142 protein-coding genes and 13 pseudogenes are annotated in these 171,499 nt (G+C 60.1%); 43 read left to right on the top strand and 112 right to left on the bottom strand.

Annotated features, from left to right (window positions below):
- The first annotated feature begins 633 nt into the window (after positions 1-633).
- Both EEB13_RS31070 and EEB13_RS31065 read left to right on the top strand, forming a co-directional pair.
- Entirely contained in the window at positions 634-1,644 is a 1,011-nt protein-coding gene (locus EEB13_RS31070; protein WP_187328659.1) for a GTP pyrophosphokinase family protein, read from the top strand.
- A gap of 740 nt (positions 1,645-2,384) precedes the next feature.
- Positions 2,385-5,723, top strand: coding sequence for an HNH endonuclease (locus EEB13_RS31065; protein ID WP_116104500.1), 3,339 nt, complete (start codon positions 2,385-2,387; stop codon positions 5,721-5,723).
- A 57-nt stretch (positions 5,724-5,780) separates the two neighbouring features.
- Here the strand turns inward: EEB13_RS31065 and EEB13_RS31060 are convergent, their stop codons facing one another.
- Positions 5,781-6,194: a hypothetical protein gene (locus EEB13_RS31060; RefSeq protein WP_261984698.1), complete on the bottom strand. Its 414-nt coding sequence runs from the start codon at positions 6,192-6,194 to the stop codon at positions 5,781-5,783.
- Between the two features lie 305 nt (positions 6,195-6,499).
- Between EEB13_RS31060 and EEB13_RS32575 the strand changes: the two genes are divergently transcribed.
- The 6 genes from EEB13_RS32575 to EEB13_RS31030 all read left to right on the top strand — a co-directional run bounded on the left by EEB13_RS32575 (position 6,500) and on the right by EEB13_RS31030 (position 12,712).
- Complete coding sequence (locus tag EEB13_RS32575) at positions 6,500-6,664, top strand: SDR family oxidoreductase (protein WP_116104499.1); 165 nt, start codon at positions 6,500-6,502, stop codon at positions 6,662-6,664.
- A gap of 1,588 nt (positions 6,665-8,252) precedes the next feature.
- Positions 8,253-8,504 (top strand): transposase, encoded by a 252-nt coding sequence (locus EEB13_RS31050; protein ID WP_141487009.1) that lies wholly within the window; start codon positions 8,253-8,255, stop codon positions 8,502-8,504.
- Between the two features lie 362 nt (positions 8,505-8,866).
- Positions 8,867-10,029 (top strand): IS3 family transposase gene (locus EEB13_RS31045; protein ID WP_141487008.1). Its coding sequence is split into 2 segments (ribosomal slippage): positions 8,867-9,151 and positions 9,154-10,029, totalling 1,161 coding nucleotides; the frame shifts between segments, so codons are not numbered across the junction.
- A 34-nt stretch (positions 10,030-10,063) separates the two neighbouring features.
- Complete coding sequence (locus EEB13_RS31040) at positions 10,064-10,672, top strand: IS3 family transposase (RefSeq protein ID WP_222839833.1); 609 nt, start codon at positions 10,064-10,066, stop codon at positions 10,670-10,672.
- Positions 10,673-10,737: 65 nt separating this feature from the next.
- Positions 10,738-11,064, top strand: a complete 327-nt coding sequence (locus EEB13_RS31760) for a transposase (RefSeq protein ID WP_187328658.1) — start codon at positions 10,738-10,740, stop codon at positions 11,062-11,064.
- Between the two features lie 391 nt (positions 11,065-11,455).
- On the top strand, positions 11,456-12,712 hold the full coding sequence (locus EEB13_RS31030; protein WP_141487005.1) for an IS110 family transposase: 1,257 nt from the start codon (positions 11,456-11,458) through the stop codon (positions 12,710-12,712).
- A gap of 940 nt (positions 12,713-13,652) precedes the next feature.
- Here the strand turns inward: EEB13_RS31030 and EEB13_RS31025 are convergent.
- The 13 genes from EEB13_RS31025 to EEB13_RS30965 form a co-directional block, all read right to left on the bottom strand.
- A complete protein-coding gene (locus EEB13_RS31025) occupies positions 13,653-14,564 on the bottom strand; it encodes an SDR family NAD(P)-dependent oxidoreductase (protein ID WP_116104496.1) in 912 nt (303 codons plus the stop codon).
- A gap of 84 nt (positions 14,565-14,648) precedes the next feature.
- On the bottom strand, positions 14,649-15,122 hold the full coding sequence (locus EEB13_RS31020; protein WP_141487004.1) for a MaoC/PaaZ C-terminal domain-containing protein: 474 nt from the start codon (positions 15,120-15,122) through the stop codon (positions 14,649-14,651).
- A gap of 84 nt (positions 15,123-15,206) precedes the next feature.
- Complete coding sequence (locus EEB13_RS31015) at positions 15,207-16,550, bottom strand: MFS transporter (protein WP_116104494.1); 1,344 nt, start codon at positions 16,548-16,550, stop codon at positions 15,207-15,209.
- Between the two features lie 137 nt (positions 16,551-16,687).
- Positions 16,688-17,038 (bottom strand): putative quinol monooxygenase, encoded by a 351-nt coding sequence (locus EEB13_RS31010; protein WP_116104493.1) that lies wholly within the window; start codon positions 17,036-17,038, stop codon positions 16,688-16,690.
- Between the two features lie 69 nt (positions 17,039-17,107).
- A complete protein-coding gene (locus EEB13_RS31005; RefSeq protein ID WP_116104492.1) occupies positions 17,108-17,938 on the bottom strand; it encodes a mycofactocin-coupled SDR family oxidoreductase in 831 nt (276 codons plus the stop codon).
- A 105-nt stretch (positions 17,939-18,043) separates the two neighbouring features.
- Positions 18,044-18,898, bottom strand: a complete 855-nt coding sequence (locus EEB13_RS31000; protein ID WP_141487003.1) for a mycofactocin-coupled SDR family oxidoreductase — start codon at positions 18,896-18,898, stop codon at positions 18,044-18,046.
- A gap of 393 nt (positions 18,899-19,291) precedes the next feature.
- A complete protein-coding gene (locus tag EEB13_RS30995) occupies positions 19,292-20,086 on the bottom strand; it encodes an SDR family NAD(P)-dependent oxidoreductase (RefSeq protein WP_261984697.1) in 795 nt (264 codons plus the stop codon).
- 63 nt (positions 20,087-20,149) lie between these two features.
- The gene (locus EEB13_RS30990) at positions 20,150-21,583 is read right to left on the bottom strand and encodes a phenylacetate--CoA ligase family protein (protein WP_116104490.1); all 1,434 of its coding nucleotides are present in this window, start codon (positions 21,581-21,583) and stop codon (positions 20,150-20,152) included.
- Positions 21,584-21,640: 57 nt separating this feature from the next.
- Entirely contained in the window at positions 21,641-22,567 is a 927-nt protein-coding gene (locus EEB13_RS30985) for an MBL fold metallo-hydrolase (protein WP_141487002.1), read from the bottom strand.
- Positions 22,568-22,601: 34 nt separating this feature from the next.
- The gene (locus tag EEB13_RS30980) at positions 22,602-24,596 is read right to left on the bottom strand and encodes an FAD-dependent oxidoreductase (RefSeq protein ID WP_187328657.1); all 1,995 of its coding nucleotides are present in this window, start codon (positions 24,594-24,596) and stop codon (positions 22,602-22,604) included.
- Positions 24,597-24,835: 239 nt separating this feature from the next.
- Positions 24,836-25,345, bottom strand: coding sequence for a MaoC family dehydratase (locus EEB13_RS30975; RefSeq protein WP_181933108.1), 510 nt, complete (start codon positions 25,343-25,345; stop codon positions 24,836-24,838).
- Positions 25,342-27,354 (bottom strand): FAD-dependent oxidoreductase, encoded by a 2,013-nt coding sequence (locus EEB13_RS30970; RefSeq protein ID WP_141487000.1) that lies wholly within the window; start codon positions 27,352-27,354, stop codon positions 25,342-25,344. The genes EEB13_RS30975 and EEB13_RS30970 overlap by 4 nt, the downstream gene beginning before the upstream one ends.
- Positions 27,351-28,190, bottom strand: coding sequence for an NAD(P)-binding domain-containing protein (locus EEB13_RS30965; RefSeq protein WP_116104486.1), 840 nt, complete (start codon positions 28,188-28,190; stop codon positions 27,351-27,353). The genes EEB13_RS30970 and EEB13_RS30965 overlap by 4 nt, the downstream gene beginning before the upstream one ends.
- A gap of 405 nt (positions 28,191-28,595) precedes the next feature.
- Between EEB13_RS30965 and EEB13_RS30960 the strand changes: the two genes are divergently transcribed.
- The 6 genes from EEB13_RS30960 to EEB13_RS30935 all read left to right on the top strand — a co-directional run bounded on the left by EEB13_RS30960 (position 28,596) and on the right by EEB13_RS30935 (position 34,655).
- On the top strand, positions 28,596-29,000 hold the full coding sequence (locus EEB13_RS30960) for a VOC family protein (RefSeq protein ID WP_181933107.1): 405 nt from the start codon (positions 28,596-28,598) through the stop codon (positions 28,998-29,000).
- A 69-nt stretch (positions 29,001-29,069) separates the two neighbouring features.
- Positions 29,070-29,825 (top strand): TetR/AcrR family transcriptional regulator, encoded by a 756-nt coding sequence (locus EEB13_RS30955; protein ID WP_116104484.1) that lies wholly within the window; start codon positions 29,070-29,072, stop codon positions 29,823-29,825.
- A 273-nt stretch (positions 29,826-30,098) separates the two neighbouring features.
- A complete protein-coding gene (locus EEB13_RS30950; RefSeq protein ID WP_116104507.1) occupies positions 30,099-31,319 on the top strand; it encodes an acetyl-CoA C-acetyltransferase in 1,221 nt (406 codons plus the stop codon).
- A 35-nt stretch (positions 31,320-31,354) separates the two neighbouring features.
- The gene (locus EEB13_RS30945; protein ID WP_116104483.1) at positions 31,355-32,086 is read left to right on the top strand and encodes an SDR family oxidoreductase; all 732 of its coding nucleotides are present in this window, start codon (positions 31,355-31,357) and stop codon (positions 32,084-32,086) included.
- Complete coding sequence (locus EEB13_RS30940; RefSeq protein WP_116104482.1) at positions 32,083-33,879, top strand: acyl-CoA dehydrogenase; 1,797 nt, start codon at positions 32,083-32,085, stop codon at positions 33,877-33,879. The genes EEB13_RS30945 and EEB13_RS30940 overlap by 4 nt, the downstream gene beginning before the upstream one ends.
- A 20-nt stretch (positions 33,880-33,899) precedes the next feature.
- The gene (locus tag EEB13_RS30935; protein ID WP_141486998.1) at positions 33,900-34,655 is read left to right on the top strand and encodes an SDR family NAD(P)-dependent oxidoreductase; all 756 of its coding nucleotides are present in this window, start codon (positions 33,900-33,902) and stop codon (positions 34,653-34,655) included.
- A 25-nt stretch (positions 34,656-34,680) separates the two neighbouring features.
- Here the strand turns inward: EEB13_RS30935 and EEB13_RS32285 are convergent, their stop codons facing one another.
- The 3 genes from EEB13_RS32285 to EEB13_RS30920 form a co-directional block, all read right to left on the bottom strand.
- Positions 34,681-35,073 (bottom strand): hypothetical protein, encoded by a 393-nt coding sequence (locus EEB13_RS32285; protein ID WP_261984696.1) that lies wholly within the window; start codon positions 35,071-35,073, stop codon positions 34,681-34,683.
- 1,133 nt (positions 35,074-36,206) lie between these two features.
- On the bottom strand, positions 36,207-37,214 hold the full coding sequence (locus EEB13_RS30925) for an LLM class flavin-dependent oxidoreductase (protein ID WP_116104480.1): 1,008 nt from the start codon (positions 37,212-37,214) through the stop codon (positions 36,207-36,209).
- A complete protein-coding gene (locus EEB13_RS30920) occupies positions 37,211-38,578 on the bottom strand; it encodes an MFS transporter (RefSeq protein ID WP_141486997.1) in 1,368 nt (455 codons plus the stop codon). The genes EEB13_RS30925 and EEB13_RS30920 overlap by 4 nt, the downstream gene beginning before the upstream one ends.
- A gap of 87 nt (positions 38,579-38,665) precedes the next feature.
- Here EEB13_RS30920 and EEB13_RS30915 point away from each other — a divergent pair, with 87 nt between their 5' ends.
- Positions 38,666-39,010: an ArsR/SmtB family transcription factor gene (locus tag EEB13_RS30915; protein WP_141486996.1), complete on the top strand. Its 345-nt coding sequence runs from the start codon at positions 38,666-38,668 to the stop codon at positions 39,008-39,010.
- Between the two features lie 471 nt (positions 39,011-39,481).
- On the opposite strand, the gene EEB13_RS30910 is transcribed toward EEB13_RS30915, so the two are convergent.
- Entirely contained in the window at positions 39,482-40,432 is a 951-nt protein-coding gene (locus EEB13_RS30910; RefSeq protein WP_141486995.1) for a zinc-binding dehydrogenase, read from the bottom strand.
- A gap of 49 nt (positions 40,433-40,481) precedes the next feature.
- Between EEB13_RS30910 and EEB13_RS31845 the strand changes: the two genes are divergently transcribed.
- Positions 40,482-40,664, top strand: coding sequence for a TetR/AcrR family transcriptional regulator (locus EEB13_RS31845; RefSeq protein ID WP_261984695.1), 183 nt, complete (start codon positions 40,482-40,484; stop codon positions 40,662-40,664).
- A gap of 706 nt (positions 40,665-41,370) precedes the next feature.
- Here EEB13_RS31845 and EEB13_RS30900 read toward each other — a convergent pair.
- Both EEB13_RS30900 and EEB13_RS32365 read right to left on the bottom strand, forming a co-directional pair.
- A complete protein-coding gene (locus EEB13_RS30900) occupies positions 41,371-41,652 on the bottom strand; it encodes a hypothetical protein (RefSeq protein WP_261984694.1) in 282 nt (93 codons plus the stop codon).
- A gap of 1,773 nt (positions 41,653-43,425) precedes the next feature.
- Entirely contained in the window at positions 43,426-43,689 is a 264-nt protein-coding gene (locus EEB13_RS32365) for a cyclic-phosphate processing receiver domain-containing protein (protein WP_141486994.1), read from the bottom strand.
- Positions 43,690-44,502: 813 nt separating this feature from the next.
- Here EEB13_RS32365 and EEB13_RS32275 point away from each other — a divergent pair.
- Positions 44,503-44,882 (top strand): annotated as a pseudogene (locus EEB13_RS32275) (transposase); the annotation flags it as partial.
- Positions 44,883-44,990: 108 nt separating this feature from the next.
- Here EEB13_RS32275 and EEB13_RS30885 read toward each other — a convergent pair.
- The 5 genes and pseudogenes from EEB13_RS30885 to EEB13_RS30875 all read right to left on the bottom strand — a co-directional run.
- A pseudogene (locus EEB13_RS30885) lies at positions 44,991-45,534 on the bottom strand (DDE-type integrase/transposase/recombinase); the annotation flags it as partial.
- A gap of 51 nt (positions 45,535-45,585) precedes the next feature.
- Entirely contained in the window at positions 45,586-45,957 is a 372-nt protein-coding gene (locus EEB13_RS32270; RefSeq protein ID WP_261984693.1) for an IS110 family transposase, read from the bottom strand.
- Positions 45,942-46,319, bottom strand: a complete 378-nt coding sequence (locus tag EEB13_RS32265; RefSeq protein ID WP_261984692.1) for a hypothetical protein — start codon at positions 46,317-46,319, stop codon at positions 45,942-45,944. The genes EEB13_RS32270 and EEB13_RS32265 overlap by 16 nt, the downstream gene beginning before the upstream one ends.
- A complete protein-coding gene (locus EEB13_RS32570) occupies positions 46,259-46,588 on the bottom strand; it encodes an IS110 family transposase (protein WP_353805969.1) in 330 nt (109 codons plus the stop codon). Before EEB13_RS32570 ends, EEB13_RS32265 begins: the two co-directional genes overlap by 61 nt.
- 485 nt (positions 46,589-47,073) lie before the next feature.
- Positions 47,074-47,265: a hypothetical protein gene (locus tag EEB13_RS30875; RefSeq protein ID WP_141486993.1), complete on the bottom strand. Its 192-nt coding sequence runs from the start codon at positions 47,263-47,265 to the stop codon at positions 47,074-47,076.
- Positions 47,266-47,396: 131 nt separating this feature from the next.
- Here EEB13_RS30875 and EEB13_RS30870 point away from each other — a divergent pair.
- Positions 47,397-48,073 (top strand): annotated as a pseudogene (locus EEB13_RS30870) (IS256 family transposase); the annotation flags it as partial.
- A gap of 77 nt (positions 48,074-48,150) precedes the next feature.
- On the opposite strand, the gene EEB13_RS32565 reads toward EEB13_RS30870, so the two are convergent.
- From EEB13_RS32565 to EEB13_RS30845, 4 genes are all read right to left on the bottom strand, one after another.
- Positions 48,151-48,663: a DDE-type integrase/transposase/recombinase gene (locus EEB13_RS32565; protein ID WP_410055795.1), complete on the bottom strand. Its 513-nt coding sequence runs from the start codon at positions 48,661-48,663 to the stop codon at positions 48,151-48,153.
- 212 nt (positions 48,664-48,875) lie between these two features.
- Positions 48,876-49,184, bottom strand: a complete 309-nt coding sequence (locus EEB13_RS30855) for a transposase (RefSeq protein WP_141486991.1) — start codon at positions 49,182-49,184, stop codon at positions 48,876-48,878.
- 460 nt (positions 49,185-49,644) lie between these two features.
- Complete coding sequence (locus EEB13_RS30850) at positions 49,645-50,259, bottom strand: DUF2510 domain-containing protein (RefSeq protein ID WP_045063231.1); 615 nt, start codon at positions 50,257-50,259, stop codon at positions 49,645-49,647.
- A 329-nt stretch (positions 50,260-50,588) separates the two neighbouring features.
- Positions 50,589-52,427, bottom strand: a complete 1,839-nt coding sequence (locus EEB13_RS30845) for an alpha/beta hydrolase (RefSeq protein ID WP_187328655.1) — start codon at positions 52,425-52,427, stop codon at positions 50,589-50,591.
- 611 nt (positions 52,428-53,038) lie between these two features.
- On the opposite strand from EEB13_RS30845, the gene EEB13_RS30840 reads away from it, so the two are divergent.
- Positions 53,039-53,863 (top strand): hypothetical protein, encoded by an 825-nt coding sequence (locus EEB13_RS30840; protein WP_141486990.1) that lies wholly within the window; start codon positions 53,039-53,041, stop codon positions 53,861-53,863.
- A 535-nt stretch (positions 53,864-54,398) separates the two neighbouring features.
- On the opposite strand, the gene EEB13_RS31750 is transcribed toward EEB13_RS30840, so the two are convergent.
- The 3 genes from EEB13_RS31750 to EEB13_RS30830 form a co-directional block, all read right to left on the bottom strand.
- The gene (locus tag EEB13_RS31750) at positions 54,399-54,560 is read right to left on the bottom strand and encodes a hypothetical protein (RefSeq protein WP_162487694.1); all 162 of its coding nucleotides are present in this window, start codon (positions 54,558-54,560) and stop codon (positions 54,399-54,401) included.
- Between the two features lie 236 nt (positions 54,561-54,796).
- Positions 54,797-55,078 carry a type II toxin-antitoxin system RelE family toxin gene (locus tag EEB13_RS30835; protein ID WP_045063234.1) on the bottom strand — a complete coding sequence of 94 codons (282 nt, stop codon included), beginning with the start codon at positions 55,076-55,078 and terminating at the stop codon, positions 54,797-54,799.
- Positions 55,075-55,365: a type II toxin-antitoxin system Phd/YefM family antitoxin gene (locus EEB13_RS30830; protein ID WP_033237165.1), complete on the bottom strand. Its 291-nt coding sequence runs from the start codon at positions 55,363-55,365 to the stop codon at positions 55,075-55,077. Before EEB13_RS30830 ends, EEB13_RS30835 begins: the two co-directional genes overlap by 4 nt.
- 105 nt (positions 55,366-55,470) lie before the next feature.
- Between EEB13_RS30830 and EEB13_RS30825 the strand changes: the two genes are divergently transcribed.
- The 5 genes from EEB13_RS30825 (at position 55,471) to EEB13_RS30805 (ending at position 57,974) form a co-directional block, all read left to right on the top strand.
- Complete coding sequence (locus EEB13_RS30825; protein ID WP_045063240.1) at positions 55,471-55,656, top strand: hypothetical protein; 186 nt, start codon at positions 55,471-55,473, stop codon at positions 55,654-55,656.
- 11 nt (positions 55,657-55,667) lie between these two features.
- Positions 55,668-56,228 carry a hypothetical protein gene (locus tag EEB13_RS30820; protein ID WP_141486989.1) on the top strand — a complete coding sequence of 187 codons (561 nt, stop codon included), beginning with the start codon at positions 55,668-55,670 and terminating at the stop codon, positions 56,226-56,228.
- A complete protein-coding gene (locus EEB13_RS30815) occupies positions 56,225-56,554 on the top strand; it encodes a hypothetical protein (protein WP_045063242.1) in 330 nt (109 codons plus the stop codon). Before EEB13_RS30820 ends, EEB13_RS30815 begins: the two co-directional genes overlap by 4 nt.
- A gap of 390 nt (positions 56,555-56,944) precedes the next feature.
- Positions 56,945-57,127 carry a hypothetical protein gene (locus EEB13_RS30810; RefSeq protein ID WP_141486988.1) on the top strand — a complete coding sequence of 61 codons (183 nt, stop codon included), beginning with the start codon at positions 56,945-56,947 and terminating at the stop codon, positions 57,125-57,127.
- A gap of 100 nt (positions 57,128-57,227) precedes the next feature.
- A complete protein-coding gene (locus EEB13_RS30805) occupies positions 57,228-57,974 on the top strand; it encodes a hypothetical protein (RefSeq protein WP_141486987.1) in 747 nt (248 codons plus the stop codon).
- Positions 57,975-58,286: 312 nt separating this feature from the next.
- Here EEB13_RS30805 and EEB13_RS30800 read toward each other — a convergent pair whose 3' ends face one another.
- The 5 genes and pseudogenes from EEB13_RS30800 to nirD (EEB13_RS30780) form a co-directional block, all read right to left on the bottom strand.
- The gene (locus EEB13_RS30800; RefSeq protein WP_045063244.1) at positions 58,287-58,499 is read right to left on the bottom strand and encodes a hypothetical protein; all 213 of its coding nucleotides are present in this window, start codon (positions 58,497-58,499) and stop codon (positions 58,287-58,289) included.
- 92 nt (positions 58,500-58,591) lie between these two features.
- Positions 58,592-58,869: pseudogene (locus EEB13_RS32560) on the bottom strand (carboxyl transferase domain-containing protein).
- A 351-nt stretch (positions 58,870-59,220) separates the two neighbouring features.
- Positions 59,221-62,454 carry a protein kinase domain-containing protein gene (locus EEB13_RS30790; RefSeq protein WP_315985046.1) on the bottom strand — a complete coding sequence of 1,078 codons (3,234 nt, stop codon included), beginning with the start codon at positions 62,452-62,454 and terminating at the stop codon, positions 59,221-59,223.
- Positions 62,455-63,036: 582 nt separating this feature from the next.
- Positions 63,037-64,197 carry a uroporphyrinogen-III synthase gene (locus EEB13_RS30785; RefSeq protein ID WP_045063247.1) on the bottom strand — a complete coding sequence of 387 codons (1,161 nt, stop codon included), beginning with the start codon at positions 64,195-64,197 and terminating at the stop codon, positions 63,037-63,039.
- The gene (gene nirD, locus EEB13_RS30780) at positions 64,194-64,577 is read right to left on the bottom strand and encodes a nitrite reductase small subunit NirD (RefSeq protein WP_141486985.1); all 384 of its coding nucleotides are present in this window, start codon (positions 64,575-64,577) and stop codon (positions 64,194-64,196) included. The genes EEB13_RS30785 and nirD (EEB13_RS30780) overlap by 4 nt, the downstream gene beginning before the upstream one ends.
- A gap of 563 nt (positions 64,578-65,140) precedes the next feature.
- Here nirD (EEB13_RS30780) and EEB13_RS30775 point away from each other — a divergent pair.
- Positions 65,141-65,866: a class I adenylate-forming enzyme family protein gene (locus EEB13_RS30775; RefSeq protein WP_187328654.1), complete on the top strand. Its 726-nt coding sequence runs from the start codon at positions 65,141-65,143 to the stop codon at positions 65,864-65,866.
- Positions 65,867-66,173: 307 nt separating this feature from the next.
- Here EEB13_RS30775 and EEB13_RS30770 read toward each other — a convergent pair whose 3' ends face one another.
- From EEB13_RS30770 to EEB13_RS30730, 10 genes and pseudogenes are all read right to left on the bottom strand, one after another.
- Positions 66,174-67,400, bottom strand: coding sequence for an MFS transporter (locus EEB13_RS30770; protein ID WP_410055794.1), 1,227 nt, complete (start codon positions 67,398-67,400; stop codon positions 66,174-66,176).
- A 71-nt stretch (positions 67,401-67,471) separates the two neighbouring features.
- Positions 67,472-67,918 (bottom strand): FCD domain-containing protein, encoded by a 447-nt coding sequence (locus EEB13_RS32250; RefSeq protein WP_257013669.1) that lies wholly within the window; start codon positions 67,916-67,918, stop codon positions 67,472-67,474.
- Positions 67,919-67,951: 33 nt separating this feature from the next.
- A pseudogene (locus EEB13_RS30765) lies at positions 67,952-68,116 on the bottom strand (aldehyde dehydrogenase family protein); the annotation flags it as partial.
- Between the two features lie 66 nt (positions 68,117-68,182).
- Complete coding sequence (locus EEB13_RS30760) at positions 68,183-69,331, bottom strand: hypothetical protein (protein ID WP_141486983.1); 1,149 nt, start codon at positions 69,329-69,331, stop codon at positions 68,183-68,185.
- Positions 69,332-69,547: 216 nt separating this feature from the next.
- Positions 69,548-69,994: a hypothetical protein gene (locus tag EEB13_RS30755; protein ID WP_141486982.1), complete on the bottom strand. Its 447-nt coding sequence runs from the start codon at positions 69,992-69,994 to the stop codon at positions 69,548-69,550.
- A gap of 18 nt (positions 69,995-70,012) precedes the next feature.
- Entirely contained in the window at positions 70,013-71,641 is a 1,629-nt protein-coding gene (locus EEB13_RS30750; protein WP_141486981.1) for a GMC family oxidoreductase, read from the bottom strand.
- 86 nt (positions 71,642-71,727) lie between these two features.
- A complete protein-coding gene (locus EEB13_RS30745; RefSeq protein ID WP_052683252.1) occupies positions 71,728-73,275 on the bottom strand; it encodes an aldehyde dehydrogenase family protein in 1,548 nt (515 codons plus the stop codon).
- Complete coding sequence (locus EEB13_RS30740; RefSeq protein ID WP_084702389.1) at positions 73,272-74,729, bottom strand: MFS transporter; 1,458 nt, start codon at positions 74,727-74,729, stop codon at positions 73,272-73,274. Before EEB13_RS30740 ends, EEB13_RS30745 begins: the two co-directional genes overlap by 4 nt.
- A 37-nt stretch (positions 74,730-74,766) precedes the next feature.
- A complete protein-coding gene (locus tag EEB13_RS30735; RefSeq protein WP_218833768.1) occupies positions 74,767-76,209 on the bottom strand; it encodes a phenylacetate--CoA ligase family protein in 1,443 nt (480 codons plus the stop codon).
- Positions 76,206-77,945: a thiamine pyrophosphate-binding protein gene (locus EEB13_RS30730; RefSeq protein WP_045063260.1), complete on the bottom strand. Its 1,740-nt coding sequence runs from the start codon at positions 77,943-77,945 to the stop codon at positions 76,206-76,208. The genes EEB13_RS30735 and EEB13_RS30730 overlap by 4 nt, the downstream gene beginning before the upstream one ends.
- Positions 77,946-78,121: 176 nt before the next feature.
- Here EEB13_RS30730 and EEB13_RS30725 point away from each other — a divergent pair, with 176 nt between their 5' ends.
- Positions 78,122-78,808: a GntR family transcriptional regulator gene (locus tag EEB13_RS30725; protein ID WP_095889109.1), complete on the top strand. Its 687-nt coding sequence runs from the start codon at positions 78,122-78,124 to the stop codon at positions 78,806-78,808.
- A 678-nt stretch (positions 78,809-79,486) separates the two neighbouring features.
- Here EEB13_RS30725 and EEB13_RS30720 read toward each other — a convergent pair.
- Entirely contained in the window at positions 79,487-80,365 is an 879-nt protein-coding gene (locus EEB13_RS30720) for a phytanoyl-CoA dioxygenase family protein (protein WP_045063269.1), read from the bottom strand.
- 463 nt (positions 80,366-80,828) lie between these two features.
- Between EEB13_RS30720 and EEB13_RS32245 the strand changes: the two genes are divergently transcribed.
- Positions 80,829-81,302 (top strand): hypothetical protein, encoded by a 474-nt coding sequence (locus EEB13_RS32245; protein WP_239654573.1) that lies wholly within the window; start codon positions 80,829-80,831, stop codon positions 81,300-81,302.
- 217 nt (positions 81,303-81,519) lie between these two features.
- Here EEB13_RS32245 and gshB (EEB13_RS30710) read toward each other — a convergent pair whose 3' ends face one another.
- The 12 genes from gshB (EEB13_RS30710) to EEB13_RS30655 form a co-directional block, all read right to left on the bottom strand.
- Positions 81,520-82,557 (bottom strand): glutathione synthase, encoded by a 1,038-nt coding sequence (gene gshB, locus EEB13_RS30710; protein WP_261984690.1) that lies wholly within the window; start codon positions 82,555-82,557, stop codon positions 81,520-81,522.
- A complete protein-coding gene (locus EEB13_RS30705; RefSeq protein ID WP_045063272.1) occupies positions 82,554-83,933 on the bottom strand; it encodes an aldehyde dehydrogenase family protein in 1,380 nt (459 codons plus the stop codon). Before EEB13_RS30705 ends, gshB (EEB13_RS30710) begins: the two co-directional genes overlap by 4 nt.
- A 32-nt stretch (positions 83,934-83,965) precedes the next feature.
- Positions 83,966-85,003, bottom strand: coding sequence for an isoprene monooxygenase reductase (isoF, locus tag EEB13_RS30700; protein ID WP_045063276.1), 1,038 nt, complete (start codon positions 85,001-85,003; stop codon positions 83,966-83,968).
- A gap of 13 nt (positions 85,004-85,016) precedes the next feature.
- A complete protein-coding gene (gene isoE / locus EEB13_RS30695; RefSeq protein WP_045063278.1) occupies positions 85,017-86,045 on the bottom strand; it encodes an isoprene monooxygenase oxygenase subunit beta in 1,029 nt (342 codons plus the stop codon).
- Complete coding sequence (gene isoD / locus EEB13_RS30690) at positions 86,042-86,374, bottom strand: isoprene monooxygenase effector protein (RefSeq protein ID WP_045063280.1); 333 nt, start codon at positions 86,372-86,374, stop codon at positions 86,042-86,044. The genes isoE and isoD overlap by 4 nt, the downstream gene beginning before the upstream one ends.
- An 18-nt stretch (positions 86,375-86,392) precedes the next feature.
- Positions 86,393-86,737: an isoprene monooxygenase ferredoxin gene (gene isoC, locus EEB13_RS30685; protein WP_045063283.1), complete on the bottom strand. Its 345-nt coding sequence runs from the start codon at positions 86,735-86,737 to the stop codon at positions 86,393-86,395.
- Positions 86,730-87,014, bottom strand: a complete 285-nt coding sequence (gene isoB, locus EEB13_RS30680) for an isoprene monooxygenase oxygenase subunit gamma (protein WP_045063285.1) — start codon at positions 87,012-87,014, stop codon at positions 86,730-86,732. Before isoB ends, isoC begins: the two co-directional genes overlap by 8 nt.
- A gap of 35 nt (positions 87,015-87,049) precedes the next feature.
- Positions 87,050-88,594 carry an isoprene monooxygenase oxygenase subunit alpha gene (isoA, locus tag EEB13_RS30675; RefSeq protein ID WP_095413456.1) on the bottom strand — a complete coding sequence of 515 codons (1,545 nt, stop codon included), beginning with the start codon at positions 88,592-88,594 and terminating at the stop codon, positions 87,050-87,052.
- Positions 88,595-88,899: 305 nt separating this feature from the next.
- Positions 88,900-89,601 (bottom strand): glutathione S-transferase family protein, encoded by a 702-nt coding sequence (locus tag EEB13_RS30670; RefSeq protein WP_045063290.1) that lies wholly within the window; start codon positions 89,599-89,601, stop codon positions 88,900-88,902.
- Between the two features lie 34 nt (positions 89,602-89,635).
- The gene (locus tag EEB13_RS30665; protein WP_045063292.1) at positions 89,636-90,352 is read right to left on the bottom strand and encodes a glutathione S-transferase C-terminal domain-containing protein; all 717 of its coding nucleotides are present in this window, start codon (positions 90,350-90,352) and stop codon (positions 89,636-89,638) included.
- Between the two features lie 66 nt (positions 90,353-90,418).
- The gene (locus EEB13_RS30660; RefSeq protein ID WP_045063294.1) at positions 90,419-91,099 is read right to left on the bottom strand and encodes an SDR family oxidoreductase; all 681 of its coding nucleotides are present in this window, start codon (positions 91,097-91,099) and stop codon (positions 90,419-90,421) included.
- A 16-nt stretch (positions 91,100-91,115) separates the two neighbouring features.
- Entirely contained in the window at positions 91,116-92,333 is a 1,218-nt protein-coding gene (locus EEB13_RS30655; RefSeq protein WP_045063296.1) for a CaiB/BaiF CoA transferase family protein, read from the bottom strand.
- A gap of 123 nt (positions 92,334-92,456) precedes the next feature.
- Between EEB13_RS30655 and EEB13_RS30650 the strand changes: the two genes are divergently transcribed.
- Together EEB13_RS30650 and EEB13_RS30645 are read left to right on the top strand one after the other, a co-directional pair.
- The gene (locus EEB13_RS30650) at positions 92,457-93,722 is read left to right on the top strand and encodes a glutamate-cysteine ligase family protein (RefSeq protein ID WP_261984689.1); all 1,266 of its coding nucleotides are present in this window, start codon (positions 92,457-92,459) and stop codon (positions 93,720-93,722) included.
- A gap of 348 nt (positions 93,723-94,070) precedes the next feature.
- Entirely contained in the window at positions 94,071-94,613 is a 543-nt protein-coding gene (locus EEB13_RS30645) for a MarR family winged helix-turn-helix transcriptional regulator (protein WP_045063298.1), read from the top strand.
- Positions 94,614-96,055: 1,442 nt separating this feature from the next.
- On the opposite strand, the gene EEB13_RS30640 is transcribed toward EEB13_RS30645, so the two are convergent.
- From EEB13_RS30640 to EEB13_RS30600, 9 genes are all read right to left on the bottom strand, one after another.
- Complete coding sequence (locus EEB13_RS30640) at positions 96,056-97,477, bottom strand: FAD-dependent oxidoreductase (protein ID WP_141486979.1); 1,422 nt, start codon at positions 97,475-97,477, stop codon at positions 96,056-96,058.
- Positions 97,477-98,511 carry a glutathione synthase gene (gene gshB / locus EEB13_RS30635; RefSeq protein WP_045063301.1) on the bottom strand — a complete coding sequence of 345 codons (1,035 nt, stop codon included), beginning with the start codon at positions 98,509-98,511 and terminating at the stop codon, positions 97,477-97,479. Before gshB (EEB13_RS30635) ends, EEB13_RS30640 begins: the two co-directional genes overlap by 1 nt.
- Before the next feature lie 139 nt (positions 98,512-98,650).
- A complete protein-coding gene (tadD, locus tag EEB13_RS30630; RefSeq protein ID WP_045063303.1) occupies positions 98,651-100,084 on the bottom strand; it encodes a non-phosphorylative glyceraldehyde 3-phosphate dehydrogenase TadD in 1,434 nt (477 codons plus the stop codon).
- Positions 100,081-100,782, bottom strand: a complete 702-nt coding sequence (locus tag EEB13_RS30625) for a glutathione S-transferase family protein (RefSeq protein ID WP_045063305.1) — start codon at positions 100,780-100,782, stop codon at positions 100,081-100,083. The genes tadD and EEB13_RS30625 overlap by 4 nt, the downstream gene beginning before the upstream one ends.
- Before the next feature lie 34 nt (positions 100,783-100,816).
- Positions 100,817-101,533 carry a glutathione S-transferase family protein gene (locus tag EEB13_RS30620; RefSeq protein ID WP_141486978.1) on the bottom strand — a complete coding sequence of 239 codons (717 nt, stop codon included), beginning with the start codon at positions 101,531-101,533 and terminating at the stop codon, positions 100,817-100,819.
- A gap of 58 nt (positions 101,534-101,591) precedes the next feature.
- Complete coding sequence (locus tag EEB13_RS30615) at positions 101,592-102,272, bottom strand: SDR family oxidoreductase (RefSeq protein WP_045063294.1); 681 nt, start codon at positions 102,270-102,272, stop codon at positions 101,592-101,594.
- Positions 102,273-102,288: 16 nt separating this feature from the next.
- Positions 102,289-103,506, bottom strand: a complete 1,218-nt coding sequence (locus EEB13_RS30610) for a CaiB/BaiF CoA transferase family protein (protein WP_261984688.1) — start codon at positions 103,504-103,506, stop codon at positions 102,289-102,291.
- 1,296 nt (positions 103,507-104,802) lie between these two features.
- On the bottom strand, positions 104,803-105,351 hold the full coding sequence (locus EEB13_RS30605; protein WP_045063316.1) for a MarR family winged helix-turn-helix transcriptional regulator: 549 nt from the start codon (positions 105,349-105,351) through the stop codon (positions 104,803-104,805).
- A gap of 515 nt (positions 105,352-105,866) precedes the next feature.
- On the bottom strand, positions 105,867-106,988 hold the full coding sequence (locus EEB13_RS30600) for a hypothetical protein (RefSeq protein ID WP_141486977.1): 1,122 nt from the start codon (positions 106,986-106,988) through the stop codon (positions 105,867-105,869).
- A 357-nt stretch (positions 106,989-107,345) separates the two neighbouring features.
- Here EEB13_RS30600 and EEB13_RS30595 point away from each other — a divergent pair, with 357 nt between their 5' ends.
- The 3 genes and pseudogenes from EEB13_RS30595 to EEB13_RS30585 all read left to right on the top strand — a co-directional run.
- Positions 107,346-108,050 (top strand): hypothetical protein, encoded by a 705-nt coding sequence (locus EEB13_RS30595; protein ID WP_141486976.1) that lies wholly within the window; start codon positions 107,346-107,348, stop codon positions 108,048-108,050.
- Between the two features lie 773 nt (positions 108,051-108,823).
- Positions 108,824-108,982, top strand: coding sequence for a hypothetical protein (locus EEB13_RS31745; protein ID WP_162487696.1), 159 nt, complete (start codon positions 108,824-108,826; stop codon positions 108,980-108,982).
- A 33-nt stretch (positions 108,983-109,015) separates the two neighbouring features.
- Positions 109,016-109,204, top strand: a pseudogene (locus EEB13_RS30585) (malate:quinone oxidoreductase); the annotation flags it as partial.
- A gap of 444 nt (positions 109,205-109,648) precedes the next feature.
- Here the strand turns inward: EEB13_RS30585 and EEB13_RS30580 are convergent.
- The 11 genes from EEB13_RS30580 to EEB13_RS30535 all read right to left on the bottom strand — a co-directional run bounded on the left by EEB13_RS30580 (position 109,649) and on the right by EEB13_RS30535 (position 119,251).
- Positions 109,649-109,978 (bottom strand): hypothetical protein, encoded by a 330-nt coding sequence (locus tag EEB13_RS30580; RefSeq protein ID WP_141486975.1) that lies wholly within the window; start codon positions 109,976-109,978, stop codon positions 109,649-109,651.
- A 65-nt stretch (positions 109,979-110,043) separates the two neighbouring features.
- Positions 110,044-110,340 (bottom strand): hypothetical protein, encoded by a 297-nt coding sequence (locus EEB13_RS30575; protein WP_141486974.1) that lies wholly within the window; start codon positions 110,338-110,340, stop codon positions 110,044-110,046.
- 316 nt (positions 110,341-110,656) lie between these two features.
- The gene (locus tag EEB13_RS30570) at positions 110,657-110,923 is read right to left on the bottom strand and encodes a hypothetical protein (protein WP_141486973.1); all 267 of its coding nucleotides are present in this window, start codon (positions 110,921-110,923) and stop codon (positions 110,657-110,659) included.
- A gap of 80 nt (positions 110,924-111,003) precedes the next feature.
- Entirely contained in the window at positions 111,004-111,201 is a 198-nt protein-coding gene (locus EEB13_RS32555; protein ID WP_141487017.1) for a helix-turn-helix domain-containing protein, read from the bottom strand.
- 735 nt (positions 111,202-111,936) lie between these two features.
- Positions 111,937-113,274, bottom strand: a complete 1,338-nt coding sequence (locus EEB13_RS30560) for an NAD-dependent succinate-semialdehyde dehydrogenase (protein ID WP_141486972.1) — start codon at positions 113,272-113,274, stop codon at positions 111,937-111,939.
- A gap of 32 nt (positions 113,275-113,306) precedes the next feature.
- Positions 113,307-114,920 carry a thiamine pyrophosphate-binding protein gene (locus EEB13_RS30555; protein WP_045063325.1) on the bottom strand — a complete coding sequence of 538 codons (1,614 nt, stop codon included), beginning with the start codon at positions 114,918-114,920 and terminating at the stop codon, positions 113,307-113,309.
- The gene (locus EEB13_RS32550) at positions 114,917-115,150 is read right to left on the bottom strand and encodes an arginase family protein (protein WP_353805973.1); all 234 of its coding nucleotides are present in this window, start codon (positions 115,148-115,150) and stop codon (positions 114,917-114,919) included. Before EEB13_RS32550 ends, EEB13_RS30555 begins: the two co-directional genes overlap by 4 nt.
- Before the next feature lie 145 nt (positions 115,151-115,295).
- Complete coding sequence (locus EEB13_RS30550) at positions 115,296-116,585, bottom strand: metal-dependent hydrolase family protein (RefSeq protein WP_052683259.1); 1,290 nt, start codon at positions 116,583-116,585, stop codon at positions 115,296-115,298.
- Positions 116,582-117,364: an amino acid ABC transporter ATP-binding protein gene (locus EEB13_RS30545; protein ID WP_084702365.1), complete on the bottom strand. Its 783-nt coding sequence runs from the start codon at positions 117,362-117,364 to the stop codon at positions 116,582-116,584. Before EEB13_RS30545 ends, EEB13_RS30550 begins: the two co-directional genes overlap by 4 nt.
- Positions 117,361-118,224 carry an amino acid ABC transporter permease gene (locus EEB13_RS30540; protein WP_222839832.1) on the bottom strand — a complete coding sequence of 288 codons (864 nt, stop codon included), beginning with the start codon at positions 118,222-118,224 and terminating at the stop codon, positions 117,361-117,363. The genes EEB13_RS30545 and EEB13_RS30540 overlap by 4 nt, the downstream gene beginning before the upstream one ends.
- Positions 118,225-118,324: 100 nt before the next feature.
- Positions 118,325-119,251, bottom strand: coding sequence for an ABC transporter substrate-binding protein (locus tag EEB13_RS30535; protein WP_162487699.1), 927 nt, complete (start codon positions 119,249-119,251; stop codon positions 118,325-118,327).
- Between the two features lie 379 nt (positions 119,252-119,630).
- Between EEB13_RS30535 and EEB13_RS30530 the strand changes: the two genes are divergently transcribed.
- Positions 119,631-120,212, top strand: coding sequence for a helix-turn-helix domain-containing protein (locus EEB13_RS30530; RefSeq protein ID WP_045063329.1), 582 nt, complete (start codon positions 119,631-119,633; stop codon positions 120,210-120,212).
- Between the two features lie 1,149 nt (positions 120,213-121,361).
- Positions 121,362-121,964 carry a hypothetical protein gene (locus EEB13_RS32240; RefSeq protein ID WP_239654576.1) on the top strand — a complete coding sequence of 201 codons (603 nt, stop codon included), beginning with the start codon at positions 121,362-121,364 and terminating at the stop codon, positions 121,962-121,964.
- A 405-nt stretch (positions 121,965-122,369) separates the two neighbouring features.
- Here the strand turns inward: EEB13_RS32240 and EEB13_RS32545 are convergent, their stop codons facing one another.
- Together EEB13_RS32545 and EEB13_RS30515 are read right to left on the bottom strand one after the other, a co-directional pair.
- A complete protein-coding gene (locus tag EEB13_RS32545; protein ID WP_162487700.1) occupies positions 122,370-122,648 on the bottom strand; it encodes a hypothetical protein in 279 nt (92 codons plus the stop codon).
- Complete coding sequence (locus tag EEB13_RS30515) at positions 122,632-124,032, bottom strand: MFS transporter (protein ID WP_141486971.1); 1,401 nt, start codon at positions 124,030-124,032, stop codon at positions 122,632-122,634. The genes EEB13_RS32545 and EEB13_RS30515 overlap by 17 nt, the downstream gene beginning before the upstream one ends.
- Positions 124,033-124,314: 282 nt before the next feature.
- On the opposite strand from EEB13_RS30515, the gene EEB13_RS30510 reads away from it, so the two are divergent.
- Complete coding sequence (locus EEB13_RS30510) at positions 124,315-124,473, top strand: transposase (protein ID WP_141486970.1); 159 nt, start codon at positions 124,315-124,317, stop codon at positions 124,471-124,473.
- A gap of 992 nt (positions 124,474-125,465) precedes the next feature.
- On the opposite strand, the gene EEB13_RS30505 is transcribed toward EEB13_RS30510, so the two are convergent.
- The 16 genes and pseudogenes from EEB13_RS30505 to EEB13_RS30430 form a co-directional block, all read right to left on the bottom strand.
- Entirely contained in the window at positions 125,466-125,663 is a 198-nt protein-coding gene (locus tag EEB13_RS30505) for a hypothetical protein (RefSeq protein WP_141486969.1), read from the bottom strand.
- 77 nt (positions 125,664-125,740) lie between these two features.
- Positions 125,741-125,998 (bottom strand): hypothetical protein, encoded by a 258-nt coding sequence (locus tag EEB13_RS30500; protein WP_045063336.1) that lies wholly within the window; start codon positions 125,996-125,998, stop codon positions 125,741-125,743.
- Between the two features lie 1,014 nt (positions 125,999-127,012).
- Complete coding sequence (locus tag EEB13_RS30495; protein ID WP_045063338.1) at positions 127,013-127,204, bottom strand: hypothetical protein; 192 nt, start codon at positions 127,202-127,204, stop codon at positions 127,013-127,015.
- Between the two features lie 339 nt (positions 127,205-127,543).
- Positions 127,544-128,341 carry a hypothetical protein gene (locus tag EEB13_RS30490; RefSeq protein ID WP_045063341.1) on the bottom strand — a complete coding sequence of 266 codons (798 nt, stop codon included), beginning with the start codon at positions 128,339-128,341 and terminating at the stop codon, positions 127,544-127,546.
- Between the two features lie 2 nt (positions 128,342-128,343).
- The gene (locus EEB13_RS30485) at positions 128,344-130,263 is read right to left on the bottom strand and encodes a hypothetical protein (RefSeq protein WP_141486968.1); all 1,920 of its coding nucleotides are present in this window, start codon (positions 130,261-130,263) and stop codon (positions 128,344-128,346) included.
- A 28-nt stretch (positions 130,264-130,291) separates the two neighbouring features.
- A complete protein-coding gene (locus EEB13_RS30480) occupies positions 130,292-130,591 on the bottom strand; it encodes an mRNA interferase MazF3 (protein WP_045063342.1) in 300 nt (99 codons plus the stop codon).
- Positions 130,592-130,810, bottom strand: coding sequence for a YlcI/YnfO family protein (locus EEB13_RS30475; protein WP_084702366.1), 219 nt, complete (start codon positions 130,808-130,810; stop codon positions 130,592-130,594).
- A gap of 161 nt (positions 130,811-130,971) precedes the next feature.
- Positions 130,972-131,488 (bottom strand): annotated as a pseudogene (locus EEB13_RS30470) (transposase); the annotation flags it as partial.
- Between the two features lie 1,151 nt (positions 131,489-132,639).
- Positions 132,640-133,209, bottom strand: a complete 570-nt coding sequence (locus EEB13_RS30465; protein ID WP_141486967.1) for a hypothetical protein — start codon at positions 133,207-133,209, stop codon at positions 132,640-132,642.
- A 76-nt stretch (positions 133,210-133,285) separates the two neighbouring features.
- Positions 133,286-133,456: a hypothetical protein gene (locus EEB13_RS31735; RefSeq protein WP_187328652.1), complete on the bottom strand. Its 171-nt coding sequence runs from the start codon at positions 133,454-133,456 to the stop codon at positions 133,286-133,288.
- Between the two features lie 74 nt (positions 133,457-133,530).
- A pseudogene (locus tag EEB13_RS30455) lies at positions 133,531-135,443 on the bottom strand (AMP-binding protein).
- A 232-nt stretch (positions 135,444-135,675) separates the two neighbouring features.
- On the bottom strand, positions 135,676-136,743 hold the full coding sequence (locus EEB13_RS30450) for a maleylacetate reductase (RefSeq protein ID WP_141486966.1): 1,068 nt from the start codon (positions 136,741-136,743) through the stop codon (positions 135,676-135,678).
- A 629-nt stretch (positions 136,744-137,372) separates the two neighbouring features.
- Entirely contained in the window at positions 137,373-138,176 is an 804-nt protein-coding gene (locus tag EEB13_RS30445) for an alpha/beta fold hydrolase (RefSeq protein WP_045063352.1), read from the bottom strand.
- Positions 138,173-139,444 (bottom strand): LLM class flavin-dependent oxidoreductase, encoded by a 1,272-nt coding sequence (locus EEB13_RS30440; RefSeq protein ID WP_141486965.1) that lies wholly within the window; start codon positions 139,442-139,444, stop codon positions 138,173-138,175. The genes EEB13_RS30445 and EEB13_RS30440 overlap by 4 nt, the downstream gene beginning before the upstream one ends.
- 294 nt (positions 139,445-139,738) lie before the next feature.
- A complete protein-coding gene (locus EEB13_RS30435) occupies positions 139,739-140,860 on the bottom strand; it encodes a muconate cycloisomerase family protein (protein ID WP_141486964.1) in 1,122 nt (373 codons plus the stop codon).
- Entirely contained in the window at positions 140,857-141,690 is an 834-nt protein-coding gene (locus tag EEB13_RS30430) for a dioxygenase (RefSeq protein WP_141486963.1), read from the bottom strand. Before EEB13_RS30430 ends, EEB13_RS30435 begins: the two co-directional genes overlap by 4 nt.
- Before the next feature lie 190 nt (positions 141,691-141,880).
- On the opposite strand from EEB13_RS30430, the gene EEB13_RS30425 reads away from it, so the two are divergent.
- Both EEB13_RS30425 and EEB13_RS30420 read left to right on the top strand, forming a co-directional pair.
- Positions 141,881-142,696 carry an IclR family transcriptional regulator C-terminal domain-containing protein gene (locus EEB13_RS30425; RefSeq protein ID WP_045063359.1) on the top strand — a complete coding sequence of 272 codons (816 nt, stop codon included), beginning with the start codon at positions 141,881-141,883 and terminating at the stop codon, positions 142,694-142,696.
- The gene (locus EEB13_RS30420; RefSeq protein WP_045063361.1) at positions 142,693-143,724 is read left to right on the top strand and encodes a cyclase family protein; all 1,032 of its coding nucleotides are present in this window, start codon (positions 142,693-142,695) and stop codon (positions 143,722-143,724) included. Before EEB13_RS30425 ends, EEB13_RS30420 begins: the two co-directional genes overlap by 4 nt.
- Here EEB13_RS30420 and EEB13_RS30415 read toward each other — a convergent pair.
- Together EEB13_RS30415 and EEB13_RS30410 are read right to left on the bottom strand one after the other, a co-directional pair.
- Complete coding sequence (locus EEB13_RS30415) at positions 143,643-144,146, bottom strand: hypothetical protein (protein WP_410055793.1); 504 nt, start codon at positions 144,144-144,146, stop codon at positions 143,643-143,645. The two genes, EEB13_RS30420 and EEB13_RS30415, sit on opposite strands and share 82 nt — an antisense overlap.
- Before the next feature lie 1,146 nt (positions 144,147-145,292).
- Positions 145,293-145,841, bottom strand: a complete 549-nt coding sequence (locus EEB13_RS30410) for a flavin reductase family protein (RefSeq protein ID WP_052683262.1) — start codon at positions 145,839-145,841, stop codon at positions 145,293-145,295.
- A gap of 280 nt (positions 145,842-146,121) precedes the next feature.
- Between EEB13_RS30410 and EEB13_RS30405 the strand changes: the two genes are divergently transcribed.
- Positions 146,122-147,063 (top strand): LysR family transcriptional regulator, encoded by a 942-nt coding sequence (locus EEB13_RS30405; protein ID WP_141486962.1) that lies wholly within the window; start codon positions 146,122-146,124, stop codon positions 147,061-147,063.
- Positions 147,064-147,230: 167 nt separating this feature from the next.
- Entirely contained in the window at positions 147,231-147,677 is a 447-nt protein-coding gene (locus EEB13_RS30400; protein ID WP_141486961.1) for a hypothetical protein, read from the top strand.
- 345 nt (positions 147,678-148,022) lie between these two features.
- On the opposite strand, the pseudogene EEB13_RS30395 reads toward EEB13_RS30400, so the two are convergent.
- Positions 148,023-149,260, bottom strand: a pseudogene (locus EEB13_RS30395) (IS110 family transposase).
- 335 nt (positions 149,261-149,595) lie between these two features.
- Here EEB13_RS30395 and EEB13_RS30390 point away from each other — a divergent pair.
- Positions 149,596-150,789, top strand: a pseudogene (locus EEB13_RS30390) (IS110 family transposase).
- Between the two features lie 8 nt (positions 150,790-150,797).
- Here EEB13_RS30390 and EEB13_RS32540 read toward each other — a convergent pair.
- The 4 genes and pseudogenes from EEB13_RS32540 to EEB13_RS30375 all read right to left on the bottom strand — a co-directional run.
- A pseudogene (locus tag EEB13_RS32540) lies at positions 150,798-150,918 on the bottom strand (IS30 family transposase); the annotation flags it as partial.
- 415 nt (positions 150,919-151,333) lie between these two features.
- Positions 151,334-152,494, bottom strand: a complete 1,161-nt coding sequence (locus EEB13_RS30385; RefSeq protein WP_045063247.1) for a uroporphyrinogen-III synthase — start codon at positions 152,492-152,494, stop codon at positions 151,334-151,336.
- Positions 152,491-152,883, bottom strand: a complete 393-nt coding sequence (gene nirD, locus EEB13_RS30380) for a nitrite reductase small subunit NirD (protein ID WP_045063248.1) — start codon at positions 152,881-152,883, stop codon at positions 152,491-152,493. The genes EEB13_RS30385 and nirD (EEB13_RS30380) overlap by 4 nt, the downstream gene beginning before the upstream one ends.
- Before the next feature lie 1,115 nt (positions 152,884-153,998).
- Positions 153,999-155,243: pseudogene (locus EEB13_RS30375) on the bottom strand (IS110 family transposase).
- A 482-nt stretch (positions 155,244-155,725) separates the two neighbouring features.
- On the opposite strand from EEB13_RS30375, the pseudogene EEB13_RS30370 reads away from it, so the two are divergent.
- From EEB13_RS30370 to EEB13_RS30360, 3 genes and pseudogenes are all read left to right on the top strand, one after another.
- Positions 155,726-156,335, top strand: a pseudogene (locus tag EEB13_RS30370) (transposase); the annotation flags it as partial.
- 406 nt (positions 156,336-156,741) lie between these two features.
- Complete coding sequence (locus EEB13_RS30365) at positions 156,742-159,078, top strand: ATP-binding protein (protein WP_045063368.1); 2,337 nt, start codon at positions 156,742-156,744, stop codon at positions 159,076-159,078.
- Positions 159,079-159,549: 471 nt separating this feature from the next.
- The gene (locus EEB13_RS30360; protein ID WP_045063369.1) at positions 159,550-163,059 is read left to right on the top strand and encodes a serine/threonine-protein kinase; all 3,510 of its coding nucleotides are present in this window, start codon (positions 159,550-159,552) and stop codon (positions 163,057-163,059) included.
- 124 nt (positions 163,060-163,183) lie between these two features.
- On the opposite strand, the gene EEB13_RS30355 is transcribed toward EEB13_RS30360, so the two are convergent.
- The 7 genes from EEB13_RS30355 to EEB13_RS30325 form a co-directional block, all read right to left on the bottom strand.
- Entirely contained in the window at positions 163,184-164,242 is a 1,059-nt protein-coding gene (locus tag EEB13_RS30355) for a hypothetical protein (protein ID WP_261984687.1), read from the bottom strand.
- 810 nt (positions 164,243-165,052) lie between these two features.
- The gene (locus EEB13_RS30350; protein ID WP_045063371.1) at positions 165,053-166,330 is read right to left on the bottom strand and encodes an NAD(P)/FAD-dependent oxidoreductase; all 1,278 of its coding nucleotides are present in this window, start codon (positions 166,328-166,330) and stop codon (positions 165,053-165,055) included.
- Between the two features lies 1 nt (position 166,331).
- Positions 166,332-166,652, bottom strand: a complete 321-nt coding sequence (locus tag EEB13_RS30345; RefSeq protein WP_045063372.1) for a 2Fe-2S iron-sulfur cluster-binding protein — start codon at positions 166,650-166,652, stop codon at positions 166,332-166,334.
- 136 nt (positions 166,653-166,788) lie between these two features.
- The gene (locus EEB13_RS30340) at positions 166,789-167,994 is read right to left on the bottom strand and encodes a cytochrome P450 (protein ID WP_045063373.1); all 1,206 of its coding nucleotides are present in this window, start codon (positions 167,992-167,994) and stop codon (positions 166,789-166,791) included.
- Between the two features lie 46 nt (positions 167,995-168,040).
- The gene (locus EEB13_RS30335) at positions 168,041-168,484 is read right to left on the bottom strand and encodes an SRPBCC family protein (RefSeq protein WP_052683265.1); all 444 of its coding nucleotides are present in this window, start codon (positions 168,482-168,484) and stop codon (positions 168,041-168,043) included.
- A 335-nt stretch (positions 168,485-168,819) separates the two neighbouring features.
- Positions 168,820-169,779, bottom strand: coding sequence for a helix-turn-helix domain-containing protein (locus EEB13_RS30330; protein WP_141486960.1), 960 nt, complete (start codon positions 169,777-169,779; stop codon positions 168,820-168,822).
- A gap of 60 nt (positions 169,780-169,839) precedes the next feature.
- The gene (locus EEB13_RS30325; RefSeq protein ID WP_045063378.1) at positions 169,840-171,339 is read right to left on the bottom strand and encodes an aldehyde dehydrogenase family protein; all 1,500 of its coding nucleotides are present in this window, start codon (positions 171,337-171,339) and stop codon (positions 169,840-169,842) included.
- Positions 171,340-171,499 lie beyond the last annotated feature (160 nt).

The following is a 171,499-nucleotide window of genomic DNA, read 5'->3' as shown; positions in this document are numbered from 1 at the left end:
CCGCGGCGCTCCTCCCGACGCTCCGCGTCGGGAGACGGGAGCGAGTCGCTGCGCTCCCCGCCAGGGAGCCGCTGCGCGGCTCGCAGTGGGTCGAGTGCCGTTGCCGTCGATCGAGTCGCTTCGCTCCTCTGAATTCCGAATCTTGGTTCTCACCAATCGAATTCATCGAAACGTCTGAGCCGGTACCCGACACCCGAACGAGGCTGGAGAGGAGGGGAAGGGTCACGGAAAGCGCCCCGTCTCGCGTCCAACTGCCTCGTCATCATCATGCTCCCAATCATACACCCCCACCCACCAAACCGCAAAACAATCCGAAAACACGAAACATCGAAACCCGCACCACTGCAAGAACATTCGATGTTGACACAAACAAAACCGTGCACAACCCACGAAAACAACCAAACACCAACCGAATACCGAAACCTGCTGACACACAACAACATTCAAAAATACCAAAAACGAGCCCCGCAACACCCCGCACGACCCAACCCGAACACCCCGCCGGCACCTAAATCCGTCGGCGCCCCACACACCCCAGGGACATGCCCTCACCGCAGGTCAAAGACACTTGTCTAAGTCCAGGCGCTGGCTCTTTCCATGTTCTTCACCACAACTCTCCGCCATACTCTTATCGTGACCCAAGAAGACGAGATCCAGAGGTTCCACCAATACGCTGATCAGTACGATCGAAAACGCCCAGTTTACGAACGGCTGGCGTCGATAGCAGCGGAGATGCTCGAAGCAGAAACAAAGTCTGCTGGAATAAAGACGCATTCGATCACTAGTCGTGTCAAAGAGCGAGCGAGCTTCTTGGAAAAGATCAAAAGAAATTCGTACGCCAACCCGTTTACAGATACAGGAGACCTGGTTGGGCTGCGTGTCGTCAGTCTCTTCAACCATGACCTAGGTGCAGTCGATAGAGCTATCCGAAGCTGCTTCCTGATCATCGACCGTGACGACAAAGAGAAGAAGACTGATCCAAGGGCGTTCGAGTACAAATCAATACACTACGACTGCTACCTGAAGAGAACCTCAGTCGATGTCGCAGACACGGATCTACTGGATATCCGGTTCGAGATTCAGTCGCGGACCATCCTGACGGATGCGTGGGCCAGTATCGAGCACTATCTGGCGTACAAGGGCAAAGCGAGCATTCCCAGAGAGATTGTCCGTGATCTAAGCGCTCTAAACGCTGTACTTCATCTCGCTGACAAGGTGTTTCACGGGATCGCTGTAGATGTCCAAGCCATCGAGGTGGCGGCGGCGGAGGCGAACCCGGATGAACTCCAAACGATCTCACTGAATGGGGCCACAGTAAAGGGACTCCTTCGTCGGATGCTCAACGATCGTGAAGAGTCGGCTGATCGAGAATATTCCGAACTCGTTGAGCAACTCAACCGGTGTGACTACGAAAACCTAGAAGAGGTGCGAAAATCGATAGATTCGGGTCTCGAAAAGGCGAAGGCTTTCGAGGCGCTGTCACCCCCCTTCGACCCGATGAAGATGGAATCAAGCCGATTTACCGACGTAGGACTTGCGAAAATTGCGATCAGTGAAGCCGACGAGCGGATGCATTCGTTGCTCCTTGATTTCACCATCGATGACGTCGACGCTTTTCTCATGGATAACTTCGAGGGGTTCTAGGTACACACTCTTTCGGCAGTTGTGCGACAAACTCTGTCCAGGGAAGCCACGACGGCACAAACCGATCAGAGAGCACCACCATCATCACCCGCTGGTCGTAGGACGGCGCATAAGTACACGATGATCCGACAACCGGCAGCCACACCCGCGACGCACTCTCCAACTCCACAACGGAGTCGGATGCGCACAGCTCATACGAAGACCGCCCCACCCCCAAGAACGCGAAAGCACCGAACGCCCCCACCACCAACCCCACACCGAGCAACACCCACCGACGCCACCGCGTCACTCCCCTGCATGTCGTCACCCACGCACCATAAGCCGAGCAGCGAGACGATTCAGCTATCTGCAGTTCAATCCGGCGAATGTGCCTCCCAGACCTCATCCACAACCAATAGCCGCACGAACCCACCACAGAACCCGAAAAGGACCACCCAAATAACTGGAAAGGTCCGGCCCGGTTGCTGCCCAGTGCGACAGCAGGGCTGTCGGGTTGCCGCCCGCCGAGCGGACCGGTCACTTCGAGTGCTGCTCGATTGTCCGCCACCCATTCGACTGCGTCCTTACACTGCTCCAGAGCATCTGGGATACATGTGTTCGCGCGAGAAAACGTAATCGAGTGAAGAGGATCGCGACGTCGGCTCCACGGCTGACCGTCCTAGCGAACGCGGACGTGGTCACCGACTCGTCGGCGGTTGCTGAAAGAATGGAGACCACCTTGCATCTCAGGAGAAAGCTATATGGCGATCAGTGAACGCACACGCAAGATGCTGTGGACACGTGCTCACGACCGATGCGCTTTTCCAGGATGTCGGCACACACTCACCGTCGATGTCGTAAACGCAATGTCGGGCGGCTCGGACGTCGTCGTAGTCGGACAAGAAGCCCACATCCGGGCGCGGAGCGCCGGCGGTCCTCGCTACGACGCGGGCTACCCAGAAGTCGACGGCTACGAGAACCTGGTACTGCTATGTCCAACCCACCACACCCTGATCGACGCCAACAACGGTGACGGCTACACCGTCGATGACGTGGTCGAGATGAAAGCGTCCCACGAGAAAAAACAAGCGCGCCGAGACAAACTTCGGGCCGTCCTACGCGCCTACCTCGGCGACCGATACGCCTCAGAGGACACGGTTCTGTTTCAGCAAGTCGACTTGCACGGCCCCTCGGTCGACTCGATGTTCGTCGACGTTCCTGTTGGATGCCGTCGTGACAACTCGACCGTCGCGACGCTACTCAGCCATATCCGCGAAACCGCTCCAGGGGATACCACCGAACTGGACAGGGCATCCGGCTTCGTTGTCGCCGGCGCTACACAAGCTCTCCTGCATCCGCAATGGCAGGGGAACGCAGTCCTCGTTGGAGGACCCGGACAAGGCAAATCAACGGTGCTGCAATACGTGTGCCAATTCCACCGTGCACGACGACTCGATGAGACAAGTGCATACACAGCCGCCCAATCCGGACTGGACCAGGTGACCGCCGTAGCCAGATTCCCGGTACGCGTCGATCTACGCAAATATGCGCAGTGGGCAACCGATTCGCCAGCCCGGGCGCCCAAGCCGAAGGGCAATCCATCACGAACGCACGACGGCTGGCCCAGTCTCGAAGAATACCTCCTCCAGGAAATCGACAGCCGTATCGGTGCACACCGTTTCAAGCCACGCGATCTTGCTGATCTCATAGCGACCGAGCCGGTTCTGTTAGCCCTCGATGGGCTCGACGAGGTCGCCAACGTGTCGGATCGCTCGCGTGTTGTCGACGAAATCGTTCGTTGCCGAGGACGATTGACACCCGATGCTGCCGATTTGATGATCTTGGTTGCGACCCGTCCTGGCAGTTCCCTGCAGCCCCTCACGTCCTCAGGTGCGTTCCCGACCCTGCACTTGCAACGCCTCACACCAGGTTTGCGGCTGCAGTATCTGCAACGTTGGTCCGAGGTATCTCGACTCCCCGCAGACAGTGCGGCGCGCCTACAAGCGACGTTCTTGGACAACCAGAATGTGCCTCACATCAATGAACTGGCTTCCTACCCAATGCAATTGGCGATTCTTTTACACTTGCTGTACCGACGCCAATTGCTCCCCCAGCAACGCACCGAACTCTACGCCGAGTATCTCAAAACATTTCTCGACCGTGAGCAGACCGAGGACAAGGAGCCGCTCCTGGCCGAACAGCGCCGCGTCGTCGAGGACACGCACGCTTACCTCGGCTGGTACCTGCAATCCATCGCGGAGGAAGGACGCAGCTCCGGACGAATCACCCGAGAGGAGCTACGGCATTTACTCCGCGACTACCTCGCCGGTCAGCCAGAAGAGCAACAGCTTGCCGACGAGCTCTACTCTGCGATCACAGATCGAGTGTTGTGCATGGTCGAGCGCGACGACGCGTTCGAATTCGAAGTGCAGTCCCTTCGCGAGTACTTCGCCGCAAAGCACATCGCTGACAACCTCACGCCGAAAGGCCACGGCAACTCCCGAGACGACGGATTGAACGCACTTCTGGAGCGCCCATACTGGGCCAATGTCTGCCGATTCTTCATAGGGATGCTCACTCGCGGTGAAATCCGCGCGCTACATGGCAACTTCCGGACCGTCGAGAACCGTGTCGCGCCGCACCCGCTCATACGCGCAATGGCTGTCATGGTGCTCAATGACCGCATCTTCGACGGTTTAACCACAAGCGAAATTCGCGACGTAGTCGACTTCGTCTTCGATGGTCCCGGTGTCATCTTCTCCCAAGATGGGGCACTCGACGCTGCAGGAACCCCACTAAGACTCGGCAATCGCGCTGGCCGCAGCCAGGCCGTTGCACACCTGAAAGAACGCTTGACGGACTCCCACACGACGCACCAGCTACGCGACGCCGTAGCACGCAGCCTCGTCACCCACGCGATACCGGAAGATGATCTCACCAGCTGGTGGTGGGGACAGCACGAACCCACCACAGTCTGGCTGGAAACCGCTGCACATCTTCGAGCGCTCCAAAACCTCGACCCGAACCAGACACATCTGCTGGCTTCTGCGCTCACTGACGCCGAGAACCGTGGCGAGTGGCGCGTCCAGCTGCTCAGCGACGGCGGATATGACGGCGCGGACAAGAACATCCTGTCAACCGCGCGAGACAATCTCAATGACGGTGCTGCAGAAAGTATCCGACACCATTGGTCTCACGACGGACCGAACACTGCCCTTGCCGATCTCATACACGGCGCCACAACCACCGTGCGCACGCATCTACCCGACACTGCATCAACAACCGACTGGCAAACATACTTCGCCACGCTCTCTCACACTTGGGGTGACGGATGGGTACTCCGACGCGCAGTCTCCACAACGCCCACCAACATCGACCTGATGGCCATCGCATCGAACGCTTCAACTCAAGGACTGACCGACGCGGCACACACCGAGGCGTTGTACCGCCACCACAGAGGCGAGACCGCCTGGTGGCAGGAGCTTTTCATATCCACAACGACCCCGACCGAACAGATGCTCGCCCTGATTGCCGTCCTCGAACACGCGCGACCGAGCACGATCGTCGAACTCGGACCGAGTATCGACCAACTCGTGCGCGCCCTGTCCCCCACACACTTTCGAACCGTTGAACATGCCTTGCACCGAGACCGCGAGACACACACGACCCGCGCCCTCAACCTCGCAGACGCCCTACGCCTACAGCAGCTGCCTCTGTCGGGGCGGACCCTGTGGCTGTTGTGGGTCACCGGATCCGACTCGACACGCGAGCGCATCACCACCCGTCTCGAACCCGAACTCCGCGATGTCTTTCTCGCCGGAACAGCCGACGGACGCGCCGCAGTCGCAGCCGCGTCAACCCCACGAAAAATAAAGCTGGACACATTCGCAGGTGCACGACGAGCGCTCCCTCCAGGCGGCTGGGCAAATCAGACACGTCTTGCCTCTATGTCCAACACCGTCTCCAAGGCAGTTCTACTCAATCCAGACCAATGGCCCGCCGATATCGTTCAACTTGCAATCGACAGGATGTCGGTTCGCGCAGCAGAGCGCACGCCGCCTCTAACCCGGATCGCGGACGATAATGACTGGTTCTCGTAGTCCACACTGAGCAACATCGCACCGGGAAGTTCCGGACCATTGCCTCGAATTGACCTACTACAGAACGATGTCCGTGACAGCATTGCCTAGGAGCGGTGCTCGCTCGCGGCAGTAGCCCTCGACGGAGTCAAGACTGGCGGGGTCGGTCTGTCGAGCGATGACGGAGTCGGCGGCGCCCTTGCGGGTGTCTTGGGTGACGAAGCCTGCGCGGAGAGAGTGCCCGCCTAGCTTGGTGAGGGCGGTGGGGTCGAAGCCGGCGTGTGCAGCGCGGCGATGGTCTGGTGGATCGCGGTACCGGAGAACGCTGCGGCACCGAGGTTGCCGTTGTTCGCGACGGCCCGCAGCAGTGGTTCCCGGGCGGCGGTACGCGGCACTCCCCCGGCACACGTGGCCGTCGGATGGTTCACGTTTCCGCAAGAGCCGGATGACCGAGGGGCAGCCGACGACGTCGAATGCAGCAACGACCTGCACCCAGCGAACGAACGCGCAGGGCGGGTAGGTCTCGTGAGACTCGGTGTACTGCAGTGCTTTGTTCGCTCCTCTTCCTTTCTTAGTCGGCCTTCGACTTCCGTAGTCGCACATTGAAGTTCACCGGATGGTGGACACCGAGATAGCGGGACGGATGATTCCGCTGGACGGATGTCCTCGTGCCCCGCAAACGCAGGTCGTTCACGACCGAATACAAGGTCGGGGCCGCCACAGGGTGATCGATTCCGGCCAGACAATAGCGCCGCTCACGGCCGCGGAACCTACCGAGTTGGCACGGTTGCGCCGGTGTGAAGCACCTGACCAAAACGCTTGCAGCGGAGTGGGCATCGAAGGGTATTCGCGTGAACTCGATCAGCCCCGGTTACATCCAAATGCCGCTCACAGAGTCTGACAGGCTCCGACAGCTGCAGAGCTTCTGGATCAAGGCGACACCGATGGGCTGGATGGGGTGAACCGACGACCTCGTCGGGTCCGCAGTTTTCCGGGCATCGGAGGCCGCTGCCTTCGCCACAGGATCTGACTTGATCGTCGATGGCGGATACGTCACCTGGTGAGTCTCGGCTGCCTGGGACTCCCGAGACCTCCAGAGGGGGATGCAAGACTGCATACCAGAGGGGGAAATCACCGCAATCGCACATATTTCCCGGGACCTCACCGCGTGTAAACTCATCCCCAAACCCACTGACACACAACATCATTCAAAAAACCCACAATCGAGGCCTCGCGCCACCCCCGTCTGACGCGCACGACTCCCCCACACCACCGAACCGCAGCACCTTGCCGGCCCCTAATTTCCTGCGCCCCACATACCACAAACAACCGCGTGAAGGTGTCATAACCGCACGTCAAAGCCCCAAACGCGCAGCCCTAAACACGACTGCGCGGCAGAGAAATCCCTCAACCCAAAAGCTCGGCTGAGGGGTGAGGGTTTCCTCCGTCGACCACCGAGTCAGCAGCGCTCGCCCCCCGCGTTCCGCCTGTCCTCACGGTCGACAATCGTCTCCGCCGGCAGCTGGTAATCACACACCGGGGCGTTCATGCACGCCCCATTAGTGTTCAGTCCCGCCCCGTCCTTCGGGCAGCGTTCTGTCAAACCCATCGAAAACTCCTATCTCTTACATAAACATGGTTTGACCTGGACATTTTGTCCTGGTCACGACAGAGCATGACAGACAGTGCGCTACGAGTCGATTAAATGCTGCACACCACCACCATGACCTCGCCGCAAACGCCGCAAACTCACGTCATCACTGCTCAGGGCATCAAAACGCACTCAACCATCCAATGCAAACAATTGCCTCCTCCGACCAGCTGTCGACCGAGGGAGAGCACTGCGAAAGATCGGGCGCACAACACACCAACGATGTTTGAGGACGCTCACCGTGAGGTAACAATCTTTCGCGCAACCGGTTCGGGTGAATCGCGAACAGGCGCCCCACCAGCCCGCTGGTCACTCGCAGGAAGGGGGGTCGCCTGCCCCCGAAACCACACCAAGTGTCGCGCACCAGGCCTATACCCAATCCACCACAGAACGCGAAGGCCCCTCACACACGCGATGAGGGGTCTCTTGAGAACACACGAGGTCCGACCCAGTTGCCGCACGGGCCGGACCTATTCGATGTAGTGCGTTCCGTCGACTGCTGCTGTTTAGGAAGGATGGACGAATTTGGTTGGGGTGGTTGATATACACCCCTTTACGACGTGACATTGCATGGTGCAATCCGTGAGTACCCACGCCCTCACCCGAGCGGCCTAGTTGGGTCGCGCGCACAACGACGCGCGCATCATTACATGCATCCATGCGCGCCACGGGCGTCGACTTCAACGCCGGGCCGTGTCATCCACCCAGTTCAGGACCCCTGAACGTCGCATTTCAAAAGACTTTGTCTCGACCTGTCACAGCACCCCTGGAGCTGAACCTCCTCTCAGAGAGAGAAACCATGAATCGCACCGGAGTTCCGGAGACTTTGATGTGCTCTGGGATTGACGGAGTCGGTGAACTTGGTTTCTGGCTACGATCTTGTCCAAGGAGGCAGGACCATGCCGAAGAGATACCCCGAGGAATTTCGCCGCAAGATCCTCGGTCTGGTCGCCGCAGGACGGCCGATCGCGGAAATCGCCCACGATCTCCAGGTCAGCGACCAGACGATCTACGGTTGGCGCAAACAAGACCTGATCGACACGGGGCAGGTACCAGGACTCTCACGCCTCGAACAGTCCGAGCTGACCTCGGCGAAAAGACGCATCCGTGACCCCCCCGAACGAAGTCGCAATACTGAAACGGTCCCGTGAGCTGCTGAAAGAGCCACACAACCCAAAAGGCGATTCGCGGCCATAGCGACGATGGCTGCGGAAGGACTACCCGTGCAGGCGTCCTGTCGCCTATTGGACGTGTCCGAAGCGGGGTACTACGAATGGCGCAACCGACCACCGTCACTACGCACTCTGCGGCACACCTGGCTACTCGAACAGATCATGGCAGTGCATGCCGCATCTCGCGGCACCTACGGTGCCAGGCGCATTCACGGAAGAACTCACCCTTGGGCCCGGCCTGTCCGTAGGACACAACCACATCGAGGCGGTGAGGGTCTGCTGCACGGATAGGTGACATCTGATCTGTGGTGCCGAGAGGTGCCGCTGGAAGGATGTGCACCATGCCCAAGCCCTATCCCCGAGAGTTCCGTGAGGACGTTGTCCGCGTAGCGCGCAGTCGCGAGCCCGGAACGTTGTTGAAGCAGATCGCTGCTGATTTCGGGATCAGCGAATCCTGCCTGACGGGCTGGCTGAAAGTGGCCGATAGCGAGGACGGAATCAAATCAGGAACTACTGGTGAGGACGTGGTCGAGAACCGGGAATTGCGCAAGCGAATCCGGTTGCTCGAGCAGGAAAACGAAGTTCTGCGACGGGCTGCCGCCTATCTTTCCCAGGCTAATCTGCCGGGAAAAGGCTCTACCCGCTCGTGAAAGAACTCGCCACCGAAAAGATTCCGGTGGCGGTGACGTGCCGGGTACTGAAGATCGCTCGACAGCCGTACTACCGCTGGCTGGCCAATCCTGTGACCAATTCGGAGTTCGTCGAGGCCTACCGAGCCAACGCACTCTTCGACGCCCATCGCGGCGATCCTGAATTCGGCTACCGGCTGCTGACCTACGAAGCCCGCTGCGCAGGCCATACGATGACCGAGCGCACCGCATGGCGGATTTGTTCGAACAACGGTTGGTGGAGTGTGTTCGGCAAGAAACGAGGTACGAGTAGCCGTCCCGGACCTGCCGTCCACGATGACCACGTCAAGCGAAATTTCGCCGCGAAAGGACCGAACAGGTTGTGGCTCAGTGACATTACCGAACATCTCACAGCGGAAGGCAAACTCTACCTGTGCGCGATCAAGGACGTTCACTCGAACCGGATCGTCGGCTACTCCATCGATTCGCGGATGAAATCCCGACTCGCGGTCGCTGCGTTGACCTCGGCCCTGGCCCGCCGAACCGATACAGACGGATGCATCGTACATTCTGATCGCGGCTCTCAATTTCGAAGCCGAAAGTTCCTGCGCACCTTGGACCGCCACAATCTGATCGGATCGATGGGCAGAGTCGGGGCGGCCGGTGACAACGCTGCTATGGAATCGTTCTTCTCGCTGCTGCAGAAGAATGTCCTCGATCGGCGGGCGTGGAAATCTCGAGAGGAGCTGCGGATCGCGATCGTGACCTGGATCGAACGGACCTACCATCGCCGTCGACGTCAGAGCCGGCTCGGAAAGTTGACCCCGATCGAATACGAGGCCATCATGACCACATCAGCCATCACGGCTGCGTGAACGAACCTGTCACCTGATCGTGCAGCAGACCCTGATGTCGCGCGCCGGCATCAAAGGCGTACCCGGGACGAGGAGGTCGAAGCCTCGATATCAGACACCGACAGCCGGCGACATGGTCAATCGAATGTTCACCCGTGAACAGCCACATCGGTTGTGGGTCACTGATATCACCGAACATCGTACTCGTGAAGGTAAGGTTTTCTGCGCGGTTGTCCTGGATGCGTTTTCAAGACGGGTCGTGGGGTGGTCGATCGATTCCAGTCAAACCTCCGCGCTGGTGACCAACGCGCTCTCGATGGCCATCTCCAACCGTGCACCGCTCGACGGAACCGTGATTCACTCCGATCACGGGGTGAAATTCACGTCGTGGGCATTCGCCGATCGAGCCAAACAATCAGGTCTCGTTCCCTCTATGGGATCTGTCGGCGACTGCTACGACAATGCCACAATCGAATCTTTTTGGGGCAGAATGCAAACCGAGCTTCTGAACCGACAACGGTGGCGTACCCGGATTGAACTGGCGAACGCAATCTTCGAGTATCTGGAGATCTTTCACAACCGCCAACGTAGACATTCGAGCCTCGGAATGTGCACTCCGATAGAGTACGAATTGCATCATCACACGAATCAGCCAGTTGCCTGAAACCAGCTATACCGACTCCGTCGAGCCCAGGGCACATCACTTCATCCTTTGGGAAAGATGGAGCCATGTCGTCAGCAATGAACAAGAGCTACCCGCCCGAACTGCGTGAGCGGGCGGTGCGGATGGTCGCCGAGGTCCAATACGAGTACCCGTCGGAGTGGGCCGCGATCGAATCCGTCGCAGACAAACTCAGCATCGGAACAGCGCAGACGCTGCTCAACTGGATCCGGAGAGCGCAAACCGACGCCGGCGAACGACCCGGCGTGACGAGCGAAATGGCTGCGGAAATGCGCAACCTCCGGGCCGAAAACCGGGAACTCAAGCGTGCCAACGAAATCCTGAAGTCGGCATCGGTTTTCTTCGCAGCGGAGCTCGACCGCAACAACAAATGATCATCGACTACATCAACCGATACAAAAGCGAGTACGGCGTCGAGCCAATCTAATGAGATCGGTAGCCGTGCCGGCACCGGACTTCTCGAGTCGATCCGAGTACGAACTCTTCCTTGGCAGACCGTAGCCGGCGTCGGCGCGGGTACCCCCATCCTGGCCCTGTCGAAAGCGGGGTCAAGTGTCGAGCCGCGGATAGGTGATCACTTCGTCGAGCGGGACGTTCAGTCCTGACGGCAGTGCGTGACACCGATCCGCTGGTGGGAGATCGTGCGACAGCCGATGCGATGGCGGCCTCTGAGGCCTGTTCATTGGAGCGCTGGTCGACCTTCCCGGTTCGGCAACGTTGTGCGGCTTGCCGGCCGCACTCCCGGACGAGGACAGGACTGACGAGATGGCTGAGCTGTGGTGTGGAATCGATTGGGCGGAAAAGCATCACGATGTCGCGGTGATCGACGACAGTGGAAGCCTGCTGATCAAGGAACGCATCAGCGATGACGTCGCAGGCTTCGACCGATTAGTAGAACTGATCCTCGAACTACGAAAGGACGGACTCGACGGACTGCCCGTCGCTATCGAAACGGCGCAAGGGCTACTCGTCTCGGCGATTCGCGCCGCCGGCGCCGATGTGTTCGCAATCAACCCGTTGTCCGTCTCGAGATATCGGGACCGCTACTCGCCGAGTCGAACTAAAAGCGACACCGCAGACGCAATGGTGCTGGCCAATATCCTTCGCACCGATCGTGACAATCATCGGCGGCTTCCGGACGACAGTGAACAAGCCCAATCTGTCAAGGTGTTGGACAGGGCCCATCAGGACGCGATCTGGGATAGACAACAGATCACCAGCAAGGCACGTTCCCTTCTCCGCCAATACTTCCCGGCATTTCTCGAAACATTCGACGACCTGACCACGATGGGTGCACGCGAGGCACCCCGACTGGCAACCACCCCGGCCGCCGCAGCAAACTTGCGCCCCTCCACTATGGCCGCGGCCTTACGGAAAGGCGGGCGGAAACGCGGCGTCGAGGTCGAGGCCCGCAGAATCGTTGCAGGGCTCCGCCTCCCTCACCTGCGCCAACCGCTGCAGGTGGAAATCGCGATGGGCGACAAGCGCATGCGTACGCACGCGCACTCACGGCCACTGCCGAGAACGTCAAGTCATTGGAGGCGGCCCTTACCTCAGCATTTGAGGAACACCCCGACGCGCCCATACTCACGAGCTTCCCAGGACTCGGCGTCGTTCTCGGCGCCAGGATCCTGGGTGAAATCGGTGACGATTCGGCCAGCTATAGCCTTATCGGCGAGCATACGGTCGTACCGACTGTGCACTCGTTTCGAGGAAACACCACACGTCGGACAGCTCGCCGAACTCGACAACGGCGACGCACGGATACGGACTCTACCTGCGGTCGCATCGACCGAATCGATGTCGACGCCCGACAGATGCGGAAGAAGTACACGCAGGTCACAACAGTTCTCAGAACACCAGAACGATCATCACTCACCACATCCCTGTCCTGCCGGAACGACACGACCCTCCGTGCCCCGTCACGGAAATGGGCCAGAACCAGGTTTCAACCGTCGTCAACACTTGCCCATCGTTCGACTGCTCCCTACTCGGTATCCGTCGCCGCAGCCCACGAGATAAGGGGACTGCCCCGACCGCGGCAATCGGAGCAGGGTCTCCCGAACAGCTTGTCGCTGGACTCGATACAGATTCAGGCGGCGTTTGCTCCGGCTGAACGTCTCACCGATGTCTCGATCACATCTGAGACACTCGAACAAGCAAAAGAGAAGGGGACTCATGCTGGTCGAACGATTCCAGTCAGTGGTCAAGGCGGACTACCACCAATTCCACATCGCGCCGTTACAGTCCGATAGCATCCCCAAACACCCTGCGAAGCCCTCACTCCCCCAATTGACATCGGTACCGGGGCCGGATCTACGCCCGCGCCGCCGTGATATCGAATACGATGGCCCACTCGTCGGTAGCCCGGTCGAGGACTGTCTCATTTAAATATGGCCAATCACGGAACCTGAACCGGCACGAGAGAACAAACCTCGCGGCCGATAGGCCACAGACCGGTACCGATACAACAAGATCCGCTCTTCCCTAAGAGGTGAGGGCGGATCGTTACTTCAGCGGACGGCCTCGGCCTTCTCCTTGGTCACATCTTCCAGTGTCGTCATCACCGCACCACACGCTCAGCTTTCACTCAGCGCGTGGTGCCCAAAAAACACCGATCTAGTGACAGTCCCCCTGGTCTGGCGATCTCAGGTGCCCGCGGCACCGAAACCGAAACGTGCCCCGGAGACATCGTCTTGCCGCTACCGAATCCGCCCGGTGGTTGGATCTTCTGTCGCCGATTTTCGGGATGTTCGATATAGCTGCTTGGTGCGGCGCAAACGGAGCCGATAGTGAAAGTCGCTGCCCCGCACCCTATCGCCACCGGAGATCGGTGAGAATGGTCGGGCACTGTCGCCCGGATACGCGGCCACACCTTCAGCAAGAGGGCGCCGACAACGAAATTAGTTCTCTCCCAGGCCATTTTGACTATCGGGTAAACTCCGCGCCGTCACTAACGACTCTACGGCAGGCCGATCGTACTCAATATCGCACGTTGGCCGGTTGTTGGCCAGTGGTCGACCTCGGACATCTCTGCCATTCCGGGTGCATAGGCTGCGGCGTCTTCGGGATGGACTGTGCCCGCGCCGCCGGATGCATGGGCGCCTCCGTCAATAGCCAGGTTGAGCCCGGTCACCCAGGATGCCTCGTCGGAAGCCAGGTATACCGCTGCACTTGCGATGTCGTCGGGCTCCCCCAGCCGCGGGATCAAGTTCGGTGTCAGGGTAACCCGTCGTTGTTCTGTGCCTTCCGTACCGTAGAACAACAGGCCGTTCGGGGTTGCCACGCAACCCGGAGAGATTGTGTTGACGCGAATATTCGCCTCGGCCAATTCGTTGGTGAGGCAGCTCGCGAGCCGAATGACGCCAGCTTTGGCCACCGAGTAAGCCTGAATGATAGGAAGATTGGCCGGGTAACCCGTCCCAATATTTGCACCCGCGATGGAGCCCATGAAAATGATGCTCCCGCCGCCGCGCGCGCGAAGATGCGGGATGGCGTGTTTGGAGACAAGGAACGGCACGGTCAATGTGTGGTCGAGGGTGAATTGCCAGTCTGCGAGGCTGGAATCCTCGACCGATCCCAACCGCAGCTGCATGGCACTGTTGTGCAAAATGTCGATGCCGCCGAACTTCTCGGCCGCGAATTCAGCCAGCGCGTGTGCGTCGTGTTCCGTGGTGAGGTCGATCGAGTGCAGCGATTCCATCCGTCCGCCGGCGGCGCGCACGATCGCGAGCGTCTCCTCGGCAGCTTCGGCATTGATGTCGCACCCGACAATCGAGGCACCCTCGGCAGCGAACCGTAACGCGACCTGGCGCGCCATTCCGCGTCCGGTACCGGTGATGACGGCGACCTTGCCGTCGAGACGACCTGTCATTGTGCTCTCCTTCGTGATCTGGACTTGAGACTGCGGTGAAGTAGACGGACGCTCCGGTCGCGCGAATGTGCCGGAAACGCCATATCAGCACGCGGTTGGACGTCGACGGACGTAGGCATCCATCTCGAGAGACAGCACGGGTCCGGTGTCTCTACCTTTGAGCGTTCCGCTGGTCGTGACCAGGCCCCAGCGGTGGTGGCCCTTGCTGACCGCGGTCACGGTCAAGGACCCGTGCAAGTGCGTGTTGGCGTGAACGGGTGCGAGGAACTGCACCTCGCGTAGTGTGCGGCCTGCGACGACGTGCCAGTGCGCAAGAACTCCCGCGACTGCCAGGCGTTGGAACACCGCCAGGGTGTATACGCCACTTGCAATGACGGCACCGAAGTGGCTCGCGCTGGCAAGGCTCGGGTCGGTATGGATCCCGAGTGGATCCCAGCGGCGGGCGAAGGCCATGATTTCCGTTGCTGTGACGAGATAGTTTCCGAGATCGTACTCTGTTCCCACTACGAGATCTTCGGTGAATCGCAGGTCGGTTGTCTCAGGTGCGGGGTAGTTCATTTGCACCGTCCCTTCACTCAGTGACCGATCGCCACTTGTAGTTCTGTGCAGCTAAGGAGCGAACTCGTGACCTGAACTCGGCGATTACGCGGCGCCTGTGAGTCGTTCTGTTCGCTGATGCCCGACTAGGATGTTCGTCCCCCGGCTCGTTCTGAGCAGCCCGTACGAACACAACCCAGCAATCGCCAACGGCACCAGAACGGCAATGTAGAGATCTTTCGGCGACATGAAACCGATGGCGTACCCCCCGAGAATGGGTGACACTATCGAACCGACTCTGGCCACGCCCAGCATCGTGCCGAAACCCTTGGCCCGGATCTGTATCGGATAGACCGAAGTGGCGATCGCAGTAAAGGCACTCAGAGAGACGAAAACGAACAGGCCGAGCAACAGGGCCATGGCAAGCGCGAGGGCGCCCTGAAGGGTCAACGCGAACGCAATCAACGCGGCCGATCCCAGGGCCATCGATACCCAGGAGATTTGAGCAGAAGGACGCCGGAGTCCGACTATCCCGTACAAGATCGCGCCGATCATCGTTCCGACCGAGAGCATGATGCCCACCAAGGCGCCACTACCAGCATCACCGGTCTCGTTTTTGATCAGCTGAGGAGTCCAGGATCCGATGAAGTAAAACGAAGCGGTACAAAACCCGTAACCGAACCACAACAGCAAGGTGGTGGTTCGCAAGCCCGACCCGAGAAGTTTCGTATCCGACCCGTTGTCCGTCCCGCCGCCGGGCACACCAGCAGCCTGCGGGTCCCTCTCTTCCAAATTGAGCCGACCCGCCAGCCTGTCGGCGGCCTCCTGCGCAGCACCCGATGAACGACGCAGGTATGCAACGGTTTCCGGGATGAGCGCGACGACGACGACCGTCACGAGTGCGCTGAGCGCGAACCCGAGCCAGAACAAACCCTTCCAACCGCCGGCTGCTTCGATCACCGAAGCGCCGGCAAGGCCTGCAACGAAAGTTCCCAAGGGATAGCCGAACAGCACCACACCCACCGACAGGCTCCGGCGAGACGGTGGCGACATTTCCTGAGCGATCACCATCGAGATGGCACCGAGGACACCGATTGCCATTCCCGTGACGAATCGAGAGGCGATGAGGACCGTATAGTTCGGGGCGAGCGAGGACACGAGGAGTCCTGAGGTGTTGAGGATCAGCGAACCGATCAGGACGGGGCGTCGGCCGTGAACGTCGGCCAGCCTTGCTAGAAAGAACGCCCCGACGCCGATCCCGAACAGGGCTGCGCTGACCAGGTAACCTTTCGCGGCAGCGGTGGCGTAGCCCTCGGGAATATGCGGCAGGGCGTAGCCCATGATGAACAGGTCGTAGCCGTCAAGAAGGTTGACAAGAGAACACACAGCGACGATCAGTACTTGATAGGGCGTCATCGACGCAGGTGATCGAAATCTGTTGAGATCCATCGAGGTTCCTTACTGAATCATGGGAAGGGCAGGCTGCGGTTCCGGCACCAGACCATTCATTCGTTCCTTGGCCGTGATTGCGTAGTGATGTCGAACTTTGCTGAGCCGCCGTGTCGATGGCGCCGGTGACCGCAGTATCAGTCGAGACCGGGCGCGTCCGAACGGATGAGTTCGAGAGCGGTGATCTCGAGGTCCGATTCCAGCAACGAGTCGCTGTCAGCGAAGAATGCCGTCATGTAAGGCGCGTTCAGGTGCTCTTGTATGGCAGCACCGTTCTCGTAGAGTTCGTAGAACGCGATGGCGTCGGGCCTAGAGAAGTCGCGATGGATTTCGTAGACGAGGATTCCGGGCTCGGCGCGACTCGGGTCCCCGAGAGCGAGCATTCGGTCCAACAGAACGTCGCGCAGACCTTCTTTGGGGAGTGCGTAACCGTAGAACGCAACTGGTTTTTCGCTGGACAGCAGTTCGGCGGGGACGATATCTGACACTGTGTACCTTTCCGTTTCCGCCTGCACCGAGTAGACGATGCGGGGGAGGGGTCGAGCGGACGGAGACGACTAGAGAAGCGGGTAGCCGGCAGTGATCTCGAGCTGGGTTCCGGTGACGTATCTGCCACTCTCGCCTACGAGATACAGAACTGCCCGTGAGATGTCGGCGGGGTCCACCCAGGGAGTATCCAGCGCTGCAAGGGTTTTGAACACTGGTTCGACGCTGTCACGATTCGGGTGTTCCACGTCGGGCGCGAAAAGGTCGTAGATCATCGAGTTCTGGATCATCGGGGTGTCGCAGTTGGTCGGATGGACAACATTGACTCGAATTTGATGGCGTGCAAGTTCTTTCGCCAAGGCTTTGGCCACACCAACAACTCCGTGCTTGGAGGCAATGTAATGCACCATCGATTCGACAGGAGTCAAGGTGCTGGCTGAGCCGACGAAGACCATCGACCCACCGCGCTCTCCCCCGACGATGTGCTTCATTGCAGCCTGGGCGGCGAAGAACGCGCCGGACAGATTCGTTCCGATGACAGTGTTCCACTGCTCAGGGGCGATCGACGCTGCCGGAGTGATCTCACATACCCCTGCGTTGAGTACTGCGATGTCCAGACGCCCCAGGTCCACTACCGCCTTGTCGAGACTGTCCGCGAGCGCCTCAGGATCACGGACATCGCATTCGATGCGATAGGCCCGCCGGTCGTACTTCTCCACTAGAGCAACAGTCTCGTCGAGGTCCGCGGCTGTGGCGGTCGGGTACGGCACCGTCTCGATTTGCCTGCAGATGTCAAGAACGATGACGTCTGCACCTGCTTCTGCAAGGAAAGCCGCATGCGAGCGGCCCTGCCCGCGAGCAGCGCCGGTGACGAGGGCGACCTTGCCTGTCAAATCTTGCATTTCGATCTCCTGTTCTGCCGGCCAGCCGGCCGGAATTGTGTTCGAGGCATGTAAAAGCAACCGGCTAGTTCGAAATTCATTGCCCTACATCAGGTTCGGCTATAGTCAGGCAATGTTGTTGGCCGTGAGCCCTGCCGAAACATGCAGCACCTCGCCCGTGATCATGCGAGCTTCCTGGGAAAGAAGGAAAAGGTAGGCATTGGAGACGTCCTGCCAGTCCACCCCCGGCACATCCAGGGCGTGCATTGTTTTCATTCGTTCGGCCATCTGCTCGCGAGTCGGGTTGGCGATATCCGGGCAGAAGAGTTTGTAGGCATTTTCGTTGTTGTTCATCGAGGGGAGGTCACCGGAGTTGACGTTGGTGGGGGCAACACAATTGGCGCGAATGCCGTATTCCCCGTATTCGACGGCGAGCGTCTTCATCAATCCGATCACAGCCCATTTCGAGGCGCCGTAGTCCGAGATGTTGGGGTACGCAGCGCGCCCCGCAGTGGATGAAGTGATGACGATGTTTCCCGCGCGTCTGGCGACCATGTGCGGCAGTACAGCACGGCACACGTTGTAGACGCCTGTCAGATTGGTATCGATGACGGTGCGCCATTGCTGGGGCGAGATGTCGGCCAACTTCCCGAACTGCAAGATGATGCCCGCGCTGCTGAGCAAATGATCGATCCGTCCGAACTCGTCAACGGTCCGCTGCGCTGCGGTCACCATGGCTTCGTCGTCTCGGACATCAGCGACGATGCCAATACATCGTCGGCCTAAGTCGGACACCAGCTTTCGAGTCTCGTCCAACTCTTTTTGTGAACCGCCGGGGTAGTTCTGGCCAGCGACGTCGGAGACGCAATTGTCCAAGAGTGCGATATCGGCGCCCTCACGTGCAAGTGTCAGGGCGTGCGATCGCCCAGAACCTTTGGCTCCGCCTGTGATGAGTGCAACCGTTCCATCCAGTTTGCCCATTGATGTATCCGCCCGTTTCTCAGAAATTGCGATGAGGTGCGTATGCAAGAGGTGCGTCGCTGAACAATGTGCTGCTTGGCATTGCCGGACACAGCGAGATACCGCGACTTCGAAGGTGATTCGGGGGTCCACCCCAACGCGGATGGACTTACAAGTCGATTAATCGACTTTCCGGTTAGTAACTTAGCCTCCACGCATCGCTGTGTCAACGGTCACAAAAAAGGGGATCGCGACCCATGGGATGCGCCGCGCAGCCGTCAACGCTGAAATGCCGGATCAACCCGGTGTCGGCGAAACTTGTTCGCGGACACCGGGTTGATCCGGCGTGGTCGAGATCGGCCGAAGACGCCCCAGTTAGGCCACAGGCGATCACTGTGATGGGTGTGACGTGCTTCAGGTAGCGGACATCCCTCCGTCGACCAGAATTGTCTGGCCGGTGACATACCCCGCTGCCTGCGATGCCAGCCATACCGTGGTCGCAGCCAGTTCCTCGGCTCTGCCAGCCCGCCCCAGCAAGAACCGCGGTTCGAGAGTGTCGGTTACGTAGTCCGGGGGGTACGACTCGGTCATTTCGGTTTCGAAGAACCCGGGTGCGAGCGAATTGACTCTGATTCCCGGGTCTCGACCCCACTGTGCGGCAAGGTCGCGAGTAAGTCCTACCAACCCGGCTTTGCTAGCGGAGTACGCCGCCTGAGGTAGTGCGGCAGTGGTGTATGCGAGAACGCTCGAGATGTTGATGATCGAACCGCCCGGTGTCATGACGGCGGCACATGCCTGCGCCATCCAGAAGCTACCGGCCAGGTTGACGTCGACAACGGATCGAAATGCTTCCGGGGTCTCGCGGCTCGCCGGGACTGCGCTGGCCAGACCTGCATTGTTGATCAAAATGTCGACTCGGCCGAACTTGTCCATGGCTGCATCGACCAGCCCGGCGCACTGGGCCGGGTCGCCGATATCGACCTCGTGTGCGAGCGCTTCGCGTCCGTAGCCACGGATCAACTCTGCGGTCCCCTTCAAGCGATCGATTCGTCGTGCGGCTACGACCACATTCGCGCCAGCGCCGGCCAAGGCTGCAGACAGCGATACTCCCAATCCTGCTGAGGCACCGGTGACAATAGCTACCTTGCCGTCGAGGCGGAACATCTTTGCGATGGCGTCGAAATCAGCAGTTGCGGCTTGCTCGCGCATTCCTCTCCTTCCCAATCACGCGCCCCGACGAACGGGGCTGTCTGATTGACGTACAAGTCGCGATCAGACGGTCGCGTTGTCCTCTCCGCGTCGGTCGAGTAGACGCTTGACCTTGCCCTCTCCTCCCAATCCTGTTCTGTCGGCGAGAGATCCTGCGGGAACGATCGACACGTCGACCGAGACGCCGAAGGTCGACTTGAGTCGTCTTTTCATATCCTCTTGCAGGGGCGACGCGTCTTCTTCGTGTGCCTGTTCGATCAGTACGGTCATGCGTTCGCGTGAGCCGAGTCCTTCTCCGATGTTCTCGACCACGCACAGGTACTCGCCTGTCGAGCGTGAATCGCCCTGGACGACGTCTTGGGCCGATCGCGGGTACACACTCGTCGCGCGTAGTTTGACCATTTCGTCGAGTCTGCCCAGGAATCCGGACAGTTTCGTCGTCCGTGCTCCGCACTCGCACAATGTGCGTTCAGTTGCTCGCATGCGGTCCTTCAGGTCGTACCGAATGATCGGTGGGACCGAGCGGTGCAAGCTCGTGACCACGATATCGCCATCGCGCCCAGCACCGAGGATGCGTCCACTGTCGCTGTCTGCAATTTCGACGAGTGCAGTGTCGTCGTTGACGTGCAGACCGTTCTTTGCGACGCATTCGTACCCAATCAGCCCGACTTCGTGGGTGCCGTAGTTGTCGTAGACCGGCACGCCCCAGGCGTCTTCGAGCAGCTTCCGCAGGTGACCTTCGGTGTCTACTCCGAGATAGGTGTGAATAAAGCGGGTGGACAGATCCTTTTTCAAATCGATGCCGGATCTGATCGCCTCTTGGGCAAGGATCTTGAGGTACTCACCGAATGCAACCCAACCGCGTGTACCCCACTCCTGCGCGAGTTCGAGCTGACGCTTAGAGCTGGTGACGGCGCCCGACCCTGTTGTCAGCGGGATCATTCCACACCAGTTCATGGCCGCGGTTGACGAACACCATGCTGTGTTGGCCAGACTGTTGGTAAGGGTGATCTGGAGAATGTCGCCGACTTCGGCGCCCTGGGCGACGAATGCTCGCGCGAATTGGATCGCTTGCACCTCCCACGCGACCGGGTCGAACAGAGTCGGCCGCGGCAAACCGGACGTGCCACCGCTCGACTGAATCTTCAGGGGCGTCCGCATCGCTTCGAGTGCGAAGTTCTGATGATCGCCGAAAGGCGGATGTGCTTCGATCGACTGCTTGATGTCCTCGCTGGTGAATGTCGGAATTTTCTCCAGATCGTCGATCCCTCGAATGTCTCCCGGTTCGAGACCGGCCGCGGACCATCGATCGCGGTAGAAGGGGACCTTCCATGCGTCGGTGATCCGATCGAGGAATCGTGAGTTCTGGATCTGTCGCATGTCGGCGTCGGAGCGGGCCGCCATGACGGAGTCGAACAGCGGCGGTGGAGGGAAATCCTCGGTGAGTTGATGCCAGTCGATGCTCGACCAGTAGTAGGGAATCTCGTTCTTCGACATGGTGCTCCTGTGACGATCGGTGTACTTCGGTAGTGCAGCTGCGAGGATCGATGTAACTCAGACGGCCGCGAATTCGTACGCATCGCCGTCGCGGACGATGCGACCGACGCTGTGGCCGGCGAAATGCGTTCCGAACACCATGACATCAGTGTCGGCTACCGATTCCATGAATTCCACGCGTCGTTCAGAAGACAGTTCGCGGTTCCAATCACCACGTGAACTCCAGGTCGGCTGGGCGGCCTGTATTGGATGATGGATGAAATCGCCTGTGATGAAGCCTGTCTGGCCGCCCGATTCGAGGGTGAGGCTCGAATGCGACTTGGTGTGCCCGGGTGTCGACGTGTACCGAACGCCGTCGCATATCGTGTGGTTCTGCGGGACCAAATCGACCAGTCCTGCGTCGACACAGGGTTGAATCGACTGCTCGAACACCAACCGTGTTTGCTTGTGGATATCGGGGTCCGCGCCGTTGTAGGTGACAGCGTGGCCGAGATCCTCCGTTACGGTGGCTCCTTCGGTGAGGCCCCGGTGATATTCGAACTCGTCCTGTACGAAGGTGTACCGGGCGTTGGGGAATGTCGGTACCCAGCGATCACCGTCGAGCACGGTGTTCCAGCCCACGTGGTCCAGGTGTAGGTGCGTGATGGCGACGTAGTCGATCTGTTTCGGTGTGTAACCGGCTTCTTCCAGCCGTTTCAGGTATGGGGTGTCGAGTCCGCCCCAGGCCGGGATGAGTGGCAGGTCTTTGTGGTTGCCACAGGCTGGGTCAACGAGAACGACGGATGATCCGGTATCGATGACGAAGGAGTGAACGCTCCACAGGGTCTGGCCGTTTTCGTTCGCGTAGTCCGGGTAGAGCCACGGGACTGCTTTGACTGCGTCGGGGGTGGCTTCTGCGATCAGTCCGTCGAGTACGCCGACTTCGACTGCGAACTCGTTGATTTGGGTGATCTTGATGTCACCGATCTGCCAACTCTGAGTCATTGTTGTTCTTTCCTTGTTCGATGTGAATTGGATGTCAGATTCCGCGGCCGGCCATTTCGCCTTCGTAGATCGCCTCGTCCACTCGGCGAGGGGCCAGGCAGTCGCCGACGGACGTGACGTCGAACTGCGCTTCGAGCACTGGGAGCAGTGTCGTGTCGGAATCTCGGAGCATGACAGTGACGAGGGAGTCCGCCGGGATCACCCGGGCGGCGCCGTCCCAAATCCGGTTGATAACAACGCCGTTCGAATTCACCTCGCCCACAATGTGTTGCGGTGTCAACGTCACGCCGAGTGCGTACAACCTCGGGTAGAGATGCCCGACGTCGAGGTTGAAGAGCGTGTTGTCACCGAGGAACAGTTTCGAGGACACGACCTCCACCTTCTTGCCTTTGGTTGCGAGGAGTTCTGCCAACCCGAGGGCGAGGTACTCACCTGTGTCATCGACGATGACCACGCTGTTTCCGCACGCCGCGGGGTTTTCGATGGCCTCGATCGGGTCCAGGACTCGGATACCATCCCAACCCGGGATGGAGGGCCGTGCGGCGACGCTCGCGGAGAAGCCGTCCGTGCGCCAGGTTGAACCGGTGGCGAGGATGACATGATCGGCCCCGACCGCGCGCACACTGTCGACGTCTGCAGTGGTATTCAGTCGGACGTCGACCTTGTACTTGTCGAGCATTCGTTCCATGTCCTCGATCATGACCGACCAACGGCCTCGGGTGGTCAATTTGGCGGCGTAGCGGATCTGTCCTCCGAGCCTGTCGCCGCGTTCCATCAATACGACCTCGTGCCCGCGTGATGCGGCCGATTCCGCCGCCCGCATTCCGGCAGGTCCGCCTCCGATCACCAGCACCTTCCGTGGAGTCGATGCTGGCCTGAAAGACGCACTGCCCAGGGTTTTCTCGCGGCCTGCGGCGGGATTCTGGGTACACGTGAGCTCCCATCCCTTGGACATGCGACCGATGCAACCTTGGTTGGCTCTGACGCAGTGCCGGATTTCGTCCTCGCGACCGTTCTGGGCCTTCTCGATCAGGAAGGGGTCCGCGATGTGCGCTCTGGTCATCGCAACAAGATCGGCGTCCCCGGAGGTGACGATCTGTTCGGCAACGGACAACTCGGTGATTCCGTTGGCCGTCACGACAGGTAGATTGCCAACGACTTTCTTTGCACGCGAGGCCAACTCGACCAACGGCGCGCCGGGGATGCTCATCGGAGAGACGACGCGATCGAAGGTCGATGCGTTTCCGGCACTGATGCTGAAGTAGTCGAACAGGCCCGAGTCGGCAAGGTTCTTGGCGATCTTCTCGCCCTCCGCTTCGTCGATTCCACCCGGGGTGTATTCGATGAGGGAGAGCCTGACTCCCACTGCGAAGTCGGGTCCGCCCTCCCGACGTACCGCTTCGGCGCACTCGCGAACGATGCGGCAGCGATTTTCGGTACTGCCGCCGTATTCGTCGGTTCGACGATTGGTCAGGGGCGACAGGAAACTGCACAGTAGGTATCCGTGGGCTGCGTGCACCTCGGCGCCGTCGATCCCGGCGACACGTGCGTTGCGTGCACTGCGGCCGAAGCCGGCGATCAGCTCGTCGATGTCCTTGCGCGTCATTGCGCGGCCGATTTCACCGTAGGTGGTCGAAGGCAAACCGGAGGGACTCCAAAGCGCTCGCCAGTTGTCGAGAAACATCCCGTTGTAGTCTTCGACGCCGAAGTGGGAGAGGTCGACGAAGATCTTGGCCCCATGGCGGTGGACGGCTTCTGCCAGGCGTTCGTACACCGGGATGACATCGGTCTTCCACCCTTGATGGGTCCGATATCCCAGGCCACGGCTCGTGGCGTGGACAGCCTGTGCCTCGGTGAGAATCAGGCCGGCACCTCCCTTGGCCCGCTCCTCGTAGTAATCGATGCTCTGCTGGGTCATCAGGTTGTCTTTGTCGCCGTACATCAGCGCGTGCGCTGTGACCACGATGCGGTTCTTGACACTGACCGGGCCCAGTTCGATGGGCTGCCACAGCGCCGAATGCTTGGTCATGACTTGTCCCTTGTCTCGTTGTGGCCGACTCGGAGCCCGGGACTGACCGGAGAGTCGAAAAGCCAACTTTCTGTTCGATTTGATCATGGCGCAGGTCACACAAGCTTGTCAATATTCTCTGCATCGCCGTGTGCGGAACTGCCGTGTGGAATCCTCGTCAGACGCTTCACCGAGCGGTGAAGCTTCGCTGTGGGAGCAGGCGAAGCCACCGTCGGGTGACAACAGGAATTGACTAAGGTTCAGAACATGATCCGGCCCACGGTCTCCGCGACCAGGGCAGGCTTGTCTTCGCCGGCTATCTCGAGGGTGCTCGTCGTAACGAGCTGGAGAGCACCTCTCGGCGCGTCGTCGACCGAGTTCACCGTCGTCCGCAACCGCACATGCGCATCGACTCGTACAGGGTTGATGAACCGCACTTTGTTCAACCCGTAATTGACTGCAAGCGAGGTGTTTTCGATAGTGTAAATCTGCCAGTTGAGCATGGACACTAGCGACAGGCTGAGAAATCCGTGTGCGATGGGGGATCCGAACGGGCTCTCTCTCGTCGCGCGGGCTACGTCGACATGGATCCATTGGCGGTCCCCGGTTGCGTCCGCGAAGGCGTCTATGCGGTCCTGCGTGATATGCAACCATTCGCCGGGGCCCAATTCGTCTCCGACGGCTGATTTCAGCTGACTGGGGGTGGAGAAGACGCGGATGCTCTGCGAAGCCCCTCCTTGCGGCCCACTATTGCGGCTCGGGCGCGTCATGAGGTAGCGAGCTTCAAGGTGGTGCCCACCGCAGACAGGCGGTCGGCTGCATGAAGGCCGTCCCAGATGGCGTTGTCGAGGCGCCTGGGTGCCAGGCAATCACCCACCCGGATGACGCGCTGATCCTGGCCCAACTGCCGGTAGACGGTGTCCTCCACGGCGCTACCTGTCGCCAGGACCACGGTGTCGAACCGGCCCAATTCGACAGGGACACCGGAGAATACGTCGTAGGCGTCCACCGCATCACCTCGCACGGCGTCGATCCACGTATGAGCACGCAGCTCGACTCCCGCTTTACGCAGTCGCTTGTACAGGAACTCCTGGCCTGCCCCACTCCACACACCTACCGAGGTCGATCTCGCCACGATGGTCACCTCGCGGCCGTTTTCCGCGAGGTACTCCGCAGCGGTCGTCGCCTGACCCTGTGAATCATCCTCGGCGACGAGAACTCTGGTGCCGATGGACGTCGTCGGCTCGAAAACGTCCCAGGGCGTCACGACGTGGGGCTGGTCGTGCCCGGAAACAGCAAGAACACCCGGCCTATGACTGGAAAATCCGGACCTCCACGGCCGCGATCCTGTTGCGAGTACGACATGATCGAACCCCGCCAAGTCGCCGGCAGCCGCGGTGACGCCCACGCGCACGTCGACCCCTAGCGTGTCCAGCCTGCGCCGAAGATGGGCGATCAGCATTCCGAATTCCGATCGGCTGGTGACACGCGAGGCCAGTTCGATCTGCCCGCCCAACTGTTCGCGAGATTCGAACAGAACGACCTCGGCTCCTCGCTCGGCACAGGCGACAGCTGCTTGCATCCCGGCGGGACCACCACCGACGACCACCACTGATTGTCGACCGGCCGGCCCGGCGGCCGTTTGCCATTCGAACCCGACCCGCGGATTGACCGTGCATTCCATCTGACCGCCGGCGGCGGTCTTACCGACGCACCCCTGATTGCAGCTGATACACGGTCTGACCTGACTGAGCAGGCCAGAGATCACTTTTTCCGGCATGGTCGGGTCTGCGATCAAAGCTCTGTTCATTCCCACCAGATCGGTAGCACCCTGGGCGAGAATGGACTCGGCCACCAGCGGATCCTTGATTCTGGTTGCGACCATGACCGGAATCGACACCGCGTCTTTGATCGCCCGGGCGGCGTCGACGAAGAGCGCGGTGTCGTGGCCCATATCGGCGATCCACAGTGGATAGTTTTCGTTGCTGGCGCCGCTGACGTTCAGATAGTCGACCCCACCGGTCTGCTCGAGCAACCTTGCCGTGAGAACCGCATCGTCAGGGGTGTTGCCGCCGTCGATCATGTCGTCACCGTTGATTCGCACACCGACCAAGAAGTGCGGTGCCACCACGGACCTGATGCGTCGGACGATCTCGCACACCACACGAACGCGATTGTCGGGTGAGCCTCCCCAATCGTCTCGGCGGTGGTTCATCTGCGGCGAAACAAACTGGGCAAGACCGTATCCCTGCGCTGCCAGTAGCTCAACTCCGTCCCAACCTGCTTGTTCCATGAGGGCCGCAGAGCGAGCGAAGCTGGAGATCATGTCCTCGATCTCCCACTCCTCGATTTCCTTGGGAATCTCCCGGACCACGGGATCGGGCAGCGGCGACGCCGATAGCAGTGGAAGACGGCTCAGCCGCGAAGAGCCTTGCCTGCCCCCGTCCCAGAGCTGTGCCAGTAGCAGAGTGCCGTGGGCTTGGACTGTCTGCGCGAGTGCGCGATGGCCCTCGACCGCATCAGGTGAAAAGGCATAGTTCTGACCCCCACCCGTTTTCGAGCGGTCCCACGCGGCCATGTTCCCGACGATGATCATTCCGACCCCACCGGCTGCTCGCTCGGCGTAGTACGCGAGCTGCTGTTCTGTGACCAGCCCATTGGAGGCGAAGTAGGTGCCGTGTGGGGGTGAGACGATGCGGTTCTTCACTTTCCGGGACCCGATGTGTACCGAACTCGTCAGGTGCGGGAAGGCAATCCCGTCTTTCCATTCTTCGATCATGACCGTGTTCTTCCTGTATGGGCAGTGGTGAGCAATCCCTGGGCGGCACCAACGATGGAGACGATGTCGTTCATGGACGCGAGATCTAGCGGGGAGGACGACAACTCGTCGCCGAGCAGCCGTGCGTCTTTACGCAGCAGCTCGATCTGGTTGTCCGACAATGCAATCAAAGCGTCACCGGCCACACTCGACCCAGAAGAAGACCGGATGACGTTGCTCGCGAGGAAGGCGTCGACGCCGTGCTCGTGTGCGGTGGCCACCGCTGCCGCCGCATTGAGCAGATTCCGGGCGGCCAGTGTGTTGTTGACCAATTTCAACAACGACGGTTGCCCGTAGTCGTCGAACTGGAACAGCGTCGAGAAGATGTCTTGTAGCAAGGTCTTCTCGAACGCGGTGGGGTGCGGTCCCGTCATCAGGCCCGTAAGTTCACCCTCCCGCGCTTTGATCTCACCACCGGAAACGGGAAGCTCGAATACACGTCGTCCGCGGTGCGCCTCCGCAGTGCGGCGGGCATCCGACGGTGTCATCGTGGTGACCACGAGTGCGCTCGCCCCGCCGTCCATCGCCCTCCGGACTCCATGGTCGGCGAGCACCGCGTCGACCTGCGGCGCCGTCCTGACTGCGATGAACACGCACCGGACGTCGTTCCACTCGACACTGTCCAACGAGGACACTGCCGGGCACCCAGTGCGCTGCTGCCACTCGTTCGCTCGGTCCCTGTCGAGATCGACGCCGTTGACGTGTCGACCACGCTCGGACATTCGATGCGCGATTCCGCCACCGATACCCCCAAGCCCCACCACTACGACGCGTAAAGCGTCCACATCCTTCTGCATTGCTTATCGCCCTCCTTCGAAATACAACGGTTTGTCCGTTGTCGATGCGCGACCCGGTGCGGGAGCCAGTGGAGTGCAGCGTCGCTGCGGACATGCGCTCGCGACGCCGACATCACAAGCAATCAGGAACCGTATTCGGGCGCCCAAGCCACAGCTTACAGCCAGATCGACCCTATGGTCGAAAAACCAACCATCGAGTTATCATTCCACCTCGGAAGCGTATTCGATGCCCAATTCGACCCTGTCCTTGAAATATCAACCCTCTAGTCGATACTGTTTGCATGCCGCCTGTCGCATTTCCAATCACACCCGACACACGGACAGCGAGCCCCAGTCGCAGCCTCAGGCAGCAAGTAGATGGTCTGCGCGAAAAGCACATTCACAACATCAACATCAGGAGAAGCCATGAGCCTTGCCATCAACGGAATCAATATCGCAGTGCATGATCTACCGTCCGCGACCGAGCGCTATGAACGCGTGTTCGGTGTCATCGGCGAGCACGTCGGTCCGGACGGCTTCGCGTTTCCGGGGCTCGAGGGCACGAAAATCGTTGTCGGGGGCTTTGTCATCAGTTTGATTGCCTCGACGCAGGACGGTACGTCGGTAGCGCGCTTCCTCGAGCGCCACGGAGAAGGAGTGTTTTTGTTCTCAGTAAAGGTCGACGACATCGACGTCGCAGTAGACGAGCTGAAGCAGCAAGGCCTGTCACCGCTGCTCGACGATGCCGTGCGAGGAGATTTCGGCGCGGTGACCTTCTACCATCCGCGCACATTGAACGGTGTGCAGCTCGAACTCATCCAACATGCATGAGCGACGAAAGATGCTTCGCCCTACCCGCTGCTGTCGGTTCGGCAGCCGCGGTGTCTATCCTCGGAAACTATGACAACGGCTTCTGATCGTGTGGGCGCGGCTGCGGCGAAGAGTGCCGGCGGGTCGGTGCGGAATTCGGTGATGCGTGATCGCATCACCGCCGGCGCGGCACGGCTCTTCCAGGCTCGTGGCGTCAATGGGGTCACCATGCAGGAAGTCGCTGCCGAGGTCGGGTTGTCGAAAGCTTCGATTTACCACTACTACGACAATCGGGACGACCTTCTTCGACATGTGTTCGGCGATTGGGCCCGCGGCGAGGTCGAGAAGGCTCGGGTGATCGCGTCGTCGAACGAGGATCCAGCAACAAAACTCACCTCGTTCATTCGATTCCACCTGAACTCCCTCGTCGATCACCTCGACCTGTACTCGTTGACCTTTCGCGAGGAAAGCGAACTGCCCGCCGACGTACGCGATGAATTCCGCTCGGCTAAGCGTGAGCATGACGTGCTGGTCCGCCAAATCATCCGAGAAGGTGTCGAAGCCCGGGTGTTCGAACCCACCGACGAAACGTTGACGGCATTCGCAATCGACGGCATGTGCAATTGGATCTGGAAATGGTACCGGCCGGGAGCCGGCGGCAAGAGTGCCGATGAGATTGCTGAAACTTTCGCACACTTGATCCTCCGGGGTGTCATGTCCGATGCGGCGACGATGGCGGCCGGCTGGTCCCCTGACGTCCACGGCGACGATGGCGCACTGGCCTACCACGCTCGCGAAATCCGCCACCACACAAGTCAACTCGAACTCCTCCTGAAGCAGCGGTAAACCGCTGCGTTCGGACCGCTACGCAGCGGTTCCGATACACACTCACCGAGACGCGCACCTACGTCACCGTTGCTTCGCGCAACGCGCAGTTGTATGTGCGTGTTCTCGTCGTGCCCTAAAACTCCTCCAGCTGTCGACATTTGCCAGTCATGCAGCCTGCCTTTCTTACGTTCGGCGCACTTGACCGCCGCGACGCTTGCAGCCATACTGCGATAACAGACTCACCGATCGAATATTCGACCCACGGGTCGAACTTCACGAATGGACTCCACCATGCCCGAAGCAGTCATCGTTTCGACCGCCCGCTCCCCCATCGGTCGCGCGGTCAAAGGTTCGTTGAAGGACCTGCGTCCCGACGACCTAGCCGCACAGATGGTGCTCGCCGCTCTCGGCAAGGTGCCCGAGATCGATCCTCGAACGATCAACGACCTGATGCTGGGCACCGCACAGCCTGCAGGTGAAAGTGGTTACAACCTCGGACGCGCAGTAGGCGTTCTTGCCGGCATGGATCACCTCCCCGGCGTGACCGTCAACCGCTACTGCTCCTCGAGCCTGCAGACCACTCGAATGGCACTCCACGCGATCAAAGCTGGTGAAGGCCACATCTTCATCTCCGCCGGCGTCGAAACCGTCAGCCGATTCGGCAAAGGGATGGCCGACGAAAACCCCGACACCCACAATGGCGTGTTCGCCGACGCCGAGTCTCTCACTCTCAAGCGAGCCGACGGCAGCGGCGACGCGTGGGCCGATCCACGAGACCTCGGTGCGCTTCCAGACCTATACATCACCATGGGGCAGACAGCGGAGAACGTCGCAGAAAACAGCGGGGTATCACGTCGCGAACAAGACGAATTCGGTGTCCGCAGCCACAACCGCGCTGAAGCAGCAATCGAGAATGGGTTCTTCGCTCGCGAGATCACCCCGGTCACGCTCCCGGACGGCACGGTGGTTGACACCGACGACTGCCCCCGCCCCGGAACGACTTACGAAAAAGTCAGCACTCTGAAACCTGCATTCCGCCCGGACGGCACAGTCACCGCAGCCAACGCATGCCCGCTCAACGACGGCGCGGCGGCCCTGATCGTCATGTCGGATGTAAAAGCCAAAGAACTGGGACTCACACCCCTGGCACGCATCGTCTCGACCGGCGTGTCGGGTCTCTCCCCCGAAATCATGGGCTTGGGGCCAGTCGAGGCGACCCGGCGAGCTCTCGAAATTGCCGGCATGAACATCAACGACATCGACCTGGTAGAAATCAACGAAGCCTTTGCTGCACAGGTCATTCCGTCCGCTCGCGAACTCGGCATCTCCCACGACCGGCTCAATATCAACGGAGGAGCGATTGCTCTCGGGCACCCCTTCGGTATGACCGGCGCCCGGATAGCTACAACTCTGATCAACTCACTTCAATTCCACGACAAACAATTCGGATTGGAAACTATGTGCGTCGGTGGCGGACAGGGAATGGCAATGATCCTCGAACGCCTGTCCTGACAACCACCGCGCGACGCATCGAAAGCTGAGAACCCATGAGCAACATCACCTACGATTTCACCGGGAAATCCGTCATCGTCACCGGAGCCGCCCGCGGCATCGGGCAGGCAATCGCACGCCACTTCGTCAACGCGCACGCCACGGTCTTCATGGTCGACTTCGACAAGGACGAACTCACCCGATCGGCGGCGGACGTCGGCGCGGTGGGAATACCAGCAGATGTCGGCAAAACCGAAGATGTCGAACATGTGATGTCGACAGTCGTCGCCGAGACCGGACGGGTGGACATCGTCGTCAACAATGCCGGAATCCTGCGTGACAAGGTCCTGTGGAAACTGACCGACGATGACTGGGACCAGGTACTGAAGGTCCACGCAGGCGGCACATTCCGATTCACCCGCGCCGCCGTACCACATTTCCGCAACCAGCAGTTCGGACGCATCATCAACATCACGTCCTACACCGGGCTGCGCGGTAACCGCGGACAGGCGAACTACGCCACCGCGAAGGCCGGAATCATCGGGTTCACCAAAACCGCCGCCAAGGAACTCGCCACCTTCGGCGTCACCGTCAACGCCATCTCCCCCAACGCGGCCACCCGAATGACTGCAACCATCCCCGAGGAAAAGATCGCCGAGCTCACCGGGCCAATCGCCCGGCTCGCCGACCCATCCGAAATGGCCGACGCGATCTGCTTTCTCGCCTCCGAAGAAGCCGGATACATCACCGGTGTCGTACTACCCGTCGACGGCGGTGTATCGATGTGACCGACGTTCTCTCACGCCGCGACTTGGACTTTCTGCTGTACGAATGGCTCGACGTTGTCTCCCTGACCTCACGTATACGGTTCGCCGAACACTCGAAAGACACATTCGACGCCGTCCTGGACCTCAGTGCAGACATCGCCCACAAACACTTCGCACCGCACAACAAGAAGTCCGACGCGAACGAACCGACAATGCGGCCGGACGGATCGGTCGAGATGATCAGCGACATCAAGAGCGCCCTCGACATCTACTGTGCCGCCGGCCTTTTGGCAGGGCAGTTTGACGAGAGCATTGGAGGAATGCAGCTACCCACGACCGTGTCACGGGCAGCTATGGCCTGGTTCCAGGCCGCCAATGCGTCGACCTCGTCTTATCCGTTTCTCACCATCGCGAACGCCAACCTGATCTCGACATACGGCACCGAACAGCAAATCGACGACTACGTGCGTCCGATGATCGAGGGCAGATACTTCGGAACGATGTGCTTGTCCGAGACGCAGGCCGGATCGTCGCTGGCCGACATCACCACCCGGGCGGTGAAACAGGACGACGGCCAGTATCGGATTACCGGTACCAAGATGTGGATTTCCGCCGGCGACCACGAACTGACCGAAAACATCGTCCACCTCGTCCTGGCCAAGATCCCCGGTGGCGGGTCTGGGGTGAACGGGATTTCATTGTTCATCGTTCCGAAATTCTTGACTGGCCCGGACGGAAAAGTCGGCGAGCGTAACGATGTCACCCTCACTGGCCTGAACCACAAGATGGGCTTCCGCGGAACCACCAACACGCTCCTCGCTTTCGGCGACGGCATCCATACGCCGAAGGGTAGCGCCGGGGCGATCGGCTTCCTCGTGGGGGAGGAAAACCGCGGGCTGAGCTACATGTTCCACATGATGAACGAGGCCCGCATCGGCGTCGGATTCGTGGCAACCTCTCTCGGCTACGTCGGTTATCTCAAATCAGTCGAGTATGCCAAGGCTCGCACACAGGGGCGTCGATTGGGCGCGAAGGATCCGGCGTCACCTCCGGTCGCATTGATCGAACATTCCGATGTGCGACGCATGCTGCTGGCCCAAAAATCCTACGTCGAAGGAGCCATGGCGCTCGGCCTGTATTGCTCCCACCTGGTGGACGAGCAGGACAGTGCCGTCAGCGACGCAGATGCAGCGAACGCGACGCTATTGCTCGACGTATTGACCCCGATCGCGAAAAGTTGGCCGTCGCAATGGTGCCTGGAAGCCAACAACCTGGCGATTCAGGTTCACGGCGGGTACGGCTACACCCGCGACTACGACGTCGAACAGTACTACCGGGACAACAGACTGAATCCGATCCACGAGGGCACACACGGCATCCAGGGGCTGGACCTACTCGGACGCAAAGTCACGATGCAGAACGGAGCAGGACTGAAGCTACTGGACTCGAAGATCGCGGCGACGATCGAGCGCGCGCATGCCAGTGGCAAAGATGCTGCGTTACACGCAGTCGAACTCGAACGCGTCTGGACTCGTATTGTCGACGTCACATCCCAGCTCTGGGAACCAGGTGATCCTGCACTGGCATTGGCCAACTCGACGCTCTATCTCGAAGCTTTCGGACATACCGTCGTCGCTTGGATGTGGTTGGAACAAGTCATCGCGGCCGAAAGCAAAAACGGAGATTTTTATGACGGAAAGCGTCATGCTGCCCGCTACTTCTTCACGTACGAACTCCCCAAGGTCGGACCGCAAGTGGACTTGTTGGCCAGCAGAGACCGAACCACACTCGATGTGAACCCTGCGTGGTTCTGAGTCAACGGAGCACACAACGAATGACCATCCTCGACAAGTTCCGCCTCGACGGCCGGATCGCAATCGTCACCGACGGATCGGCAACGCTGGGCGCGGCCCTCGCACGGGGGCTGGCCGAAGCGGGCGCGGATGTAGTTCTGGCCGCTCGTCACGCGGACCATTTAACGAACGCAGCCAGCCTGATCAGAGAGACCGGCCGGCGTGCAGTGACAATCGAAGTCGATATCAGAGACCCATCACAGTGTTCCGTGCTAGTCGAGGCTGCCGTCAACGAATTCGGGAAGGTGGATGTCCTCGTCAACAATGCCGAGCTGGTCGATTCGGGGCCGGCAAACGGCTTGACCGTCGAAGAATTCCGGTCTGTCATCGACTCGAACCTCCACAGTTCGTACTGGGCTGCGCAAGCCTGTGGGCGAGTCATGCGTGCGGGCAGTTCGATAGTGAACATCACCGGCGTCGCAGCACTGACAACGCTGGGCGTTCCACGAACTGCATACAGCGCGAGTGCCGCTGCGCTGACAGGACTCACACGAGACCTCGCCCAGCAATGGGGTAGTCGAAAAGGCATTCGCGTCAACACTATTGCGCAAGGATTCATCGACGCTGGCGCCGGAAACGTTGACAGCCCCTTTGAAAGCCCTTCCGCACGAATTATCCTCGGACGGAACGGTACACCCGAGGAAATCGCCAGCACGCTGGTGTGGCTCGCATCCGATGCAGGAAGCTACGTCACCGGACAGACGATAGTTGTCGACGGAGGCGTAAGCGTTACATGAACGACCCCAACAACATTCGCAGACACTAGGACGCCAGGTTGATTTTCCATTGCGAGAACCGGAAGATGATCGGAAAACCCGAACCGACAGCCTCCCACGCCGCAGCCACGGCCTCGGCAGGAAACGGGGTACGTACGTGCAGTGAGCGTGCCGCCGTAGCCGTCGGTGCGTCGATTAATGTCCACCAGAGGAATTGGTCGAACAGATAGCCGTGACCGCCGTGCACTTCAACGGCGTCGAATCTGGCGTCACGCGCGTTGCGTGCAGCCTTCACATACACGTCGGCGAGCGCACCGAACTCGTCGATACGAAGCGCCCGCCCGACTCGGTTACCTGCAACATCGATACCCGACGGGCTGATTGCCTCCTGCCCTTCCCTGCCACCGTCAAGAACGTTGCGCTGCGAGCCCTCAGCCACAGTTGAGCCGCGATAGCGCCGCCCTCTGCATACACGGCATCGGTCACCGCGCGCCAGCTCCGCAGCACCTCGGCCCCATCGATGAGCGGAACACTGTCCTGCCCAGCCGCCGGAGACGGGATGCGCACGCCCTCAGTGACGATCAGCGGGGTTCCACCCGACGGGGGACGCAAACCTAGTCATCGGGGCCATTGCGAACCGGTTCGGCGGTGTCAGCGTGCCCATGCTCACCGGCGTGACCAAGCCCTGCAGCTGTTTGTCGTCAATCACTTCCACCCTCGCCTCCTCCTCCTAGGTAGCGCGTTGACATCCTGTTTCACTCGGGCCTCTCTCCGGGTGGACGCGAGAGAAGGCGCCAACCCAGGTAAGCGCGAGATCCATCTCGATCGGCCTTATCTCTACATCAGCGACCCGCCGAACTCTGCGGTCACCCGTTTGTCTGATATTGCACACTTCCGTACAGACTTAGTGAATAGTATTCAAACTGTGAACAATTCAAATCCCATCCGTCGAGGAGGAGCATGTGCCGCAGGCGTTAGCTGCGGCACAAATCTGGAGTATTGCTCACGCTGTTAGCGCCGCGAGAGCGGGCAAAGACATCGATCCGGGATGACGGCGGGGAATCCGATTCACTCGCTGCGGCGCTCTCGTCGAGAACCGCATCAAGGCGCGTCGGGCATACGGGCCGTCGAACACGGATGACATGGGCGTGACAGGACAGCGCCAGCTCGGCTCCTGTCGGAATCCGGCGACCATGCCTGCGCCAGCACGCACACCCTGTTGGCCATGCGCGGCCCTGTCCGTCTGTCGCCAGGCCTTCGTCGGCAGTGTTCCGAGTCCGTGTCGCTCGGCCAGTCGCGACGCCGGATCAAATCTGCCAGAAGATTGTGGTTCGCAAACGCCGCGACGATCACCCGGCGGGTGAGGAATAACCACACCTCGGATATGTTCCTTCGTTCTGAGTTGGACCGGGCCTTAGACAAGCCCAATCGTCCGTTGCTCATTTATGCCGCCACACCGTTCCCAAGCCCGCCCGGGAACTACATCGAGATCGCTTCGGACGGTTTCCGCGAAGACATCTCCATGCACAGCATCCGACTGATCCGCTGTGTTCAGTCCTGTCGGCCTCCATATCAGGAGAGCGCGGGCACGACGTATGTAGCGATGTTGTCCATCAGACGTAGGTTTTCGGCCGTCCCGAGCAGGTTCGGAATCGTGACCAGCAAGGTGTCCGCTGCCCTGACTGCATCATCCTCAGTCAACTCCGCCGCAATCGCGTCCGGTCGTCCGACGTAGCTCTTCCCGAAGCGGGACACCACACCACCGAGAATTCCAACATGTTCCTGCGAACCGTTTGCCCCGAACAGATCCCGGTCACGCATAGAGACGATGGGTAGAACACTTCGGGTGACGGCAACACGCGGCGTGCCCGCGTGCCCGGCGTGCTTCCACGCTTCGCGAAACGTATGAATCTGTTCGGCTTGTAGTTGTGCGAACGGTTCCCCACTGTCCTCCGACAACAGCGTGCTGCTCAGCAGGTTCATCCCGTGCATTCCTGCCCACTGCGCGCTCTGTCTCGTCGCCGATCCCCACCAGATTCGTTGTGGCAGAGTCTCCGATCTCGGCTCGATCGGAAGAAGGGCACTGCTTCCCGTTTGTTCCGGGTCGCTCCTCGCCATCGGTACACCCGCAATCGCCTCGCGGAACCGAAAAGTGTTTTGTTGCGCCATATCACTCACCGATTCATTGTCGGACGGGCGAAAACCGAATGCCTCGTATCCGCGCAACGCCGGCTCCTGCGACCCCCTGCTGAGCCCGAGTTGCAGTCGGCCACCGCTGATGAGATCTGCCGCTCCGGCGAGCTCCGCCATGATCAATGGATTCTCATATCGCATGTCCACGACAGCTGTGCCGAGTTCGATTCGCATCGTTCGCGCTCCCATCGCGGACAGCAACGACCACGGTGCGGCGAATTGCCGTTGATAGTGGTGTACACGAATCCAGGCACCATCGAAGCCGAGTTCTTCTGCGCCGACAGCGATATCGATGGCTTGCGTCAACGCCTCGCGTGCTGTTCGAGCCCGTGATCCAGGCACATTCTGGTAATGACCGAACGACAAAAAACCCAGGTTCTTGGTCATTTTCCCGACCCCCGCTCGGTGACGACAACACGATCTTCTGCGACAACGACACCCGCTGATGCACTCGCCGGCAACTGCTTGGTTCTGCGGCGCATCGTGATCACGACAAATCCGATCAAAAGCGTCAGGATCGAGGCCACCAGGATCACCACGTGAAATGCGCTCGCGTAGGCATCTGCGTGACCAGCTGCACCAGCAGCCACCGACCCGGCCACACCACTGTCACCGAGCTTCATGACCAGCACTGCGCTCATCGCCGCGCCGAATGCCGCGACAGCCACCGCTTCACTGCCCAGCCTGAGAAAGTTGAGGACTCCCGCTGCGGCTGCGGCGTTCTCCGGCGGGACAGATGCGAGCGCCTCGCCGTCGACCAATCCGAGCGGCAACCCCCACCCGAATCCGAGCAGCAGCATCGGAATCGTAAGCAGAGCTACCGGCTGATCGGGCGACAGCAGGAAGAACAACACACCACCGAGAACCAACATGACCAGAGAAGCCGTGATGATCTCGGCGGATGTCACCCGACGTGTCCTGGCGACGAGGAAACCCGCCAGCATAGGACCGATCAGGACCGGGAGCGTGAGCGGCAACATGACCACACCGGCACCGGCCGAACCGATTCCGTGCACGGCGCTCAAGGCGACGGGAAGGTAGGTGAGCACCGATACGAATGCGACCGACCCTGCCACCGGCACGAGCACAAGGGCGAGAAATCGCGGATACTTCAAAGGCGCGAGATCGAGAATTTTGCCACGTGAGGTATCGGATCGTGGCAAGGACCCGGGCAGTGTGGTGAATGCGGACGCGACAAGGGCGAGGACAGCAATTGCTGCCGTCACCCCAAATATTCCACGCCAACCCAGGATGGCAGTGAGCAGCCCACTGAAGGTCGGCCCCGCCGCCAACCCCACACCCACGACTGTGCCGAGTAGAGCGAATACCCGGGCCCGTCGTGCGCCGGAATACGTTTGCGACAACATTGTCGTGCCGCCTGTCACAATGGCCCCGGCTCCGATCCCGGCCACCACTCTGGCAGTATCGACCATGATCAGGCTTACGGAGAATGCACTCAGCACCGAGGCCGCGGCGACGATCGCCAGTCCGACGATAAATGTTCGGCGACTACCGAATCGTGCCGCAAGTTGTCCCCACACCAGGGTGGCCACTGTCAGCGCGATGTTGAACCCGTTGACCACTCCTTGCAGGGCCGCTGAGTTCGTTCCCAAATCTTCCGAGATCGCAGGTAGAGCTACCGCTGCCCCGGCGATGCTGATGGGCATGACGAACACGCCGAGCATTACTACCGGGGTCAGAAAGCGCGGTGGAGACAATCGACTTGACTCAGCTGCGACTGTGGACGGCACGAAAACCTCCTAGGTACGAATAATTTCGTACCTAGGAGAACATGCACACAAGGTACGATACAAGTCGTACATGTTGGAGGTGGTCATATGACGGGTGACGCAAACCCGAGAATCGAAGATCTCGACCTGGGCACAATTCTCCGCGCCCTCGCCGATGAACATCGCCGTGCAGTAATCATCGAGCTGGCAGCAGACGGAACCGACCCCGAGCGCACGTGTAACTCGTTCGAGCTAGCCGTGTCCAAACAGACCCAGACGCACCACTTCAAAACTCTGCGCGACGCAGGCTTGATCCACTACGTCGACTACGGAAACCGCAAGGGAATCAGCCTCCGCAGGTCGGACATCACTCAGCGCTTCCCAGGCCTGCTACAACTATTGGCGGCCGAACTCAACGATTCATCGGCCATCGACGAAGCGCAGCAGCAGTAGAATCTAAGTGGCGCAGCAGAATTCGAGCCTCCTAGTAGCGTCGCGACTGAGTGCGGCTACTTCGACATTCTTGTGTTCCTTCTCGATTTCGCGTCCCGGCGGGCACCGACCGACCACCGCCGCGAAAGTTCGCTGGCCATCCACAGCCTGTCGAACATCTCGATAAGGACGGAGTTTCGACACCCGTCGAGTAGATCCATGCTCACACGAACCACAACAACGCGATACGCGTCCTTGGCCTCCAGAGACGTGGAACGCTCGCATCAGGGTTCTCAGCGTTCCATTCACCCGCACGGGCAACGCACTTCCGGACTGCGCGGCGCCCAGCCTGATCGAAACCCTCCGGAGTCTCGACCGTCACGGTGAAAGGTCTCGTCCGTGAATTCGAATCCGGCAACAGCCGGCACCTCAACGAACCTGAGCCAGCCGACTCCGCCGCGGACAACTCAGCGCATCAGTTTGCCCACGCATTCAGGGAGTCAGTACGATTCGACCGAACACCTGCCCGTCGTCCATCCGTTGGTGCGCCTCAGCGGCCCGCTCGAGGGGAAGGACATCATCGACGACCGCGTGAAGTTCACCGCGAGCGGCAGCATCGAAGTACGCGGCGCGCACCCGGTCGCGCGCGGCTGTAGGTACAGTGTCGAGGCTGAATGTACCTACAGAGACGGATCTTTGGAACGACGTCATCAACGTCGTTCCGAAATCCTGAGGAGGTGGTCCACCGACAATTCCGACAAGAACGAGTCGGCCGTTCGGTGCCAACCGCTCGATGAACGTAGGCAATGCCTCACCAGCGACGATATCGATGATCACATCGAAAGCCTCAGGCCCGACACCATTCCCGCCGCGGTCGAGCACATGAGTTGCGCCGAGATCGCGAAGCCGCTCGCTGCGGGCCGGGGACGATGCCGTAACCGTGACCGAGCCCTTCTGGGACGCGAGCTCCACCGCAGCAATACCGATACTTCCCGCCGCGCCGCGCACGAGGACCGACTCCCCTGCCGCGAACCTGGCCTGTTCAAGTGCAAAATGCGCTACGGGAGCGGCGCTTCCGAGAGTCACAGCATCGACGCTGGAGAGTCCGCCGGGAAGGGCAACGACATTCTCGACCTGTGCCAGCGCTAGCTCGACGTAGCCGCCGCCCGGTCCGGTGAATGCCCAGACGCGGCGGCCGATCCAACTCTCCTCGACGCCGGCACCGACCTGCGTAACGACTCCAGCGACCTCACTGCCCGGGATGAATCCCTTTTCGAAACCGTAGCTGTTCAGCGTTCCTCGACGAATGACAGCATCGACACCGCCCACTCCTATTGCCTCGGTTCTGATGAGGACCTGCCCGGCCCGCACTGCCGGCTCAGCCACGTCGATGACCTGCATGCCGTCAGCATTGCCGAATGTCTGGATCGAGATCGCTTTCATGAATCCGACGGTAGTGGACGCACCCGTCCGTTTACGTAAAGTGAGAAGCATGACCGACGGTTTGACTCAGATCCTGCGCGCCGACGCCAAGGAGAACCGCGACCGCATTGTGGAGGTGGCGCGTGAGGTGTTCGCTTCGGATGGCCTCGGCATCTCCATGCGCGAAGTCGCTCGTCGGGCAGAGGTCGGCCCCGCCACCTTGTACCGACGCTTCCCACCAAGAAGGATCTGATTCTCGAAGCGTTCATGGGCGAGTTTCACACCTGCCGCGACATCGTCCGTACCGGATTCGATCACTCCGACGCGTGGCGCGGATTCTGCTATGTGATCGAGCAACTCAGTGAACTCAACGCGCAGAACCGGGGTTTCACCGAGGCCTTCATCTCCGAATACCCTGGTACGGTCGATCTTCTGTCTCATCGAACCGAAACGCTTCGAGCTTTCACCGACCTCGCCCGTCGAGCGAAAGCGCAAGGGGAACTGCGAGATGACTTCGCCGTCGACGACCTCATTCTTGTCCTGACAGCGAATCGGGGACTCTCGACGACGCCGCCGCACGACCGCATTCAGGCAGGTCGACGTTTCGCAGGTAGCAGACGACGAGCCTGTCGAGGAGCAATTTCTTGCCGATCTCCCCACCTTCGCGACTCTCGCTTTGAGCTTGCGGAACAGGTTCGTGCGACGAGCGAAGAAACGGTCCAACCGGTCAGCTCCTCGGATGCCGTCCACCCGGTTCCGGGTCCTGCTCGTGATTCCCTTCCGGCCCTGCGGGCGCCCGGCGCGGTGATCGGGGTGCACCGCTATGCGGAAGTGCCGTCGGCACTGCCGGTGGCACCTCCTTTTGCGGGCGGCACCTCCGACGGCGTCGATTGTGCGGGTGCGGTCGGCGTCGGTTTCGCGGCCGACTTCCCGGCAGTGCCTCCCATAGCGGGCAATGCCTACAGCTCGATGGTCCTAGCGGTGATGGAATTGAGGACCTCGAACACAGCCGGTGTAGGTATCTCCTGGGGGAGCTTCGGCTTGATGTGCTCGTCGAAGAAGGCATCGTGATCGGCCTGGGTGTCCCAGATCTCGGAGACCGTGAGACCGTCGCCCTCGAGAAATGCGTAGTGAGCGACGAACCCCTTCGCCGACTCGAGCTCGTCCAGAGTGACCTCCGCGATCGCCGAATACTGATCGGCAGTCATACCGGGTGCGTGGTGACGAATTACGACAGACATGCTCTTTCTCCTTTCCTGACAGCGTTTCTGACAGCGTTTCTGACAGCGGGTTGGAACCCAACAAGCCCACTGAAAGTCGGGAGAATGATCAAGGCTTGGGCGGGCTTGTTGAGCCTCGGCCCCGGAGTACCCGTAATAGGCGCGCATGAACAGGCAGGGACGTGCAACTCCGCCTGGTTACTGTCGCATCTCGAACACCGCACCGCACTGCCCACGCTCAGCATCGAGAACCTCCGATGGTGAGCGGCGAATAGGGCGCGCCAAAGATACCGACGACATGATCGAGAGCGCGCGTCGGACTCGGTTCGATGAAGAATTGGCCGCGCAAAACAGCCAAAACTAAAGAGCGCCAAAGAAAACCCAAAGTTGATGCCACACAACAACATTCAAAATGCCCAAAAGGAAGCGCCCCCACCCCCGAGCACCAAACACCGGGCCCCAAAACCCCGCCAACACCCAACTCGACGAACACACCACCCCGGAACGTGTCATCTCCCGCAGGTCAAAACCCAAAACAGCGAACCTCACCCCACCCGCCAGCGAGCAACAAGCTCCACCAAGATCCACCACCCGCCCGAGAGCATGTTCGACCTCCGGGATGACGCCGCGCTTTGCGGACTCACGATGCGCCGATCATGTTGATCGTCATGTCGATTCGGTTCGTTATGCGCTCACCGTAGCGATCGCCGCGAACCCGTACCAAAGGGCCCCAGCGCTCGTCTTTGCCCACACCCATCCATCTGGCGGCGTACGTAAGCCGTCGACCCAAAGGTTCATTCCGCAATCCTTTTGACTCCCCCAACTTGCCTATGAGCAAATCTGGCGTGAATCGCCAGACTCAAGTCATGTAAGACTCGACCTCCGAAAGCAGTTCGTCCACCCGAACGGAGGTCGTTCGGCCCAACCAGGAGCATCCTGGGCGGGTTTCGGATTCGATCCCATCGGTTACATAACTGTCGTGGCGGTCCCGGAGCGCGAAGTTTCGCTACAGACGGCCTGCCTACCGGCTCTCACTCGCCGGGGGTGGGCCTTCTCGAACTGCGCATCGCCCGACTCGGTGGTTACGGCTCACCGGCGCGACACGTCCACCTCCCGCGGCGGTGAGCTCTTCCCCGCTACCGCTGTCAGATTGGGACTGTCGTTCTTTGGCGTTATTCTGCGGAAAACCTGGCATGACCACGGCCGCGGACCTACCATCGAGTTGCGGAGATTCACTATGAGGGGAGTGAATCGCGGCGCGGATAGTGGGTCGTCGTGTTGTGTGCTCAGCGCGGATGACAACGAAACCCCCAACCTCATCGCGAGGGCGGGGGTTTCGTGACTACTGGTACGTAAATGGCGAGGCCGTGTTGCTGCCGGTACCGTCTATGGGCCCCTTAGCGAATTGAGCACACAGTTCCGATGGAGGGGTCCAGACCCCGCCGGGTGCGACTCCCATCCCAGCTGGCGGGGTCTGCCTAACTTTTCTGACCCGCCCGCAAGCGGCCAACTTCGCCATAAGATTGGGCGCTTTTGCGCAAGGGTGGGCGGGTTTCGGATTCGATCCCATTGGCTACATAACTGTTGTCGCGATAACGTCGTTAGCAATTCCCGGCGGGGTCTCGACACGAGAGGCCGTCATCCGTGTGGAGAGCCTAGGCGGAACCGTGTGACTGAAGGCTGCTTTGCCTATTCGTCCAGCAACGGCTGTTGACGCCTTCGGGATGTTGACGTGCCGGCTGGTGTCCCGTCCCCGATTCGTCGGGGGCGGGACCTCGAGCAATTCTGCGCGGATTACTTGTGGTACCGGTCGATCATTTTGGTAAACCATTCGACACCTACAGGGTTGATGCAATGCACGTGAATCTCCTGCGGCCACACACTGTTTTCCCGCATCCAGCGAATGACCACGCGTGTGGTGTCCCTACCGCCTAGGTCGTAACCAAGAGAAAGCCGTTCCACCATGCCGAAACACAGTGCGTCGATAGCTCCGGAACTTGTATGTGCCCACACCCATCCATCCGGCGGGGTTCGCGTGTCGTCGACCCAAAGGTTCATTCCACAAATCCGTTTGTCTCGTCGGTTCGGTTTCCGGTGAGTAATTCGGAACTAGATGGCCAGACTCAAGACATGTAAGTCTTGACCTTCGAGAGCATTTCGTCCACTTGGACGGAGGACCAATTGTATTTCACCGAGAGACTTTTGAAGCACCACTGGGCAATCCGCGCAAGCAATTCTGGGTCGCTCACGATACGAGTCAGCTGCCATTTGTACGGATCGTCTTGTTCCGAAATCTGACACGACGGTAAGCACAGGCCTACGGTGGAGGTGCAAGGCCAGACATGCGGAGTCAGCCGGGCGTGGGTCGCCGCGTGTGTGCTCAACTCGTATGCGGGCTCGGGGTTCGTGATTGTTTGACATGGAAAACCACGACGCAGCCGGACCGCAACCATGTCAGCTCATCTGCTGCACCAGGTGCAGGTGCCCTCTCACGCTGGCTAATTGCCTAACCAACGTGTCTCGACGCTCCGAAAGTCGCTGGATAGCGGCGTCGTCCTCTGCGAGCCGGGCGCGGTTAAGCAGAAACTGGCAAGTGTCCAACTGAGTTTTGAGAGTCATCATGACCGTCACTTTCGATCACTGCGTGTAGGTACGCCCTGAACCTTCCAGCAAAAGTGCGATTACACATGGGCCGATTACCTATCATTGCACCCATCTTCTTACCGCCCCGAGATGCCAGATGCCCCAATCTAAATGCGAGGTCAGGGATATTTCGTGGCTACTGGTATATAAGTGGCGAGGCTGAATTGCGGCCGGTACTTTCTGTGCACGCCGGGCTAGGGTTGAGCACACAGCTCCACCGAAGGGCATCACGCACCGCACGACAAGAACCAAGCCCCACCGGAACGGGAATCCACGAATATTCGCAACGGAACCCGGCCGAAAACGGTGTTTGACTTCAGGCGGCCGGGCATGTCCCGATTGAAGTCCCGAGAGATCGGGAAAGGATGTTCGAGCCGTAGATCGCCCGTGAAAGGCCAACGACGACTCAACGGGGTCGACGAGATCGTGTTGTCGTTGTACGCCAAAGGATTAACCACCGGTGAAATCAGTGCTCACTTCGCCGAAATCTTCCCCGCAAGCGGGAGGGTCCCCCAGGCACCTCGGTCTCGAAGGAAACCATCTCGCGGTTCACCGACAAGGTGATCGACGAGATGCAGGACTGGGCTGCCCGGCCGCTCGACGAGGTGAATCGCACCGGCGAGTCCGGAGACTTTGATGTACCCCGAGTTTTCCGGAGTTCGTTTGTTTTACTTCAGGCATTGATGCACCCGAGAAAGGTTCACGATGCCCCGACGTTATCCGCCCGAGTTTCGCCGGAAAGTCCTCGATTTGTTGAAGTCAGGACGCACGGTCGCCGAGGTCGCCTCGGGTTCGGCCGGAGGCACATCGCCGCAGTGCTCGTAGAGCCGTCGGTGGTTGAACCAGTCCACCCACTCCCACGTGGCGATTTCCACATGTTCGACCGTTCGCCACGGCCCGCGGGGTTTGATCAACTCGGTCTTGTAGAGCCCGTTGATAGTTTCGGCGAGCGCATTGTCGTAACTCGACCCGGTAGCCCCGATCGAGGCCTCGATACCGACCTCAATGAGCCTGTCTGTGAACGCAATTGGCGGGGGCACCCCCGCTTGCGGGGGAATATTGCGATCCGCGGTCGTTGTGGTGAATGAGCCCCGACAAATCCGCAATCCCTTCTCTGCGTCGGGTCCAGATTGCGTGCTCGATCGCATCGAGCACCAACGGTGTCGTCATCGTCGTCGCGGTTCGCCACCCGAGGATTCGGCGTGAATATGCGTCGATGACGAACGCGACGTACACCCAACCCGACCATGTCGAAACGTAGACATCCCACGCCAGTGAGGTGTCAAGCACCCTCCGATACCAGTGTCGATTTCACTGTAGGTCGCGGCGCCCAGGCAACGCTGTCGTCCCATCGTTCGTTGTGTTGCAGGCACCACCAGAGCCGCCCGAGGAGTTTGTTGGCGAGATTGCGCAATGCGGCATTGTGGTGGTCGCCGGCAGCTCGCCGCTTGTCGTAATACGCTCTGCACCAGCTGATTTGGTGAGCATCGAGAACGCCCACCAGTGGCAAGCGTCGCCGAGGCGTTTGTTGCGGACTTTGTGCGCCTTGACGTAGTGCGAGCGACCGGAGGCTCGGGTGATCGGCACGGTCCCGGCGAATGCCCGTAAGCCGGATGGGCTGGTGAATCGCTCTGCATCGTCACCGATTTCGGCCAGCACCCGCACTGTCAGCAGGGGTCCCATGCCGGGAGCCGATCGGAGAATCGGCGCCAGCGGATGTGCGTCGAATACCCGGGCAAGTTCCTTTCCAGACTCTCAACAGCGGTGTGCATCGCGGCAATGATCCCGAGCAATCCGGTGACGGCGTGACCGAGAGCGTCCTCGACTTGTTGTGGTTGGTTCAGCGCCGGTGCGTGTAGGTCGGTGGGTATCTGGTCAACCAGCGAGGAATCGTTGCGCCGTCCGGAGCGATGTAAGAGAGCGACCAGACCCCGTCGAGTCAACGCGCGCCCAGCGGTGGGTGCGGGAACCGCACTGAGCACGGTCAATGCAGCCTTGTGTTTCTGGTTCGGGAAGGCCTGCAGTGCAGCGGGATAGAATTCCAAGAACACTTCCCGCCGGCTTGCCTGTGTCTGTCACGGTAGCGGGCGACTGCCCGTGGGTTGATGGGGTACACGGTGAATCCGGCGTCCGCGAGGGCGACGACGAGGAGATTCTTGTCCGTTTCGATGACAACCGGTGTCTCAGTGACGGTGCCACCGTTAGAAGCGATCACGTTCAGTAGTTCGACGAATCCGGCTGCGCCGGTGTCGATTCGTGCCCGGGCGACGATAATTCCGTCCTGATCACGTGCCTCGGCGACTGGCAGGGCCACCGTCTATGGCCAGACCTCGAGCGGGGTCCGTGTCATCACCAGGAGTGGTCACCTTCCAGCAGCTCACTTCCTCAGACTGCACCCGGATCGGTAAAATCTCAGTGGACACCTGCCGATCGCTTTAGGTGACGGACCGAAGTCCGGCAACCCCATTAGGTGAAGTCGGTAACCCACGTGCAGTTCGGTGCGTCGGCGGTGAAATCGCGATCGAGCAGGTCGGGTACCCGCCGACTGTCCTTGCCACCCGGAATCGCGGTTCAGTACTGCCTGCCCCTGACCACCCCGTTGAGCCCTTCCCGCAGTGCCGATCGTGGACCGCAAGTTCCTTGGTGAGGTGGGCGTCGGTGATCGTCCGTGCAGATGGTGCTGCGGTTTTCCAGTTGCGATACGTGCGTGGGGCGACCTGGATTCCTTGTGCGGTGAGCACTCGGCAGATCGACTCGACCCTGAATTCTGTGCACGCAAGTCGTCGACGAACTGGACTATCAGCGGCGGCGCGGGTCGAGTTCCTCGCGAAGAAAATCGATGCCGACTTCTTCAATTTCGTTGGCTTCCTTAAGTTCTCGGTTCTCACGCTCGAGATCTTTGATGCGTTGCTGTTCCGCAGAAGTAGCACCTGAAACTTGGCTGGCATCAACCTGGGCCTGCTTGGCCGAAGATCCGCAGCGATTCGGCACCGATACTGAGTTTCGGGCCTACCACCTGACATGCGGAGTAAACGGACCGATATTCGTCGAGGTGGTCGAGGACCAACCGGACCGCTCGCTCACGCTGCTCGAGCGGGTAACGCTTAGGCAGCATCCTTCACAAAAACGGATGCGGCATCAAACCCGGCACGGTTCACATCGCTGTCGGCGTGGACGTCGCCGTCGACGGAATCAAACACGTTCTCCCCATCTGGGTCCAAGAACACGTAGGCGCGAAGTTCTGGGCCGAAATCTGCACTGAACTGGCCGACCGCGGCGTCAAAGACATCCTCATCGCCTGCACCGACGGCCTGACCGGCTTCGGGGACGCCATCGAAGCCGCGTGGCCGCACACCGTCGTTCAGACGTGCACCGTGCATCTGATCCGGGCGTCGATACGGTTCGTCTCGTACGGTGACCGCAAAGCCGTGGCTGCGGCGCTGAAGTCGATTTACACCGCACCGACCGTCGACGCCGCGAAGCCTCACTGACACAATTCAAGGACTCGGAGTTGGGCCACAAGTACCCGACCGCGGTTCACACCTGGGAGAGCGACTGGGAACAGTTCATCCCGTTCCTTGCCTTTCCGCCCACAATTCGCAAGATCGTCTACACCACGAACGCAATCGAATCACTGAACTACCAACTCCGAAAAATCATCAAAAATCGTGGTCATTTCCCGAATGATCAAGCAGCAGTGAAACTTCTATGGCTCGCGATCTGCAATATCGAAGACAAACGTGCCCGCGAACCAGACCGATTGCGCACGGATCGACTCGCGCCACGCAACTCCAAAGGGTCTGCTGCACGGATAGGTGACATCTGATCTGTGGTGCCGAGAGGTGCCGCTGGAAGGATGTGCACCATGCCCAAGCCCTATCCCCGAGAGTTCCGTGAGGACGTTGTCCGCGTAGCGCGCAGTCGCGAGCCCGGAACGTTGTTGAAGCAGATCGCTGCTGATTTCGGGATCAGCGAATCCTGCCTGACGGGCTGGCTGAAAGTGGCCGATAGCGAGGACGGAATCAAATCAGGAACTACTGGTGAGGACGTGGTCGAGAACCGGGAATTGCGCAAGCGAATCCGGTTGCTCGAGGCCGAGGTCAACGCAGCGACCGCGAGTCGGGATTTCATCCGCGAATCGATGGAGTAGCCGACGATCCGGTTCGAGTGAACGTCCTTGATCGCGCACAGGTAGAGTTTGCCTTCCGCTGTGAGATGTTCGGTAATGTCACTGAGCCACAACCTGTTCGGTCCTTTCGCGGCGAAATTTCGCTTGACGTGGTCATCGTGGACGGCAGGTCCGGGACGGCTACTCGTACCTCGTTTCTTGCCGAACACACTCCACCAACCGTTGTTCGAACAAATCCGCCATGCGGTGCGCTCGGTCATCGTATGGCCTGCGCAGCGGGCTTCGTAGGTCAGCAGCCGGTAGCCGAATTCAGGATCGCCGCGATGGGCGTCGAAGAGTGCGTTGGCTCGGTAGGCCTCGACGAACTCCGAATTGGTCACAGGATTGGCCAGCCAGCGGTAGTACGGCTGTCGAGCGATCTTCAGTACCCGGCACGTCACCGCCACCGGAATCTTTTCGGTGGCGAGTTCTTTCACGAGCGGGTAGAGCCTTTTCCCGGCAGATTAGCCTGGGAAAGATAGGCGGCAGCCCGTCGCAGAACTTCGTTTTCCTGCTCGAGCAACCGGATTCGCTTGCGCAATTCCCGGTTCTCGACCACGTCCTCACCAGTAGTTCCTGATTTGATTCCGTCCTCGCTATCGGCCACTTTCAGCCAGCCCGTCAGGCAGGATTCGCTGATCCCGAAATCAGCAGCGATCTGCTTCAACAACGTTCCGGGCTCGCGACTGCGCGCTACGCGGACAACGTCCTCACGGAACTCTCGGGGATAGGGCTTGGGCATGGTGCACATCCTTCCAGCGGCACCTCTCGGCACCACAGATCAGATGTCACCTATCCGTGCAGCAGACCCCCTGCCGCCACCAACTGAACTGCGAAAGCAAAGTCAGGCACCGGGAATATGACTCCGTTACCTGCGTCGCCGTTAGCCCGCGGCTCGAAATCTCGGTCCGCGCCGGCACGGTGATGGCAGCACTCGAGCCGAACGAGATAAACAGAGGCAGAACGTATTTCGCCGAACCCGATAGAGCGGACCAGTTCGTCGAACTACACACACGACAGGCCCCAGGACGGGGAAGACCTGCGTGATAGTCGAATCCGCGACGGACACCCGTCGCGGATTCGACTCTGGAGCAAATAGGCTGAGCCCTATAGCGCGCCGAAACCCGATTCGATCACTCACACCGAAAATGACAAGCCGAAGTAACAGGTCGCCCCGCTGATCGCAGTATGGCGGCAAGAATTCAGGGTTTACCGAGTCCATAGGTGAACTCTCCCGAACTCCAGTTCATTGTCGCGTGGTACTTGTACCCACTCATGGTGCCGTCACCGTTGTCTTCGTTGGCCGCAAAGCAGTCGAACACCGTCGTGGTTTCAGTCAGATCATCCGTAGAACCGCCCCCTACCGGGGAACACGACACCGAAATAATCGGACCGTCCATAAATCCTTTCGTAACGTGCTCTTCGGCCATCGTCTTGACACTGCTCTCGATATTTTCCACCGCTACTGTGCGCCGCGCACGCTCGCCTGCGTCCTTGCTTTCCTTCGCCGCCCGCTCGGCTTCAAGCCGCGTAGCTTCTTCGTCAGCAGCCAGCTGGATCGCTGCAGCTGCAGCATCCTGCTCCGCTCTCACATTCGCGTCGTGCGATATTTTCCAGATCGTTCCGCCGCCTACAGCCAGGAGAACGACCGCTGCGATGGCAATCAGAACTTTCTTCGAGGGCCGTTTACGTGGAGAACTCCCCTGGTTCGCATCAGGTTCCGGCAAGGCCAACCATTTCGACCCGTCCCAATACCGTTGACCGCCAGCTGGATCTGGATACCACCCCGCAGGTATGTGATCAGGTTGTTCAGGCATCGTCGTGCTCCTTCTATTCAAAGACTATTTCCCGCCTAACCCAATTGGCATGCGCGGGAACAATGTCAAAAATGGTGAAATAGGTGTTACCAGCAGTCCAGACCGTAACTTGATCAACTCCGCCGCTAAAAACCCACGGATAGTGGCAGTTACCGAAAAAACGTCCCGTTTAAAATAGCAAGCCGGGATAATCTTCTCCGCGCCGCCCGAGACGACCACCGCCCGAGATCACCCTTGAAGACAGTGTCAGCTCGCCTGCGTTGCTGCCTGCAATTTAGAAGTGGGAGAAGTGGTGCTCGCGTTGGAGGCCCGATTGGTCAGTAACCAGTTCACGTCAATGCCGAGAAGTCGATCAGTTCCTTGTCGGCCGCGGGCAACTCCTTGCCTACGGGGGTCTTCTCCGCAGTCGCCGCTTCGACGGCCCGCGGCGCCAATCCTCGATCGAGCATGAATGCCATCAGTTTCGTGATTGTCGACTTCGCCGCCTGAAGTTGAGCCAACTGCCCCGACTTCGGATCACTGAACGCCGTCAGGCGGTTGATCCGGGCAGAGAGTTTCGTCTCGACATCCGCCAACTGGTACCACAGTGATTCGTCATAGGGGAGGCCGAGCATCTTGTGTGCATGTTCGGTCGATACTCGCAGGATCAACGTGGTGGAATCCGTGATTGGCTGTTCCGTGGCGCCGCCGCCTACGGCCGCTGTAGCGGCGACCGCGGCACCGGTCGAAGCCAAGCCGCCAAGCATGGCAAGACCACCAACCATCCCGCCAGGCCCGAATGCTGCAAGACCGCCGGTGAGAGCCGCAGCTCCGAATGCTGTTGCCGGCGCCGCCATTACGAGTCCAACAGGTCCGGCGGCGACCAATGCGAGGCCGACTGCGGCTGTGATTACCCGGCCCCAGGGGACGCCGCCGCGACTGTCCAAGCATTTCTGGACGTCTTCGAGAGCAACGCCGACAATCTTTCCGAGCTGGCGACTGAACCCGAGTTCGACGGCAACATCGGTAAGAGCCCCGCTGGGAGCATTGCCAACCTCGAGCTCGTACGGATCGATGATGTTCGTCAGTGCGAGTACTACCAACTCGCCGACCACTTCGTGCACTTCCCACCTGTGCGGGAGCATCGGTAGTTGCCCGTTGGCCAGTTGCTGCATTTCAGTCGCGACAGGCTGACCTCCCGCTGACGCAGCCTGCTCAATTTGAACGACTATGTTGTCCTGGACGATGTCGAGTGCATGTCGGTAGCGTTCGGCCAGCTCTTTGTCTTTGATGTTGCGGTGAACCGCGTGTGCGTAGTGCAGCATCAGCAACACCGAGGCCTGGTTGTCATTGAGGCGAACCGCGATATCCGATGTGCGGATTGCTACTTCCTTCGAGGGGTACAGGATGTCTGCCACCAGCATGGCGAGGGCGCGATGCCCGAGATACGCACCGGACGCATGGGATGCGCCGTTGTCGATGACGAAATCCTGGGCGCCGGGGAAGGTAGTCGCCAGCCCCCTGCCTCCGGTAACAACGTCACCGACGTCGAGGAAGTTCGACCAGTCATCAACCCGGCCGTACGGAAACTTTTTCAGTAGTCGCTCGCTGCCATCGTGCACGGCCTGCACGTTCGCCGGACTTCCGATAGTGATGAAACGGCGCACATGAAGGTTTTCGGGAAGGTGGTCGAGAAGGTCGATCGCGATGACACTGCCCAGACTATGACCGATGAGAATGATCTCGCCGGACGTGGGCAGATGATCGAGGATGTGCCGCAGGATCGCTCCCCGGACAGGTTCCTCCCGCACGTATTTGCGCACTTGCTGCAGATCGAAAAGCGGTAGCGATCCGATCGCAACCTGCTGCAACGGAGCGAGGACCTGCCCGGGCACTCGGTGGAAACCGAAGGTCCTAACTCCGCCCTCGAGACCTAGCATCCGCTGAACTTTCGCCTGGCGCCGCTCGAAACTGCGGCGACTGGCCGAGTCGTCGCGCGGTTTGTACGTCACGGGCGGCAACTTCTCACCACTACCGACCGTCGCGAGGAAGGCGCTGTATCGAGGAGCGATGACCATATCCCGATTGACCGCGCCGAAACCTGCCTGTGCCAGGCCCCGATCGAGACCGTCAAGCCAACTCGATTTCGGATCGCCGTCACCGATTCCGTGCAGAAAAACAATCTTCACAACCATGTCCCTCTCGAAGGTCGAACCCTGACATCGCCACCACAATTACTGCTATTCGCTACAAAAATTCGATAACGATGAGCACCTCCAAAGAATCTGGAACAGGTGCTCTGCAGCTAACTTCGCAATACCGTACCGATCAGCACTGACACCGCCGCACTCAACGGGCAGAAACGCAACCGCAACGTCGAAAACGGTGTCGACCACTCGACTGTTCACGACAGCTTGATTCGATAGCCGTACTCAAAAAAGCCAAGAGCCATACGCCGTGAGCGCTGATCTCCCGCGGAAACCGGAAACCCCGTGTGTATATGGACGAGACCCGCAGATCATCCAGATCCGCCATTTCCAACAATGTGACAGTGCCCCACTGAGGATTCGCCGCTGTGCGGAGGTCGTTCACGACCAGGGGGTGTTTTCGTATTTGTCACTGGTGTCTGCTTATATCTGAGAAAGCACTTCGAGCATCCACCTCAAAAATGGGTCCATTTCGGAAATGGGACAACCGCAAGGCGGATGCACCACACACTCGAATTAGCCAAGCAACAACCCTCTGTCCGCGGATGGATTTACCACCCGACAGGCACATGACTCTGATGAAGGACCTGACTATGACCATGCCGCCGCCCGGACCCCCCATGGGCCCGCCCCCCGGTTATGCCCCTTACCCCCCGACACCCGAGCAGCCGGTGAAACAGAAGAACACCATCGGCTTGATCGCCGTCATCACCGCAGCGCTCGGCTTCGTCTTCGCATGCATTCCCGGCGCCCTCCTCGTCGGATGGATCCTGCTCCCCATCGCCTTCATCCTCGGCATCGTCGGACTATGCCAATCCGGCAAAGCCAAAGGCACAAGCATCGCTGCGATCATCGTCGCGATCGTTGGCACCCTTGTCGGTTTCATCGTCTTCTTCACCGTGGTCACAGATGCTGTCGACGAAGCATTCAGCGAATCAGACCTATCGGCAGCCGAACCCAATTCCACCAGTGGGTCCGCGGCGAGCGGCAATAGCGAAGGCACCGCTGGCAGCCGGGACAACCCCCTTCCCATCGGCGCGAAGGTCGCCAACGACGATTGGGACATCGTCCTCGGCACTCCACGCGAGGCCGGCAGTGAGGTCAGCGCCGAAAACCAGTTCAACGATTCTCCGAAGCCCGGAATGGAATTCTGGATCGTGCCGGTCACAGCGACCTACACCGGTGATGACACCGGGACCGCCTGGATCGACCTGAGGATCAAGTTCGTCGGCTCGGACAACAAGGCGTACGGCGACAGATGCGGCGTCATCCCCGATGATCTCAGTGACGTGGACGAGGTCTACCCCGGAGGCATCGCGGAGGGGAACACCTGCGTTGCTGTTCCGGCCGGAGCCGACGGGCTGTGGTCGGTATCTGCAGGGTTCACGGGTAGCCCCAGCTTCTTCACCACCAACTGACCCCGCGTTCCACAATTCTCTGTGTTCGGCCCGAAGCCACGTCAGGCTTCGGGCCGAACGCATTTGGTGTGACGCCGCGGACCCAGCCACCAAACCCGGGACCCGGCGGATCAACTCTTCGCAGTTGGTGCCGGTGAGCGGCAAGCGGCGTGTGAGAAAAACCGGAAAAGAGTCGCCGCTGACTTCCCGCTCCGAAAGTAGAAGATCCGGAACAACGGGCATTGACAGCCTGAATGAGGAAATCACGCAGTGCCTACGGTAACCGACCTCTGCCCTGTCCCCCACTACTCATACACGACCGCAACCTGCCACGAACATGACGGCCGCACCCGCACGTAGGCGACTGCCGGACCTCCGTTCGAGAAGTTAGTGCTGCTAACGCCATTGTCGATCGCCACGGTCGCACCGGCGATGTTTGCGCTGCCTGAGTTCGAGACGATCTTCACCGCCGCTCGCACCGCCTGGCCCGTGGCGAAGTCCCAGATCGAAACGCTGCGCCTCGAGCCAGTTGAGAGCCGATATACCGCTTCGGATTTCAGTTGTCGGTGCCGCCGCCGGCCCCTGGGTCGTCGAGCATCTTCGCCAAGGCGCGGACGGTCGCGGCGTCGCTCATGTCGGCGCCTCGGGCGCATCCCGGGGTGGCGCCGGTCCGATTCTCGGCGTCGTGGAGTGCACGGTAGGCGTCAAGCAACTCCACTTGCTCGTCGTAGGTCAGCGTCCTGGCCAGCGGCTGGTTTCGCTGCGTCGCCGCGGGTGCTCGGCGGCCGAGGCGAAACGTTCGAGTTTACTGCGAGAGTCGGCCGATGCACGTGTGTAGGGAGGGCATGGGTCACGTCCATTTCAGTGATCCTGGGCGGTCCGAGTGTGTCCGGTAAGGTCCCCGAAAATTCGGAAATCCTCTCTTTCGGTCTAGCTCGGAGTCCTGGCATGGGTCTAGGTGCGGTAGGCGTCGGCGCGGTGAGAGATGGCGGTGACCTGCACTCGGCGCGTGTCCTCGTCGATGAGGTACAGGACCCGGTATGTACCGCGCCGCGCGGAGTAGGCCGGCGCGAGCGGTGGAGAGAGCTTCTTGCCGACACGGTGTGGGTTTTCGAGCAGCACTCCGGTGATGAACTCGTAGACCGCGGCCGCAACCTTCTCTGGCAAGTTCTGTTTCAGTGCGCGGGCCGCCGACCTGGCGATGGTGAGGGTGTACGGCTGGTCGGGCGCGCTCACTCGTCGTCGGTCTTCGCGGCAGCGAGGAACTCGGCGAGCGAATCGGCGTCGAGGACGTCGTCGGCCTGGACCTCGGCCATGCCGGTGATGTGGTCGGCGAGCAACGACTCGTCGGCGAGGACGGCGATGGTCTCACGCAGGGCGTCGTAGTCGTCGGCGCCGAGGAGCACGGCGGCGCGGTGCCCGTTGCGAGTGATCTCGAATCGCTCATGGGTGCGCTCGGCCTCGTCGACGAGACGAGAGAGCTGCGCCCGTGCATCTGCCACCGGAAGAGTCGTCATGTACACGATTCTAGCTAGAATTCGGGATGGGTCCCAGTCCAGCGCTCTGGACGACTCCGCAGCCGCCAGTCCTTCGTCCGCACCAGCGCCCAGCCGGGCGATCCTCCAGACGTGTGCGGTTTGATCGACGTCGACTCACGAGCGGTCCTGCATGCTCGCGACCTCATCGACGCTCACGGACCGTTGACAGTCACCCCGTCCACCACGGCGATCCCCGCACCATTCCTGCTCCCTTGCCTCGAATTCAGTAGCCCTTGCGCGGTCACGCCGCCGGCTTTGTTCGACGCCACCCGATAGGACACTTCGACATGAGTACCAATCCCCTGCTCGCCAACCTGGAAGACCGAAACCGACCTCTCTCCGAAATAGTCCTCGACCTGAGCACGGGGGCACTTCCGTCCCCAGGATCAACAGGGCTACCGTCCCAGCGATGGTCGTGGATGGCTGAGCTCCTCACCGATCCGCACTGGGGGATGACGGCGGTCGTTGACGGACTCGACCACATCTGCGCGCCAATAGCCCAGTTGTGCCGACTGACCGCCAACGCGATACATCCATTGAACCTGCGCCAACTCTGGGCAGCCGAGAAACAACCCACCGCTGAGATGCTCGCCCTGCACTCACCCAACAACACCGGCCATTGGGAAGTACTGACCGCAGTCCTCGAAGTGATCACCGACGGACTCGACCACTGCCAGGGAGCAGACGTCTCCGGCGTCGAAGCTGTCACTGCAGCGTTCACCGCCGTCATCACCTCTCAACACCCCGACACGGCCCGCGCCATCATCATCGCCGCCATCTCAAGCGCGGCACACCCTGTACCCGTCGAATTCCCGAAAACACCTGTACGCCTGGGGGTTGCATCATGACAACACCGACATGCACGTCACCGCTGGTCGAATCCATGATCAGTACCGCCGCTCGCTCCATCCTCGATGAAATAGGGATCGACTGCCCCACCGCGTCCGAATCCGCAGAAGTACGTCAGCTCGCCGAAACGATCGTCCGAGAGACCGTCGACGCGCTCGCGGGACCTAAGAGACTGTCCGGCGGCATGCGCGAGAGCCTCCTCGACGTCGCTGATCTCGTGGCCACCGACGCGGAGACTGCATCAGTCGATCAGATTCACGAGGTTGCTATCGCGCTGCGTAGCCTGCTCGATCTCCACATCCCGGTGAGGGTGGATCGACAGTGATTGCGCTGGTTCTCGCTGGAGTGCTGGGACTGGCAGGTGTTGCAGGGACGGTGCTTTCGTTGCGCACCGCGCATTTCTGACACCTCGCACGCCCGCGCATCCAAGACCTGAGCTTTGAGGCCGTCTCGCCTTCACCGCGACGTGCCGCGTCCCGCCGTGCTCGAGAAAGGCCTCACCCACCACCAAGCATTGACCGTTGAAAAAGCTTGATACACAACTCAATAACCGCAGTAACCACAGAAACGACGAAACCCCCTTGCGGGGGTCCGTAACGATTCGCCGAATCAACACAGAGCCTGGCCGGGCTCTCGTCGTCACTCACTGAAGACGAAATATCCGCTCCGCCTTCGGTACTGCAATTTTCTTCACTCACATGAAGGGACTTACCTGATGACAGGTAATACGTCTCAGGGTATCGCACGCCCTGAACCAGCGCCAACACATTCACAACACGACCCCACCGGACCGTTCCACATCATCGGCGGCCAGCCCACAGCGCCCGAACTCCGCTACCGACTGATGACGAATGGGACCGCGCTGTACGTCAAGCCACCGAAAACGTCGCCCGCATAGAAACACTCAACGCCACAAGCAACCAACGCGGCAACTCCTGGGCCCTCCCCATCAAAGATGGCCAACACGCCAGGACCCCCATCTGGACCAGCCGCACCCAATGGCAACACCAAGTCCGCACCCTCCTCAACTCCCCCAATGGCAACACCAAGTCCGCACCCTCCTCAACTCCCCCACCGGCACCCAACTCTGCAAAACTCACGCCGTCAGCACTGAAACCGTATTCACTGTCGCCGTCACCCACGCCCACTACGCCGAAAGTAAAACCGGCCGCTCAATCACCGCCTCCCGCCACACCATCGCCACCCGCGCCGGAGTCAGCGTCAGCGCCGTCAAACGCGCCAGACGAGTCCTCACAGCCCTCGGAGTCGCCACAGAACTCATCCGCGGCCGCTACCTCCAAAAAATTGAATCCATGGCCGCAGAAGCACACCACGGACACCGACAGTTCCGAGCAGCGTCCGTCTGGGCACTCATCTCACCCCGCACCGCGGTCACAACCATCGCCGCGCCTTTCACGAAGTCCAGAAAGCGCTCTCGCGCAACACTTCGCACCACCGCGTACCGCGCCCACATTGCTTCTCTAATTTCTCCACAAACCGGCGGTCGTGGCCCCCTATCCCCCTCCGGGGGATTTGCTCTTCAATCTCTTGTTTTCAAGTTCTCACCAACGCACGCGAACACGCGAGCGGGCAGGCCGAAGAACCCACAAAGATCCGCCCCACGTCCAATCGAGTTGCAACGCACCGCCGCCCAACTGATCGATCACATCCCGGCGCTGAAAACGACCAAGCACATTGGCCAGATCTGCGACGTCCTCGACCGAGCTGACATCGACCCCGCCTGATGGACCGGTCGCTGTATCGCCCGTGAACTCACCACAGACACCCAATCTCGGGGCTGGGTCTGGCCCACGCAAATCACACGACCCACTGCGTTCCTGCGCTGGCGACTGGCACACATCAACTGGTCACAGCCCTCCCCTGCCGAACGCGCCCGTGACAACGATCGGACCCGCCTAGCCGAACAAGCAGCACGCCGACGGGAGGTGCGTGAGCGGGATTCACACGTCGCTCACGCTCACACTCGTGCCGACATCATGAAACAGCTGCGGGAGCAGCTGTCGACGAGAACGCCCGCATGAGCTAAGAGCTATCCATCAGTCGGGGGCCGCAAGATCGTCGTCATCGGCAAAAATCAGCCTTCCGTCATCCAACGCGATAGCCCACCGATGTACCGGGGCCCAATCCCGTCCCACGGACTCCGAATCGATCACCATGTCCGCGTAATCTTCGATCACCACACCCGTACGTGCCACCGCCTGGACCAGGCACAGTGACCTTGACCCGAGAGCCAACACCCTATCGTTCACCTGGCGCGCCAAAGAGAGGGTCTCCCTCCCACCGACGATTACCCATCAGTTTCCGCACCGTGGTCCCCCGCCTCACCGCATCACATGAGGCTTCATTCATGAGTCAATTGTTTTTGCAGTGTTGTTTTCATTCCACAATATATGCGCACGCCTGCATCTCGACCGGTTTCGCGGAACACCGCGCTCAGCGGGACGGCAGCGACCAGTTTGGCGCCATGCTTGCAGATTCCGGCTGCCTTGCACTCGTGGCCGACCGTTAATCCGGAGATGTTCCGCAGGAACAGAATAGGGAGTCTCGTTGGTCGCAGACCTCGATGAAGCGAGCTCCTTGAGGGCAGAACTCAGCGAAGAGGACGCCGTTGTTGGCCACGATCCCAATCCCGTGACCGCGAATTCGGACGAATCCGGCGACCAGGATAGACAGGATAGTCCTGTTTGAACTCGTGGAATCGGCTGCCGTCGACGACACTGCGATCGATTCCACATCTCACTGGAACCCGGGTATCGGCGCGAAAGATGCCGTCCAAGGCGAGATGGGCACCCGCACCGCAGTGCATACCGCAACCAACAACACTTCTACCCCCATGGGACGCGACCCATGGGCGGTCCGACTGTTCACCACCGCCAAATTGGGCGGGATTAGTGCAGGATGGGCGCACCGATTGACTCCAACTCGCGTGCGTGGCTGCGCCGGCGATTCGTGGAAAATGATCCACCGCGGTCAGCCCCGGCTGTGTTCGATCGTCCAGGCTGCGATCTGGGCTCGCGAGGTGAATCCCAGCTTGGCGAGAATGTGCTCGACGTGTCCCTGAGCGGTCCGTTGCGAGATCACGAGCTTGGCGGCGATGGCGCTGTTGGTCAGCCCCTCGGCGACGAGCTCGGCGACCTGGAGCTCGCGTCGGGTCAGGGTGGTCTTGGTCTTGCCCGTGGAGCCCCGTGACCGAGGCGGCTCGGGGGATTCGGTGAAATCGTCCAGGGCGTACGCGACGGCCTCCTCGAAACTGGCGGACGCGCCCTTCCGGTGGCTCGCGTCGTACGCCTTCTGCCCGAGTGCCCGGCGGGTCCGTCGCTCGCACTCGTAATGCTGTGAACGTAGGCTCGGGAGGACGATTCTCGGCAGGCCTCCCGTCTGCCGCATGGCCTGCGCGCAGCCCAGCAACACCGCGGACCTCGCATAGTCCTCGTCGGCCGTGGCGATCCAGGCCAGGTACTCGAGACAAGGTGCGGCACTGAAAGAGTCACCGACGGACCGCAGTAGTCGCAACGCCTGCTCTATCAGCGCGATCGCGCGCTGTGGATCGGTCGACCACACCGTCAACCCGAGCGCCCGCACGGCCCACGCCCGGAACACGATCTCGCCGCGCGGTTCGGTGATGTTCAGCACCTGATCGAGGCAATCGGCTGCCCTCACCGCCTGTCCGAGCAGCCCGTTGGCCACCTCTGCGCCGGCCAACGTGGCCACCCGCAGGAGGTGCTCGTCGGGCGGGCAGGCATCCAGTGCGTCGTCGAAACATGTTGCTGCGGTCGATATGTCATTGGAACTCAGTGCCACATTGCCGGCGCCGTATAGCGCCGTCGCGGCGGCGTTGGGGTCGTCGAGGTCCGCTGCTGCCGCGCGCGCCCAGCCGATCCATTCGGCGCCGGTCGCGATGTCGCCCCGAAACCCGCTGAGCACCGCGCCGAGGCTCACGGCCCGCACCCACTCCGTGCCGCGCGCAACGCCCTCAACGGTCAGGAGTCGTTCGGTCCAGCGGGCGCCCTCGCTGAGCTTTCCGCTGGTAAGCCAGAACGGGTACAGCGCGGCCGCAATGCGCAGACCGACCACCACGTCACTAGGCTCCGACATGCAGGCATCCAATGCTTCACGGAAGTTCTGCTGATCCAGTTCCAGGCGGGCGATCCAATCCAGCTGGCGGGGCCCTATCCAGTCGGCTTCCGCCCGCAGCGCCAGGCGCTCGTACCAATCTAGGTGGCGTCGCCGCATCTGCTTGTACTCGCCGGACTCCGCCAGCTTTTCGAGACCGTACTCGCGGATGGTGTCCAGGAGCCCGTACCGCCCCGCCGTGGCAGATCCCTCATGGATCAGAATCGACTTCTCCACCAGCGACGCGACCAGATCGAGCAGCATCTCTGGCGACAGGTCGGCGCCGCAGACCTGTTCTACCGCCGTGAGCTCGAAGCTGCCCGCGAACACGGACAGGCGAGCCCACAGCTGTTGCTCCTGGGGCGTACACAACTCGTGACTCCAGTCGACGGACAGCCGGAGGGCCTGCTGCCGCGTCGGGGCGGTGCGCCCGCCGCGGGTCAGGAGCGCGAAGCGGTCGGTGAGCCGTTGCAGGATCTGGTCAGGTGACAGCGCCGCCAACCGCCCCGCCGCTAGCTCGATCGGCAGCGGCAACCCCTCGAGCCGGTGGCAGATCCCGGCCACATCGGCCATGTTGTCCTCGGTGAGCGCGAATCCCGGAACGACAGCGGCAGCACGTTCGGTGAACAAGGTGACCGCGTGGTAGCTGGGCAGAGCTGCCAGGTCGAGCTGACGGCCAGGAGCGGGCGCGCTGAGCGGCGGAACTCGCAGCGTCACTTCCCCGCCGATGCCGAGGGGTTCTCGACTGGTGGCCACGATGCGCAGCTCGGGGCAGTACCTGAGCAGCGTCTCGGCCAGTTCCGCGACCGTGTCGATCACCTGCTCACAGTTGTCGAGCACCAGCAGGATCTGGCGCGGCTCGAGGAACTCCGCGAGGACCGTCTGCAGCGGCTCGTGAGAGAAGGACTTCAGCCCGAGAGCGGACGCCACCACCCCGACCACCAGCGACTCGTCGCGGAGGTCGGCCAATTCGACAAGCCAAACCCCGTCGCGGAAGGCCCGCCGGACGCTCGTCGCGATCCGCAGTGCGAGCCGGGTCTTCCCGACGCCACCGATTCCGGTGAGCATCACCAAGCGAGAGGTCGACAGCATCTCTTTCGCCTCGGTCAGTTCGCTGCGGCGATTGACGAAACTCGTCAGCTCCGCGGGCAGGTTTCCCTTCCGGCCCCGAGTCGACGGCCCGGTCGGCGCGGGCCCGCCACTCGTCGACGGACGCCGATCGCCGCCCTTCGGAACGGCTGCGGACAGTAGTGCCATCTCGTCAACCGGAAGACCGTGGCGGAACTGGATCTCACGCAGGACGTCCCCAAGCTGTGCGGCCGTGGGGCGGGCGCCCGGATTCGCGGACATGGCGCGCTCGATGGCGGCGGCCACGTCATCGGGGATGTCGAGTTCACGCAGGTCCGGAACGGGCTCCGAGGTGATACGCACGAACTGCGCGACGACCTGCTCGCCGCTCCGGCGTTCGAAGGCCGCGTGGCCGGTGAGGGCGCAGAACACCGTCGCACCGAGGGCGTAGACGTCCGCGGCGGCACTGGGCGGGCCACCGCCCAGGATCTCGGGCGCGGTGAAGGCCGGGGTGGCGGTGAACGTGCCGGTGGAGGTCTCGAATCCGTCGGGGATGTGGGCGATGCCGAAGTCGGACAGCGCCGACTCGCCGTAATCTGTGAGGATGACGTTCGCCGGCTTGATGTCGCGATGCAGGATCGCGAGCCGGTGCGCGGACTCCACCGCGCCGGCCAGCTTCACGCCGAGTTGCAGCGTCTGCTCGAGTGACAATGGGCCCTGCTCGCGGATGCGCACATCGAGCGATCGCTGCGCGTGATACGGCATCACGATGTAGGGATGGCCGCTCGCGGTGGTGCCGACCTGCAGCACGTTCACGATGTTGGGATGGCCGGTGAGCCGGCCCATCGCCCGCTGTTCCCGGACGAAGCGCGTCCGATTCTCCTCGTCGAGGTCGGCGGTGAGCACCTTCACGGCCACGGTGCGGTCCAGGGTCGTCTCGGTGCAGCGGTACACGACGCCGAAGCCGCCGCGCCCGATCTCGGTCGCATCGGTGAACCCAACGGCATCCAGCTCCGATGTCACCGATGGGGGTACACCGCGCTGAGTAGCGAACGGATCGTCACCAGGCATCGATCATGCCGATCTATCGCCTGCGTGGCGCTCTTCATAATGCGGCACGGCACTCACCTCACGGGCAACTACTCAGATTCCATACTGCCACCCGATTCGATATACGGATACCACCTGCACAGTTCGGACACTGGGCGACTGCGGCCAGAACACCCGTCACAGGGCGCCCCGTCCAACATGCGACTCTGCTTCCATCCCTGCCCTGGCACAGAACGCACCAGTCAGCTAGGTCAGCGCCGACGGCCTGTCTTGGCCGCAGAACGTCGACAACCGACGGGTAGTGTCGAAGAAAGCGCAGACCGGGATCGGACCGCTGGTTGCATAGCCGCTGATGTATCCGCGACCAGAACATGATCCTCGGTCAATGTCAGGTTGGCGCTGATTCGTCGTCGCCCAGCCGCGCCGAAGCCAGATCTGTTCCGCACTGCGGCGCGGACGGTGCCGCCGAAGCGCCTCGCCGTTTCGGCCAGCGCCGCAATTGTATCCGCTCCACGCGCACTTCACGTGCCGTGAGCAACACAAACCAGTCCACCGTCACCACTGCGCATAATCACCTGAATTGCGTACATAGTCACCGGGATCCAGGGCAAGACGGTAACCGCGCTTGACCACAGTCTGCACCGCTTCGGGTGCGCCGAGACACGCCCGCAATCGCGCCACGGCAGTTTCAACGGCGTGAGTATCACCGCCACCACCGGGCAGAGCGGCAAGAAGATCCTCCCTAGAGACGACGCGACCAGGACTCGCACCAAGGGTTCGCATCAGCGACATCGCCGCGGGCGACAGTTGCCTCACCGCTCCGTCCACGACTACGCAACCGCTTCTAATACTAATTTCATGCGCACCGGCCTGAATTTGATTGGCTCGCAGCGGAAGTTCCTCGACAATATGCCTGGCAAGTGCGCCCAGACGGGAACGGACAGGTCCCGTCGTCGGAACGTTCAGTGCATCCAACGGCGCCGATGCGACCGGTCCGACACACACAGCCGTCACCGACCCGCGCATGGCACCCAGGACCTCGTCGAGCCGTCCCGTACTGTCCGCACGCATCAACAACGACGCCACAGCCGGTGCACTGGTAAAACTGACAGCATCAACTCCGGCAGAAGCGACTGCGTCGATCATCCGATCGAGAAGTGTCGGATCATCCGGTGGCTCCCAACGGTACACACGGACCGCGATGACCTCGGCACCCGCGTCCCGCAACGCCTGACAGAAATAAGAAGTTCGTTCCCACTCGGTGGTGGCGCCGTGCAATTGAACAGCAATGCTCTTGCCCGAGACGCCCTCGGCCAGAAGATGTTCGAGAACCTCGGCCGAAGACTCCGAAACCGGCGACCACTCTTCCCGCAAATCTGCCGCACGGATTGCACCCTTCGCCTTGGGACCCCGAGCCAGCAGATGCGTCGAGCACAGTGCCGCGCTCAAATTCTCGGCCTCACCCCAACCCTCTGCGGCCTCGAGCCAGCCCCGAAATCCGATTCCCGTGGTAGCAACAACAACGTCGGGAGGATTCGAGATGATCTGCTGCGTAACCCGTTCCAGCTCACGATCGTCCGCGAGCGGGATGATGCGGATCGCCGGCGCGAACATCACATCTGCGCCCCGTCGGGTAAGGAGTGACGCAAATTCCTCGGCGCGACGCGAGGCCGTGATGCCGACGGTGAATCCCGCCAACGGCATCTCGTCATTCACGAGGCAGTCTCGACAACGCAACCGGTGCTGCGCACTTGAACTACGCCGGCCCAGACGTAAACCTCATACACCGGAAGCGATACCGACTCGTCGTCCAATGCCCGTCCGTCGATCAACGAGAACGCCTGCTTCAGAAACGGGGACAACACAATTGGTTCACCTTTGCGATCACCGACCAGTCCACGCGATATCACAGCGGCGCAGCCGTACAAATCGAAGTTGCTCACGGCCCGCAAGGTGCCATCCACGAGCCCAAACAGCGCTCCCTGCTCCCCACTGCGAAGCACGGCAACTCCACGGCCCGTAATCAGGTGACTCAGCGAGCACACCGACGTCCACTCGAGTCGCTCTGAAGCCAGCTTGGCGATCCGCACACTCATCGAGTCCTCCTCGTGTTCTTTTCCTTCTCGAGGACTGGCATCACGCCACTTCGCCGGGGAACCAGCCCGGCCGCTGCTCCTACAGCATTCGGAGGTAGGTTCTCATGCCGGTTGACTGCTCAACCAACGTCCGTCGATGCTCCGAGAATCGCCGAACTGCATCGTATTCATCTGCAAGTCTGGCTTGCGCCAGCAGGCACTGACAATTGTCCAATCGATCCTCGAGAGTCATCATCGCCACCGATCGCCGGCGTAGGTACCTCCTGAACCTCTCACGGACGTGAGCGTTGCGCACGGGCCCAAGTACCCGGATGGATACCTATCTCTCAGATGGCCGCAAAGCCGCAACCTCGTCGCCGGGCTCGAGCGCGGTTCTACCGCAGATGTGCAGAGTCATCATGAGGCTGCAACTTCGGCCTGCCGGCGTGTACCTCCGCCGTCCGCCGGCTGGCCGATTCCAACCCTGTTTTCTTTCCACCAGTGCGGATTTCCCAGCCCCTCCGCAGTGCGGAATTCCCAGGAGGCCATCACATGCCCATCTCCCCACCTGGATTTCCCCGGTCGTGTATCCCGAAGCGGCCGGGCTGAGAACGTCCACTCCCGAGCTGCTTCGCGACGCCGTAGCAGCGGATCCCAGCCGCATTTTCGTCGTCGAGGAGAACCACCGAATTTCGGGTGCAGAACTATTCGACGCCGTCACCCGAATTCAGCAATGGTTGCAGCGCAACGGAGTACAGGCAGGTGACTGCGTGGGCATGCAGTTCCCGAACTGGTGGGAGGCTGTGGCCGTGGCCCACGCGGCCTGGGGTCTGGGCGCGGTTCTGTGTCCGATCCCGGTGAACTACCGGTCAACCGAGATTCGCGCCGTGCTCGACGCCGTCACCCTCGCCGCCGTCGTAATCCCGGATACGTACCGGGGCGTCGACCGCGTCCAGTCGTTCGACGAGGTTCAGGCCACCCGCACGCTCGCCGCGCCGGTGCTGCTGCTGCTGCTGCTGCTGCTGCTGCTGCTGCTGCTGGTGATCAGACCCGAGATGGCTCCGGTTGCATACTTCCGCACAGGCGATTCCGCACCGATCCTGCATGCCGACCTCGACGCGATCTCTCTGCTGATGTTCACGTCCGGGACCACCGGACGCGCCAAAGGTGTTCTGCACAGCCATCGCACGTTGTTTTCCAAAGCGAGGTTTGCATTCTGCCCCAGAGTGATTCGATTACTGCATTGTCATAGAAAACGCCGATCGCTCCCGTCGACGGGACGAGGCCTGAGTCGTGCGCCCGGCGGGTGAACGCCGACGGCACAAACAGTCTCACTGTCGCAATGAATCAAAGTGCCGCGTGTCGGAGCTCGATTCGAAATGGCTATTCCCAGAGCATTCGTCAGAAATGTCGCCGTCTGAGAAATAAAATATCAGTCGACTACCGGCAACTCGCCTCGAAACGTATCCAAGACAATGGCACAGTAAACCTTTCCTTCGCACGTGGGATGTTCTAATCATGCATGTTGCGGGCGACCCCCACGTACGCTACGTCCATTCCAACGCGCCTGGTCGGTGGTCGACGACATGCAACGGGGAAGGCCTCACCGGGTCACTATCAGGGGGCCTGCGCCGCCGTCCCGGCCGTCATGCCATCAGGACGAAGACCCTCGCATTGTTTGATCGGTAGATGTCGTCCGGTTTGGGTGCGAACGAAGACGCCGCACAGGGCTGCAAGCACCCCGCCGAACGCGAAGATGGCCGGATAGGTCACAACACCCGGCCACTGCTCGGTGAGAGCCGACAGAATGGCCGGTATCGCGAAACCAAGATACGTAAGCGAGTAGAACACCGCGGTGAGTCCCGCAAGATCATCCGGGCTGGAAATGCGTTGAACCTCCAGTAGTCCGGCGACAAGCGCCATACCGTAACCACAACCGAGGACAGTCGCCGCGAGTAGCGCGCTCACGAGCGTCAGAACTGTTGCGGCCCAAGCAGCGAGCAGCATCCCGACGGTCAGTATTGTCAGGGCAACTATGGATCCGCGTGCGCCGAGGGGACTGTCGATTCTTCGGGCCGCCGACTGTATGGCAAACCCGGCTCCGAGTGCGAGCACCGACATCAGTGCGGACAGGGCTATCGGAAGGCCACCGCTACTACCGGCCATGAGTGATGGGAGAAGCGCGTAAGCGACGCTGGCGGAACCGAATACCCACGGCGCTACCGGAAGGACGATGAGCAAAAACCTTCGGTGTGATGCCGCGCGAACTTTCAAAGCGTCGACAAGCTTTCCGCGTTTGTCCGCGAAGATAGGCATACGCGTTTCAGGCGCCGCGAACATAGCCACGCCGACGGCCAGGCAAATCGACACATGAACCAGATAGGCAAGGTGCGTGGGCCACGGCGCCCACTGAGCAAGTACACCAGCAACACCGGCACCCAGTCCGAATCCTGAGGTGAGTGCCATTGCTGCTCGCTTCGCGCCCAATCCGCTCGACGAACGCGGATCGCGCGCAGACAACTCTTGCACCCAACTGCCACCCACTGCCATACCGATGCCCAACGCAATACCGGTCAATACTCGGCCTACGAACAGTAAGAGTGCCGAATCGGAACCGACTGCTATCAGCACTGATCCGATGGCAGCGATCGCGGTGGCAGGAAGCATCACTGGTCGCCGACCCACTCGATCCGACAACGGACCGCAAATCAACAGTGCAGGAACGATTCCTACGACGTAGGCGAAGAGGAAGGTGTACACGGTGATGGTTGAAAATCCATGCTCCAGCCGGTACATGACCAGCAGAGGAGTGAATTCGTTTCCGCCCCACGCAACGGCAAACATTCCCGCTGCGACGAGAATCCATCGGCGACTTCCGTCTACTGCGCCGGCCCGATGCTGTTCAACCTGCCCGGTCACAGCGAAGTCCCCAGGTTCCATCCGTGAACTCGACGCATATCCCGATCTACCGCGAGTTCGAATCCGTTGACATCACTTGATTCAATCAGGCCTATCAAGCGTGAGTGATCCTCGACGATACCGCTGACCTGTCCCGGATCGCGGGCCGAAGAGTCGGTTGCCATCCTCCGTTGCCGCTCATGTAAGCCCAGGTAGAACTGCTCCAGAAGGGAGTAGCTGACTGCATGAACAATGGCACCGCGCAAGTCCGCATCAGCGGCACTGAATTCCGACATATCGCCGGTCTCCGCAATCCCGCGTTGACGAATCACGTTCGAACCGAACGTCGTAGACAGCTCTGCTCGGGCTCGAATGGACGCAACCGCAGTTGCGACGCTCCTCCTCTCGACCAGCTTACGTGCAGAGACGATGTGCTTGGCCTCATTTTTTGCTATCTGAATCACTAGCACACCCTTGTTCAAAATCACGGTCTTCTGCTCGGTGTAGGCATCGAATACTGCGGCGCTGTGCTCGCGTCCCCAACCGGACTGCTTGAAGCCTCCGAACGGCGCCGAAGGACCGAGCACGTGGTCGGTGTTGATCCACACCGTGCCAGAATTGATCTTTCGAGCAATGTCGTGTGCCTTCGAGACGTCCGATGCCCAGACGTATTCGGCGGTTCTGTCCGGGAAACCCTAAGCGGCAGTGTCATCTGCGGTTAATGCGACCTACGGAGCTGGAGTCAATCGGCGCAATCCCCATGACTGGAAACCCACAACGTACAGCAGGGTCCAGAGCACTAACCAGTCGATGAACCCAAGCGCGTTGCCGTACAGGCTTCCGGCGATCGGGGGTTCATGGAGGATGTGCTCGGCGGCAAACTTGTAGTAGAAGAGGAAAGTGGCAACCCCAAGGGTGAGCGTAACGACGGCCCGAACGGCGAAATTTACAGAGTCACCGTATCGAGTGGGCCAATTGCCGAACGCATTGGCCCACAAAACCATCCAAAGCACCCAGCAGACTCCGATCTGCGCCGGGAACTGGTTGATGACAGCGCCGAGCTCATCGACATTCGATTGACCGACCAAGAACTTTGCTACGGAAACCATGACGAAGTACAAAGCTGTACCGAGGGCAGCGTTGCCGATCGTAGCCGTGAGCGGCATCAACCAACGTTTGCTACTGGATGCGAACGAACGCCATGGCCAATTGTCGAGCGTTTGACCCGTGAATATCACGCACACCACGATCGAGTAGAACCATCCGAGAACCGTATCGATGGACATCAAAGGATTGGTCGCCGATAGCGACACGGCCGGGAGCCCCAGCGTGAAGTACAAAGCCAACGTCGGGATCGCTACGAAGGCGATCTCACAGAGTCCGGCCAACGGTTGCTTCATGCCCAGTCCGGTCCATGGCCAATGATTCCAGTTGAGTGCCGCCATTACCCACGTTCCGAATCCGAACAAAACGAAGAGTGCACCAGCGAAGTAGCCGAGTCCGGCCTCGCGATCGGATGCAAAGTCCGGGTACAGTTCGCCGAGGCCGGGAGAGAGTAGCCAGGTGGCTGCGATTCCGAACAGCGCTGTGGAAACAAGGACGACCGAACCTCGCCAGGGCTGAGGAATTCTGTCGAATCCTGCGAATTCACAATTGAATCCGATGAATACGATGAATACGATTGACCAGAACAATGCAGCGTTGAACGGGAGTGGGTAGAAGTCCCACGGGCTGGTCTGTGGGTCGGCAAGCAGATACCACGACCCTATCGAAAGTGCCACCACCACGATCAGATTCAACAATCCGAAGAGCGGCCACGGGTGAGACTGCGTTGTGCTCACGGCAGGAGATATCGCTGAGTCTACGGTAGTTGTCAATGTAAGTGTCCTTCGAACAGAGGGCAGAAATGTCCTCGCGATGAGACGCGGCTATCAGTGAATTGGACGCGTCGTGGAGTGGCGTTGTAGTTCGGGGCGAAACCTAGGGGTGCTCGCACTGTGGTCTCGACAGATACTCTGACTGTCTGAAAATGTGAAAGGTGCTGTCCGGCAATCGTTAGTAGCCGAACAACACCTTCGCGTGGGTTACGGTTGTTATGTCTGTTGGGCCAGGGCGCGCTGACCGGTCAATGGATCGATGTACACGGGGCCGCGAGCGATGATCCGTTCGGCGACTTCGTTGATTTCGTCGTAGTCCGGGTCGTACGACATTGCTTCCTGCCCCTGGTACCCGAGCTTGGCGTTGACATCGGGGTTGAGATAGTACGCCCCAGCGATCAGATGCGCGACGAGGTCGAAGTCCTCAGCGGGCAGACCGGATTCGAGACTGCCGAGCGCATCTGCCGGTGTGGAGGACGGGAGGGCACCGACGATCTCGATGAACCGATCTTTCTGATCGTCCCGAACCTCCAGTGCACGGGGCAATAGATCTGTGATGACGCCGGCCTCGGATGCGGACGGCATCCCCAAGCTGGCATCGGCTGGAATGACTGCGTCACAAACCCATTCGAGCTGGGCGGTGATGGAGAGATAGTCGCTCATGATTTCGTCCCTTCGCGCTCAGCGCACTGCAAACGACAACTGCTGCTCGCGAGCAGCGGCGATCGCATGTTCTGTGGTTCGGAGTGATAGTGCAGCAACAGTTCCTGTTGGGTTGACGCATCCCGATGTCGGCATCACGCTGCCGTCGACGATGAAGAGATTGGCTACATCGTGTGCGCGGCCGTGACCGTCGACAACCGAGCGCCCGGGATCAGTTCCCATGGTTGCCGTACCGAGTAGATGCCAGCCGGTCTCGCGAACCACGGACGCGACGATCGTCTCGTAGGCGCCGGCCTCCTTCATGGAGATCTCGGCTTGTTTCTGGTTGAACTCGAGGAGTTTGATCGTGTTTTCGGAGGCACGGTAGTGAAGTTTCGGTGCGGGTAGACCATCCGAATCTGTGAGTGTCGGGTCCAAGGTCACGGTGTTGGATTCGTTTGGGAGGTCTTCCGCGATGATCGACCATCCGGCGGTGTGTCCGAACCGACGATCCACTTCCTTGTGAATGCCTTCCCCCCAGGCGATTCCGTTGAAGGGCCACGCTCCTGTGGCTGCGAGCGGACCACCGGTCCCCATCAGCTGCCATTTCGCACCGCGGACGAAGTCCCTGTCGGGGTGGGTCTCTTGGAACTCGAGCGAGTACGCCCGTTGCCCGTAAGGTCCCTGCCAGCCTTCGAAGAAGTCGTCGAAAAGCCCGACGACGACGCTGTAAGGGTGCATCATGAGGCGTTTGCCGACCTGGCCCGAGGAATTGGCGAGCCCGTTGGGGTGCGTCTCGGATGCGGAATTCAGGAGCAGTCGCGGAGTTCCGATGCCGTTGGCGCCGACAAATACTGTTCTCGCCGGCTGAAAATGCATCTGCCCTGTGGTGCGGTCGATGTAGGTGGCGCCGGTGGCTAGGCCGGCGGAGTCGGTCTCGATTCGAACGACGCGTGCGTTGGTGACCAGTTTGGCGCCCAGCGACGTGGCGATGGGCCAGTGGGTCCGGTCTACCGAGGCTTTGGCGCCGTCGAAACATCCCCACAGGCAACTTCCACGCCGGACGCAGGGCAAAAGGTTGTTGTGCTTGACGGAGGCGATGGCGTTTGTGCCCTGCCACCAGTGCCAGCCCAGGCGGTCGTGGGCGGCCGCGACGCGTCGTTCCATATCTCCCAGGGGGAAGGGCGGAAGTGGCGGCTCGTGGTACGGGTAGGCGGGATCGCCCGGCATTCCGGAGACGGAGAAATCCTGGTCTACCCGGTCGTAATAGGGTGCGAGTTCGTTGTAGTCGAACGGCCAGTCGTCTGCTACTCCGTCGAGTGTCCGGACCCGAAAGTCGCTAGGCTTGAATCGATGCCATGCCGCGGCATACAGAATTGAGCTGCCCCCGACACCGTTCCACATCAGGGGTGCAACGTCGGATTGCTCGTCGTTGATTGGGTAGTCAGCGTCGGCTTGTCGTCTGTTCGGATACCAGCTGAAGTGCCGGTCCTTCGCCAGTTCGAATTCATCTGTGGCGCTTCGTATCTTCGTGTAGTCGGGGAAATCGCCTTGCTCCAGGCAGACGACGGAAAATCCCTCCTCGGCGAATCGTTTCGCCGCGACGGCGCCACTGGGTCCGGCACCGATGATCAAGACGTCATAAGTGGTGTGATGTGAGGCTGACATGGAGATTCTCCCTCTACTCGTACGGCCCTCAGGGTCTACTTGGGTTTTGGTGAGTGCTGAGTTTTAGTTGCGTGCTGATCGGTGAATCAGAGTGGCGCACTCGCCCAGTCGCCAGTCGAACGCAACGATTCGTCGAGGCCGATCGAGATATGTTTGACCTGCGTGTAGCTGGCGACAGTTTCCAGACCGTTCTCTCGCCCGATTCCGCTGCTTTTATATCCACCGTGAGGTGCCAGTGGCGATTCGGCCTGCCAATCGTTGACCATGACGCCACCTGCCTGGAGCTTTCTGGCGGTGGATAGTGCGCGCTTGATGTCGCGGCTCCAGATACACGCGAAGAGTCCGAACTCGGAGTCGTTAGCTTGTTCGACCAGGTCATCCAGATCCGTCCATGTCAGAACAGAGAGCACCGGACCGAACACCTCCTCGCAGACGATCCTGTCGGTACGGTCGACATCTACGAAAACGGTCGGCTCGATAAAGTAGCCACCCGGATGGGTTCCGGCCGGCACTCCGCCCCCGTAAACCAACTTGCCTTCGGCTTTTCCGATCTCGATGTATTCACGGACGCGTTCGAGTTGCCGACGAGACACGAGCGGGCCCATTTGAGTCGCCGGTTTCAGTACGTCGCCAATACTGATGGTGCTCAGACGTTCCTTCAGTTTGACGAGAAATTCATCTTTGATTGCCTCGTGCAGGAACAGCCGTGTACCCGCGACACAGACCTGGCCGGCATGCGAACAGAATGCTTGGACGGTGCCTTCGACGGCGTCGTCTATGTCTGCGTCCGCAAAGACGATGTTCGGGCTTTTACCGCCGAGTTCGAGGTTAGCCTGTGCCATGTTGTCGACCGCGAGGTGTGCGACTGCCTTACCTGTTTGGACCGACCCTGTGAAGGTGACGCCAGCTACGTCCGGGTGAGCGGCGAGAGCTGCGCCGACATCGGCACCGTGGCCGGTAACCAGGTTGAAGACGCCCGGTGGGAATCCGGCTTCGTGCACCAGTTCGGCGAATCGCAACGATGCCAGCGATGTGTCCTCGGCCGGTTTGACCACCACAGTGTTGCCTAGGGCCAATGCGGGTGCTACCGATCTGGCTAACAAGACCAGTGGGTAGTTCCACGGAATAATGTGGGCTGTGACGCCGAGCGGCTCCAGGACCGTCATGCTCAATCGATTGCCCGGCAGCGGGATGGTCCTTCCACCGACGGTAGGTGCAAGTCCCGCATGGTAATCGAGCCAAAGCGACACAGCGCCGACAAGGTCTTTGGCTTTGTCCAGGTAGTGGCCGCTGTCTACCGCTTCCAGCCACGCCAGTTCATCAGCGTGCGTTCTAACGAGGGAGCTGAGCTTTTTCACCAAGTCGCAGCGAGTTAGGACGTCCGTAAATTGCCACCCAGTTGCAGCGGCCTTGGCAGCTGCAACTGCGTCGTCGACGTCTTCGACGGAGCCACAGGGAATGGCTCCGATCACGCTTCCGGTGCTCGGGTCTACTACCTCGAGACTCTGCTTGAGCTTGGGTGCCGTCGCACGGCCACCGATGTAAAGGGCGCCTCCGTCCACGCGTCGGTTTTCACGATCAATGGTCAACGAAGACAAAGTTGAAGTTGCAGCTGAAACAGCCGTTGAGGTCATGCGATGGTGTCCTTTTCAGTCGGAAGTGGCGATTTCGTCTGATGTGGTTGCGGCGGAACAGATTGCCCAGATCGTGGATGAGTTACGACTGGATGCGACACATTTGTCTCGGAAGGATCGCCGCGATCGAGGTGTCGTTGATCGTCAAGCAGTCGAGCCGGAATCATGAGAATCAGAGCGCCACCGGTCACTAGTAATAACGCGACTGCGTAGAGACTGATTGTGGTGGTACCGGTGATGCTCGACAGCCAGCCGACAGCCGACGTGCTGACAACTCCGGATATGTTGCCGACAGAGTTGATCAATGCAATACCAGTGGCGGCACCTATTCCCGTAAGAAACGCAGCCGGCAGGCTCCAGAACGCTGCTTGAGCGGTCGATGCGCCGGCAGCCGCAATAACAAGGCCGATCATGGCGACCGTTGTGTTGTGTGCCCCGAGGCCCGTCAGGACAAGTCCTGCGGCTGTCACCCAGCACGGAAGCGAAGTGTGCCATCGACGTTCACCGTGCTTGTCCGCGTGAGTGCTGTTCGCAATCATGGCGACCACTGCCGCGAGGTACGGGATTGCGGTCAGTAGCCCGATTGCAATCCCACCGGCGACCCCCGAGTCGCTGATAATCGTGGGAATCCAGAAGCCAATGACGTAGATCCCGAGCGCTATGCAGAAATAGATGGCGCTGAGTAGCCACACCTTCGGGCTTTTGAGTACGTCGAAGACCCGATTGTGTGTAGCTGTGTCCTCGGTGAGCGCCTCCGATGTAAGCGTGTGTTCGATGACTTGTTTCTGGCGCAGAGTGAGCCACTTAGAGTCTGTGTAACTGTTGTCCAGCCATTTCAACACCGCGAAGCCCAAAATCAGCGACGGGATAGCTTCAATCAGGAATACCCATTGCCAACCGTGAAGTCCGGCTGCGCCGTTGAAGGACTGCAACAGCCAGCCCGATAGAGGACCACCGAAGATCGAAGCGACCGGGATTGCGGAAAGAAACAACGCGAACACGCGTCCACGGCGGTGCGCTGGAAACCATTGTGTGAGGTAGAACAGGATGCCTGGAATGAAGCCGGCCTCGGCTACACCAAGTAAAAATCGAAGTGCGTAGAACATTTCGGGACTGGTGACGAATGCCATGGAACCCGATATCAGTGCCCACGTCAGCATAATTCGTGCGATCCAGATTTTTGGACCGACCTTCTGCAGGATGATGTTGCTCGGCACCTCGAACAGGATGTAACCGACAAAGAACATGCCGGCGCCGAGTCCGTAGACCGCCTCGCTGAATTGCAGGTCTTCGAGCATCTGGAGTTTGGCGAAGCCGACGTTGACACGATCCAAATAGGCGGCGGCATAGCAAACGAACAGAAAAGGAATCAACCGCCGAGAGACCCGTTTGTACACAGCCTCGGTTTCAGCGGACGACGGTGGTGGGTTACCGAAGAGAGAGGAATCAGCCATGATGAATCCGTCCTTTTGTGGTTGCACCCGACAATGACTAGACCAGCGCTCTGCGATCCTCGACGCGTCGCGCCTTGTGGTCTGTACGATCGAATGTGTTGGTGGACACGGTCTCTACGGACACACGCAGTCCCAGAGTCGCCTGCAATTCGGCACTGACGACTGCCTCAAAACGCTCGATTGCAGTGGGTTCGGTTGCATCATGCTTGCACTCGACTTTGACGAGCATCTCGTCCATTGATCCGGTCCGCGAAACGATGATGCGGTGTTCACCACCGTAGTGTTCGACGTTGCGCAGAACATTCTCGATCTCTGTCGGGTACACGTTTTCACCGCGAATGTGAATCATGTCGTCGATACGTCCGTAGATCCCACGGGGAAGCTTCGGATAGGTACGGCCACAGGGGTTTTCCTCGTATACCCAGCTGGTCAGATCACCAGATGCGAGCCGAATCATCGGCTGTGAGGTCCGTTCGAGATGGGTATATACCGCAGTGCCTTCGCCGCCGTACGGAACCGGCCTGTAGTTGGTTGGATCGCATACCTCATGATGGACGATGTCCTGGTACAGCAGCATGCCGTCCGGAGTCTCGGCGGTAGCTGATGCGCTCATGAACGGCGTCATTTCTGCCATCGTCCCGCAGTCCACGACGCGTGCACCGAAGGCAGACTCGATCGCGGTGCGAACCGAGGGTATCGATGCGCCGGGTTCGCCGGAGAAGAACATCACCTTGATCCCGAATTCCTTCGGATCAATGCCCTCCTGCACCGCCACCTCGGCCAATCGAAGCGCATACGAAGGAGTTGCATAGAACCCCTTGGGCTTTGACGCTTTCAGCCACCGAACGGCCCGTGCCGTCATCCCTGGCGCGCCCGCACCGAAGGGGAATGCTCTGCAACGCAACCGTTCTGCGCCGGCAAGGGCACCCCACGAGCCGAGATAAAGACTGAAAACGGCAGCGATGAACACCGTGTCCCCTGGCCGTAGTCCCATCCCCCACATCACGCGAGCGTGATTGTTCGCGACCGTGTCCCAGTCTTGCCGACTGACAGCAAAGGCGGTGGGGGTGCCTGTCGTCCCCGACGAGCCGTGGATGTGGTGGATCTCGGACTCCGGCGCGCAGAGGTAATTGCCGTACGGTGGAGAGTCCAACTGAGACTGCCGCAGTTCAGCTTTGGTGACGACGGGTACCGATTCGAAGGCCTCGAACGAAGTAATATCCTCCGGACTGATCCCTGCGCCATCCCACTTCCTGCGGTAGAAGTCCGATGTGCGGTAGGCGTACCGCATCACCTCTCGGAGTCTGATGAGAACAGCCTCGGCGCGCTGCTGTGGATCCATGGTTTCGCGGTGGCGGAACCAGTATCGGCTATCAGTATTGGGGAGATAGTCGTTGTTGTACCGTGTCGGAAAGGACCATTCCTCCATCGACAGTTGCTGGGTGCTGGTCGCTGCGGTCCCGATCAGATTGCTTGTCATGAATTCTCCCGGCGTTCGATTTCGATGTCGTTCCATGGCAGTAGTGCTTGGTAGTCCGGTACATATCCGAGCCCCTTCTGGGCATCGGGCGAGATTGCATCTCGAGTGACATCAACCTGGATCACTGCGGGTGCGGCGTCGACAGCCCGTTTGATCGCATCAGTGAGGTCGTTGGGGTCAGTGACGCGTTCGCCGTGCGCACCCAGTGCACGGGCCATCGCGGCGTAGTCCGCATCGCCCAGTTCAGTTCCCGCGATCAGTCCGTAGTTGGTTTGCTGGTCGTAGCGTTCGATGTTCCATGCGCGATTGTTCGCGACAATCACGACGATCTTCGCGCCATGCCTGACTGCTGTATCAATTTCCATCGCGTTGAAGCCAAAAGCGCCGTCGCCGTTGAACGATAGGACTACTTTCTCTGGGTTCTCGAGTGCAGCGGCGATCGCAAACGGCACACCGATTCCTAGACAACCGAACGCTCCTGCGTCGAGATAGGCGGAGCCCGATGCACCGAGACGCGCAAAGCTGAGAAGATCTCCGCCGTCAGCAACGACGATCCCGTCGTCGAGGCCCAGACTCTCTGTCGCCGCGAAGATTTGATTCGGATGCATCAATCCATCGGCTCCCGACTCGGACTTGCTAAGCCCTTGTTTGTAGCGGCGTGCCCGCTCAACGTGTCGAGCTCTCAATTCGTCTCGCCACTGAGTCTCTGGGTCGTGGCCTCCGCCGACCAGGAGCGCAGTGATCGCGTCGAGCACCAGGTCAGGCGAACCGAGAAGCTCGACCTCACCGCGACGGTTGTCGATCAGTTCGGCGGAGGTGTCACTGATTCGTAGAATCTTGGCGTTCGGAAACGCTGCGGGTGAGCCGTAGCCAAGTTGGTAGTCGAGTCGACGTCCCACCGTAATAAGGAGGTCGCATTCGCTCATCACTGCCGAACGCACCGCACCGACGAAACCTGGATGATCCTCCGAGACAAGGCATCGACTTTCCTGCGTGTCGAGGTAAGCAGCCCCGGTCACTTCCAAGAACCGCTCAAGTTCGGCGGAGCACGCTCTAGCTCCACGACCGGACACGAGTGCAGGTCGGCGGCATGAAGCAATGAGTGCGGCCGCGCTAGCAGTATCCTCAGCCGCCGGGACGGTGCGTCGACGAGAAGTCGGGCGGAGGTACTCGGACAGGACAGTCCTCGGAGCGACTGGTGTTCGCAAAACATCCGTAGGAATCTCGATATAGACGGGTCCCGGGTCGCCCCCGTCGCCCTCGGCAAGTGCCCATGCCTCGCTGAGTTCACGCAAAACCTGGTCTGCCTGACGCAGTGTGCGCGCACGACGGGTGATCGGCTCCATGATGGCGGTATGTGGAATATCCTGCAGGGCACCCATATTGGCCTGTGGACGTGGTGCGCAACCACCGAGCACCAGCACGGAGGCTCGGGAGACGAAGGCGTTGGCAACGGCAGTCACCGTGTTGGTCACTCCTGGCCCTGCCGTCACCAATGCGACGCCGACGGTCCCTGTCAATTCGGCATGCGCGTGGGCCATGTGCACTGCAGCAGCCTCGTGCCTAACGTCGACGATTTCGACGTTCATACGGGCCAAATGATCCCAAATTGGTTGGATGTGCCCACCTTGTAATCCGAACACACGACGGACTCCATGTGCATACAGGAACTGGGCAGTCAGCAGTGCGGCGGAGGCCGGCTGAGGATCCGGATTGGAATTGGAATTGGCATTCACCCGAATTTCACTTCCTTGCTTCTAGTGCATTGGCTCACATTCAAAAGTTGATGTGCTGACAGTCACGTTAGCATTCTGAATTCAGAATGCAACATTCCGAATTCAGTTTGATGGCATACGGAACTCGGAGTTCAGCTACTATGTGGGGTGTACCAGCACTAAGAAGGGAGCGCACGATGACAGGACTTCCACTTCCGCCCTCCCGGACCGAGCAGGTGTATGACGCAATTCTCGACGAGATTTGCCGCGGCAAGCTCCCCCCTGGCGTCACCCTGCGGCAAGAACTACTAGCCGAACACTTTCAGGTCAGCCGACAGCCAATCCAGCAAGCTCTACTACTCCTCAAATCGCATGGGCTCGTACGTGATTCAGGAAAAAGGGGCCTCGAAGTAGTGCCGCTTGATGAAAAATTCGTGGTCGATCTGTACGAGATGCGGGCAGTAGTCGATGGATTGGCAGCTCGTCGCGCAGCATCACGGATCACGCCCAGCATCCAACGACGTTCCGAAGAACTGCTTCGCGAGGGCGCTCTAGGCGTCCAAGAGGGTTCTTTCGCCCATATGATCGCCGCTGATATGGAGTTTCATCAGCATCTGCTACAGGTAGCCGACAACATGCTTCTGTCTGAAAGCGCTGCCGTGCTCTATCGCAGTGTTCGGCGTGTCATGGGCGAGGTACTGCGCCAGAGTGGCACTCCGCACTGGGTATGGGCTGAGCATGAGGGCATTCACGCGGCAATCGTCAGGGGCGATGCCGACCTAGCCGAAACTCTGGCACGTGAGCACGCCATACACGGGACTCAACTCATCCTCGGCGCAATGTTCGGTGACAGTACTCATGTTCAGGCCGCTGTCGACGCATAAGTACATTTCCAACCTGGTGATCACTAGATCGCCCTTGCCATAGATTCCTCGAATCCTGATGCAATGCACAGATTCTCGAACTGTCGACATGGCTGCAAACGACTCGTCAGATACCCGGGTAGTTTCCCTCCACGCGGAGGACAGTCGCGTTCTCCGCTGGATCGAGATACACCCGACGATGTCGGTGACCTTCGCGACCAAGTCGGGGTCGGCGGAGAACTTGAATGCCTCACTGCGCCATGGCTGCACACCGTACTCGCGTCAGATCTGTGCGACCGTGCCGTACCCGATTCCCAGACGTGCTTGAGCAAACGCCAACTCAATCATGCAACCCATATTCTCTTGAGCGGCGGCACCAAGGTCGCGGTGACGAGACTGTGTGGCCGACGGGACCGCAGGTCGTCGTCGAGGCCCGCCAACCCGTCGACCTTGTAGCGGGCTGCGCAAGGCCAGCTCTATATCGCCACCATAACGCAAGATCAGCGGCCTAATCTCCATGCGTGAAGTATCTCCAGACCATACGGTCACAGAACTTCGGCGTGTGACCCGGACCCGGACCCCGACGGTGGCCGCGTTGCCTAAAACCCTGCACAGCGTGACGCGGGTCCATAACGCTGAACCTGGCCGTCGTCGGTGCCCCCGACGACGCCAAACCGCTATCCCCCGATTAGTCTCTAGTCACTCTGGAGAGTCCTGCCACACAACGGGGAAAAGATTACTCTCTATCCGGGTACCTGGAATCATCGGCGGAACCGAGAACCCACCAATGGTGGAAATGTGCTCGAAGCTGGAGCCTGGCCTCGGATCCCACACGACATCGTCGCCAGTGAAGATAGTTGTCACGGCACGACGAGGTCGGTCTGTGCGATTTGGGGGCGATCCGTGCACAGTCTTCGGATGGTGCAGCAATGCGTCCCCTGGCTCCGCTTCACCGACAAACCAACGAGAGCTGTTGTAGGTGGCCGAAAAATCGGGCAACTCTGGATAGGGCGATCGGTCATACACCGCGACCACCTCTGGATCACCGCTGAAGCTACGTGGTCGGTAAACCGGCCCGAAGTGTGATCCCTTCAGATAGTGAATCGCTCCGCTGCTGGCGGTGACGGTGTCAAGGGGAACCCAGATTCGAAAGTACTGATCACCGTCGATTGGTAGATAGGGATAGTCCTGATGAAACGGCGCACCCCGACCTGACCCCGGTTCCTGCGCGAATACCTGATCATAGAAGAACCGCAGCGATCGCATCCCAGGGTGAATCTGCTGTGCGATGTCCTTTGTCGGCCCATGGAGGGCCCAGACATCGAATGCAGGATCCACGAAGCGTGGAAACGCCTGCGAGAAGAACCGAGGTTGGCCGGGCTCCGTATAGTTCTGGGAGGTGTCGGGGACGTCAGTGAGCAGCCGAGCCACCGCACTTCGAAGGTATTCGATCCAAGCCGGAGAAATCACGGACTTGAGCAAGGCGACACCATCAGCGGCGAATGCTGCCCGTTCCTCATCGGTGATCACACGAAGCAGGCTGTCGGTGGGATGATCGGCGTTGTTGTCAATAGTCATTTGAGTCCTTGTCTAGTTCTGGGCATGTCGCCGAGACGATGCGGCCTGCCCTCTGGCCGTAGTTGCAGCTCATGTCTGCCGTGGTCCGGCCTTGCTGATCGGAATCTTCGTCTGCTCTTAGTTGGTGTCCGGACACAGCGACCCAATGCACTGCCAGCTGAAGGCACCGTTCAGTTGGGCGATCCAGATCCTCCGGTGTCGAGCCTTCACGGAAACTACGGCCCCACTCGATAGGGTGAATTACCCTACACGACAACATAATTCAATCAATCCCCAATCAACCACGCCTCGTGGACATTCGGAACCTCGTCCAGCGTTTGCCTCCTGGAATTGTTTCACACTTAAGTAGTTACTTTTCAAATATATTTGACTGCGATACTTTTCACACCTAAGCTTATGTGATCTGAAGCACAAACCCCGAACCGGGTGCAAGCTCACCGTATGCACAGAAGAGATGAGACCGATGGACGATTTCTTCAGTTGGACCTCACGGCGAATCATCCTCAGGGATAGTCGCAATCTCCCGACAACGCCCGATCGGGAACACTATGACGCTGAGGGAGTCTGCGATCCGCCTCATCGCGAACTGGACGTAAAGCTTGTGGTCGCCGGGACACAGTGCCGCTTGGTTTCTTTCACGCACACCAGCCAGGACTACGTTATTTTGGCCATTGGCTCGGTCAATGGCCAGCACAATGTGCCAGTCAGCGTTGTCGACGAGGAATCGTTGCTGATCGAGGTGAGTCGCAGATCAACGTCATCCGAGATACTGATCGCAATTCCGAACGCCCTGGTCGGCACGAATCTCGAAGTGCACCGCGAACGCTTGCTCGCATCCCAGGTTTGCCGGGGTGGCCCAATCCGGCAAATGCTCATAGCAACGGGAGCACATTCAGTTCTGGTGCCAATGATGGAGTCGACCGCCCATGTCGCGTAGGACGTTACGCAGCGATACGGAATTTCAAATGCGCCAGCAAATTTTCAACCAATCAACTAGACCACGCGGCAACCTCGGGCCGACAAACGTTCAACGAAAGTTGAACTCCACTGCGGGCACGTTCATCTACAACCGATTGGCTATGTGAGTCGAAGACCGAAGGTACTCTGCACCTTAATCCGTGAACTTCGCACACCGATCAATGAGACTGCCACACTCATCGCTCCCCCTGCATCTTCGCGCACCGTGCGATCGCCCATGCGATTATGTCGGCCGCCAAGTGCGTACCACTGAGCGCATCGATCTCGCGGATTCCCGTGGGGCTGGTTACATTCACTTCCGTAAGTTGACCTCCAATGACGTCAATTCCAACGAATACCAGTCCACGCCTGACGAGTTCGGGGCCGATGGCGTTGCAGATTTCACGATCGCGAGCGGTCAGCGTGTCGGGTACTACGCGCGCACCGGTGGCCATGTTGCACCGAAATTCGGTGCCACCGCGATCGACGATTCGGCGAACAGATCCGATCGGCCGACCCTCAAGAACGATCACACGGCGGTCTCCCTCCGTCACCACATCCGGAATGAACTGCTGGACGACCACATGATTGACGCCACGATCAGTGGCGGTGTCAAGTATTGAATGCAGGTTCGGATCGTCCGGCCTCAGGAGCATGATCCCACGGCCGGCCATACCATCAGTGGGTTTGAGAACTGATGTGCCCCAGGAAGATACAGTTTCACATATCTCATCCCTATCCGAAGACACAAGGGTAGGGGGACCCAACTCGGGCATCCGCAGAGCAAACAGCTTCTCGTTGGCGTCGCGAAGTCCGGATGGTGAATTGATCAACATCGTCTTCGCCGGGTCGACCAAGTCCAGAATGAATGTGGCACGCAAGTACTTGCCGTCAACCGGAGGGTCGGTCCGCATGAAGATCGCGGCCACTTCGTCGAGTCGAAGCCGGAAAGGGACATCCGTGGTGTACCAGTCGGTATCGGCGATCCACATGTTCTCACTCAACACCGCCGGGCGAAGCGTCACCTCGCGACAACGCGCGAAAGCATACCCTCCATCGATGCCCAGCTCACCGATGGTCGTGGCCAGCACGCGATGACCGGCCAACTGAACTGCTTCCATCAACGCGATTGTGGTGTCATGCGCGGGTTTCAATGTGGTGAGCGGATCCGCAATGAAGACGAAGTCCATCCGAAGCCCGGAGCGCGCTTGCGGCGCACAGAGTTCCGCACTCATGGGGCAACCCCGCTCCGGCGATGCCCGGACCAGCCAGTCCACGCAGTAGGAATCAACCCGCTGTGCATGGCACGCATAGGCCCTCGCTCCCGTGCGGTGACCCCGAACCGGTTATGGTCATCCATCGAATCATCACCCCAGACCGCCGCGTACCCGTCACGATATCGACTCTCGCGGAAAACCGCGTCGATGTCGGCGAGGGTATCCCACTGGACGATGGTAACTACGGGGCCGATGGGTTCGGACGAGTCAGTCAGCATCACTGACACCGCCTTCGACGAGACGTCACCCAAGTCTACGACCGTGGTGGGCAGACGCCACCCCATCCGATGCTTGACGTCATCGGGAACCCGCCCACCCAGTAGTACCCGTCCACCGCCGACTACCAACTGGTCGATTCGACTGAAAGCCCGCCCACGAAGAGGCTCCGCAGGAAGAGGAGCAGCTTCATTCTCACCCAAAGCCAACTGGCCGAGAATCGCGGCGATTACGTTCTTCGCGACGTCCCGGTGAACGGCCACCGTGTGTAAACCGAAAGGACCGCCCGAGCTATGAACCCGAACGGCTTGGGCGATTTCAGTGGCCATCGTTTCGAGCTTCGCTTCTCCAATTCCGGGATAGACGATCGCGGCATTTCCTCCTGCGCCGAGAGTGTGCAGAGGGACATGCGTCCGACGACCAGCGCGGCTGGCGCGACTTAGAGTGGACTCGTTCGCCCGCACATGCAGCATCTGGAGCGCTGTACTGCTGATGAGCGCAGCGCCCACATCCACTCCAGTGCCTTGCACAATATTGAGAACACCGGCCGGAAATCCCAACTGGTCAGCAATGCATGCGACCGCCACCGCTGACAAGGCTCCACGCAGCGATGGCTTGACGACCGCAGTGTTCCCGGCAGCCAGAGCAGGAAAAACACTCAACATCATCTCCGAAAATGGTGCCCCCCAAGACAGCACATGACCTGAAACACCCGCTGATGTTGAACGGTCGCGCAGGATCTCCTTTGTCAGGATCGAGCGAGCGATCCTCAACGTCGATTCGACAGCGGCTAGCGAATCGGCGAATCCGAGACCTGTCTCGATCGACTGAAGGCGCGCCAGCCCGTCCGCCTGATCAGCTAGCCGGTGCAGCAGAAGGGCCAGTAGCTGATCTCTGCTCTGTGTGTCTGCCCATTGCCCCGGTAGCGCTTCGGCAGCAGCCGCAATTGCATGATCGACGTCGAACCGCGAGGAAAGAGGAACCACTGTGGTGATTGTGCTGTCGGAGGGATTGCGAATCTCGTACTCGTAAGGAGCTGCCGGGAACACCCACTTGCCGTTTATAAGGTTTCGCCCGTAGTGAGCATGAGTCGGTAGTTGCACGGCTTCCATCAACATGATGGGTCCTTCCGGATTCGGGGGTAGTTCGGTTAAGCGATGAAGCGGTCGAAGAACAGTCGGCCCGCAGATGCGTTGCGCTCGCGCACGAGCAGACGCATGGCTGCGTCGACCATGCCGGCCGGGCCGGCGAGATAGATGTCGTGATGGGCGAGATCGGTCCAGTCGTCGGCAACGTGGTCGACCACCCGACCTGATCGGGAATCTGCAAACATCTCCCAGGCTGGCGGATTGTCAGCACCAGAATCGGCGTCTTCGACGGACAGGGCGACCCGAGCGCCGCGCTCCTTCAATCGAGCGAGCCGATCGAGGAGCACGATGTCCTGTGCTTGCCGTGCGCCGATGTAGAGGTCCACCCGTCGCTGAGGGTTCTCGACCAGGAGGTCCTCTGTGATCGCAAGGATCGGTGCCAGCCCTGTGCCACCTGCGATGCACAATGCCGGCCGGTCAGAATCTGACTGGGAGTAGGCGCGCCCGTAGGGTCCCTCGACTAAAATCTCGTCACCGACCTGAGCCTTGTCGAATAACCAACCCGAGGCAGCTCCCTCCGGCTTTGCGCGGATGATGAATTCCACTGTCGTGGAACCGGTAGCGTCGGCAGGGTGTGCCATCGAGTACGCCCGCCGAACCCCCTCTGGTGACTCCAGGAGCATGAACTGCCCTGGTAGGTAGTCGCGGGGTGCGCTGAAGTCGAGCGTGAAGAGGGCGGTGTCGGGCGTCAGCGCTTCTCGCCCTACGAGGCGGGAAGTCACACGTTCAGGAATGGGTTCTCGACTCATTGCCGGTCCGTCAAGGACCGGTGCCTTGATCGTGCAGTTTGCCGTGGGAATCGACTGGCACATCAACACCCGGTTGCCCCGCCGCCGATCACGCTCGGAAAGTCCGGCGGCATCGGCCCAGAGGGTTTCAACCTCGCCCTCCACGACTTGCGCACGGCAACTGCCGCATCCGCCGCTGGCACACTCGTAGGACAGGGCCAATCCAGCCCGGAGGCCGGCCCGAAGAAGAGTTTCTTCGGGCCCGCACATCACGGGTTCCTGACGCCCATTGAAATTCACTGTGACAGTCATGGACTCGTAGACCTCAGTTGGCTTCTGCGTGCAAACCGGTGGACTTGAGAAGCGAATGCCATTCCTGGCGAACAGCATCGGCGATGTCGGCCGCGGAACGTCCGTTCGGGGAGGCGATGATTCGCGCACCGGCGTCGATCATCTTGTCTCCGCGTTCGGACCAGTCATTCAGATGCCCTTGGAGCACTTCGAGATTTCCTGGATCGGCGGCGGTCAAGAACTTGACCAGTGCGACCGACCACCGTTGGCTCCGCTGGCTGTCACGCCAAAGGTTTTCCAGTATCAGCGAGTCGAGTCGTGCGCCGAGCTCATTGGCCTGGTGCACGAGCTGGACCAGGAAGAGCTGATCTGCGATCGCTTTGGTCACGAGATTGGTCGCCACGAATGCCCGATCCCAATCGAATTCGACCAGTGCGTATTCGAACGCTGCCCGGATCGGCTGCCAATCGGGGTGCTCCGTCCAGATTTCCTTTTCAGCGGTACCGAACCCGCGTTCGGGATAAGTGAGCTGAAGCTGAGTCGTGCGATACGCAGTCAGCTGGACCCGTCGTAGTTGGTCCGCGGTTTGGAAGGCAGCGCAGTTTCCTACGTAGCTACTCATGGCGAGTTGCTGAATGTACGCCGACAGCATCTGCTGGCCGTGCACGACGTACCGGGTCGGGGCAAGCGCCCCCGCCAGCAACGTCAAAGCCTCGTCCGAGAGGGCTTCGTCGGACTTCTCGCTGTCGAACTGGGCGATCAATCCTTCGACGTAAGTTTCTTGGTCGTCCTGTTCGGCGACGTAGGTTCCGTATGTGACGGTGTCGGGATCTCGAAACGCGTCCCAGTCGGGGACCGTCAGCTTCATCGAATCCCGGTGTTCGCGCAGCCACACGTTGCCGTGAACATCGGGGCCCATCTCGAGTGGCACGGTCCCCGTAGTGTGGTTCATGTTGTGCGTGAGCACTTCGTACTCGGTCGGACGTCGCCCGAGATTTCCGAACGCGCTCCAGGTCTTGAGACCGCGCGAACGGGTGCGGAGCGACGGTGTCTTCTCTGTCATGACTTCTCCTGTCCAGGGTTCTGGAAGAACCAGACGTATTCATCGGTGCGAGTCTTGAGGCGTCCCTTGAACGAGGGCATGTCGATCTCGAGCGCGGCCAATTGGTAGCTCTGACCGAGATGTTTTTCCAAGCTGGACTGCGTCAGACGGCACGCACCGCGGGTGTGAATGCGGACGTAGTCCTCGCGGTCGAGGACCAGGACATCCTGTCCAGGATTGTCCTCCTCGATCGCGTCGATCACCGCCTCCGCAAGGTTGCCGGCCCGGATGACGGGGCCAACGAGGTCAGGAGACGATTCGTCTGAGGCATCCATATCGACAATGGCCATGAGTGTTGAACTCCTACTTCAGTGTTGCGCCTGGGCCGGCGACTTGAGACGAACTTGGATGACGCCGTCGACGATGCGGACGTCGTGCCTGATCAAGCAGGTATCACGGGGGTTGATCCCGGCCCCGGTCAGTGCGTCGAACTGCCACTCGTGGGCCCGGCAGGTCAAGACCCCGTTGTCGAACTCCCCCTCGATGAGCGAGATGCTCTGGTGCGGGCAGATTCCGTCATACGCACGGACTTCACCGTTCACCTTCATCAGGAGCACTTCGTCGTCCCCGACGTCGAATGATTCCATCTCGTCGTTCCACAGTTCATCCTCGGATATCAGGTCGACGAAGTCGTTGTCCTGACCGTCAGCCATTGCTGCTCACCTGCTCACGAAAGCGGACGTCGATCCATTGCAGCGGCGGAATGGATCGTGTGCCCAACAAATCCCCCAGGGTCTCGTCGGGTGTCATCACAGTTCCATCGAGAAGTACGTCGTATCCCGGGCTCACTTCAGGCTCCGGGATACGACGCCCTACCGCATGCACTGCTATCTTGCAGGCAATTTGATCCCATGTGTCGTCGGTATCCACGGCAACGAGATGTGGAACGAAATCACCGATGAACCGGCCAGTGATAGGAAAGGGTGCCATTTGAATTCTCCTTGCCGAACGAATTGATTCGAGATCTAGATCGAGATCTTTTCCTGTGCAACAAATTCCGTTGCAGCTAAGGAAGGCGAGGCCAAGTAGTCCTTCGCCCAGGCGTAGTTGTATACATCCTCACCCATCACCTCCGGCGTCAGCCCCATATAGCTCAGCCCGCCGGCGAGATCAGCTGGAACGATCTGGCCGTCGATGACGCGGTCGATAATGTTCTGGTGGCCGGCATAGCGTTCCGGATCTTGTTCGAAGCACCACTTGGAAATCGCGGAATCGAAGTGGTAAAGCCGCCCGTTGTAGGTGAGGCTGTGGTCGGCGAGGTCGTTCAGAGAGAAGGCCGATCCAAGCGGAAGCTGAGTCAGATTACACAGCGACGGAAATGTTGCGGGAAGCGTCTTCTCGATCTGATCGGTGTTGACATTCTTGATGATCTCGTCCCACATTCCGCCCCAGTTCTCTTCCCAGGTGGGGTATTTTTCCCGCAACCATTCGCGCTCGTCTTTGGAGACACCGGCGTTCGGCTTCCAGAACAACGTGGGGCGCCAGAACCAAGTCCCGAGGTGCATCGCGTGATGGCCGTGCTCGAGTGAGTACATGAATTGATCCCAGTACCAGGGTTTCTTCAGCCCGTAGTCCTCTAGAATCCGCTCGTGATGATTGACGATCCACTCGAGCATGAACTCCTTGAAGCTCATCTTGCGTTGATCAAGAGGCGTGTAATAGTCCATCGCCGGACCGGTTAACGTCTGAAAAAGCCGGGTGGAGCGCCAGAACGCGATATCGAGAGCTTTCTGCGCGCGGGCGGGATCATGCTCCATCAGGATCGATAGTGTTGGGAAACCCTGCTGGGCGTGCCGTGCCTCATCAGTTTGTATGGAGGACAACAGGTTTGACCAGTTTATATCGCCGGCGGCCATCGCGTCGGCAGCCAAGGCGACGAACTGAACGTTGGTGAAGCCATGTTCGACCGTCAGGCTCGTCGCCAAAGCAGCTTCGACGCAATCCGCGTTGAGCATTGCGTCGTCGAAGAAATTCTTCACCGCGAGGACACCCCACTCGTTGGTGTGGAATGCCTTCTGCGACCAATCGAATCGCGGGTCCTGTTTGAGCAGGTCATGGGAGAAGCGCAGATCGAGCTGAGTGTGGCGAGTCTCGTCGAGCATTCCGAAAACACCTAGATTCCGCCAGCGCGGGGTCGGTGCGAATCGGCAGAAGCGGCTCTGCATGGTCACAGCCATATGTTCGACCATGCAGGTGGTACCCATATGCAGGTGCGACGCGGCAACGTGCGCGGGGTCGAGCTTTTCGTAAGTGCCGGAGCGCACCAGGGCGTTGCTGACTGCCTTGACGCCCGATTCCTTTTCGCGCTGGATGCGGACGTAATCGCGGTACGAGACCCGGAAAGGTTCATCCCACTTGTCCCAAGCCTCCGTCGGTACGTCCCCCGCTCCACTCCAACTCGCGGGGAAGGCCTCAGATGGATCGACGTAGCTTAGATCCCAGTCAAGATTCCTTGAAGTGTCGTACCAATCGTCCCTGTTCAATAGCATTATCTGCGCCTTCCATTGCATCGGTATGGGCGGTGGCTTTTTGGATAGTTCGATTCCGAAGTACGGGACAACCCCACATTCGCGTCCCGAGAATTTCGTGAATAATTTGTTCGACGCTCAGCCCAGATCGTCTGATCGCTCAAGTTAAACTTTTTGACTGGGTCAAGGGACATCGACGTTCAGTTCAGTATCGGATGCTGCTTCGCGTAACCCTGCTTAGACAGGCTGGCACTCCATACACGCATTTCGTCCCCGGTCACGACAGGTCTAACCAATCTATCCGTCGAAGTACAGCCGGCAGAGTGGACAAGAATCGGTCATGACGCTCACTTTTGACAGCCTTCCGGTCGGAACAATCGTTGAAACTGCTCTGCGTTGTAGACGTTCTTTCGTGCCGCTTCTTCGCGCGGGTCCGAAATCTTGACCTTCGCGGCCGGACGCGCAGCGATCCTGTCCGACCATGCCTGCACGTTCGGATAATCAGAAACCGAAATACCGTGCCCTGCTGCAACTCTCGACCATGTATAGGTTGAGATATCGGCAATCGAGTACTCCCCTGCCAGATAGTCCCGGTCGCGAAGCCGCTCGTCGAGGACTTTGTACAAACGTGCAACTTCGCCGGTGTATCGGCTCCGAGCGTACGGGTTGTCGATCCCGTGATTGGGGGCGTGCGAGACGAAGTGGGCTGCTTGTCCGGCCATCGGGCCGTGGTTGGCGACCTGCCAGAACAGCCAACAGATCGCCTCCTGCCGAGCTGTGGGGTCCTGCGGCAGGAGGCGTCCGGTCTTCTCCGCAAGGTAGAGCAGAATTGCCCCTGTCTCGAAGACCGAAATTGGCGCACCAGTGGGGCCGTCGTGGTCGACGATGGCCGGCACCTTCCCGTTCGGATTGATCTCGAGATACTCGGGCGCGAACTGGTCACCTTCTTTGATGTCGGTCCAGATGATCCGATATTCGAGGGACAGCTCCTCGAGCGCAATGAGAATCTTGCGAACGTTAGGGCTTGTGTAGTAGTAGAGATCAATCATCGAACGATGCTCCAAGATAGTTGGTTTCGGACTCTCAGATGTCGTACTGCTTGCGGATACGCTCCAGGTAGTCCACGAGGTTCGGCTTGGTCTGGACATATCCGGATCCCAACCACTGCTGCGGCTGATCGGCGATGTGCCGCAACGTCGAATACAGCGAGGCATCGATCGAATGCACCTTGTCTCCGAGGATGAAAGGCTTGTCATCCAGGAAGTCCGACAAAGCGTCGATGTCTGCCCGGAAGAACTCGGCGACGACCTCCTCACTACGTCGGCCCATGCCCTGGCCGTTGAACCCGTCCAGGATGCGAGCCCGGAACGCATCTAGCCCTACGCGCATTTCCGGAGTCACCTCGGCACCCTGAACGATGAATGGGATGTAGGTTTCCCAACCGGCGTCGTCCTGCCAGCGTGCCTGGATGATTCCGCTCCAGTAGAGGTGCTCCTCGATCAGGCGGTGAAAGGCAAGGGCTTGGGCCAGTTGCTGCTTGCTCAGGTCGGCGTCGAGCTTGTCACCGAACTTGTTCTTGAGGTATTCGATGATCGTGTTGGAGTCCCCGACCTTGGTTCCGTCGCTGTCCACGATGTACGGGAGCTTGCCGTGGGGCGAGTCCTGATCGAGAGTCGCGAGGTCCTGAGTCTTGTACTCGAACTCGATCCCGGTGAAGCTCAGGTAATTGACAACCTTGGTGACATAGGGGCTGATATCCGGGATTCCCCAGGCGGGAACGTATCCGTAAACGGTGATCATTGTATGTTCGTCCTTCTCTTTGGATGGGATTTAAACTCGTCGGCTAGCACTGGTTCGTTGGGGTGCTCACCATTGGAGGAAGGTTCCATCCGAATGCTGGAACCGACCCGACGTCTCCGGCGTCAGATTGTCGATGTTCTTGATCAACCCCGCAGCCGCCTGCTCCGGGGTGATGTAGCTGTGCTCACCCGGGAAGTCCTTGGTCAGATCCGTCGCCACCATCCCCGGATGCAGCAACAACACACTGACCCCGTCCTTCGACAGATCATGATGAAAATTCAAACCGACCATATTCGCCGCAGCCTTCGAAATCCGGTAGCTGTACATCCCACCAGAAGTGTTGTCTCCCAACGAACCAACACGACTGGTGACAATACCGACCTTCGCACCCTCGTTCAGCAACGGACGCACCGCTTCAATCGTGCGCAACGGACCCAAGGTGTTGATCTCGATCTGCCGTCGAATCAAGTCGTAATCGAGCGAACCGACCTCATCAAGCCACATCACACCGGCGACATGGAACACCGCATCGAGTTTGACGCCCTTCTCCGACAAACGCGCCGCCAACGCCTCCACCGATTCCTGCGAGGTGACATCGACACCCGGCTCGACCGTGATTCCGGCGGCCGCGAGATCGGCACCGTCGAACAAGCAAGCAGCGATCACATCCTCACCACGATCATGCAACTGACGTGAGATGGAATGAGCGATGCCTTTATCCGCACCGACAACCAATACTGTGGACACTGTTCAACACTTCCCTTCAGGCAGAGACGCCGGCGACGGCGTCCTGCTCGGTTCCGATGATCTTTTCCGAAGCAAGCGAAGCGATTTCGTCGCTGCTGTAACCGATCTCCGCGAGGATTTCGGCGTTGTGCTCACCGAGCAACGGCGCACCCCGCGGCGCATCCGGGACGGTTCCGAGGAACCGTGCCGCCACTCGCGCCTGCCGCAGACGACCGGCCGTAGGGTGCTCCGATTCGACGATGATCTCCGCGGCCTTGACCTGCGGATGCTCGATCACCTCGGCCCGCGTCAGGATCGGCGCAGCCGGCACGTCATGCTCGTCGAGCAACGCCAACCACTCCGCAGAACCCTTGAGCAACAACACCTCTTGGATCAATTCCAGACGCTCGTTGATATAAGTGGACCGACCCACCGCCGTCGTGAACCGCTCGTCCTCGATCCACTCCGGATGCCCGAGAGCCCTGCACATGCTCTGCCACTCACCATTGCTGTTCGTAGCGACAGTGATGTAGCCGTCCCCCGTCTGATAGATCAGATCGATGAAACTACCACCCTTCGACAACGGCACCGGCTGATCCGGGAACGTGTACGCACCCATATCCGACGCCCACAGGAACGAGAGCACCGCCTCGAGCATCGAAAGCCGAACATGCTGCCCCTCCCCGGTACGCTCACGGGCGAACAACGCCGCCGTAATCGCCTGCGCCGCAAAGACCGCGCTCAACTTGTCCGGAAGAACCGTGCGAATCAGACGGGGCCGCTCCTCATCGGACCCGGCCTGGACGGTCGTCAGACCGGTCAACGCCTGGATCAGCGAATCGTAGACCCGCTGCCCCGACGCCGGACCACGCTCACCGAACCCGCTCATCGACAGATACACCAGGTTGGGATTGACGGCCGACAAGTCGTCGTACCCGATACCGAGACGCTCGACGACACCCGGCCGGAAGTTCTGCACCACGACATCAGCAGTTGAGACCAACTTCTTCAGTACCGCAACACCTTCCGGCGTCTTCAAGTCAACCGTCAGCGACCGCTTCGACCTGTTGACATTGACGAACATCGCCGACATGTCACCGGACCGATTCGGCAGTGAACGAACATGGTCCCCCTTGCCGGGAACCTCCACCTTGATGACATCCGCACCCTGGTCACCGAGGATGCCCGTGGCCCAAGGCCCCGACATCATCGAACACAGGTCAACGATCTTGATTCCGCTCATCGGGCCGCTCATGGATAACGCCTTTCCTCTTGCTGAAGATCGCATGGATCGTGTCGTCAGACACATACGAGGTCTTGCTGTGACCCGCTTCACTCCATAGTATGAAGAAATCTCTTGCTCGTCAATTGTTTCGACGTGAAATATATTTCGGCTAGAGTGTCCATAACGAAAGGACCGAGCGCCATGCCCAATCCTCGCCCTACACTGACGATCCAAAGAGTTCACGAGGTTGCCCGAGAGGCCTTCGCGAGTGACGGTACAGATCTCGTGGGAATCGAAGTCGAATGGCCAGTGCACAAGCGCGGCAGTATTTTTCGGCCAACCTTCAATGATCTTCTGCCTGTCATGAACCCCCCTCTGCCTAACGGAAGTCGTATCACGATCGAACCCGGAGGACAGATCGAACTATCCGGCCAACCAACCGCATCGGGATCGGACGCACTGCGCGCAATCGATGAAGACGCCGCTGTTCTTCATCACCGCCTCGCAATGCACGACCTGGTTGCGACCGACCTCGCCGTTGACGATCGTCGTCCGCCGCATCGAATCCTCGACCTCCCCCGATACCGCGCAATGGAGAATTTCTACGCGCACCGAGGCCGGGAGGGAACCTGGATGATGACGAACACTGCATCGGTGCAAGTCAACATCAGCCATCTCGCTCGCCCGGGAAACCTACGCTGGGATGTAGCGAACAAGATCGGGCCACTGCTAATCGCCGCCTTCGCGAACTCTCCCGGAATCGGGCCGGACGGAAATCGCTGGCAGTCACTCCGCCAAGCGATCTGGGACGGCATTGACCCAAGACGAACCGCTCCGGTACTCACTGGCGATCAACCCGAAATCGACTGGGCACACTACGCGCTCATGGCAGATGTGTTCTACATTCAGGGTGAACCCGAAGGTCTTGGCGTTCCCCCTGGGCTGACTTTTATCGATTGGATGACAATGGGGCACCCCTCGGGGTGGCCAACCGAATCCGACCTTCGATACCACCTGACAACCCTGTTCCCTCCAATCCGCCCCCGCGGATGGCTTGAGTTCAGAATGATTGACGCATTGCCGCCCGAATGTCGAGCGGCTGCAATCCTTGTCGTCGCAGGTTCAATGGAGGAGAAAACGGCCGAAGAGCTGTACGACGTACTCCCCGATACCCGCGAGCTTTGGACCACAGCCGCCCGAGACGGACTCAACAATTCAGTGCTCAGGCCCGCCGCTCAACATCTGCTGGAAACAGTCGAGCTGAACCTACGTCGCAATCCGATCCACGCATCCGCCGCGGACACCGTTGCTACGTTCATCGATCGCTACACTTCGCTCGGGCTAGCACCTGCACATATGTGTGGAGACATCGAAATCGACGCCTTCCCTCTGGTCAAACACCCAGCTATAGCACCATGACCGACTACGTGATCATATTGTGGACGCAAGTACAAGAACCGGCTCGACCGCGTGCCGCCCACAAGTTCCGGCCGAAGCATCCATATGGAGACCCACACACCGCCCGCCCAAATGGCATCGTGCGAATCTCATCGAAGAACGGGATCGCGGCAATGCTGCACTAACTATGCACAACGGCTGAAACTAGGACGGCCCTTACTCGATGTCCCGAGTGAGGCTTGAACCATGACAGAAACGTCCCGCGCAGGCACACGCGTGGACGGCTTGCCGCAAGCGGCCTTGATATCAAATACTTTGTAGGCGAACGACTTAGGGCTGAATAGTGGCATCGGCTAGTGGGGGTATCACATGACCAGCGAATCACCAGCTGCTTGCACGCCTGAACGAGGCGACGGCGTTGATCGCATTGAGCAGGCATGGGCGCGCGAACGACCGGATATCGACGCATCTTCAGTCGGCATCGTCTCGAGAATTTGGCGCCTAGCTCGACACTTGGAACGAGAACGTAATAGATCTCTAGCCGAACACGGAACCGATCATGCGACAGTCGAAGTCCTTGCGGTCCTGCGCCGCGCAGGAAAGCCATATCGTATGACAGCTGGCCAACTCACAAACGCGGTATTGATTTCCGCGGCAGGTATCTCGAACCGTCTCGACAAATTGGAGCGAGGCGGGCTCCTTAGACGGAGCTTCCATACGAATGACCGTCGTCGTGTCAACGTGCAATTGACTAAGAAGGGCGTCGAGTTCGTGGACAAGGTTGCTTCCGACCTCATGGACCATAACTCTCAACTCATAGCGCTTGCCGACAGTGCCGACCATGCTAATCTGCGCAAACTCCTCAAGATTCTCTTGACCCAGTTCGAGGATCCGAACTGTGACCGAGGTTGATGCGCGAATGCCACACGGACGCAACTGAGTCCAGAGTCGTGCCTCAATAGTTCCGGAGTTTCCGGCGATGATGATATGCCCCGAGCATTCCGGAGTTCGTTTGTTTTACTTCAGGAATTGATGCACCCGAGAGATATCCATGATTCCCCGACCTTATCCTCCTTCAGCTCCGCTGAGAATCCCTCGATCTGTAGAAGTCAGGCCGTTCCGTCGCTCAGGTCGCATCGGATCTCGATGTCCCCGAACAGACTATCCACAACTGGTTTGGCCCAGAGCTCAATGGCACCGGCGTTCTGTGTGCTCGAAATAATACGGTACGCAGCGATCGAAGGTGCTGGCCACGGAAGAACTCAGACTGGCCAAGATACGCGGTGGGACACGGCGCCGAAGAGAGCCACTGGCGTGAATGGACTTCCGGGAAACGGACGTGCACGCCCACAGCGTCTGACTCCGACTGCGAGCGCTCTCGCGGAACAAATTGCGGGTCAAGGACATCCCCCGAGCACGAGGTGCAGGAGGAACATTCCACACTTGAATGCAAGGTCTACTGCGCCGCAGTCTTGAACGCGTCGTCAAGGCGGATCGTCGGCTGGTCTTTCGACAGTTCTCAGACAGCGACATTGGTGGCGAACGCTCTTGAACGGCGGTGTCGAATCGCGGTCAGACACCCGGCACACTCATCCAGTCCGACCACGATGCGGGAGTGACATGCAGTGGGTATTCACCCGCCACTCGCACGACTCGGGCCTGGTCCGGTCGATAGCATCGAACTGGTGAACACCATGTTCGAGTACCTCGAGATATTCCGTGGACCGCCGAGGTCGACACAAGGCACGCGTTTCACGCCTGCTCGATCGCGCACCGGCCGTATCGGCGATCCAAGCGTCGAGGGAGCTTCACACCCTGATGCAGGGCAGCGATCCCGGTTGCGACCTCGACTGCGACAACGATATACCTCTTACCTGCCGGCAATACAGTCACCGTGCAGTCGATTCTCGCCGATCCGGCTACAACGAGCTGAGCATATCCGGTGCGCAGCGCTGAGGCGCAATTGAATGGAAACTTGTCGAATTCTGTTTCCTAGGAAGAGGATACGTTGTTCATCAGACCGCGAATTGAGTGCGATCACTGCCACGATGGTTGCGGTGAGGCCGGTTTCCATGTTGCGAAATTCACCGACGCAGAATCTCGTCGGCGGTGTTGATGACTCCAACCGCTGACAAATCCTCCCGATATCGACTTCGGTCCAGCCCCGTCCTGCAGTTTCGCAACGTGTACGCCTTTCCGACGCCACCACGAAAATCTTTAACCGCCAACGCAAGACGCTCGACTGGGTGCATCCAGCCGAGCGCCTACGTGACCTGCCTACCGCGTCAACTATGCAGTGTTGGCGACAACCCTTTTCAGCCTCCGCCTTGATGCGCCAACGGGGCCTTTGAACACTAGAGTCGGTCGGCCAGCCTTCTCGCAGCGAGCTGGATGGCTTCCCACACGGTAGCGAACGGGGGCGAATACGACAGATCCATCGTTGCCAAGTCGTCTACAGTCATGTCCCCCCACAGAGCGGCGGCCGCCGTATCGATGCGCTTAGCAGAGTTGTGACCGCCGACAATCTGCACACCGAGGAGCCGTCTACTGTGCCGGTCGGCAATCACTTTGGTTGCGATTGTCGACCGCTCCCGCATGTAGCCGCTAGCCGTACCGCCGACAGTGACGAGCGATTCGGGGTTGAAGCCAGCCTTGATCGCTGCATCCGTGGACATCCCGGTTCGGCCTACTTCGACATGCACTTTCGCATTGGTGAATCTGGTTATGGCCGTGGCTAATACACCGGCAAATTGCTGCTTCCCACCCACGACGTTATATCCACAGATCCTGCCCTGCTTGTTAGCATGCGTGCCGAGCGGCGCGAAGATGCGGTTTCCGGTCAGCCTGTCGATGACCTCGCAGCAGTCCCCTGCTGCCCAGACGTTTTCGGCAACGGATTGGTTTTCATCCGGCAAGTATCCGCCGAAGTCACCGACAGGAATACCTGCGTCGGCCCCCAATTCTGTTGCAGGTCTGACACCCAGTCCGAGCACTACCACGTCGGCAGGATAGGTCTCCCCGTTGCTCGCCGTCAGTGATCGCACCCTTCCGTCAACGACCTCGACGCTCTTGACCGTGCAGTCGGACAGCACCTGCACGCCGCCTTCCACGATCGAGTTCATGACCCGTTCGCTCATGTCGCTATCCAGATTGCTCATCACCGCGCTCCGGGTGATCAGGGTCGTTGCGAATCCGCGATCGAACATCGCTTCAGCCATCTCGACGCCGATGTAGCCAGCACCGACAACGATCGCGTGTCTCTCCTCGGGACTGGATTCCGGATCGGCCGATGGTTCCGGAAGCACGAGGTCGAGCCACTGGCGGGCATCGTCCAAATTCTTCACCGGATGTATACCGGTCACCAATTGCCCGTCATTCCCAGTGGCCCATGAGGGGATTACCGGGTGAGCGCCGGTTGCAAGTACCAACTTGTCGAAGCCAATGGTTTCCGCGGCGCCGGCAGTATCGACGTACGTCACGGTGCGTGCCTCGAGGCTGATGCTTACGACATTCGCGTCCAGGCGAAGATCAACACCCATTTCTCGGTGTCGCTCTGGAGTGCGCGCACTGAGCGAATCTTCGCTGTCTACGATCCCGGAAACCAGATACGGAATTCCACACGCGGAGTATGAAGTATCGCGGGTCTTTTCCAACGCGATTACTTCTACCGCGCGACTGTTGCCCTTGGCCGATCGCAACGCTTGGTGAGCGGCGCTCATTCCAGCGGCGTCAGCACCGATAACGACGATGCGTTCGGGACGTTCCTGCGTGGTCATCAACGGACCTCTGCATTCGCACACATAGCCGTTACCCACGACATGGTGCTCGTTGCAAGACGTGTCCCGCTGAGCGCATCGATCTCGCGAATCCCCGTGGGGCTGGTTACATTCACTTCAGTGAGCCAATCTCCGATAATGTCGATTCCGACGAAATGGAGCCCACGTTTGACGAGCTCCGGGCCGAGGGTTTTGCAGATCCTGCGATCGCTATCTGTGAGTGTGTCGATCTCCACGCGAGCGCCAGCGGCCATGTTGCAGCGAAATTCGTCTCCCACTGCGATCCGGCGGATAGCACCGACTGGGATTCCACCGAGAACGATGACGCGTCGGTCCCCCGCGTCGACTTCGGGTACGAACTTCTGGATCACAACATGTTCGGTACCGCGAGCGGTAGCAGTGTCGAGGATCGAGTGCAGGTTGGGGTCGCCAGGACTGAGCAACATTATCCCACGTCCAGCCATACCGTCGGTTGGTTTGAGAACGGCCTTACCCCACTCACGCACCGTTTCGATGATCTCACTGTGATCTGCGGAGATGAGTGTCGGCGGGCCGAGCTCCGGAAAGCGGAGAGCAAAAAGCTTCTCGTTCGCATCCCGAAGGCCCGAGGGCGAGTTCACCATCAGTGTTCGCTCAGGATCGACCAGGTCGAGGATATATGTGGCCCGCAGGTAGTCGGCATCCACCGGCGGATCGGTCCTCATGAACACGGCTGCAGCGGTGTCGAGAAAGATCTGCCCGGATTCGGTCGCGACGAACCAATTCTCTCCCACGACCCACTTGCTGTCGATGAGTACTGCAGGCTGCAGGGTGACGTCACGAGTCTGCGCCGTTGCCCGCCCAGCTGTCACACCCAATTCGGCGATGGTGGTCACCAGGACACGATGTCCTTGCGCTTGAGCTGCTTCCATCAGCGCCACTGTGGTGTCGTGCGCCGGCACCAGCTCACTGAGCGGATCGGTGATGAACACGAACGTGAACCGTGAATTGACCGTATCGGTACTCGCCGCAGGAGTGGTTGATAGTTGACTCATGGGATCTGTCCTGTTTCTCTGAGCGGGCGGCAGTCCACGCATCATCAAATAGTGCGTGGACGAGTGGCTGTCGGCTCTCTTGCCTGCACGAATTGCCTTTTCTGACAGTCATATCGCGAGAGCCGACAGCCGATGCGTATCAGCGCTTGACGCGCAGCACCCTGAAATTGGTGTACTCGAGGATTCCGTGGATCGATTGCTCGACACCCAACCCGGACTGCTTGATTCCACCGAACGGTACATCTGATGTCAGCACAGGATGCTGATTCACCCAAGTGGTTCCCGATTCCAGACGATTCGCGACACCAACGGCGCGCCCCTCATCCGTCGACCACACCGAGGAACCGAGTCCGAGATCCGAATCGTTGGCACGCGCGACGACGTCGTCGATATCGGTATAGGTGAGGATAGGAAGGACAGGCCCGAATTGCTCTTCCTTCACGAGAGGAACAGTGTCGTCTACCCCGCGAACAAGCGTAACAGGATGGAAGTAGCCTGGGCCATCAGGGATTTCGCCTCGGAAGTAGACGTCAGCTCCACGCGCGGCCGCATCGTCGACATATCCGCGAACCTTCTGCAGTTGAGCCAGGTTCTGGATCGGTCCCATGTCGACCCCCTCATCGAGTCCGTTGCCGACCTTTACCGTCTTGGCGACCTCGGCAAGTGCCTCCTCGATCTCTGATGCGAGGTGGGCTGGGACATACAACCGCTTGAGACCTGCGCAAACAGCACCGCAGTTCGACAGTGCCGCCCAGTAGAGATCATTCGCCATTGCAGCAACGTCGACATCGTCGAGCACGATTCCCGCATCATTGCCGCCAAGCTCCAGCGTCAACCGCTTCAACGTCGGGCCTGCACCGGACATAATCGACTTGCCAGCCCGCTCGGAACCGGTGAAAGTGATCTTGTTGATGCCCGGGTGAGCGGTCATCGCACGCCCGAGGTCGTCGCCGCCACTGAGCACCTGCAGAACCCCAGCAGGAAGCACCTGTTGGAGTAGTTCACCGAGTCGCAGAGTCGCCACCGGCGTCAGCGGAGAGGGCTTGAGAATAATGGTGTTTCCGGTAACAAGCGCCGGGCCGATCTTCCACAAGGCCAACAACAGTGGGTAGTTCCATGCGGTGATCGCGCCGACTACGCCGACAGGTTCACGGCGGATCTCGATGAATTCGTCATTGTTGTCGCGGTAGATTTCGACCGGGATATCGGTGCTTGCATAGCGAGTAAGCCCACGCAGCCCCGAATCGATCTCGCCTGCGGCTTTGGCCAGAGGCTTGCCCTGTTCAAGAGTCACCAGCATTGCGAGTTCGTCGATGTTGGCACGAATCACTTCGACAACGCGCAGAACGATTTCCTGCCGCGCCGCAATACCGAGCTCTCGCCAGCTTGGAGCAGCACGCCGCGCTGCTGCGACAGCGGTTTCCAGGTGCTCGACTCCAGCGTCGGGGACCGAGATGAAAACCTCACCGGTCGCGGGGTTGATAACGCTGTTGACGGTGGAAGTCGTCACGACCTCGCCATCAATGGTTAGTCCGGGAGCCTTATCTGCTACCTCGGCGGGGGTGATACTCATGCTGGGGATCCTTCCGGTCGGAACAATCGTTGAAACTGCTCTGCGTTGTAGACGTTCTTTCGTGCCGCTTCTTCGCGCGGGTCCGAAATCTTGACCTTCGCGGCCGGACGCGCAGCGATCCTGTCCGACCATGCCTGCACGTTCGGATAATCAGAAACCGAAATACCGTGCCCTGCTGCAACTCTCGACCATGTATAGGTTGAGATATCGGCAATCGAGTACTCCCCTGCCAGATAGTCCCGGTCGCGAAGCCGCTCGTCGAGGACTTTGTACAAACGTGCAACTTCGCCGGTGTATCGGCTCCGAGCGTACGGGTTGTCGATCCCGTGATTGGGGGCGTGCGAGACGAAGTGGGCTGCTTGTCCGGCCATCGGGCCGTGGTTGGCGACCTGCCAGAACAGCCAACAGATCGCCTCCTGCCGAGCTGTGGGGTCCTGCGGCAGGAGGCGTCCGGTCTTCTCCGCAAGGTAGAGCAGAATTGCCCCTGTCTCGAAGACCGAAATTGGCGCACCAGTGGGGCCGTCGTGGTCGACGATGGCCGGCACCTTCCCGTTCGGATTGATCTCGAGATACTCGGGCGCGAACTGGTCACCTTCTTTGATGTCGGTCCAGATGATCCGATATTCGAGGGACAGCTCCTCGAGCGCAATGAGAATCTTGCGAACGTTAGGGCTTGTGTAGTAGTAGAGATCAATCATCGAACGATGCTCCAAGATAGTTGGTTTCGGACTCTCAGATGTCGTACTGCTTGCGGATACGCTCCAGGTAGTCCACGAGGTTCGGCTTGGTCTGGACGTACCCTGCGCCGAGCCACTGCTGCGGCTGATCGGCGATGTGCCGCAGGATGGCATACACGGTTGCATCGATCGAGCGCAGCTTGTCTCCGAGGAAGTACTCACTGTCGCCGAGGAAATCCGACAAAGCGTCGATGTCTGTGCGGAAGAACACGGCGACGACCTCGGCGTCACGGCGACCCATGCCCTGGCCGTTGAAACCTGTTACGACGCGGGCCCGGAATGCATCGAGGAATGCACGCAACTCCGGAGCTACTTCCCCGTCACCGACGATGCACGGGATATAGACTTCCCAGCCCGAGTCCTCACGGTAGCGCGGCTGGATGATTCCGCTCCAGTAGAGGTGTTCCTCGATCATGCGACTGAACGACAACGACAACGCACGATCTTTTGCAGACAGATCGCTATCGAGCGAGTCGCCGAACTTGTCCTTCAAGTAATCCAGGATCGTGTTGGAGTCGGCGACCTTGGTTCCGTCGCTGTCCACGATGTACGGAAGCTTGCCGTGAGGCGAGTCCTGATCGAGAGTCGCGAGGTCCTGTACCTTGTGCTCGAACTCGATCCCGGTGAAGGTCATGTAGTTGATGACCTTGGTGACATAGGGGCTGATATCCGGCACCCCGAAAGCCGACGGGTAACCATAAATGGTGATCATTGTGTCTCAACATTTCTGCTCGTGTGAAAAGAGTTGCAGGACAATCCACAACGGCGACTTACCATTGGAGGAAGGTTCCATCCGAATGCTGGAACCGACCCGACGTCTCCGGCGTCAGATTGTCGATGTTCTTGATCAACCCCGCAGCCGCCTGCTCCGGGGTGATGTAGCTGTGCTCACCCGGGAAGTCCTTGGTCAGATCCGTCGCCACCATCCCCGGATGCAGCAACAACACACTGACCCCGTCCTTCGACAGATCATGATGAAAATTCAAACCGACCATATTCGCCGCAGCCTTCGAAATCCGGTAGCTGTACATCCCACCAGAAGTGTTGTCTCCCAACGAACCAACACGACTGGTGACAATACCGACCTTCGCACCCTCGTTCAGCAACGGACGCACCGCTTCAATCGTGCGCAACGGACCCAAGGTGTTGATCTCGATCTGCCGTCGAATCAAGTCGTAATCGAGCGAACCGACCTCATCAAGCCACATCACACCGGCGACATGGAACACCGCATCGAGTTTGACGCCCTTCTCCGACAAACGCGCCGCCAACGCCTCCACCGATTCCTGCGAGGTGACATCGACACCCGGCTCGACCGTGATTCCGGCGGCCGCGAGATCGGCACCGTCGAACAAGCAAGCAGCGATCACATCCTCACCACGATCATGCAACTGACGTGAGATGGAATGAGCGATGCCTTTATCCGCACCGACAACCAATACTGTGGACACTGTTCAACACTTCCCTTCAGGCAGAGACGCCGGCGACGGCGTCCTGCTCGGTTCCGATGATCTTTTCCGAAGCAAGCGAAGCGATTTCGTCGCTGCTGTAACCGATCTCCGCGAGGATTTCGGCGTTGTGCTCACCGAGCAACGGCGCACCCCGCGGCGCATCCGGGACGGTTCCGAGGAACCGTGCCGCCACTCGCGCCTGCCGCAGACGACCGGCCGTAGGGTGCTCCGATTCGACGATGATCTCCGCGGCCTTGACCTGCGGATGCTCGATCACCTCGGCCCGCGTCAGGATCGGCGCAGCCGGCACGTCATGCTCGTCGAGCAACGCCAACCACTCCGCAGAACCCTTGAGCAACAACACCTCTTGGATCAATTCCAGACGCTCGTTGATATAAGTGGACCGACCCACCGCCGTCGTGAACCGCTCGTCCTCGATCCACTCCGGATGCCCGAGAGCCCTGCACATGCTCTGCCACTCACCATTGCTGTTCGTAGCGACAGTGATGTAGCCGTCCCCCGTCTGATAGATCAGATCGATGAAACTACCACCCTTCGACAACGGCACCGGCTGATCCGGGAACGTGTACGCACCCATATCCGACGCCCACAGGAACGAGAGCACCGCCTCGAGCATCGAAAGCCGAACATGCTGCCCCTCCCCGGTACGCTCACGGGCGAACAACGCCGCCGTAATCGCCTGCGCCGCAAAGACCGCGCTCAACTTGTCCGGAAGAATCGTGCGAATCAGACGGGGCCGCTCCTCATCGGACCCGGCCTGGACGGTCGTCAGACCGGTCAACGCCTGGATCAGCGAATCGTAGACCCGCTGCCCCGACGCCGGACCACGCTCACCGAACCCGCTCATCGACAGATACACCAGGTTGGGATTGACGGCCGACAAGTCGTCGTACCCGATACCGAGACGCTCGACGACACCCGGCCGGAAGTTCTGCACCACGACATCAGCAGTTGAGACCAACTTCTTCAGTACCGCAACACCTTCCGGCGTCTTCAAGTCAACCGTCAGCGACCGCTTCGACCTGTTGACATTGACGAACATCGCCGACATGTCACCGGACCGATTCGGCAGTGAACGAACATGGTCCCCCTTGCCGGGAACCTCCACCTTGATGACATCCGCACCCTGGTCACCGAGGATGCCCGTGGCCCAAGGCCCCGACATCATCGAACACAGGTCAACGATCTTGATTCCGCTCATCGGGCCGCTCATGGATAACGCCTTTCCTCTTGCTGAAGATCGCATGGATCGTGTCGTCAGACACATACGAGGTCTTGCTGTGACCTGCTCCGCTCCATAGTATGAAGAAATCTCTTGCTCGTCAATTGTTTGATCGTGAAATATTTATTCAGTTGAGTATCCACAACGAAGCAGTCCAGAAATATTCCACGACGATTGATGCACTTGAGGACAAATCTTCAAGCACAGCAGCACAATTCGCCTCGAACTGCCGTCCGGACCTCCGACAACAACCCCTATGCCGAACAGCCGTCGCCCCAAGAACGAGCATGGAGGGTAGCTCGAACTTCCCGGCCCACCGCGACCAATAGGGTTCGGTACGCGTAAGTGACGGCACTGACGATCAGTTTCAGGACCACATGACAATCTGATCCGGATCCGCCTACCAATCAGCCAAGGCGTGTGCAGCGCACTCGGCCTACGTACCACTACGGGCAGTACGGTCTACCAGGCATTGCGGGCCAGCAACAGCGATATCGGATTCTGTTGCCTGGAAATGGGTTTCAACCACATACCGGCGCTCAGGCATGCCTATGTACTACTGTGACGATCGTGTATGTCTGTCCGATCGGTACCCGCGATACGCCAGAACAGGACAACTCGAGGGGCGACCCGTTGCGGCAATTGCTTGGTGCGTCAGCCATTCATCCGCCTCACCTAAACCAGTCACAGATCTATCAGCTGACCTGCATCAACCTGACACTCAACGATCGCACGTCTGGTCGTATGCCCTCGCTGAACATGACGAGCTGGCACTCGTGAACAATGGCGTTCTGATTGCACCGGCACGCCGATCGATATCTACCGTCGCCACAACTCGTCGTGGATCGCTGCCGAACTAGCAGCCGAATTCATTACGGCCGCAATCACCCGAACGGCACTGTCCAGCACACCGTCCACGCGGACCTCTGCACCTCGATGGCTTCCGGATTGAACGATGTCTACGCCGCGAACCCGGTCCGGCTTTAACGCCGGACGAATCCGCCCGCGATGCCGACCGTTTGCTTCATCAAGAACCAATCGCTGAGTCGCAGATCAACTGATCGCTAGCGTCTCGCTTAACTTGACAAACATCGCAGGACACGATGCCACGGAACAAATACTTCGACTCGCGTATCGACAATCGAGCTCTGGCTGCGTTCGACGCGCGCCCGCGCACAGTCAAGCACCGTCGACTCCGACAGTTTTCCGGCCACATGTTCATTGACCCCAGCCGGAGCGCAGCAGGCGCTCAACGCTATACATGTGATATGCGGTCCAATCTGCGACTCAGTTGGCCGCAGAGCCCTCATCTGGGTTCTCGAATTGGGTCAGGAGCAACTTGAGAAGTCGTCGAAGTTCCGCCTGGTCGTCTGCACCGAGACGCGCCAAAAGCTGTGAATCGTGGTCCATGACATCAGCGGCAACCTCATCAACGAGTTGAACGCCCTTTTTCGTCAGTTGCACATCGACCCGACGGCGATCTTTTGGGTGAAAACTCCGCTTCAGCAGTCCGCTACGCTCAAGCTTGTCCAAGCGATTCGAGATCCCCCCAGGAGTGATCAGCGCCCCTTCAGAAAGTCGCCCGGCCGTCATCCGATACGGCTTACCCGAACGCCGCAACATTGCCAGCACATCGAGCGTGACGCGGTCCGTTCCGAGTTCCGTTAACCGCTCGATCCGTTCACGCTCCAAATACCTTGCAATGCGCCAAATTCTGGTCACGATGCCCACGGAACTAACATCGATGTCTGGCCGTTCGCGCGCCCACGCCTGCTCGATACGATCGACCCCGTCGTCAACCGCATCACAATCCGTGATAGAAACCTCAGCAGTCATGTAACCCTCGAATCCGCATAGACGCAGTATACGACGGATAAGAAGTTCACGTCTAAATTATGTGGAACGCTAATTTGCCTGACGTAAACTTTTGCTGGCCAACCGCACTTCCCTACGAAAACGACGTGGCTATGGGCATGGATCAAGGTTTGCCGAATCATGACCGTAGCCTCAGTCCCCTCCACGCTCCCGTGAAGGGGTGGCTGCGTCAGCCACTGATCGTGACCGCGGCCGAACCGAACAGCTCTTTCGACGTCGAGCGCGTAGCCGTCCGGCTCGCATCCACGATACGAGTGATTCTCGAACCACAGCACGACATTGACAGTAGCCAGCCGTGCTGCCAGGACCCTATCTTCGGCGAGAAGGGCATGCCAACAGCGGTGTCCAGGAGTTACGTACGCGCTCCCGGAATAGCCGTCGGTCGCTGGGATTCTGCCGAATTCACGTACGGGCGCCATCAGTGTCAGTGGCCAGATTCGGATCGCACGCCGACTGTCCGACGCCATGGACCCACTTCACCGAAGCGGAGTGGACAACCGCGGCTCGGTCTGTTCGGCGGCCAGGACCGCCGATAAGAACGGCTCGTCGATCGTAGGCCACTCACTGGGCCATCGGTTGTGCAACAACCGTTCTCGAAGCGAAGCCACCAGCTTTGTCAGCGCGGGTCCCTCGTCACATAGCAGGCGGATCAAGCCGAGCTGCGCGCATCTCGCTGCGAGCGGGACCAACGCCGCCTCCGCTTCCTCTTCGCCATGCGCCGCGCACAGCGCGGCCACCTCGAGCAGACCCGCGCGAAGGGCTGCGCGGGGACGGTGTTGCGCTCGCATCCTGGCTACCAACGCGGACGCGAGTTCGAGTGCCTCGACCGCGTCGTGCGATGTCTTCTCGGCGAGCAATATTCGGATGGCTGCATCTTCGTAGAGTTCGGTGGTCATCTCCAAGATGCCGTTGAGCGGGGATGAGCCTGTCTCCGTGGTTGCTTCTCGTTGGACGGGCGACCGAATATTGGCCTTCATATTCCACCGTGTGCGCTCGTTCTCGATGCGCGCAGTGAGTCGTGGCAGTTTCAATGCCGCTGCGATCTCGGCCCCCTCGTCCAGTCGGTTGCGTGCTGCCACGAGGTCTCCTCGAATGGCCTTGATCCTCGCCCCGGTCCCGTATGTGACGAGCATGAAATCGACCACTCCGCCCTCGGATCCGAGTTGGTGGCTCTCATCGAGCAACCGCTCGGCCTCGTCTACGTATCCCTTCTCGTAGAGCATGCAACCGAGCATCGCGCTTGCGAGCTGTGTCGAGTATGACCGCGAGCCGCCTGAGCGCCCGGCCGGTTCGTACGCACGGCGGAAGTGTCGTTCTGCCTCCTCGACGCGGAGCATCTCGAAGGCTGCGAGTCCGGAAAAACAGTATCCGTACACGGCACTCAACGGGCCGGTGGTGCGCGCGTGGTACGGCTCGGCCCACTTCTGCCACCGCTGGGCCGCGTCGAACTCAAATCGGTGAATTGCCTCATAAGAGGCCACATTCGCGGCAGCCGCCAGCGCAAACGGGCGCAAGGTCCTCTCGCGGGCGACACAGTCCGACACCAAATCGAGTAGTCCGTCGATGTGGTCGCCAAGCAGATTCGCAATTCCTTTCACCAGCGCCGCCTCGACCCGAAGATCCGCGGTCGCCCCGGTTCGGGTTGCGGAACAGCCTCGCCCACCGGATCGCATGCCAAACAGATACGGGTGAACGCATAGTTACACTCAGGAAGCATGGATGAAGCACGTTTACGGACTGAACCGGGTCAACCGCTGTATGGAGCAGACGATCTGATAGGTCTCGACGCTGACTGGGTCGAATCAGTTCGCGGGGACTTCCTCTGCCCAACACCATCATGCGACGAGGCGCGGGCCATACCGGTTCTCAAACGGACACCACCGAACCGCTACAAACCACATTTCCGTTTCCATACAGCCGCTGTGCACCTCGACGACTGTCCCCATAACAAGACAGTGACTTCGTCCACCGCTGACGGCGGTGTGCCAACTAACCCCAACACAGGCCAATCCACCTACCCCAGCCGACTCCTACGCCGCGCTCCTCGGATCATATCCCCAGCAGAGGGCGAAGACAGCCAACCCGCAACAGAAACAACCGCTCCGCGCCGCACTCGGGGCCCTGGATCAACCCACGTCGACCACGACAACCGTCAAGGGGTCTACACCATCCGTCGACTCTGCCAGACGTACATCAATTACCCTCAAAACCGCGCCGACATGATCATCGACGTTCCCGAAATCACCGACACAAATTCCTACCAATACGCCTTCAAGAAACTGAAAATGCTGGGCAATACCGCAATCACCCGCGAACCACGACAGAGAATCTTCCTTGCTCCACTACGGATCTTCAACCACACCGAAGAGAGTCCCGGCGCTGTCACCGTTCACCTTCACGCAGGTACCGACGATAAAAAGTATCGCGTCATCATCAACCTCGAAGATTCAACTAAAGGCGAAATCCGCTCCCTAAGAACCGCTCTCGACAACGCCCGAGGCGAAGCCGAAGACAACTATCGCGCAAACGTCAAAGAAACCACCTGGGTTTTCTTCATCGGCAACCAAGACCCCGAGGAACTCGCGGCCTTCCATGTCACTGACACAACACGAATCTGCTTCATCACCGGAACAATCATCTACCCCAAGCGAACCCGTTGAACTGTCACCCGAGAGTGCAAACATTTGAAGGCTGTCTGCGCGGTCGTGAAGTGCCCACGAGCCCCGCACCGTATCTTACGAATACGCATGGGTGACGCGCTTCGCCTACTGCTCGTTACGCGCGAGCCACATCCGACCGACACACAACAGATGTTGCAGGTCAGGACCGTGGATGGTGCTTCGGTCTGGTCAGTGTGGCGACCTGACGCTCGTCGCGGTACCAAGCCTAGGTGAGCGGTCAGACAGTGTTGTACCGGCGGTTTCCTCATCGTCGAGGTCGACGACTATTTGTTCCCCTAGTGCCCATATGGGACATAGGGGCTATGCCGGTGCGTAGTTGATGGCGTCGGCGGTGCCCCAGAGCCGCAGGTCTAGGCCGGTTTTTCCGTCGCCGGTCATCGCACGGATTTTTACGCACCCGAGCCACTGACCGTCAGACCCGTTAACTGCACTAGACGGCCCTACGCGACTCCCTGCGCTCACGAACATGCCTGTATCCGTTGTCCGATGCTCCATGTTGACCCGAAAATGCTCCCACGGTTGATCGACATCGAAACCGACCTGATCATTTCGGCGCGAACGCGCCGAAACCGAAGGCTGGCAAGGAGAAATCGAAGGCATCGACCTCACACTCAAGTTCCTCCGCGGCAAGCGCGATGAAGTGCGCCGACGCCTCGGTCGCATGGCAAAGCTCGGGATCCCTGTATTGAGAGGCCCACGCCCTACGCTCACATCAACAACCAAATCAACCGAACGACGGAGCACCTCAAGCCATGGCGACATTTCGACTGATACTCGCTCTCGCGTCACTAATCTGCATCGCGTGGGGCATTGCCGTATTGCTCGCGATCGCACAGCCAGTGGGGTGGGTATTGATCGCTATCGGCCTCATCACCGGTGCAATCAACGTCGCATGTAAGGGCCGGGACTAGTTGCCCTGTCAACTAAATGGTCAAACATACTGACTCGGCGCGTCCCCCGGAGCTTCTACAGCAGTGTCGATCATGCTCGAACTCCTGGACCGGTGTTTCCCTGACCGTCGCGAGCAGTGGGCGCCCAAGCTGCTGGAAATGATCCCCACCATGGGGACCACCCTTTTCGATGACCCGAAACTCGCCCAACTAACGATGGCGAAGACTGCCCTCTGCGCCTGACAGCGCCGACTTTTCCGACAGTGTAGGTGCGGCGGAGGACGGAACTGTGAACGACGCGCCGTCAATGTTTTGATGCTGTGACCGGGGTCGGCGAGGCATCGATTCGGCCTTGTATCAGACAAGAAGGCTTGCTTAGTGCAGAGAAATCAAGCGGGCCCAGGCATGAAGTTTTTCCGGGCATGGTTGCTTCCAGCCGCAGACCGCCGGCAAGTACGCGAAGCGGAAGCCGATCGGGGCGCTGTGCATTCTTCGCCAACGGAAGGGCGCGGTTCATATCGAAGATCACGGGGTCTGGGCTCTGCGAGTTGGTGCAGGATCGGCGTCAGCGGCCAGGGCTCTCGCCAGCCGGTGAAGTCGGGTGCGGTCATAACGCCCTCGGCATCACCTGCGGGGAGGGCCGTCCGGGGTCGTGTGGGGTCCAACCCACCACACCATCAGTGGGGCTCAGATCCAACCTGGTGGCCTGGGGTCGCATGCCGCGTCCGCTGACCTCGACATCCACGCACACCCCTGTAATGCGACCATGCCCCTGACCAATACCTGTGTATCCGACGACACGGGATTGGAGCCGTATATCGGCACCGCCCACCGCCCCTCCGTTACGACGAGGCAGGCACCTTTGGTGCGCGCGCGGGCGATGACTGCACGTGCCCTGGTCGGCGGGACATCCGCTCCGGCAAGCCCGAGAACGACGAGATCCAATTCGTCGAGGAGGATTGCGGCCGCGTCAATTGCCGTCTCGCTCGGGGAGGAAATCAGTGCACATTTTCCCAAGTCAGCCCCCCATTTCGGTGGCGGCCAGTAGCCCCAGTTTCGGGAGTCCGATAATCGCGGCATGCTTACCGCTGCCGGTCACCGAAGCGAGCAAGCTGAGTAGCACCGATGATGCTCCGTACACAGAGACGACGGAACCGCGGGCGAGGCCACCTCTCGGGAGCAGTCTGCCGATCTCCGGGTGAACCTCGAGGACGCTCGACGGACGATTCGTGGGCTGCTTCCTGACGGATCTCGAATCGCGCTTCGGCCTGCACGGCGGCCCCGTCGGTACGTGCGGGAATCGAGGCCATGCGGCGACGTAGCGCCTCGATACGGTCGCGGCTCGACAGCTCCGCGAGTGTGAGCGGGTCGACGGTCACGTGTGGGGACCTCCTCCGTTATGGCCCTGATCCCCCACTCTAATCGAACATATTTTCGTTATCGAGGTGGGGCAGGGCGCACGGAACACGGCTACACCCGGCAAGCCCTGGCCAGAGCCCGCCGGAAGCAATACCGTGTGAGGTGCAGAGCGGCGAGTATCGAAGGGGTACCTCTGCCCGCGACGCACAGATGGCCCGCCTACCGGCTGTGTACTCGCCGGGGGTGGGCCATGTGCCGTATCGCGGGAGAACATCCTCTAAACGATGAGCGCTAACGCGTTGCCCGTCAGCTCTTTTCGACTAACAAGGTCGAGTATCACGGTGCGGGTTTCACGCTATCGAGATACGCGGTGACAGCCTCGTCGACGCGCGCAGGGAGGTCGATGTCTTCGCGGAGGACCGCGACGGCGTCGACGGCGCCGACGAACCCAGCGCAAAGGTTCCAGGCGAGGCGATGACCGCGGGCGTCGTCACCGACTACTGCGGCTTTGATCCCCTGATCAACCAGCTCACTGGTGAGATCGACCCATTCCCGATATGCCTGGTGCCCGCCGTCGACAGCGGATTCGAGGGTCGGTTTCATTCCGGCGCGCAGGTGCACATCACTTCTCGACCTTGCGGGCGAGGCCGAGAAATACCTCGCGAAGTTGCCTGGTAGCAGGTTCACCGGTCGCGGCAGCATCGGAAACTGCACGCAACGGCGAGTGACCAACGGTCAACGAGCTGCTGCGGAATGGACTGCTTGGACGGGAAGTGGTGGAACAGACCGCCTTTGGTGAGGCCGCCTGAGACGATCACGTCGTTGATGCTCGCGGCACTGTATCCGCTGGCGCCGAAGACCCTGGCCGCCCCGGCAAGAATGGTCGCGCGGGTGGCAACGGCCCTGCGCTATAGGCGTGGTTTCTTAGGTTTCGGGCGTGGAGCCGGCAAGCACGTCGATAGAATTGCTCATAGCTTCAGTCCATTCTGTGGCTTTCAGCCCTGACGGTGTTCGCCCACCGTCAGGGCATTTTCGTGGAAGTAGAGGCAACGAGTCGACACTCGTTGCGGCACCGCGGTCAGGGCACATTCACCGCGCAGTCAGGGGCATCAATCGCTGCTTTCGTCTACCGAACTACTTCGAGCGGCAGGCTCGATCCCCGCTTCCTCGCATAGGCGCCGAAGCATCTCGGCATCGCCGCGAAGACCAGCCGCGGTAGGAATCGCAGGCGGCGGCCCGTAATTCCCTCGAAAGCAGGTACGGAACGACTGAACGCCGAACTGCTTCTTGACCTCTGCCAGCTCCCCGGCCGCATCGAAGAAAGTCCTCGAGCTCTTCAGGGGTGAGTACGCTCAACGCGTCCGTGATCATCTGCACCCGCTGCTGAGCGCGCACTTCCGCAGATGGGGAACGGCGCGGCTCTGGCGTCGATGTCGATTGCGGCGCCGTTGAATCGGACTTCGTTCGTCGGCGCAGTTGCTTGAATGTCTTCACAGCTAAGCGTTTTCCTATCTGACCTGCCGTCGAGTAAGTATGGATCGTTTGTGCGTTATTTCACTTGTTGACGAGTTTGGCTACCTTAAATATCCTTCGCGCGTTGCAGGTGTGCCCGTGCGTTAACGCACCGTTCGAATCAGCTTCTTGTTCACGAACTCATCAATGCCGAGACGTCCCAACTCGCGACCGAAGCCCGAGCGCTTCACGCCGCCGAAGGGAAGCTCGACGCCTTCCATCCCGACGCCGTTGATGAATACCATGCCTGCATCGATTCGGTCTGCTACGCGCTGGGCTTGCTCTGGGTCGTCTGTGAATACATAGGCGCCCAGGCCGTATGGAGTGTCGTTGGCGAGCCGCACGGCTTCTGCCTCGTCTCGGGCTCGGAAAACCATCGCGACAGGCCCAAAGAGCTCTTCGGAGTAGACGGCATTGTCTCGGGTGACCTCGGTCAACACAGCGGAAGGAAACTGCGCCCCGCTGCGCCCTCTAGAGGCTGCAAGTCGAGCACCAGAGCTGACAGCATTCGCAACCTGCAATTCAAGTTTCTCGGCTGCCGCAACGGAGGACAACGGAGCGGGCGTAATAGCGATTAGACGCTCTGTGAAAAGTGCTAGGAAGCGGTCGTATAGGTTCTCATGCACGATCATTCGTTTCGCTGCGTTGCACGCTTGGCCCGAGTTCTCCATCCGTGCTGTGACGGCGGCGTCGACGGTGGCTTCCAGATCAGATGCACCGAGCACGATGAAAGGGTCGGACCCGCCGAGTTCGAGGACGACCTTCTTCAGGTGCCTTCCGGCGATCTCGGCGACTGCGGAGCCCGCCCTCTCGGAGCCGGTTAGTGACACGCCCGTGACTCGAGGATCGGCGATGACTGACTCGATCTGCACATTGCTGGCGAATAGGTTTACGTAGGCGCCGGCTGGAAGCCCGGCATCAACGAAGATCGCTTGAAGTGCCTCTGCCGACTGAGGGCATTGAAGTGCATGCTTGAGTAAAACTGCGTTCCCAGCAGCAAGGTTGGGACCGGCGAACCGTGCCACTTGGTACACGGGGTAGTTCCACGGCATGATGCCCAACAGGACGCCCATCGGGTGCTTGCGGATGATCGCGTTGCCCTCGCCGCGCAGGATCGGTACCGGCTCGTCGGCCAAGAAGTCAGCGGCGTTGTCTGCGTAGTAGGCGTAGATGTCCACGCTGAAATCGACCTCAGAAAGGGCCTCGTCGAATGCCTTGCCCATCTCTCGGCTCATCGTCGCGGCAAGCTGATCGCGACGTTCTTGGTGTAGTCGCGCAACGTCTCGAAGGATGAGTGCCCTATCAGCGACATTGAACGTGCGCCATGTTTCGTACGCAGCATGCGCTGCAGCAATGGCGTCGAGTACCTGCTCGTCGGAATCTTCGGGAAACTCTGCCACGACCGTCCCGCTCCAAGGGTCGGTCACCGTGAAGATGGTCATCGGTTCTCCATTTCTTGGCGAAGTCATCAGCGTCATAGCCGTCTAGGGTCGATAGATCGGCCTGAATGCACGCTGTGGTAAATCACCGTTGGTCGATCAGCTAGGAGAGCCTCACGCGCCAAAGCTCCGATGTCCGTCACGTGCTTCGCTTCCACGCCGAAAGCGCCGATTGCGCGAGCGAGTCCGACCATGTCCGGGCGGTAGAGGTCCACCGCTTGTGGTTCGATTCCTCGTTCGAGCATCTGCTCACGTATTTCGGCGTAGCCGCCGTTATCGACGATCACAACCGGCAGAGGCAGCTGAAGTTCGGTGGCGGTGATCAGTTCCTGGATCGAGAACATGGCCGCACCGTCGCCAACCAGGACGATCACCGGTCGTCCTGGGTCAGCAATCTTTGCGCCGATAGCAGCGGGGAGACCGTAGCCGAGGGTTGCGTACCCGGTCGGGTAGAGGAGCCGGTTGTCTGGATTGAACGGCCAGAAATGCACGGTCCCGTAGTAGGTGACTTGCGAACTATCACCTGCGATGACGGTGCCGGGTGGCATAGCGTCGCAGAGCACCTGCTGGATGAGCGCCCAAGGGCCTGCGTCCCGCAATGCGTCGATAGTTATCAGTTGACGGTCGGCGTCGGTAGTTGATGTCCACTCGACTTTCCGTTCCTCGAGCGACTGAGCAATGTCATGGAGAACGGAGTTGGCATCTCCCTGAACGGCAATGTCGGCATCGACGTTCTTGTGCAGCTGCGCGCGATCGATATCGATACGGATGATCTTCCTATCGTCCCCTCCTGGCGCGATGGTGCCGCCCCAGAGGTCAGAGTCACCCAGTTCACTACCGACGATGATAAGGACATCTGCTTCATTCGCGAGGGAGTGAGCGGCACTAAGGCGGATTGATGCTCCCAATGCGGAAGCATGACCTTCATCAAGCACGCCCTTTCCGTTCACCGTCGTCAGTACTCGGAGACCTCGGTTCGCGAGGGCAAGGATTGGGCCGCTGGCGCGCCGGGCTCCGCCGCCAGCGATGAGGAGTGGACGAGTAGCGCCCTCCAGGGCATCCACAATTCCGGTGATCGGTGACGACGGCGCACGAACTGGATGCTCTTGGACCTCCACGGTGGTGCGCGTCCATGACCCTTCCAATACGTCGACTGGGATCTCGATGTGGACTGGGCGGGGGCGCCCGGTCGCGAAACTGGCGAAAGCAGACGCTATGGCCACCGGGATTTCTTCGGCGGATTCGACTCGAATGCTGGTCTCGCAAACCGAAGCGAGCGCTGCCTGCTGGTTCTTGAGCTCGTGGAGCCAGCCGATATCCCTGCCCACTGTTCCTCGCAGGGGGCCCGGCGAGATCGCCAGTACTGGAATGGAGTCTGCGTATGCGGTTGCCAATGCTGTAATCGCATTAGTGATCCCCGGACCCGAGGTCGTGATCACCACGCCAGGCGAGCCGCTCACCCGAGCAAACCCGTCTGCTGCATAGCCGGCACCCTGTTCATGGCGGGTGACCACGTGCCTGATGCCCGACGCCGGGAGGTAACGGTAAATCTCAAGGTTGTGTGTGCCGGGAATGCCGAACACATCGGTCACGCCGTGTGCTGCAAGGGCGTCGACCACCGCCGCGCCGCCAGAGACTTGCTCCTTCATCGAGCGTCGGCCCCTTCGTTTTGGGAACGCGTAACCATCGAGGCCCGCAAGTGTGCGGGACCGAAGCGGACGCAGGGTCGATAGCGCACTCCTGAGTCGTACGGCATACCAACGATTGCGAAGTCGACCTTATGTTCCTCGTCTGACCGTGGCAGGCGCGCAACGGTTGATGGCTCGCAGAAATGAGGCACTACGGTCGCATCGAGTGGACCGTGGTTGAGCTGTGACATGGTCCGAACACCTCCAAATTCGGTAGGGATGGTGAGAGCGCTGTATTTCCCTGTCCGGGACGTCTGTTGAGCCGTGACGGTCGGAACGGGTGAGGAAGGCGTCCAGTACAGCAGTCCCGTACTGGACGTCGAAAAGTTGATTGAGCTAGAAGGGAGTACTGTTTCCAACTCCGGTTGCTGGTCGCTTTTCCAACACTCCCCGTTTCCATACGTGAGAAATGAGGGAGGGGTCCTCCAGAACCGATAGATCGACGATTGGTTCCCCCTGGACGGCTATGAGGTCTGCCTCGTACCCCACAGCCACCTGCCCAGAGCGCGGAGCCCTCGGCCCGAGGGTGCGTGGGCCATTCACCGTAGCTGTATCGATCACATACTGATTTCTCATGCCAGCCCGTGCTAGGCAACCCAGCTCACGTGCATTGCGCCCCAGTTCGGCCGCCTGCCCTGGGCGCGAGCTGTAGGAATCGGAGCCGAGCGCGATCGGAATCCGTCGTTCGATGGCGTACTCGAGCGACGACTGATGGCGGGGTGCGATTCGTCGCTCTTTCTCGAGTACGAAGTCGGGCACACCGGACTCGGCCCCCAGAGCCAGTTCGTCCTCGATGATCAGCCTAGTGGGGACAAGTACCGCGCCGGCAGACAACATCTTGTCAGCGACCTCCTCGTCTATGTCACCCCCGTGTTCGATGGTCGTCACACCGGCGTCGAGGGCCGCCAATGTGCCTTTCTTCCCCAGACAGTGGGCGGCCACTGCGAGGCCCAGTCTGTTCGCCTCACCCACGATCGCTCGGATCTCGTCATCGCTGAAGTTCTGAGCCTCTGGATCGTCGCGCTCAGACCCGACTCCACCGCTGGTCGCGATCTTGATGACCTGCGCTCCGGCGCGGACCTGCAGGCGAACCGCACGGAGGCACTCGGGGACCCCGTCGCATTGGTGATAAAAAAACCCAGGGCCGGAGAGCGCCGCGACGAAGTCCACCGGGTACCTATGAATGTCAGCATGTCCTCCCGTGGGGCTTATCATGGCCCCCGCTGCATGGACTTTCGGTCCACGCACGCTACCTTCATCGATGGCCTGCCCCGCGATCACACCGAGTCCGCCCATTTCACGGACACTTGTAAATCCGGCATCCAGCAGTCTGCCTACATCCGCGACGATCCTCATCGCCGAGAGTGCCAGTGGGGTGCATAAAATCTCGTCGAATGCGCCGTGTTGGAGCCCGAGTAGGTGGACGTGCGCATCCCAGAGGCCGGGCATCAGCGTGGGCACGTGCACCGAGCCCTCTTCGCGGTAGCCCTTCGGCAGACTGCTCTCCGGCCCGACCCAGAGGATCGTGCCTCCTCCGAGAACCACCGCCGCGGTCTCAAGAACTTCGCCGTGGGGCAGGTAGACCCGGTCGGCAAGGATGACAGTGTGTTCAGTGGTGGTACTCAATACGAACTCTTGAGGAACTCAAGTACACGAGGATGCTGAGGATTGTCCAGGACCTCGTCCGGCGTACCGCTCTCGACAACTCGTCCCTGGTCCATGAAGACCACGGTGTCCGCGACGTCGCGTGCGAACCCCATCTCATGAGTGACGACGACCATCGTCATGCCCTGGGCAGCGAGTTCCCTCATAACTGCCAGAACCTCACCTACGAGTTCCGGGTCGAGGGAGGAAGTTGGCTCGTCAAACAGCATGATTCTCGGCTTCATCGCAAGCGCGCGCGCGATCGCCACCCGTTGTTGCTGCCCACCCGACAAGTGGCGTGGGTACGAATTCAGGCGCTCCCCCAGGCCAACTCGTTCCAAAAGGTCAGTCGCTTCGGAGATCGCTTCAGACCGCTTGAGACCACGAACCTGAATAGGCGCCTCGATCACATTCTCCAAGGCGGTCATATGAGAGAATAAGTTGAACCTCTGGAACACCATCCCGATGTCTGCCCGATTGGCCGCGTTCTGCTTCTCTTTCAGACGCCAGATCGTTCCATCTCTGTGCTCGTATCCGACCAGGCGGTCGAAGACCTTGAGTTCTCCCCCACTGTAATCTTCCAGATGGTTGATACATCGGATGAAAGTGGACTTGCCAGATCCGGAAGGGCCGATGATGCACACGACCTTTCCTTCATGCACGTCGAGGTCGATTCCACACAGGGCCTCAAAGTCTCCGTAGTACTTTCGCAGCCCGCGCACGCTCACGACGGGGCCAGCAGTCAAGGGTTGTGTTGTCACGGCTTCGCCCTCCTTGTCTTCAAGTGGCTCATCGAGATTGCAGGGGTTTTCCGCATCTTTAAGCGGTTCATTGAGATGGCGCGGGTTTTCCGCGTTTTCGTGGCCTTGCCGCTGATGCGTCGCTCCAAGAGTCCCTGCAGGTACGTCAAGATGGTCGTCATGATGAAGTACCAGATGCTGGCAACGATCAGCAGCGGAATGACCTGGTAAGTCCGCGTGTAAATCGTCTGGACCGAGTAGAGCAGTTCGGAGGTGCCAATCACGCTGACGATCGATGTCATCTTGAGCATTCCGATGACCTGATTTCCAGTTGGGGGGATGATCACTCGAAGTGCTTGTGGTAGCACGATGCGCATGAAGGTCTTCCGTCCGCTCATGCCCAGTGCCGTCGCAGCCTCTGGCTGGCCTTCATCGACCGACTCGATACCCCCGCGAACGATCTCCGACATGTATGCCGCCTCGTTCAGGCCAAGTGCAAGCACGGCCGCCAGGATTGGAGTAATCAGTTGGTTGGTGTCCCAAGAACTCACTGACGGTCCGAATGGGATACCCAGCCTAATGACCGGGTACAGTGCGGCCAGGTTGAACCACAGGATCAACTGCACCAGGAGTGGAGTTCCGCGAAACAACGCTACGTAAGCCGTGCCGATGATGGACAGCAGTTTGTTTCGGGAGCGGCGCATCACCGCGATGACGATCCCGAGAAGGATGCCGATCGTCATGGCCAGTGCCGATAGCAGCAGAGTGAGGCCTAGCCCCGAGATCACTTTGTCAGACCAGAAGTACGTCGCGACGACGTCCCATTGGTATGCGGGGTTGGTGGCTAGGGAGACCACGACTGCTGCGGCAAGCCCGCCCATGATCGCCGCCGCGATCCACTGAAGTGGACGAGGACGGCTTCGGGCATGAAAGATGCCGACCGCGGTTTGAGCGTGTGGAAGAGTCTTCATGTACATCCGGCTAATCCTTCGTGCCGTTGATGACAATCTGGTCGACGGACATCATGTCGAGTCCCCACTTGGTCAGCAACTCCTGGTAAGTACCGTTTGCGAGCAGATCGTTGAGGGCCTCGGCGATGGCCTGGGTCAGTGGGCTGCCCTTCGGAAGCGCCAATCCCACGTAGGTCTTGTGAACCTGCTCATCGTCAGTGAGCTCGAGCTGATCGGGCTGTTGCGAGGACATGTAGGCGCCCTGAGCGGTGTTGATCAGAGAAGCGTCGGCGCGGCCACTTGCAAGCGCGACGACAGGGTCGGATGACTCCGGCAGTTCGATAATGTTGAGCGGAGCCTTGCCATCGGCGCTGCAAGCCTCATCAAGCTCGGGGACAACGACCTGAATCTGGGTGCTGGCGACCACCACTGCCACCTTCTTGCCGCAGAGGTCAGACATGGACAGGCTCGTCGGGTTACCGGCCTTGACCATGAGGCTTGTGCCAAGTTCGACGTAGTCGACGAAATCGACGATCTGCTGCCGTTCGAGGGTGTCGCCAAAGCCGGATATGGCCAGGTCGTAGCGCCCGCCCTGAATGCCGGGCAGAAGGCTCGCGAAGCCAGCGTTCTCCGTGCGCACCTCAAGGTCTAAGGCTGCTCCGATCAGATTCGCCAGGTCGATGTCGAGACCAGTCAGCGTGTCAGCGCTGTCGAAGAACTCGAACGGTGGCTGAGCAGCGTTCACGCCGTTGACGATGTAGCCGCGATCGCGGAGGGACTGTGGGAGAAGGTTGATGGCAGCCTCGTTCGGCTGTGCCGAGAGTTCGACCGTACTGTTCTTGGCGGTTTCCAGGCTCGACGAGTCCGATCCCGCGGAGGAACAGGCCGAAAGGCCAGCGAGCAGAAGTCCGGTAGTGGCAATCGCAGCGCCTTGCTTACGCCACGACGATTGGGTCATTTTCATTGAGTATCGCTTTCTTCAGTCAGTGAAAGTGTCGGTCTCGAACTAGTAACCAGGCCGTTCAATCCGCTCCGACCTGATCCGAGTCCAGGTTGGAGAAGCTTTCGTCCGTTGTATTGCGCGAGCCAGTGCTTTGTTCCTCTCGCCCGTCCGCAGGGCCCGTTCGAGGGATCACCTCTCATGCCAATGTTCTGTGCCACGTAACCGTTCTGTGCCACGTAACCGTTCTGTGCCACGTAACCACTTTCGTGTCACGCAACCATTGCGGCTATGTTTCGTGTCATGCAACAAAGATTGTCAAGATCTTGAATCGTCCCGCTTGTGTTGTCAAGGGTTGGGCAGGAGATAAGCTACGAAAATTTCGTCAGGAGGAAATTTGAGACCCTTACCCATATCGCCAGGCAATGATGTCCGTATCGGTCCGAAGCTCCGAGCCGCAAGGACTGCCCGCGGATACACGCTTGAGCAGGTAGCGGAGGCGACGGGGCTGACCAAGGGCTTTCTCAGCCGCGTCGAACGAGACGAGACATCCCCAAGCGTGACCTCCCTGAGCATGATGTGCAGGGTGATGAGCATCGACGTCGGTTCGCTGTTCTCAATGCCAGATCTCTCCCTGGTCAGAGGGGAAGAGGCGCCCGCCATCAATCTTGGAGGGACAGGTGTCCGCGACCGCCTAATGACACCGCGTGGTCAGGCGATGCTGCAACTGATCCACTCGACCATCGAACCTGGAGGCTCGGGAGGAAGCGATCTCTACACGATCAACTGTGAGGTCGAAGTATTGTACGTCCTCAAGGGGTCGGTTGAACTCTTCTTCACTAACCGCGTTCAGAACCTCAGCGCGGGCGACGCGCTCACATTCGCCGGGGGTGAACCACATACGTGGGCTAACAGCGCCAAGCGGAGCGCGGAAGTCGTCTGGGTTCTCGTTCCAGCTCCGTGGAGTGGAAGCAATTGACCGTCCGGTTCATTCGCCGGAACAACTTGCTTAGAGTTGGCGCGGTTCATACCGCCGCCCTAGTTATTCCCAGCCAAGACGTTGGTGGCGGGCATGTCGGGAGTGTGTGATTCCTGCACCGTAGGCGCACCCGCCGACGGTGTCCGATACGAGGCGCCCAATCTGCCGCTGATGCTCGTCCGAATCGGCAATTCGAGGTCATCAAATGGACAATGCTCCGTCCGGCATCGAAGGTTTTTCCTGCGCCGAAAGCCGCTCGGGCTCAACGCGTTCGGATCAGATTGTGATGGCCTTCCGGCCGGGAAATTGGGGGTCCCGGGTTGATCCGGGCGAGACGACATCGGCATCCCACGCACGAACCGTCCTGGCTTGAAAGAGATAGAACCCCTCGGTGGTGGTCTCAATCAACCGTCGTCAACAGACCTGACTTGGTTCTGGCGGCAGTTTGCGGTTGGCCCGCAGTCGCCCTTCTGTCTTGACGGCCCCTACATCCTTTCCGGGTGTGGGGGTTGTTAGTTTGCTGTTCTGACCTGGGGTGATGGCACCTCCATTCTGATGGGGTTCGGGTGGGGGTGGTTCGGCGGATTGGTGTGGGCTCTGGCGTGGAGGATGAGTGCCGGCTGCCGGTGGGGTCCTATAGGGTAGGGAAGCATGATGACGATGAACCGGCAGACGCGAGACGAGGTCGCTTCGAGCGACCCCCTCCCCAGCCTCGTTTGATACTTGGGTACCGGTTTCACAGTTCCGATCAAATCCTTTCCATCGGTGGGGCAACGCTGCCGTCGGAGAACGCTTTCCGCGTCGTCATGGCGCTCGCTGCCGGATCCGCCGTCATCGCACTCGTCCTGGCCGGTTTCCGCCCTCGGTTCAACAGCTCCAACTCCCGCAAGGAGATTGGTAGCCAGCACACCGATACGTCGCCGACCACTTCGAAGGAATCCGCCCCGACACATTGATGCCGGTGTGCAGTCGGTCTCCCCTGTCCCCCGGAGGAGTCCAACTTCGTCGGGGGACAGGCGGATTCCATCACCATCGCGGCCTCGGTTTCACTTCGCTGATCTGGATGGGTGCCGAAGTGGCCCTGGTCGGGTTGGTAGGGCTGATCGGCCCATCGCGCAACGGCCAGCCCACGCGGAAGCTTGTCAGGTAGTGCATATCGAGGGCGGCCTCATCATCGGCGCCGGCCAGCGATCCGCGATTGCGACGCTCGTCGAGCGCAAGACGCGATTGACCATCCTGGTCGCGATCCGTGGTGGACACTCCGCCCAGATCGTCGGGTACGCTCTCATCGCTCGCTTCACGCGGATGCCCATCGCGCTGCGTCGGTCGCTGACCTGGGACCAGGGTAACGAGATGTTCCAGCAACAGCGCATCGCGGCCGCCGCCGCTGACAAGCTCGCCCACCTGACCGTGTACGAGCAGGCCTGCCAGAGCAACGGAGGCGGTGCGTACCTGCGCCGCGAAGGCATGTACTCCTCACTGATCAGCGAATGTCGCAAACAACGAGACGCGGGCGTCCTCGAGGCAAGAAACCCGGCAAACTCACCGCCGAACAGGCCGAGATCGCCCGACTCACACGCGAACTCGAACAAGCGAACAAGAAGCTGGCCGCTGGCCACCACCCAAACCGCACTGGGAATCATGAGAAAAGCACACGAGCTCTTGGGGCAACTCTCCGAGAGCGCAAATGTGGACGAGCAGCGCAAGAAGCGTCGATGCATGCCCATCACGAGCTCACCGAATCCGGTGTAACCACGAGGGATGCAAGCACATTGACAGAAATTGCGCGTTGCACCGCGGCGTGGGACAAAGCCCGCCTACGGCAGCAGATCCGGTTGTCTTCACTGCCGGGCGGTCCCGGAGAACAAACTCACCGAGGCGGAACGTCGCGGCGTCCTCGGCGTATTGTGCAGCGCCCAGTTCGTCGATCGATCACCGCTCTGTCTCTTGGCCGCGCCCCATTTGCCGGTTTGCCATCGTCGCCTCCTGGCTTACGGTGGCGTGTTCCGCTGTGAGCCTCCCGCCCGCCCTGTAGTAGTCGGATGCGTTGAGTTTCAAATTCGCATTAGTACCGGTATGCGATCGGCAGTACCGAATGCTATCGGGGTGCCTGTCAGCTGGCGTTGCAGCTCGAACGGGCGCTCGGGGGAAGTCGTTCTATGTTGGTTGTGGATCTGGGGCAGTTGGTTGTGCCTCTACAAGTGCGCGCAAGGCTGGTACGAGAAGTCTTTCGATGTCGCTGTGGTCAGCTTGGGCCATGGCTGGGACTTTCAACAGATACCGAGTGATGGTGACTCCTAGTGTGCAGGCGTTGAGCAACGCTGCCCGCAGCTCGGCGTCGTTGCCGCCGATAGTGGTTGCAACGACCGATTGAACTCGCCCCGTCTCGACGAGTAGATATCGGGAGGTGGCGCGGTAATCACGCCGTGACCGCAACCTTCGCGTCGTCGACGTCTGTAGTGAGCGTGGACGGCTTGCGCAGGAAGACGAACCAGGTCACTGCGATGCAGGCGATGTAGAAGGCGAGGAACACCCAGAACGCCATCGTCGCCGACTTCGCGGGGCTGGTGTACGACGCGCGCAGCACCAGGTTGATGCCGACACCGCCCAAACCGCCTACCGCACCGGCAAATCCGATGAGAGCACCGGAAATACTGCGCGACCACGTTGCCTTCTCCGCCCGATCCATGTGGTCGAAGCTCTGCGCCTTCGCCTCGAAGATCGCGGGGATCATCTTGTAGACCGATCCGTTGCCGATGCCCGAGAGCAGGAACAGTGCGATGAATCCGAGAACGAACGTCACCATGATCCCGGCACTTGCGACGCCTGCGGTGTTGTCGTCCATCGTCCCGGCCGTCACGAGGACCGATGCCGCGAAGGCCATGCCGACAAACGTCCACATCGTGATCTTTCCGCCGCCGATCCGGTCGGCGAGTTTGCCACCGAGGGGGCGAGCGATCGAACCGAGGAGAGGACCGATGAAGGCGATCTGGGCTGCATGCAGCGCCGCCGCAGCCGGAGTGGCACCGCCGGCGAGGAAGTTGATCTGCAGAACCTGACCAAAGGCGAAGCTGAATCCGATGAACGAACCGAACGTGCCGATGTACAGGAAGCTGATCACCCAGGACTCGGAGAACTTCAGCGCCGTGGCCATCGAGCGCAGGTCAGACTTCTGGTTACCCAGGTTGTCCATGAACAGTGCAGCGCCGACGGCAGCAGCCGCGATGAACACGAGGTAGACGGCGCACACGATCCACGGCGCACGGTTACCGACGGTGGCGATCACCAACAGGCCGATCAGCTGGATCATCGGAACACCGATGTTGCCGCCGCCCGCGTTGAGACCGAGCGCCCATCCCTTGAGCCGCTGCGGGTAGAAGGCGTTGATGTTGGTCATCGACGACGCGAAGTTACCGCCGCCGATGCCTGCGGTAGCCGCCACCAACATGAACGTGGTGTACGACGCACCCGGGTTCATCATCAGGTACAGCGTGAGAAGTGTTGGTATGAAAAGGAACAGCGCACTCATGACGGTCCAGTTGCGACCGCCGAAACGCGCGGTGGCAACCGTGTACGGAATGCGGAGGATGGAACCCACCAGGGTGGGAACCGCGACGAGGAAGAACTTTCCGGCCGCGTCGATGCCGTAGATATCAGTGGGCATGAACAACACCATGACGGACCAGATCGACCAGATCGAGAAGCCGACGTGTTCGGCTACCACTGACCAGATCAGGTTTCGCTTCGCGATGTCCTTGCCGCCGGATTCCCAGGCGTCGACGTCCTCTGCATCCCAATGCTCGATGTAATGACTCACCAGGGCCTCCTGAATGTGTGGGAGACCTAAAGGTAGAAAACGGTTATTGCGCCGGTGCTGCGCGCGGTGACCGAGAAGTCAATTGATCCTCACCCGGTGACAGGACTTGATGTGAGGACTATCGGGCGTGCCAAGAGTCCTCGAGCGCGCCGAACTACAAAGAGCAGGTTGATGATTGCCGCGTGGGAAGTTCTCGCCCAGTCAATTCGGAAGGCTGGCCTTGCCCCTGTGATGGACACGCTTGATCCTGGTGTCAGACCAAGGAAAGCGAGTAGATCTAACCCGATGACCAAAAAGAAGTACACTGAAGAGTTCCGCCGCGACGCAGTCGAGTTGTATCGCGAAACCGACGGCACGACCGTGGCCGGCATCGCCGCCCAATCCGACGCGGCGCTCCATCTTGCGTCCGCGCAGCCGATCTCGGCATATCCCACACCTCCCTGACCACATGGCTGCTGGTGCGGGTATCCCGATCCGCACACACCGCACCAGCAGTGCGCCGCAGCCGACCTCGGCGAGACACCACAGCAAGAAGCCGCCCGGCTCCGCGCCGAGGTCGCACACCTACCTGCGGAGAAAACCAAGCTCGAGACCAAGCGAGGCATCCTGCCATCTGTAGCCAAATATTTCGCCGGAGATTCAAGAAACATGAATCGATCTTCGACAAAATTTCTCTGCGCGGCAATCGATTTCAACTACAACAGGCTCTTCCCTACCGCCGCGTATCAGAGCGTCACACGGAGAAGGACTGATACTTCCCACCCGAGCAAAGTAGTCAGCGCCTACACGAGGACCGTACCCTGCGCCCACACCAATAACTCAGCGACATCGCGTGCGAGTCGAGTTCCAAATCCTCGACTCGCACGGGTTTGACGAAGCGACATCACCACAGTCATCCATGCCTGCTTTCTTGCGCGCATCTATGCATGCATGGGCGCGCGCAGCCTTGTATGTCCTCGTCGGTCAGGCAGCGATCGAGGACTCGAACATCCCGGTCCACGGCTCCGGACCAGCCACCACGCCCGCTCCCCGACACTGCAGATCGCACCTCGTCAGTTCTGTATCGACGGCAGGCGAAAACTGATCAAGGTACGGCACCTTGGGTTCTAGTCAACGCCGCAACACCGATAAATTCTGTGACTCTAGTAGTGCCTGCATCATCCCGTCACCGGCGATCGAGGGAACGCGATCGTCCACCACTTGCCTGCGATGCAGTGCCATCAAACCTTCATGGCACATCGATCTCGCTGCGGCAGAGCATATCTGAACAACAGGCATGGATCCCTGCACCACGGCGACCTGAACAGAGAATTCGCCGGAATACCGTTGTCGTCATCCCCACCAATTCGTAACTTCACTACGTGAAGTCAGTGCGCCGCCTCACACCGCATCCCCCAGAAACTGATCACCCCACCCCACGGGCCTGTCAACCCTCCTTACGGGATGACAGGTGGTCCGACAAACCGCGACACTCGACTCTCCCAAGCGGACCTCCGCGCGTTGTATCGCAACACCGCCGCCGCGGTGTAATCGTCTACGCTGTACCGCTCAGCGACAGCACCCACCAACCTCGCGGCCCCGTCCGCCCCACCATCCGCCAAAAGATCCGCGAGCACCGCCTCATCCGCAGCCACCAATTCGCCATCCCTGCTGTGGTCCACCACATGACAAACGATCAAAGCCGATTGACCGTTCGCCGGCTCCACAGTCATCACCACGGCGCCCGCAAAATACCGTCAACCAACTGCAGGACAACATGATTACAGTTCTTCGCACCAAGTGCGGCGGCCACCTCTCGGCGCACATCGCACAGGCCACGCCCCGGTTGGTTGACGTGACGTTCCACCGATTGGAGGAATACCCCACCGAGAATGCTCGATGCCGCACGGCACGCACTGACTGTCGACGTCGGCAGATCGACGACCATTCTGCCCACAAGCGCTACCGAACCATTGACCACTGCTTTCACCCTTCCTCTTTCCCCGCCGTTAGCCAAGAGCGGCGGATATAGGGCGACCCATCATGAACAAAAAATTCTACAACCACTCCAGTCGCCAGCCGGGACTTGTCAGCATCGATTAACGACGTGATCTGGCACCCAAAAAACGAACCAAGCCCAAAACCCCCAATACAGAAATCTTCCCAAACACGGGACTGGACCATCATCCGGTCGAGTACTGACGATCACCCGGGGCCCTCAATGAGTCTGTCGGTGAACGGAATTGACTAGGATAGCCCGCTCGCCGGGGGAATATTGCGACCCGCGTTCGTGACCAGTTCACAGACCCGCTGGCCCGAGACGGTGCACGTGATTGTGTTGCTGGCCGTCAACGACTAAAGCTAGCTGCTCATCGACGCCCACAGTCGGGGCTATACGCGCCGTGCCCTCAGTGCGAAACTTCGTCATCGCTGCTGGCGGCTTGCCGGATTATGCGGTTAATCTACTGCGCCGTGTCCTGCGCGCGCGACAACCCGAACTGAAAAAGAGGCAACTGATTTTCCGCAAGTCCCTCTAACGGAAACTCGCATTCCGAATGGTTAATACAACTCTCAAATAACTGTTAACTGCCGAAGACTGGCATCCGACACTCAGTGCCATATATATTTCTACCGCTCTCGCGACTGCTGATCCAGTCGCATAATTGAGCCGTCCCGCCGATGTGACATCCCCCAGATCGTCGGCGGGACAACAGGAATCGGCGCACAGCTTTCCGCCTCGACTCTCGGCATCCCCGGACCATTAAACCAGTCTGATCATCAACCGGCCGGATAGTTTCGCCATTCTTCGGCAAAACCATATGACCGCGCAGCGAACTGCCGGATACTCAACCGTTCACGCGGGCCCTGACGGGGGACGCCGTCATCACCACCGGCTCCTGCGCAATCCCATCACCCAATTACAGGACAACATGATGCAGTTATTCACACCGAATGCGACGGTGTGACCTCTCGGCGCACATCGCGCAGACCACGCCCCGGTTGGTTAACGTGACATTCCGACCCACCAGCCGACGGAATTCGACCTCCGCGAAGAATCGCATTTCGCCTTCGGCCACACCCCACACCCCTGCCCGCCCGACTGGTCCATCTCGGCCACAGCCGCCCGGACGGCAACTTCGAGCGCCTCGAGCACGACGGACGCCGCAGGGCAGCCCATCTTCGTTTCGCGCGACATGATCTCATTACCTTCGTCTCGAGCGCCGGAGCGCAAAGCCGACTGCCGATCAACAATCGGGAAAGTCGTCAACCCACATAACAGCGGCCCGATCAGGGCGCTGTTCGCCCGGCACGTCTATACCAACAACGACATGCATCATGTACACCCGGATGGACCGATCGAGGATCACAACGCCATCAACGAACAGAAAAATCTACTTAACGAAAAAGCTAGCACTCAATACACTAGTCCAGTACGACGCGTACAGCCCCGATTGCGCGCCCTGGGACCATAAGTGAGGCCGAACAACGCCTGTCGATGCGCACGGCGCGCGTATGGAACAACCAACGTTGGGTGTTATTTCCAGTCGATGTGGACGGACTCGATCGAGTCGAAGTGGAAGCCGAAATCGTTGCTGTACCGATCGAATCCCTTGTTTTCGGGATAGTCCAGCGTGGCATGCCGCTCGAGCAATGCCACCACGCGTGCGTTGTCGTCGTTGGCGAGGGCAGAGGCGAGTTCGCGCGATTCCTCTGCCGTGAACGGTACATCCGAGTTCGCGAAATCCAGTGTGCGAACTCGGTAGTCGTACCCTTCTTCCGATCCGTTGCGCACCGAGACGCCGCCCTTGACTCGGATGGTCGCTTTCTTGGGGGTACCGTCCGGGCGCAGAACGCCGGCACGCGTCATGATGTCGTCTGCTTTGACCTTCTTGAGTTTCTTCTTCGCATCCGCGCGCAGCTCGTTCGTCGCTCCTGACCTGTACCGAGAAACAGCGGACGGGGAGCGGCCGATCTTCTTCGCTACTGCGCCGATACCGCCGAGGCGCTCGATCGCTGCGCGGCGTTGTGCCCGCTCGGCGACATCTGAGTGCGGGATGCGGCCTTGTTGTGCCCACCGGCGCAGGGTGCGATCCGACGGTGGTGTGCGGCCGGCGTCGATCGCGGCTTGACGTAGTCCGTCGTTGCCGATCTGTGTGCGGATCTGCCTGACGGACACTTTGCTCGTCAGCCCGGCCAGTCCCCCGGTCTTGACGGTTTTGGACTTCTCGACTCCGCTGGTCGCGGCGTTGGCGACGGACACTTTCAGCCCGTCGAGTCCCACTGCCTGTTGTACGGGCTTCTTCGATCGGGGTTTCGGGAGATGCAGGGCCATCGCTACTGCCCTTCGTCTGGTGTGAATGCGTCTTTGATGACGAGATTCATCTCGTGTGTGTCGTCCGCCTTGTTGAACGCGTCGATCAGCGTCTCGCTGAGGGTAGTACGTTTCTCCACGGACATTTTGCCCAGCGCATCACTGTCGTCGGCGATGTCCTCTCCCTCGCCGAGCAGGTAGACCCAGGAGTCGGTCACCGTTCGCACCGGCCACCGCCCACTCTCGCGTGCAATACGCATCGCGACCCGGCGGCCACGCCACCGGCAATGCGCAATGATCGACGCACGCCAGAGCGGCTGGTGGTGATGCTGCATCTGCTTGGCAGTCCACATGTCCGGGTTCACCATTCGCCCGATGTAGCCCTTGTAGCAGGCACCGAGGAACCGTTTCATGGCGATGTCGCCGGTGTCGACGGCGACTTTGCGGCCCTCACGAAGGATCTTCGCCCACTTGTCGAGAGCGCGGCCCTGCTCCGGGTAGACCCACGCTTCGGTGATGTCGAGATCGTCGAGTTCGGCGCCGATACCTCCGTCAGCGACGGGGGCTTGCAACCCGTCGAGGCTGACGGACGTCACCCACGTCTGCACCGGTTGATCGGCGAGCATATGCGGGTGTGGGAGGGGAAGTTTCGCGGGCAACGCGAGCGAGTTGCCGGCGGGCAGCGTGATGCGCCACAACCCGAACGGTGCACCTTTGGCACCCGATGCTGCTGCGCTGATGGCGTTCTCGCCGATCAGGTGACGGGGCTTTCCGTATCCGAAATCGAGCATGCCGGCAGATGCAAGGTACGCGGCCCGCTGGTCGATCGAGACCAGATGCGCGGCATCGGTGAGATCGTCGGAATCTGCGACGCGTGTCCATCCCACCTCGGGTTCGAGGTCGCCGCGGGGTTCACCGTTGAGCGGTGGGATGGGGCCGCCGGTGGTGACCGCGATTCCCTTGCCGCTGCGAGTGCGTTCGCGTTTGATCTTGTCCAGGACTGCGGCGCCGGTGCGAGCTGGAGTCGGGCCGGGCAGGACACCGAGGTAGCGGGCGCACCAGGAGAGGCGGCGCCCGAGTTCGCGGGCTGCCGGCAGGTCGTCGTCGGGGAGATATGTTCCCGCGGTGGGTGATCCGAGAATCCCCATGTCACCGACGCGGTTGTTCCAGCCGAAATCTTTGTTCCAGTATGTCCATACGTACGGTTCGATGAAAATGTCGACCATCGATGTGAACTTCCCGGTGGTCCGGGAAAGGTGGACGACGTGGCCGGGATCGCCCCGTAACTCCCACCCGGCGGTGAGCATCGGCGTCAACGTGGCGTGCAGGACGCCGGTGAGTTCCTCGGCGGCGCGGGTGCGGAGGATTTCCATGTCGTCGACGTCGTCTTCGTCGCCCGGATCGATGATCCAGCCGAGCATTTCGCATGCATCGATTCCGACGACCCACACCTGCGCAGGAGCGCCCAGCGGGGTGAGGGTGGCCCAGCGAATCAGCTTGTCGAGCTTTTCGATGGAATCGACCGGGCCGGTCAGCTTCTCACCCGACGGTGCGAACGCCCCGGCGGCGGTCACGATGACGGCGTGGCCGTCCGCTTCTACGCCGACGGAAGGCAGAGTCGCCGGGTCGACCGTAACGGCTTCAGTTGATTGGTGGGGTGCCTCCGATTGGTCCACGGGCCCGACGTCCGGCAACATCGGCTCATCACCCCGGTCGACATCGATCACACTCCCGGCGGATGGGTCCTCCTCGACAGCGGGCGCGTCCTCCTCGGTAAGGGGTGTCTCGTAAGCGGAAGGCGTCGCGTTTCCGGAACCTAAACGTGCCGCATCGTCATCCAGCTCGAAAAGCGTAGGCTCCGAATCATTTTCGGACTCATCCACGGCGGAATCCGATGAAGTATCGAGATCGAACAGCGGAATTTGTCCCCAGTTCTTCACCACCGCGATGTCCTCCCGAGCGTTGTGGTCCTCATTCGAGATCGAAGGCGGATCGTAGCGCCTGCGACAACAACTTCTCCTGCGACAGAAACAGGAATCCACGATTCGGGCCGAGGTCGGCCGCCGAAATCGTGATTACCGAATCGCAATCAACTACCGATCCATCCCCAACGCCGTTGCGCTCACCAACAGCGACCTCCGTCGACAACCCACGCCCTACCGGATGGATCGGAGCCACGGTGACAACATCGAGATGCGGCCGAACCAATTCCCTGGTCAGGACCAATACCGACTCCACACCATCGAGAGATACGTCATGAATCGGCCGCACTCAAATTTTCTTTCCATGCGCGGCAACAACATTCACATCACGAGCATCACTGTCTCGCGACAAAATCTCGACATCACGCGCGGCAAGCTGGCGGCGTCGCTCCTTTTCCAACGCACGCACTACCACTTGAGCGCGGCTTTTCGCTCGCCCCTCACTGACTTCTCCGTCGAGAAATTCGACGATGTCATCGGGTAGGCGTACCGCGATCTGCGTGCTCATACCAATGAAAATACCATTTCGGGATCCACATCGGTACACGCACGCTTCGATCACCCCGTTATCTTCTAGAAGGTCCTTGAAATGAGGGCTGCGGTCGCCAGACCTGGTATGACGTCTTGCCCCTGTCATCAATGATCCGGGGGGTGTCCCTATTGTTTTCGTCAAGCGGCAGTCACGGCGGGTGATCGATAGGGTTCGTGGTTCTTGAGCATGGCGTAGAGAACATCGCAGCGGCGTCTGGCGAGGCAGATGGGGGCGGCGTTGTGCTTTTTTCCTTCGGCTCGTTTTCGGTCGTAGTAGGTGCGACTGGCGGTGTCGTGCAACGCGGCGAACGCCGAGAGGAACAGGGCGCGTTTGAGTTTGCGATTACCTGATCGGGCGGGGTGTTCCCCGCGGATCGAAGTCCCCGAGCGGTGGGTCACGGGTGCGATCCCGGCGTAGGCGGCGAGGTGAGCGGCTGAGGCGAATGCTGAACCGTCACCGACCTCGAGCAAGATTCGTGCGCCGGCCGAAGACCCCGATGCCCGGCATGGAGGTCAGGACCCGGGAAAGAGGGTGGTCATCGAGCATCCTCTCCACGTCCTCGCTGATTGATTTGCGTTGCTGAAGAATGATTTTCAATGAATCGGCCAATTTCGGTAATACAATCTCGGCAGCTGTCGTTCCCGGAACGATGAGTGCTGCGAAAGACGCTTCCGACTTCAGTCGATCGGTGTTTCCACCGGCGGTGATCAATAGTTGTGCGTCGGTGACGGTTCCAATGCCCTTCGTCTGCGACAGCCCCGGGTTGATCTGAAGCACCAACTGCTCGAGATCGGTCGGAAGGACTGAGGAACCAGACGCACGGACTTCTACATCGATGTTCGGGATAGACAAATACATTGAGTGCGAACGTATTTACTGCCGTGTGCGCAGCACATGACGTCGGTTCCCGTGCTGAAGGCGTTGAACAACTTATTATCTCCGCGAACGGCGGGATCCAACCGGACTCGCAACTCGCAAGCCAGGAGTCATTTCCAGGACATCGAGAGGTTTTCGTTCACGCGCTGTGTCAGTGATCTCGGATAACAGCCGACTGCGTCTGACAACTCGTGCCGGACTGCTCGGTAAACGACTGCTCGGTAAACGACTGCTCGCGACGCCAGACCATTCTTTGCAGTTCTGTTGCAGCGGAACTGGACAACGTGGCAACGAGTAGGTGGTATCTGCTCTCCGAGCAGAGAATCTCACTTTCGGGTATGGCTCACGGTGTGGATTCTCCAGGCAGAGAGATTGTCGGTAGGACGTCCGGCTGGCCCTTTATCAAACGATTCGAGCAATCACTTTTTTGAGCACAAGCGTCGCGGTTGGTGATGAGCCGCTCGATTGCGAGTGCATCTCCAGGTCCATTCGATCGACGAGTTGGCGAAGAACATGCAACTCGAAGGAATATGGATCTGGCTGGTTCTGCGAACCCATTCTCGTTGCAAGTATCACCCGTAGTACCCCGGTCCGTAGCGTGCACTGACACTTCAGTGCACCGTCCGGCGCCGCGTGGCTGAGTAAGAAGATCGCGGCTGTATCGATTGCCAGTACGAGGTCCGCCGTGGTGTCGGCATCGAGGGCTTGATCACGGGAGATCTTCGTGATGAGCGCGCGAAGCGCTGATGCCTGGAATGGTGCTGTGTGAGTGGGGATTTCGAGCTCTGTAAGGAAGATCTTTTCCTCACCCCCCTGGTGGTGAAGAATCGCGGGGAAGCGGTCGTGATTGCCTTTTCCCTCGAGACGAGGTGACGGTTGCGCGTCTGGTACCGAATGCTCCTGTTGTCCTGGCTCTTTGGGATTCACGGTCAACTCCGGTTCGGGGTGTATGTCGCGTTCGCAGCGGATTCTCTAGGGCGGCGCCGGCGATCCGTTGCTCGTTCTGTCTGGCGTCTGGGCGCCGAGATCCCGCTGAACTTCTCGGTCCCGCCCGATTGGTGCTTGATTCTGCGCTGCGCTGCGGATCGTGATTGTGGAGATGTGCGCGTCGAGGGTGTCTTCGATGCGGGGGGGGGGGTGAGGTTTACGTCGTCGCGGAGAATGGTGGAAACTTGGACGGCGCCGGTGAATCCTGCGCAGAGGTTCCATACGAGTCGTCGATCGGCGCCGTTGTTGCTGATGTCGCCAGCCGCAACAGCGCAGTTGATGACGTCGCCGGTGGCATCTACCCACTGCATGTAGGTATGGTGTGCGCCGTCGATGGATGGTTCGAGGCTGAGCTTCATTCCGGCTCGCAGGTTCGTATTCGATTCGAGGTGGTGTGCGAGTCCGCCGAATGCTGTTGTGAGTTGTTGTGTGAGGGGTTCGCCGGTTGCGGCGGCGTCGGAGAATGCCTTGTGTACGACGGCTGACCAGTCGTTGACAAGCTGCTGTGCCATCGCTTCTTTCGACGCGAAGTGGAAGTATATTACGCCTTGGTTGTTTCGGCATCGGCAGCCACCTCGTTGATGCTGGTCAATGAGTAGCCTGCGCGTCGGCTGCGGCTGCGGCTGCGGCTGCGGCTGCGGCTGCGGCTGCGGCTGCGGCTGCGGCTGCGGCTGCGGCTGCGAGGATTTTGGCTCTGGTTCGCACTGCTCCGGGTTGACTCGTGGTCGAATGCGTGTGTCGGTCGATATGCTCGGCCATTACTTTGGGTCCTTAAAATAGTTTCTTGTGCCCATGTTGCTGCATTGCCGGGGCCTCGGTTGTTGCCGTGGTGATCAGATGCCGGTGGGATCGGGGTCGAGGTTCGCCCGCAAGGGGAAGTTGGCCCGGAGCACCGCTTCGATAGAGACGAGAGGGCCGACGTCATCGATGGTGGATGGGATGACGGTAGCGCCGCCCTCAGCGATGGTCCGCATCGTCTTCCGAAGGATCTTTCCGGACCGGGTTTTCGGTAGTGCCTCAACGATGGTCAATCATGAAGTGCAGCGATGGCCCCGACTTGTTGACGGACAAGCGTGGCGAGCTCGTGCCGGAGCGTGCTGCTGTCGATCCACGAGCCGGATTTGAGGACGATGTAGGTGCTGGGATGTTGTCCTTTGAGTTCGTCAGGTACACCGATGACGGTATTCTCGGCGATCGCGGGATGGGAGGCGATGACCGCTTCAAGTCGTCCGATGGACAATCTATGCCCAGCCATATTGATGACGTCATCAGTTCTCCCAAGAACGAAGAGGTAGCCGTCGTCGTCGACATAACCGGAATCACCGGTGTCGTAGAAACCGTCGAACGCCATCAAGTAGGAACTCGTGAATCGGTGTGAATCATTCCACAGTCCGGTCAGAGTTCCCGGTGGCAGCGGCAGCTTCAGTGCGATCGTCCCTTCCTGGCCGGATTCGGTGAGAGCACGACCGTCGTCGTCGAGGATCGCGAGCCTGAACCCGGGGACGGGAACGCTGGGTGATCCAGGTTTAGTAGGCATGAGTTCGAACCCACGCAAATTCGCACAGACCGGCCATCCGGTCTCGGTCTGCCACCAATGGTCGACGACGGGTACGTTCAGGGTGTCGCCACCCCAAGCATAAGTCGCTGGGTCGAGGCGCTCCCCGGCGGTAAAAAGGGTGCGAAGTGATGTGGTGTCATAGTCCGCGAGAAGAGTAGCGTCCGGGTCGACCTTCCGGATCGCTCGCAGCGCCGTCGGGGCGGTGAACAACGTGTCGACCCGGTGATCAGCGATGACCCGCCAGAGCGCCCCTGCATCGGGCGTTCCGACGGGCTTTCCTTCGAAGAGGACAGTGGTAGCACCAACCAGAAGCGGTGCGTAAACGATGTAGGAGTGGCCCACTACCCAAACAACATCGGAGGCGGACCACATGGTCTGTCCAGGCCCTATGTCGTAGATATGTCGCATCGACCAGGCCGGCGCAACGGCGTGTCCGCCGTTGTCCCGGACGACACCTTTCGGACGCCCCGACGTTCCCGAGGTGTAGAGGAGGTAGAGATGGTCGGTGGCCGAGACTGTGGTCGGCGCAACGGGTTCCGCAGCCGCAACAACGTCCCAGTCCAACCAGTTCGGATCCGGCACGGCCGACACCCCGCACGGTGTTTGACGACAACCGTGCGGGGTGGATGAACAGCATCGGCAATTGCTCGACGGACCAGGGTGAGATAGTCGATCGAACGCGTCGGTTCCAGGCCACCGCTGGCGGTCAGCAGCGCTGTGGGTTTGGCGTCGTCGATGCGTGCGGTGAGTTCGGCGGCAGCGAACCCACCGAAGACCACCGAATGGATGACGCCGATCCGAGCGCACGCGAGCATCGCGACGACAGCCTCCGGGATCATCGGCATATAGATGACCACCCGGTCCCCGGGGCGCACTCCTCGCTCGGACAGCCCTCCCGCGAATCGGCTCACCTGGTCGAGTAGCTGCTGGTAGCTGTAGCGGCGGACCTCGCCGGTCACGGCCGAGTCGTAAACTAGGGCCGTGCTGTCGCCACGGCCGGCATGGACGTGCCGATCGAGCGCGTTGAAGCAGGTGTTCAGTCGGCCGTCGGGGAACCATCGGTACGTCGGCGCCTCCGTCGCGTCGAGCGCAGTCGATGGCGGTTGCGGCGGCCAGCCAGAATCGCTCGGGGTCCTCGATGCTGAGCCGGTAGCAGTCATGGTAGGTGGTCGGGGTGGGTTCGCTCACGCGTGTCTTCCTTTTGATATGAGTAGGCCATCGAGTGCACACCCACAAAGGTGCTCGTCCACCGTTTCGCTGGGCGAATTGAGATCGGCTCGTGGACCGTTCGCGCCGGCGGTCGCCTGGGCTACGACGAAGGTGAGCGGTGCGACAACTACGATCGACTTCAGAGCGGCGAACGCATCGAACACCAGTCGAGCGATCCCCGCCGACTCGGTCGCCGTCTGTCGGATACACATCAGTTTCCACCCGGGGTTTCACCGGAATGGGCTGCGCGCAGCAGTGCCTCGAGGTCAGCGGATGTGACCGGGCGGGGGTTCGAGGCAGGTACGACGGGCAGGATCAATGAGACGGCCTCGGGGATGGCCGACTCGTCGAACCCGTAGTCCTTCAGGGCCCGGGGGGCGTCCAGTACATTTCGCAGACCGTTGAGTCCGGCGCTGGCGGTGCCGGTGCCGAACGCGGCGGCAATCCGGCGTTCGGCTTCGGGCGACATTGGCACGTTGAAGGCAAGCACGTAGGGCAGGACGGTGGCGTGGATCTGGGCGTGGGGCAGGTCGTAGGCACCGCCGAGGACGTGGCAGATCTTGTGGTGCAAACCGGATCCGGCGGAGCCGAAGGCGACGGCCGAGAGGTAGGCGCCGTACAGGGTCTGCTCACGCCCGGTCACATCGTGCGGGTCGGTCTTGATCGCGGGTAACCCTTCGGCGAGGGACCGGATTGCCTCGGAGGCCAGGGCCCGGTTGATCGGGTCGGCGCGCGGCGCCCACATCGAGTCGATGCAGTGAGCCATGGCGTTGAGCCCGGACGCGATTGACAGTTCTACTGGAAGCGACAGGGTCAGCTGGGCGTCATAGACCACGGTTGCAGGCAATACCGTGTCGTCGACGCCGGTGGTTTTGCGTGCCGTTTCGGTCAGCCCCCATACGTTGGTGGCCTCGGAACCGGCGTAGGTGGTGGGTACCGCGACGATCGGCAGTCCGGTGGTCAGGGCCACCGCCTTCGCCATTCCGATCGTTGACCCACCACCGATGCATACCAGCAGGTCTATCGCGTTCTGTACTGCCGCTGTCCGCGCTTTCTCGGCCTTAGCGACGGGGACGTGTGGGGCCAGATCGTCGTGGAATAGGGCGACGTCGATGTTTCGGGCCACATCGGGGGCGACCGAGTGTTCGGATCGGGAGGCGATGACCATCACCCGGTCGGCGCCGAGACGGTCGACTTCTGTCGCGAGATTCTCGGCGGCGTGTCCGGAGCTGAACATCACACGTTGACCTAGGGTGACGTGATCGAAAACCAGGCTCATGCGGGGTATGCCTCCAAAGCAGTTGTTACAAAGCCGATTTCGTTTGGGAGTTGGCGGGTGAGGGTCGTCCGCTCCTGAAGGGGTGCAATGCTCTCAGTCGTTCGACTGTTGGTTGTCGTGGAGTTGCGATGTTTGGCCGCGCGGTAGTGGACCGGCTGGCGGCGGGTTGTCGCTGAACTCGACGTTGGTGATCTGGCGAGGTGTTGGCCGGCCTCGAAGACGTGGTCCTGCTCGCATAGCACCGTGGTGGCGGCATTCTTGATGGTGGGGACGTCGTGGCGGTACTCCCACTCACCGAAGGCGAAAACGGGGCGCCGTCGAGTTTTGCGAAGCCAAGTTGATTCGACGAGGACATTGATGCCGAACCGTTCGCAGTCACAAAGTTTGGCGAAAACGGGGGATCCTGAGCAGACGAAGAACGCCAGCAGTGGAAGGTCGAGGGGGACTAGGTTGGTGATCTGATGGTCATGCTGACCGGTTCCCGTCGCACAGGGCGATGACGACGGCGACGGGGGTGCGCACACAGCCATGGTCCGGGAACCGCAGGGCAGGATGGTTCGGTGCTGGGGGCATGGGTTGGTCGCCTGGCGACGGGGAATCGGGAAAGAGTGCGAGTACCTTCTCTGCGATCAGAGAAGGAATTTGTCGACGGTCTCGATAGTCTCGTCAAGTTTTTCGACTTGGGGGATGTGGCCGCAGTCGTCGATAATCGTGACGGTGCTGTCGGTGACGAGCTTGTGGAAGTGCTCGGCATAGTCCACCGAAACGAGTTTGTCGTTGCGCCCCCAGACGATCAACGTGGGTGCGGAGAGTCGGTGCAGGCGATGCCACAGCCCGCGGTCCGGGATCGGCCAGACGAACTTGCCGGTGCACCCGAACGCCCACACTATCGCCGCTGCACCAGCCTGCTGCTGTGCGATGTCGTCGGACGGGGCAAGCATCGCTTGGGCGGCGGAACTTGACGGGTCGTGAAAGAGCAGCGCTGGCAGCTGGTTGGGAGGAGTCGCCACCCAGTTCGCGGTCGGGTTGGCCTCGTTCCACAGGCCGATCGGATCGAGCAGGATCAGCTTTTCAGGCAGTGCAGGGAACGCCGAGGCGATCTCGGCGGCGAGCATGCCGCCGAAGGACTGCCCAACCACGACCGGGTGCTCAAGTCCAAGCTTTCGGATAAGTTCCTCGTAGACGAGAACCATGTCGCCCAGGGCGTCGATGGCGTGAATGGCGTATGGGTTCCCTTCGCTGGTGCCGGGAAACTCGGGGGCGTAGACGGTGTAGCGCGACGCCAGGTGGGTCAGGAACGGATCCCAGGTCAGGCCGCCGGCTGGGTGCAGATACAGCAGCGGCGCGCCGGCCCCGGCCACCTTGACTGTGATACTCAGCCGGCCGCCCCAGACGTCGAGGGTCTGCTCGGTGATGGTGGGGTTGGTGATCATCGGACGTTCACTCCTGCGGTGGTCTTGGCGGTGGTCTCGTAGGCGATCGGGTTGCCACCGAGGCGGCTCGGCCACCAGTGGTGTTCGTGGTCGGTGTCAGTCCATAGGCTGCGCAGCCGTGGCAGTACCTCCTCGGCGAACAGCTGGATGTTCTTCATCACCAGGTGCCTGGGCAGCGAGCCGAAGCCGAGCATGGCGTGCAGGTTGCCGATGCCGTATTCACGGCAGAAGTCGAGCAGCTGTTCGGCGACGGTGTCAGGACTACCGACCACAACCACGCCTGCGTCGACAAGTTCGCGGAAGGTAACGTTGCGCATCTTGTGGTAAAGGCCGAAGTCACCAGGATCCTTGATCAGGGCTTTGACGCCGTTTATGTCGATGGCGCCGGGTAGGCCGAGCTTCTCGATTGGGATCGAGCCCAAGCCCTTACGGAAGGCGTACTCGAGGTGCGGACCGTATTCGACCTCGGCGCGGGCGTCCGTCTCGGACACCGCGATGGTCTGCAGGAATCCGACACGGTATGGGTTGCGGGCGACACCCGCTTCATCGGCCTGCTCCCACATGCGGTCGAAGATCCGTTTCCCGGTCAGTTTGGCACCGAACCAGCTCAGGTAGTTGAAACCGAAGCCGCGATCGAAGCACATCCGCATGGTTCGGGGGTTGCCGATGCCGGTGATCCACACCGGCACCTTCTCCTGCAAGGGCCGCGGCCACATGTTCACCATCGGGTACTGCGAGTACCGACCGTTCCAGGCGAATGGTTCCTGCTCGCGCCAGGACCGCAGAACTAGCTCGAGGTTCTCGTCGAAGCGGGGACGGACCTCGATCGGCGGGACGCCGTTGTTGATGTTGGCGTCGTAGCTCAGGCCTACCGTCAGGCCGGCGACCAGGCGGCCACCGCTCATCACGTCGATCATCGCGTACTCTTCGGCCGCCCGAAGCGGCTCGCGTGCCTTGCCGAGGGAACGACCCATCGGGTAGACGGCGACCTCAAGGCCTTCGGCCTCGGTCATGTAGGCCAGTGCGCTCGCGATCAGGTCCGGATTGGGTACCATGTCGTAGCTGCTCTGGCCATGCTCGGTGATGGCCACGCCGTCGTAGCCGCTGCGGGCACCGAGCATCAGCTCGTCCATAAAATCACGATACGACGAGTACATGCCGTCACGGCCAACGAGCGAGTACGGAATGCTGCACACCGACTCGTACTTGGTTTCGAAGTCGTCGGGAAGGTACCGGTACGGCGCCTGCAGGAACAAATTGATTTTCATATGTTCTCCTTCTGAACGTGCGGTGAGGGAAACCGCGACCGGCGGCACGGGCTCTGAAGAGAGGCCGAACACTTTCAATGCCGGTTGTGATGCACCTCTCTGATCGAGGATAGAATTCGAGTTTCTAGATGTCTAACACCAGTTTGTTGAGCTATTGAGACCTTGATGATCTGAATACAAGCGTGCAACTGGGCGATTTCGTGACACGCCGACACATCTTCGTGTCGCTGCCTCCGCCCTGGTAGTCCGAGGTCGGTCGGTCCGGTCGTGGAGGGAAAGGCTTCTACGACGCCATCAGGCGCGGGCGTACCGGGCTACCTTTTGTTCGTCGAGTTCGACACCGAGTCCTGGACCAGAGGGGAGGTGCAGGAGTCCGTTCTTGAACACCACGGGATCGACCACGATGTCGTCGGAGAGCAGCATGGGCCCGAACAGTTCGGTTCCAGCTGTGAGCGACGGCATCGCGCAGAAGACGTGCAGAGATGCTGCTGTGCCGATGGAGGATTCGATCGTGGTTCCGCCGTAGCAGGGGACACCGAACGAGTCGGCGACCGCACCGACGGTGAGCGTATTGCTGATGCCTCCACTCTTGGCGAGTTTGACGGCGAGAACGTCGGCACCGCCGGTGGTGCACAGGTGTGCCGCATCATGCGCGGTACGCAGGCTCTCGTCAGCCATGACGGGGATAGTGAGCAGGTCCGCGAGGCGCGCCATCGATCGCACGTCCCACCGCGGTACGGGTTGTTCGATCAACCCGACACCTGCCGCGGCGAGTTCGGGCAGATACCGCTCTGCCGTAAGAACATCCCACGAACCGTTCAGATCGACTGCGAGGTCCGCGTCGCCGACCAAGGCTTGCGCTACCGAGGTGACCCGTGCGACGTCGTCGGCGGGACGATCCGACCCCATCTTGAGCTTGAACGATCGATGCTCTCCAGCGTCTAGTTTCTTTCGAGCCTCCTCGATGACCACATCCGCGGTTTCGGCTCCTAGTGCCCAGGTCACCGGTAGCCGGTCTCGATGAAATCCGCCGAGCAACTGGTAAACCGGCAAGTCGTAGCTTTTTCCACACACGTCCCACAGCGCCATTTCGACCGCAGATTTCGCGAACTCGGCACCGGAGACCATGTGGTCCAGCGTGCGAGCGAGGTGCGAGACCCGACTCACGTCCTTCCCGACGAGAAACGGAGCGAGGTAACGGTCGATCAGTATCTTCATTCCTTCGATCGACTCACCGCCCCACCACGGTCCGCCGGGGACGACGCCCTCACCGATCCCCATGATCCCGTCGGTGGTGGTGACTCGAACCAGCAGCAGACTCTGCGAATTGATGGTCAGAATCGAGAACTTGTGTGGTCGGCGCAGGGGGACATCGAGGATGGCGGTCTCGATCGAGGAAATGATCATCGCGCTCATCGATTTTCGAGCGGGGCGTTATGTGTCCGCGCGAGCACGAAGTCGTAGCGTGCGTCCGTGTACGGATGATCGAGGCCCTGTTCGGAGATCAGCGCGGTGTCGTCGACTTCGCGCAGTTCGATGACAAGGCCATCGCGCACGGCGCCGGCGACATCGTTGTCAAGATACGCCCCGCCCTGGAAGTACAGCTGACTGGTCATGTCCTCGAAGTCATTGTGGCGCAACTTGATGTGAAGGTGAGCCGGACGGAAGAAGTGGCGCCCGAGGGCACGGAGCACGGTCCCGGTGGGCCCGTCCTTGGGGATCTCGTAGGGCGGTGGGAGAATCGTCAGAACTCGGAACGTGCCATCGGCCTCGGACACAAAACGTCCACGCAAGTTGTAGTCGGGAATGTTCGGGTGAATGTTCGAGTACAGCCCATCGGCGTCGGCGTGCCAGAGATCGAGTTCGACACCGCCCAGAGGCTGGCCATCGGTATCAGTCACCGTGCCCCGAAAGAGTAGTGGCTGGCCTTTTTCGTCGTCGCGCTGTGGCATCACGTTCAACGGCCCATCCAGGATTGGCGCGCCGGGAAGGTAAAACGGCCCTTCGATTGCCTCAGGGCTGCCGTCGCGGCCGAGATTACCGACGTCGGTGGCCTCGGCCTCGAAGAAGACGTCGAATAGCAAGGATTCCTCGCCGGCCTTGATCGACTCGATGATCAGATCGGTCGCGGCACGGTAGTCGGAGTGCGTGATCTGGTGTTTGCGGACGAATTCGAGCAGGACCTGCTCAAGATCTTCGACAACCGTGTGAATACGGCCGTCGACGGCCACGTCGGGGTGAGTCATGGCGAATTCCTTCCGGAGGGGTCAAAGAGTGCCGGCGGACTGCCCGGACTTCGGGCGAGGAGGGTCCCTACCGCCGGTGTAGCTGACGACAAAATTCGTCGTCCGCAATCCGTACGGTTGAACCGTATTGCGGACACTGATACGTTAGGTCCGTCACAGTGTCCGAGTCAAGAGGTGAGGAAGACTGCACATGAGCGCATCAGAGGATTTTGATCGTCGCGACTATATCCAGTCGATCGAGCGGGCCATCAGCGTGATCACCGCGTTCTCGCATGCCGGCCCTTTTCTCTCACTGAACAATCTCGTCGCGGCAACGGGCCTCACCAAGCAGACCGTTCGGCGGATCCTCATGACCCTCGAGCGCCTCGGCTTCGCCCGATCGGCGGAATACCAGTGGGCGCTGACCCCTCGCGTGCTCAGCCTGGGGTACGCGTATCTATCCTCGGTGAACCTCCCCGCGGCGGCGCAACCGGTTATGGAAGCACTGACTGACCGGATCGGAGAAGGTACTTCGCTAGCGACTCTGGACATCACCGACGTGGTCTATATCAATCGCGTTCAACGGCAGCGCATCACCAGCATCAACCTGGCGGTGGGAACCCGACTGCCCGCGCACGCGACGTCGATGGGGCACGTTCTCCTGGCGGGCCTGTCGACGAAGGAACTCGACGAGTACTTCGAACTCGCCACCCTGCATGCCCTCACCGACCACACGTTGACCACACGCGGAGAGTTGACCGCCCGGGTCGATCTAGTCCGTGCCCGCGGATGGGACGCCGTCGATCAGGAACTCGAACTGGGTCGCCGCTCCGCTGCCGCGCCTGTCCACGATGCCGAGGGACGCGTGGTCGCCGCGCTCTCGCTGTCCTGTAGTACGGCGTCGAGATCCTTCGACGGACTTGTCGCCGAGCTCGTTCCAACACTGGTCAAGGCGGCACAACGGATCAGCGCCGCCCTCGGAGACGGTAACTACGCCCACCGAAACCTACGGGAGACAACCCAATGACCCATCCCACCGACAACACTGGCGTGCCCACCATCGACTATCCCACCTACCGTGAGCTCCAGGCCCGGACCGACGCTCCCCCCGGGTCGTCGTGGAACCTGTTCGGCCCACACGATCAGCTCGGCACCCTCAACTTCCTCCAACTGGCCGACCTGACGCGCTCCGCCGACTCCGTCCGCGCAGGTCAGGCCTTTTCCCTCGATCTGCGCTCGGACACGATCTGGCCGTCCCTGGCACCGACCAGACAGCCGCTCGACCACCACATCTTCCAACGCACCCCGTTCCACCGGGACGAATGGCTGGACCACTTCTACACGCAATACGGCTCCCAGATCGACGGGCTACGCCACATCGCCCACCCCGATTACGGCTTCTACAACGGCGCCGACAGCGCCGCGTTCACCCCCGGAACGGAGTCCCTGAGTATCCACCATCTGGCCCAACTGCCCATCGCCGGCCGCGCAATTCTCATCGACATCGACCGCTACATTCGCAGCCAGGGAACGCCACTCGATCACCGTGCCGGCGAACCCGTCGCGCTCGCGACGATCACCGCCGCCCTCGATGCCCAGGGCACTCCGGTGCACCCCGGCGATATCCTCCTACTGCGGTTCGGTTGGCTCGACTTCTACCGCAACCACAGTGAACGCGAATGGCGAGAAAACCTGGTCCACAAGCAGTTCCACACTGGCGTGCTTCAGAGTGAAGACGTCATGGAGTGGCTGTGGGACAACCGTATCGCCATGGTCGCCGCCGACAACTTCGCCTTCGAATGCTGGCCCGCGCAGCCAGGCACCCCGTTCCTGTCCGACGCCGAGCGTCGCGGCGAGACCAGTGATCCCCACGCCGGCATCATGCACCGCGCCCTCATCGGGCTGCTGGGCATGCCCATCGGGGAACTGTGGGACCTCGATGCCCTGGCAGAGGCTTGCGCCAACGACCGCCGTCATGACTGCTTGATCACCGTCTCCCCGATGCCGCTCGTCGGCGGAGTGGGATCGCCAGCCAACGCCACTGCCCTACGCTGACTCACTGCCGACATGTGGGGTGTCGACAACGGAGCAGTCCGCGGGGCCGCGCAGTGCCGCAACACTTTTATGGACTCCACGGCGTAGGAGTTGGTCGGTGAGATACCCGAACCAACGCTCAACCTGGTTGATCCACGACGATCTGGTCGGCGTGAAATGGATATGGAACCGTGTATGTTCGCCAACCAGTCCCGGACGGCGACAGTTTTGTGAGTCGCGAGGTTGTCACAGATGAGGTGTATGTCAAGTTCGGTCGAGACCGTTTGGTCGATGGCGACCAGGAACTTCTTGAACTCGACAGCCCGATGGCGACGATGAAGCGCGGAAATCACTGTCTCGTCAACGATGTCGAAGGCTGCGAACACGCTGGTGACACCGGATCGGACGTAATCGTGGCTGCGCCGTTCGGGCTTGCCGGGCATCATCGGGAGGACTGTTTGCGAGCGATCGAGAGCTTACATCTGACTCTTCTCGTCTACACAGCACCACCGCATACGCGGTCGGATTATGGTACAGGCCAACAACATCGACGACTTTGTCGACGAACTGCGGATCTGTGGACAGTTTGAATCCGTCCGTCAGCGGTTGCACGCCAAGATGATTCGAGCCCGAACTGCCGCCCGGTACGGTTCCAGAGACCACGCGAGCAACTGATTTCTCTTGCTATCGGTCAACACAAGCTCCGGCTCGGAATGCTCTACACCGGCTATCTGTAGATCGAAACAACTTATACGATGAATTTCAGGCGCAGGACACTAGCGCGATCGACATCCGGGTTTGCGGCTAACCCTCAACCGAGCTCGACTCCCCTTTTCTCGATCCGGTATAAACTCCAATACGCGATATCAGACGCTAGGTCGCAGCATAAGAACTGTTAGATCTTCGATAGTTCCAGAACTCGACCTACGGTATTCTCGCATTGATCAACGTTCGTAATATACGATTCATGCTACTTGCGTTTAACCTATTCTGGCCCACTGAGTAACCTCATAAGAAAATGTTACGTTGACGCAAACGCAACTATGGGTTTGGAAGTAGAAGTCACTCTTAGGTCGCGAATTTGTGGGGGTCTCGATCGAGCGCGCCCATCGCGGACAGCCCATAGATACGCTCGGGACCCACGACACCGTCGCGAAGACGGGCAAGCTGGATTCTCGCATCAGCCTGGAGTCGGAAAGCGTACTGCATGATATCGATCGCGAAGGCCTCTGCAATGTTTCCGGAGCTGGCCCTCCAAGTGGCTCCCAGAGCAGCGCAAAGTCGAGAATGTCACTTTCGCAATTGCTTTGCCACATTTTCTCTGACACCTAAGCTGATACCCTGAAACCACATTTACGGTTTTCAACATCTGTCGGATGGCGGGCATTTTAGTGCGCGTGAATAGAATTGGGGCGGTTTGCAAACTTGGTTAGGAAGCTTTCGCTCCCGGACGATTCGGGCATACGCTCGCTAAACTGCATATTTCTTCTTGGACGCTGTTCATTGAGGAATGGCATAAACACTTGATGAACCGGACCCGCGTCGTGCGTGTTTCTCTGCCGCTGCAACGAGGGGACCGCTGGGGATCCTTAGAGATCGCGGTTGTGTAGTTGCGAGGTCTGCCCGCGGTAGTAGAGCAGGGGGCGGTTGTCGCTGAACTCGATGTCGGTGACTCGGCCCAGCATCCCGAGGTGGTCGCCAGCTTCGAAGACACTCTCCCGCTCACACAGCACCGTAGCTACCGCGTTCGCGATGCGGGGTACCCCCTCATGGTGTTTCCACTCGCCGAGCTCGAATTTTCCACCGTCTCGGCGGGCGAATCCGTGGCAGATCTCCGCCTGATCCTCGGCGAGGACGTTGATGCAGAACTGTTCGCACCGGCGCAGTTGGGCGAACGTCGAGGATCCGGAGAATACGAAGAACGCCACGAGCGGCGGATCGAGCGACACCGAGGTCAGCGACCCGATGGTCATGCCGACCGGTTCGCCATCAAGTGATGCGGTCACGACCGCGACCGAGGTGGGCACGCGGCTCATGGCTCGACGGATGGTGGCCGGATCGACGCGAGGGTGGAAGGTACTCGGGGAGGTTTCCCCAGTCGTCTGAGGGTGCTCCGGAGTCCAGAGTGCGGTGGTCATAGGTCTCTCCTTATCGGGCAGGCACGGGGTAGCTGAGAGGCAAGTCATGGTGGCGGGCGGTGTCGCTCCGCAGTATCACGGAAATGACAGAATGGTGTCGTATTGTGCCGTCACGTGTTCTCTCGGATGGTTGAGTGATACCGCTGTTGGTCCTTGACGAACCGTTGGCCCTTGCTGTGATTCAGCTCTCTATGTCGAGAGTAGGAACCGAATATCTAGATGTCCAACACTAATTTGTTGGTTGATTGAGATCTTAATAGTCTGAATATAGGATGGGAATGTGGAACTACGGCATATGAAGTACTTCGTGACCGTCGTCGATGAAGGCAGCTTCACTCGGGCAGCTGAGCGGCTTTCGGTCGCCCAATCACCGGTCTCGCACCAGGTCCGCAAACTCGAGCGCGAGCTCGGAGTGACGTTGCTCGAGCGCACCACGCGCTCGATCGCTCTGACCGAAGCCGGCCGCGTGTTCTACAACCGCTGCGTAAGCCTGCTAGCCGCCGCCGAGGACGCGGTGGAGTCCGCCAGGAAGGCCGACCGCGGTGAGATCGGCTCGTTGTCGCTGGGATTCATCGGCTCGGCCACCTATGAGCTTATGCCGAATCTTGTCCGTGCCTACCGCGAGCGCAGTCCCTATGTGGAACTCACCCTTCGTAGCGAGATGCTCTCTCCGGCACAAGTCGACGCTCTGCTCGACGGAACCTTGTCCGTCGGTCTGTTGCGCCCGCCGGTCAAGGCTCCGGAGATCGTCGTCGAACTTCTGCGCAACGAACCGCTGATGGCTGTCGTTCCCGTCCAACACCGCTTGGCCACCTATACCGCGATCGATCTCGACGATCTCGCCGGCGAAAACTTCATCGGCTACCGGGCGCCGTCCACCATGTATGACACCCTCATCAACACGTGTGCTCAGGCGGGATTCATGCCTATCATCAGACAACACGTCGGCGAGACTGCCACTCTGGTTGCCATGGTCGCTGCCGGCCTCGGCGTTTCGCTGGCTCCCGAATCAATCCGGCATCTGCGCATGAACGGCGTTACTTACCGGCCCCTGCGCTCACCGGAAACAGCCGTACCCCTCGCCCTGGCCTACCACAAGGACGCCGTCGGGCCACTAACTCGCCGCTACCTCGACATCGCTCGAACCGTTCTCCGCAGCAAGAAACTCATCAATGTCACACAGGTGGGTCAGGAAACGGGTGCATACGTCGACTCCATCTGAGCCTTGCATATCGCGAACCGCGACATGTCGCCGTCTTCTGTGGTTCGCTTGTCCAGCTGGAACTTTCGGAGTTCCTCGCCGAGCGTGGCCGCAACGTGCCGATGCTCGAAGAAGGTCAGTAACTCAGCGTACAGATGGCATGCCTCACCGTTGTACGGCCGTTCATCATGAGAAGGAAGGGGGCGCGACCATCCGCCCTGGACGATTCGTTCGAGTCCGTTCGCGGACAAAGATATTCGAGAACTGCGACAGAAAACGTTCCATTCGAAAGCCACCTCGCGAAGCGGTTCCGCACTGCTCAATCACTGCATCCTGACGCGACTGCGCGTTCGGAGGACAAGGGCGCGTACCGCGTCGTCTCGGTTCGTGTCAACGCCTCCGGGGTCCGCAGCACCTACGCCATCGAGGTGCAGGCCGCTGTCGGATTCGAGTTCACGGACGAGACTTTCACCGTGATGGTCGACGCTCCGGAGGGCTTCGATCAGGCTGTGCGTCGCGCAGTCCGGAAGTCCGTTACGCGTGCGGGTGAGTGGAATTCTGACAACCCTGATGCGACTTGGGTTCTGGTCAACGTCGCAACACCGATGGATTCTGTGACTCTAGTAGCGCCGTGAACAGCAGCGCCGTGAACAGCTCTGTCGGACAATGGTCTTTGAGGACCGGCTGTTGAGTTCGTTTTCCACGGCCAGCAGATGTTCCGGCGAATGGATGGTGAGGTCCGTCCCCTTCGGAGAATTAGTCACGCAACAGTGGACCACTCCAACAGCCCGTTGGAGTTCCTTACGGTGGAAGGGCGCGGATCGGAGACGTCGTAGGTTCTCGACCGGCCCGGAGACGTCGGGTATGGCTCGTTAGTGTTTGCCGCCGTTAGGACGGCTCAACGAGATTGGCCGCCCGGCGTCTCGCAACGGCTTGACCACTGATACGAAAATCGGGGTGAGGCGCGCTGGTAACTCGGGTCACATGGTGGTGATCGGATCAAGTGTGACCTGGTAGCCGAGGTGGTTGAGTTGGCCGATCAGACGCCGGGTGGCCCGGGTTTTCCCGGTTCGTTCAAGGAAGTAGTTCCCGCCGAGATCTCGGTAGAGGGTGTCATGGGTAAACATGTGCCAGACGGCGACAAGGATCGAATGCTGCAGTGCGACGAGTGCACGTTTGCGCCCACGCCGCGCCATCACCCGTCGGTAGCGCGCACCGAGGTAGCTGTCTTTACCTCGATATGCGGCGATTGATGCCTGTCCCAGAACACCTTTGAGCCAAGGATCACCCGGCCTCGTCGTCCCGGAGGAGTTTTGCCCGCAGACTCGTTGTTGCCCGGACACACACCCGCCCAGGATGCGAGATGCCCGGCGGTGGGGAACTGTGTGATGTCGGCCCCGATCTCGGCGAGGATCGACTCGGCGGCGTGTTCGCTGACGCCGGGGACCGTGGCCAACAGTTCGATCTTGCGGCGATACGGTTCCACGAGTTCGTCGATGCGGGCGTCGACACGTGACTGCAATTTCGGTGACGGAGTCGATGCGGTCGAGCATGGCGCGAGCGAGGAAACCGTGATGGTCGGTGAACCGTCCCGTCGGGGCTTCGATCAGCGAAACTCGTTTGACCCGTAGATGCCCCAACGCCAACTCCGCCAGGACACCGGGTCGTGTTCACCCGCGATCAAAGCCTCGAGCATCGCACGGCCGGATTTTCCCATCACGTCGGAGACGACGGTGGTCAACTTGATACCGGCATCTTCGAGCAGATTGTGCAGACGCTGTATCTCGCGGGTGCGTTCACGCACGACTTCGGTGCAGTACCGAGTCAGGTCCCGTAGCTGCCGGATGGGTTGAGGGGGAACGAAGCTCGGTCGTACCAGCCCGTGCTCGACGAGTTTCGCGATCCACTCGGAGTCTTTGACGTCGGTCTTGCGCCCGGGGACGGTCTTCATGTGTCGGGCGTTGAGCAGCCAACACTCGACGTCGGATTCGAGCAGGTAGAAGATCGGCTTCCAGTACGCACCGGTCGCTTCCATGCCGACCACGCTCACGTGTTCCGATATCAGCCGATCCCGCATGGCCAGCAGATCTGCGGTCATCGACGAGAACGTTCGCACTTCACTGTGTCACTGTCGCCGCGGCCCTGGAACACGAACGCACACCTTCACGTCTGCTTTGCTGATGTCGATGCCTGCACATCGCTGATGCATCAGGTCCATAGCCGGTCACCTCTTCGTCCGTTCCTGATTCGGCAGGGTGTGGTCGCCTCGTCGGGGGTGGGCAAGCGAAAGAGTCTGATACTCGTGCTCGAAGCACCACTTCCGGGTGCCTGTCGGACATCCTCGCATCCTGCTGATTGCCGGGCTCGAACGCGCCAAGCGGTCTCGACGTCTGCCGAGGTGACCACACACTAGATTTTCCCGCCCTCCGGGTGGGGACGACAGCCCCCGGTGATGCTGATTGAGAGTCGCGATCCATCGCTTGGTAAGGAACTGCTGGCATGGCCGTTCGCATCGGGGACGGTTCACTTCCGCGCTGACGGAGGGAGAGCATGATGGTCAGAGTGTGGGCTGGAATCGATGCGGGCAAGAGTCACCATCACTGCGTCGTGATCGACGAAGACGGCCGGCAGCTGTTATCGCGTCGGGTGGCGAACGACGAGAGCAACTTGCTCGTATTGATCGCGAACGTGCACGCACTCGAGGTGGATGCAGTGACGTGAGCAACGGATCTGAATCACGGTGGAGCGGCGTTGATGATCGAACTGCTCACCATGCACCACCAAGAACTGCTTTACATCCCGGGCAAGACGGTTCATCACGCCGCGAGTACGTATCGCGGCGACGGGAAGACTGATGCCAAGGACGCGGCAGTCATCGCGGACCAAGCCCGGATGCGGCGGGACCTTCAGCCGCTCCGACATGGCGACGAGATCAGTGCAAACCTTCGGTTGTTGACGGCGCGGCGTGCGGATCTGGTGATCGACCGGACTCGGGCGTTGAATCGACTGAGGGCGACGCTGTTAGAGTACTTTCCTTGTCTCGAAGCCGCTTTCGACTATGCCAACAACAAGAGCGCCTTGGTCTTGTTGACGAGATATCAGACACCGGATCAGTTACGTAGGGCCGGGACGAGACGCGTGTCGGCGTGGTTGGTCAAATCCGAGGCGACGAAGGGAGAGCTGATCGCAGAGACCGCTGTCAGGGTGGCGCACGCGCAACACACGGTTGTCCGATCACAGGACATCGCTTCACGCATCGTCTCTGAACTGTCCCAGGAGGTTCTGCGTCTGCACGAGAACGTGGCGCACGTTGATCACGAGATTGAGGCTCTGCTCCGGCAGCATGTGGACGCGGAGATCCTGCTCAGCCTCCCGGGTTTCGGTCCGCGGCTCGCCGCCGAGTTCCTCGCTGCGATCGGCGGTGGTCTATCGGGCATCGAGAGCGCCGATCGTCTAGCCGGGATTGCAGGTCTGGCACCTGTTCCACGCGATTCTGGCCGGATCAGCGGTAACCGTCATCGTCCGCGCCGATACGACCGGAGGCTGTTGCGTGCCAGTTTCCTGGCGGCGCAGAGTGCCGCACGATATTGCCCGGATTCGCGCGCGTACTACGAAAAGAAGCGATCCGAGGGCAAGAATCACACACAATCCGTCCTCGCTCTCGCCCGACGCAGAGTCAACGTGATCTGGGCAATGCTCCGCGACCACCAGCCCTATCGACCGCGAATTCAAGCTCACACGGCTTGACAAAAACTATTGAGATTCTCGTTCGAGCCGCGCTGCCACGGGGAACGCGAATCGCAGAAGTAGAGCGATCGAGCGATCGAGCGATCATATGTGACGGGCCATTTCGGAGCCTTGATCCCAGGTAATCGACCGCAGCAACACCGCCGGCAGATCGCGCATCCGCGCGGTTAGCGCGGTATGGAGAGAATCGCCGTCACAGAAGGGAAGATACAGCAACCGAACTATCCGTGCCTGGCGCTCGACGAGCGTGCCGATTGCGGATTGGTTGTGGGCGCCGGTGATTAAGTCACCTTCCTTACGTTGTTGTAGTGGGCGATTTCGGACCGTCGTAATGTTCGAATCACCCTCGGGTAGCGGGTATGGCTCAGGTCTCCCTGCCGCATCGGACGGCTCATTGGGAATGGCCGCCCGCTACCCGCCGATAACTCGACCGCCAAGGCCGCACGGGTGCCGCCGACGCGCGGTCGTCGTTTCGGCCAGCGCCGCAATTGTATCCGCTCCACGCGCACTTCACGTGCCGTGAGCAACACAAACCAGTCCACCGTCACCACTGCGCATAATCACCTGAATTGCGTACATAGTCACCGGGATCCAGGGCAAGACGGTAACCGCGCTTGACCACAGTCTGCACCGCTTCGGGTGCGCCGAGACACGCCCGCAATCGCGCCACGGCAGTTTCAACGGCGTGAGTATCACCGCCACCACCGGGCAGAGCGGCAAGAAGATCCTCCCTAGAGACGACGCGACCAGGACTCGCACCAAGGGTTCGCATCAGCGACATCGCCGCGGGCGACAGTTGCCTCACCGCTCCGTCCACGACTACGCAACCGCTTCTAATACTAATTTCATGCGCACCGGCCTGAATTTGATTGGCGCGCAGCGGAAGTTCCTCGACAATATGCCTGGCAAGTGCGCCCAGACGGGAACGGACAGGTCCCGTCGTCGGAACGTTCAGTGCATCCAACGGCGCCGATGCGACCGGTCCGACACACACAGCCGTCACCGACCCGCGCATGGCACCCAGGACCTCGTCGAGCCGTCCCGTACTGTCCGCACGCATCAACAACGACGCCACAGCCGGTGCACTGGTAAAACTGACAGCATCAACTCCGGCAGAAGCGACTGCGTCGATCATCCGATCGAGAAGTGTCGGATCATCCGGTGGCTCCCAACGGTACACACGGACCGCGATGACCTCGGCACCCGCGTCCCGCAACGCCTGACAGAAATAAGAAGTTCGTTCCCACTCGGTGGTGGCGCCGTGCAATTGAACAGCAATGCTCTTGCCCGAGACGCCCTCGGCCAGAAGATGTTCGAGAACCTCGGCCGAAGACTCCGAAACCGGCGACCACTCTTCCCGCAAATCTGCCGCACGGATTGCACCCTTCGCCTTGGGACCCCGAGCCAGCAGATGCGTCGAGCACAGTGCCGCGCTCAAATTCTCGGCCTCACCCCAACCCTCTGCGGCCTCGAGCCAGCCCCGAAATCCGATTCCCGTGGTAGCAACAACAACGTCGGGAGGATTCGAGATGATCTGCTGCGTAACCCGTTCCAGCTCACGATCGTCCGCGAGCGGGATGATGCGGATCGCCGGCGCGAACATCACATCTGCGCCCCGTCGGGTAAGGAGTGACGCAAATTCCTCGGCGCGACGCGAGGCCGTGATGCCGACGGTGAATCCCGCCAACGGCATCTCGTCATTCACGAGGCAGTCTCGACAACGCAACCGGTGCTGCGCACTTGAACTACGCCGGCCCAGACGTAAACCTCATACACCGGAAGCGATACCGACTCGTCGTCCAATGCCCGTCCGTCGATCAACGAGAACGCCTGCTTCAGAAACGGGGACAACACAATTGGTTCACCTTTGCGATCACCGACCAGTCCACGCGATATCACAGCGGCGCAGCCGTACAAATCGAAGTTGCTCACGGCCCGCAAGGTGCCATCCACGAGCCCAAACAGCGCTCCCTGCTCCCCACTGCGAAGCACGGCAACTCCACGGCCCGTAATCAGGTGACTCAGCGAGCACACCGACGTCCACTCGAGTCGCTCTGAAGCCAGCTTGGCGATCCGCACATCGATGACACTCATCGAGTCCTCCTCGTGTTCTGTTTACTCTGTTCTCGGAATCTATTCCTTCCCGAGGACTGACATCACGCCACTTCGCCAGGGCGCTCTTCCCTGCACAGAGGAGACACCCGGGCCGCAACGACACCAGCCCGGCTGCTGTCCTACACCACGCGGAGGTAGGTCCTCATGCCGCTTGACTGCTCAACCAACGTGCGCCGATGCTCCGAGAATCGACGAACTGCATCGTAGTCACCTGCAAGTCTGGCTCGCGCCAGCAGGTACTGACATTGTCCAATCGATCCTCGAGAGTCATGATCACCACCTCCGATCGCCGGCGTAGGTACCTCCTGAACCTCTCACGGACGTGAGCGTTGCGCACGGGCCCAAGTACCCGGATGGATACCTATCTCTCAGATGCCCGCAAAGCCGCAACCTCGTCGCCGGCCAGAACCCGGTCAGCAGCTCGAATGATTCCGAGCGAAACCCTGGACCGGGCCCGAACGCAGCCCAACCGTGGATGCGGCGGTTCAGCCGTGAGGGGCAGCTCGGCACGGCTAGTGGGCTATACGTATTGTGTGCTCATCGCTGATGACCCATACTCTTTAATTTACCCGAGTCTGGGGTCGCCGCCATTTATCCGAGCCCGATCACCCACCCGGACACTGGACGGCCTTCGAGGTGCGGCGACGCTCCGCATGTCGAGGGGGCAGCCACGAATGATCTGCCCTTGTGGCTCACGCCTCGCCGGGGGTAGGTCACTCCGAACGCGTTGAGGCGTAAATTGATGCCCGCACGCATCCGGTTCAGCGTGCCGGCCCTGCAGTTTCCGACTTGAGCTGAGTTTCCGACTTGAGCCCGCAGGGTCCACAATCGACAGATTTCCCCGCCCTTGCGATGAGATTAGAGGCCCTGCTGCCGGAATGGACCGCATGTCGTCAGCGAAGTGACCGGTACGTAACAGGCGGACCGCGCCCATGTCACGTGCTTTCGGGTGCGAGTTCAGTGGTCGGTCGGTATTGAGTGGGACTAGTAAACTCGACGCCTGTCGACCTGCCCCACCCAGGCCGATGACTTTGCCCCTGTCTCTCGAATAATCCGGGGTGGTGTCGCCGAACCTATCCGATCAACGCAAGTCGTCAAGCGGCTGCCGGTTCCGCATCATGAATGGAGCCGGGAAAGGCCTTCGATGCGTCGTAGGTTTGACCGGTGTGAAGGCAGTGATAGAGCTGACCCAGAAGTCGATTGAAGACGTTGCGCAGCGCCGCAGCATGCCGGTCACCGTGTGTTCGGCGCCGGGTGTAGTGGTCCTTGATCGGGCCAGGTCTCGGGATGGCGGCGAAGGCCCAGACAAACCCCACTGCCGCGAGCCTGTTGTTCTTCACGTGCCGATGAGTGATCGAGATTGTGCGACCCGACGCCCTGGTGACAGGTGCGGCCCCTGCAAAGGATTTAAGTCCGCGAGCGTCGGCAAACCGGCCACGGTCGTCGCCGATCTCTGCCAAGACCCTGGCACCGGTAGCCTCACCCAGACCGGGAAAGCTGGTGATGACCGCGTAGTCAGGATGATTCCGGAATGCCTCGGCCGCAGACTCATTGAGGTTTTCGGCGTTGACGCATTCGGTGTTCAATGTTGCCAACAAGGCGATCGCCTGACAACCCATCGCCTGCTCCACCAAGGGTGGTTGTCGCAGCTGAGGAGCGCACAGCGCGTTCTGGATTCGGGTCGCGGTGTCCTCGAGTCGTCGTTGCCTACCCGCCCGCCGCAAGGCTGTAGCGATGCGGGCCTTGGTCAATCGCGCACCCTGGGCAGGTGTCGGTGCGATCGCGAGTATCGCGCGTGCGTCTGCCATGGCAAGGTTCGTGTGACCGGTGCCGGCGAATGCGCTGAGGAAGCCTGGGTAGTACTCGCGCAGGAGTGCACGCAGTTCTTGGGTTGCCTTGGTGCGCCGCCAGATCGCGTCCTGGGCAGCGCGGGCGAAGACCGTGATTGCCCGCGCGAGGTCACTGTCGACGGGCAGCGTTCGGTGCGCGTGCGCGTCGGTGCGCAGAATGTTCGCCAGCGTCATCGCGTCCACATGGTCGGACTTCTTGCGTGCCATCGAGTGCCGATCGCGGTAGCGGGCCACCGCCATGGGATTGATGGCATAGACGTTTCTCCCCCGATCCGCGCGATCCGGCGACCAGCAGACCTCGTGAGGTCTCGATCGTCACGGGAATCGGATCGGTGGAAGTGCCACCTGCCTCGGCGAGCAACCCGAGAAGGTCGACGAATCCTTCAGAGCTATCGTCGATTCGACGCCTTGCCACTAAAGGCCGTCATCATCGACCACCGCGACATCATGGTGGTCCTCGGCCCAGTCGATTCCGCAGAATAGTTTCACCAGCCCCTACCTTCCTCTTGCGTCTGATCTCCTTCGCGTGGCTGCACCCAACGAGAACGCGCGGCACCCTAATGACGAGGCTCGATGGCCTTCCCTCCGATGAGCCGTTCGCGATCCCAGCAATCCGCACGGTTCCGGTCTCGGCCTGAGAGCTCCAAAGCTTACGAACTACGAGGTGTTGACCGTGCGGACCGGCTTGAACCACAAACAACAACTGTGACAACCAGTACCCAGCTGATGGCCCCGACACGCCGCCGGCGCCGATCTATCGGGAGGGATCGCATGTCCCCTGGGACAAGGCAGGCATCCATCGGTCGTGCGGGACCATCACCTCGATCAGTCCGTAACCCACCTTCCAGGCCTAGGTGAGCCGGTATCGGACTGCGCAAGCAGCTCGACGGATACGAACATCCGAACAATCACAGCAGAGAAACATCGTTCCACAGTGACCATTCGGATGCCATTAGGGACAGGGCCGCCGGAAACGCAAACTCACCTCCATCGCAGTCAAACACGCACCCCGTATGGGCGCTCGACTGGCCGACGAGATCATCGCCGCTCTCAGCACACAAACGGTGATAGCACCCGGCAGCAATGCCGCGGAAATTGTCCTACCGAAACTTGCCGAATCTCTCGAAAAAGATTCTGCTGCAACGAAAGTACATCGGCGATGATGTCGTGAGGGTGCTCGCTGACCACCCTCTTTCCTAGCCGAAGATCTCGACGCCCGGCATCGGGATCTTCGGCTGCAACCCGGATCCTGCTCGAGGTCGGTGACGGGTCGGCGTTCAAGTCCGCGGACCACCTCGCCGCCTACGCCGAGATCGCACCGGTGACCCACAGGTCTGGCTCTTCGATCCGCAGTGAACACCCCGCACGATCAGGAAACCGCAAGCTCAAACGCGCCCAGTTCCTATCCGCGTTCGCGGCCCTGCACGACTCGACCAGTCGCTCTGCTACGACTGCAAACGGGCTGAAGGCAAGAAACACAACGCCGCTCTGATCTGCCTCGCCAGACGCCGCTGCGATGTTCTCTACGCGATGCTCACGAACAAGACCCTTTACCAAACGTCTTCCGCTGCAGCAGCTTGATGGAAATTACAGGTACACACCCCTGCCCGCGATCCACGACATCACTGCGCCGCCGTTGACCGTGGATACACACCACTGACAATCACGGTATGAACCTCTGCAGTTCGCGCCGATCGTCGTGCGGTTTCAGTGGACTAAATGATTACAATGACTTGTCCCAAGGATTCGCATGAGGACTGCGGCATCCCTCAAGAACTCGACAGCAGCCCGGTTGGCGACAAGATAGTTGTCGTTCCGACGTATAGGGCGGTGACGATTTCTAGGGCTGATGCGATCACCCGGCATCAGCAACGTACTTTCGCCTCAGCCGATTCGATGACGCTATCCGCTTCCGAAATCGGTGGGAATCCGTATCGCGCAGAGGTAACGTGGTTGCAGAGGTAGCTGCAGTGAAAGTGAAGGTCCCATGTACCCCGCCAACAAGGCAAACCTGGGTGACCTTCCCCATTCGTTGACGAGTTTCGTCGGCCGACGGCGTGAGATATCCGAAGTGCGGCATCTGATGTCCGTGTCACGCCTCGTGACGTTGACAGGCGTTGGGGGTGTGGGAAAAACAAGACTCGCACTACGGGTCGCCGTCGACTCACGTCGAGCATTCGAAGATGGCGTCTGGCTGGTCGGTTTGGGGGAACTGAACGATACCGGCGCAGTCGTGGATACAGTTTCTGCCACATTGAACTTGCGCGAGGGCGGGGGCACTTCGCTCGAAGACCTTCTCCTCGAGTACCTAACATCGAGGAAATTGTTACTTATTCTCGACAACTGCGAACACCTCGTCGAATCGATCGCCGACCTCACTTCGACACTTCTGCACAGCTGCCCAGACCTCCGGGTTTTAGCGACCAGCCGGGAACCCCTGGGAATCGGGGGCGAAGCCGTTTTCCGAGTACCTCCCCTCACCATGCCAGAACCGGATCGTCAGCCCACGATCTCCAATGGACTCAACAACTACGAAGCAATAAGACTCTTCGCCGAACGCGCTGCGACAGCTGCCCCGGACTTCGCCATCACCGAACGAAACCAGGATGTAGTCCTGACCATCTGCCGACGTCTCGACGGACTACCGCTCGCGATCGAATTAGCAGCAGTCCGGCTCCGCGCGATGTCGGCGAATCAGATCCTGCAACGTTTGACAGACCGCTACGCACTGTTGACAAAAGGCAGTCGCGGAGCACCAGCCAGACAGCAAACACTTCAATGGTGCATTGACTGGAGTCACGACTTATGTTCGCACGCCGAACGAGAAATGTGGGGCCGTCTTACAGTGTTCTCGGGCAGCTTCGAACTCGATGCGGTCGAAGGAATCTGTGCTGGCAATATGCCACCGACGCAGGTTGTCGACGTAGTGACGTCCTTGATCGACAAATCGATCCTGATACAAGAAGGCGTCGACGGAACGATCCGGTACCGACTGCTCGAGACGCTGCGCGATTACGGCATGGAACGGCTGCAGGAGACGTCGGAAGTCGCATCTCTATTGCGACGACACCGCGACTGGTACGAAAGGGCGGTGATCGAAGCAGAGAGAAACTGGATCGGTCCGCAGCAGATGGATTGGATCGCAATGCTCGACGCCGAACAACCCAACGTCCGTGCGGCGCTGCAGTTCTGTCTGACCTGGCCAATCGAGGCGGAGGCGGGACTTCGCATGGCAAATGGACTGTATCCGTACTGGCGCGCGCGGGGAAAGCTGCGTGAGGGCATCCGATGGCTCAGGCAGCTTCTGGCAGTTGCGGATTGCAAATCCGGTTTCGAGCGAATCAAAGGCCTGTATGTGCTGAGCGTCATGTCAGCACTGCACGGCGATGCGGATTCTTCATTGCTCAACGCTCAGAAGGGAAGCGCACTCGCTGTCCTCCAGGTCGATGATCCCACCGCCACGGCGCTCATGGCTGACGCCGCCGGCCATCATGCTCTGTTCACTCACGACTTTGCAGGGGCCTCCGCGCATTTCGAATCCTCGCTCGCAGCATTTCGCATAGAAGGTCATATCCTGTACATGATCTGGTCGCTTCTAGGCCTCGCCGTATCCAGCAGTGCGCAAGGGGATTGGGCTCGGAGCGATGAGTGTCACCGGGAAATACTGCAATTGACCGAGTCATGCGGCGAATCCGTCTATCGGGGATGGTCACTCTTGGGCGCAGGAATCGGCGCCTGGAATCGGGGAAACTTCTCACGTGCAAAAGAACTGGCCGAAGAGGGGGTACGACTCGCTCGATCAGCGGATAACCGGCTAGGAGCAGCCGGATGCATGGAGGTTCTCACATGGATCGCTACGGATGAAGGTATCCCCCGGCGCTCCGCGACACTGATGGGCATCGTCGAAGCCATCGCACAGACGGTCGGGAGCCCTAGCGCTGTCTACCCGAACCTCCTCGTCCACCAAGAGCCGTACGAAAAACGGGTCCGCCAATCGATGGGTGATCGCGCGTTCACCTCGGCGTTCCGCGATGGATTCCGTATGCGATTCGAAGACGCCGCAGCATTCGCACTGAACGAGGCAACGGGTGGGTTCAGAGCGCCTGCAGTGTCAAAGACCACCTCCCTCACACGCCGCGAAAGGGAGGTGGCCCAACTCGTCGCCCAGGGAATGACCAACAAATCGATCGCAGCCAAGCTCGTCATCTCACAACGCACTGCACAGGGGCACGTAGAACATATTCTCCGCAAGCTCGGATTCACTTCCCGCAGTCAGATAGCGGCATGGAGTATCGAACAGTCTCAGAGCGCCGAGCCTGAGTAGCGCAAGCCACCTTCAGAAGCGAAATCCACAGCTGTTCTGATGTCAGTCGAACACTCGGTGCGGAGTCTAGTCATGAGCCCCGCCAGGGATCCGAACAGCTCTACTGATCAAATTGGGGCGAGTGGTACGAGCCGATATTCCCTCTACAACGGCTGCACAGTCGCTACGAACGAACGCTCGCCGGTGCGGTCACCGCCATTCGGGCTGCCGCCCGGCGCAGCAGTGGATCGTCGACGAGGGTGTCGACCGTCCAAAAGATGCTGCTGCCTGGTGTTATTCGCGCGATAACACTAGCTGTGCGCAGAAGTCGGTCGCCGGATGTAACGCGGCCGCTGCCGCGCGCGGGTAGGCTGAATAACTGAGTTGCTGCGCTGACTGCGGACTGGTGGGCGGTCGGAGCAGATTATTGGATGTCGGCGGCATTGTTATGGACCGAGGTCGTATCCCTTCACAGAGGAGGGCAAGTCGTCGATGACGGACCACGATGAGCCCGGGCCGCTGGATGGCTTCAGCTCGGAGATCAAAGCGGAACTCGAATCCGAGGGGTTCGTGGAGGTCGAGGAAATCGGCCGTGGCGGTTTCGGGGTTGTTTATCGGTGCCGGGAGCCTTCGCTCGAGCGGACCGTGGCGATCAAGGTGTTGAGTTCGGGTCTCGATCGTGAGGGCTATACCCGTTTTCTACGGGAGCAGCGCGCGATGGGGCAGTTGTCGGGGCATCCGAATATCGTCAACGTGCTGCGCATTGGTGTGACTTCCACGGGACGCCCGTTCATAGTGATGCAGTATCATCAGCAGGGCTCGCTGGACGAGGCTGTGCGCCGTAGAGGGCCGATGCACTGGAGCGCAGCGATCCGTATCGGTGTGAAGTTGGCGGGCGCCTTGGAGACTGCACACCGGGCTGGCATCTTGCACCGGGATGTCAAACCGGGCAATATCCTGTTGACCGACTACGAGGACCCGCAACTGTCCGACTTCGGAATCGCACGTATTGCGGGCGGATTCGAGACCGACACCGGCACCATCACCGGATCCCCCGCCTTCACCGCCCCAGAAGTTCTCGCTGGTGAGCCGCCAACTGTTGCGTCCGACGTGTACGGCCTTGGTTCCACAATGTTCTGTCTCATTACCGGGCATGCGGCCTTCGAGCGGCATTCCGGCGAGCAGATCATTGCCCAGTTCCTGCGTATCGCCTCCGAGTCGGCGCCGACGATGCTTGCGGCGGGCCTTCCTAGCGATGTTCGTGAGGCCGTGGAGAGAGCGATGGCGCGGGATCCGGACCGACGCCCAAGCACCGCAGCGGATTTAGGCAATCAACTCCGCGAGATCGAACGCGCGCACGGGTTAGCCGTTGATGAGATGGCGCTCACGGCTGGCGAGGACGCGGGTTCCGCGCTGATCCAACCCGCGCCGACCATCGGCTATGTCAGGACTGAGGTGCACCGGGGCCCGGGTGACAACGACTCGGTGTCACGGCTGCGACCGCCCAGCGCAATGACCAAGTATCGTCCTCCGAGGTCGTCGCGCGCTCTGGTCGTGCGGACTCGGCTCGCCGAGCGTCTGCAGGATGCGGGTCGGCGACGGTTGGTGTTGATACATGCGCCGGCAGGTTTCGGAAAGAGCACTCTCGCTGCGCAGTGGCGGGAGGTTCTCATCGAGGACGGTGTTTCGGTGGCATGGCTGAGTATCGACGCAGACGACAACAACGTGGTCTGGTTCCTCGCCCATCTGGTAGAGGCAATTCGACATGTCCGAGACGACCTCGCCTCCGACTTGGGGCAGATCCTCGAGGATCGCGGCAGCCAGGCTAGTCGGTATGTACTGACGACGTTGATCGACGAGATCCATGACATTGGGGAGCCGTTGACTGTCGTGGTCGACGACTGGCATCGGGTGAGCAATCCGGAGACGGTGGCAGCCATGGAGTTTCTGCTCGAGCACGGTTGCCACCACTTGCAGGTGATTGTGGCCAGCCGCACTCAAACGGGGTTGCCGTTGAGCAGGATGCGGGTGCAGGACGAGTTGGTCGAGATCGATTCCACCGCGCTGCGCTTCAATGTCGCCGAATCAGGTCGTTTTCTGGTCGATCTCGGTGGTCTGTCGCTGGAACCGCAGGCGATCGCCGACCTGTGCGATTCCACGGAAGGGTGGGTCGCAGCCCTGCAGCTCGCTGTTCTGTCACTGCGAGGACGGGAGCAGCCCGCAGAGTTCATCGATAACCTCTCGGGCAGGCACCGAGGTATCGCCGAGTATCTCGTCGAGAATGTCCTCAACACGCTCGAACCTGACATCGTCGACTTCATGCTGGCAACGTCGGTGACCGAACGTCTGTGCGGTGACCTGGCTGCCAGGCTCGCTCAGGTGGGCAACGGGCAGGTGCTCCTCGAGCAGATCGAGGACCGGGACCTGTTCTTACGCGCTCTCGACGACGAGCGTAAGTGGTTCCGCTACCACCACCTTTTCGCCGATTTTCTTCGGCGCCGGCTCGCACGAGACCAGCCCGAGCGAGTCGCCGCATTACATCGTGAGGCAGCGCTTTGGTTCGCCGACCACGGTCTTCTCAGCGAGGCGGTCGACCAGTCTCTCGCAGCCGGGGACGAGGAGCGGGCTGCCGACCTCGTTGACGGGATGGCATCGATCGAGCGTTCGCAGCTTGCCTCGGCATTGGGGCTGATCGACAAACTGCCAATAACAGTGGTCGCCGGGCGGCCCCATCTGCTGATTGCAGCGGCCTGGGCGCACGTGCTCCTACACCACGAACGCATCATCATTGATCAGACACTCGACGCGCTGAACGTCAGCCTTGCCGCCCTCCCCGATGAGGCCGGGGCGACCGCGGATCTTCGGGTCGAGGCGGCGCTGGTGAAAGGAATTGCGAATCTGCTTGGCGACCACATCGACGGACTACTCGATTTGGTGTCGGACTGTGTCGCCCGCGAGAGGACCTTGCGCCCGTTTGCGCTGGCGGCTGCCGCGAATGTGGCCTCTTATGAGGCAATTCACCGATTTGAGTTCGACGCGGCCCAGCGGTGGCAGAAGTGGGCCGAGCCGTACCACGCGCGCACCACCGGCCCGTTGAGTGCCGTGTACGGATACTGTTTTTCCGGACTCGCAGCCTTCGAGATGCTCCGCGTCGAGGAGGCAGAACGACACTTCCGCCGTGCGTACGAACCGGCCGGGCGCTCAGGCGGCTCGCGGTCATACTCGACACAGCTCGCAAGCGCGATGCTCGGTTGCATGCTCTACGAGAAGGGATACGTAGACGAGGCCGAGCGGTTGCTCGATGAGAGCCACCAACTCGGATCCGAGGGCGGAGTGGTCGATTTCATGCTCGTCACATACGGGACCGGGGCGAGGATCAAGGCCATTCGAGGAGACCTCGTGGCAGCACGCAACCGACTGGACGAGGGGGCCGAGATCGCAGCGGCATTGAAACTGCCACGACTCACTGCGCGCATCGAGAACGAGCGCACACGGTGGAATATGAAGGCCAATATTCGGTCGCCCGTCCAACGAGAAGCAACCACGGAGACAGGCTCATCCCCGCTCAACGGCATCTTGGAGATGACCACCGAACTCTACGAAGATGCAGCCATCCGAATATTGCTCGCCGAGAAGACATCGCACGACGCGGTCGAGGCACTCGAACTCGCGTCCGCGTTGGTAGCCAGGATGCGAGCGCAACACCGTCCCCGCGCAGCCCTTCGCGCGGGTCTGCTCGAGGTGGCCGCGCTGTGCGCGGCGCATGGCGAAGAGGAAGCGGAGGCGGCGTTGGTCCCGCTCGCAGCGAGATGCGCGCAGCTCGGCTTGATCCGCCTGCTATGTGACGAGGGACCCGCGCTGACAAAGCTGGTGGCTTCGCTTCGAGAACGGTTGTTGCACAACCGATGGCCCAGTGAGTGGCCTACGATCGACGAGCCGTTCTTATCGGCGGTCCTGGCCGCCGAACAGACCGAGCCGCCTTCCTCCAGTCCATTGAAATGAATCGGGGCTCCGAGGGACCCCTGGACGTGCCTGGGATACGGCACGTCCCAGTGATCGGCTTCCGTGGACCATGGGAGTGAGCGGCCGCGGTGTCGGTATCAGTGACTGCTCAGCGATCGATGGGTCAGACGGTTTCGAGGGTTTGCTCCGGGGTGGAGACACCCGAAGTCCGTGACTGTCCGGCAATCCCGATACCGCCGAGCAGGATCAGCGCGATGCCAGGGACGATGAACCACCATGTCAAGGTAGTGGCCGCATGGCTCGCGGTGGGGATGTTCGCCGCCAGCTGGAAGTTGCCGACGTTGGCCTCCATGCCAGCAACGAGTGCCTCGAACCTGGGAAGGATGGCGTTGAGCTGCGCTATGCCGGTCGCGACGTCGGAGAAGTTCTGCCCCATGAAGTCTTGGAACTGCCCTGGATCCATTTTCAAGGCGCCGGCCAGCGCGGGCACGGTCTGGGTTTGGAGTTGGTCGGACATCGCCGCGATCACAGTCATGTCCGACCGCACGGCTGCCACTCCCTGGTCGGTGAACACCGGGCCGAAGGCCACAGTGAGATCGTCGACGGCCTTGGCTTTGGCGGGAACGGACAACACCAGCGGGGCGATAACGAACATGAGTCCCACGGCGAAGCCTGCCACCAATGCTGCCCGAGACAGACCCGGTCGGCCGCGAGACAGGGCACCGACGGCGAGGAGGACCAAAACAGCGCCGGGGATCAGGAACAAGAACGGCACCACGGTACTGGGGAGGAAGTTCGTGGGGATCTGATCGGCGTTGCGGAAGTTGGGCGCCTGCGTTTCCAGGCCGGTCACCAGGGCATCGAATTTCGGCAGGATCGTGTCGAGCTGGTCGATGCCGCTGGCGACGTCCGGGAAATTCTGGTCCATGTAGTCATGGAACTGGTTCGGGCTCATAGCGAGCGCGTTCGGCAAGGCGGGCAGGGTCTGCGACTGCAGCTGATTCGACATCGCCTGCACCATGTCCATGTCGGCCCGGGTCTGGGCCAACGCCCGAGGCTTGAAGCTGGCACGCAGGTCACCTGTGAGGTGTTCCACACCCTGGACCTTGATCATCATGTCGGTGACGAGCGGGAATAGAAACAGTACGGCGCCGATCGCGGCGACGCCGCCGAGCACGACGGTTCGTCTTAATGGCATTGTTTTGCTCCCTTGATCATTCATCGGCACAGACCGCTCGTACTGCCCGAAAACGTCCGGTAGGTAAGTGGTCGATCAATTCCATTCGCGTTGCGGTGCAGTCGAATACGTTAGCCAAGCGGTTTGTGGCACATCCAATTTAGGAAAAAACCAAGCCTCGCAGCCTCTGAGGCCACGGAGATGGGTGGGTGTCAGCCGAGATCACCGTCGGCGACGGGATGTTCCGTCGATAGTTATGGTGGTCGACACTTCGAGTCGTCATCCGACTTCGACGCCGGGAAACCAGGTACGTACACACGCTGCACTGACAGAATGCAGCTGCAACGAGCGGCATCAGGCTGATGCGTCGCATTCTGCGACGCGCATGCGGGCCCATCGCGCCTCGATGCAAGCGAGTGCAACCCCTCACACGAAGTGCAGCACGGTGAGTGACAGTTTGTCGGGACGAAAAAAACTGGGCCCCGCGATGACGGAGTAAGGGGCCAGGGGTGGCAGGTCTATGGGTTCCTAAGTTGTTTGTATCGGATCCCCGAACGTCCGGAAGATCCCTCAATTTGACAGTGAAATGTCCGACGGCCGCCACAGCACCGTGAGGTCGTTGTTTGCAGCGCGACTAGCAGAACGTGAGGATCAGTTCCTTCACTTCTGGGGGATACCTGCGGGCAGCACCGCAGCTGCAGGCGAGTCGTAGAGGCGATCCTCGTACTTTTGTTTGGAGATTCCGAAGCTGATTCCTCAGGTCCTCCACCGAATACGGACCACCGCCGGAATAAGTCCACCAAGAGGTCGTCTTCACGTCTTTCTGTGTGACCGTGTAGGTAGAATTCATCGCGGTTACGCCGGTACGGTATTGGTGTGGTTCGTCGCCGCCTTCGCGTAACTTTTCAATGTGAAGTCAGCGGTCAGCACTTCACTGAAAGAGGGACGGCGTGGGCCAGCAAGTATTTTGCGGGCCGCCAAATGGTCGCTTGGTCGATTAATCGATTCGACGCATGTGAGCAGATCGTTCCTGAAACGCAGCACGGAAAAGCTGGAGCTTTCCGAGTCTCCATGGACGATTGTGCGGTCGTCGGCGGACGCTAACCCGGCGATTTGGATATTCAGGTCGAACTGATGGGTCCAGAACCAGGGAACCGAGGCATACGGTCCACTGTCGTGCATCAGTCGACGTGCCACGTGCCGGGCGTGATCGACGGCATTCTGCACGGACTCCAAACGAACGCGTCGGCCCGCATGGACGCTGGGATAGTTAGCGCAGTCTCCGATCGCGCTGATGTGAGGGTCATCAGTGAGCAGTTGGCCATCGACTTCGATCCCGTTGAATGTGGCAAGGTTGGATGCCTGTGCTAGTGCGATGTTCGGTTCCACGCCTATGCCTGCAACAACGGTGTCGGCGCGCAGGACAGCTCCCGTGTCGAGCTCGACGCCGGAGACCGCCCCGTTTCGCAGGGTGAGGGCCGTGACCGCAACGCCATTGATCAGGGTTACACCATGTGACCGGTGTTCTCGCGCAACACAACTCGAAACTGCGGGATCAACGGCTCGCTGCATGATCCGATCGGAAGCCTCAACGACCGCGGTATTGTGCCCCGACGCTGCTGCTGAGGCGGCGACCTCCATGCCGATGAACCCGCCACCGATGATCACCACGTTCTGCGATGGCCCCTGCAGGCGTTCGCGGATTGAGTCGGCATCTGCGGGAGTCTTCAACGTGAAGACTCCCTGTGCTCTTCCTCCTGGAACCGTGAGAGATCGAGGCTCGGTGCCCACCGCAAGTATGAGATGTGCGAAGTCAATTTCCTTACCAGAGCACAAGACGACACGGCACTTCTCTCGGATGATCGCCGTGACAGAGTCTCCGGTGAGCAGTTCGATACTGTGGCGTGAATAGAACTCCTCGGGGCGGAGCGGGAGAGCTTCAGCCGGTGTGTGGCCAGCGAGGTAGCCCTTGGAAAGGGGCGGTCGCTGGTACGGCAGGTCGGGCTCATCTCCGATGAGGACGACCCTGCCGGCGAAAGATTGCTCACGTAGCGACACCGCCGCCTGGTGCCCGGCCTGTCCCGTTCCCACAATGACGATGCAGTCCTCTGAGGTAAACCGATGTGTCTGCATGTCAGTATTGGGTCGACGGAAGTACGACGACAAGCCCGTCGATATCCGCGGTGACGGGGAGTTGGCAGGACAACCGACTTGTCTCCAGGCGAGGGGCGAGTGCATTGTCAAGCATCTCGTCCTCGACCTCGCCAATGTCGGGAAGCGCGATGTCGGTGCTTTCGACATACACATGGCATGTCGCACACATGGCGTTTCCCCCGCACTCGGCAACAATCTCGTCGATACCGGCGCCCAAGGCAGCTTGCATGACACTGGTTCCGTATATCGCATCGACAATGGTTTCGGTTCCGCCGACGAGACGAAAACTTATCTTAGGCATTGAATTTCGTTCCTTCAGGTGTGACTGTTCTGACGAAGGGCGGACCGGGTGTGCGTACCGCTCATGGGCGCGCAGCACCCGGCGCCGGCGCAGGCTCCCGGACGAACCGGAACCTGCCCCGGCTCTAGGTGCGTGATCAGCGCGGATAGACCTTGAGGGGCACGGACTCCATGCCGCGGATGATGTTGTTCGGGTGCAAGTGGGGTTCACCGTTCAGTTCGATCCGGTCGACACGCCTGGCCAGCTCCTTGAACAGCGAGGTCACCTCGAGACCGGATAGGTTCTTGCCAACACAGGAGTGCAGACCGTAACCAAAAGCAAGGTGGTCAGTCGGGTTTCTCCGAACGTCGAATATGTGCGCGTTCGGGTAATGCCGCTCATCTCTATTCGCTGAGGCATAGCTGTGTAGCATCCTCGATCCGGCCGGAATCGTGATCTCGCCGAGCTGAACCTCACAGCTGGTCACCCTTGTGAACCACTGCGCGGTCGATTCCATCCGAGCTCCCTCGATCACTGCACTCGGAACGAGTGACGGATCATCACGGACGATCGCCCACTGGGCAGGGTGCCGCGCGAACAGCAGCAGCAGATTGCCGATCAGACTGGCCGTGGTGTCCAGGCCGGCCAAGGCCGCAACGCCGATGATCCCCAACGCTTGCTCGTCGGTGACCTTTCCAGCGTCGGCGGCCGCCCAGGCCTGCGCGGCGAGGCTGCCCGCCCTGACTTGGTCGCGCCCGAGGCTGGATGCGACGAAGTTGATGAGCTTTTCTACGCTGGGGAGCGTGTCGTCGTAAGTGCCGTCCGGTCCAGTGCAGTGGTACGAATCCGTCGCCCACCGAAGCATCTCCGGGCCGGCGACGGCGTTTTCGGCGCCGAGTGCGTACATGAATACAGCAGAGGGCATCCGCTGTGCGACCTCAGGAACTCCATCGAATTCCCCCATTTCCAAGATCCTGTCGACCACGTCCTTAGCGGCCGCGTCGATGTTCGATTGGTAGGCCAATGCGGGTTTCGGGCCGATTCCCTGCATCATGATCCGGCGAGGAATGGCGTGTTCCTCCCCATCCTTCAGTGCCATGAATTCAGCCCACGCGGTGTTGATCGTGTCACTCATAGCGATGCCGCGGCCTGAGATGAAGGTGTGGGGATCACCCAGAACTCGTTTGACTTCGTCGTATCGGAACGTCCCCCACATGTCGTACTTGGCCATATATGCTGCGGGCCCGATGTCGCGAAGGGTGCGGTAATCGTCGTATGGGTCCGCCAGTGATTCTGCGGAAAACAGGTCGATATCAGATGAGAATCGTTCGGTATCAACCGAAGTCGTGGTTGAGGTTGTCATCGATTCACTCGCTTTCTGTGTTATCTGTGTCGGGGGAAGGTTCTGATCAGTTGCCGAGTGCGGCTGGGGTTTCCGTGCGAGTAGTAACGTCGCGGAGGCCGACTAGGGCATCCTTTACTGCCGAATCAACTAGCAGAGCGAGGTTGTCCGGAGTGATTTCACTCGAGTACACGACGAGAGTTTTGTCCTCGATGGGGATGACATCAATAGTCCCCAGGTGGTGCTCCACGGGAAGGTCTCCACCCTGAATTCGGTACTGGAACCTGCGCAGAAACTCGTTTGAGGTGACGATTTTCTCCTCAAGCCGGCTGCCGTCGCTCAATTCGATGTGGCGAACACCGTTCGAATCGAGATGTGATCGGGAAATCAGTGGGTACCATTCGCTGATGGTTGCCGCATCGCTAACTACCTCCCAAACGCGATCCGGTTTTGCATCGATAAGAATTTCTGCTCGGAGACTCGACATTTGTTTCTCTTTCAGTTGATTCATCGGGCGCAGGTGACTATTCGACCCGTGTCGGCTGTGGTTCTCAAGAAACCGCATCTCCGGACTCGCCTCTTCTGATATACCGAGAGTACCGTGACTACAGTCACATCCATTTGTGCGTTTGTGCAGGACCTATTGTCGTTCTGTGCACACGTCTACCGTCTTGCGTGATATCTTGCGTGCCGATAAGGGTCGATAAGCTGCGTGAGCGCCGCCTTATCCGGCCGGCGAACGTGCCACCGTTGCATCCAGGAAGTACTGACGTGCGGTTTGCTGCCAGTCCGCACAACTGGGTGGCACCGCGATCACGGGACCGGTAGGCGATTTATGTCGATAATTTATGTCGATATGTAGAGCCTGCGGTACTCCGAAGGGCTCGCGCCGTACTTCTCGCGGAATATCCGGCTGAAATGCGCCTCGTTGATCATGCCGTGCGTCGCCGCAATCTCACCGACCGGCCGCCGAGCCATCAGAGGGTCGACCAGCTGCTGCCTTATGCGTTCCAGGCGCCGGTGTCGTACGTATTGTGCGACACCAAATTTCTCGTTTTCGAATGCTTTATACAAGTATCGCACTGAAACGAAATGAGCTGCGGCGATATCCCCCACTGAGAGATGGGATTCCCTGAGATTATCCTCGATAAATGTCTTGACTCTGATAAGAAATGACCGCTGGGCGCATTCTGAATCGCTGGAATCCAAGAGAATTTCCCTGTACAGGGTCTCCACCAGATCGAGAAGAGTCGATGAAACTTTCCGTGCAACGACGTCCGAGAATTCGCCCCGCGAGTCAACCAGATGAAGCAACATCGCTGAGACCAGCTTTCCCAAACCATCGCCATCTGACATTGCGGTAGCTGTCACGCGGGCCATCTGGGTCACATCAAGGTTGAGCGCACTCCGGTCGAACATGGAAACCGCTGTCGTGTGTGGTGAACCGAAACGGGCTGCGAATTCACGGGTCGAGTCGTAAACCGTGAACTGCCCAGGACGGAGGACGGCTGTCCTACCGTCCTGGGTAAACGTAGCGATTCCCGCTCGCTGAAACGCGATGCAATAGTGTTCGCTCTCGTCCGATCGGGCCTGCACTTCAGTGCGAACAATCGTTTCGGGTCTCGCATGCACAACTGACAACTGGATCCCGCCGAGGTGGTGGGTATCGACTTCGCACCGGAAATCGTGCTCCACCTCGGTGCCTACCTGCAACGGAAAGAACGTTCCGCTGAGGGCGTTCTGCCAACCATCGAGTTGTTCTCGAACCCTCTCTCGAGGGTTTCCCGGCGCGATTGGAAATGACATATCGGGTGCGATTCTTGTTTCAGGCTCTCAACTCGTACGGCGAGAATCGCCGTACACACATCATAGAGCGATGTTGACGGCTTTGGTCTGGGTGTAGTGGTCGATGGCGGTTGCGCCGAGCTCACGCCCCCAACCGGACTGCTTGTATCCGCCGAACGGCATGGCGGTGTCGAACCCGTTGTATTGGTTGATCCACACCGAACCGGCCTTGAGCTGACGGGCCGTGAGGTGCGCCTTGGATAGGTCCTTGGTCCAGATTCCGGCGGCGAGGCCGTAGATGCTGCTGTTCGCCGCCTTCGCGACTCCTTCCTCTGCGTTGAACGGCATTGCTACGACGACGGGGCCGAAGATCTCCTCCTCAACGATGCTGAACTCGGGCTTCACGTCCACGAATACCGTCGGTTCGACGTAGAAGCCGGTGCCGCCCCAGCGTTTACCGCCGGTGAGGGCGCGGGCGCCGTCGGCGAGTCCGGCGGCTAGGTAGCCGGTGACCTTGTCGAACTGTTCCTGCGACACCAGCGGTCCGAGCTGGGTGGCGGGGTCGAGTCCGGGGCCGATCTTGACCTGGCTGGCGGCTTCGGCGACCGCGGCGGTGAAGTCGTCGAAGATGCTGTCCTCGACGAACATTCGGGTGCCGGCAACGCAGCACTGGCCGTGGTTAAACAGCCAGGCATTGAGCGATCCGGTGACGGCAGCATCGAAGTCGGCATCCGCGAACACGATATTGGCGCTCTTGCCGCCGAGTTCGAGCGACACTTTCTTCAGGTTGCCCCTGGCGGCGTCGACGATCTTCTTCCCGACCTCGGTGGAGCCGGTGAACGCGATCTTGTCGACGTCGTCGTGGGCCGACAGTGCCGCCCCGGCATCGCCGTAGCCGGTGACGATGTTGACGACGCCGGGCGGGAAGCCTGCCTCCTGGAACACCTCACCGAGCAAGATCGCGGTAAGCGGGGTCTGCTCGGCGGGCTTGAGGATCACCGTGTTGCCGGCCGCGAGTGCGGGCGCCAGCTTGAACGCGGCCATCAGCAGCGGAAAGTTCCAGGGAACGATCAGACCGCAGACACCGACGGGTTCACGCAGCGTGTACGCGTGAAACTGGCCGCCCGGGGCGAACGGCATGCTCACGTTGACCGTGCTGCCTTCGATCTTGGTGGCCCAGCCTGCGAAGTAGCGGAAGATGTCGGCCGACCACGCGACGTCGACGGCCGCGGCGATGCCCGCCGACTTGCCGTTGTCCAGCGCCTCGAGCTGGCCGAATTCCTCGGCGCGCGCGGAGAGGATGTCGCCGACCCGCCAGATCAGCCGTTCCCGCTCGTTGGGCTTCATTGTAGGCCACGGGCCCTCGTCGAATGCTGTGCGGGCGGCCCGGACCGCGCGGTCGACGTCCTCGGCGCCACCACGCGCAACCTCTGTGAGGGCGTGGCCTGTGGCCGGGTCGTAGGTCGTGAAGGTGCGGTCCGATGCGGCCGACACCCATTCGCCTCCGATGAGGAGTTTCTTCGCGCTCCCCAGGAATTCCTGCACGTCGCGGCGGATTGCCCATTCAGTAACAGCTGTCATACGAACTCTCCATTTTGCAAAATCAGCCGGCGGTGCCGCGTTGGCCCTGTCCGGTCAAGGTTTCGGTGCACCTCCGACGTTAGGTGATGGGCGCCACACTCAGTGATGGAAATCGTGCACTGCGCATTGCGCATTTGTGCACACTTCGCCCAATGCTGTG

The organism is Rhodococcus sp. WS3 (assembly GCF_003797085.1).
Taxonomy (GTDB): Bacteria; Actinomycetota; Actinomycetes; order Mycobacteriales; family Mycobacteriaceae; genus Rhodococcus_F; species Rhodococcus_F globerula.
Note: the sequence above shows the minus strand (reverse complement) of the source record. Positions and strands in the feature narration are given on the sequence as shown.

What these genes read in the sequence shown, in the direction of transcription:
- gshB (WP_045063301.1), bottom strand. Translation starts at nt 98,511, where the DNA reads ATGAGTCAACTATCAACCACTCCTGCGGCGAGTACCGATACGGTCAAT.
- nirD (WP_045063248.1), bottom strand. Translation starts at nt 152,883, where the DNA reads ATGAGTGTCATCGATGTGCGGATCGCCAAGCTGGCTTCAGAGCGACTC.
- EEB13_RS30910 (WP_141486995.1), bottom strand. Translation starts at nt 40,432, where the DNA reads ATGAAAGCGATCTCGATCCAGACATTCGGCAATGCTGACGGCATGCAG.
- EEB13_RS30925 (WP_116104480.1), bottom strand. Translation starts at nt 37,214, where the DNA reads ATGACCAAGAACCTGGGTTTTTTGTCGTTCGGTCATTACCAGAATGTG.
- EEB13_RS30625 (WP_045063305.1), bottom strand. Translation starts at nt 100,782, where the DNA reads ATGATTGATCTCTACTACTACACAAGCCCTAACGTTCGCAAGATTCTC.
- EEB13_RS31735 (WP_187328652.1), bottom strand. Translation starts at nt 133,456, where the DNA reads ATGGCCGAGCATATCGACCGACACACGCATTCGACCACGAGTCAACCC.
- EEB13_RS32550 (WP_353805973.1), bottom strand. Translation starts at nt 115,150, where the DNA reads ATGTCACAGCTCAACCACGGTCCACTCGATGCGACCGTAGTGCCTCAT.
- EEB13_RS31020 (WP_141487004.1), bottom strand. Translation starts at nt 15,122, where the DNA reads ATGAACTACCCCGCACCTGAGACAACCGACCTGCGATTCACCGAAGAT.
- EEB13_RS30335 (WP_052683265.1), bottom strand. Translation starts at nt 168,484, where the DNA reads ATGAATCAACTGAAAGAGAAACAAATGTCGAGTCTCCGAGCAGAAATT.
- EEB13_RS30735 (WP_218833768.1), bottom strand. Translation starts at nt 76,209, where the DNA reads ATGACAAGCAATCTGATCGGGACCGCAGCGACCAGCACCCAGCAACTG.
- EEB13_RS30935 (WP_141486998.1), top strand. Translation starts at nt 33,900, where the DNA reads ATGACCATCCTCGACAAGTTCCGCCTCGACGGCCGGATCGCAATCGTC.
- EEB13_RS31040 (WP_222839833.1), top strand. Translation starts at nt 10,064, where the DNA reads ATGTCGCGCGCCGGCATCAAAGGCGTACCCGGGACGAGGAGGTCGAAG.
- EEB13_RS30560 (WP_141486972.1), bottom strand. Translation starts at nt 113,274, where the DNA reads ATGACCATCTTCACGGTGACCGACCCTTGGAGCGGGACGGTCGTGGCA.
- EEB13_RS30840 (WP_141486990.1), top strand. Translation starts at nt 53,039, where the DNA reads ATGACCATGCCGCCGCCCGGACCCCCCATGGGCCCGCCCCCCGGTTAT.
- EEB13_RS31005 (WP_116104492.1), bottom strand. Translation starts at nt 17,938, where the DNA reads ATGCAAGATTTGACAGGCAAGGTCGCCCTCGTCACCGGCGCTGCTCGC.
- EEB13_RS31030 (WP_141487005.1), top strand. Translation starts at nt 11,456, where the DNA reads ATGGCTGAGCTGTGGTGTGGAATCGATTGGGCGGAAAAGCATCACGAT.
- EEB13_RS30400 (WP_141486961.1), top strand. Translation starts at nt 147,231, where the DNA reads ATGAGAAGGAAGGGGGCGCGACCATCCGCCCTGGACGATTCGTTCGAG.
- EEB13_RS30365 (WP_045063368.1), top strand. Translation starts at nt 156,742, where the DNA reads ATGTACCCCGCCAACAAGGCAAACCTGGGTGACCTTCCCCATTCGTTG.
- EEB13_RS30490 (WP_045063341.1), bottom strand. Translation starts at nt 128,341, where the DNA reads ATGGCCCTGCATCTCCCGAAACCCCGATCGAAGAAGCCCGTACAACAG.
- EEB13_RS30415 (WP_410055793.1), bottom strand. Translation starts at nt 144,146, where the DNA reads ATGCCCGGCAAGCCCGAACGGCGCAGCCACGATTACGTCCGATCCGGT.
- EEB13_RS30970 (WP_141487000.1), bottom strand. Translation starts at nt 27,354, where the DNA reads ATGATCGAAGAATGGAAAGACGGGATTGCCTTCCCGCACCTGACGAGT.
- EEB13_RS30705 (WP_045063272.1), bottom strand. Translation starts at nt 83,933, where the DNA reads ATGTTGATGGAAGCCGTGCAACTACCGACTCATGCTCACTACGGGCGA.
- EEB13_RS30450 (WP_141486966.1), bottom strand. Translation starts at nt 136,743, where the DNA reads ATGAGCCTGGTTTTCGATCACGTCACCCTAGGTCAACGTGTGATGTTC.
- EEB13_RS30555 (WP_045063325.1), bottom strand. Translation starts at nt 114,920, where the DNA reads ATGAAGGAGCAAGTCTCTGGCGGCGCGGCGGTGGTCGACGCCCTTGCA.
- EEB13_RS30345 (WP_045063372.1), bottom strand. Translation starts at nt 166,652, where the DNA reads ATGCCTAAGATAAGTTTTCGTCTCGTCGGCGGAACCGAAACCATTGTC.
- EEB13_RS30665 (WP_045063292.1), bottom strand. Translation starts at nt 90,352, where the DNA reads ATGATCACCGTTTACGGATACGTTCCCGCCTGGGGAATCCCGGATATC.
- EEB13_RS30570 (WP_141486973.1), bottom strand. Translation starts at nt 110,923, where the DNA reads ATGAAACCGACCCTCGAATCCGCTGTCGACGGCGGGCACCAGGCATAT.
- EEB13_RS30435 (WP_141486964.1), bottom strand. Translation starts at nt 140,860, where the DNA reads ATGAGCGCGATGATCATTTCCTCGATCGAGACCGCCATCCTCGATGTC.
- EEB13_RS30645 (WP_045063298.1), top strand. Translation starts at nt 94,071, where the DNA reads ATGACCAGCGAATCACCAGCTGCTTGCACGCCTGAACGAGGCGACGGC.
- EEB13_RS31845 (WP_261984695.1), top strand. Translation starts at nt 40,482, where the DNA reads ATGACCGACGGTTTGACTCAGATCCTGCGCGCCGACGCCAAGGAGAAC.
- EEB13_RS31015 (WP_116104494.1), bottom strand. Translation starts at nt 16,550, where the DNA reads ATGGATCTCAACAGATTTCGATCACCTGCGTCGATGACGCCCTATCAA.
- EEB13_RS30510 (WP_141486970.1), top strand. Translation starts at nt 124,315, where the DNA reads ATGACCAAAAAGAAGTACACTGAAGAGTTCCGCCGCGACGCAGTCGAG.
- EEB13_RS30670 (WP_045063290.1), bottom strand. Translation starts at nt 89,601, where the DNA reads ATGATTGATCTCTACTACTACACAAGCCCTAACGTTCGCAAGATTCTC.
- EEB13_RS30355 (WP_261984687.1), bottom strand. Translation starts at nt 164,242, where the DNA reads ATGAATGATCAAGGGAGCAAAACAATGCCATTAAGACGAACCGTCGTG.
- EEB13_RS30950 (WP_116104507.1), top strand. Translation starts at nt 30,099, where the DNA reads ATGCCCGAAGCAGTCATCGTTTCGACCGCCCGCTCCCCCATCGGTCGC.
- EEB13_RS30810 (WP_141486988.1), top strand. Translation starts at nt 56,945, where the DNA reads ATGACAGGTAATACGTCTCAGGGTATCGCACGCCCTGAACCAGCGCCA.
- EEB13_RS30605 (WP_045063316.1), bottom strand. Translation starts at nt 105,351, where the DNA reads ATGACTGCTGAGGTTTCTATCACGGATTGTGATGCGGTTGACGACGGG.
- EEB13_RS30720 (WP_045063269.1), bottom strand. Translation starts at nt 80,365, where the DNA reads ATGACTATTGACAACAACGCCGATCATCCCACCGACAGCCTGCTTCGT.
- isoC (WP_045063283.1), bottom strand. Translation starts at nt 86,737, where the DNA reads ATGGCTGACGGTCAGGACAACGACTTCGTCGACCTGATATCCGAGGAT.
- EEB13_RS31745 (WP_162487696.1), top strand. Translation starts at nt 108,824, where the DNA reads ATGGCGACATTTCGACTGATACTCGCTCTCGCGTCACTAATCTGCATC.
- EEB13_RS30750 (WP_141486981.1), bottom strand. Translation starts at nt 71,641, where the DNA reads ATGTCAGCCTCACATCACACCACTTATGACGTCTTGATCATCGGTGCC.
- EEB13_RS30420 (WP_045063361.1), top strand. Translation starts at nt 142,693, where the DNA reads ATGACCCATCCCACCGACAACACTGGCGTGCCCACCATCGACTATCCC.
- EEB13_RS30770 (WP_410055794.1), bottom strand. Translation starts at nt 67,400, where the DNA reads ATGTTTGCCGTTGCGTGGGGCGGAAACGAATTCACTCCTCTGCTGGTC.
- EEB13_RS31065 (WP_116104500.1), top strand. Translation starts at nt 2,385, where the DNA reads ATGGCGATCAGTGAACGCACACGCAAGATGCTGTGGACACGTGCTCAC.
- EEB13_RS30900 (WP_261984694.1), bottom strand. Translation starts at nt 41,652, where the DNA reads ATGTCTGTCGTAATTCGTCACCACGCACCCGGTATGACTGCCGATCAG.
- EEB13_RS31050 (WP_141487009.1), top strand. Translation starts at nt 8,253, where the DNA reads ATGCCGAAGAGATACCCCGAGGAATTTCGCCGCAAGATCCTCGGTCTG.
- EEB13_RS30325 (WP_045063378.1), bottom strand. Translation starts at nt 171,339, where the DNA reads ATGACAGCTGTTACTGAATGGGCAATCCGCCGCGACGTGCAGGAATTC.
- EEB13_RS30960 (WP_181933107.1), top strand. Translation starts at nt 28,596, where the DNA reads ATGAGCCTTGCCATCAACGGAATCAATATCGCAGTGCATGATCTACCG.
- EEB13_RS30990 (WP_116104490.1), bottom strand. Translation starts at nt 21,583, where the DNA reads ATGTCGAAGAACGAGATTCCCTACTACTGGTCGAGCATCGACTGGCAT.
- EEB13_RS30805 (WP_141486987.1), top strand. Translation starts at nt 57,228, where the DNA reads ATGGCAACACCAAGTCCGCACCCTCCTCAACTCCCCCAATGGCAACAC.
- EEB13_RS30425 (WP_045063359.1), top strand. Translation starts at nt 141,881, where the DNA reads ATGAGCGCATCAGAGGATTTTGATCGTCGCGACTATATCCAGTCGATC.
- EEB13_RS30815 (WP_045063242.1), top strand. Translation starts at nt 56,225, where the DNA reads ATGACAACACCGACATGCACGTCACCGCTGGTCGAATCCATGATCAGT.
- isoF (WP_045063276.1), bottom strand. Translation starts at nt 85,003, where the DNA reads ATGACTGTCACAGTGAATTTCAATGGGCGTCAGGAACCCGTGATGTGC.
- EEB13_RS31760 (WP_187328658.1), top strand. Translation starts at nt 10,738, where the DNA reads ATGTCGTCAGCAATGAACAAGAGCTACCCGCCCGAACTGCGTGAGCGG.
- EEB13_RS30475 (WP_084702366.1), bottom strand. Translation starts at nt 130,810, where the DNA reads ATGAGCACGCAGATCGCGGTACGCCTACCCGATGACATCGTCGAATTT.
- EEB13_RS30620 (WP_141486978.1), bottom strand. Translation starts at nt 101,533, where the DNA reads ATGATCACCATTTATGGTTACCCGTCGGCTTTCGGGGTGCCGGATATC.
- EEB13_RS30330 (WP_141486960.1), bottom strand. Translation starts at nt 169,779, where the DNA reads ATGTCATTTCCAATCGCGCCGGGAAACCCTCGAGAGAGGGTTCGAGAA.
- EEB13_RS30655 (WP_045063296.1), bottom strand. Translation starts at nt 92,333, where the DNA reads ATGAGCGGCCCGATGAGCGGAATCAAGATCGTTGACCTGTGTTCGATG.
- EEB13_RS30350 (WP_045063371.1), bottom strand. Translation starts at nt 166,330, where the DNA reads ATGCAGACACATCGGTTTACCTCAGAGGACTGCATCGTCATTGTGGGA.
- isoD (WP_045063280.1), bottom strand. Translation starts at nt 86,374, where the DNA reads ATGGCCATTGTCGATATGGATGCCTCAGACGAATCGTCTCCTGACCTC.
- EEB13_RS30955 (WP_116104484.1), top strand. Translation starts at nt 29,070, where the DNA reads ATGACAACGGCTTCTGATCGTGTGGGCGCGGCTGCGGCGAAGAGTGCC.
- EEB13_RS30640 (WP_141486979.1), bottom strand. Translation starts at nt 97,477, where the DNA reads ATGACCACGCAGGAACGTCCCGAACGCATCGTCGTTATCGGTGCTGAC.
- EEB13_RS32245 (WP_239654573.1), top strand. Translation starts at nt 80,829, where the DNA reads ATGGACGATTTCTTCAGTTGGACCTCACGGCGAATCATCCTCAGGGAT.
- nirD (WP_141486985.1), bottom strand. Translation starts at nt 64,577, where the DNA reads ATGAGTGTGCGGATCGCCAAGCTGGCTTCAGAGCGACTCGAGTGGACG.
- EEB13_RS31025 (WP_116104496.1), bottom strand. Translation starts at nt 14,564, where the DNA reads ATGACAGGTCGTCTCGACGGCAAGGTCGCCGTCATCACCGGTACCGGA.
- EEB13_RS30975 (WP_181933108.1), bottom strand. Translation starts at nt 25,345, where the DNA reads ATGACGCGCCCGAGCCGCAATAGTGGGCCGCAAGGAGGGGCTTCGCAG.
- EEB13_RS30740 (WP_084702389.1), bottom strand. Translation starts at nt 74,729, where the DNA reads ATGGCTGATTCCTCTCTCTTCGGTAACCCACCACCGTCGTCCGCTGAA.
- isoA (WP_095413456.1), bottom strand. Translation starts at nt 88,594, where the DNA reads ATGCAATGGAAGGCGCAGATAATGCTATTGAACAGGGACGATTGGTAC.
- EEB13_RS32365 (WP_141486994.1), bottom strand. Translation starts at nt 43,689, where the DNA reads ATGAACCTTTGGGTCGACGACACGCGAACCCCGCCGGATGGATGGGTG.
- EEB13_RS32270 (WP_261984693.1), bottom strand. Translation starts at nt 45,957, where the DNA reads ATGGGACCCCTGCTGACAGTGCGGGTGCTGGCCGAAATCGGTGACGAT.
- EEB13_RS30995 (WP_261984697.1), bottom strand. Translation starts at nt 20,086, where the DNA reads ATGCGCGAGCAAGCCGCAACTGCTGATTTCGACGCCATCGCAAAGATG.
- EEB13_RS30430 (WP_141486963.1), bottom strand. Translation starts at nt 141,690, where the DNA reads ATGACTCACCCCGACGTGGCCGTCGACGGCCGTATTCACACGGTTGTC.
- EEB13_RS30755 (WP_141486982.1), bottom strand. Translation starts at nt 69,994, where the DNA reads ATGAGCGACTATCTCTCCATCACCGCCCAGCTCGAATGGGTTTGTGAC.
- EEB13_RS30410 (WP_052683262.1), bottom strand. Translation starts at nt 145,841, where the DNA reads ATGACCACCGCACTCTGGACTCCGGAGCACCCTCAGACGACTGGGGAA.
- EEB13_RS32565 (WP_410055795.1), bottom strand. Translation starts at nt 48,663, where the DNA reads ATGACCGAGCGCACCGCATGGCGGATTTGTTCGAACAACGGTTGGTGG.
- EEB13_RS30985 (WP_141487002.1), bottom strand. Translation starts at nt 22,567, where the DNA reads ATGACTCAGAGTTGGCAGATCGGTGACATCAAGATCACCCAAATCAAC.
- EEB13_RS30965 (WP_116104486.1), bottom strand. Translation starts at nt 28,190, where the DNA reads ATGCAGAAGGATGTGGACGCTTTACGCGTCGTAGTGGTGGGGCTTGGG.
- EEB13_RS30340 (WP_045063373.1), bottom strand. Translation starts at nt 167,994, where the DNA reads ATGACAACCTCAACCACGACTTCGGTTGATACCGAACGATTCTCATCT.
- EEB13_RS30610 (WP_261984688.1), bottom strand. Translation starts at nt 103,506, where the DNA reads ATGAGCGGCCCGATGAGCGGAATCAAGATCGTTGACCTGTGTTCGATG.
- tadD (WP_045063303.1), bottom strand. Translation starts at nt 100,084, where the DNA reads ATGAGTATCACCCCCGCCGAGGTAGCAGATAAGGCTCCCGGACTAACC.
- EEB13_RS30495 (WP_045063338.1), bottom strand. Translation starts at nt 127,204, where the DNA reads ATGTCGCGCGAAACGAAGATGGGCTGCCCTGCGGCGTCCGTCGTGCTC.
- EEB13_RS30850 (WP_045063231.1), bottom strand. Translation starts at nt 50,259, where the DNA reads ATGCCTGAACAACCTGATCACATACCTGCGGGGTGGTATCCAGATCCA.
- isoE (WP_045063278.1), bottom strand. Translation starts at nt 86,045, where the DNA reads ATGACAGAGAAGACACCGTCGCTCCGCACCCGTTCGCGCGGTCTCAAG.
- EEB13_RS30820 (WP_141486989.1), top strand. Translation starts at nt 55,668, where the DNA reads ATGAGTACCAATCCCCTGCTCGCCAACCTGGAAGACCGAAACCGACCT.
- EEB13_RS30725 (WP_095889109.1), top strand. Translation starts at nt 78,122, where the DNA reads ATGACAGGACTTCCACTTCCGCCCTCCCGGACCGAGCAGGTGTATGAC.
- EEB13_RS30440 (WP_141486965.1), bottom strand. Translation starts at nt 139,444, where the DNA reads ATGAAAATCAATTTGTTCCTGCAGGCGCCGTACCGGTACCTTCCCGAC.
- isoB (WP_045063285.1), bottom strand. Translation starts at nt 87,014, where the DNA reads ATGGCACCCTTTCCTATCACTGGCCGGTTCATCGGTGATTTCGTTCCA.
- EEB13_RS30540 (WP_222839832.1), bottom strand. Translation starts at nt 118,224, where the DNA reads ATGGGCGGGCTTGCCGCAGCAGTCGTGGTCTCCCTAGCCACCAACCCC.
- EEB13_RS30980 (WP_187328657.1), bottom strand. Translation starts at nt 24,596, where the DNA reads ATGACCAAGCATTCGGCGCTGTGGCAGCCCATCGAACTGGGCCCGGTC.
- EEB13_RS30855 (WP_141486991.1), bottom strand. Translation starts at nt 49,184, where the DNA reads ATGCCCAAGCCCTATCCCCGAGAGTTCCGTGAGGACGTTGTCCGCGTA.
- EEB13_RS30915 (WP_141486996.1), top strand. Translation starts at nt 38,666, where the DNA reads ATGACGGGTGACGCAAACCCGAGAATCGAAGATCTCGACCTGGGCACA.
- EEB13_RS30535 (WP_162487699.1), bottom strand. Translation starts at nt 119,251, where the DNA reads ATGACCCAATCGTCGTGGCGTAAGCAAGGCGCTGCGATTGCCACTACC.
- EEB13_RS30745 (WP_052683252.1), bottom strand. Translation starts at nt 73,275, where the DNA reads ATGACCTCAACGGCTGTTTCAGCTGCAACTTCAACTTTGTCTTCGTTG.
- EEB13_RS30445 (WP_045063352.1), bottom strand. Translation starts at nt 138,176, where the DNA reads ATGATCACCAACCCCACCATCACCGAGCAGACCCTCGACGTCTGGGGC.
- gshB (WP_261984690.1), bottom strand. Translation starts at nt 82,557, where the DNA reads ATGAGTGCGGAACTCTGTGCGCCGCAAGCGCGCTCCGGGCTTCGGATG.
- EEB13_RS31000 (WP_141487003.1), bottom strand. Translation starts at nt 18,898, where the DNA reads ATGGGCAAACTGGATGGAACGGTTGCACTCATCACAGGCGGAGCCAAA.
- EEB13_RS30465 (WP_141486967.1), bottom strand. Translation starts at nt 133,209, where the DNA reads ATGGCACAGCAGCTTGTCAACGACTGGTCAGCCGTCGTACACAAGGCA.
- EEB13_RS30360 (WP_045063369.1), top strand. Translation starts at nt 159,550, where the DNA reads ATGACGGACCACGATGAGCCCGGGCCGCTGGATGGCTTCAGCTCGGAG.
- EEB13_RS30945 (WP_116104483.1), top strand. Translation starts at nt 31,355, where the DNA reads ATGAGCAACATCACCTACGATTTCACCGGGAAATCCGTCATCGTCACC.